Origin of the sequence: Allocatelliglobosispora scoriae (assembly GCF_014204945.1) — a bacterium.
Taxonomy (GTDB): domain Bacteria; phylum Actinomycetota; class Actinomycetes; order Mycobacteriales; family Micromonosporaceae; genus Allocatelliglobosispora; species Allocatelliglobosispora scoriae.
In genome coordinates, this window is record NZ_JACHMN010000002.1 from 4,437,261 (window position 1) to 4,667,946 (window position 230,686).

Below are 230,686 nucleotides of genomic sequence, written 5' to 3' on the forward strand. Positions count from 1 at the left end.
CGCACAAGCATGAAGCGCACGCCAAATCAGCCGGGATGGATTCTTGCAATAGCGCAATTTGCTTGCGACGATGTGAAGAGTGTCACTGGGATGTAAGTGATGGCCCGTGAGAGGGGCTGCGATGTTGGAGCAGGTCGCGGGGGCGCGTAAGGAGCTCCGGCCATGACGGAGGCGGCCGAAGAGGTCCTCGACGCCATGACGCACCTGATCATGCTGCACCGCGTCGGGCCGGACGGGCTCTGTCTGGGCTGCGAGGAACTCTGGGCCCGCTTCGTCTGGCACACCAGCTGCCCCCTCGTCATCTTCGCCGGGCAGGTCATCGCCGCGCACGGGCGCACCTATCACCGGACGGATCTGCTCGTCGGTGCCTCCGCCGGCGGGTGACCCGTCGAGGCCGCTGGGCTGGGCGATGGTGGGGGGAGGCCGGGGTGCGCCGTGGGGCGTGCGCTCAAGCGGCCGCGCCCTTTCGGATATTGATTGAAGAATGAAACACTGGCCGCTCCAGCAACTCGGCACATGGTGGGCTAAAGTCCCTGCCCGGGGGGAGGGCTTCGGTGGACAAGCTGGCCCATGCTGTTGAGGCGAACGTCGCGGACGACGATGACGACGTCGTCTGCCTTACCGTGCCCGCCGAAGGCGGCTACCTGGGTGTCCTGCGGACGGCGACAGCCGGTCTCGCGGCGCGCCTGCAGTACCCGTTGGACCGGATCGAGGATCTGCGCATCGCCGTCGACGAGGCGTGCGCGATGCTGCTCGTCATCACACCGCGCGGCTCGCTGCTGCAGTGCCGGTTCGCGATCGGCGAGGTGGAGCTGCTGATCACCATCAGTGCGCCGATCAAGCCCGGCACCTCGCTGCCCGGTCCGCAGAGCTTCCCGTGGCAGGTGCTGACGTCGCTCACGGCCCAGGCCGAGGCGGACGTGACCGACGGGGTCGCCCGGATCCGGATGGTCACCCGCCGCCAGGGCAAGTGACCGCCCGGGCCTAGTAACCCAGGGCGCGGCTGGTGGTGGGGGCGATCAGGGCGCCCATCGTCGCCAGGCAGATGACCGCGATCACCACGCCGAGCCAGGCGAGGCCGCCGGTGATCATGTAGTACGCCGGGGCGAGCACGATCAGCTCCGTGCCGACCGCCAGGCCGCGGACGAGGGGCCAGCGGCGGGCGAGGCCGAAGGCGTAGAGCCCGAAGAGCGCGGCGCCGATCGCCGCCGAGCCGGTGACCGCCCAGGCGAGCTTGTCGTCGGCCTCGGTCGCGGTCAGCTCGGCATAGACGAGCCAGAGCGCGATGCCGACGAGGGCTGCCGACTGCGCGCCGAGCAGCAGGACGGCCGCGCGGAGAGTCGGGACGGGACGGGACTCGGCGAGGGCCCGGCCTGCGGTCGGTGTGCCAGCGCTGTCTGGGGTGCTCACCCCCACAAGGTACCGTGCCCACCATGCGAGCCCTCCTCGTCGTCAACCCGAAGGCCACCACGACCAGCGCACGCAGCCGCGATGTGCTGGCCGGCGCGCTGCGTAGCGAGGTGGACCTCGAGATGGGCTACACCCGCATGCGCGGGCACGCCGGCTCGCTCGCCCGGGAGGCGGCGGACGCGGGGATCGAGCTCGTCGTCGCCCTCGGCGGTGACGGCACCGTCAACGAGGTCGTCAACGGTCTGATGGCGGTCGACCAGAAGGTGCGCCCCGCGCTCGCGGTGGTGCCGGGTGGATCGACGAACGTCTTCGCGCGGGCGCTGGGCCTTCCCCGGGAGTGGTCCGAGGCGACCGGCGTGCTGCTGCAGGCCCTGCGAGAGGGCCGTAGCCGGACTGTCGGGCTGGGCCTGGCCGATGATCGCTACTTCACCTTCTGCGCCGGTCTGGGGCTCGATGCGGGCGTCGTACGCCGGGTGGAGAAGGCGCGGCTGCGCGGCCATCGCTCCACGCCCCTGCTCTACATGCGGTCGACCCTGAGCGAGTTCCTCTTCGAGCGGCACCGTCGATCGATGGCGCTGGAGGTGCCGGGGGAGCCGGCCGAGGCGGAGCTCGCCAGCATGATCATTCAGAACACCGCGCCGTGGACCTACATCGGCGATCGCCCGCTGAACGCATCCCCGGACGCGTCCTTCGACAAGGGCCTCGATGTGTTGGCAATTCGTGCGCTCCGTGTGACGGCCACCGCACGCACCATCACCCAGATCCTGTCTCTCGAGGGTGACCCCCAGGGGCGTCAGGTCGCCCGCTGGCACGATCTCGCGGAGTTCACCGTTACTTCTACGACGCCGCAAGCGTTTCAAGTTGATGGAGACTACTTAGGGGAACGCGAGATGGTTCGTTTCTCCTCAGTCCCCAACGCGTTACGAGTAATCTGCTAAAGGCGCACTGTCAATGCTGATGTAAGTGGCGACGCGCACAAATGACACAAGTCCGAAATGCTGGTGTCGGGGCGCGGAGCGTACTACATTGATTACTGACTGTCGCAGTCGGGGGTCGGGGTAACTCCTGGTGATCCGGACAAAAGGGTCGTGAGCTTGCTCACCCGACCGGTCCTTTTCCGCTCACCCCCCTTGACATCGTGGGAGTTCGTGAAAGCATTCACAAGCGTATCGAGTGCAGCAATGCTGCCCGCTCTCGCATTATCAGGTTTCGTAGCAATCCGTGACTCACGGTGATGTCGATCCCTGCCGTGCGCGACGAGTTACGCCGAAACATATTGGTCATCCCAAACAAGGAGTGTTGCCGCCATGGACTGGCGCCATCGTGCAATCTGCCGCGACGAGGACCCGGAATTGTTCTTCCCCATCGGGACGAGCGGGCCTGCGGTTCTGCAAGTCGAGCAGGCGAAGGCGGTCTGCCGGCGCTGTACCGTGACCGACGCGTGCCTCCAGTGGGCACTCGAGACCGGTCAGGACGCCGGCGTCTGGGGCGGAATGAGTGAAGAGGAGCGACGTGCCGTTAAGCGTCGCGGTGGCCTGCGAGTTCGCGCTGCCGCTCTCTGAGCTGGACCCCAGCCGCACACACCGCATTACAACGGCAACGCCCCGGGAATAGGTTTCCCCGGGGCGTTTGCCATGTCCGGGGGTGTCTGCGATCACAGCTCCACCTTATTCGAACATCTGTTCTAGCGCAACCCGATCCGGCCACAATGGAGGATCGGATGAACAACTAATGCGGGCCACCCTTTCGGGTGGCCCGCATTAGTTGTTTCGGTCCTAAACGGAGATCGGCTCGGATCCCGCTTCGTGCTGTGCCGGCACGGTCGCTCCGGCCCGCGCGGCCCGCTTCGCCGCCTTGCGCTCGCGGCGGCCCTCCACCATCACATAGAGGGTCGGTACGAGCACCAGCGTCAGAATCGTCGAGCTGAGCAGACCGCCGATCACGACGACCGCCAACGGCTGCGAGATGAATCCGCCGCTGCCGGTGAGCCCCAGTGCCATCGGCAGCAGTGCGAAGATCGTCGCCACCGCGGTCATCAGGATGGGGCGAAGTCGACGCCGTCCACCCTCGATCACCGCCTCGGAGACGGACGCGCCCTGCTCCCGGTACTGGTTGATGAGGTCCAGCAGCACGATCGCGTTGGTGACGACGATGCCGATCAGCATCAGCATGCCGATCATCGCCGGGACACCGAGCGCCGTCCCCGTCAGCAGGAGCAGGATGATCGCACCCGTCGCGGCGAAGGGCACCGAGACGAGCAGGATCAGCGGCTGGATCATGCTGCGGAAGGTCGCCGCCATGATGATGAAGACGATCGCGATCGCCGCGAGCATCGCCAGCCCGAGGTCGGCGAACGCGTCGGCCTGGTCGGCACTGACACCGCCGATGGAGTAGCTGGCGCCCTCCGGCAGCTTCAGGCCGTCGAGCTTCGTGGTCAGGTCGGTCGTCGTCTTCTGCAGGTTGGCCCCGGTGGCGGTGCCGTTGACGGTGACCGTCCGGTCCCCGTCGATCCGCACGATCTGCTGCGGACCGTCGACCTGCTCCACCTTCGCCACCGTGCCGAGCGCGATCAGCCCGGCCGCGCTGGGCAGCCGCAGGGCCTTGACCTGGTCGACCGTGGTCGGTGCCGCGCCGAGGTTGAGCAGCAGTGTCTGCTGGCGACCGTCGACGGTGAACTGGCCGAGCGGGGCACCCCGGAAGGCGCCCGCGACCGTCTGGCCGATGGCCGACTCGGAGAGGCCTGCCTTCGCGGCGGCCTCCTTGTCGACGGTCACCTGGATGCGGGGCGAGCTCGCCGCGAGGTCGCTGGTGACGTCCTTCACGTCGGCGACCTCGGACATCGCCTGGCGTACCTGCTCGGTCGCGGTCTTGAGGACCGCCTGATCGTCAGCCTTGACGATGACCTGCAGCGCGGTCGCGGAGAAGCCGCCGCCACCGCTGCCACCGTCCACCTTGATCTCGCCCGCCGCGCCCGACGCGGCGATCTCCTCGCGGAGCCGCTCCTGCACGTCGCCCGCGACGACGTCGTCGTCGAGGGTGATCGCGAAGGTGGCGGTCGCCACACCGGCACCGCCGGCGAAGGGGTTGCTGCCGGAGCCGATGGTGACCTGGTAGGTCTTGACGCCCTCGGACTTCGCCAGCACGTCCTCGATCTTCTTCGCCGCGGCGTCGGTCGTGGTGATGCTGGTGCCGACGGGCAGCTTCTGGGTGACGCTGAGCGTGCTCTCGCCCGACGAGTCGAAGAAGTTGGTCTTCAACAGGCCGCCGAGGCCGACGGTGCCGAGGAAGACGACGACGCCCACGAGCAGCGTGGCGACGCGCTTCTGGGTGGCGAACTTGATCACCGGGACGTAGGCGAGCTGGAGCCAGCTGTTGCGCTCCTTCTCCTCGGCCGCCAGGCGGATCTTCTCCTGGTCCGGACCGTCGGAGGTCTTGAGGAACCAGAAGGCGAGCACCGGGATGATCGTCAGCGAGACGACCAGCGAGGCGAGCAGGGCGACCGTGATGGTGATCGCGAAGCTGGAGAAGAGCTGGCCGACGAAGCCGCCCACCAGGGCGATCGGCGAGAAGACGGCGACCGTGGTGAGGGTCGAGGCGGTCACGGCGCCCGCGACCTCCTTGACGGCGGTGAGGATCGCTTCACGCTTCTCCTCGCCATAGGCGAGGTGGCGCTTGATGTTCTCCAGCACGACAATCGAGTCGTCGACCACCCGGCCGATCGCGATCGTGAGCGCACCCAGGGTCAGCACGTTGAGCGAGTAGTCGCCGACCTTCAGCGCGATCAGGGCGATGATCACCGAGAGCGGGATCGAGACCGCGGTGACGATCGTCGACCGGACCGAGAGCAGGAAGACCAGGATGACGATGATCGCCATCGCGAGGCCCAGCAGGCCCTCGGTGGTGAGCCCTTCGATCGACTTCTCGACATAGGGAGCCTGGTCGAAGATCGGCGTCAGCGCCGCGCCCGCGCCGAGCTTCGCGGTCAGCTCCGGCAGGCGGTCGCGGATCTCGTTGGAGATGCCGACCGCGTTGCCGTCGGGGGTGGCCGTGACCATGATGCTCAGGCTCGGCTTGCCGTTGGTCCGGGTGATCGCCGTCTGCGGGGCGAGCTGCTCCTCGACGGAGGCGACCGAGTCGAGCCGCACGGGGGCGGCCGGTGTGGTGCCGGGCGCCGCCGGCCGGCTCAGGTAGATGCCCTTGAGGTCGTCGAGCGTGGCGAGCGGGGTGCCGACCTGGACCGTGAGGCTCTTCTCGCCCTCGGTCAGGGTGCCGGCGGGAATCACGATGCCGTTGCTGCGCAGGGCGGTGGCGATCACCGACGGGTCGAGACCGGCCTGGGCGAGCTTGAGCAGGTTCGGGGTGATGACGATCTGCTGCTGGCGGTCGCCGGAGAGCTCCGCCTGGCGTACCCCGTCGATGGCTTGAATTTCGGGGACGACCAGCTTGCCGAGCTTGTCGGCGAGCTCGCGCTCGTCAGCGCCGCCGCTGGCGGCGAGGATCACCACCGGGAAGTTGTCGGTGCTGCCCGCGAAGACCGCGGGGTCGACCCCGGCCGGGAGCTGCGCGTCGATCCGGTTGAGCGCGGTCTGCATCTTGGCGACCGAGTCGTCGAGGTCGGTGCCGAACTCGAACTCGATCTGGATGGTGGCCGAACCCTCGCGGGTGGTCGAGGTGATCTTCGAGAGGCCGGGCGTGCCCTGCAGCGCCTTCTCGATCGGGTCGGTGACCTGCTGCTCGACGACGTCGGGCGAGGCGCCCTGATAGATCGCCGAGACGAAGGCGGCCGGGAAGTCCAGCGATGGGAAGAGCTGCTGTTTCAGCGAGGGAATCGAGATAAGGCCGAAGATCGTGATGATCACGGCGACGAGCGCGGTCAGTCCGCGGTTGGCAAGGCTGAGTCTGGAGAGTGCTGACATCTCAACTCCGGGGGGAGTAGTTTTTAGTGCGACCTCAATAGTTTGCCCGACACGAACTGTTAACGTTGCCCGGGGTAGCTGTTAGGCTCACCCCTAAGGGAAGCCCGTAGGGGTCGTGAGAGGCGCTGGATGAGCGAGAAAGACCTGGCCATCGCCCGGATCATGGATCTGCAGCAGCGGTTCCAGCACATGCTCGCCAGCGATAGATCCAATCCCTTCTTCGAGCTCAACCTCACCATGCCGCAGCTCAAGGTCATGCTGATCCTCGCGACCAAGGGCGGAGCGGGCGGTCAGGAGCTCGTGGGAGTGCTCGGTGTGACGCTCGCGACCATGACCGGCATCGTGGACCGGCTCGTCGCGGCCGACCTGGTCACCCGCCGCGAAGATCCACAAGATCGGCGGGTACGCCGCGTCGAGCTCACCGAGAGCGGCCGGCAGCTCATCGACAAGCTCGTCGACGCGGGCACCGAGCACCAGCGGCGGTTGCTGCTCCGCCTCGACATCGACGAGCTGCAGACGGTGGAGCGGGCGATGGAGATCATGCACCGGGCGATGAGCGCGGAGGCCGCCGCGGATCGTTGATCCGACGTGGCTGCAACGCAAACTCGGAAGAACCGGGCCCGGGACACTTTCATCGGACTCATCGTGACCGCGCTGCTCGTGGCCGGTGCGTGGTGGTTCGTCTGGTACCACTCCGACCCCGAGGAGAGCGCCGTCATCACTCCGGCGCTGCCGCCCAACACCCAGGAGGTCATCGTCGATCACGCGATCGACGGCGACTCGCTGCAGGTCCACGCGGTCAACGCCAATGGACCGGTCGTCAAGACCACGGAGCCGGTGCAGTTGCGGCTGCTCGGCATCGACGCGCCCGAGGTGCACGGCGGCGAGGACCGGCAGGCGCAGTGCTACGCCACCGACGCCTACCGGCGGCTGCTCACGCTGGCGCCCGCCGGGGCGAAGCTGCACATCCTCGCCGACCAGCAGAAGCTCGACAACTTCAACCGCTACCTCGTCTGGGCGTGGACCGACAAGTCGTCGTTCATCAACGAGGACCTCGCGGCGGGCGGTTACGCCAGGCCGCTGCACATCCCGCCGAACGACCGCTACAACAAGCGGATCGACGAGGTGGTCGCCGCAGCCCAGGCCGCCAACAAGGGCCTCTGGTCCGCCTGCCCCGCCTAGCATCACGTTTTGCAGCAAAGGGTGGCCATCTCGCGAAGCGAGGCCACGCTTTGCTGCAAAACGTGATGATCTTGGCTAGGTGCGGTGGAGGGTGGGGTGGCAGGCGATCTCGATGAGCTGGTCGACCGTGACGAACGGGGTCGGCCGGGTCGCCGCGCCGCTGCCGCCGTGGTTGTCGGCGGTTGCCTCGACGAAGGTGTCGCCCGACCACGCGTGAACCGTGTAGTCGACCCGGCCGGCCACCGCCGAGGTATAGATCTCGATCTGCTCGCCGTGCGGCCCCTGCCGGGCCTGATGGGTCGAGGCGGCACGGACTGCGGCCGGGGAGCCGCCGGGCAGCCGCAGGCCCACGCTGATCGCGAGCCGGCCGGTGCCCTGGGCATCCCGGAGCACCGCGCCGCCGGCGTGGCCGCCGAGGATCTCCGCGCCCCGCTGGTCCTGATAGGAGTCGATCGTCGCGCTCGGGGCGAGCCGGGCGACGAAGTCGGCCAGCCCGCGAGCGAGTCGCGCCTGACCGCGCCGGGCCGCGGGGGAGTGCTGGCCGTAGACCGTCACGCCCTCGGCCCCCGGTGCCGGGATCGGCTCGGGATAGGCGGCCGTGGGCTCCCGCTCCGGCAGCGGCTCCGAAGGCTGCTTCGTGCCGCCGAGCTGCAGCGTGCTCGACCGGGTCGCGGGCTCCGGGTCGGCGAAGGCGGGCGCGGCACCGAGGGAGAGGGAGCCGATCAGCGTCACCGTACCCACGGTCGCCGCGCTCACCACCGCGCGGATGCGCTGGCGGTGCCGGGCGGCCCTCAATTCATCGAAGTCCATCTGGTGTCTCCTTCGAGAGCAGGCACGTCGAGCAGCGGCAGTTGGCGACGATACTCCACGACGGCACGCGGAGGAGGAGCGCAGCGACCGAGCCCCGGCGGGGTTCGTCCGGGGAATTGCCGCCTACGTTAGATACATCGCAGCCACGGCAAAAGGTTGCTGCTAGCGTCGGAAAACATGCGAGCGATCTTTGCGGAGTCGATCAATCCTGAGAATCCACTGGCCGGGCTCGTCGTCGGCGAGCGGCCCGATCCGGTGGAACCGGAGGGCTGGACCACCGTCCGGGTGACCTCATCCTCCCTCAACCACCACGACCTCTGGTCGCTGCGCGGTGTCGGGCTTCCCACCGACCGCCTGCCGATGATCCTGGGGTGTGACGCAGTCGGCATCGCCGAGGACGGCAGCCGGGTGCTGGTGCACTCCGTGGTGCCCGATCCCGCCGATCCGCGCGGCTACTCGCTCCTCTCCGAGCGGCACCAGGGCACCCTCGCCGACCGGCTGGCGATCCCGGCGGGCAACCTCGTCGTGCTGCCGGAGTCCATCTCGGACGCCGACGCCGCCGTGCTGCCGACGGCGTGGCTCACGGCGTACTCGATGCTGGCTCGGGGCCGGGTCAAGCACAGCGACGCCGTGCTGGTCCAGGGCGCGGGCGGCGGGGTGGCGACGGCCGCGGTGATCCTGGCGCACGCGCTGGGCAAGCGGGTCTACGCGACCAGCCGCGACGAGGCGAAGCGGGAGCGGATCGCCGCCCTCGGTGCGACCGCCCTGGCGCCCGGCGCCAAGCTGCCCGAGCGGGTCGGCGTGGTGATCGAGACGGTCGGTGCCGCGACGTTCGAGCACTCGATGAAGTGCGCGGCGCCCGGCGGCCGCATCGTCGTCTCCGGCGCGACCTCCGGCCACCTGGCCAGCGTCGACCTGCGCCGGATCTTCGCGCTCCAGCTCGAAATCCTAGGATCATCGATGGGTACGCAGCTCGAGCTCGACGAGCTCGTCCAGCTCGTCGCGGACCGGGGTGTCCAGCCGGTGATCGACTCGACCTTCGACTTCGCCGATGCCCGCTCCGCCTTCGAGCGCCTCGCCACCGGCGACATCTTCGGCAAGATCGTCATCCGCCACTGATCAACCCCTGCCACGTTTTGCAGCAAAGCGGGCCCATTCTCGCGAGAATGGGCCCGCTTTGCTGCAAAACGTAACGAGGGTCAGTCGAGGTCGTCGTCTGCGTCGTAGCGGGCCAGGTAGGTCGCCAGGCGCTCGACGGCGGTCTCGAACTCCGGGTTGCCGTCGACGAAGTCGCGCAGGCGTTCGGCGAGCCACTCGACGGCGAGCGACTCGTCACCGCGCCGCTCGACGAGCTCCTCGATGCCGCGATCCGTGAAGTACATCGGCGGAGCCTAGCCGTTGAGCTTCGGCAGCGCGGCGTCGAGCAGGGCAGCCTGCTCCACGTCGTGCAGCTTCGCCGAGCCGACCGCCGGTGCCGCAGCCGCCGGGCGGGAGATCCGCCGCAGCCGGACGCCGTCGAGGTGCTCCAGCAGGTTGAGCGCCACGAACGACCACGCGCCCTGGTTGGCCGGCTCCTCCTGGACCCACGCCCAGTCCTCGGCACCCGGGTAGGCGGCGAGCTGCGCCCGCACCTCCTCGACCGGGAGCGGGTAGAGCTGCTCCAGGCGGATGATCGCGGTGTCGGTGATGCCACGCTCGGACCGCGCCTGGACCAGGTCGTAATAGACCTTGCCCGAGCACAGGATCACGCGCTTGACGTCGGTCGGGTTGAGCGCCGCGGTCTCACCGATCACCGGCTGGAAGGTGCCGGTGGTGAAGTCGGCGACCGACGAGACGGCGAGCTTGTGGCGCAGCAGCGACTTGGGCGAGAAGACCACGAGCGGCTTGCGCTTCGACGTGAGCGCCTGGCGGCGCAGCAGGTGGAAGTGGTTGGCCGGGGTGGTCGGGATGACCACGCGGATGTTGTCCTCGGCGCAGAGCTGGAGGTAGCGCTCCGGGCGGCCCGAGGTGTGGTCGGGTCCCTGGCCCTCGTGGCCGTGCGGCAGCAGCAGCGTCACCGACGACTGCTGGCCCCACTTGGCCTCGCCCGACGAGACGAACTCGTCCACGATGGACTGCGCGCCGTTGACGAAGTCGCCGAACTGCGCCTCCCAGAGCACGAGCGCGTCCGGGTTCTCGACGGAGTAGCCGTACTCGAAGCCCATGGCCGCGTACTCCGACAGGAGCGAGTCGTGGGCGTGGAAGCGGGCGTCGCCCGTCGCCACCGCCGTGACCGGCAGGAAGTCCGAGCCGGTCTGCGCGTCGACGATCGCCGCGTGCCGCTGCACGAAGGTGCCCCGGCGTGAGTCCTGACCCGAGAGCCGGACCGTGACACCCTGCGCGAGCAGCGAGCCGAACGCGATGATCTCGGCGAAGCCCCAGTCGATGTCGCCCTCGACCGACATCTTGGCCCGGCGGTCGAGCAGCTGCTGCACCCGCTTGTGCGGGGTGAAGCCCTCGGGCAGGTTGACGTGCGCCTGGCCGATCTGCGCGACGAGTTCGGCGCTGACCGCGGTCGCCACGATCGGCTCGGCCTGCGGCTCCCGCGAGCGCTTCATCGTCGCGGGCGACGAGGCCGAGGCCCGGGTCGCCTTGAAGACGGTCTCGAGCTGCTGCTGGAAGTCGCGCAGCGCCTCCTCGCCCTCGGCGACGGTGATGTCGCCCCGGCCGATCAGCTCCTCGGTGTAGAGCTTGCGGGTCGAGCGCTTCGTGTCGATGATCTGGTACATCAGCGGGTTGGTCATCGACGGGTCGTCGCCCTCGTTGTGACCGCGCCGGCGGTAGCAGACGAGGTCGATGACGACGTCCTTGTTGAAGGCCTGGCGGTACTCGAAGGCGAGGCGGGCCACCCGGACGACGGCCTCGGGGTCATCGCCGTTGACGTGGAAGATCGGCGCCTGGATCATCCGCGCCACGTCGGTGCAGTAGAGCGACGACCGAGAATACTCCGGGGCGGTGGTGAAGCCGACCTGGTTGTTGATGACGATGTGGACCGTGCCGCCGGTGCGGTAACCGCGCAGCTGCGACAGGTTGAGCGTCTCGGCGACCACGCCCTGCCCGGCGAAGGCGGCGTCGCCGTGCACCAGCACCGGCAGCACCGTGTAGCCCTCCAGGCCCAGGTCCAGGCGGTCCTGCTTGGCCCGCACGATGCCCTCCAGCACCGGATCGACCGCCTCCAGGTGCGACGGGTTCGCCGCGAGGGAGACCGTCACGCCGTGCTGGCCGTCCGGCGAGGTGAACTTGCCGGTCATGCCGAGGTGGTATTTCACGTCGCCGGACCCCTGGGCGGACTTCGGGTCCAGGTGGCCCTCGAACTCGTTGAAGATCTTCTCGTACGGCTTGCCCACGATGTTGGCGAGCACGTTGAGGCGTCCACGGTGGGCCATGCCGATGACGACCTCGTCGAGAGCCGCCTCGGCGGAGCTCTGCAGCACCTCGTCGAGCATCGGGATCACCGACTCGGCGCCCTCCAGCGAGAAGCGCTTCTGGCCGACGTATTTGGTGGCGAGGAAGGTCTCGAAGGCCTCGGCGGCATTGAGCCGGTTGAGGATGTGCTGCTGCTCCTCGCGGGTCGGCTTGGTGTATTTGCTCTCCACCCGGCCCGCGATCCAGTCGCGCTCCTCGGGGCTGGTGATGTGCATGTACTCGATGCCGATGCGGCGGCAGTAGGAGTCGCGCAGGACGCCGAGGACGTCGCGGAGCTTCATCTTCTGCTTGCCGGCGAAACCGCCGACCGGGAACGACCGGTCGAGGTCCCACAGGGTCAGGCCGTGCTCCCGGATGTCGAGGTCCGGGTGCTTGCGGATCTCGAACTCCAGCGGGTCGGTGTCGGCCATCAGGTGGCCGCGCACGCGGTATTCGCGGATGAGCTCGACGACCCGGGCCGCCTTGTCGATCTGGCCCTCGGAGGTGTGCGCGATGTCGGTGACCCAGCGGACCGGCTCGTAGGGGATCCGCAGCGAGGTGAAGAGCTCGTCGTAGAACTCGTCGCCGATGAGCAGCTCGTGCACGACCTTCAGGAACTCGCCGGACTGCGCGCCCTGGATGATCCGGTGGTCGTAGGTGCTGGTCAGCGTCACGATCTTGCTGACGGCCATCTCGGCGAGCTGGGTCTCGCTCATGCCGGAGAAGGGCGCCGGGTACTCCATGGCGCCGACGCCGATGATGGTGCCCTGGCCGACCATGAGGCGCGGCTGCGAGTGCACCGTGCCGATGCCGCCGGGGTTGGTCAGCGAGAAGGTCGTCCCGGTGTAGTCGTCCATCGTCAGCTCGTTGCGGCGGGCCCGGCGGACGGTGTCCTCATAGGCGGCCCAGAACTGGCGGAAGTCCATCAGCTCGCAGCCCTTGATGGACGGCACCACGAGGGTGCGCGAGCCGTCGGGCTTCTGCAGGTCGATGGCGATGCCCAGGTTGACGTGCTCCGGCACGACCATCACCGGCTTGCCGTCGACCTCGGCGAAGGAGTTGTTCATCTCCGGGTGCGCGGCGAGGGCCTTGACCAGCGCGTACCCGATGAGGTGGGTGAAGCTGACCTTCCCGCCGCGACCGCGGGCGAGATGGTTGTTGATCACGATGCGGTTGTCGGCGAGGAGCTTGGCCGGGACGGCGCGGACGCTCGTCGCGGTCGGCACCGCCAGCGACGCGTCCATGTTCTGGACGATCTTGCTGGCGACACCGCGCAGCGGGACCGTCGTCCCACCGGCGGGCACTGCCTGCGCCGGTGCGGCCTTGGCGGGAGCGGCCTTCGCGGGGGCCGCGGCGGCAGCCTTCGCCGGAGCGGGGGCCGGGGGCGGGGCGGCGGGTGTGGCGGCGGGCGCGGCGGCTGCGGCGGGTGCGGCCTGAGCCGGAGTCACCGCGGGCGCTGCCGCCGCCTTGGTGGACGCGGGAGCGGCATCACCGGCCGGCTTGTAGTCGGCGAAGAAGTCGTGCCACGCAGGATCGACGCTGGCCGGATCGGTGAGGTACCGCTGGTACATCTCCTCGACGATCCATTCGTTGGGACCGAAGCTGGCCAGGGGGTTGTCCGAGGTGTGCTGGGTCGACACGTTCGCTCTCGCCCTCTTGTGGGAATCGCAGCCAAGCGCTGAGTGTGGGTTAAGGCCGTGTCCAGGCTACGCGCCTGCCCCACTACTCAGCGCACGGTGGTCATCAGGTGTCGCGCCTCACACGGCGCTGGCACGAGGAGTGCAGGGAGCGCAGCGAGCGGAGCCCCGCAGGGCGCGCCAAAACAACTGCCTGGCTGGCATGAGGAGTGCAGGGAGCGCAGCGACCGGAGCCCCGCAGGGCGCGCCAAAACAACTGCCTGGCTGGCATGAGGAGTGCAGGGAGCGCAGCGACCGGAGCCCCGCAGGGCGCGCCGGAAACAACAGCCTGCGGTGTCAGACGGAGATCCAGGTGGCGTTCGAGTGTGCGAGAAGCACACCCGTCGGCGTGTAGAGCGCGCTGCGCACGAACCCCTTGCGCCCCTGCGTTCCCACGGTCTCGCCGATGATGACGCACTCCTCGCCGGGTCGGGGCAGCACGTTGATCGCGACGCTGATCCGGCCGAGCACATACGGCCGGCCGGGGGCGATCAGTGCCCAGCCACCGGGGCAGTCCAGCGCGGCCCAGATCGTTGTCGCATTCACGTCACCCGGGACGTGCCAGCTCGCGGCCGTCCGACCGTCGGGAATCCGGCCGGGGAAGATGCGCAGCCCGTCACCGGCGGCGCGATCCGGACCGCAGACATAACAGGTCGGGAACGGATGGTCCGTGAATCCCGCGTAGGGCCCGGCGGCGGCCGGGTCGGCGAAGGCGGGTGCCGCGTCGAGCGGCTCGGTCGCCGCCTTGCCGGTCGCGACGACCGCATCCCCGTCGCGCATTTCGACCTTGCCGGGCTCCGCCTGGACCACCACCATCGGCGTGTCGAGCGGCGGCGGCAGGCGCAGCGTCACCGTCGCCGGGCCGCTCGGCAGTTCCCCGGCGAGCAGCCCAGCCGTGTAGCCGCCGTTTCCCGAGGTCGGCGGCCCGTTGAACCGCCCCGTCACGATCAGCTTCCGCTTTCCCATCGCCCCATTATTGGCTGGTGGGCCGTCGTCGGCACCACGGCGCCCCGGTGCGTTGCGGATCGATGGACGGGGCAACGTCACGACCAACAACAGAGCTTCATGTTGTGGTCATGTTGGTGGGGTCAAGCCGACACGCCGTAGCTGCTGGGGGCCCTTACACAGGGCGCATGACAATTCTGTTGACCGCGGCGCCGACGGGATATTCGGCGCTCATCGCCAGCGATGCGGCCACGGTCGAAGCCGCACAGAAGCTTCGCTACCAGGTCTTCGCCGAGGAGCTCGGTGCCACCCTGCACTCCGAGGTCGCCGGGTCCGACGTCGACGAGTTCGACGCCTACTGCGATCACCTCGTCGTGCGCCACGACGCGTCCGGTGAGGTGGTCGGGACCTACCGGCTGCTGCCGCCGCAGCGCGCGGTCTGGCTCGGCCGCCGCTACGCCGAGACCGAGTTCGACATGGGCGGCCTCACGGTGCTGCGCGACAAGCTGGTCGAGGCGGGCCGCTCCTGCGTGGCTCCCGACCACCGCAACGGCGCGGTCATCAACATCATGTGGGCGGGGATCGCCAGCTACTTGGCCCGCGGCGGGCACCGCTGGCTCGGCGGGTGCGCCTCGGTCCCGCTCGCCGACGGCGGCGTGACGGCGGCCGGCGTACGCGGGCTGACGCAGAAGCACCTCAGCCCGCCGGAGCTCCGGGTCACCCCGCACGCCCCCTGGCTGCCGTCGGCGGAGCCGGTGGGCCGGGTCGCCGTGCCCCCGCTGCTCAAGGGCTACCTGCGGCTCGGTGCCTGGGTGTGCGGCGAGCCGGCCTACGACCGGGACTTCGACTGCGCCGACTTCTACGTGCTGCTCAACCTGGACCGGATCGACTCGAAATACCTCAGGCACTTCGGGATCGAATCGGTATGAGCTCGCTGTGGGATCCGACGAGCGACTGCGGCGACCACTGCCTGCCGGTCGCGACGCAGCGTGTGTCACTGCTGCGCTACTGGGCCCGGCTCAGCGCCGGTTTCGTGCTGCTGCTCGCGTTCGTCCTGGCGAAGCCGTTCGTGGCACGCAGGCCCGCGGTGGTCAAGGCGTTCTCGCGCGCCCTGCTCGCGTCGCTGGGGCTTCGCCTGGTGGTACGCGGAAAGTTCCGCCCCGGACTCCTCGTCGCGAACCACGTCTCCTGGGTCGACGTGGTCCTGATGATGGCGCTGGACGGAAAGGCCCGCCTCGTCTCGAAGCGGGAGGTGCGGGGCTGGCCGGTGATCGGCTCGCTCGCCGCCACGATGGGCGCGATCTTCATCGACCGCTCGTCACCGAGGGGCCTGCCGGGTGCCGTGGACCGGGTCGCCGCGGCGCTCCGTGCGGGCGGCACGGTCGTGGTCTTCCCCGAGGCGACGACGACCTGCGGTGCTTGCCGAGTACCGATGCGCCCGGCGTTCTTCCAGGCCGCGGTGGACGCCGGTGCCCGGGTGACCCCGGTCGCGCTCGGATTCCGGGTCGGCGGGGTGGAGAGCACCGTGGCGGCGTTCGTCGGGCAGGACACCCTGATGGCTTCGCTGCGGCGGATGGCGCGTACCCGGGAGCTGACGATCACCGCCAGCGCGGGGCGGTCGCTCTTCGCCGAGCCGGAGACGGATCGCCGGGCCCTGGCTCGGCTGGCGGAGGTCACGGTGCGCAACGCGCCACCCGTGATGATCGCTCAGCAGGCAACTCGCGATGTATCGCGAGTGCCGCTACGCTTCAGTGGTGCACCGGACTATCACGGATCCTGAGCGGTTGACCATCCACGAGCCGGTCGACCGGCTCGAGGTGTGGCTGGTCAAGGGGCGGCTCAACATCGTCGCCGCCCCGGGGCCGTGCCGGGTGGAGGTCAACGACTCCGGTGGCACGAAGCTCCGGCTCACGGCAGACAACGGGCGGCTGCGCCTGCGCCACGGTCGTGGCCGGCGCTGGCTCGCCCACCTGTCGTGGCGGCGATGGGCGAAGCGGCGATCCGAGATCACCATCGGCGTGCCGCCGCAGACCGTCGTCGACCTGCGGATGAACGAGGCCAACGTCACGGTCTCGGGCCTGCGGGCCAGCACCAGCGTCAATGTCACGTCGGGGCGGATCAGCCTGCTCGGCGTCGGCGGCACCACCACCGTCAAGCTCGTCTCGGGCGACGTGGAGGCGATGCGGGTCAGCGGCGAGCTCTCCATGCAGACGGTCTCCGGTGATCTCGCCCTCGCGGAGTCGTCCGCGAGCAAGGTCCGCGGCAAGACGATCTCCGGGACGATCACCTGCGACCTGGACGAGCCCCTCCACACCGAGCTCGCCTTCCACACGATCTCCGGCGACATCACCTTGCGGATCCCGGCCGAGAGCGACCTCGCCGTCGCGCTGCGGACCGCGTCGGGCCGCATCACCAGCTCCTTCGCCGAGATCGTCGACCCGGGCGCCAAGGTCTTCACCAACCACGCCGAGGGCGTGCTCGGCCGGGGGACCGGCAAGCTCACCGCCGCGACGACCAGCGGTGACGTCTCGCTGCTCGCCGGCCTCGGATCGGACGAGCTCGGATGACCCCGGTCTTCTCGCACGGGCGGCTGCGCCTCTACCTGCTGACCCTGCTGGCGGAGGGTCCCAAGCACGGCTATGAGCTGATGCGGCTGCTGGAGGAGCGCTTCCAGGGCCTCTATGTCCCGAGCGCGGGCACGATCTATCCCCGGCTGGCCCGGATGGAGACCGAAGGGCTGGTCACCCACGTCGAGGCCGGCGGCCGCAAGACATACGCCATCACCCCCGCCGGTGAAGCGGAACTCACCGCACGGGCGAGCGAGGTCGCTGCGCTCGCCGCCGAGATCGAGGCCTCCCTCAGCGACCTCACCGGCTATGCGGAGGAGATAGCCCAGCAGGTCCGCGGTGGTGTCCGCGACACGCGACGACAGCTGCGCGAGCAGACCCGGGCCGTCAACCGGGGCGGCCCGGTCATCCAGGCACGAAACCCCGTCGAGGCGTCGGCCGGCAACGCCGACCTGCAGCGGCAGCTGGATGCGTTCACCGATGAGGCGCGGGGCCTGATCGCCCGTGCCAAGCCCGATCCCGGCCGTAGCCGGGCGGTGACCGCAGCCCTAGACTCCACGCTGAGAACGCTGCGCGATCTCCTGCGTTGAGGTGGTTCTGCTCACCCACACAGTTTTCTCTCAGGAGAGTCGCAGCGATAGCGCAGATGCTGTGGGTTCAATGGACCCATGAATTCCGCACAGGTCGAGGCGAAGCTGCTCGTGGTCGAGGACGACCCCAATATCGTCGAGCTGCTCAGCGCGAGCCTACGGTTCGCCGGCTTCGAGGTGCGCACGGCGACGAGTGGCAGTGAGGGTGTCGCCGCCTTCACCGAGCGCCGTCCGGATCTCGTCGTGCTCGATGTGATGCTGCCCGACCTCGACGGATTCGAGGTCATCCGGCGGATGCGGGCCGAGGGTGTGCGTACCCCCGTGGTTTTTCTGACCGCGCGCGACGCGACGGAGGACAAGATCCGGGGGTTGACCCTCGGTGGCGACGACTACGTGACCAAGCCCTTCAGCCTGGAGGAGCTCACCGCGCGGATCCGTGCGGTGCTGCGCCGCACGGCGGGTGAGGCCGCGTCGCCGCAGCTGGAGTTCGCGGACCTGACGCTGGACGAGGAGACGCACGAGGTCTTCCGCAGCGGCCACCGGGTGCAGCTCTCGCCAACCGAGTTCAAGCTGCTGCGCTACCTCATGCTCAACCCCAACCGGGTGCTGTCGAAGGCGCAGATCCTCGACCACGTCTGGAACTACGACTTCCGCGGTGATGACAACATCGTCGAGTCCTACATCTCCTACCTGCGCCGCAAGGTCGACTCGGTGGAACCGAGGCTGATCCAGACGCTGCGAGGTGTCGGTTACGTCCTGCGGAAGCCCTCCGCATGAAAGATCGACTTCAGCGGGTGCCGCTGCGGACGAAGCTGATCGTGCTGGTGCTCGCCCTCCTCACGGTGGCGATCGGTCTGATCGGCATCGCGAGCACGATGGCGATGCGCCGCTACATGACCGACCACATCGACGACCAGCTCAGCGAGGATGCCGGCAACCGCAGCACCGAGGAGGTCGCCCGCGTGCTGGGCGCCTCCGACGGCTATTCCAATCCCGGATACTTCGTCACCATCGGTCCGAACCTCGACGGCGAAGTGCCATGGCCCCGCGACATCACGTCGGCGAAGCGGTCGCAGTACCCCGACTTCCCCGACAACCTGATCTCGCTGGCGAACCGGGCGGGCGACCCCTTCACCGTCGCCTCCGGTGACGGCAAGTCGCACTGGCGCGTCAAGGTCACCAAGCTGCCGGGCAACCGGCTCCTCGTCATCGCGATGAGCACGAGGGACCTGGACAAGGCCCTGCAGCAGCTTATGTGGATCAATGTCTACGGCGGGATCTCGGTGCTGCTCTTCGCCGCGACGATCGGCACCGAACTCATCCGGCGCAGCTTCCGGCCGCTCAGCGCGATCGAGCGGACGGCGGGGAAGATCGCCGAGGGGGACCTGACGCAGCGCGTACCCGACCCGGAGGCGGGCGCCGCCTATCCGCGGACCGAGGTCGGCTCGTTGGCCCGGTCGCTCAACTCGATGCTCTCGCAGGTCGAGGCGGCCTTCACCGCACAGGGCCGCGTCGGAGGCGGACGCCCGCATCTCCGAGGACCGGATGCGGCGATTCGTCGCCGACGCCTCGCACGAGCTGCGTACGCCGCTGACGACGATCCGCGGCTTCGCCGAGCTCTACCGGCAGGGCGCGGTGACGTCGCCGGAGAAGGTCGCCGAGGTCGTCAAGCGGATCGAGGACGAGGCCGCGAGGATGGGCCTGCTCGTCGAGGACCTGCTGCTGCTCGCCCGGCTCGACCGGGAGCGGCCGCTGCGCCACCAGCCGGTGGAGCTGCGGGTGCTCGCGATGGAGGCGGTGCAGGCGGCGCGGGTGGTCGCGGCCGACCGGCAGATCGACCTGGTCACCGCGCCCGACGCGGGGCAGCTCGTCGTCAACGGCGACGACGCCCGCCTGCGCCAGGTGATCGGCAACCTGATGAGCAACGCCATGGCACACACCCCCGCCGGGACGCCGATAAAGCTCGCCCTCCGCGCGGAGCCCGGTGAGCCGGGCTACGCAGTGATCGAGGTCACCGACGAGGGTCCGGGTCTCGATCCGGAGCAGCGCGACCGCGTCTTCGAACGGTTCTACCGCGCCGACGCGGCCCGGACGAGGAAGGCCGACGGATCCATGAGCACGGGGCTCGGACTGGCGATCGTCGCCGCTCTCGTTGCCGCGCACGAAGGAACGGTCGAGGTTGACTCGACGCCGGGACAGGGCGCGACCTTCCGCGTTCGGCTGCCGCTGGACGACGAGGTCGACTCCTACGCAGATCACCCGTAGTGCAACCTCCCGGCAGGAGTCGGGAAATAGCGCCAGAGATTGTGATTCTCAGCCGAGTTTCAGGTTAGTTACAGAGGTCCGCAAGATAGACCGGGAAGACTGATGGACATGACCGAACCGCAGAACATGCCGGAGCCGTCGACTCGACCGCAGTCGAACGAGCCCGCCTCGACCGACTCCGGAGCGGCCTGGCAGCGGCCGGCCGCCGACGCGCAGCCCGCCGCCGCGGTGCCGGTGACCGCAGCGCAGCCCGTACCGGCTGCCGAGCCGGTGACCGCGCAGCAGCCGGTCTACGGCTCGCAGCCGCAGCCCGCCGCCGGATACCAGGCCTACCCGGCCGCCACCCCGCTGTCGGGTGGCTATGACGGCACCGTCCCGCCGGGCACCCCGCCCGCCTGGGCGATGCCCGCCGCGCCCAAGCCCCGCCCGTTCGGCAAGATCCTGGCGGGAGTCGCGGCAGCCGCGATCCTGTCGATCTCGTCGGGCCTGGTCGGCGGCGTCGTCGGCGCCAACTTCTTCGGCGACAAGGACGTGGTCAACACGACGACCGTCCAGGCCGCCCCGGCGATCGACCGGACGTCGCTGGCGAGCATCGCCGCAGCAGTCCAGCCGAGCGTCGTCTCGATCAAGACCGAGGGCGGTGAGGGTTCGGGCGTCGTCATGACGGCCGACGGCTACATCGTCACGAACAACCACGTGGTCGCCAGTGCCCGCGGCAAGACCGTGACGGTCGTGCTCAGCGACGGCTCGAAGATCAACGCCACGATCGTCGGCACCGACCCCCGGTCGGATCTCGCCGTGGTCAAGGCCGAGTCGACGAAGCTGACCCCAGCGAAATTCGCCGACAGCAGCGCGATCCTCGTCGGTGACACGGTTCTCGCCATCGGCTCGCCGCTGGGCCTGGAGGGCTCGGTGACCGAGGGCATCATCAGCGCCAAGGACCGCAACATCACCATCAGCGGCACGACGATGACCGGCCTGCTGCAGACCGACGCCGCGATCAACCCGGGCAACTCCGGTGGCGCGCTCGTCAACACGAAGGGCGAGGTCGTCGGCATCAACTCGGCGATCGCGACCAACGGCGGCAGCGAGGGCAACATCGGCGTGGGCTTCGCGATCCCGAGCGACAAGGCGAAGGCGATCGCCGACCAGCTCCAGAAGGGCGAAAAGGTCAGCCACGCCTTCCTCGGCGTCAAGGTGACGACCGACGAGAAGGGCGGCGCCGTCATCAGCGAGCTGACCGGCGGCGGACCGGCCGAGAAGGCCGGGCTCAAGGTCGGCGACATCGTGACGAAGATCGATGGCAAGCCCATCGTCGACTCCGAGGCGCTCGTCGCATCGATCCAGGGTCACAAGTCCGGTGACCAGATCCAGCTGACGATCACCCGAGATGGTGCGCCGTTGACGGCAACCGTAACGCTCGGCGTGACGTCCTAAAGATAGTGGGGCGCACAGCCCGCACAGCTTGACTCTTCTCCTCCCCATGGGGCGGTGGAGGACGGCAACCCCGGAGGGGGTTCGAGGTTGCCGTCTTCCACCGCCCCGCCTCTGTTTCTGGCCGCTGTTTCTGGGTCGCTTCGCTCCCGCGCGCCTCTGTGCGGCGTCTTCCCTCGTCGCTCCTTTTTTGGGTCGCTTCGCTCCGCGCGCCCTGTGCGGCGCCTTCCCTCGTCGCTGCGCTCCTCAGTCCAGGCGCCGCGGCGCGCTCCGCGAAGCTCTCTGTTCCCGGGTCGCTTCGCTCCGCGAAGCTTGCGTGCTCCTCAGCCCAGGCGCCGCGGCGCGCTCCGCGAAGCTCTGTGTCGCGGCGCCTTCGGCGCCAGGGATGGGCAAGGGTGCCAAATGACCTTGGACTATTGCGTGATCCTGGACACACGCCTAATCTCTTAGCAAAGTTAATAGAAAACTTTGTTCAGAGTTGTTCCCCAGCCAGGGTTCATCACGGGATCGTCCACTCGGGAGAGTGAAAGATGAAGCGGAAATCTCTGCTCCACCTGCTCACTGCCACGGTCACCGGCCTCGCGGCCGCGACGATGGCCATGTCCTTCGCCGGCACGGCCAATTCGGCCGTCGACCACACCGCATGTCGCCCCGACGGGCTCTACCGCACCCCCGGTGTGGCGGTGCCCTACTGCGCCGCCTACGACCTCAACGGGCGTGAGTCGATGGGCGCCGACCACCCGCGCCGCATCATCGGCTACTTCACGAGCTGGCGGACGGGCAAGAACGGCGCCCCGGCCTACCTGGTCAACCAGATCCCGTGGCAGAAGGTAAGCCACATCAACTACGCCTTCGCCCACGTCGACGGCAGCAACAAGATCTCGATCGGCAACCCGAGCGCCGCCAACAACGCCGCCACCAACATGACGTGGCCGGGCGTGGCGGGCGCCGAGATGGACCCGGCGTTCCCCTACACGGGCCACTTCAACCTGCTGAACAAATACAAGAAGGCCAACCCCAACGTCAAGACGCTGATCAGCGTCGGCGGCTGGGCGGAGACCGGCGGCTTCTTCGACGAGAACGGCGTACACCAGGACTCCGGCGGTTTCTACCGGATGACCACCAACGCCGACAACTCGATCAACACCGCCGGCATCAACACCTTCGCCGACTCGGTCGTGGCGTTCGTGCGGACCTACGGCTTCAACGGCGTCGACATCGACTACGAGTACCCCACCTCCAACGCCGACGCCGGCAACCCGCTCGACTTCGGGCAGGCCAACTCGCGCCGGGCCGGGCTGAACCGCTCCTACCAGCAGCTGATGAAGACGCTGCGGGAGAAGCTGGACGCAGCCGCGGCGGCCGACGGCAAGTACTACATGGTCACCGTCGCGGCCCCGGCCTCCGGCTGGCTGCTGCGCGGCGAGGAGTCCTACCAGGCCACGCAGTACCTCGACTACATCAACATCATGTCCTACGACCTGCACGGCGCCTGGAACCAGTTCGTCGGCCCCAACGCGGCGCTCTACGACAACGGTGACGACGCCGAGCTCGCCGGGGCGGGCGTCTACGGCGCCTACCAGAACATCGGCTACCTCAACACCGACTGGGCCTACCACTACTTCCGCGGCGCGGTGCAGAGCGGCCGGATCAACGTGGGCGTGCCGTATTACACGCGCGGTTTCCGCAACGTCGTCGGCGGCACCAACGGCCTGTGGGGCAAGGCGGCCAAGACGTCCGGCTGCGCGGTCGGCACCCAGAGCCCCTGCGGTGACGGCGCGGTCGGCATCGACAACCTCTGGCACGACCTGCTCTCCAACGGCGCCGAGGAGCCGGCCGGCTCCAACCCGATGTGGCACGCCAAGAACCTGGAGAACGGGATCACCGGCGACTACCTGGCCGCTTACGGCCTGACTCCGGCGACCGACCCGGAGGACCGGATCACCGGCACCTACGCCCGCAACTACTCCTCGGCGCTCGTCGCACCGTGGCTGTGGAACAGCACGAAGAAGGTCTTCCTCTCCACCGAGGACGAGCAGTCCATCGGGGTCAAGGCCGACTACGTCAACAGCCGGGGCATCGGCGGCATCATGATCTGGGAGCTCGCGGGCGACTACACCTACGACTCCGGCAAGGGCCAGTACTTCATCGGCAACACGCTGACGAACCTGATCTACGACAAGTTCAAGACCGCTTCGGCGTACGGGGCGAGCCGGGCCAACCGGACCATGCCGACGCAGACGCTGGACATCGGCGTCACGCTGGAGGGCTTCGCGCTCGGCGACGCCAACTACCCGATCAACCCGAAGCTCACCCTGAAGAACAACTCGACGACCACCATCCCCGGTGGTGCGGTGCTCGAGTTCGACTACGGCACGTCGGCGCCGGGCAACATGTCCCAGCAGTCCGGCTGGCCGATGACGGTGACGGCCGGCCACACCGGCAGCAACATCGGCGGCCTGCGCGGCGACTTCCACCACGCGACCGTCACGATCCCGAGTTCGGCACCGATCGCGCCGGGGGCAACGGCGCAGGTGACGCTGAACTACGTGCTCCCGATCGCGAGCCCGTCCAACTACACGCTCACCTTCGCCGGGCAGACCTACGCGCTGAGCGCCGACAACGCCCGGGGCGGGGTGGCGCCGAGCGGTTCCCCCTCCGCGAGCACCAGCGTCTCCGCTCCGCCGTGCGACGCCGCACCGTGGCTGCCGGGCACGATCTACACCGGCGGGCAGTTCGCCTCCTACAACGGTCGCAAGTGGAAGGCCCAGTGGTGGACGCAGGGTGAGACGCCCGGTGTCGCGAGCGTCTGGGTCGACCAGGGACCGTGTGGCGGCACCGCGTCTCCGTCGCCGTCGGTCTCGCCGTCGGCATCGCCCTCGGTCTCTCCGTCCGCGTCGGCCTCCCCGTCGCCCTCGAAGTCGCCGTCGGCCTCGCCGTCCCCGTCCGTCTCGCCGTCCCGGTCCCCGTCGGCATCGCCCTCGCCCAGCGTGTCGAGTGCCTACCCGGCCTGGGCGCCCAACACGGCGTACGCGACGGGTGCCCGGGTGACCTACGGCGGCAAGACCTACCAGTGCCGCCAGCCGCACACCTCGATCGTGGGTTGGGAGCCGGCGAACGTACCGGCGCTCTGGCTCCTGGTCTGACCAAGACTGTTCCGGAGCCCTGGCAGAGCCGCCGGGGCTCCGGAACGCCAAACCGTTTCGCGGGACCTTGAATGATTTCCGTCGCTTTGGCGGCGGAGATCATTCAAGGTCCTTTTCGTTCGGGTCGAAGGATTGCCCGGTTTGGCCATTCCGTTGCTCGATGAGTAGGGCGACGATGGTGGCGAGGAGGCAGTGAAGATGATCGAGACTCGTGACCTCACCAAGGCCTACGGGCGACGCATGGTCGTCGATCACGTCACGATGACCGTCGAGCAGGGCGAATTCATCGCGCTGCTCGGCCCGACGGGGTGCGGCAAGACCACGATCCTGCGCTTGATCGCCGGTCTTGAGGATCCGACCTCGGGTGTGGTGCTGCTCGACGGTGTCGACACGTCGCAGATCCCCGCGCGCGATCGCGGCCTCGCCATGGTGTTCCAGGAGTTCGCCCCCTATCCGCACATGTCGGTCGCGGAGAACATCGCCGCGCCCATGCGCTTCGGCGCCTCCGGTGCGGAGACCGCGGGCACGAAGGTCCTCGACCGGCAGCGGGTCGCGGAGGTCGCCGCCGAGTTGGGCATCGGCTCCCTGCTCGACCGGCGCCCCGATCAGCTCTCCGGCGGCCAGCGGCAGCGGGTCGCGGTGGCCCGGGCGATCGTGCGCCGCCCCCGGGCGTTCCTGCTCGACGAGCCGCTCTCGCAGCTCGACGCCCATCTGCGTATCGCGCTGCGCGAGGAGATCGCCGCTCTCGCCAAGCGGCTCGGTGTCACCACGATCTATGTCACGCACGATCAGAGCGAGGCGCTGATGCTCGCCAGCCGGATCGTCGTCCTCAACCGCGGCCGGGTGCACCAGATCGGCACCCCGCAGGAGGTCCGCACCGACCCCGACGACGTCTTCGTGGCGAGCTTCGTCAGCTCCGCTCAGACGACCCTGGTCCAGGGCGCCGTCTATGCGGGCAAGGACGGCGCCGCGGAGCTCGACATGGGCTCGCAGAGCATCGTCATCCCGGCGAGTGATCCTGCCGCCGCCGGGCTCGTCGCCCGGCATACCGAGAGGGTGACGGTGGCGCTTCGATCCGAAGCCATGCGCCCGTGCCCGGTCGACGCCGCGGGTGCGGTGCTGCGGGGGACCGTGGCGTTCGTCGAGGACCTCGGCGCGGAGCTGCTGGTCCACGTCGCGACCGACCTCGTCGCGCTGCCGCCGCCGCAGCGGGCCGCGCCGGTCGTCGAGCGTCGGCGGCTCAACCCCATCCCTCGGCAGCGCCAGGCGGAGGCGGCGTTCGAGGAGCCCGAGGAGCCGCTGCGCCACCTGGTGGTGCGGGCGCCGTCGGGTGCCCGACCCGCGATCGGATCGGCGTTCGCCGTCGAGGTCGACCTACGCCGGCTCTTCCTCTTCGACCGGAACGGCTACCGCCTGCGGTAACGCCGCTTTAGCACCAACTCTTCAAGAGTTGCGGCGATCTTGGCTGGTTCGGACCTGCTTTAGGGCCAACTCTTGAAGAGTTGGGACGATCATCACTGCTCTCCGCAGCTAGTTGTGTGAAGATCTGGGCATGGGTGATGCTCCGGTCGCGTTCGTGCTGGGTGGCGGTGGTGTGCTGGGCGGTGTGGAGGTCGGCATGCTCCGCGCGCTCTTCCGCGCCGATATCCGCCCCGATCTCGTCGTCGCGACCTCGATCGGCGCGATCAACGGCGCCGTCGTCGCGGCGAATCCGGCTCCCGAGGTCACCGACCTGCTGATGCGGTTGTGGGGTACGCCGGAGATGGGCGAGGTCTACGGCGAGTCGATCCCTCGGCAGCTGCGGCGGTTCGCCACGCGTACCCATCTGCACTCGCCCGCGCCGCTGCGGCGGCTGCTGGACCGGGCGCTGCCGGGCACCTTCGAGGAGCTGGCCGTCCCGCTGCACGTCTGCACGGCGAGCATCCAGCGGGCGGCGGAGGTGTGGTTCCACGCCGGTCCGCTGCTCGATCCGGTGCTCGCCGCCGCCGCGGTGCCGGGGCTGCTGCCGCCGGTCGAGATCGACGGCGAGCACTTCGTCGACGGCGGGATCGTGAACACGCTCCCGGTGGGGCGTGCACTGGAGCTGGGCGCGCAGGAGGTCTACGTGCTGCACGTGGGGCGGCTGGAGCGGCCGCTCACCCCGCCCACCCGGCCGTGGGAGGTGGCGCAGACCGCGATGGAGATCGGGCGCCGGGCCCGGTTCGCGCGGGAGATGGCGGCGGTGCCGGACGGCGTACGCGTGCATGTGCTCCCCACCGGAGTCGGCGACGAGCGCGACGACAACCCGTGGGCCTATCGCGACACGGCGGCACTGGGACGGCGGGTCAGCTCGGCATACACGGCGAGCCGCGACTACCTGGCGGCGATCGGCCGCTGAGCCGACGAGGCCCGCCAGGCGAGGATCAGCTGCACGACGCCGAGCATGATCAGCCAGAGCCCGGTGAGCCAGACCAGTGTGGTGAGCGAGAGCTTCGGCCAGAGCAGCACCACGAGGCCGCCGACGATGCTGACAGCACCGAAGACGAACGTGCCGACCCGCTGCCAGCCGCCCATCCGCCGGGTGAAGACCGAGGCGATCTCGACGAGGCCCGCGAAGATCCAGATGAGTCCGATGAGGACGGCGAGCGCCTTGAGCGAGCCGATCAGGTGAGCCAGGCAGACGATGCCGAGGATGACCAGCGCCAGCCCGAGCACGCCCTCCAGCACCCGGGCACCGGTGCCGTTGTCGCGGTCGGTGGCGGCACCGGCGAGCCGGGTGACACCGAGGATGACCAGCCAGATCCCGAAGAGGGCGGCGATGACGAGCAGCGTCTGCTCGGGCCAGATGAGCAGCACCAGGCCGAGGGCGATGGAGGTGATCCCGCCGACGAGGGCCATCTTGCGCCAGGCTGCGAGCGCCGTGGTCTCCAGGTCGGCATCGCGGTAGATATCAGCCATGATTCGAATCTATCTCGCAAAACGCAGTTAAGGGGCCAATGCCATGTTTAGCCTATGAGCAACGGAAGGAGTCGCAGATGGCGCACGGAGCAGTGGAGTTCGTCGTTGTCGAGTTCCCCGGCGAGGTGCCGGGTCCGGCACTCGCCGACGAGCTCAAGAAGCTGGTGGAGGGCGGGATCGTCGAGATCATCGACGTGCTCTTCGTGCGCAAGGCCTCCGACGGGACGCTGGAGTCCTTCGAGCTGGGGACGGGCCTCGTCAACGACGAGTACATCTCCCTCGACCGCATCATCCAATCCGTCGACGGGCTGATCGGGCAGGAGGACGTCGAGCTCATCGGCGCGGAGCTGCACCCTGGGCATACGGCGGCGTTCCTCATCTTCGAGCACGCCTGGCTGCGCAGCATCCGGGAGCGACTCGCCGACTCCGGCGCCCAGGTCGTCTTCACGGAGCGGATCCCCGGGCCCGTCGTCGACGAGGTCATGGCGGCAGAGACCGCCTGACCACCCCTATCAGAGGAGATCATCATGATGCGTCGACGCCCCTTGGTCGTCCGGCGTCCCGGTGGACTGATCGGCACCATGGCCCGCACGGCCGTCGTCGCCGGCACGGCCACCGTCACCGCCAACGCCATCAACAAACGACAGATGGGCAAGCAGCAGGCCGCCGCGGACGAGGCTGCGGCCGAACAGGCGGCGCAGCAGCAGGACTACGACCAGCAGCAGCAGATCGCCCAGCTCCAGGCACAGCTCAACGCCCAGCAGGCACCGCCGCCTGCGGCTGCTCCGCCTGCCGCCGCTCCCGGCGGGGACATGATGGCCCAGCTCAACCAGCTCGCCCAGCTCAAGGCGAGCGGGGTGCTGAGCGACGCCGAGTTCGCCGCTGCCAAGGCCAAACTGCTGGGCTCCTGACCGTGCGATTCCTGCGCTGGACCGGGGCGGTGGTCCTCCTCGTGGTGGCCGCCGTCCTGGTCGGGGCCTCGCTGACGGCTCGCTTCGCCGAGTCGGAGCTGCTCGACACCGACGCCTACGTGGCGACCGTCGCCCCGCTCGCTTCGGACCCGGCGGTCCAGGCGGCCGTCACCGACCGCGTCACCGACGAGGTGGTACGCCGACTCGACGTTCCCGGCCTGGTCCAGCAGCTCGCCGACTCGGTCGACGTACGGGGAGCCGACGCGATCGCCAACCTCGCCGGGCCCGCGATCGCCTCCTGGTTCACCGACCAGGTGCACCGGATCGTCGGCAAGGTGGTGGCGTCGCCGCAGTTCGAGACGATCTGGACCGATGCCAACCGGGTCGCCCACCAGCAGCTCGCCAACCTGCTGACCGACACCGACACCGACCTCGTCACCAGCCAGAACGGTGACGTCGTCATCGACCTCGGCACCGTGCTCGCCGCCGTACAGGGCACGCTCGTCAGCAACGGCGTCGGGCTCGCGGCGAAGATCCCACCGGTCTCCATCCCCTACACCGTGGCCCACATCGACCGGCTGCCGCAGATCCAGCAGTCCGTCTCGGCCTTCAAGAAGATCACCGCGATCCTGCCGATCGTGGCGCTGCTCCTGCTCGGCCTCGCCGTCTGGCTCGCACCCAACCACCGTCGCGGGCTCGTCGTCGGGCTCTGCTGCACCCTCGTCGTGCTCGTGCTGATGCTGGGGGCCTTCCGGTACGCCCGGGGCGAGGTGGCGGGCAAGGTCGCCAATCCGCAGGCCGGAGAGGTCGTCTACAACTCCGTACTGGCGGTGCTCATCGCCGCGGTCCAGACCGTCGCAGTCGTGGCCCTGCTCGGCATCGTCTGGGCGCTGCTCGCCGGGCCGTCCCGCCCCGCGACCGCGTTCCGCCGCAATGTCAACCGGCTGCTCGACGCCGTCGGCGGTGCGATCGGTCCACAGGAGACACTGCGCGGCCTCGTCGACCGCTGGCACACGCCGATCGCCTTGGTGCTCGCCTTCGGGATGATCTGGTGGCTGCTGCGCGCGCCCTCGATCTCGACGGCCTTCCTCGTCACCGGGATAGCGGCGCTGGTCACGGCCGCATTGACGCTCATCATGCGGTTGCCGCGGGGCACCGATCTGGCGGTGACCGAGTAGGCTGCGCGACACCTGATCGCCGCAGCCGCGCGTTCTCCGTCCCGGAGGCACCCCGTGTCGTCATACCCCTGCCCGGTCTGCAAGACCATGGCCGACCTGGAATCGGCCTGCCCCGGCTGCGGTCGCGCGCCCGATCCGGACGCCGCCGAGGTGATCCGCCTCGACGGCCGGCTCGCCGTCGCCCACGCCCGGCTGGAGCAGCTCCGCCGCGACTACGCGACCAGCTCCACGGAGTACCAGGAGTTGCAGGCGCGACGCTCCAAGCTCGCCGCGAAGGTCTGGGCGTCGGTTCACGCGGCGACACCGGTCGTCCCCGGGCCGGCCGCCGTGCCGACCAGGTCCGTCGGCGTGCCGGTCGGGCCCGGCACCGCGCCGCCGACCGTGGCACGGCCGGAGGCCTCCCCGCGTACCGTGCAGAATCTGCTCTTGATCCTGGGTGGACTGCTGCTCGGCACCGCCGCGATCGTCTTCACCGCCGTGGCCTGGGCGACCGTCGGGGCCGGCGGCCGCGCGGTGATCCTCGCCGTGATCACCGCTCTGACGCTCGCGGTGCCGCTCGTCGCGAAGGCGCGCGGCCTGCGCGCCACCGCCGAGACCTTCGCCGCGCTCGGTCTGCTGCTCGTCGTCCTCGACGGCGTCGCGGCCTGGCTGACCGACCTCGCCCACGTCACCGAGCTGTCCCCGGTCACCTACACGGGTGTGGTCGCGGGTGTGACGGCGGCCGTCGGCCTCCTCTATGGACTCGCCACCGGCCTGACCGGGCCGCGGATCGTCGCCGCCGTCGCGGTGCAGCCGGTCGCCCCGCTGCTGCTCGCCGAGGCGATCGACGACCGGATGGTCGGCTGGTCGCTGCTCTTCTCCGGCATCGCCGCCGCCAACCTGGTGCTGATCGCGCTCGCCCGGCGCCGCCCGGCCGCGCCGGAGGGCGATGCTCCCCGGATGAGCCCGCTCGCGATCACGCTCGGCGTGATCGGCTGGCTCGCCCTCGTGCCCAGCCTCCTCTACGCGCACGCGGTCGCGCACGTGCTGCTCTGGTTCGACCGCTACGCCTCCTGGGAGGGGCCGACCGCGCTCGCAGCGTCGCTGCTCGTCGCCGTCGCGGTCGGGTTCGCCGTCGGCTCCCGCGTCCTGCTCGGCATCGCCTGCGGCTGGTCGGTGGTGGTCGTCACCGAGGTGGTCTGGCGCGTCGCCTGGCAGGACAACCCCAACCATCAGCTGGTACGCGTGGCGCTCGCCATCGCCGGGATCGGTATCGCACTGGCGCTGGTCGCCAAGATCGGCGGACCCACCGCCGCCGCGGCCCGCACCGGCGCCCGCGTAGGCGGCCTCGTCGTGGCGGGCATCGCCGGTGTCGTCGCCGTCTTCCGGGCGCTGGAGGTGGCGGTCCGCTCGGTCGTCGACGCCACGCCGTGGTGGCACGGTGCCGCGTCGGCCGACCCGGGCTTCGACTGGGCCCTGCCCACCTCGCTGCTGCTGCTCACCGTGGCCGTCGTGGCCCTGGTACGACCGGGCTTCGACGGCGTCAACGGCCTGCCCGGCGCGCTCGACCTCGGCGCGGGCGGCGTCGTCATGACGATCCTCGCCGCCGCGCCCACCCACGCCGCCGCGCCGTGGGGCGCCTCGGCGATGGACCTCGCCGGTGCCGCCGCGCTGCTCGCCTGGGCCTGGTGGCGGGCGCGTGGCCTGTCGCCGACCCTGCTGCTCCCGCTCTGGATCGGTGCCATCGCGCTGAGCGTCCACGGGCTCCTCGCCGGGCTCGGGACGCCGGTCCTCTCCGCAGCGGTCGCCGGTGCCCTGATGCTGATGGGCGTGGTGCTCGCGCTGTCGTCCCGGGGCCCGTCGGGAGACGAGGCGACGGCGGCCCGACGCGTTCCCGGTGCCGTAGGGCTGGCTTCGGCGATCGCGCTCACGCCACTGCTGGTGGCGAGCCTCGCCGAGGCCGCCGACGCGCCCTCCCGCACCGTCTTCCACAGCGCCGTCGCGGCGATCGCCCTGCTCCCCGCCGTGCTGCTGCTGGTCCGGCAGAATGCGACGCTGCGGCTCGGTGCGCTGGTCGGCTATGGCGTGATCGCGGCGGCGACGGTGCCGATGACCCTCATCCAGGCGGATGTGGCGGACGGCTCGCCGAATCCGATCTACATCGCGATCGGCGGCCTCGGCGCAGCGGTCGCCGCGGCACTCGCCGGATCCTGGCGAAAGGCTCCCTCGGCGATCGCACTGCTGCTGGTCCTGCCCGCGATCACGCTGATGGTGAGCGTCGAGACGCTGGTCGCGGTCTTCATCGCACCGCTGTCCTGGCTGGGTGAGGGCTGGAGCGGCGTGGTCGCCGGTGCCGGTCTCACGCCGGACGGCCTGGGCGCGCGACTGCCGTCGGCGAGGACCGTCGACGCCGTCGCCATCACCATCGTGGCCGTCACCATCGGCCTGATCATCTTCGCCGCGACCGGTCGCCTGCGGCTGGCGCTGACCACGCTCGCCCGGCTCGCCAGCATCCCGCTGCTGGTCTGGCTCGCGGTCGCCCAGGCGCCGTGGCCGATCGTGCCGCTGGTGACGCTCGTCGGCGGTCTCGCTGTGATCGTGGCCGCCCTGCTGCGGCGCTTCAGCGCGGTCGGCGGACCGGCGCTGCTGGCCGTGGGTGTCGTCACCGGCGCGGTCCAGGTCGTCTCCGGCTTCGCCGGTCTGCTGCCGGAGAAGTGGTCGACGATCACCGCCTTCGCCCTGGTCACCTTCGCGTTCGGGGTGGTCGCCGTCGCGGGGCGCAGCGTCGGCGTCAAGGCGACCGGTGCGCTGCTCGCGGGCCCGGCCTGGATCGGCACGGCGATCACGAGCGCGGTCGCCGCCGACCTGAGCCGCCGGTATGTCGGGCTCACCATCCTCGGTGCCGCCGCGGTCCTGCTCTTCATCGCGACGATCGGCCTGCCGATGGTGCGCGCGGCCGCGACGGCATCGGGCGATCCGTCGACATCGGATGGTCCGGCTGCGGTGTCCGAGGTCCCGATCCCGGACGGCGAGGCGGATGCCGCGGTCGCCGTCGAGCCCGAGCCGGTCTCGGACGCGGTGCCGGCGGCCGTTGCCGTGGGCGGCGGTTGGCGACGGGCGCACTGGCTGCTCGGGCTGAGCGCGCTGGAGCCGATCGCGCACCTCACCGCGCTCGTCGTCCTGGCGATGGCGCTCGGAAGTGCCCGCCGGATCGCCGAGACCTGCCTGCTCTGGGGGATCGTGGTCGGGCTGACCGCGCTCTGGGCGCCGAACCGCCTGGCCCGGACCATCGCCGCCGGTGCCATCGAGACGGCCGCCTGGTGGGCGCTGCTGGTCGCCAGGGATGTGTCGGTGCTGGAGGCCTACACCGTCCCGGTCGCCGTCGTCGGCCTCGTCATCGGCTTCTTCGCCCTGCGCAAGCGGCCGGAGCTGTCGAGCTGGGCGGGGTACGGCCCGGCCCTCATGGCGGCCTTCGGGCCCTCCACGATCGCGATGCTGCCGTTGGACAGCCCGCTGTGGCGCCGCCTGGCGCTGGGGGCGGTCGCGCTGGTGGTGGTCGTCGCCGGGGCGGTCCGGCACCGGCAGGCCCCGGTGGTGCTGGGCGGGATCGTGCTGATCGTGCTCGCCGTGCACGAGATCGTGGTCAGCTGGCACCGCCTGTCGCCGTGGGTGTGGTTCGCCGTCGGCGGCGCGGTGCTGGTGGGGATGGGTATCACCTACGAGCGGCGTCGCCGGGACATCTCCGTGCTTCGTGAGAAGATCTCGACAATGCGATGATTTCGCCCCATTCATGAGAATCCTGCGGAAGTATGAGGACATACACCGTTAGGGGGAGTCGTGAACTTCTGGGACGTATTCTGGCTGCTTCTGATCTTCATCCCGCTGCTGATGATCTGGGGCTTCGCGCTCGTGGACATCTTCCGGCGGGACGACATCAGCGGCTGGATGAAGGCGCTGTGGATCGTGGCTGTGATCTTGATGCCCTTCCTGGGCACGCTGATCTACCTGATCTTCCGGCAACCGGGCGCAACCGCCATGGAGCGTACGCAGATGGATGAGGCGAGCAGGGATTTCGTCCAGAAGTACGCACCCGATAACACGGCGCAACAGCTGTCGACCCTCTCCGACCTGCATGATCGAGGCAAGCTCACGGACGACGAATTCGCCACCGAGAAGGCGAGGGTGTTGGGGAGCCAACCCAGCGCGTAGGGTCGCCTAATGCGGTTTGAGGTTAGCCACGTACTGGACGCGATCGAGCGCCGGCTCACCACTGAGCCGGCGCTCGCGCGGGCAGTGCTGGATCTAGCGGAAATTGTCCGATTCGTCGATCTCGACGGCGGCCGTCCGGCCAGCCTGCTCCGTCTCGGCATGGTCATCGACGCCGTGGCCCGTCACGTCGCCGAGGAGAACGTCCAGGTCTACTGCGTGGTCGACAAGGGCATGCTCTCCGACCTCGACCAGCCGTCGAGCGAGCGGATGGTGGTCCGGCGCTGGGCCGACGACGGTCACGTCGAGGTGGTCCCCGGCGCCCAGCCGCGCGTGATGGAGATCAGCGAACTCGGCGGCCTGCCCGTCGCATCCCGGCTGCTGCCGGGCCTGGCACCCGTGCCCGGTGCGGGCGGAGCGGTGCTCGCACCCCGCGCCCCGGCGCCGCCCGGCCCCTCCGACCTCGGCCGCCGCCTCATGTCCCGCCGCTGGCGCTGCCCCGATCCCGAGTGCGCGCTCTTCAACCAGATGCGGGTCGCGGTGGGCCAGCCGCTGCCGCGCCTGCGCGGCGTTCCGATCTGCCCGCGCCACGACGCCCCGCTCGCCGACATCGGCCCCTCGCCCGCACAGGACGTTCTCGCCGTCCGCATCAACGGCGTCGTCAAGCAGCGCTTCCTGCTCACCTCCGCCGGTCCCATCGTGGTCGGCCGGGCACCGGAGGGCGGCGTCGGCATCATCCTCGGCCCCTGGCTCGACGAGCAGGCGGTCGCCGCCGTGAGCCGAGCGCACCTGGTGCTCTCCATCGACCAGCGCGGCCTGCTCGCCCAGGACATCAGCATGAACGGCGCCTGGATCCACCCCGGCAACATCAAGGTCACCCCCAAGGAGCAGCGCGTCATCGCACCGGGGGAGTACATCGAGCTCTATCCGGGAGTCGAGATCGGGCGGCCGGGCAGCTTCGCACCGGGCGGCGCCGTCAACCCGCACTCCGTGCTGGCCGAGGCGCCGACGATGTCGTTCCGGATGCCGCCGCGCTGAGCTCGCTCAGGGTGTTGCCCGGCGGCGCCTCATCGCGATCACGATTCCGATGAGGACGAGGACGCCGCCCGCCGCGATCGCGATCCACAGGTAGGGGACGTCCGATTCCAGCGGCACCTCGGGTGCTGCGCCGAGGGCCACGTTGTTGTCGCAGAGGCTGGTCCGGCCCGCCAGCGAGTGGACGCGGTAACGCGTGCCCTCGACGAACTCGGCACCGCAGCTCGCGCTGTCCTGCGAGGTGCGGATCGTCACCTCGGTGGTCTGCGCGCCCTTGCTGACGGACTCCACGGCGAAGTGCACCCGCATGTCATCGCCGGAGGACTGCGAGAGGAGCGGCCGGTCGATGTCGACGACGACACCGACGAAGGTCAGGTCCGACCACTCGACGCTCTGTGCTTCGTTGGGCTCGGCGCAGGAGCAGGCCCAGGCCGTGGACTCGCCGATGACGACGGCGAAGGTCGCCACGATGATCAGGACGGCTGCTTGGATGAGTCGACGCATGGCGGCATAGACGTCACGCGTACCGCCGAGGTTGCTCCCAGACCGGCGCAACTCTTCAAGAGTTGGTCCTATCCGGGTCAGGGCTCCAGGAGGTTGTCCCGCAGAGCGGTGATCTGGTCGTAGGTGAGGCCCGCGCCGACCAGGTAGGCCTCGATTGAGCCGTGGCGCTCCGCGAGCTCGGACAGGAAGAGCTCCATCGCCTCCGACGGGGTGTGCAGCGCGTAGGGCTGCTCCCGCGCCACGACCTCGGGCTCCTCGGCCCGCAGGTGGGCCAGGACCCGGACCGCCGTGTCGTTGGTGAGGGCGTAGTCGGCCGCGATCTGCTCGGGCTCGACGCCGAGCAGCGACAGTACGAGCGCGATCACGACACCGGTCCGGTCCTTGCCCGCGAGGCAGTGCACGACGACGGGGGTGCCCTCGGGCTCGGCGATCACTCCGATCACCTTGACGATCCCGGCGACGCCCTGGGTCGCGATCTCCAGATAGCGGCGGGCCAGGAAGCGGGCGACCCCCTCGTCGGGGTCGTAGTCGCCCGGGTGCCACTCGGGGTGGTCCGGCGCGATGTTGTGCCAGGTGAAGCCGGGCCACTCGGGTGCTCTGCCCTGCGCGCTGACCTCGGTGGGGCGGCGCAGGTCGATGACCGCGCGGATGCCCAGCGACTCGAACAGCGGCCGGTCGGCCTCGCCGAGACGGCCCAGGGCGTCCGACCGGAAGAGCCGTCCGTGGCGGACGGCCCTCCCGTCGAGCCCGAGGTAGCCCCCGGTGTCGCGGAAATTGAAGGCTGACTCGAACTCGATCAATCTGTTCATGCTTGCTTCTCTCTACTTGCCCTCTGGCTAGTTGCCTTCCAGCACCGCCGCGAACTGCTCGAGCGCCCAGTCGATCTCCTCGGCGGTGATCGTCAGGGGCGGGGCGAGGCGGATCGTCGTCCCGTGGGTGTCCTTGGCGAGCACGCCGTGCGCCATCAGCGCGACCGAGGCCTCGCGGCCGGTCATCACGGCGGGATCGATGTCGACGCCGGCCCAGAGTCCGCGACCCCGGACGGCGGTCACCCCGGCACCGATCAGCTTGGCGAGACCGGTGTGCAGGTGCTCGCCCAGCTCCCGGCTGCGTGTCTGGAACTCGTCGGTCTTGAGCAGGTCGATCACGGCGGTGCCGACCGCGCAGGCGAGCGGGTTGCCGCCGAAGGTCGAGCCGTGCTCGCCCGGCTTCAGCACGCCCAGGATGTCCCGGTCGGCCGCGACGGCGCTCACCGGCACGATGCCGCCGCCGAGCGCCTTGCCCATGATGTACATGTCCGGCACGACCCGCTCGTGGTCGCAGGCGAAGGTCTCACCCGTACGCCCGAGCCCGCTCTGGATCTCGTCGGCGAGCATCAGCACGTTGTTGGCGGTGCAGAGCTCGCGTACGCCGGCGAGGTAACCGTGCGGCGGCACGAGCACGCCCGCCTCGCCCTGGATCGGCTCGACGAGCACGCCCACCGTGTCGGTGTCGATCGCCGCGGCGAGGGCGTCGAGGTCGCCGTAGGGCACCGTGACGAAGCCCGGCGTGTAGGGGCCGAAGTCGTCGTGCGCGTCCGGGTCGTCGGAGAAGCTGATGATCGTGGTCGTACGCCCGTGGAAGTTGCCCGCCATCACGATGATCTTCGCGGCACCCTGGCGGACGCCCTTGACCTGGTAGCCCCACTTGCGAGCCACCTTGATCGCGGTCTCCACCGCCTCGGCACCGGTGTTCATCGGCAGGATCAGGTCCTTGCCGGTGAGCTCGGTGAGGCCCTGGCAGAACTCGGCGAACTGGTCGTGGATGAAGGCCCGGCTCGTCAGCGTCACCCGGTCGAGCTGGGCGTGGGCCGCCGCGATCAGGTCGGGGTGCCGGTGACCGAAGTTGAGCGCGGAGTAACCGGCGAGGAAGTCGAGGTAGCGCTTGCCGTCGACGTCGGTCACCCAGGCACCGTCGGCCTCGGCGATGACGACCGGCAGCGGGTGGTAGTTGTGCGCGGTCCACCGCTCGGCGGCCGCGACGGCTTCCGGTGTGTGATTCATGAACGCAGCTCCAGGGTGCAGCACTTCGGACCGCCGCCGGCGAGCCGCAGCTCGCTGACGTCCACCCCGATGGTCTTATATCCGGCCCGCTCGAGCTCGGACGCCAGGTGTGTCGCCTGGACGGGCAGGACGACCGTCTCGCCGTCGCTCACCGCGTTGAGGCCGAGCACCTCGGCGTCGGCGACGTTGGCGATGACCGCGTCGGGGAAGAGCTGCCGCAGGACCGCCTGGCTGCCGGGCGAGAAGGCCTCGGGCAGGTAGGCCACGTTGACCGGCGCGCCGTCGTCACCGTGGGAGAGCACCGCGAGGGCGGTGTCGAGGTGGTAGAAGCGCGGGTCGACGAGCTGGAGAGTGATGACCGGCCGACCGAAGAGCTCCTGGACCTCGGCGTGCGAGGCATGGGAGGTGCGGAATCCCGTACCGGCGAGGACGAAGTCGCCGGCCTTGAGGATGTCGCCCTCACCCTCGTTGATCGTCTTGGCGTCGTGCACGTCGAATCCGGCCTGGAGGAGCCAGTCGCGGTAGGCCGGGGCCTCGTCGGCCCGCTCGGCGTCGCGGAACTGCACGGTGAGCACCTTGCCGTCGATCACCGTCGCCCCGTTGGCGGCGAAGACCATGTCGGGCAGGCCCTGCACGGGCTCGATCAACTCGATCTGGTGGCCGAGCTCCTCGTAGATCCGCTTCAGCTCGGTCCACTGGGCGATCGCGAGGGACGTGTCATATGGCGCGGAGGGGTCCATCCACGGATTGATGCGGTAGGTCACCGCGAAGTGGGTGGGACGGCACATAAGGTAACGGCGAGCTGACATGGTCCAAGGCTAAGCCGCTGACCTGCGCAAATCCACAGGCGAAGCTTGCGTCGAGCGGCGGTTCGTTGCGTGATCATGCTGATTCACGCAACGAACCGCCGCTCTCACACGGGTCGGTAGGAGATCATCGACTTGGTGAGGCCGAGGATCCGCTCGTTGTGGAACGTGCCGTCCGGGAAGTAGTGCCGCATCTGCGTCTTGTCGATGAGCTCGGTCCACAGGACGTTCTCCAGCGCCGTCGCCATGTCCTTGGCGGGCGTGTGCGACAGCGGCCAGCGCCGGGCCAGCGTCTGCTTCACCCGGTTGGGCAGGTGCTGCATGCCGGGCGCGATCCAGTGCGGCTCGATGGGGAAGTAGCGGTAGGGCGTCTGCACCCAGTAGCCCGTGCCGAGGCCGCGAACCGCCTCGGCGAAGCGCAGGCGGCGCTCGTGGCCGCCGACGTGCTCGATCACCGAGTTGGAGAAGACCACGTCATATCGGCGGGCCCGGATCTCCTCGGGAAGGTTGCAGGCGTCGCCGCGGCTGACCTCGCCCCACTCCGGCACGCCGTTGCCGTCGCCGATCTGCTCACCCTCGAGATTGACGATGTGCACGTGCTTGGGGTGGAACGGTGCCCGCTCCCAGGTGTCGATGCGGCCGCCGAGGTCCAGCACGGTCATGTCCCGCAGATCGGGGAACTTGTCGGCGAACCAGAGCCAGCGCCGGGCGCGGCGACGTGCACCCCAGGAGTCGGGTGCGTCGACGAACCTGCGGCGGAGGGCGTGCAATGCCATGTGCGGCAGGGTATCGGTCGCCCGGACGGCGGGCCAACCCGCCGTTCGGGTTTTGGCATTGGTAACTATCTTTACTGTTAACACTCTTGCTTGTATCGTGACGTTGGTTACACGCTCCCGCACTGATCGATGTGATCGTCTTCAACCCCCCAAGGAAGGTCGACATGGGCATCAGAAAAAGAATCACCGCCCTCGTGGGCGCAACGGCGCTGGTCGCAGCCGCGGTCATGCTCACCTCCGCGCCCGCGCAAGCGGCGAATCTGTTGGCAAATCCCGGTTTCGAGACCGGATCCGTGTCGCCGTGGTCCTGCACCGGCAACCTCGGCTCCGTCGTCTCCACCCCGGTCCACACCGGAACCAAGGCGCTCGCCGGTGCGGCCTCCGCGTCCGACAACGCCAAGTGCACCCAGACGGTCGCGGTCCAGCCGAGCACGGCCTACACCCTGACGGCATGGGTACGCGGTGGCGGCGGCTACGTCTACCTCGGCGTCACCGGCGGCTCCTCGACGTGGAACCCGAGTGCCGCCTCCAACTGGGTGCAGCTCTCCCTGCCGTTCACCTCGGCGGCCGGCCAGACCAGCGCCCAGGTCTACGTCAACGGGTGGTACGGCACCGGCACCTACTACGCCGATGACATCAGCCTCGACGGCCCCGGCGGCACCGGCGTCCCCGGCACCCCCGGCACCCCGTCGGTCGGCACCATCACCAACACCTCGATCGCCCTCTCCTGGGGCGCGTCGTCGGGCACCGTGACCGGCTACCGGGTCTACGAGGGCACGACGCTCAAGACGACGGTGACCGGCACGAGCGCCACGATCACCGGGCTCACCGCCTGCACCGCGCACACCTACACGGTCGCCGCCTACAACGGCAGCGGCGAGTCGCCGAAGTCGGGCGGCGCCACCGCCACGACGACCGGCTGCACCGCCGGCGTACCCGGCACCCCCGGCAACTTCCAGGTCACCGGTTCGACCACGTCGAGCATCTCGGTCTCCTGGAGCGCGTCGTCGGGCACCGTGACCGGCTACCGGGTCTACGAGGGCACCACGGTCCGCGCGACCGTGACCGGCACCTCGGCGACGATCACCGGCATCGCCTCCTGCACCAGCAAGACCTACACCGTGGCGGCCTACAACGGGACGGGCGAGTCGGCGAAGTCCGCCGCGGCGACCGGCTCGACGACCGGCTGCACCGGCGGCGGCGGCGTCATGGGCGCTCCGTACTACTACAACGGCTGGGGCAGCCCGCCGAACATCACCACGGTCATGAACGCGACCGGCATCAAGCAGTTCACCATGGCCTTCATGCTCTCCGGCGGCGGCTGCGTGCCGATGTGGGACAGCAGCCGGCCGCTCACCGGCGGTGTCGACCAGGCCACCATCAACGCGGTCCGCGCGGCCGGTGGCGACGTGGAGATCTCGTTCGGTGGCTGGCAGGGCAACAAGCTCGGCCCGAACTGCTCGTCCGCCGCGGCTCTCGCCGCCGCTTACCAGCAGGTGATCAGCGCGTACAACCTCAAGTACATCGACATCGACATCGAGAACACCGATGAGTTCGAGAACGAGGCGGTGCAGGACCGGATCCTCGGCGCGCTGAAGATCGTCAAGCAGAACAACCCGGGCATCAAGACGATCGTCACCTTCGGCACCACGACGAGCGGCCCGAGCTACTACGGCACCCGCCTCATCAACCAGGCGGCGGCTCTCGGCGCCAACATCGACGTCTTCACCATCATGCCGTTCGACTTCAGCGGCGGGACCGACATGTACGCCAGCACCGTCAGCGCCGCGACCGGCCTGAAGAACGCCATCAAGACGGCGTTCGGCTACACCGACGCACAGGCGTACGCACACCTGGGCATCTCGGGCATGAACGGCTACTCCGACCAGTCCGAGATCACCACGCTGGCGCACTGGACCAGCATCCGCAACTGGGCCAACACCAACCACATCGCGCGACTGGCCTTCTGGTCGGTCAACCGTGACCGTGGCTGTGCCGGCGGCGGCCTCCAGGAGTCCTGCTCCGGAATCGCCCAGGCCGACTGGGCCTTCACCTCGATCACCGCAGGCTTCACCGGCTGATCAGCGGTGTCGGAATGACGAACTAACGATGGATGTGGGGTTCTTGTTACCCCACATCCATCCTTTCGTCTGACGGGTATTTGTCTCAACGCTGCGCGAGAATCACACAAGCGTAAGGATGTTGGCACCCCGTGACCCGGTGAAGACTCTAGGTCGTCAGTCCGGCGGTTCACCGGCATCGTCATGGTTCGTCGAGGGAGCGCGATGGCCACGGCCTCGGTTCAAGCACAGGCGTCTCGCGGCAAGACACCGCGAGTGCCCACAGTGGATGCCCCACGCTCGGATGCGCTCGTCCGACACCTCTCCACGAGACAGCGCGCCTACGTACGGACGATCGCGGCGACCGATTTCATCGTTATCGCCCTCTCCGTCCTCGGTGGCTACCTTGCCCGGTTCTCGTTCGCCGGCCCGATCGGCGTCACGATCCCCTATGGAGTCGTCGCACCGGCCCTCGCGCTGACCTGGCTCGTCTTCCTGCGCGCCCAGCGCTGTTACGAGCCCCGCGTCCTCGGTTACGGCGCCGATGAGTACCGGCGGGTCGCCGGAGCCAGCCTCCGCCTCGCCGGTGCGATCGCGATCGGCCTCTACATCACCGATGTCGGCGTCTCCCGCGGATTCCTCGCGATCGCCTTCCTGATGGGCACCGCCGGGCTCGTGACCTCCCGCTGGGCCGCCCGCAAGCAGCTGCACCTGGCTCGCATCCGGGGCGAGGGGTGGTCGCACCGCGTCCTCGTCGTCGGCGACGCCGCCCACGTCCTGGAGCTCGTCTACACGCTGCGCCGCGAGCCCTACACCGGCTACCGCGTGGTCGGCGCCTGCATCCCCGACGCGCTGATGGCCCCGCAGGCCCAGCACCTCGGCGACGTGCCGGTCGTCGGCTCCTTCCGCACGATCGTCGAGGCAGCCACCGCGTCGCGTGCCGACACCATCGCCGTGACCGCCTCCGGCGAGCTCACCGCCTCCCGCCTGCGCCGCCTCGGCTGGCAATTGGAGGGCAGCGGCATCGACCTGGTGGTCGCGCCCGCGCTGACCGATGTCGCCGGTCCGCGCATCCACACCCGCCCGGTGGCGGGCCTGCCGCTGATCCACGTCGAGGCGCCCGACATCCGGGGCGCCGGCAAGATCGTCAAGGGCCTGATGGACCGGATCACCGCGTTCTTCCTGCTGCTCATGACGACGCCGTTGATCCTGCTCGTCGCCGTGCTGATCAAGATCGACAGCCGTGGCCCGGTCATCTTCCGGCAGCGCCGGGTCGGCCAGGACGGCGAGGAGTTCGACGTCTTCAAGTTCCGGACGATGGTCATCAACGCCGACGAGATGATGGCGCAACTCGCGGAGCAGAACGAGACCAACGGGCTGCTCTTCAAGATGCGCCACGACCCCCGGGTGACCAGGATCGGCCGCGTGCTGCGCCGCTACTCCATCGACGAGCTGCCGCAGTTCATCAATGTGCTGCGCGGCGACATGAGCCTCGTCGGCCCGCGCCCGCCGCTGCCGCGCGAGGTCGCGCAGTATGACGGCGATGTCGCCCGCCGCCTCCTCGTCAAGCCCGGCATCACCGGGTTGTGGCAGGTCAGCGGCCGTTCCGACCTTTCCTGGGAGGACGGCATCCGCCTCGACCTCTACTACGTCGAGAACTGGTCGCTCGCGAGCGATCTCACGATCATGTGGAAGACGATCGGCGCGGTCGTCAGGTCGCGCGGGGCGTACTAATTCTCTGAGACTGCTGGGAACTTCCTGGCGGCGCACGACGACCATCTTGCGAACCGGCCGCCCCCGCGGCCGGAATCCGCTTCCGCGAGTCGGCTCGGCCGAGCGTGGATGGATCGCAGGAGGAGATCGCGCATGCGCGCTACGACCGTTGGACGCCTCGCCGCCGCCGTGCTCGGTGGTGTCGTCGCCGCAGCCTGGCTGGGCGCGAGCGCCGCATCGGCCCACGTGACGGTGAACCCGAAGGAAGCCGTCCAGGGCGGTTACGCCAAGCTCGCCTTCCGCGTGCCCAACGAGAAGCCGACGGCCGGCACGGTCAAGCTCGAGGTGAACATCCCGATCGAGGCCCCCATCGCCAGCATCTCGACCCGCCCCGTGCCGGGCTGGACCGTGGCGCTGGAGCGCACCAAGCTCGCCACCCCGGTCAAGGTGCACGGCAACGACGTCAGCGAGGTCGTCTCCAAGGTGACCTGGACGGCTGCGGCGGGTGTCCAGATCAAGCCGGGCGAGTTCCAGGAGTTCGAGATCTCGGCGGGTCCCCTGCCCCAGGTCGACCTGCTCCTGTTCAAGGCGCTGCAGACCTACTCCGACGGCGAGATCGTCCGCTGGATCGAGGACCCCGCCACGCCCGATGTCGCGCACCCGGCCCCCGCGCTGAAGCTGACCAAGGCCGCCACGACCACCCCGGTCAACGCCACCGCGTCGCCCTCGGTGGTCGTCGCGGCGGAGCCGGCCGAGGCCCCGTCCAACACGCTTCCGATCGTGCTCGGGGCCGCCGGCCTGATCGCGGGTCTCGCCGGTCTCGGCGTCGCGCTCTCCCGCCGCCCCCGACCCACAGCCTGACGGGTACGCCCGGCGCCGGACCGCAAGGCCTGGTGTCGGGCACACCGGTGATCCCCGCGATAGGCATTGAACGCTCGATAAGTCATTCTGTCGGGGCAGTCGAATGACGGAGGAGTGGGATATGTCGGAGTCACAGCGGGTCGCCATCGTCACCGGAGGGGCCCGGGGGATCGGCGCGGCCACGGCCAAGCGGCTGGCGGCGGACGGTTTCGCGGTAGCGGTCATCGATCTCGACGAGGCGAGCTGCGCGGCGACCGTCGACGGGATCACGCAGTCGGGCGGCCGGGCGATCGGCGTGGGTGCCGACGTCTCGGACTCCGACGCGGTGACCGGCGCCGTCGCCCGGGTCGCCGAGGAGTTGGGCGCGCCCACGGTCCTGGTCAACAACGCCGGGGTGATCCGGGACAACCTGCTGTTCAAGATGACCGACTCCGACTGGGACCTGGTCATGAGCGTGCACCTGCGCGGCGCGTTCCTGATGAGCCGCACGGTGCAGACGCACATGACCGCGGCGAAGTACGGCCGGATCGTCAACCTCTCCAGCACCTCGGCGCTCGGCAACCGGGGTCAGGCCAACTACGCGGCGGCGAAGGCCGGTCTGCAGGGCTTCACCAAGACGCTGGCGCTGGAGCTCGGACCGTTCGGCGTCACCGCCAACGCGGTGGCACCGGGCTTCATCGTCACCGAGATGACCCAGGCGACCGCCGAGCGGGTGGGTGTCTCGTTCGAGGACTTCCAGGCCGCGCGTGCTGCCGAGACCCCGGTACGCCGAGTGGGCTACCCGGCGGACATCGCGCACACGATCTCGTTCCTGGTGAGCGAGGGCGCCGGTTTCGTCACCGGCCAGGTCATCTACGTGGCCGGCGGCCCCCGAGGCTAACCCCAAGATCGCCGCAACTCTTCACGAGTTGGTCCTAACGGGTTTTCAGGACCAACTCGTGAAGAGTTGCGGCGATCATGGCCTGCCCTCCGGCACGCTTTGCTGCAAAACGTGACCGGGGCCGGGCCCGGGCTGAGACGATCAGCGCATGGGGGGCGGGCACGGGCATGCGCACGTCGAGGGGGCGCATCCGCCCTCTCCGCCGCAGGTCAGGCGTGTCGTCATGGCGATCATCCTGCCGTTGGTCGCGGCGACCCTGATCGGGCTGATCGTGCTCTGGCCGCACGGGGTGGTGCAGTCCGGCGGCGAGCACCCCGACCGGCGTAAGGGCGAGGTCACCGCCGTCACCGGGCCGTGTCCGAAGGGGACCGCGGCACCGGTCGACGGGTCCTGCGGGTCGGCGACCGTGGACCTCGGCGACGGGAAGCCCGTGGTCGCGCAGATCCCGTCCGGGGCCGGGGCGCCGCGGCTCTCGCCCGGCGACAAGGTCATCGTCATCGTCACGCCCGACCCGGAGGATCCGGCCCTCGTGACCTACTCGGTCGTCGATCACCAGCGGGGCGTACCCCTCATCTTGCTCTTGGTGGTCTTCGCGGCCGCGGTGATCGCTTTCGGGCGGTGGCGCGGCCTGGCCGCGCTCGGCGGGCTCGTGGTGAGCTTCGCGGTGCTGCTGATCTTCCTGGTCCCGGCGATCCGGGCGGGTGAGGATCCGCTGATGGTGGCGCTGGTGGCGGCCGGGACGATCATGTTCGCGGTGCTCTACCTGACGCACGGGGTGAGTGTGCAGACCTCGGTGGCGGTGATCGGTACGCTCACCGCGCTCATCCTCACCGGCCTGCTCGGCATGATCGTGACCTCGGCGGCGCAGCTCACCGGCTTCGGCACGGAGGAGGCGGCGATCCTCGCGACCTCGCTGCCCGGGATCGACCTGCGCGGGCTGCTCGTCGCCGGGATCATCATCGGCTCGCTCGGCGTGCTCGACGACGTGACGGTCACCCAGGCATCGGCCGTCGCGGAGCTGGGGCTGGCGAACCCGTCGATGTCGGCGGTCGCGCTCTACCGCGCCGCTACGCGCATCGGCCGCGCGCACATCGCATCGACGGTCAACACCATCATCCTCGCGTACGCCGGTGCGTCGCTGCCGCTCTTCCTGCTGATCGCGATCGGCGGAGCCTCGACGGAGTCGGTGCTGACGAGCGAGGCGATCGCGATGGAGATCGTCCGCAGCGTGGTGGCGACGCTGGGGCTGATCGCCGCCGTCCCGATCACCACGGGCCTCGCCGCCGTGGTCACCGCCCTGGCCCACCGAGCCCAGCCGGCCGCCTCCTGACCGGCCGGGCCGAGCGGGCTGCGCCGGTCGGTCTGTGCCCGGCGTGCCGGGGAACCCCAAGATCGCCGCAACTCTTCAAGAGTTGGTCCTAGCGGGTTTTTAGGACCAACTCTTGAAGAGTTGCGGCGATCTTGGCTAGATGAGGTCGCGCCAGAACGCCGCGGTGACCCGGGCGTCGCCGGAACGCTCGCCGCGCAGGTAGGCGCCCAGGTCCTGGGCGTAGACGATGACGTCGGTCTGCATCACCGAGATGACCGGATGCCCCGATGAACCCGCCACCCCCGGCAGGTACCGGTGACCGTAGACCGGCACGAGCTGCGGCGCCGATGCCAGCTCGCGGCGGGCGACCCGGACCGCATCGGCCGTGAGCGTCGGCCGATCACCCCAGGTCGGGTGCCAGAAGATGTCCTCCTCCACGTCGAAGAGGACGCCCTCGACCGGTCGGCGCAGCCGGTCGGCGAGCTCATCCGGGTCGCCGTCACGCCAATCGGGCCAGCCCCGGCCGTGTGGCAATCCGGCGCGGAGCATGGCCCGATGATCGGTGGCGAAGACGAACCCGTAGCGTGCCTCGATCGCGTCGAGCTCAACCTCGGTGAGGCCGTCGGCGATCTCAGCAGTGAGTCGTCGGAGCAGGTCGCGAGCGATGTCGCCGGTGAGGTGGGTCATGCCTCACAGGGTGTCATCCGCGGGGCCGACCCGGCATCTTCAGCGTGTGCCACGCCGGGTCGGAGTGGTCTGCGGCAGGCCGAGCGTGAAGTCGGCGCCCGCCCATCCGGCGTTGACATCCGTGAGGATCTTGGAGATCGGCGTGTAGTAGTTGTGCTCGTTCGGGTTGGTGCAGGGTCCGGAGCCGTCGTCGCCGTCGGTGAGGATCCCCAGCGCCTTGCCCTCGCCCTCCAGGAAGAGCGGGCCGCCGCTGTCACCCGCGCGAGCGCAGATCTTCACGCCGATCGAGCCGCTCGCCTTGGAGTCCACCTCGCCGCAGTGGATGCCCGGCTTGTAGCCGATGCCGGCACCCGAGTCGACGTAGGTGCCCGGGATCTCCGGGGTGTAGCCCGCGCCGGAAGCGCAGACGACCCATCCGGTCTGCACCGCGGTGTAGTCGACGAAGCCCGTCATCGCGACGCTGGTGCTGCCCTGGCAGCCGCCGGGGCAGTAGGTGTTGACCAGGCCCTCGTTGGCCCGGCGGCCGAACCAGGTCTCCACCGCGCCCGGCTGGTAGGGCATGATCGCGTAGTCCAGGTAGTGCTCGTTGACCGGGTCGTAGTTGACGAGCGCCTGGTTCTCGACGCTGACCGGGTGCCCGTCGTGCGAGGTCGTGTCGATGTGGGTGTGCGTACCCGAACCGACACAGTGGCCCGCCGTCACGATGTAGAGGTCGCGGCCGGAGCGCAGGTTGAACCCGGTGGTGCAGCCGCCGACGGTGCCGTTGTCGCGGGGCACGTCGATCCGGATGCCGCCGCGCATCGGCTTGGTGAAGCAGTGCAGCGGGTCGCAGGACTTCTCGACGACCCCGGGACGGCTGACCGTGCGGACGCCCTTCGCCGCGCCGGCCACTCCGGCCAGCCGGGGATCGCCTGCGGCGACGCGTCGGCCGGTCGTGACGACCACCTCGTTGGCGACCTCGTCGATGGCGACCTCGGCCCCGACCGTGACGCCGAGCTTGGCGGCGACCTCGGTGGCGGTGCTCCGCAGCTGCCGCAGCGACCGGGTGACCTTCACCGTGCTGAGGTGGCCGGCATCGGGCCTGGTGAGCAGGTTGGTCCGGATCGGCGCCGTCTCGGTCGCGGCGACGATGAGCACGCCGCCGCGAGCCTGGTCGATCCAGGCCCCGGCGAATTCACCGGGGAAGCGGGCGGCCAGATCGGCGGCGATCGCCGGTGCGTCGCGCTGCAGTGCGAGCCGGCGCTGCGCCTCGGCGGCGGAGATTCCATAGGTGGCGCGCAGGTATGCCTCGGAGGCGGGCGCGTGCACCACCGGCGCGGCGACGGTGGCGGCCTTCGTCGGCACCCTGCCCGCGTTGGGCATGGAACCGCTGGTCAGAGCCCCGGCCGCGGCGGCGCTGACCGCTGCGACGACGGCGATTGATTGAGCAAACGTATTGGGCATGAGTCGTCCTCCCCGTATTCGGCGACCCAGGAAACCTACTGAAAGGTGTTGCGGATCGTCAACAAGCGGCCTTCACGACAAAACGGTGCCTTGACGGGGTTGGCATAGTGTCGGCTGTGGAGAATCGGAATACTTACCTAGATCAGGTGGTGGCCTCCCAGGAGCGCCTGGAGCAGGATCTGCGCTCCAAGCGTGCACCGGCACCGGCTCCCGCCGCACAGTCCAACGTCGGTCCGGGCCCCGGCGACCTGCGCGCCGGCTCCGGCCAATCCGCCTCGGAACGCCCCGCGGTCGAGGTACGCGTGACCGGCTTCGGTCGATGGAAGACCGTCCTCGTGCCGCCGAACGCCTTCGTGGTGCACACCCGCCGTGGTCGGAATGAACCCCTGCACATCGGTCAGGGCGTCTCGTTCCGGTTCAATCCGGCGCAGGACTCCTACCTCGTCGTGCCCGGTGCGATGCAGACGATCCTCATCAACGCCTTCTGCATCTGCCGTGAGCTGCAGGGGGTGCTGGTCCAGGCGTACGTGCAGTGGATCATCGGCGACTTCGGCACCGCCTATCGCAAGCTCGACTTCGCCGACTCCGTGGACCCGATGCACCTGGTCAACCTGCAGCTCAAGGAGCAGGCCGAGGCAGCCATCAAGGACAAGGTCTCCACGATGAGCGTGCACGAGGTGCTCAGCGACAAGCAGCCGATCATCGAGGAGCTCACCGCGCGCCTGCGCGACGTCGCCGAGGGTTCCGACTCCGGCGGCGGCCTCGGCCTGCGGATCGTCACCGTGCAGATCAAGGAGGCGGTGGTCAGCTCGCCGCGGCTCTGGGAGAACCTGCAGAAGCCCTTCCGGGCCGAGCAGAACCGGCTGGCCCGGCTCGCCGAGGTCACCGCGGACACGGCGATCGCCGAGCGGGAACTCGCCGCGGAGCGGGAGCTCGCCGAGCTGCGGGCGGCGAGCGACGCGCACACCTTCGACCGGGACACCTCCGAGCAGCGGCGCCGGGCCGACCTGGAGCAGGAGAACACCCGGGCGCTGACGGAGATGGCGGACGAGACGACCCGGCACGCGCTCAACCTCGAACGGGAGCGCCACGAGGTGGAGGCGCAGATCGAGCGGCTGCGCATCGAGCGGGAGACCGAGATGAAGGCGCTGGAGCTGCGGGCCCGGCTGGAGCTGACCCGACTGGAGGCGGAGGCGACGCACGAGCGGGCGCTGCTGGAGATCGAGCGGGAGCGGATGCGGGCGGCGATCGACAATGATCAGTCGCCGGCGACGATCCAGAGCAAGCTCATCGACTCGCTGCCGGAGATCGTGTCGAAGCTGCCCAAGCCGACCGAGCTGCGATCGGTGACGATCGGCGGCAGCGACTCGACCACGGTGGCCGGACTGCTCGCCGAGCTGTCGACAGTGGTCGGCGCCCTGCGCGCGGTGGTCCCACCCACGCCCTGACCCCTGAATTTTAATGCTGGACACGCCGCGAAACCGGCAACAAAAGTCAGGATCAACTCCTGTCGCGAGTTGATCCTGACTTTTGTTGCAGCTGCTGCGGCGTGTCCAGCATTAAAATTCAGGAGGCGGTGACGGGCTTGTCCTTGTCGCGGCCGAAAGCGAGGTTGGCCGCCCAGCTCACGAGGCCGACGATGATCGCGCCCCAGAACGCCGCCCAGAAACCGTCCACGTGGAACGGCAGGTTCAGCTTGTCGGCGACCCAGCTCGTCAGCAGGAAGAGCAGCGCGTTCACGACGAGGGCGATCAGGCCCAGCGTGATGATGTAGAAGAAGCACCCGAAGATCTTGATGAGCGGCTTGAGTACGGCGTTGATCAGGCCGAAGATGAGCGCGACGGCGATCAGCGTCAACGTGTTGGTGAGCCAGCCCTTGCCGGAGACCGTGATGCCGCTGACGATCACGGTCGAGAGCCAGAGTGCGACGGCTGTGACGATAAGCCGGATAAAGAAGCCCATGGTTGTCCCCCTTCTGGCACCCAGCCTACGGCGGGCACGCTCGTGCCGTCCGGGGAATTGATCACGGGGGCCAGGCATCGCCCCAGGTCACGTCACGTGCGCGCTTGTAGAGCTCGCCGTGGCGTTTCGAGACGATCTCAGGGTGCGCGGTGCCGTCGGCGTCGCACAGGCGCAGCGTCACCATGCCCTTGGCATAGGCGGGCTGCCGCAGCACCCGGCCGACCGCGCGGTCGGCGGGCAGCGGGGTCGCGATGACGTAGGCGTACTTCTCGTCCTCGTAGGAGAGCTCGGCACCCTCCTTCACCGACCGGTGCAGCGCCGACCGGTTGAGCCGGGCGCCGAAGTGGCACCAGTCCCGGCCGGCCGGCAGCGGGCAGGCGCCCTCGTGCGGGCAGGGGGCGACGATGTGCAGCCCCGCCTCGATGAGCAGCTCGCGGGCGGCGAGGATCCGGGTGTAGCCGGCCGGCGTACCCGGCTCGATGATCGCCAGAAGCTGTGCCTTGCCGGCGAGCTCGCGGGTGAGCGCGGCCTGGTCGTCGGGGGAGAGCTCGTTGAGGACGTAGGCGAGCGTGACCAGGTCGGCGCTGGGCAGCTCGGCACCCGCGCCGAGCCTGAGCTGCTGCCACCTGGCGCGCGGGAGCAGCTTCTCGCCGAAGGCGAGCGCGTCCGCGACCTGGTCGACCACGAGGATGTCGGTGAGCCCGGGGAAGACCTCGCGCGCGGCCCAGGCGGCCGCGCCCGTCCCGCCGCCGACATCGAGCTGGGTCCCGGGCCGGAAGTCGGGCATGAGCTGGGCGGCCTGCCGCAGGGCCGCACGCACCGAGGCAAAGGTCGCAGGCATCCGGTACGCCGCGTAAGCCGCCACGTCCACCCGCGATCCCATGATGGGCGACGCCGGGGCGCCGGACCGGTCGGCTCGGTAGGACGTGATGAGGCGGTTCGCGGCGGCGGCGAGCGCGCTCGTCGGCACTCCCGCGAGCGCCGCCGTCAACGCGGCACTGAGCTGTTCGGACACGCGCTGATTATGCGCCGCAGGCTCCGAACCCGGCCCCCCGGCCACGTTTTGCAGCAAAGCGTGGCTTCGCGGAGCGAAATGGCCACGCTTTGCTGCAAAACGTGACCCGGGGCGTCAGACCGCCATCGGCAGGGTCAGGGTGTGGTGGGTGTGGCTGACCTTGGCGCGGAGGTAGTTGACGTTGTTCGTGGAGACGTGCACGCCCGTCGGGACCCGGCGGCGGATGCCGATGCCGAGCTGTTCGAGCTGGGCGGCCTTGTCGGGGTTGTTGCTGAGCAGGTCGATCCGGGTCGCGCCGACCGCGTGCAGCATCTGCGCCGCCGCCGTGTAGTCGCGCTCGTCGTCGCCCCGCCCCAGCGCCCGGTTGGCCTCATAGGTGTCGAGCCCGGCGTCCTGCAGCGCGTACGCGTCGAGTTTGGCGTAGAGCCCGATGCCCCGGCCCTCCTGGCGCAGGTAGAGCAGGTAGCCGCCGGCGTTGGCGATCCGCTCGACCGCCTCGCGGAGCTGGGGGCCGCAGTCGCAGCGCTGGGAGCCGAAGACGTCGCCGGTGAGGCACTCCGAGTGCGGGCGGACGAGCGACGTGCCGGTCTCGGTGGCGGCCTGGTAGGCGCCGAGCCCGAGCAGCAGGTGCTCCTTGCCGTCGGCGAGCCCGTCGAACGTGAAGACGTCAGCCGTCGTGGTGTAGCCGTCGGGGAACCGCAGCGGTACGCGTACCTGCGTGCGGATCGAGGCGCTCGTCGGCATCGTCATCACCCATGCTTCCGGTCGGGGATCTAGCCTTCTCGGAAACATGAGCCTTCAAACATCTCTTCCCGTCGTTGATCGTGAGTGACCCAGGTCACGTCGGCTACTCCGCACTCTGCCTGAAACCGGGTGATAGGTGCTTATGGCTGGATATCCTGCGTGCATGGAACCACTGGCGAGCTGGCGCAGCGGTCCCGCCCGGAAACGGCTGCTCCACGACATCGACGAGCTCGTCGAGAGCCTGCCGCCCGCCGAGCGGATCGCCACCTTCGACAACGACGGCACGCTCTGGTGCGAGCGGCCGGCGTACGCGCAGGCGTACTTCCTCATCGACCGCTGGCGGGAGATGGCCCGCACCGACTCGACGATGCGGGAACGCCAGCCCTGGCGCGCGGCGGTCGACGGCGACGACGCCTACTTCGCCGACCTCTACGCGCACGCGGGGGAGATCATCGCCGGGGTCGGCTCGGCCTTCGCCGGCTGGACGACCGCCGAGTTCGACGCCGCCACCCGGGAGTTCTTCGACACCGCCAAGCACCCGCGCTTCGCCGTGCCGCACCACCGCCTCGTCTACCAGCCGATGCGGGAGCTGATCGAGCTGCTCGTCGCCCGGGACTTCGCCGTCTTCATCGTCACCGGGGGCGGCCGGGACTTCGTCCGGGTGGTCGCCGAGGAGATCTACGGCCTGCCCCGGCACCACGTCATCGGCTCGTCGGCCGTGCTGGAGTGGACCGACGGCGAGCTGCGGCGGCGGGCCGAGCTGAGCCAGCCCTTCGACGACGGACCGGGCAAGCCGGTGCACATCTTCGACCGGATCGGGCGGCCGCCGGCCCTCGCCGTCGGCAACTCCGACGGCGATATCGAGATGCTGACGATGGCGCGCAGTGCCGTGCTGCTGCACCACGACGATGCGGACCGCGAGTACGCCTATGACACCGGCGCCGTCCGCGCGCTCGCCCTCGCGGCGGATCAGGGCTGGCAGATCATCAGCATGCGCGACGACTTCGCGCAGGTCTTCGGCTTCGAAGACTGACCGTATTTGATCAAAGAATCGCTATTTAAGGATTCTTAAGGTTCGCGGAGTCATACGAATCTGACTGCCGAAGCGTGTCCTCATTACAGAGTCCATCACGGATGGACGATCGAATGGGGAGGACCATGCTATCCAGCAGAAGGACTCGTGCTGTGCTGGCCGGGGGAGTAGCTATCCTGCTTCTGGCGGTGAGCCCCGGCAGCGCCGGTGCGCAAGCCACCACCGCGCTGCCGGCATCCGACGCGCCGACGGGCAAGGGCCCGCAGGTCGTCAGCCTGATCACTGGTGACCGTGTCACCGTTCACGGCAACGGTCGGATCAGTGTCGTTCCCCGCAAGGGGATCTACTTCGCCGACTACCGCACGCCGGGCCACCACTTCATCATCCCGTCCGATGCGCTTCCGCTGCTCAAGGCCGACCGCCTCGACCGGCGCCTGTTCGACCTGACCGAGCTGGTCGCGGCGAGCAAGGCCGAGAAGAGCAAGCTCTCCCTGATCGTCGCCGGTGCCGCGAGTGCGCCCGGCCTCACCGCCGAACGCAGGCTGCCGGCCGTGCGCGGCTTCTCGTCGAGCATCGCCACCGACCAGCTCGGCTCGCGGTGGCAGACCACCAAGAAGAGCCTGACCAGCGGCAAGATATGGCTCGACGCCGTTCGCCAGCCCGCCCTCGATGTCAGCGTCCCGCTCATCGGGGCGCCGACCGCCTGGGCGGCGGGCTATGACGGCACCGGTGTGACGGTCGCGGTGCTCGACACGGGCATCGACTCCGCCCACCCCGACCTCGCCGGCAAGATCTCGGCTGAGCACAACTTCACCGAGGGCGAGGAGGACGATCTCGACCACGTCGGTCACGGCACCCACGTCGCCACGACCATCGCGGGCAGCGGCGCGGCCTCGGCCGGGAAATACAAGGGCGTCGCGCCCGGCGCGAAGCTGCTCGACGGCAAGGTCTGCGTGCAGTTCGGCTGCGCCGAGTCATGGATCCTCGCCGGCATGCAGTGGGGCGCCGAGTCCGGTGCCAAGGTCATCAGCATGAGTCTCGGCGGCTCCAACGGCCCCGAGATCGATCCGCTGGAGCAGGCGGTCAACGACCTGACCGCACAGTTCGGCACGCTCTTCGTCATCGCCGCCGGCAACGACGGCACCGACGAGTCCGTGAGCTCGCCCGCGACCGCCGACGCCGCGCTCGCGGTCGCCGCGTTCACCAAGGAGGACGAGCTCGCCGAATTCTCCAGCCGCGGCCCGCGTGCCGAGGACAACGGCATCAAGCCGGAGATCGCAGCGCCCGGCCAGGACATCGTCGCCGGTCGCAGCAAGGACGGGTTCCTCGGCGAGCCGGGCGAGCTCTACATGCCGCTCTCCGGCACCTCGATGGCGACGCCGCACGTCGCCGGTTCCGCCGCGATCCTGACCCAGGTGCATCCACAGTGGTCACCGGCGCAGCGCAAGGCGGCCCTCATGGCGGCCGCCAAGCCCAACCCGACGGTCGGCGTCTTCGCACAGGGAGCGGGCCGGGTCGACATCGGCCGGGCCATCACCCAGTCCGTCACCACGACCCCGGTCTCGGTCGGCTTCGGCCTGCAGGACTGGCCGCACGAGGACGATCCGGTGCGGAGCCAGACCATCTCGTACCACAACTATGCGGCCACGGCCGTGACGTTGTCGCTGGCCCTGACCACGACGGCCCCGGCCGGGATGTTCTCGCTCAGCGCGCCCACGGTGACCGTTCCCGCCGGTGGCGACGCCGGTGTCACGCTCACCGCGGACACCCGTGTCGGCGGCGCGGCGACCGGCTACTTCGGTGGCCAGGTCACCGCCACCGCGGCGGGCACCAGCGTGCAGACGCCCTTCGCGGTGATCCGCGACGAGCTCAAGTACGTGGTGCACCACACCGCCACGCAGCGGGACGGCCAGCCGGCCGAGAACGCCTTCTCGGTCTACTTCAACACCGACACCTACCGGGAGTACCTGGTCTACGGTGCCGCGAAGGACCTCCGGCTCCCGCCGGGGAACTACTTCGCCTTCAGCTGGATCGACGAGGGCGACAGCTCCGAGGACCTCCAGATCTCGCAGCTCACCTATCCGAAGCTGGTGATCGCCGCGGACAAGACCGTCTCGATGGACGCCAGGCTCGGCAAGGGCTTCAACATCAAGATCCCGGCGACGGACGCGGTCGAGCTGCTCGCCGATTACGAGGTCTCGCTGACGCTCGGCGAATACGGCTACGGCGTGGGAGTGGTGCCCGGCTCCTTCAGCCAGCTCTACACCGCGCACCTCGGTCCGCGCAACGTCGCCGGACTGCTGTCGTTCGTCGCCGGCGTCTACGTCAAGGGTGACAGCTCGGGCTGGCCGGCACCGGGCAGCCCCTACTCCTACCAGGTCGGCTGGAGCCAGACCGGCAGCGCGATCGAGGGCATCACCAAGAACGTCAAGGCGAAGGACCTCGCCACGGTGAACGCGAAGTACGCCGCCTCGGGTGTCTCCGGCACCGAGGGCTTCCGGCTCGACTTCTTCGCACCGCCCGGTTCCAACGGCGGCACGGCGTCCGCCGTCCCGACGCCGCTGCCGTTCGCCCAGACGCACTACTTCCTGGGCGGCACGAGGTGGGTGTCGGAGTCGATCGAAGAGGTGCCCAACACCGAGGGCTGGCCGCCGACGATCGTCGACACGCTCACCCCGGCGCGGGTCTACACGGCGGGTCGCACCCACAGCGAGCAGTGGAACCAGGGAGTCTTCGGTCCGTCGCTCGGCGCCGCGCCGTTCGACTACATCCCCGTCGGCCGGGATGGCGACGTGATCTACGGCGTCCCGGAGCTGATCGGTGACGGGCTCGGCCGGTTGGCCTTCGGCGAGTACAGCAGCGGTCGCGGTGCGCTCTACCGCAACGGCCAGCTGGTGGAGGAGTGGGACGGACCCTACGGCCAGTGGGACGTGCCTGCGGGCCTGGCCAACTACCGCCTGGAGGCGAGCCTCACCCGGATCCCGGAGGCCCGACTCTCCACGAAGGTCTCGGCTGCCTGGACCTTCAGCTCCAAGCACACCGACAAGGACACCGGCCTGCCGCTGACCACGGTGAGCTTCGCGCCGGAGCTCGACCAGCACAATGTCGCCCGGGCGGGCGCGGTCGTCGCCATCCCGATCACCGTCGGGCAGGTCGCTGACAGTGGCGCCGGGCAGCTCAACAAGCTCGCCGTCGACGTCTCGACCAACGACGGCGCCACCTGGCAGAAGGCGATCGTTCTCAAGATCGCTGGCAAGTGGCTGCTCTTCCTGAAGAACCCCAATGCGGCGGGCTTCGTCTCGCTGCGGGCGAACGGCTCGGACACGAAGGGCAACACCTTCACCGAGACGATCATCCGCGCTTACGAGGTGCGCTAACCAGACGTGAGGGGCCCGGGCAGGACCGGGCCCCTCACATCAATGAAGGACGGGCACGGCGGCCGGCTCGCGTTGCGGGTCGGCCGTGTGCGTCAGGCCGCGCAGCAGCGGCACGCAGGCGCCGAGGCAGACCGCGGCGACGGCGAAGGCCGCCACCGGTCCGGTCCGCCCCGCGAGGAAGCCGAGCGCCATCGCGCCGCCCGCCCCCGCGAACTGCAGCGCCAGCGACTCCACCGAGAGCACCGTGGCCCGCTCGCCCGCCGCGACCCGCGCGTGCACGAGCTGCCCCTGCGCCGGTGTGGAGACGCCCAAACCCACAAACATCAGGCTGTACGCCAAACCCGCCATCACGATCCCCGGCAGGCCGCTCAGCCAGGTGGAGCCCGCGAGCAGGACCAGCGAGACCGCCGAGACGGTGATCCCGGCCGCCGCGGCACGCCCGGGCGACCCGAACCGGCGTCCCACCGGTGCGCTCAGGTAGCTGCCGAGCGCGCTCGCGGCGAACCCGGCTGCGGCCACCACCGCGTAGGCGAACCCGGCCGCCTCCGTCGATCCCGTGAGCGTCGCCATCCACACCGGTGTGAGCAGCTCGATCGTGGCGAGGGCGACCCCGACCATGCCGGTCACCGCGAGCATCCGGCCGACGACCCGATCGCGCAGGGCCAGGCGCAGACCGGCGGCGACCGTCCCCGGGATCCCCTGCAGGACCGAAGCCGCCGTGAGCCGTGCTCGTCGGGGCTCCGGCAACCCGACCGCGGTGACGATGAGGCGGACGACCTCGACCCCCGCAGCGATCAGCACGGGCACGGCGAGGGCCTGGCCACCGCCGATGAGCAGCGGGATCACGCCGCCCGCGATGGTGCCGACCGCCAGGGCGGCCGAGCCTGCCGCCTCGCCCCGGGCGAGCCCGTGACCGAGGTCGGCATCCGGACCGGCGCTCGCGTGCACGGTGTCCACGAACCACGCCTCGGCCGGACCGCTGCCGAGTGCTCGGGCGATCCCGCGCAGCACCGACGAGACGGCGAAGAGTGCGACGGTCTCGGCGAGCCCGAGCGCGAGGAGGCCGAGGAGGCTCGCGATCGCCGCGGCGGTGAGCACGACCCGCCGCCCCAGCACGTCGGCGAGGCCCCCGGTCGGCAACTCCAGCACCGCCACCGTCACCGAGTAGGCGACGGTGATCGCGGCGATCGTGCCCACGCCGAGGCCCCGATCGAGCATGAGCAGCACCATCGGCGCGATGTAGAGCCCGGTGGGCAGCCAGGTCAGGAAGCTGACGAGGGCGAAGCGCCGTGCGGCACTCGTGGGGGTCACGGCTGCTCCTGCGTGTCGTCGGACGGCTCGGGCGACTCGCCCGGCAAGCGGTCGTCGGCCGGCTTGCCCGGCAAGCGGCTGTCGGCCGGCTTGCCCGGCAAGCGGCTGTCGGCCGGCTCGGCTGGCTCGGCCGGCTCGGCCGGCAAGCGGGGGAAGCCCGCGACGATGACCGAGGTCGGCCCCGCCAGCGGATTCGTCGCGTCGCGGGCGACGAGCTCGTCGAGGTGGCGGTAGAACTCGTCCCACAGCTCGTTGAGGGTCGCCGGGGCGAGACTCACCACGAGGTCGCCGATCCCGGCGGCGTCGACCCACTCGGGGCCCAGGGTGCCGATCGCCGCCTCGAAGTGCTCGACGTCGCGGATGAGCACCTCGACCTGGCGGCGGCGCATCGCGGAGATCGCCTCGCGTCCCTCGCTCGTCGCGGAGAAGGCGGTGTTGCTCCAGGAGGTGAGCTGGTGGACCGCCTGCCAGCGCCGCTCGCGCGGGTGGGTGCCGGTCGCGCCGACCTCCTCCACGAACCCGAACTGGGCGAGTTTACGCAGGTGGTAGCTGGTGGAGCCGGTCTCGGTCTCGAATCGCCGGGCCAGCTCGGTGGCGGTCGCGGGGCCGTGCTCCCGCAGCGCGCCGAGCAGCCGGACGCGCAGCGGATGGGAGAGCGCCTTGAGGTCGTCGATCTCGGTCACCTGGCGAACGGAGCGTTCCATTCATGCAGAATAAGTTATGCAGAGCAAATTCTGCAAGCCTCCCCTGTCACGTTTTGCAGCAAAGCGTGGCCATGTCGCGAAACGAGGCCACGCTTTGCTGCAAAACGTGACAGGGAGAGTCGGGCATGATGGCGGGGTGAGGTTCCGGGCAGTGACGATGGCGGGGTTGGTCGCGGAGCTGGCGGAACGGATCGTCCGGCGACCCGGGTGGTGCCGGGTGGCGATCGACGGACCACCCGCCGCAGCGCCCGAGGAGTGGTCCGCCGCCCTCGCCGAAGCCCTCCGCGAGCGGGGTCGAGCGGTGCTGGGCGTGCGCAGCGCCGACTTCTGGCGTCCCCGATCCGTGCGCTACGAGCAGGGGCGCACCAATCCGGACGCCTTCTATGAGGAGTGGCTCGACCTCTCCGGGCTGCGACGCGAGGTGCTCGATCCGCTGGCGCCCGGCGGCACCGGCCGGGTGCTGCCGACACTGTGGAATCCGGTCACCGATCGGGCCACCCGAGCGTCCTACCTGGAGCTTGCTCCGGATGGGGTACTGCTGCTCAGCGGGGCACTGCTCCTCGGTGCCGGATTGCCGCTGGATCTCGCCGTACACCTGGTGCTGTCGCCGGCGGCGCTGGCTCGGCGTACACCGTCTGATGAGGTGTGGACCCTGCCGGCCTTCGCCCGGTATGCCGACGAGGTCGACCCCGCGAGCGTCGCCGATGTGGTGGTGCGTGTGGACGATCCCAAGCACCCTGCGGCCCTGGTGAGTCGCCTGGCTGACAGCTGAGGGGTGTCCTGCGACACCCTGGCTTGATTCTTGTCTAACTAGAGGGCAATCTAATCATTGAGATTAGAAAGCAGTCGATACAAAGGATCGGAAATGTTCGAGCTCTTCCGCAAGTTCACCGCCACCCGCGACGCCGCGATCCTGGAGTCCGTCAGGTTCTGCGATGGCGCCGAGCAGCCCGTGAGCCTGCCGTCCGACCGCGCAGCGGCGGCCCGTGATCGGGCCGAGCAGCGCGCCTACCTCATCGGCATCCGGCTCTAAGCCAGATGGATCGCGATGTGGCCCGCCCCTCACCGGGCCTGCGCGAGCCGTAAGGCCCGGATCGATCTTCGATCCGGGCCTTACGTTATCCACAGGATGTGCGAGTTATCCACAGGGCGCCGACGGGCATGAAGATCGTGCTACTTCCGGGAAGTAGCCCCTTCCCACCCACCACGTAGGCCGTGTTTCCGGGAAACAACCCGATCTTGCCGGCGCACCCGGCGCGCCCCGAGCGCCCCGCGCACCACGCGCTACGCAGCCCGGCGGCTGCGCCACCAGAAGAAGGACACCGCTCCCAGCGGCACCGGCAGGAGCCAGACGAAGATGCGGAAGAGCAGCGTCGCGGCGATGATCTGGGCGTTGAGCTCGTCCGCACCGAGCCCGAGCACGCCGACCAGGATCAGCTCCGTCACCCCGATGTTGCCCGGCGTTATCGGTACGAGGCCCGCGATGGTCCCGATCGCGTAGGCGTAGAGCACCTCGGAACCCGAGAGCAGCTCCGGACCAAGCCCGACCGCCCGCAGCGAGGCGAAGAGCACGAAGTAGCTGGCGGCCGTCGCGATGAGCTGGGCGAGCACCACCACCGGCGCCCGGGTGCGCACGCCCCGCTGGACGTTGATCCTGGTCCGCAGCACCCGCTCCTCGAGGTCGGTGGGAGCGGACCGGCGCAGCACCCCGGCGAGCTTCGCGACGATGCGCTGCAGGCGGCGGGCGAAGCGGTGGGCGAGGTCCTCCCGGCGCAGCAGCAGCCACGGCACGCCGACGAGCAGCGCGAACGCCAGCAGGCCCAGGCCGAGCTGGATGGCCTCGTCGCTGCCGCCGCGGCCGGTGATGAGCACCGCCGAGGTGCCGACGACGGGCAGGATCAGGATCGTCAGGTAGCGCCCGATCCCGGCGAGCGCGATCGAGGTGGTGACCTGATCGGACTCGAATCCCCAGGACCGGTACATCGCGAAGCGGACCGCGAGGTCGGCCCCGGTGGGGAAGAGCGCGGTGAGGAAGTTGCCGCACAGCGTGCTCTGCGTACCGTGGAACCAGCTCAGCCCGGGCAGCGCGACGACGGCGGACCAGCCGTTCGCCGCGATCGCGAGCAGGCCCAGGCCCAGCAGCAGTGCGAACTCGCCGGTGGTGAGCGAGCGCAGCGTCGCCCAGATCTCGGCGTAACTGGCGATGCCCGGCAGCACCCAGATGAAGACGACGGCGACGGCGACGAGCCCCAGTACCCAGACGATCTTGTCGCGGCGGCTCATCCCCATAAGTTACGTCAAGGGTCCCACCAGGGCGGACATGCTCGTCACAAATCAAGGTGATGGCTTTCACCCCGGCGTGCTCTCATGAGGTCCGAGGATGAAGGAGGTCCACATGCTGGAGATCCGTCGAGCGACGACGATGGCCGAGGTCGTCGCCGCCGAGCCGCACTTCGACGGCGAGGTCCTGCCCGAGGCGGCCGAGCGGTTCCTCGGCGAACCGGGGCACCACCTGCTCGTCGCCTACGTGGACGGGGTGGCGGCGGGCATGATCACCGGAGTCGAGACGACGCATCCGGACAAGGGGACCGAGATGTACCTCTACGAACTCGGCGTCGGCGAGGAGCACCGGCGGCAGGGGATCGGGCGCGCCCTGGTGACGGCGCTCGCCGACCTCGCCCGGGAGCGCGGCTGCCACGCGATGTGGGTGCCGGTCGACTCGGACAACGAGGCGGCGATCGCCACCTACCGCTCCGCCGGTGCGAACGAGATCGCGACGATCACCGCGCAGTCCTGGACGCTGCGTTCATAGGAGCTCCTAGGCGGGATCCCGCCGGAAGCGCCGCGCCACCATGGAGCTCACGATGAAGCTCATCACGAGGGCGACGATCACGGCGACCCCGATGATCGATTCCCAGAGGAGCGGATCGTCACCCTTGCCCTGCGAGACGTCGACGAGGATCTGCGCGGTGAGCATCAGCGCGGTCAGAGCGGTCAAGAGGCTGGTCGCGACCGATCGGGAGCTCTCCGCCGCCGCTCGGGCGAAGCCGACCAGGCCGGCGCCGAGGCCGATGCCGATCCCGGCGGCGAGCAGGGTGGAGCTGACGGCGAACGGAACCTCGACCAGCTCGTCGATGGAGAGTCCGATGAAGCCGATGAGGACGCCGACCGCGTCCCAGGGAGCGAACCGCCCGAGCCGGCGGGCTGCCGCCGCCCCGGCGAGCGTGGCGACGACACCCGCCGTGACCAGCCTCGCCGTGTGCGGCGGGAACGGCAGGTGGTGGATGAGCAGGGGTGCCAGCCCCACCATCAGCGCGGTGAGCCGGACCGCTGCGACACCGCCCTGCCGCATGGCGAAGTAGGCGAGCACCGAGCCCACCGCGATCGCGAGCGGGGTGAGTGCCTCCGCGGTGAGCTGCGAATCCGCCGTGGCGTCGGAGATGAGCACGGGAAGCAGCCACATCGAGCAGGCGGTGACCACGACCGCGACGAGGCTGAGGGACCGCCACGACCGCTCCGTCGTCCGGCCCTCAACGCCGCGGCCGACCAGTGCGGCGGCGAGGGCCAGCACGGCGAAGACGAGAAGGGTCCCCTCCCGCCAGGTGATCGGCAGATCGAGGTCGGCGCTGCGGTTGACGGCGATGCCGATCGATCCGACCACGGTACCGGTGCCGAGACCGAGGCCGATCGCCGTTCGGGTGCCGGATCGCGCGGTGCCGAAGGCCACCACCGTACCGGCGATCGCCAGCCCGGTCGCGACCGCGGCGATTGCGAAGAGGAGCTGCGGATCCGCCCCGGCGGCCGCGACGTTGCGATCGAAGCAGGCGGCGGCGATCGCGAAACCACCGGCGCTGAGCGCCCAGCCGTTGATCCGGAGTCCGTGGGCGGCCGCGACGGCGACCGCACCCGCGGCGATCGTGATGAGGGTCGCCGTGATGTAGAGCAGCAGATCCGTGGTGGGATAGTCCGATTGCCGCATCGCGGCGAGCCCCTGGAGTGCCTGTGCGGGCAGGGTGAGAACGCCCCAGAAGCCGATGAGGCAACCGGCGCCGAGCGCCGCGACGCCCTGCGTGATCACCGATCCCGGGTGCCCGCTGCTCGCCGTCATCGTGTCTCCCCATCCGCAGTGTGGCGAGCATCCTCGCACGGTCTGCGAAGTCCGGTCACCCCGGTGGTTCGACGCGCAACCCTTTCACAGCAGGGCTTCGAGCAGCTTCACCGCGTGGTCCGGGCCGGGCAGCGCCGCGAGTTCGTCGCGGAGCCGCTCGGCCGCCGCGCGATAGCCCGGGTCCGCGAGGACCGCCGCGACCGCCGCGCCGATCTCGGCGGGCGTCGCGCCGACCGGTTCGAGCACCCTCGCCACGCCCAGCGCCGCGCACCGGTCCGCGTTGGCCGGCTGGTCCGCGCCCATCGGAAACACCACGGAGGGTACGCCGTGAGTCAGCGCCCCGATGACGCTCCCCGAGCCGCCGTGCGACACGACTGCGGCGCACCTGGGCAGCAGTGCGGCCTGCGGGATGAACCTTTCGATCCGCACGTGCGATGGCTGCGGGCCGAACTCGGCCGGATCGATCTGCGCCCCGACGGTGACGATCAGCGTGATCGGCAGGCCGGTCAGCCCGGCGATGATCCGCTGGAAGAGGTCGCCGGACTCCACATTGAACTCCGTACCGAGCGTGGCGTAGACGATCGGCGCCGGTCCGAGCTGATCGAGCCAGGCCGGTGCGCTGCCGGTGTGCTCCCGCCGGACGGGCCGGATCGAGTGCGCGGTCGCCGGGAGCGGATGTGCCGGATCGCGAAAGCTCGGCGGCACGGGTGACAGGACGAGGTGGCGGCTGAGCATCGCCAGCTCCGGGTCCGGTGCCAGCCCGAAGCCGGCCCGGACCCCGTCGAGCGTCGCACCGATCAGTTCCGGCCGGGAGAAGTGCCCCGACGAGATGACCAGCACCGACGCGTACGGCAGCCCCAGCACCTCGGCCGCGATCATCGAGCCGAAGTCGGTCTCGTCGCAGACGATCAGGTCGGGCCGCCAGCGCCGGGCGAGGTCGCCGACGAGCTCGGCCCGCCGCCGCGCGAGCCGACCGGCGAAGTGGTCGCGGAACACCCGGTCCTCCCGCTCGACATCGACCGCGAGCAGCGGCGATCGCTCCGGCGGGCCGGTCGGCGGGTCGCCGGTCGGGATGGCGGTGAGCCCGGCGGCCTGGATCATCGGGGTGACGGCGGGGCGACCCGAGACGGCGACGGTGTGGCCCGCCGACTCGGCGGCCCGGGCGATCGGCAGCAGCGGGTCGGCGTGGCCGTTACCCCCGGCAAACGTAAACAGCATGCGCACCGGGACACCCTAGATCGCCACAACTCTTCAAGAGTTGGTCCCTAGGGCGGTGCCGGGTTGCCCGGAGCGCGCCAGGGGCGCCCGGGGCTCGCCAGGGGCGCCCGGGGCTCGCCAGGGGCGCCCGGGGCTCGCCAAGGTGCCGTGCCCCTTTAGCACCAACTCTTCAAGAGTTGTGGCGATCTTGGTGGTGGGTCAAGGGTCGGGCAAGGGTCGTCGGGGCGGTGCGGCGGCGGGTTTCCCCTAGCCTGGCGACATGTTGGTCGGGCGCGACGAGCTGCTGGCGGAGGTGCTCCGCCAGCTGGACCGGTGCGGGCGCGTCCTGGTCACCGGGCCGCCGGGCATCGGCCGGACGAGCCTGCTCGACGCCGCCTGCCGAGAGCTCCTCGCCGCCGGGCGGACCGTGTGGCGGATCAGCCCCGGGCCCGGCGACCGGACGACGCCGCACGCGGGCCTCTCCGAGCTGCTCAGCGCGGTGCCCGCCGATCAGATCGCCGCCCTTCCCGCGCCGCAGGCCGCCTCGATCAACTCCGTGCTGTGCCGGGACCGCGAGCGGCCGGACCCGATCGCGCTGCGCCTCGCCACGCTCGCCCTGCTGCGAGGTGCTGCCGAACCCGTCGCGCTCGTCCTCGACGATCTGCACCGGCTCGACGAAGCGAGTGCCGAGGTGCTGGCCTACGCGGCCCGCGGGCTCGGGGCGGGGCTAGTGCTGTCGCGACCGGGGACGCAGGCAGCGCCCCACGGGCTGGACCGGGACGCGACGGAGATCGTCGTGCCGAGCCTGGACTCCGGCCACATGGTGCAGCTTCTCGACGCGCACGGGCTCACCTGCCGGGCCGCCGGCCAGGTGCACGCGGCGAGCGGCGGCATCCCCCGGCTCGCCCTGGCGATCGGTGCGGCGGCCCACGGCTCCTCGGCCGGCTCGTCCCGGGTGCCCCGCTCGGTCGCCCTGCTCTGCCGGGAACTCCTGGCACAGGTGCCGGCACCGGCAGGCCGGTTCCTGCTCGCCGCCGCGCTCAGCGCGGGCACCTCGATCCACGTGCTGCGCCGGGCCGGTCTGTTCCCGGGTGACGAGGTGCTCGCCCTCGCCGAGCTCGCCGGTCTGGTGCTGGTCGACGCCGAGGAACGGGTCACCGTCCGGGCGGGCGCCCTGGCGGCGACGGTGATCGGCGACGCCGCCGAGGACGAGGTGATGGCGTGCCACCGGGCACTCGCCGACGCCGCGTTCGACGAGCCCACCCGGCTGTGGCACGCCTCGATGACCGTGCGCGAGGACGGGGCGGCGGCGCAGGCCCTCGCCGCGGCCCGCCTGGCGAGCCGGGCGCAGGGCAACCCGCGCCGGGCCGCAGAGGTCGCGCTGCGCGCAGCCGAGCTCGCCCCGGCCGACTTCGACCGGTCCACGATCGTGGGGTGGCTGAGCGACGCCGCCGCGGACGCCGGGATCGCCGGGGACGCGCAGCTCGTCCGGCGGGCACTCGCCGGGCTCGAACGCCACCAGGCGCCCCCCGCCGAGCGGGCCCGGGCCCGGCTCGCCGTCTTCGACGTGGCCGGTCAGGACATCGACGACTGCGACGAGCTGCTCTCCACCGTGCTCGTCGAGGCGACCGGTCACCCCGGCCTGCTCTCCGCCGCCCACCTGCGGCTGGCGATCCGGGCCAACATCGCCGAGGGCTCCCCGCGCCGGGCCACGTCGCATGCTCGACGAGCTGTTCAGTACGCCGTGATCGCCGCCGACCGCCAGGCGGAGGTGAAGGCGCTGACCTACCTGGCGCGGATGCAACGGGTCATCGGGGACGTGTCGGCGGAGGAGACCCTGGCGACCGCGCTCGCCGTGCAGCTGCCGCAGTCGGAGATGCGGGTCTTCATCTCGCCGTGGTTCGTCTCGGCGAAGCACTCCCTCTTCGACGACCGGCTGCACGACGCCCGCCACGAGCTGCTCGCCCTGCTGCCGGTCGCCGATGCCACCGGGATGCCCGACGACCAGATCGAGGTGCTGCGGTGCCTCGCCGAGGTCGAGGCGAGGCTGGGCCGCTGCGCAGCAGCCCTCGCCCATGCCCGCCGAGCCGTCGCGATCTCCGAGCGAACGGGCCTCTCACCCGGCCCGGCGTGGTATTCGGCCGCCATCGCCGAACTCGCCGGCGGCACCCTCGGCCGGGCCAGGGCACTCGCCGAGGGTGCGGTGCGAGCCTCCACGGAGGAGCGAGATCAGATCTACCTCGCCCGGGGCCTGCACATTCGCGGCCTGATCCAGCTCGCCTCGGGCGATGCGGCCGGTGCCGTGCGGTCACTGCGGACGGTCCGCGAGCTGGAGCAGGCGCAGGACGCCCGGGACCCGTCGCTGCTGCGCTGGCACGGTGACTTCGCCGAGGCGCTGATCGCGGTCGGGGCGGTGGAGGAGGCGACCGCCTTCCTCGCCGAGGTGCGACCGGTCGCGGCGGAGCTGTGCCGGATGGGCGTGCTCGCCGCGCTGGACCGGGCCGAAGGACTGCGGCTCTCCGTCACCGGCCTCTCGACCGAGGCGATCGACCTGCTGTGGCGGGTGGGGGAGAGCTTCGCCCGGCTCGGCATGCCGTTGGAGCAGGCTCGGACGCTGCTCGCGCTCGCCTCCGCGCAGCGGCGCAGGCGGCGGTGGGCGGCGGCGAGGGAGGCGACGCTGCTCGCCGACTCGATCTATCGGGAGCACGGGGCGAGCCCGTGGGAGCCGACGGCGGTGGAGTCACCCGCCTCGGCGGGGCTCGGTCTGACCCAGGCGGACCGCCGGCTCGTCGAGCTGGTGGCGTCGGGTGCGACCAACCGGGAGATCGCGCACGCCATGTTCCTCAGCGTGAAGACGGTCGAATCGTCGCTGACCCGGATCTACCGGCAGGTGGGGGTGCGGTCCCGGGTGCAGCTCTCGACCCTCGTCTCCTCGGGCAACGACAAGGGTTCTCCCTGATCCACCGGTCCACTTTGACCTGATTGCGCCGGTCGGCGTCACCGCCCGACCCCGTCCCGTCACACCCGCGACATCTGTGGCTCAGATCACGGCCACCGCTGTGACCTGCCCGGCCTGCGTTCCCGCTCGTCCTGCGTCCCCGCCTACGCAAGGGTTTTCTCCGTTTCGAAACAAATGAATATTCGGTTGGCTCCGCCCTAACCGCATCTGTGGTGCGGGCCAACAGAAGGAGTCACACCCATGAAGCACAGAGCCGGACTGGCGGCGGTGACGGCGGGACTGATCATCGCCGGCGGCGCCAGCATCGCTCTCGGGTTATCGGGCATGGCGGGCAGTTCGAACGCGGCCCCGCCGGCCGAGAACCTCGACCCCTACACGGTCGCCGTCGCCGCAGCGGATCGCGCGGCGGCGAGCGGCCTCGACGATCTGGGCAAGGGCGCCGCCGAGGAGTTCGACCGGCGGGCCGTCTACCGCGGTGGCAACCCCGGTGAGCAGGACGTGTACTACGTCTCCTATGACCGCACCTACCAGGGCATGCGGGTGGTGGGCGGGGACGCCGTCGTCGCCACCGACACGAAGGGCAAGGTGCTCAGCACGGTCTCGGCGACGAAGGGCGCGATCTCCGTCGGCACCCGCCCCGCGGTGGGGGCCACGGCGGCGAAGGCGACCGCCCGCACGGAGCTGACGAAGGTCGACGCCGTCGCCGAGCCGCAGCTCGTGGTGCTCGCCCTCGGCCAGCCGAAGCCCGTTCTCGCGTGGGACGTGGTCGTCTCCGGCCGCGACAACGGCAAGCCGAGCCGCCAGCACGTCTACGTCGACGCGACCAGCGGCAAGGTCGCGTACCACCAGGAGGAGATCCAGGCCGGTACGGGCACCGCGGTCTGGAGCGGCTCGAACCTGTCCTTCCCGACCTCCGGTTCGAGCGGCAACTACCAGATGAAGGACCCCAACCGGGGCAACATCAGCTGCGCCAACTACAGCGGCGGTACGGGTGCGATCTTCACCGACGCCGATGACGTCTGGGGCAGCACCAGCAAGACCGACAAGGTCGCGGGCTGCGTGGACGTGATGTACACGACGGCACACCAGTGGGACATGCTGTCGCAGTGGCTCGGCCGCAACGGGCTCAACGGCAACGGCGGCGGCTGGCCGTCCTATGTGGGCCTGTCCGACCAGAACGCCTACTGGGACTACGTGCCCAACGCGACCCTCTTCGGCACCAACGCCGCCAACTACTGGCTGACCGGCATCGATGTCGTGGCGCACGAGAACGGCCACGGCATCGACGAGAACACCCCCGGCGGCACCGCGCAGGAGTCCGGTCTGGGCGAGGCGACCGGCGACATCTTCGGCGCACTCACCGAGGCCTTCATCAACAGCTCGGTGGACACGCCGGACTACACGGTCGGTGAGATGGTCAACTTCTCCGGCAACGGCAAGCCGCTGCGCTACATGTACAACCCCTCCCTCGACGGACGCAGCCCCAACTGCTACTCCTCGTCGATCCCCAACACCGAGACGCACGACGCGGCCGGGCCGCTGAACCACTGGTTCACGCTGCTCGCCGAGGGCAACAGCCCCGGCAACGGCAAGCCCGACAGCCCGAGCTGCTCCGGCGGCCCGACCGGCCTCACCGGCGTCGGCATCCAGAACGCGGGCAAGGTCTTCTACAACGCGATGCTCCTGAAGACCTCCGGGATGACCTACAAGAAGTACCGGATCGCCACCCTCGCCGCGGCGAAGAACCTCGACTCCACCTGCGGTCTCTACGCCAAGACGAAGGCCGCCTGGGACGCGATCACCCTGCCCGCGCAGTCGGGCGAGGCGACCTGCTCCCCGTCCGGCAGCGACTGGTCCATGTCGCTCAGCCCCACCTCGGGGCAGGTCGCGCCGGGCTCCTCGGTCACCTCGACGGTCTCGACGACCACGACGAGCGGCAGCGCGCAGACGGTGAACCTCTCGGCGTCGGGTGCACCGAGCGGCGTGACGGTCTCCTTCAGCCCGGCCTCCGTACAGTCGGGCAGCAGCTCGACGATGACGATCGCAGCCGGTGCGAGTGCCGCCGCCGGGACATACACGATCACGGTCAACGGTGACGGCACGACCGATCACTCGGCGCAGTATTCCCTCACCGTGGGCAGCACCAACCCGCCGTCGGGCGCGCCCGACATCGATGTGACCAAGGTGCAGGCGCACCTCACCCAGCTCAACACGATCGCGACCAACAACGGCGGCAACCGCCGGGCCGGGACCGCCGGTTACACCGCGTCGGTGACCTACATCCGGGGCAAGCTGGAGGCGGCCGGATACACGGTCACCCTGCAGGACTGCACGAGCTGCACCTACCGCTCCAACAACCTCATCGCCGACTGGCCGGGCGGCCCCGCCGACCAGGTCGTCATGTTCGGCTCCCACCTCGACAGCGTCAGCGCGGGACCCGGCATCAACGACAACGGCTCGGGCTCCGGCGCGCTGCTGGAGAACGCCCTCACCCTCGCCGCCGCCAACCCGACCATGACCAAGCACGTACGGTTCGGCTGGTGGACCGATGAGGAGCAGGGTCTCAACGGCTCGAAGTTCTATGTCAACTCCCTGACGGCGACCCAGAAGTCGGCGATCAAGGGGTACTACAACTTCGACATGATCGCGTCGACCAACGGCGGCTACTTCATCAACAACCTCAACACCGCCACCTCGGCGCCGATGAAGGCCTACTGGGACTCGCTCAACCTCGCCCCGGAGGAGAACGTCGAGGGGCAGGGCCGCTCCGACGACGCGTCATTCAAGAACGCGGGCATCGCGACCAGCGGATACGCCACCGGCGCGAGCGACCGCAAGACGACGGCGCAGCAGGCGAAGTGGGGCGGCACGGCGAACTCGTCGTATGACCCGTGCTACCACCAGTCCTGCGACACGACCAACAACATCAACGCCACGGCGCTGAACCGCAGTGCCGACGGCATCGCCTACACGATCTGGGCGACGGCGGTGGGCACCGGCCCGACTCCGTCCCCGTCGCCCACGGTGTCGCCGTCCAACTCGCCGTCGGCATCCCCGTCGCCGACCGTGTCCCCGACGGCGTCACCGACCGCTTCGCCGACGTCGTCCCCGACGCCGCCCAGCGGCCGGACCTTCACCAACGGCACCGACTTCCAGATCGTCGACAACCGGATCATCAGCACGGTCACCTCGACCGCGACCGGTACGGCGGTCTCGCCGGTGCAGCTCTCCATCACGATCCAGCACACCTGCTCCGAGGACCTCGGCATCAGCCTGATCGCACCGAACGGCCAGGTTTACGCCGTCAAGTACTCGGGTAGTGGTAACTATCAATGCACGCCGTTCGGTGGCACGCGGACCTACAGCGTGCCGGTCGCAGCCGCGGCGGCTGGTGTCTGGCAGCTCCGGGTCACGGACTACGGACCCGGTGACTACGGAGTGCTCGACACCTGGTCGATCACCCTGTAGTCCTTCCTCCCCTGGAAGCCCGGCGCCGCGTCTCCACAAGGGACGCGGCGCCGGTCCGTGCGTCAGTGATGGTAACCCTCGTGGATGATCCGCTGCGCCGCCTCGGCGTAGCGCGAGGAATCCTCCGGCAGCGCCGTGGCGAGGCCGTCGACGTAGCGGTTGAACATGCAGAACGCGGCGGCGATCAGCACGGTGTCGTGGATCTCCAGGTCGATGGCGCCCTCGGCACGGGCGGCGTCGACCATCGCGGTGGTGACCTTGCGGCCGTCCTGCTGCACCGCTCCGGCGATCCGCAGCAGCGCGCGGAGCTTCTCGGAGACGGGCGCGGTGTCGAGGTTGCTGCGGACCTGGTCGACGAGGGTCATGCCCGTGTCGAGCTGCGCGGCGGCGAAGGCCGAGTGCGATGAGCAGCAGAAGTTGCACTCGTTGAGCCCGGAGACGTAAGCCGCGATCAGCTCGCGCTCGCCCGGGGAGAGCGGGTGCGGTCCCCGGCGCAGCAGCACCTCGGCGAGCTCGTTGAGCGGCCCGGCCGTCTCGGGGCGGTAGCGCATCGGCCCCGAGATGCCGGGGAACTCCTTCTCGTCCAGTCCTAGATCGATGTGTGCCATGTCAGACTCCTAGCTGCTCAGAGGCGAGGGCGGTGCCCTCGACCCGGGCGGCGATCTTCGCCCAGGCGGTGTCGCGGGAGGTGGAGACGTCGTCGCCGAAGGGCGCGAACCCGCAGTCGTCGCAGGTCCCGAGCCGCTCCGGGTCGATGTGCTCGGTGGCGCGCAGGATGCGGTCGCGCACCTGCTGCGGCGTCTCGATCACCGGGCTGATCGGGTCTGTGACTCCAATGTAGATGATCTGGTCGGGGTGCGAGTGCTTGGCGATGACCGAGAGGACCCGGTCCGGCTCCGGCTCGCTCGCGAGCTGGATGTAGAAGGCGCCCGCGTTGAGCGTGAAGAGGCTCGGCAGCAGCTCGATGTAGTCCACGTCGAGGCTGTGGGTCGAGTCCTGGTCACCCCCCGGACAGGTGTGTACGCCGATCCGTCCCCGCTCCACCGGTGAGAACCGCTCCAGCGCCTCGTTGTTGAGGGCGATCAGGGCGTGCAGGAGTTCTCGGCTCGGATCGAGCTTGAGGGAGAGCCGGGCCTCGGTGAAGTCGAGCTGCACCGAGTGGGCGCCGGCGAGCAGGGCGCCGCGGATGTCGAGCTCGGCCTCGCCGATGAGGTCGTCCAGGAAGTCGTCGTGCGCGTACCCCTCGATGCCGCCGGCCGGGTAGAGCAGGCTGAGCGCCGACGGCGCGATCACGGCCTGCTTGACCGGGACCGTCGCGTAGCGCTGCGCCGCCCGCAGGTAGCCCTCGGCCCGCGCGCCGTAGCGGAACGGTCCGTGGGTGAGCCTCGGGAGCTGCCGGACGTGGCCGTCCGCGAAGGGGATGGTCACCCCGTCGGGTGCCAGGTTGTCGAGGTCCTGTAGGGGGTAGGTGACGAAGCTGGGCTTGCTCTGCTCGCCATCGGTGACGACGGGCGAGCCCAACGCCTCCAGCCGAGCGATCGTGTCGCGAACGGCCTCATCGAAGAGCGCGTCGAGCGCGTCGCGGTCGATCCGGCCCGCCGCATGGTCGGCGAGCCCGGTGAGCAGGGACTGAGGTCGGGGGATGCTTCCGATCGGTTCGGTCGGCAGGGCCATGCCGACGACCATATAGTGATCCCCACGAATTTTTCAATGATGATCAACATTGTGAAAAGTGAGCTATAGGCCTTAGTTCGTAATAATGCGATTGGCCGGGAAATTCTTGGTAACACGCATGATCGGTGTCGACGCCGCATTTGGCGAGTAGCGCGCAATAGCCCCAACGAATGTCTATCCGTGCTGGCAGAACCCGCTTTCGGTGATCATTCCTGGACGGCCTTCCACACCCGGTTGACCCGGTTGACCCGGTCGCGTTGGTCGAGGGCCCTCCGGCGAACCCCGCACGATGGAAGAAATTCGGAGAGGGCTCCTCTCCACTTTCGGGTGGGGAGGAGCCCTCGATGCTGATCGGCGTGATCAGGCCGGGAGTTCCCCACGCCTGCGGCGCAGCGCCACCACGAGCAGCGCACCACCCGCCAGCAGCAGCCCGCCACCGATGATCGAGCCGTAGACGAAGGTGGGCATGCCGGTGCTCGGCATCTGCCCGCCACCCGTCGGCGGCGGCAGCTCACCGCCCGGTGTCAGCACGGTCACCGTCGCGGTCGCCGTGTTGTTGCCCTTGTCGGGGTCGGGCGGCCCGGTCGAGGTGGCGACGGCGGTGTTGACGTGCCTGCCCGGCGTGGTGCCCCGGACGGTGAGCACGAGCGTCGCCGTCGCCCCCGGCAGCAGATCGCCGACGGTCCAGGTGCCGGTGGCGTACCCGCCGGTGGTTGGTTTGGCACTGACCAGCGTGAGGCCGGCCGGGAGCGCGTCGGCGACGGTGACCCCGGTCGCCGTCTCCGGCCCGGCGTTGCGGACCGTGATCGTGAAGACCGCCTGGCCGCCACTGGGGATGAGCTCCTTGTCGACGGCCTTCGCCACCGAGACGTCGGCGAGCGGGACCATCAGGACGGCCTGCGCCTGATTGTTGATCAGGTCGGGGTCGGGCAGGTTGGACTGGGTGATCTGCACGGTGTTGACCGTGGTGCCGCCGTTGACCACCCGGATCCGCGCGACCAGCGTCGCGTGCGCTCCGGGGGCGAGCGTCCCGGCCGACCAGACGCGCTGGTCCTGGTCGAACGTGCCCTGGCTGAAGGTGACCTCGACGAAGTCGGCGAAGAGCCGCTGCGGGTCGGCCGCGACGATCTCGCCCGCCGTGTTGGGCCCGTTGTTGGTGAGCACGACGGTGTAGGTGACGATGTCGCCGATCGCCGCGACGGTGGGCACGACGGCCTTGGTGATCGAGAGGTCGGCCTCCTCGACGACGAGGAGCGACGCCGACGCCGAGTTGTTGGAGGCGTCGGTGTCGGTCTGATCGACCGAGAGCAGCGAGGCGACGTTGACCGCGGTGCCCGCCCTGTCGGCGGTCGCCACGATCGTCAGCGTCACCGTAGCGCCGCTGGCGAGCGCGCCGATCGTCCACTCGCCCGAGACCGGGTCATAGGTGCCCGGTCCGGTGAAGGAGGCGTGGCTGAGCCCGTCCGGCAGCGAATCGTGCAGGACGAGCCCGGTGGCGGGGTTGGGCCCGTTGTTCTTCGCCGTGACGGTGAAGGTCGCCTGCTCGGTGACGCGTACGCGGACCGGCGCGACCGACTTGTCGACCTCGATGTCGAGCGGCGGCAGGTTGGAGACGAGCGTCGCGTCGCTGTGGTTGTTGCTCGGGTCGGGGTCGGTGATCGCCGGGTCCGAGATGACCGCGGTGTTGACCTTCGTGCCCGGGGTGAGCACCTTCACGACCAGCGTCAGCACGGCCGGCGACGCGCCCGCATCGAGCCGGCCGACGGCCCACTCGAGCGCGTCGCCGTCGAAACTCCCCTGGGTGACCGAGAAGGAGACGATCTCCAAGCCGGTCGGTACCGGCCCGAACTCGTCGACCACCACGCTCGGTGCCGGGTCCGGCCCGATGTTGTAGGCGGTCACCTGGTAGGTCACCTCCTGGCCGACGATGACCGGGTCCGGCGCGACGGTCTTCGCCACGGCCAGGTCCGCCAGCGGCGGCGTGATCAGGACGGTCGCCGTGTCCTGGTCGTTGAGCTGGTTGATGTCGGCGGGGGAGACCGCGGCGAGGCTCGCCGTGTTGCTCACCGTGCCGACGCCGAGCGCGCGGACGGTGAGGGTCAGGCTCACCGACTGCCCGACGGCGAGCCCGCCGATCGTCCACTGCGCGCTGCCCGGGTCGTAGGAGCCCTTCGTCGCCGAGGAGGAGACATAGGCGAGCAGTGACGGGATCGGGTCGAGCAGCGTCACCGTCGTCGCGCCGAAGGGTCCCTTGTTGGACGCCGTGATCGTGAAGACGGCCTGGTGGCCGACGCGGATGCTGGGCTGGTCCACAGACTTGGTGACGGCGATGTCGACGGTCGGCGTGACCGGGTTGAGGCCCGCCGAGGCGGTGTTGTTGCCGGGATTCGGGTCGGGTTGGCCGGCCGCGATCACCGAGGCGCCGTTGGTGACGGCGGCGGCGGTGTCGACCCGGACCGTGAGCCGCAGCGTGGCGCTGCCGTTGACGGCGAGGGTCGGCAGGGTCCAGCGGCCGGTCGCGGCGTCGTAGGAGCCCACCGAGGGGTCCGACGAGAGCAGCGTGAGGCCCGGCGGCACCTTGTCGGAGATGACCACCCCCGCGCCGAGGCTCGGACCGTTGTTCTTCACGGTGACGGTGAAGGTGACCGAGTCGCCGACGGTCGGTGTCGCGTCGGAGACGGTCTTCGTCACCGCGATGTCGGCGTTGAGCGGGATCACGGCGGTGGCCGGCGCGGACCGGACGGCCTGCCCGATCGGCGAGACGCCACCGGCGGTCGCGACGTTGGTGAGCGTCCCGTCGGCGGCGATGGCCCCGGCGGCGATCGTGTAGGGACCGGTGCAGATCGTCTGCGCGCCGGGTATGAGCGCACCCGCGCCGCAGATGACGGCACCGGCGGCGACCCGGTTGTCGGTCACCGCGACCTGGCTGATCCGGCTGCCGCCGGTGTTGGTCACGACATAGCGGTAGGTGATCGTCTGGCCGACCGAGAACGGCGGCGCCGTCTGCACCGATTTCGTGATCGACAGCGACGAGACGAGCGGCAGCTCCACCTGGTCCTGATTGGAGTCGACCGGCCCGCCCGGGCTCTGCGCGGTGGCCGTGGCGACGTTGGTGACGACACCGGCGGCGACGTCGGCGGCGGTGACCGTGTAGGAGCCCCGGCACACCGTCGTGCCGCCCGGATCCGGCTCCGGCGGCAGGGTGGTCGCGTCGCAGGTGATGCCGCCGACCTTGTTGTCGCTGACGGTGAGCCCGGTCAGCGTCTCCAGGCCGGCGTTGGTGACGACGTACTCGTAGGGGATGGCGGTGCCTGCGGTGATCGTGGCGGGCAGCGGTGTCCCGGCCCGGCTGACCTGCTTGACGAGCTGGAGGGCGTCGAGGGCGTTGATGGTGCGTACGACGACGTTGCGCAGCAGGTGCACGTCGTTGTTGCCGCCGGTCGAGCCGAGGAAGCCGAACTTGTAGGTCGACGGCGTACCGCCGGGGGCCGGCACGTTCAGCACCTCCTCATAGCTGCCGCCGGTGCCGGTGAAGTCGATCTGGACGATGACGCGCGGCGCGGGGGCAGGCGTGACCTGCACGTTGACCAGGCGCTTCGCCGGTGGCGGCGTGGTGGTGCCGGCCGGGCCGCGCAGGGAGCCCGTGAGCGTACTGGTCGGGTGGGCGCCGTCGCCCGTCGTGGTGGAGGCGAGGTAGCAGTAGCCGTTGAAACCGTTGCCGGGGCCGCGCAGGGTCACCACGTTGGGTGCGATCCGGCCGGTCGCCGTGCCGCCGGGGGAGCGCTGGCCGACCGGGCAGTTCCTCCCGCGCCCCTCGCCGTCGTTGTAGAAGTTGCCGTAGACGTCGAGCCCCACCCCCAGATACCCACCCTGTACGCCAGGCGTGGCGTCCCGGGGCGCGTAGCCGAGGCTGCCGCCGCTGCCGCCGACCGTGCTCGCCGTCGTGGCACCGTCGACGAGGAAGAACCCGATCCCGTCGGCCTCGTTGCCGCCGTACTGGTACTGCTCGAAGACGACGGAGAGCCCGGCCGTGGCGGGCACCGGCCGCTGATAGAGGATGTCGCCCGCGACATTGCCCGCGGTGTCGGTGAGCTGCAGGTACCCCGGTGTCACGCCGACCGGCGGCACCGGTCCGGAGGTGTGCCCCTGGCAGGACGGGATCTGCGCCCCACCCGCCGGTGGTGTGCTGCCGGCAGGCGTGCCGGTGAGGCAGGTGACCCCGTCGACGCGCCAGGCCGGGTCGGGCACGCTCGCGCCGTCGAAGGTCTCGTCGACGATCACCGTGCCGCCGCCGGGCGGCGGGGCGGCGGTCGCGGTCCGCATCGGCAGGGCCGTGCCGAGTGTGGCGACGAGCAACGCTAAGGTGACCCGGCTGCACCGGACAAAGTACTGCATATAGGACTAAACGCGTTTGATCAGTTATGGCAATGCGTACAGCGTGTCAGCGATCAATTACCCAAGGTGATAGCTAGGGTCCGTTACGTTCGCGCTCTTTGAGTGCGAGCCGGTCACCTGCTCAGCACGGGGGAACACGCATGCGAGAAAGCAACTTTCGGACCGTGCGCGCGTTGCTGCGAACGGGGACCGTCATCGGGCTGGTGGCCGGAGTGGCGTTGGCGGGGTTCCCCGGCAGCGCCCTCGCGGCGCCGACCGTGGACTGCGCAGCGGGGGTTCCCGGCCTCACGGTCGCGTCGCTGCGCACCGGACCGGCGAGGGTCGGCAAGACCGTGCACCGCTCGTTCCTGGTGACCAATCGGGGAGCCACCAGGCTGCGGCAGGTCACGGTCGATGCCGACCTCGCCGGGGTGCTCGACGACGGGTCGCTGATCGGCCGGGCCAAGGCCGAGCAGGGATCGGTGCGGGTCCGCGCCGGAGTCCTGCACTGGCGCGGCGACCTCGCGCCCGGGGCCACTGTGGATGTGACCTACAAGGTCCGGGTGGGCAAGCTCGGGGACGGGAAGCTCACCGAGGAGTTCACCACCGACAGCGCCTCCTGCACCGCGGTCAAAGCTGTTCCGAACCCGAAGCCCGTCGCGACGCCGTCCGCCGCACCGACCGCGACCGGCAAGCTGCCGCGCTTCCAGCGGCCCAACGCGACGACCGCGAGCGTGGAGACCTTCCCCTCCGGGCTCACCGCGACGATCGGCACCACCAACAACGGCACGACCGGCGGTGTCGCGGTGGCGACCAACACCGGGACCGCCACTGCGGGCGGCTCCTACAGCCCCACCGGGGTCTGGGACGACGGCCAGGCCAACCAGCTCAACTTCACGCTCAACAACGCCGCCCGCAACACCTACCAGAACATCGGCGGCTACTCGGTCACGCTCTCCCGACCGGTGCGCAACCCGCGGATGCAGATCCGCGGCTGGTACGGCGCGATCGGCTCCTCGGACTACGACACCTTCGCCCCGAAGATCAGCCTCACCGGCGGCCTGCCCGCCGCGCCCACGATGACGAGGGTCTCGGGCTTCACCAACTGGACCGTCGGCGCCACCCAGGCCGTGATCAACTCCACGCCGGTCGATTACGGCGGCACGAACGGCGCCTGCGACACCACCGGCTCGACCCGGCCCGGCACCGACCCCGCCGGCTGCGGCACCATCGAGCTGACCGGCACGATCACCCGGGCCAACTTCAACGTCGACATCATCCGGACCCCGGTCGCCAGCGGCAACACCTCCACCGGCTACGCCGGCAACGGCAGCATCAAATTCACCGTGGACGAGGACTGCTCCAACGCGCCGTCGCCCTATGGAGCGGCCTCGCACGTCGTCTCCGACGCCTTCCTCGGCGCCGACACGACGGCCGACCTGCCCGCGACGGGCAGCACGACGGCCTGCCTCAACGAGGCCGACGCCAACGACGCCAACCCCGCCTTCGGGGCGCTGTCGACGACGAGCGGCGGGTCGGCGTACACGGTGAATGTGCCCGTGAAAGGCGGCTCGGGCGCGACGACGCTGGCCGGATTCATCGACTTCAATCGTGATCTCGACTTCGCCGACGCGGGCGAGGCGGCGACGGCGGCCGTGTCGGCCGGTGCCACCGGGACCGTGCCGCTGACCTGGACCGTGCCCGCGGGCGCCAACATCTCGGCGGGCAACACCTGGGCGCGCTTCCGCATCGGCTACAACGCCACCCAGACCAATCTCCCGACCGGCATGGCCGACTCCGGCGAGGTCGAGGACTACCCCCTGCAGATCACCGCGCCGCCGAACGTCTGCGGTTACACCCCCGTCAACCTGGCGAACGGGAGCTTCGAGAGCCCGGTCATCGCCGTCGCCAGCACCCAGCTGCCGGAGGACACCGTGCCCGGCTGGGAGACGACGGCGACCGACAACTTCATCGAGCTGTGGCGCAGCCCGCCCAACGCGACCCCGCCGGCGCCGGGGCAGGGCGCGCAGTTCGCCGAGCTCAACGCCTTCCAGGTCTCCACGCTCTACCAGGATGTGGCGACCGTGCCCGGCGCCCCGATGACCTGGTCGCTGTGGCACCGGGGCCGGCAGGGCACCGATGTGATGAAGGTGCAGATCGGTCCCCCCGCCGGTCCCCTCGTCGACCAGACCCCCACGGGCGCGTCGGGCCCCAACATCTCCGACGGCAACACCGCCTGGGGGCAGCACCGGGGCAGCTACATCATCCCCGCCGGGCAGACCACGACGCGGTTCGCCTTCGTCTCCGTCTCGGCCACGGGTGGCAACCCCGCCCTCGGCAACCTGCTCGACGGCATCGCCTTCGGTACGCCGGGCTGCCTCACCGCCACCAAGACCGTGGCGCCGACCACGCCCGCCCAGCCCGGTGACACGCTGACCTACACCGTCTCGGTCACCAACCCCGGTGCCAGCGAGACCCTGAACAGCTTCATCACCGATGTCGTCCCGGCCGGGACGACCTTCGTCCCCGGCTCGATCAAGATGATCAACCCGGCCGCCGTGACCACGGCGGTGACCGACGCCAACGGCATCTCCGGCACCAACCTGAAGGTCGCGATCGGCGACCCCCTGACCCCGACCGGTGGCGGCAACGTCAAGGTCGGCGAGGTCTGGAAGGTCACCTTCCAGGTGACGGTCAACGCCGGGCTCGCCGCCGGATCCTCCATCACCAACCAGGCCCGCGGCCAGTGGGTGCCCTACGGGGTGCAGCCGCCGCTGAACTCCACCCCCGCCGTGGCCACCGTGGCGGTGGCCGCCGCCGACCTGCAGACGACGAAGACCGCGCTGAACCCGGTGCCGGTCGCGCCCGGCACCACCTTCGACTACCAGATCGCGGTGACGAACAACGGTCCCGCGCTAGCGAAGAACGTCTCGACGACCGACACCCTGCCGACACCGTTCTCCTTCGTCTCCTCCGTGGACGGCTGCACGGCGGTCGGGCAGGTAGTCTCCTGCGGTCCGCTCGCCACGCTGGCCGCGGCGGCGAGCAAGACGTGGCGGTTCACCGTGCGGCTCGACGCGGCGTACAGCGGGGACGGCTCCGACCTGGGCAACATCGCGGTCGCGCGGTCGGACACCGCGGACCCGTCGCCCTCCAACAACGCCAACCCGTCGGCGAAGCCCTCGGGACCGGTGACGGGCAAGGCCGACCTCGTCATGGCGAAGCGTGCGGTCAACGCGGCGCCCGTGACCCCGGGCGGGACCTTCGACTACCAGGTGACGATCACCAACAACGGCCCGTCGGTGGCGCGCAACGTCAAGGCGGTCGACCCGCTGCCGACCGCGCTGAGCTTCGTGTCGTCGGTCGACGGCTGCACCGCCGCCGGTCAGACGGTCACCTGCGGTCCGCAGGCCACCCTCGACTTCGGTGCCGCGAAGACCTGGACCTTCACCGTGCGGCTCGACGCCGGGTATACCGGTGACGGCTCGGACCTGGGCAACATCGCGGTCGCGCAGAGCGACACCGCGGACCCGTCGCCCTCCAACAACGCCAACCCCTCGGCGAAGCCGTCCGGGGCGATCGGCTCGCCGAAGGCGGACCTGGTCACGGCGAAGACCGCGCTGAACACCGCTCCGGTCACGCCGGGCACCACCTTCGACTACCAGATCACGATCACCAACAACGGCCCGTCGACCGCGGCCGCGGTGAAGGCGACGGATCCGCTGCCGACCGCGCTCGCCTTCGTCTCCTCGGTCGACGGCTGCACGGCCGCCGGTCAGACGGTGACCTGCGGACCGGTCGCCACCCTCGCGGCGGGCGCCGCGAAGGTCTGGCGCTTCACGGTCCGCCTCGACGCGGGTTACACCGGCGACGGCTCCGATCTGGGCAACGTCGCGGTCGCGAGCTCCACGACCGCCGACCCGTCGCCCTCCAACAACACCAACGCGTCCGCCAAGCCCTCCGGCGGTGTCACGTCACCCTCGGCCGACCTGGTCACGGCCAAAAAAGCCCTCAATTCAACCCCGGTCACTCCGGGTACGCCGTTCAGCTACCAGATCACCGTCACGAACAACGGTCCCTCGGTGGCTGCCGCGGTGAAGGCGACCGACCCGCTGCCGACGCCGCTGACCTTCGTCTCCTCGGCCGACGGGTGCACGGCGGCCGGTCAGACGGTGACCTGCGGTCCGCAGGCGACGCTCGCGGTGGGTGCGTCGAAGTCGTGGACGTTCGTGGTCAAGCTCGACGCGGGCTACACCGGTGACGGGTCCGACCTGGGCAACGTGGCGGTGGTGAGCTCCACGACGGCGGATCCGTCGCCGTCCAACAACGCGAACCCGTCGGCGAAGCCGTCCGGTGCCGTCGGCTCCCCGTCGGCGGACCTCGTCATGGCGAAGCGGGCCCTGAACGCGGCCCCGGTGACCCCGGGGACGACCTTCAGTTATCAGCTCACGATCACGAACAACGGTCCGTCGACGGCGGCCGGGGTCAAGGCGACCGACGCGCTGCCGACGCCGCTGACCTTCGTCTCCTCTGCCGACGGTTGCACGGCGGCCGGTCAGACGGTGACCTGCGGTCCGCAGGCGACGCTTGCGGTGGGTGCGTCGAAGTCGTGGACGTTCGTGGTGAAGCTCGACGCTGGTTACACCGGGGACGGGTCCGACCTGGGCAACGTGGCGGTGGCCGGTTCGACGACGGCGGATCCGTCGCCGTCCAACAACGCGAACCCGTCGGCGAAGCCGTCCGGTGCCGTGGCTTCGCCGTCGGCGGATCTCGTCATGGCGAAGCAGGCGCTGAACGCGGCGCCGGTGACGCCGGGGACGACCTTCAGCTATCAGGTGACGATCACGAACAACGGTCCGTCGACGGCGGTCGCGGTGAAGGCGACGGACCCGCTGCCGACGCCGCTGACCTTCGTCTCGTCGGTCGACGGGTGCACGGCGGCTGGTCAGACGGTGACCTGCGGTCCGCAGGCTACCCTCGCGGTGGGTGCGTCGAAGTCGTGGACGTTCGTGGTGAAGCTCGACGCGGGTTACACCGGTGACGGCTCCGACCTGGGCAACATCGCCGTGGCCAGTTCGACGACGGCGGATCCGTCGCCGTCCAACAACGCCAACCCGTCGGCGAAGCCGTCCGGTGCCATCGCCCTGCCGTCGGCCGATCTCGTCACCGCGAAGCAGGCGCTCAACACGGCTCCGGTGACCCCGGGCACGACGTTCAGCTACCAGATCACGGTCACCAACAACGGGCCGTCCGTCGCGCGTACCGTCCGGGCGACAGATCCACTCCCGACGCCGCTGACCTTCGTATCCTCGATCGACGGGTGCACCGCCGCCGGTCAGACCGTCACCTGTGGACCCATCGCCACGCTCGCCGTGGGCGCGTCGAAGGTCTGGACCTTCGTCGTCAAGCTCGACGCGGGCTACACGGGTGACGGCAGTGACCTCGGCAACGTCGCGGTCGGGCAGAGCGACACCCCGGATCCGTCGCCGTCCAACAACGCCAACCCGTCAGCGAAGCCGTCCGGTGCCGTGGCTTCGCCGTCGGCGGATCTAGTCATGGCGAAGCAGGCGCTCAATACGGCGCCGGTGACCCCCGGGACGACCTTCAGTTACCAGGTGACGATCACGAACAACGGTCCGTCGACGGCGGTCGCGGTGAAGGCGACGGACCCGCTGCCGACGCCGCTGACCTTCGTCTCCTCGGCCGACGGGTGCACGGCCGCCGGTCAGACGGTGACCTGCGGTCCGCAGGCGACCCTCGCGGTCGGGGCGTCGAAGTCGTGGACGTTCGTGGTGAAGCTCGACGCGGGTTACCCCGGGGACGGCTCTGACCTGGGCAACATCGCCGTGGCCGGCTCTACGACGGCGGATCCGTCGCCGTCCAACAACGCCAACCCGTCGGCGAAGCCGTCCGGCGCGATCGCCTCGGCAGCCGCGGATCTCGTGACGGCGAAGGTGGCGCTCAACACCGCGCCGGTCGTACCGGGCACGACCTTCGACTACCGGATCACGGTGACGAACAACGGCCCGTCGGTGGCTGCCGCCGTGCGGGCTACGGACCCGCTGCCGACCGCCCTGACCTTCGTCTCCTCGGCCGACGGTTGCACGGCCGCCGGTCAGGTGGTCTCCTGCGGGCCGGTCGCCACGCTCGCCGTGGGCGCGTCGACGTCGTGGACCTTCACGGTGCAGCTCGACGCGGGCTACACCGGGGACGGCTCTGACCTGGGCAACGTGGCGGTCGCGGGTTCGACCACCGCCGACCCGTCGCCCTCCAACAACGCCAACCCGTCCGCGAAGCCTTCGGGCGGTGTCGCGTCGCCGTCGGCGGACCTCGCCACCGGCAAGGTGGCGCTGAACAGTGCTCCGGTCACTCCCGGCACGACCTTCGACTACCAGATCACCGTCACCAACAACGGTCCGTCCCAGGCGGTCGGGGTGACGGCGACCGACTCGCTGCCCCTGCCGCTGACCTTCGAGACATCGGCGGACGGATGCCTCGCGACCGGCCAGCTCGTCACCTGCGGACCGCCGATGACGCTGGCCGTCGGCGCGGCGAAGTCGTGGACCTTCACGGTTCGCCTGGATGCCGGTTACACCGGGGACGGCTCCGACCTGGGCAACATCGCGGTCGCGGGCTCCGACACCGCGGATCCGTCGCCGTCGAACAACGCCAACCCGAGCCCGGGCGTCGGCCCGTCCGGGGGAGTGGCCTCCCCCTCGGCGGACCTCGCCACGGCGAAGGTCGCGTTGAACAGCGCTCCGGTGACGCCGGGCACCACGTTCGATTACCAGATCACGGTCACCAACAGCGGACCGTCGTCGGCGGTGAACGCCAAGGCGGCCGACCCGCTGCCGACCGCGCTGACCTTCGTCTCGTCGGCGGACGGTTGCACGGCGGCCGGTCAGACCGTGACCTGCGGCCCGGAGGCGCTGCTCGCCAACGGCGCGTCGAGGTCGTGGACCTTCACCGTCCGGCTTGACGCGGGCTACACGGGGGACGGTTCCGACCTGGGCAACATCGCGGTCGCGGGCTCGGACACCGCTGATCCGTCGCCGTCCAACAACGGCAACCCCAGCCCCGGTGTCGGCCCCTCGGGCGGCGTCGCGTCCCCGTCGGCGGACCTCGCCACCACCAAGGTGGCGCTCAACAGCGGACCGGTGACGCCGGGCACCACCTTCGACTACCAGGTGACGGTCACCAACAACGGCCCGTCCGCCGCCTCCGCCGTGACGGCGACGGATCCGCTGCCGACCCCGCTGGCCTTCGTCTCCTCGGTCGACGGCTGCACCGCCGCCGGTCAGACGGTCTCCTGCGGGCCGGTCGCCACGCTCGCCGTGGGCGCGTCGACGTCGTGGACCTTCACCGTCAAGCTCGACGCGGGTTACACCGGTGACGGCAGCGACCTCGGCAACGTCGCGGTCGGCGATGCGGACACCGCCGATCCCTCGCCGTCCAACAATGCCAACCCGTCCGCGATGCCCTCCGGCGGTGTCGCGTCGCCCTCGGCGGATCTCGTCACCGACAAGGTCGCGTTGAACAGTGCTCCGGTCACTCCCGGCACGACCTTCGACTACCAGATCACGGTCACCAACAACGGTCCGTCGACCGCTCTCAACGCGAAGGCGACCGATCCGTTGCCGACGCCGCTGCTCTTCGTCTCCTCCGTCGACGGGTGCACGGCCGCCGGTCAGACGGTGACCTGCGGTCCGGAGGCGGCTCTCGGCAGCGGGATGGCGAAGTCGTGGATCTTCACGGTTCGCCTGGACGCCGGTTACACCGGGGACGGCTCTGACCTGGGCAACATCGCGGTCGCGGGCTCGGACACCGCTGATCCGTCGCCGTCCAACAACGGCAACCCGAGCCCCGGCGTCGGTCCCTCGGGCGGCGTCGCCTCGCCGTCGGCGGACCTCGCCACGGCGAAGGTCGCGTTGAACAGCGTCCCGGTGACCCCGGGCACGACCTTCGACTACCAGATCACGGTCACCAACAACGGTCCGTCCACGGCCGTGAACGCCAAGGCGACCGACCCGCTGCCGACCGCGCTGACCTTCGTCTCGTCGGCGGACGGTTGCACAGCGGCCGGTCAGACCGTGACCTGCGGCCCGGAGGCGACCCTCGCCAACGGTGCGTCGGTGTCGTGGACCTTCACGGTTCGCCTGGATGCCGGCTACACCGGGGACGGCTCCGACCTGGGCAACATCGCGGTCGCGGGCTCCGACACGGCGGATCCGTCGCCGTCGAACAACGGCAACCCGAGCCCAGGCGTAGGTCCCTCGGGCGGCGTCGCCTCGCCGTCGGCGGACCTCGCCACCGCCAAGATCGCCCTGGACGGCGCCCCGGTGACGCCCGGTACGACATTCGACTACCAGATCACCGTGACGAACAACGGTCCGTCGGCGGCGGTGAACGCGAAGGCGACCGACCCGCTGCCGACGCCGCTGACCTTCGTCTCCTCCGTGGACGGCTGCACGGCGGTCGGCCAGACGGTGACCTGCGGCCCCGAGGCGACCCTCGCCAACGGTGCGTCGGTGTCGTGGACCTTCACGGTCAAGCTGGACGCGGGTTACACCGGGGACGGCTCCGACCTGGGCAATATCGCGGTCGCGGGCTCGGACACCGCCGATCCGTCGCCGTCGAACGACAGCAACCCGAGCCCAGGCGTCGGCCCGTCGGCGGGCGTGGCATCACCGTCGGCGGACCTGACGACGGCGAAGGTCGCGTTGAACCCCATCCTGGTCACGCCGGGGACGACCTTCGCCTATCGGGTGACGGTGACGAACAACGGCCCGTCGACGGCGGTCAACGTGAAAGCGACCGACCCGCTGCCGACGCCGCTGACCTTCATCGCGTCCCCGGACGGCTGCACCGCCGCCGGCCAGACGGTCACCTGCGGACCCGAGGCCACCCTCGCGAGCGGGGCGGCGAAGTCGTGGACCTTCATCGTGAAGCTCGACGCGGGCTACACCGGGGACGGCTCCGACCTGGGCAACGTCGCGGCCGCGGGCTCGGACACCGCGGATCCGTCGCCGTCCGACAACGCCAACCTGCCGGCCCCGCCCTCGCCCGGACCGCTCGGCGGGGGTGCGGCTTCCCCGTCGGCCGACCTCAGCACCGCGAAGGTCGCGCTCAACGCCGCTCCGGTGACGCCGGGGACGACCTTCGATTACCAGATCACCGTCACCAACAACGGTCCGTCGGTCGCCGTCAACGCGAGGGCGACCGACCCGCTGCCGACCGAGCTGACCTTCGTCTCCTCGGCGGACGGCTGCACGGCAGCAGGCCAGGTCGTCACCTGCGGGCCGACGATCATCCTGGCCCCGGGGGCGGACACGTCGTGGACCTTCACCGTTCGCCTCGACGCCGGTTACACCGGTGACGGCAGCGACCTGGGCAACATCGCGGTCGCGGGCTCCGACACCGCCGATCCGTCGCCGTCCAACAACGGCAACCCGAGCCCGGGCGTCGGCCCGTCCGGCGGCGTCGCGTCGGGCTCGGCCGACCTCGCCACCGCGAAGGTCGCGCTCAACACGGCACCGGTGACGCCGGGCACCACCTTCGACTACCGGGTCACGGTCACCAACAACGGCCCGTCGACGGCGGTGAACGCCAAGGCGACCGACCCGCTGCCGACCGCGCTGACCTTCGTCTCGTCGGCGGACGGTTGCACGGCGGCTGGTCAGACGGTGAGCTGCGGTCCGGAGGCGACCCTCGCCAACGGGGCGTCGAAGTCGTGGACCTTCACGGTCCGCCTCGACGCGGGCTACACCGGGGACGGCTCCGACCTGGGCAACATCGCGGTCGTGGGCTCCGACACGGCGGACCCGTCGCCGTCGAACAACAGCAACCCGAGCCCCGGTGCCGGCCCTTCCAGCGGCGTCGCGTCGCCGTCGGCGGACCTCGCCACCACCAAGGTCGCGCTCAACAGCGGACCGGTCTCGCCGGGCATGACCTTCGACTACCAGGTCACGGTGACGAACAACGGCCCGTCGACGGCGGTCAACGCCAAGGCGGTGGACCCGCTGCCGACCGCGCTGACCTTCGTCTCGTCGGTCGACGGCTGCACGGCGGCCGGTCAGACGGTGACGTGCGGTCCGGAGGCGACGCTCGCCAACGCGGCGTCGAGGTCGTGGACCTTCACCGTCCGCCTGGACGACGGTTACACCGGGGACGGTTCCGACCTGGGCAACATCGCGGTCGCGGGTTCGGACACGGCGGATCCGTCGCCGTCGAACAACAGCAACCCGTCGCCCGGTGTCGGACCGTCCGGTCCGATCGGGAAGCCCCTGACGGATCTCTCCACCGAAAAGGTGGCGCTGAACAGTGCCCCGGTGACGCCGGGGACGACCTTCGACTACCGGGTCACCGTCTCCAACAACGGTCCGGCCGAAGCGTCGAACGCCACGGCCACCGACCCGCTGCCGACGCCGCTGCTCTTCGTCTCCTCGGTCGACGGCTGCACGGCATCCGGCCAGACGGTCACCTGCGGTCCGGAGCCGACCCTCGCCAACGGGGCGTCGAAGTCGTGGACCTTCACGGTCCGCCTCGACGCCGGTTACACGGGGGACGGTTCCGACCTGGGCAACATCGCCGTGGCCGGCAGCGACAACCCCGATCCGTCGCCGTCGAACAACGGCAACCCGAGTCCGGCGTACCCGTCGAGTGGTCCTTCGGACCGCGGCGTCGCGTCGCCGTCCGCTGACCTCGCCACCGACAAGGTCGCGCTCAACACCGCGCCGGTGGTGCCGGGTACGACGTTCGACTACCGCATCACCGTGACGAACAGCGGGCCGTCGACGGCGGTCAACGCGAAGGCGGTCGATCCGCTGCCGACCGCGCTGACCTTCGTCTCGTCGGCTGACGGCTGCACCGCGGCCGGTCAGACCGTCACCTGCGGTCCACAGGCGACGCTGCGTCCGGGCGTGGCGAAGGCGTGGCGGTTCACCGTCCGGCTCGACGCGGGGTACACCGGGGACGGCTCCGACCTGGGCAACATCGCGGTCGCGGGCTCCGACACCGCTGATCCGTCGCCGTCGAACAACAGCAACCCGAGCCCGGGCGCCGGCCCCTCGGCCGGGACCGCGGCGCCGCTGGCGGACCTGCAGATCACCCTCCGGGCGGTGCTCCCCTCGGGCGGGCTCCGGCCGGGCGGCAGCTTCGATTACGTGATGTCGATCCGCAACAACGGGCCCTCCGTCGCCCGGGACATCGTGGTCACCAACGTGCTGCCGTCGGCGGTGCAGTTCGTCTCGTCGCCGCAGGGGTGCACGGCGAGCGGCCAGGACGTGACCTGCCCGACGATCGACTCGATGTCGGTGGCGAGCGGGCAGAGCGTGGTGAGCCTCGGCGGGCGCGGTGCCGCGGCCCGAACGATGGTGATCGAGCTCGCGGCGAGCAGCAGCGCGCAGTTCACCCTGCGGTCCCGGCTCGACTCCGGCTATCAGGGCGAAGGCTCGGACCTGATCGACGTCGCCCGGGTGTCGACCGCGACCGCCGAGACGACGCTCGTCAACAACGTGGACCGGGTGCCGCTCGTCGTGGCATCGGAGGACATCCCGGTGACGGGCAGCCGGGTGGACGAGCGGCTGATCGCGCTGGTCGGTGCGACGGTAGTGCTGATGGGAACGCTGATCGTCTGGTTCACCCGGCGGCGCCGCACGGCGGATCCGATCGTTTGACCAACGCCGGAGCAGTTGCCGGACGCCGTCGACCAGCCCGGTCGGCGGCGTCCGGCCCAGTCATGGGGGAGTCAGTCATGTTCCAGAGAGTCGCATTGGTCGCTGTGGCGATCGGAGCAGGTGTCGGCCTGCCGGCGATGGCGGCGGCTCAGCCCGCCGCGCCGCTGCCGCAGGCCGCGCCGTCCGCCGCCGTCACCCCGGCCGCGGCGAAGGCGCCGGTCGCGGTCACCGTCCGGATCGACAACGGCGTGGAGAGCGTCGACGCGCACAGCCGCTCGGTCTACCGGATCACCGTGCGCAACGACTCCGACGTGGACTATCCCGCCGCGCTCATCGCCCAGATGCTGCCCGCGTCGCTCCAGGCCGGCGATGCCGACCCGGCGCCGACCCGGCGCAACGACTCCACCATCGGCGACGTGCACACCAACGAACTTCAGTGGGTACGCCACCTGCCGGCCCGCGGTGAGGTCACCATCGAGGTGCAGGGTGCCGTCGGCGCGGCGAACGACAAGCGGGTGCTCACCACCACCGCCTGCGTACTGCCGGACGGCAAGACCCGGCCGATGATCTGCGACTCGGACTCCGACGACATGTCGGTCGGCGGCTTCCCGTTCGGCTGGACCGCACTCGGTGTCGCGCTCGCGGGCCTCGCCGGCGGAGTGGTGCTCATGCGTCGCCGTCGACTGTGGCAGCGGCCTGCGACGCTGGCCTGACGCCACCTTCGACACTCACCCGGCGGGGTGCGAACATATGTACGAACGGCGGGGCTTGGGCACCGCAAATACCTGCCGCCTCATTGATCGCGATTGGTAGGGTCTCCGTTCCGGGGCGCCTCGCCTCGGAAACCAGCAGCTCCATAGAGCCCGGCACCGGGCGACGGCCGCGTCCTGTGTCGAGCTTCATGCGCGCAGGAGATCAAGTGACCAAAATCAATGGGGCGGCCGACAGTGACTGACCTGACATCCATCGACGTCGAACGCGAACTCGAAGAACTCTACGCCGTCGTCGAGGCGGACCGGTGGTACAACATCGGCTATCCCGGCGCCACGGACCTCACCGTCCCGGTGCTGTCGAAGTGGCTGAAAGTGCTGCTCAACAACATCGGAGACCCTTACCAGGAGGGCAGAGCCCGCAACCAGACCAAGGCACTCGAACGCAAGGTCGTCGACATGGTCGGCGATCTGATGGGAGCACCGCCGAGCCGGTGGGGCTACGTCACCAACGGCTCCACCGAGGGCACCGAGCACGCCCTCTACGACGCGCGCAAGCGGTGGCGTGACGTCGTCGTCTACACCTCCGACCAGTCGCACTACTCGGTGCCGAAGATCGCCGAGAAGCTGGAGATGCCGCTGGTCCGCATCACCAGCGACGAGACCGGGCGCATCGACGTGCACGACCTCGCCGGTGAGCTCGCCCGACGGCGTGACCGGGCGGCGATCGTCGTCGCCACCGCCGGGACCACGATGACCGAGGCGATCGACGACGTACCCGCGATCGTCAAGGTCTTCGAGCAGCTCGCGATCAGGCGGCGCCACATCCACGTCGACGCCGCGCTCTCGGGGATCCCGCTCGCGCTGCTCCCGGCCGAGCAGCGGCCCGCCTTCGACTTCCGGTCGGGGGCGACCTCCATGGTGATCTCCGGGCACAAGTTCCTCTCGACACTGATGCCGTGCGGCGTCCTGCTCTACGCCGGTCGCCCGGCCGCTGCGGCGAGCGAACGCATCACCTACACCGAGACCGGGGACACCACGATCACCGGCTCCCGGTCGGGGCACGCGCCGCTGATGCTGTGGTACATCCTCAACGCCTTCGGGCACAACGGTCGGGCGGAGCGGGCCCGGCAGCTCGCCGAGTACGCCTGCCAGCAGCTCCGTGCCGTCGGCGTCCCGGCACGGCGCAACCCGCACGCGATGACCGTCTACTTCCCGCCGATGCCGGAGTCGATCACCAAGAAGTGGGTGATCCCGCACGACACCCAGCGAGGGCACATCGTCTGCATGCCGGGCATCCAGCCCGCGCAGGTGACGGAGTTCGTGGCGGATGTCCGGGCAGCCCTGCCGCCGCCGGCGGTCGCCTCGACCTTCGTCAAACCAGTGATGCTCGCAACCTCAGGGAGGCCCTGATGACCATGACCAACGACGTCAACCGTGCGCTCATCTACGGCCGGATCTTCGTCCTGCTCATCCCCGATCAGTCCGAGGGCGGCTCCATGCCGACCTGCATCGCGGCGGACCGGATCCACCCGCGCATCCCCGCGCACCTCGTCGCCTCGGCGGCGATCCGGGCGCACCACGGCTCGGAGGCGATGGTGCCGAGCTTCGTCGGCGTCGTCCCGGACGGCCAGCGGTTCGCCGCCCTCTTCGCCGCCCGGCTGCCCGCAGGCGAGTGACCTGCTGACAAGCGAAGTCCCTGGCCGAGGTGGTCAGGGACTTCGTTGCGTTCGGGGTTCTGGCGCTTGCGGCACGCTTCGGCGCGGCGCGGCGCGGCACGCTTCGGGGCGGTGCGCTTCGGGCTCGGGGCGAGGTGGACCGGGCCGGTGGTGTGCGCTTGGTGATCCGGTCGTGGCGGCCTGTGCTCCTGGATCTCGTGGCGGCACTTGGTATGTCGTGCGCTGCGCGGAGCTTTGCTCTGCTTACACCCGCGCATCGGCGGGAATGTCCGGATATTCCCGGTGGTGCGTCGGTGTAAGCAGAGCAAAGCTCCGCGCAGAACACCCCAGGTCGGTGCTTCGGTTCATGGTCAAGGTCTGGGGGTTGCCGCTCAGCGCTCTGCTTACACCCGCGCACCACCGGGAAAGTCCGGATATTCCCGGTGGTGCGTCGGTGTAAGCAGAGCAAAGCTCCGCACAGAAACACACCGGCTCCACACTCCAGTTCACGTCCAAGGCCCCGGCGCTCAGCCGAGTTCGGCGGCGCGGGACTCCAGGTAGCGCTTCTCCGGCGTACTCGTCGCGAAACGCGCGGCCGTGAGGTAGCTCTCCCGAGCGCGACCAGGCTGCCCTGCCCGCTCCAGCAGGTGCGCGCGGACCGCGTGCAGCCGGTGGTGCCGGGCCATCCGCTCGTCGGCGGCGAGGTCGTCGAGCAGGTCGAGCCCGGCCTGCGGACCGTGCACCATCGCGACCGCGACGATCCGGTTGAGGGTGACCATCGGGTTGGGCGCGCTCGCCTCCAGGAGCTGATAGAGCGCGAGGATCTGCGGCCAGTCGGTCGCCGAGACCTCGGCCGCCTCGTCGTGGATCGCGGCGATCGCCGCCTGCACCTGGTAGGGCCCGAGTTCGGTGGTGCTCGCGAGGGTGGCGCTGATCAGGTCGACCCCCTCGGTGATCAGCGCGCGGTCCCACCGGCTGCGGTCCTGGCGGTCGAGCGGGACGAGCGAACCGTCGGGCAGGCTGCGGGCGTCGCGCCGGGCATCGGTGAGCAGGCTGAGCGCGAGCAGCCCGGCGACCTCGGACTCCCTGGGCAGGACCGCGTGCAGCAGCCGGGTCAGCCGGATGCTCTCGCTCGTCAGGTCATGGCGCTGCAGCTGCGGCCCGGCGGTCGCGGTGTAGCCCTCGTTGAACATCAGGTAGAGCACGTGCAGGACCGCCCGCAGCCGCTCGGCTCGTTCGTCCGGCGGCGGCAGGGCGAAGGTCGCCCCGGCCGTGCGGATCGTCTGCTTGGCCCGGCTGATCCGCTGGGCCATCGTCGCCTCCGGTACGAGGAAGGCCCGGGCGATCTCGGCGGTTGTCAGGCCGCCGACCGCCCGCAGGGTCAGCGCGATCTGCGAGGGCGCCGAGAGTGCCGGGTGGCAGCAGAGGAAGAGCAGCTTGAGGGTGTCGTCGTGCTCGGCGGTGCCGGGCTCGTCGGCCGGGGGAGCGACGAGCATCGCCGTCGGCGTCGCGATCATGACCTCGCCCTCGCGGCGGCGGCGCGAGGAGTCGCTGCGGATCCAGTCGGTCAGCCGACGGGCCGCGACCGTGACGAGCCACCCGTGCGGGTTGTCGGGGCGGCCCTGCTCCGGCCACTGTGTCGCGGCGGCGAGCAGCGCTTCCTGTACCGCGTCCTCGCAGGCGTCGAGCCCGCCGTAACGGCGCAGGAGCGCGCCGAGGACCTGCGGCGTCAGGCGGCGCAGCAGGTCCTCGAGCGGCTCGTCGGTCACGGCTTGGCGGCCTCGTGCGTGATCGGCCAGACCTCGACGTCGGCGAGCGAGGCCGAGGGGATCTCGGCGGCGATCGCCAGCGCCCGCGCCTCGGTCGGCACGTCGATCAGGTACCAGCTCGCCAGGTACTCCTTCGTCTCCAGATAGGGGCCGTCGGTGACGACGGGCGCGCCGTCGCGGACGCGAACCTTCTTGGCCTCCTTGGCGTCGGCCATCCCGTATGCGCCGAGCAGTTCCCCGGTCTGGAAGTGCCGGTTGTTGAAAGCGTCGAACTCGGCGATCGTCTCCGCCCACTGCTCGGGCGGGAAGGAATTCCACAGCTCCTGGTTGCCGTAGAGAATGATCATGTACTTCATGGGTTTTCCCCTCCTCGTGCGAACCCCGTCTCGGGCCCGCTCACCCCTTGGTCGGAGCCGGTCGGCGGTTCTCTACACGCCCGCGCAGGGTTCACCATAATTCCCGGCTCGGATATAGTGAGGTCAGCGCGCACCAGGGCGCCTCTCGTCCGCGGCAAGCACCGAGTGCACCTGGAATCCACCTCACTGTGCGTCGCCATGCGCGTGTCCTGTCGCGCCCGGCCGCAGCGGACCCGGGTGACGATGGAGAAGCCATGAGCACGAAACTGCCCGACAACGCCGACCTGAGCCTGCTCCGCACGCTCGCCAAGGAGCTCCGCCGCGCCTACGCCGGCGGCAACCCGGCCGCGGTCGCCCGGGTCCGCGCCGTCCATCCGCACGCGGGCGAGGAGATCCAGCTCCGCGACGCCCAGCTCGTCATCGCCAGGGAGCACGACTTCGCGGGGTGGCGCGACCTCGCCGCCTCGGTCGTCACCCAGCAGAGCGGTGGTCGTGACCTGCACCGGTGGTTCGCCGTGGAGCTCAACAACGGCACCTGGGACGCCCTGGACAACGGCCTGTCCGAGCACAGCCCGCGGGCCGAGCGGGAGGAGGCGCTCTACGCCGCCTACGCCTCGACCTATCACTGGATGCAGGCCGGCACGGTCGCCAATCACGGCCGGGGCGAGCACCTGATCGCGACGGTCGCGGTGACGATCGGGATGGTGGAGGTGGCGGCTCCGCACGCCGCCCGCTATGCCGAGCTGATCGAGCAGCACCCGGCCGCCTTCGCCGACTGGGACCGGGCGTTCGCCGCCGAGGCGCTGGCCCGGGTCGCGTCGCGGTCGGGTGACCCGGGTGCGGCGAAGCTGAGGGACGAGGCGCACCGGATCGCCGAGGCGCTCCCCGATGTGGAGGATCGCCGGATCTGCCTCGCCAGGCTCGCCGCCCAGCCCTGGTAGCGCTCCCGAATCGGCGCGACGTCACCTGTCGCGCCGATTCAACCCCTGATTGGCCCTTGCCGTGGCGGGCATTTCGGATATCGACACGTTTGCAACCGTAGACAATAACTGTAAGCCTTCTTAATAATTACGAGATGTCGAACACACCTCTCCCCTCGCGCCGTAGGTCGATGCGGATGGTGATCGCCGTCGCGGCCAGTGTCGCGACCACCATCGTCGCCGCGATGATCTCCATGCCCAGCACGGCTGCCCCGGCCGGTCCGAATGCCGCCGCCGCGCTCGTCGCCTGTACCGGTCCCGCCTGGGCCGAGGGCGTCACCTACACGATCGGCACCAAGGTCACCTACAACGGCCGTCAGTACGAGGCGCTCGTGACCCACACCGCGCACGTCGGCGCAGGCTGGAACCCCGCCGCCACGCCGTCGCTCTGGCGTGACCTCGGTGCCTGCAGCGGCACCACCTCGCCGTCGCCCTCGGTCTCCCCGTCCCGGTCGGCCACCCCCTCGCCGTCCGTGTCGCCGTCCCGCTCGACGTCACCGTCGCCGTCGGTCTCCCCCTCCCGCTCGGTCTCGCCGTCGCCCTCGGTCTCCACCTCGCCGTCGCCCACCCCTTCGACGGGTACGACCTGCGCGGTCAAGTCCCGGCCGACGGGCAAGGTGCTCCACGGCTACTGGGAGAACTGGGACGGCGCCTCCAACGGCGTACACCCGGGGCTCGGCTGGATCCCGATCACGGACGCCCGCATCCGCCAGCACGGCTACAACGTGATCAACGCGGCCTTCCCCGTGATCCGCTCCGACGGCACCGTGCTGTGGGAGGACGGCATGGACGCCACCGTCAAGGTCGCCACCCCCGCTGAGATGTGCGCGGCGAAGGCGGCGGGCCTGACGATCCTGATGTCGATCGGCGGTGCCACGGCCGGCATCGACCTCAGCTCCTCCACCGTCGCCGACCGTTTCGTCGCGACCGTCGTGCCGATCCTGAAGGCTTACAACTTCGACGGGATCGACATCGACATCGAGACCGGCCTGACCGGCAGCGGCAGCATCAACACGCTCTCCACCTCGCAGGCGAACCTGATCCGCATCATCGACGGCGTGCTCGCCGCGATGCCGTCCAACTTCGGCCTCACGATGGCGCCTGAGACGGCCTATGTCACCGGCGGCAGCGTCACCTACGGCTCGATCTGGGGCTCCTACCTGCCGATCATCAAGAAGTACGCCGACAACGGCCGCCTCTGGTGGCTCAACATGCAGTACTACAACGGCAGCATGTACGGCTGCTCCGGTGACTCCTACTCCGCGGGCACCGTGGCGGGCTTCGTCGCGCAGACCACCTGCCTCAACAACGGCCTCGTCATCCAGGGCACCACGATCCGGGTCCCCTATGACAAGCAGGTCCCGGGTCTGCCCGCGCAGCCGGGTGCCGGTGGCGGCTACATGTCGACGGCCCTGGTGTCGCAGGCGTGGAACAACTACTCCGGCAGCCTCAAGGGCCTCATGACGTGGTCGATCAACTGGGACGGCTCGAAGAGCTGGACCTTCGGCGACAACGTGAAGGGTCTGCAGGGCCGCTGATCCTGCTGCCCTCCTCCGGTCCCCTGGCCAGCCGTGGTCAGGGGACCGCTGTCGTCTCGGGCTGCACGTCGCCGTACCTGGCGAGGGCCAGCGCGCCACCCACGGCCAGGAGAAACCCGACCACCGCGACCGGCACGAAGCCTGGTCGCGCTTGATCACCCAGGACGAGTACGCCCACCGCCGCCGGCAGCACCGTCTGCCCGATCACCATCGCGGCCGTCGCCGTGGTGACCTTGCCCGAGGCGAGCGCCCGCGTCCAGATCAGGAAGGCGACCAGCCCCGACCCCGCGATCAGGTAGGCAGCCGGTTCGCCGAGCAGGTCGCCGGGGGAGAGGCTGGGCAGCGTCCGCGACGCGAGCGCGAGGATCCCGAAGCAGAGCCCCGCGCAGAGCCCGAGCGCCAGTGTGCGCGGCTCTCCCGGCAGCCGGGCGAGGATCAGCCCGACGACTCCGATGGCGATGAGAGCCGCAGCCAGCGACCAGTAGAAGGCGTTGGACGCTCTGCTCGCCCCCTCCGGACCGGCGGAGAGGCCGAGCGCGCCGAGCCCGACGCAGACCGCGCCGATCGCCACCCAGTCCCGCCGGCCGAGGCGCTCGCCCATCGTCATCGACGCCGCGATGGCGGTGACGGCGAGGCTCGACGCCACGGCGGCCTGGACCAGGAAGAGCGGCAGGTGGCGCAGCGCGGCGAGCTCGAAGACGAAGCCGAGCAGGTCGAGCCCGACCCCGACGATGAGCGGCCAGGTGAGGACGGCCTTCGCGAGGCTCTCGGCCCGGCGCATCCCGATCGCCTGTAGCACGGTGGCGAGGCCGAAGCAGACCGCAGCGGCGAGCGCGCCGAGCAGGCTGACGATCAGCATCCACTGATCACACCATGCTCGGCGCCTCCTATTTGGCGCTATTGCCCGCCACGTCGAGCCCGGCGCGGGCGACGATGCGCTGGAGTGCGGAGACGTGGCCGGCGAAGGCGCTGTGCCCCGCCTTGCTCAGCTTCACCGAGGTCCGGGGCCGCTTGCCGACGAAACCCTTGTGGATCTCGACGTAGCCCGCCTCCTCCAGCGTCGCCAGCTGCTTGGAGAGCGCCGAGTCGCTCAGCTCCAGGCTGTCGCGGACGAATTTGAACTCCGCCCACTCGGTCGCGGCGAGCAGGCTCACGATGGAGAGCCTGGTCGGCGCATGGATCAGTTCGTCGAAACGGGGCTCGGTCACAGCTCGCCGCCCATCGGCCGGGAGATCATCATCCGGCGGAGGTGCTGCATCAGCACCGGCCCGCCGAAGGTCAGCCCGAGCGCGACCGGGACGCAGGCGATCGTGGCCGGCCAGCGGAGGCCCTGCGCGTCCAGCAGGAAGCCGAGACCGACGCCGATGGCGACGAGCGTGAGGGTGAAGGCGGCGATGGTGAGGCCGCCGCGCAGCCCCAGCAGGTTGTTGCGGACCTGGAGCCGGGCGCGGCCGAGGATCACGGTGAGCAGCGCGCCGAGGGCCGCGGCATAGAAGACGCTCCCAGCGATGATGATCCACTGGGTTTTCGACTCGATCGAGGCGACGAAGACGAGCATGAGCGCACCCAGGGCGGGCCAGTACCACCCCGGCAGCAGGCCTCCGGTGACGGCTTGCTCGCGGCGGGCCTTGACCTCGGCGAGGGCGCGCTCGGCGTCGGCGGCGGGAATCATGACTTCCTCCCTTGGCAATTACTTTCCATGCGAGAAAGTATGCGCACTCTCTTTCCTGATTGGCAAGTACTTCCTATGCCAGACCCTCCAGCAGGGCGATCAGCCTGTCTGCGAGCACCCGCTGCCCCTCGGCGGCGAGCCGGTGACCGCTCTCCAGCCCTCGCTCGACCGTCCGGGCGAGCAGCTCGGCCCGCTGCTGCCGACCGGCCTCGGGCATCGAGGTCTCGGCCTGCAGGAAGCCCTCGAAGGTCGCCTGGAACGCGTAGCCGACCGACTCGGCATCCAGCCTTCGAGCGCGGCGACCCCCGCCGCTTCGACCTCGTCATCGGCGCCGACGGGCTGCACTCCGTCACCCGGCGGCTCGCCTTCGGCGCCGAGTCCGGCTTCGTCGAGCACCTCGGCCTCTACGTCGCGACGCTGCCCGTCGCCGCGACCTTCGCGCCCGGCCGCGACGTGCTCATCTTCAACACTCCCGGCCGGGCCGTCACGGTCCATCCATCCACAGAAGACGGTGCGATCGCCGCTCTCATCTTCCGCGCACCGGCCCGGCCCGGCTTCGACCACCGCGACTCCGACCTGCACAAGCGCATGCTCGCGGCGGCCTTCAGCGGCCTGGGCCGGCGCACCGCGGAGCTGCTGGAGCAGGTGGCGGCCGCCGACGATCTCTACTTCGACGCGGTCTGCCGGGTCCGGCTCGACACCTGGTCGCGCGGCCGGGTCGCGCTCCTCGGCGACGCCGCCTCGTCGGTCTCGCTCTTCGGCGACGGATCATCGCTCGCGATCGCCGGGGCGGCCACGCTCGCCGGCGCGCTCGCGGCATCGCCGCACGACATGCCTCAGGCACTCCGGGGGTACGAGTCGGAGCACCGCCTGCTCGTGGATCCCAAGCAGCGCAACGCCGCCCGGGCATCCGGGCTCATCGTTCCGGCCACCAGAATCGGCCTCGCCGCTCGCAACCTCGGCGCCCGACTGCTCCGCTAGGGCCGGCCCGCAGTGACGGCTATCGGTCATACCCAAGCCTCCGGCAGCTGCGTTATCCACCATCGAAGCCCAGTCACCGATCACGAGGAGCCGACATGGACATCGATGCTGCTGCGGCCGAGGAGCTGGCACGGCGAACCATCCTGCAGACCGAGGTCGAGTCGGCCGGGCGCCGCTCCCAGCTCGCCGCGCTGGGCCAGCTGGCCCTGGTCTTCGGCGGGGACCACATCGAGCTGCCTGTTCCGGCGCCCGGTCATCTGCACCTGACCGAGCGCCCCGGTGAGTACGCGCAGATCCATGCCGGTCTGGCGGCAACCGTCGCCGAGGTGCAGCAGGCGGTGGCGGCGATCGAGGCCAAGGCGTCATCCCTGGGCTACCGGCCGGAGCAGCAGATCGGCAAGATCACACCGGTGCCGGGCGGATATGTGGCCCGGTACCCGAACAACGACATCTACGTGGTGCCCGGCCAGCGGGCGTACGAGGTGCGCGGTGACATCCGGGCCAAGTACCTGGTCCTCAACGGGCCGGCCGGGCCGCTCGGCATGCCGCAGTCCGACGAGAACCCCACCGGCTACCGCGGCGGCGCCTACAACCACTTCGTCGGCGGTTCCATCTACTGGGCGCCGCACACCGGGCCGTTCGCCGTGCGCGGCAGGGTTCGCGACCGGTGGGCGGCGATGGGCTGGGAGCGCAGCTCGCTCGGGTACCCGGTCCGCGACCAGCATCGGATGGCGGGCAGCGCGATCGAATGGTGCGTCTTCGAGAACGGGGCCATCGCCGCTGACGCCACGACCGCACTGCCGGTGCCGGCCGTGCTGCAGACCCCGGCCGAGTTGAACAACGTCGACCCGAAACCGGCCTCGCTGACATACGCCGAGATCGCCTCGATCGTCGAAAGGTATGTGCGGCGGCAGTTCCACGAGTCCCCGCACAACGTCGGGCTGCACCCGGGAGTCCAGACGATCCCCGTGACCGGCTGGGAGTACGACTTCTGGGTCGCCAAGCCGCGCAGTCTGGGATTCGTGCTGCGCGGCTTCCACGACAACGGCCTGGCGCCCGACACCCACTTCAAAATCCACCTGAGCCTGCGGTTCCACCTGGCCTGGCCCAACGGCCTGTACGCCGAGCCGACGAGCAAGTCACTCGTCGCCGAGCTGACCTACCTGCGCGTGGTCGCCGACGGCGGCCTGCCCAGCGGCGAGGTGATCTCCGGGGTCACCAGCGCCATCCACGACGCGTTCTTCGGCGGCGATGCGGCGCATCCCGAATTGCCGCTGGGCGCGATATTCCTCGCGGTCGTGCCCACCGGCGCCAACCCGGCCACCGGCTCCATCGACATCCTCGACGTCATCGTGACGGCGCCCGGGGAGCTCCAGCTTCTGGTCAGCCCGCTCGCCCCGCCCGGCTCCCTGCCCGGCATCCAGTGGGCCGCGGCCAGGCAGAACATCGCGCAGGCCCAACTCGACTCGATGAAGGGGCTCTGAGATGTATGGACGGCTCATCGTGTGGCGCGACGGTTCGCTCGTCTTCGCGGTGTCGAGTGGCGAGCGGGCGGTCCACTTCACCTCCGACGGACACCGGCGCGACATCGTCCTGGTCCTCGACGGTGAGAGCTGGGGCCAGTTGGAGGTCGATCGTGGTGACCGGCGCGGCGGGCTGGCACCCGTCCGCGACGTGACGAAGACGGTGATGAAGGACGGGCTGCTGCGTACCGACTGGTGGCAGACGGTGCACGACCGGCTCGTCGCCCGAGGGCGGACGACCCGGCAGGCGTCCGGCGCGGTCCGGTGGACGGCGTCCACCGCCCGGGGCGGCTTCGAGGGCAAGGGCGAGTTCGGCAGCACCGTCGCGATGGCCACGATCGCCGGTGGCGGGCAGACGACGATGACCAGGACCGAGACGCCGCTGCCGTTCGGCGGCAAGCGGGTGATCCAGGACTACCGGCTCCCCGACGGCTCCTCCCGGACCGTCCAGATCGACTGGGACGCCGACGACAGGGGCACGGTCACGATCGTCTCCAAGGACCCGCAGGGCAAGGTGACCGATGTCGAGACCGGACAGATCTCGAAGGAGACCACCTACGAGACCAACGCCGAGGGTCACACGGTCAAGACCGAGACCACCACGAGCACCCGGGATCGCGACGCGCAGGGCAACTCCCGCGAGACGGTGACGAGCCACAGCGAGGACCAGGCCAACGGCACCAGGACCGACGCCAAGAGCATCACCGTCACCGACGCCGCGGGCAACGTCACCCATCAGGACAAGCACGCGCACACCACCGACAAGGAGGGCAACTGGAGCGACACCACCGTCGAAACCGATCCGACCACCGGCGACACCACGATCGTCACCAAGAGCGGTGACAGGGACGGCAACGAGTACGAGCACAGGACGGTGGTGGACAAGGACGGTAATCCGAAATCCGACGAGCACACGGAGAAGCACCCGGACAGCGAGCCGCCCAAGGAGGACCCGCCCGCCGAGGACCCCCCGGCGGAGCCGGAGCCCGACCCGGACCCTGACGATTCACACGGCCGACCCGCCGACGACGGCACCACCGCGCCGCGCGGGCCGGGTGGGCTCGCGGGAAAGATCATCGCCGATCATCTCAACAAGCGCGCCGACGAGGGTGACGGCGACGAGAACCGGCCCACGCTGGCGGTCGCCGGGCACGCGCACCACCTGATCGCTTCGCTGATCGGCAGCGGGCAGGGCGACTCGGAGGGCGGCCTCGGCCAGCTCACCGTCGACATGCGCGTACGGGTGCCGGCCGGTGCGGTCGACGACTGGGGCGACTCCACCGATCCGCGGATGAACTCCGGATTCGCGGCGATGCTCGACGCGATAGCCGCGCAGCTGCAGTCGGTGTCCGCCGGCCGCAGGTAGCGCCGGTGCCGTTCACTACCGTGGCGGAAAAGCAGGCGCGCCCAGGTGATCCACCTGGGCGCGCCTTTCATTACGGCCACTCGTCACCGAGGACCGGCGTAATAACTTATCGAAGGTTGTGCATCACCGGTGCGTACCGTCGGACGATGGACGCCGGGTTCTTCCCGGCCGTGCCCGCTGCCCCCTGGGCGGCGGGCGCCGAGCCCCCGTACGCGTAGAACGTCCCCACGACATCGACGACGACGTTGGTGTAACCCACGTAGTTGTAGATGTTGAAAGCCTTGGTCGACCCGATGCCCGTCACGACGGCGTTGGGGATGACCTGGCCCGCGCTGGGGTTCAGGTTCGAGACCGTCGGCTTGCTGAGGCCGGCGTCGGCGGGCCACACCGTCAGATAGGTGGTCGCTGTCGGAGCCACCGCGGTGACGTTGAGGGCCAGTCCTTCGGTGTTGGCGGTCGCGATCGTGTCGGGGACGGTCACCTTGGCCGTCTGGGCCGGCCCGATCGGAGCCGCCAGGCCCAGGCTCTCCCGGCTGTCCACGATGCGCGTGGGCGTGATCGGGTTGAACCGGAGGCCGTCCGCGAGCGTGCTGTCGTCGAAGAAGCCGACGATGTCCACGATCACGTGCGTCTTGGCCGATGTGTAGATGCCGATCGACGGCAGACCGGACGCCGAGCCGCAGCCGTCGCAGGGGGCGACGGGAACGATCGCGAAGTTCGGCACGACCTTGCCCCGCGAGTAGTTGACGGTCGAGGCATTGGGCAGTTCGTAGGGGTTGCCGTTCCACGTCCTCAGGTGCCCGTCGCCGCTGGGATCCACTGCGGTGACGTTGACGGCGAGGGCCTTGATGTGCGGGTTCACCGAGGCGCCGTAGCTCACCGGCACGTTCACGTAGTAACCCGCCGGCAGCTTCGCCCCGAGGTCGTAGCGCGTGTCGAGCAGCCGCTCCGGCACGACGCCCTGCAGCTGACCGCCGATGTTGTAGTTGTCGAGCAGGCTGTTGTCCTTGCCGTAATACCCGACGACGTCGGCGAGCAGGTGCGTGGAGTTGGTGTAGTTGTAGAGGTCGATCTGGCCGTCGGTGCCGAGTGCCACGGTCACGGAGCTGGCGACCGTCACGCCGCGGGTGACGTTCAGCGAGGACGCGGTCGGCCTGGTGACACCGGTCGGGTACGCCGTGATGTAGGTCGTGCCCGTCGGTGCGGTGGCGGTGACGTTCAGAACGACGGCGGAGACGCCGCTCGACGGCACGTTGCCGTGGCCTCCGACCTGCAGGTGGATCACCTGACCGGGTCCGACCTGTGCCTTCGGGGCGCCGGTGCCGTTGCGGGTGTCCAGAATGCGCGTGGGCGACACCGGGTAGTAGGTGCCTACCGCGTCACCCGTACCGACCAGCGACATCTCGACCGAGAAGATCGAAACGTCGCTGTTGTTGTTGATGTAGAGCGAGCCCCAGCGCTGCCCGACCCGGTTCGGATGGGCGTTGACCGTGATGGTGCAGCTCTGGTTCTTCGCCAGGGTGGCACCGTTGCAGGTGTTCGCCGTGATGGTGAAGTCGGCCGCCTGGCCGCCGGTCACCTGCACCGTGCTGATCGAGATCGGGGAAGGCCCCGTGCCGGTGACCGTGACCGTCTTGGCCAGGCCCTTGCCCACCTGGACCGACCCGAACGAGAGGGAGGTCGGGTAGCTGGCGCTGCGCGGATCCGTGCCGGACACCGCGAGATCGACGGACAGGCGCCCGGCGTTGGCGTCGCTGGTGAAGTTCAGCGCGGCCGCCAGCGGACCCCTGACGGTCGGGTGCGCCTTGACGCCGACAGTGCACGTGGCACCGTAGGCGAGGGTGGCGTTGGAGCAGGTGTCGGAGGTGATGGCGAAGGTGCCTGGCGACGACGTTCCGTAAGCTCCCCAGTTCGCCGCGCCGATCGAGGCGGCGCTGAGCTTGACGCCCTGCGTGCCGCGACCGGTGATCGTCACCGTCTTGACGGCGGTGTCGTAACCGGCGCCCTGCCAGCCGAAGTCGAGGCTGGACACATCGTTGCCGTACGCCTTGTAGTCCAGCCCGGAGTTCCAGCGCACCTGGCCGAACATGTTCGGGGTGGCGGTGCCGCAGCCGATCGCATAGCTGGCCGCGAACGAGGTCATCTCGTGGGTCGTCGCGTCGTGCGCCACGTCCAGAACCGTGATCGAACCCTGGTGATTGGAGCATCCCCGGCTGTCGGCGCCGACCGACGCCGAGGCGCCGTTGCCGTTGAGCGGGTAGGTCGTGCCGGCGACCCACTGGGTCGCGTCCTTGGGATAGAGGTCGATGACGATGCTGTGATCGCTCCACGTGGCCGAGAACGCGATCGCATCGCTGGTGGCGTGATGGGTGACGTTCACCGCCGCCCCGTCGAAGGCGAGGGCGCCCTTCCACGGGTAGGCCTGGTCTCCCAGGTAGGTGAAGGCCGTGTACGGGGCGGTCGGCGCTGCGGCTTGTGCGGCTGTCGCCGGGATCGTCACCACGGACATGAGAAGGAGGGCGCCGACGAGGGCGCCTCGGATGGTGCGCATGAATCCCCCATGGATTGTGTCGGATGCGCAAGGCAGACCGGACGCTAATCGACAGGGGAGGCCGTAACAATAGTGTTATCCGGCAGGACGGCCGGGCATCCGGGTGATGCTCGGCACCTTCATCAGATCGCTGCGCCAGCCGCCCGGGTCGCTGATCGACTCGCCGACTATAGACGTTTGGCAGCTTGGGAAGGATCGGGCAGCGTCCTAGAAGTTGGACATCAGCCACGTAACAGTAAAAGTGCCCCCGGCGGGTCCCGCCGAACATGGGAACGTCCTGACACACTCGTCGATGTCGCGATCATCACCGGGACATGGCGGCTGACATCACCCTGACGGACAGAACCATCAAAGTCTCGTTGGCCTGCCAGTGTTGCTTCGACACCGGTAGGCCCTCCTTCGTATTGCAGCCTTTTGACGAGGCTGGGGGACCAGCTGAGAGCAGGTCGGCATCTCGGGCGGGATACTTCCCTAAACTGTTCCCCATCGGGGTCGGCTGGCCATAGCGGCTGACCCGGCTATTCATGCCGGACCAGTATGATCACCCCGTCGGGAGATACCGTCGTCGACAGGCTTCGGCTCCTTGTGGACTGCTCCCTACCGAGGCGACGAAACGGTACTGATCGCAAGGCTCTACGTATCAGCGCGTCCGGTGCTCGCGCTCACGGGAATGCCTCGAGAGGCAATCGAACCCGGGGCAGGCCCTCGCTACCGACACGGCTCCTGCAGTGGAATGAAGGACTGGTCAGCTCATCCGAGAGTCTCCACGGACGGGGTCGGCATGTGACCCAGTTCGGCGGCGAGCCTTGCGGAGAGTTCCCGTCGGGCCGCCTCAAGGATCCGAAACTGCTCAGAAGCCTGATCTAGCTCGATATTTCCTTGAAGAGTGCTGTGGTTCGGGAAGTCCTCGAGGCCGGGGCTGTTGCGAACGATGTCGTTGATCTGGACCACAGCGTCCATGACCGCCTGAGCCAGTTCGACCTCGGCGTCGTCGAGGACCGCCTTGCTGTGGATGAGGTAGGTGTAGACGCTGCGCACACCCGCGACCACGACCTGGGTGTCGAGCCCGCGCGAGAGACGCGTCTGCGCCTCCATCTCCAGCAGGGCCTTGAGCAGTCCTTCCAGCGCCTGAGCCCGCCGGTCTCGGTATGGCTGGCTGAGTTGCCTTGCGCGTTCGCGCTCAGAGTCTTGCCGGTCGATCCGGCGTTCGGCTTCCGCAGTCCGGAGCGCAGCCAGCTCGCGGCGCTCCGACCTGCTCCATTGGTAGAACGCCAGGAGTGCAACTGCCGCGGTGACCAGTGCACTGAGGACAGGTGGGAGCCAAGTGGACATCCCGGTAGCATGACGTCCGGTGTCGAGAACGGGCATCGGCGAAGCGGGCCAAGCTCTGGATCAGACCGGGCTGACCTCTGATTCGGTTCGATACTGCGTGGATGCCGAAACGTGCCCCGAACGGCAATAACGTCCGTCTATTGAGCTGCGCAAATGTGGTCGAGGCGCAGGTCGATCTCCATGGCGGGATACTGCCCTATGGGACGGTGACGGTGGCTATTGATCTGCCCGTTGACGGAACGGCAGACTGATCTCTACAGGGGATAGGACTGTGACAGGCGTGGGGACCGGGTTACGTGCCTGACCGACCTGGGCCTGGGCCGGCCGGCCTGGACCGGTGAGCTCTGGTGGAGCAGACCGCCGCCATCGATCCCGAACGGTCGGGCAAGATGGTCGGCCATCTGAATCACGGGGAGTTGATGCAGGGAGTACAGCGCTGCGGATTGTGCTGGGTCTGAACTCGTAGCAAGCCCTGGGCGCGTCTCAGCACCACATGGCTTTGGTGGTCAGGGTCGTGAAGTACTTCAGGGTGCTGGGTGGCATCGTCCTGCTTGGATGATATTCATGCTGACGGCTGCACCCTGGTATACCTCTGGAACATTCTGGTCGGCGATAGGAATCCCCGTTGCCATAATCATCGCAATAGTCACAATCTGGGCAACGTTTCGTATCACTCACCCAAAGCGTCAACTGTTCTACAGCATGCCGGTTGCGACGCCCCTACTTAACGTGCCGTCTGGTGATCCAGTGCGCAGAGGGCTCGAAGTCCGTCGCGACGGCGTCGTCCCAGCAGATCCCCATGTACTAGAAGTGCGGATATCTAGTAATAGCCGCCGCGATATTCCGGCGACGGCATTCGACAGGGGGCAGCCACTTACACTTGACGTAGCTGTTCCGATCGTAGAGGTGCTCCAGAGCACATCAGCCCCAGGGTCGGCCCCTCTGCCGATATTCGAGACAGCAGATTCGAGAATTCTCATCCACCCCAACTTGATCAAAAAGCAGCAGATCATTACATTCTTTGTGCTAGTCGACGGCCCAAACCCTCGACTTACGTGCCCGCATCCACAATTGATTGATATCAATGTTACGGAACGCAGCGAGCGCGTTGATGCGGTAGAACGGAATGGGTACACCGCACAGGTGCGCAGCACTCAACGGACACAAAAGCTGATCGCAACCGCTGCGATTGCATTGGCGCTCGCCACGAGTACAGGTATCTACGCTACCTTCAAATATAACCGGGATCAGGCATTCCAATCGCAGATTATCGATCGATTTACTCGGGCAAATGACCAGCTTGCCTCTGTACAACTCGAAGGCCGCTTAGGCGGCATTTACAGTTTCGAACAAATTATGATTGATTATGAAATCTATGAAGACCCAATCATCGAGATCCTATCTGCATTCGTTCGCAGCCATGGTCAAAAAGCTCCATCCATAGCACCAACAGCTTCAAAGACCGGAGACAAAGGCTCAACCCCCCTCGATGTGCAGGCCGCCATTACGGTCCTTGGGCGCCGTCCCCATCCCGCAACCCATCGTGAAGTCAACTTCTCCAAATCAACAATAAGTGACGCTGATTTGAGTGGCGCGAATTTTAGCGGCGCGAATCTGAATTATGCCGACCTGAGTGGCGCGAATCTGAACGATGCGGACCTGAGTGGCGCGATGCTGGATTATGTGAACCTACGTGGAGCGGACATGATCGGCGCGAATCTGAGTGGGGCAAGCATTGAACATGCGGTATTTGATGAGCAAACGAAGTGGCCAACGGGCTATCCCGTACAGACGAAGCCGTCTCCGACCCCCTGAACTGGGATAGAGGATCTGAGTCGCGCTCATACAGGTAAAAAGCTCATGCAACGCCTGAGTCGGGTATCTAAGCTGACGCATGGCCCGCCATCTGGCCGCAAAGAAGACATGCCGTGAGGAGATCGACATGGACGTGAGGGCGAGCTACGAGCTGCCGGTGCCCATCTGGGTGATGGGCGACGCGCTCGATGCGACGTACCCGACCGGGTACGGCAAGCTCTGGTTCAACGTCGTGATGCCTCATGGTCAGCCACCCGTCGGCGGGCCCCCTCCTATGCTCGGCGTCGAGTCGCGCCCCGAGTTGACCGGCGAGCAAGTCGTATGGGTGAAGGAGTACGGCGCTTTCATCCCCGAGTCGCTTCGGCCAGCCACCGCGCTACATCGCGTGGCCGTGACCGACGCCGAGGGCCCCACCTACGATCACAAGCCGTGGTTCACCGCCGAGCATCAACTCGCTGGATGCATCGGTGAGTGGTTCAACGACGTGCGGACCTGGGCTGAAATCGTGACCGGCCAAGACCTCGACCCCGATCACCGTGTCTACAGCGCGGAGTCGGTCGGTGCAGGGCTCACGTTCATCGAGCCACCACGCGACGGCGCTCTAGGATTCAAGATCACTACACCTAGCGTCGTTCCACTCCGCGCGCAAGAGTGGGCTTCCATCCTCGGGTTTGTCCGTGACGGCCAGGAACCGCCTCTAGAAGAGGTGCTCAGCCGTGACGCACGAGCCGCGCACAGACGCGGCGCCAACCGACGAGCGATCATCGACGCAGCCACCGCCCTAGAAATCGTCCTCGTCCGGCACGTCCGCAGCCACGCCAGCCAACTGCCCCAACGCCAGCGAGATCGCATCGGCGAACGGGCAGCCCTCGGCGTCTACCTCTCGATCGCGGAGAACTCCGGCCTCCCCCTGGCTGTTCCGGCCGATCGGTTGCGTTGGCTGACCGACCTTCGCAACGACGCCGCTCATCGAGGTGCGGCACCAGACCACGTAGAAGCCGGCAACGCGGTGCAAGTGATGATCGATTTCCTCGGCGCTCACGGTCGACTCCGCAGGACGGACGAGCGCGAGCCTGACGGTGGGGAGTTGATGCTGGCCGATCCGGAAACAGCGTCGCTGGTCGGCGGAGAAGCGCGACCGCATGGGCGATGACAAGGCATACCACTGCTCATACCACCTGCTGTACCATTGGTTATATGGCTGCTGAGAAGGTAACGCTGAGCCTGGCCCCGGACACGCTGGAGCGTGCACGGGCCAGCGCTGAAGCTGAGGGAATCAACCTGTCCGCGTGGATCGACCGGGCCGCCCGGCAGTACGCGCTGCGCGACGCCGGCCAGCAGTATGCCGCGTGGCTTGCCGAGCACCCGGACATCAACGACGAGGTCGGCGCGTGGCGTGCGGCGAAAGCCGAAGTCATGGGCAGCCGGTGGACCGGTCTGGCGGACGCTGCGTGAACCACGGCGAAGTCTGGACAGTCCAGCGTCCCGGCGGACGCTGGCGGGTAGCGGTGGTCTCCGCGGACGGCTACAACGACGCACCCGGCGCGCTGCCGTTCGTGGTCCCGATCGTCCGTACACCCGGCGGGATCCTGCCGCCCTACACCGCGCCGCTGGTCGACCCGGATCCCGTGGGAGGCGTCGCCCTGGTCGCCGAGCTCGGCCAGGTCGACCCGAAGTGGGCAACCGAGCGCGTCGGGATGCTCACCGGCGCCAGCACCACGGCGGTAGGCAACGCGCTCCGAGAGCTGTTCCTGCTGTAGCTGGTGCTCGCGCCCGCCGTGCACCTCTTGGAGGTGTAATCGGCGTAGCCGTGCAGGTCGGAGCGTTCAAGGCTTGAGATGCTGCAACTCGGCATTGCAAGCCTGTGCAGCTTGTCGGTCGGGGCCGAAGATTGCAGGTGGTCTGCGCGTTGTTGTCTGTCGGTGGCGTCGTGATGCGGCTGGTGTCGATGCTCTGGGCTTGCTGCTGGCTTCGCGAACGCGCTGTCGAGGTGACCGGAGGGCTTCGGCGTGGTGATCGCCTGCTATCCCGGTCGAGGTCCGATCTGGCCGGCAGTCGGCTCGGGTCGGAGATCGGCATTCGCTGGCTGGACTCGGTCGGCCGCGTGCGAAGCGTGTATTCGGGCCTCGTCCGAGCGGAACCTTCATGTAGTTCATCGGCTTGAGTTCAGGGCGCAGGTTGGTGCCTCCGTTTCGGACTGCTTTGGAGGCCGAGACGTGCCCCGAACGGCAACAGCATCCGCCCGTTGAGCTGCGCGAATGTGGTCGAGGCTCAGGTCGATCTCCAGGGCGGGTCCCGTCGAACATGGGAATGTCCGGACACACCCGGCGATGTCGCGATCATCACCGGGGCATGGCGGCTGACATCACCCTGACGGACAGAACCATCAAACTCTCGTCGGCCTGCCGGTGTCGTTTCGACACTGGCAGGCCCTCCTTCGTGTTGCAGCCTGTTCGCGAGGCTGGGGGACCAGATGGGAGCAGGTCGGCATCTCGGGCGGGATACTTCCCTAAACTGCTCCCCATCGAGTCGCCTGGCGGTAGCGGCTGACCTGCCGATAGATGCAACATTTACGTGATTAATCCGGGACTGGTTCAACTCCGGATGAGAAAGCTCATCGGTGGGCTGTTTAGTACGGGCCGGCATCTTCACAGTGTCGCGGGCGGTGCGGCGGTTGAGTTACGCCCAGCGGCCGACCCAGTTCAGTATCGCCAATCGCGTCGACGCTGCCGCTGATGCGATCGTCAGAGCCGCCAACTGCAACGGCGATGGGACCCGTGATGGTGTGTCCGGAGAGGTCAGCGAATGCCAACATCGGTGAATGAGGCGGCGCTGGCTTTCGAGGACCGCCCTCGCCGGTGAGGCAACGCTGGCGGGTTGAAGTCGCCACAGCCGCTCGACAGCCAAACGACTGTAATGACCGCTTTAAGCCAGATAACATCTTCCTCATGGGGTCGTTCGGGAGTCCGGAAGATGTCGCTCGCCACGAGCTGGGGCATGCAGTGGTGGCGGTTCTCGTCGGCGGCTCGTTCGATTACGTGACGGTCGGTTCGGTCGTTCACGCAAATGGGAAACGATCTAAAGGCCACGTCGAAGGTGTGCAAACTCCCAGCGACTTTGACCAGGCCACAATGTTGATGGCTGGGATGATGGCAACCGCAAAAAACAAGACCGTCGGCGAAGGTAGTAAACATGACATCGAAGCGGTGGCGCATTTCGGACAACCTGGATGGTTCGACACAAGTAATCCACAGTCGCCGACATCTCGCGCGAAGACACTGGTCGACGAGCATCGAGACACGATCGATAGCCTCGCGGATCGCCTTCTGAAAAGTGATTCGAAGTCGCTGACTTGTCAAGAGGTCAAGACGGCGCTCAACGATAGCGCTGAAAACGATGCTCCAGCTGCCGCCTAACCCCCTGGGGTCGGCGTACCGGCTGGTGGCAAAGCACCCGGCATCTAGATGCGGCGCTGATCGTGGACGAAACCGGCCGCCTCAAGGAGGCACCCGGCTCCGCGTCGAACCCGACCGATGCCAGGTGGCTGGCGCGCCCGATGTGCGCGGCGGTGGAGCGCTGCTCTCGCGCCGCGTAGGTTCGATCCCTTCCCGGATGACGACGCACCCCGAGGTGCTGCCTCGAACGAGGGATACTGCTCGGTCAGCGGGTGTCCATGATGGAGTTGCGTAGTTCTCGTTCTAGTTCTCGGGCGGGGCCTGCCAAACATGGGAGTGGTCCAACGCGCCCGGCGACGTCGCGATCATCGGCGGGACGTGGCGGCTGACGTGATTTGACGATCTGCGCCAAAGTGCTCTTCCATATTTGCCGTATCCGATGTAGTCACTCTGAGCTACATTCACCCTATTCAGGGACCTGCCGTGGTTATTTCGGGCCGCACCCTCGCCGAGGCCGTCGAGTCGCGTCCGATTGTTCACGGCGATCGATGCGAGCCGGCCGTATTGCTCGCTGGCTATCTGGTTTCTCTAGCAGATCCAATTTAGTCTTAAGGCCGGATCTTTTCTTGCACATGACTTTCCCAGGTCTACACCGATTCCGAGCACAACCAGGAACGCGTCGGCGGCGTCACTGGCCCCGCCCCGTGCTGACCGTTTGGGCGATTCGGCCTCGCCACTACGGTACTGCCAGCGCGAGCTCCAGTATGGAAGTATTTACCTGGATTCGGGCTCCTGGCGCCGATCCCGCACGTAAGGCAGGAGAGGCGGTAGTGCGGCGTGGAACGGGACGCATTGATCACCGATGTCGATCACCTTCTGCAGTCGGTTAGCGCCGGGCAGACTACCGCATTGTTCACACCTCAAACCGCCGGCCGGATCCGCGAGTTGCGAAGCTCCTTGGACGACGACATGGAGGCCTGGTATTTGATCGCCACCTATCACTGGATGCGCTACAACCTGCTCCCCGATGGTGAGGACCAGACCGACCTTGCTGCCGCGATCTACGCCTTTTCGCACCTCGTACCCTCCGCGGCACAGTTGATCGCCCTGCCGGTGCGCCACCTGTTCCAGCAGGCCCTCACCGCAGCCGAAAGGCAGCCCGGCGACGGTCTGGCCGACGACCGGCAGCACCCAGGGGGTCCGGACCCGGCTGTGCTGCACCGACGGGCCGTCACCTTGCTGCAAAATCCGGGCACTACGGGCAACGTGGCCGCGTTAACCGAGGTTATTGGGTTGCTAGAGAATACGCTCGCAGTCACCGACACCGATGACCCCGACCATGCCACCTATCTGACTCATCTCAGTGTCGCCCTGCGGCGCCGATTCGTCCGAACTGGGGCGATCGCGGACCTGGAGCGGGCGATCGCGATTGGGGAGCAGGCCTTGGCCGCGATCCCTTCGGGCTACCCCGTCCCGGGTGCGTACCTATCTAACCTCAGTACCGCGTTACGGCGCCGATTCGAGCAGGCTGGAGTTTTGGATGACCTGGAGCGGGCGATCGCGATGGGGGAGCAGGCCTTGGCCGTTACCCCCGCCGAGCACCCTCATCGCGCCGCCATTTCGTCCAACCTCGGTTCTGCGTTGCGTGCCAGGTTCGAGCAGGCTGGAGTTTTGGATGACCTGGACCGGGCGATCGCGATGGAGGAGCAGGCCTTGGCCGTTACTCCCGCCGAGCACCCTCATCGCGCCGCCATTTCGTCCAACCTCGGTTCTGCGTTGCGTGCCAGGTTCGAGCAGGCTGGAGTTTTGGATGACCTGGACCGGGCGATCGCGATTGGGGAGCAGGCCTGGGCTGTTACCCCCGCCGAGCACCCTGATCGCGCCACCATTTCTTCCATCCTGGTGGACGCGCTAAAAATCCGGTTTGAGCAGACCAGGGTCTTGACCGATCTAGACCGGGCGGTCGCACTCGGCGAGGACGCGGTCGCCCTGATTCCTGCCGACGACCCCGGTCGCGCCAATTTACTGTCCGCCCTCGGCGTGGCGCTACGTATGCGCTTCCAGCGCACAGGTGTGATGGCTGACCTGGATCGCGCAGTCACCATCGATGAGGCTGCGGTGGAAGCGACCGACGTCGACCATTCCGCCCGCGCCACGTACCTGTCGAACCTCGGCCTGGCGCTGAGTGACCGCTTCGAGCGAACCGGGATGGTGGCCGATCTTGACAGGGCGATCACGATTGGGGAGGCGGCGGTTGCTGCTTCGCGTATTGGCGAGCCCGCACATGTCAAATTCCTGTCCAACCTCGGCGTCCATTTGGAGCGCCGATTCGAGCGCAACGGGTTAGGGGTTGACCTGGATCGGGCGATCACCTTCCTGGAGGCGGCGGTCGTGGCCGCCCCAGCCAACGACCCCGCCCGGGCCATGATTGTGGCCAACCTCGCTGTCGCGTGGCAGCGACGGTTCGAGCGCAGTGGAGTTCTGGCCGAGTCGGACAGGGCGATCACCCTTATGGAGCAAGCGGTGGCGGCCGCCCTCACCGACCCCCCTGCCGACCTATCCAATCTGGGGATTGCGTTGAGTGCTCGGTTCGAGCGCAGCGGAGCGTTGGCCGATCTGGATCGGGCAATCACGGTCGGGGAGAGGGCGGTGGCCGCTTCCCCTATCGACCTTCCCGCCCGTGCCATGTACCTCTCTAACCTCGGCTTGGCGTTGCGACGCCGCTTCGAGCGGACCGGATTGGCGGCTGATCTAGATCGGGCGATTACGGTCGGGGAGGAGGCGGTGGCCGCTTCCCCCATCGACCTTCCCGCCCGTGCTATGTACCTGCAGAACCTCGGGGCTGCACTGCTGCGCCGAGGCGGCCGCACCGGGGTGGTTAACGACCTGGACCGCGCGATCATGGTCAGTGAGCAGGCTGTTGCCGCTACCTCCGACGATCATCCCGACCGCGCCGGGCGCCTATCCGATCTTGGAGCCGCGCTGGGCGGCCGGTTCGTGCGAACCGACGCAGCGCTAGATCTGGATCGGGCCATCACGGTTGGCGAGGAGGCGGTTGCCGCGCTCCCAATCGATCACCCCCGCCGCGCCGACGTCCTGCTCAATCTCGGCGCGGCGTTATGCAGCCGGTTCCTACGGACCGGGGTGTATGGCGACTCGGCTGCGGCCGTTGCCGCCTACCGGTCCGGCCTGAAGCAAGCAACCGCGGCGCCGATCGTACGCGCGCGGGCGGGCCGCGCCGCCGCCGAACTGGCCGCTTCTACCGGGGATTCAATTGCCGCAGACGCGGACCTGGCCGAGGTGATCAGCCTGCTGCCCTCACTCGTCGACCACACCCTGACCTTGCAGGACCGCCAACATCACCTGGCCCGATTGCAGGGACTAGGTGCCAGCGCCGCCTGCGCCCACCTAGCCAACCGCAGCAGCGAACCGATCGAGCGGATTGGCGTGGCGTGGCAGCGGCTGGAACAGGCCCGCACCATCCTGCTCACCCAGGCGTTGGAAACTCGTGCCGACGCGACTGCCTTGCACAGCATCCGGCCTGACCTGGCGAACGAGTACGACCAACTACGTCGGCTACTCGGCGACACAAGTGGCATCCTCGGCCAATTTTAGTATCAAGGGGGCGAAGTGGACCTGGAAGCACCGTTCGGCGCCTCAACCGGCCGGCAGGAAGACGAACGGATCCGACTACGCAAGCAAGCCGCAGCTCGCTGGCCGCACTTGTTAGAGGAAATCCGCCAGGTCCCGGGTTTCGACAGGTTCGCCTTGCCACCGCTTATGTCAGAGTTGCATGAGGCTGCGGCCGGGGGAACGGTTGTAGCGCTGTTAGTGACCGAGTGGGGCTGCGGTGCCCTATTTCTTAGCGGCACTGACGCGGACTACCTGGAGCTACCCGCCCTAGCAGCGCAGGACGCTGCGGAGCGGGCCAACGCGTTTCTGGACGCAGTGAGACCCGGGTCTCCGCCAGATACGGCCACCATACGCGGGGTGCTGGAGTGGCTGTGGGATGTCGTCACCGGCCCTGTGTTGGAGAAGCTGGGCTACACAGCCACTCCGAACACCCCGGCGGTGGATGGCCGGTGGCCGCGGGTGTGGTGGATTCCGACAGGTGCTCTGACCGTGCTGCCGCTGCATGCCGCCGGCCATCACGACGATCCCTCCGGCTCGCGGCGGGCGGTGCTGGACCGAGTGGTGTCTTCCTATACGCCCAGCGTCCGTGCGTTGGGCAACGCCCGCTCCGTAGCGCACCGTACGGGGAACGGAGGGTTCGCTGTGGGTATCAACGACATCCCGGATCGACTGGACCTGCATCTGGAACGTGCTGAGCCCGAGGCTGCCGCGATCGCCGCAAGGCTGCAGATCCAGCCCTTGCTCGGGCCGGACGCGACCCGGCAAGCGGTCCTTTCTGGCCTGCCCGGCGCCGCGTGGGCGCACTTTTCCTGTCACGGCTTGGCCAACCAGGACGACCCGTCACGCAGCTACTTGGCCTTGGTCGACGGGCCGCTGTACGCGGCGGAACTGTTCAATGCCCGGATCGAAATGCCGTACCTGGCCTATTTATCCGCGTGCACCACGGCCATGGGCGCGGTGCGGCTGCTGGACGAGAACATTAGCCTCGCAGCTGCCTTTCAGCTTGCAGGGTTCCCGCACGTCATTGGCACGCTGTGGACAATCAACGACTGGGTCGCCGAAAGACTCGCTCGCGACCTGTACCAACTGGTGCATCCCGATGCGGCTACGTGGCACTCACCGGGACTGGTGCTGCACGACATCGTGCGCCGATACCGCGACCGCTTCCGTGACGACCCAGATCTGTGGGCCTCGCACATCCACTACGGACCCTGACCGCTGACAACACCACTGCGACAGGTTCGCGGGGTTGATCCAACAGGGCACGCTCAGAGAACCGCAATCTCCCAGAAGGAGCAGTAGGTGGACCAGACACCACCCGCCATCGCCGAGGCCGCCGAGTCACTCCACGAGCGCATCGAGGTCCTAAGCAAGAAGCCGTGGTCGGCCGGCACCAATCTGACCAGGCTGACCGCCATTCTGGAGATAGAGGTCCCCGCCGCCGTGGGGCGTCTCGACGCCGAGGCCCTCAACACGCTATTCGACGAGATCACCAGACTGGACAAGTTCAACGGTCGGTACGGCAAGCTGAACCCTGATCAGCACATCGCCGATCAGTCCCCCATCGATCACCCTGACTGGGGCAGGCTGCGATTCAACATCGCGCAGGACAGCCTGCTCCCCCTTTTCCAGACTCCACCGCCGGCGACGGCGGATGGCACGCCGGCCGCCCTGCCGATGCCGCCCGGACCCGTTCCATCACAGCCGACCGAGCCAGACCGGAAGGGTCGGCGCAGATGGTTCGGGCTAAAGAAATGAGCCTGGTCCAGCCCACGTTGGTCGTGTACCTGTTCGCCGCAGTCACTGGCGAGGACCCGGCCCGGGCCACAGCCAGTTATCAGCAACTGCGTCAGGCCTGGCACACCATCGCCGACCGGCTACACCTCGACACTGCCGCTTCGACCCGGCTCCCGGCCGACCCTCGCGAGAAAGCACCAACAACAACCGGCACGGCGCTTCAGGCCGGGCGGGAAGGCCCTGGTCGGCTGCGTCAGATGTGGTGGAACCAATTCCACGACGTCGCCGTCATCTCCCTGGCAATCTCCGCGGACGGCATCTCCGAGGAGCGGGGCTGGCACGCCCTGCACAGCGAATGGGCGGACGTCGCCGCCGACCTCGTGCTGCCTACGCTCCTGGGCAGCACGCAGGTCTACACCGCCCGTACCGCCACCAACGAGCCGCTCATCGTGAGCCCGACCGACGGAGCACCGGATAAGCCCGCCACCACGGCGCAGTTGGGCCCCTACCTGCCGGGCATCCCGGCCAGCGGATGGGCGGATTCCGCCACTCTTGTCAGAACCGGCGGCTTCGTGATCTACGAACTCAGCCCCCGCGCCGGGCTCCAGCCCGACAGGCAACTGGTCGTGCTCGCTCCACACGACCGCGACGACGAACTCGGCAGCTGGGTGTGGCAGCTCAGTCTCGGACGCCTGCCCGTGTACTTGCTCAATTCGGCCAAGCTGCGCCACCAGGCTCGGATCATCGAACAGCAGCGAGCCGAAATCACGCAACGGCGGCTGTCCACGTATCAGCAGCTGAACACGATCCAAGCTCTAATGTACGCGAGCCCAACGCCGGACATCGACCAGCTGGTCAACGCCGAGGTGACCATCACCAAGATGCAAGCCCAGTCGGAAGGACTCGTTGACACTCAGGCCCGCATCGCCACCTTCCAGCGGACCATCGGTATCGCTGCCTCCAACATCACCACTCTCACCGACCCGGTCCTCGACCCCACCCGCCGCTCTCTGGTCGACGACGACCAAGCCTTGGCCCAAGGCATCAGCGCCGCCCTCGACGACGATCACGCCTTCCTCGCCGCCGTCACTACGCGCGCCCAGCACGTCGCCACAGCCGCCCACACCCTCATCGCCCAGCATCGCGTCCAGACCGAACGGACCGCCCAACACCGCGCCAACCAGTACAATCTGCTGCAAACCGGCATTCTCACCGCCGTCGTAACCGCACTCGCCGCAGTCCAGGCCTTCGGCTACAAGATCAGCACCGTCCCTCCTCCTGCCCAGCCTGCCGTCATCGCCCTGCTCGCGGCCATTACCCTCCTCCTCTACGCCATCCCTCTTCACCACGGCGAAAAAGCCATGACCGAGCGTGATTTCCACTTTGCACCCCGTCACTGGCCGACCCGGCTACTCCGTACCGCAGGTGCACTCACCGGCGCCGCCCTCGGGTGGACCATTGCCTCACTTCTGCAAACCTCCGCCGGACGAGCCCACTTGACCACCACTCTCGCCGTCGCCGGGCTCATCCTCGCCACCGCCGCCACCACACTTGCCACACGGCAACCACGTTCTAAAACAGCCAGAGCCGACCCCGCAGCCGGTCATGGCGGAGCGGCAGCTTTAACCGACTAGCTCGTAAATGCCCATACCAAGTCCTGCGATCCGCTCGACACAACCAGCTAACCTGTCGCACTGAAGTCCGCTCAGTTAGTCGGTAGATGCGGATGAGACCGCTGGCCTTACCGATTTGCGCGCACGGCACAAGACGAGGCGCATGGATCGGAGTTGGATACGCGCTCTGAGAACCATATTCGAGAAGGGAGCGTGCCTGGATGAATTCGGACGAGATGGTTATTCGCCTCCGCGTTCTCCTCGATCAGCTAACCGCAGGTCGTGGTGAGCCATCTGTGCTGTTCGCCCAAGTGGCAGATTTAGTCAGTTCGCTACGCGCTTCTGCACCCGACGATGATGGACGCGCATGGAATCTGATCGCCAGCTACCACTGGCAACGCTTTGAGGCACTACCGGATGGAGCGGATGGAGCAGACTTTGTTGCGGCCGTCTTCGCGTTTACCCACCTGATTCCGACGGCTGCCGACATGATCCCCCCCGGAGTACGCCACGCATTCAGGATGGCGCTCGCTTCGGCCGACATAGCTGTCAGTGACCATGGCAACCGCGTTTCAGGTATCGACGCTAGCCCAGCCGACGAGCTAGAGCGAGACGACCCAGTGTTTCTCTTTAATAGCGCTCTAGCTCTGCTGAGGGATCCCCAGACGGCTGACAGCGTAGCCGCGATGGCCCAAGCGATCGCATGGCTTGACCGAGCAGCGGCGGCGATCCCGGCCGATGACCCCAGTCGTGCTATTGCCTTAACTGTCCTGCGTGTCGCACTCGCGCAGCGTTTCGAGCTGACAGGGGATGTCCGCGACCTTGACCGTGCCGTCAGCGTCGCGGAGCAGGCAGTGGCTGCCACCTTTGCCGATGACCCCAACCTCGCCGACCGCCTCCGCGCGCTCGGCACCGCTTTGCATACCAGTTACGAGCTAACCGGAGAGATCGCGGTTCTGGATCATGAGATCAGCATCAACGAGCGCCTGCTGTCGGCTACCCCGAACGGCCACGCCGACCGGGGTCGACACATGGTCACACTTGGTATCTCATTAGCGAGCAGATTCGTCCGCACCAAGGTGGTGTCGGACCTGGATAGAGCGATTGCTGTTTATGGCGCTTCGATCGGCGATCACTCGATAAATCATCCCAGCTATGGAGCTGCGCTCACATTGCTCACCAATGCGCTTGGAATGAGGTTCGAGCATGCCGGGATGGTCGAGGACGCCGATCGCGCCATTCAGTTCGGCGAAGAGGTGCTTCTCGCTGATTCGACGGGTGCCGGTCGCGTGACAGCTTCGGTAGTGCTTGGGAGTATGCTGCAATCGCGGTATGAGCGGACCGGGCAGCTTTCTGACCTTGACCGTGCCATCGCGCTCCTCGAGCAGGTCATAGTCGAGATAGGCGGCGACAGTTCCCGCCTTCCCGCCGCCAACGTTCGAATCGTGCTCGGCCGCGCGCTACGCCACCGCTACTGGCGTACGGGTTTGCTGGCCGACTTAGACCGCGCGATTTCAAACTACGAGGCTGCCTTATCCGACGCTCGCGACGACAGGACGCGCGCAGCCGTTTTGAGCGGACTCGGCGGTGCCGTTGGAGCTCGTTTCGAGCGCAATGGGTCGCCCGCCGACCTCGACCGTTCGATCGCGTTGCTGGACCAAGCGGTAGCCATCCCCACGGACGACGACGAGCGCGTCACGTTCATGTCGAACCTGAGTGGTGGACTGATCGTCCGATACGGCCGCAACAGACGTCCAGCAGATTTGGATCGCGCTCAGGAACTCGCCGAACAGGCGGTGTCGACCGTTCGCGCTACGCACCCAGACCGCGGCCGATTCCTATATAATCTCGGTACTGCGTTGGGTGAACGGTTCAAGCGGAGCAAAGCACTCGCGGACCTCGAGCGCTCCGCAGACGTCCTGCGGCAAGCCGTGGCCGTAACTCCTGTCGATCATCCCGATCGGGCGGGATACCTACGCAACCTCGGTGCGGCGTACGACCTCCTATTCAGGGCGCGGGGAACGCATGACGACATTACGGTAGCCGTGAGGACGTACCGCGAAGGCCTATATCTTGAGACAGCCGTTCCGAGTGTCCGCATCGATGTCGGCCGGCGGGCGGCGATGTTGGCTGGCTTGGTTGGCGACTGGGAGTCCGCCAACGCCGACTTTGCCGAGATAATCGGGTTACTACCCGCAATGGTCGGCCACGATCTCACACTGCAGGACCGTCAACACCTTCTTGAACAGACGCAAGGGTTAGGGGCCGAGGCAGCGCGTGCCGTCCTAGCCGTCTCAACTCTGCGGTCCGACGAGCGAGCCGTCGCTGCTTGGCAGCGGCTAGAGGCCGCGCGTAACGTTCTGCTTGCCCAGTCCCTAGAAACTCGCGCTGAGTTAACCTTTTTGAAGTACGCGCGGCCGGATTTGGCCGCCGAGTTTGACGATATCCGCCGCATACTCAACTCCCCAGTCGCGGTGCAGCAATGAATCGCTATTATCTGCACCGCGACGTGCACCGCCTCCGCACCGGGCTTGCCGGGAAGCGCTACCCATTGTTGAATTCTTGTGCCGTACGGCCGCCGCATGAAGCCTTTGGATCTCTGCTTCGTCGCACGCCTGGGCCGAGTGGACTCTCCACCGCACAGAAAGGGGTTCCCCATTAACCGAGAGGCACTGATGAGTGAGATAGCTAACCTGCTTCAACAGGTCAGCCAAGCCGATGCTGATACCTCCATACTGTTCGCTGCCGAGCCGGCCGCTTTGGTGCATCAGCTACGTATGACGGTCTCCGATGACGATGCGGCGGCCTGGGTGTTGGTTGCCCTTTATCACAACTGGCGTTGTGACCTGTTGCCGGATGGCGAGGACCAAGGTGATCGAACCGCAGCTGTGTATGCCTTCGCCCGTATGATTCCTAACGCGCCTCAACTCATCCCGCCAGCCGTGCGGGCTTTCTTTCTGCGACGACTAGACGAGGCAGACGCTAACGAGGCTTCACCAACCAGTCTCTAGATCTCCAGCTGAATTACAATCACCGACCCGGACCCCAATCGCATTTGCGATTCTGCCGAGCCCTCTCCGTATGGATGAAGGGCCCAGCTCAGCAAAGCTATCCGATGGATCACAATGACAGTGCAGGCGACTAGATAACGTGGATGCCGAAAGACCGCGCCATCGCCCGTGAGTCGACTATCTGCATTGCCGAATGGCCAGCATTGGACGATCACTCCAGCACGACGATCGAGTGGCACGAACGCGGCCGTGCAGCGAGGCTGGTATGCACTTCTCGCGCCTGTGGGGCAGCGCTCTCGCCGTGCGCAGGTTCGATCCGTGTCTCACGGGGCAGACGCGCCCTGCAACGCAGCTTTGCGCGTGCCATACGAGCAGGGTCGGAAGGCGTCCAATAATGGAGCGCGCAGGTCTCGATCTACGGCGGGTCCCGTCGAACATGGGAACGTCCTGACACACCCGGCGACGTCGCGATCATCACCGGGATATGGCGGCTGGCATCACCCTGACGGATAGAACCATCAAACTCTCGTCGGCCTGCCGGTGTCGCTTCGACGCTGGCAGGCCTCCTTCGTGCTGCAGCGGGATTTACAGAGCAGGCGTAAGACTGCTGTTGACGTGCGGTTCCGTCAAGGCTTACAGCCGATGGTCCGTGTATTCCCCATGAGGTTCGGACGGTTGGTCCGAACGTGGTGACTATCGCGTCTGCGGGCTGATGGTCGTTGATCGACGTCGGTCGGTAGGTTGCCAGAGTGGATGGTCATGTGTTCGTCAGCTACAGCCATGCTGATGATGGTGGGTATGTGGAGCGGTTAGCGGCATACCTGTCGACTGCCGGTGTGCGGGTGTGGTTCGACGCTGAGATCGTCAGCGGCGACCGGTGGGATGACGTAATCGAGGAGCGGATCGACTCGTGTGCGGCGTTCATCGTGGTGATGAGCCCCGGGTCGAAGGCGTCGCCCTGGGTGAAACGTGAGGTCAATCGGGCCGAGAAGCTCCGCAAGCCGATTCTTCCGCTGTTGCTGGCGGGTGAGGTGTTTTTCCGGCTCAGCGATGTCCACTACGAGGACGTCACCGGCGGCCGGATGCCTACGGCCGCGTATGTGGCCCGGCTGCCGAAAGCAACCATCGCCTCCGGTTCCCGCCCACGTCTGCCGGTAGCTCGGGGCATTTCTATCGCCGCTTTTACCGGCCGCCGCTGTGAGGTGTTTTCGGTGGGATTCAGTCCGGACGGTCGGGCCCTCGCCGCCGGCTGCCGCGACGGGTCGGTGCGGTTGTGGGATGTGACCGATCCGATGCACCCGGTCTCCAAGGCCATCTTCGCTGGCAAGGCGGGCGAGGTGTGGTCGGTAGGGTTCAGTCCCGGCGGTCGAATCCTCGCCACTGGCAGCAACGACCTTTCGGTGCGGTTGTGGGATGTGACCGACCTGTTTAACCCGGTCTCCACCGCCACCCTCGCCGGCCACACCAATGCGGTGCGGTCTGTGGGTTTCAGTCCGGATGGTCGGACCCTCGCCACCGGCAGTTACGACGCGTCGGTGCGGTTGTGGGGCGTGACTGATCCGCTGCACCCGGCCCACATAGCCACCCTCACTGGCCATCGCCGCGAGGTGTTCTCCGTGGCGTTCAGTCCGGACGGTCGGACCCTTGCCGCTGGCTGTCGCGACGGGTCCGTCTGGTTGTGGAGTGTGACCGATCCGCTGCACCCGGTCTCCACCGGCACTCTCTCTGGCCATACCGGCACGGTGTTCTCCGTGGCGTTCAGTCCGGACGTTCGAATCATCGCCGCTGGCTGCCGCGATGGGTCTGTGCGGTTGTGGGATGTGACCGACCCGTTTAACCCGGTCTCCACCGCCACCTTCACCGGCCATACCGGCGAGGTGTGCTCTGTGGGGTTCACGTCCGGCGGTCGGACCCTCGCTACCGGCAGCTACGACGGGTCTGTGCGGTTGTGGGATGTGACCGACCCGTTTAATCCGGTCTCCACCGTCACGCTCACCGGCCATGCAGGCACGGTGTATTCGGTGGCGTTAAGTCCGGATGGTCGGGCCATCGCCGCAGGTAGCATCGATGGGTCGGTGCGAGTGTGGGCCTGATCTTCTTACCTGGATCGGTTGTCTTGGTTTCGGACGGCATTTGAGCAGGGAAGCAATGCTTGGAGTCCTGGGCGAGGGGTAACTCGTCCCACAATACTGGGACGAGATCTTCGATGGGACGGCTCAAGTCGTCCCATCGACCGTGGGGACTGCCGCGGCTTTGGTTGACTCCTGACGCGGGCGCGCTGCGCGACCCCGACAACTCGCCGTGGTCAGGCCCGTGCCAGCGGTGACCGGCCGGGGCTGCGTCCTGTTTTAGGGGCCAGCGTGGATGAATGGTGCCCAGGTGCTGGGGCTGTCGGGGTGTACGTCTCGGAGAGCGCGGGTGGTGTGGTGTAGAGCCCTGGCGGTGTGGGTGGGGTCGAGGGTGCCGTGGTGGACGAGTTGTGGGTAGAGGCGGGTGGTGATCTGGGTGGCGGTGTGGTCCCAGACGACCACATGGTGCCGATGACGTGCTGCCTCCCGGCGTGTTGCATGGCTGAAACGACAACGTTGTTGGGGCCAGCCCGCGACCAGCGCAGTCCTGACCCCAACACCTAAAACGTTCTGTTCAGAGCACTAGGCCGATACGCAGACCCTCGACCCAAAGGCTCGACGTTCAGTCCGGCTGGGACGGACTATTCGTGGGCGTCGCATGAGGTCTCTAGCGCGGCCGTCCACGCCTGTCACGCGGCGTTGGTTCCGTCGATATAGAAGGGGCTGCTGGTTGCGCTGTAGCCGTTGGCGAAGGTCACCTCCACGCGAACGAACGCTGCGGGAGCGAAGGCGGCTCGCCGTGCTGGGTGTTGGGTGGCCAGGGCCGGATAGGTTGCCGACGTGAGGTCGATGCGGGTACTGCCGGCTTGCTGATCGGCAGTGCTGGGCGTGATGGTCCGGGTACGGGAACAGAACTGCACCCATTGGCGCTGGTTGAAGCGGCAGGTGTCGGACTGCCGGTAGGTCGGGTCGTTGTGTTCGCTGACCATGATCCGGACAGCAGTGGGTGCCCCAAATCGGCTGGCGGTATCCCAACTGATCTGCAGTTGGTGGCCGTCGGCAGCGAACGGCAGGCTGGTGTTGCTGGGTTCGTGGCCGTCGAGCGCAAGAGCGATCTTGGGCCCATTGGAGGCGATGCTCTGTCCGTTGTAGAGGGCATCGCGGACTGGGTCGTTGATGGTGCGGCTGGTGTAGGAGTCGAGGGGCTGGAGTCCGCCGGTGTATGTATAGGTGCGGGCGCGTTTGTCAGTGCCGAGCTTGTCGACGTTGCCGATCTCTTGACGGCCAGCTGTCGACAAGCCATCCAGGCCCGGGCGTTTGACCGTGTGGACGTCGCCGCCTCCAACCGCAGCGACGCGCTGGCCTTCGAACAGCAGCCGGTTCCATCGGTCGAGCAGCGCCTTGCTGGGTGAGCTGGCAGCGGTGTAGATCTCCATAGCGCGCATGCTGGGACTAATCGCGAAACAGCTCCAGCAGTTCCAGCTGCTCGCGGTCATGGGATGGTTGACACCGCCCCATCCGTCGTGTGCCGCCACGGCGCGGACGTAGCCGATCTCGTTGACATCGAGCGGGCCGTTGGGAACGTAGCCGTTGCTGTAATAGGCGGAGTAGTGGCCGGTGACTCCGATCGTGCCAAGCTCCTCACCGATGAGCATGCGGACCTGGCTAGCCTTGCCTTCGCTGGTGGCTAGGTCAGCGATTGTATTCCATTCGCTGGCACCCTCGGTGGCGCTGTAGTCGCGGATCTGCTGCTTCGTGGGCCGACGGGGAGCGTAGATGCCAAGCCACGGCCCGTGCTCGGCGAGGATGACCCAATCGAGACCGTTGGCCTTTGCCGCCGCGCTGACTTTTGTTAGAAGGTACCGGGCGCACGCCTGCTGCTGCGTCGGGCTGGCGGGCTGGTCGGCGGGAATGAGGTGCTCGTTGCGGCACAAAAGATTGTCACGCAGGGATGTGTCCCCTGCACTGTGAACGTGGACGTCACCGGCGGTCCAGCCAGCCAGCTCGGCCGGTGAAGGCGGTGCGACCACGCTGCCGACAAACCACAACGGCGTGGATCCGTAGACGACGCCGAATGTGTCGCGCAGGATTACTCGCAGGTGGTTGGTCCCTGGCTGGACATACTCGGACAGGTCCAAGGGGTCCGACGGTGGCTGGAACTCATAATTGCGGATGAAGATTGCCGGGGTTCCGTCGGGCCGAACGATGTCGACCTCGATCTCGTCGTCGACGGCGACCTGGGCGGTCCCCTCCGCATCGCCGGCAACGCGTAGTCCGTCGGCACCCACGACGATGTCGAAGGTCTGATCGAAGAAGACCTGGTTGTCGACGGTGACGGTCTGGCTGGGGACGCCTGGCGTGATCTGGACAGGACCGGCGGCTGCTGCGGAGGGGGCGGGTACGCCGCCGACGGCAGCGATGAGAAGGCCGGCGGCGAGAAGCGTTCGTTGCCATTTCCTGCGCATGGGTTCCTCCCGGCAGTGAGTACATTCGGTTGATTCCTATGCGCATTCTGTGACGGTAAGGGCTGGGGGTACATACGCAGGTCGGCCCGGGCCTGGATCTGTTCGTGAACCATTCAGCGATGAACCATGGGGGGAATTGTGCACTCGGTGTCACGGGATAACGTGACCGGTGCGGCCGGGCTACCTTCGGCGACAGATCGCTGCCCACATGTCGAAGCGCCTGACATATCGCCGTACCTCGTTAGGGTTCGTCTCCCTACCTTCCGGCGGCACGAGCGGCCCTGCTCAGCAGCTGTCGACTGTTCTATCATCGACGGCCCCGCCGCGACATCATGATGGGCATGCCTCCGCTACGGAAGTTCGCCGTCAAGCCCTCGTCATGTCGATCCTGTGGCGAGTCCTCGTCTGACAGCAGGTGCTGACCGTCCTGACATGCTCGGCCGACGTAGCCGGTTCGACGAAACGAGCCTGCGCGTTGGACGGCATTCCGCGCGGCTCGGTTCGCAGATGTGGCACTCGCGCCCGGGGCCACACCTGCACCCGCTTCTACCTCAGGCAGCGATCTGACATGTTCTCATCAGGTGCCGGAGGCAGGGGATGTGGTCGATTCGAGTAAGGACAGTTTGCGGGTAAGATCGTCGATCTTTCTGCGGGAGCGGTCGGCGTCCGCTTGCCTACGGTCGAGCGCGGCTTGTTCTGACGCGATTTCCTTGCTCAAGCGTGCTCTCTCGGCCTCCCGCTGTTCCTGGTCCGACTGCTCGTCCGAAACAGGCTGCGAGTCCACCACTCCGCGTTTCTCCCCGCACTGCTCACAGTGGTGAACGCGACCGGACCAGTACGTGTGGGAGCGATGCCGGGTCGCATCGACGACGTGGTCACACGTCAACGACAGCCGCCACCGAGCGAGGTTCGCAGGCTCCTTGGCCGGTATGCTCCCGAAAATGCTGCTGATCCTCTGAATCTGCTTCAGACTCAGCGGCGGGGGCGGGCAACAGAAGCCACAGTGCCATTGCCGCGAGCCTTGCATAGACCATCGGTGAGATCGGCAGTCAGGATGTGCCTGGCGGTACAGGGACTCCATCAGGTCATGAGCAACACGCTCATCCTCAGAGAGCTTCATCAGAGGCGGCCAACCGCCGAGCCCATCGTTCATCGCTAGACCGCAGCCGCGGCACGTCACACCGGCTACGTACTCCTCCCAGGACAGGCGCGTGCCGTCGCGATCCCACTCAGCATGCTTAGCATCGACTCGACGTGCGTCTTCCTCCGCTCGCAGCGCATCGCGCCGACGACGTGTCGCCGCACGGCGTGCACGCTCTTCATCTGAAAACTTTGGCATCAGTCCTCCGCTCACGTTGATATCGACGGACGAAGAACAGATCACGGTGTATCGCCTCGCCCCGCTTAGATTGATCGGTTGGGGCGCGGCCGGCCAGGCGCTGCAAGCTGTTTCAACCAGACGTGTCATGATGCGGCGGCCACGGAACGCACTGAGTAGATGGCAAAGCGCCTCGGTGGGGTGCCAGGCGTAGGTCTGGCCGCTGCTCGTATTGCATGCTAGGGGTGTTGAACGCCTTGGGAGTGCTCTTCCTTGAGGACCCTCGGGAAAGCACGTTTGCACGCCGAGCAGCTGATCCGTCACACGCTAAGCAGGGACGTGTCCGTCAACGGCCTATCCGAAGCTCGCCACGGTTCGGCAAATCTCGCACGAACCCGCTGTTCTCACAGAGTCACTCTATGTAACAGTGTTTTTTTTGAAGCCGACTGACCAAACGCTTGGATACCCAGCCCGAACACGGCCGCGACGACGACCACCAGAAGCACGGCTTGCGAGAGGGTCGGTACGTCGTCGAAGCCGGCGGCAACCTTCACGCCTTCGACGATCGCGATGAGGCCGACAAGTGCGTATGGCCCCCTGGGAGTCTGGCTCCGGGGGCGGCGCGTCCTCCTGCGCTGCCATCGCACACCGTGAGGGTAGCGCTGCTTGTCGATGCAGGACACGCACCCCTCAGTCGGCACCCGCTGCGGCCAGGCGCCCCCGGTTCTTGAGTTCTAAGGCGAGGGTGACGGAAGCGAGCGCAACATCTTCGTCAGCATCTCCAGTGAGTTCAAGAAGGCGCTGCTCGAAAAGGTCACGGCGAATGGCGGTAACGCCTGCTGAGGAACCCCGCACGGCGTTGATCACACGGGTTGCAACCCTGACTCCCTGCTCAGAGTGAGCAAGCAAGCCGTGTAAGCGGTTCCCGATGATCGATTCCTCGACTCTCCGAGTTACGGACTGGTAGTCCCGCTCTTGGACTCCACGGCGGCTTGCGGACCAGTCGTAGGCATCGAGATACCCGAGCTTCCGACTCTTGGCAACCCACCGACTCGCGGTGACCTCCGAAACTCGCCACTCCCTTGCGACCGCGAACCGAGGCGGGTCTCCCACACGTTGCGCCAGAGTGTAGTACCAAGCTACTTGCAAATAGTGGTCATCTGGCCATGACCTGCCAACCTTGCCGGGCTTGCGGTCCGTCCCAGTGCCTCGCTCAACTCGCAACGAGTCCGAGTCGGCCCTGAGTACCGACTTGACGCGCTCGTTAAGGGCTGCGATCGGCAGCTTGTTCAACGCGTTCCGATTCAGCGGTGCCGGCGCAGCCTCGTCGCGGGGTTCGATGCCGAGACCGGTCAGAACGGGGCGACCCGAGATGATCTCCGCCCGCACGTGAAAGATCCACGGCCCCGGAAGGTCACGGAAGGTCATCGAGAGACGATCCCGCCCGTCTTCGAAGGTCTCCAGCATCCCCGTGTCCGTTGGCCCTGGGATCGACCTCGCCGCGATCGGCTGTCGTCCATCGGTCGACGTCATTTTGATAGACCCCCTGCCTATCTTGATATAGCTGATCGGCTGTACTCTACCCCGCCCGCCGGTCAGGCTTTGGTGCAGCGGGCTCACACGAGCTGCGCCGCAACGAGAAAGGCTCAGAGCACGATGGACATCGACTCCAACCCGCCCCGGCTGCCCCTCCGGTGGCTGACGATCCTCGCGGTCTCGGCCGCCCTTGGGTGGGCTCTCGGCGTGATGGTCTCCCCCGCCGTAGGGTTCGGCACGGCGATCGCCCTCGCGGGATTGCTCCACAAGATCAGCGGCTAGCCGCAACACCCGCAGGTTGGGCGTCCGTTTGGGGTGCGCCCAACCTGCGAAAACATGGAGTGCGAACGTCTTCCTCGACGAGCCTCGGGAAAGCACTCTGCACTCCCAGGCCGGAGCGTGTTGGCTAGCCGACGCCGAGAAGCTTTGCTAGCCACGTCGTGAGCACGCCGATGGGTACGGAGAGCACCACGGAGTCCAGTCAACAGTGCGCAGCACGGTCCAGAGCCGAAGTGGCGCTCTCCGAAGCCCGCGACCCCAGACCACCACCGCTCTCCGAAGCCCGCGACCCCAGACCACCACGTGATAGCGAACGGCGAACAGCCAATGCTCCCAACGCATCCGCAGGTTGGGAGTCTGCGAGGCAGCAGCGGCATCTGCAAATTCAGGCTGCTCGTGCGTACCCGACGAGGCGAATATCTTTTCCTCACAATGAGAAAAAGCAGAAGTGTGAGAGATCCGCTTCGGACGTCGCCGAGCCCTCGCCACAAGCACACGAGCCCTCACCGGAAACATGGCAGCGACAACAGCCATGCCTCCGACCAGGCCGAAGGCCGTCTGAACCTCATGGTCAGGGCTGGCAAGGATCACGCCGACCGAGACGCCCAGCATCGCCAGGACCCAGCTCAGAATTCGTGCCACGTAGAGCAGTTAATCAATCCCGCGCAACGGCTAGGAACGCTCGCCGCTGGAGTGCAAACACCTTCCTCGACGACGCCCTGATTCCCACCCCGGAAGTCAGGGCGTCGCATTGATCACCGGCGACAACCGATTTCCGTCAGCCTCGCTCGCCCGGGAGAATGTCGACCATGGCAGTCGACGGATGCGTCTTTTGCAGTGGCCCCGTCAGTGGGCAGGGCGAGCACGTGCTCCCGAACTGGGTGCTGTACCGGTTCGACAACAGCAGCAGGTCGTTCACATCCAAGATGAACGGGACTCCTTTGGGCAGGCCGATCCCACACCACCCTCGTGTTCGTCTCAAGGAAGTATGTGGTCACGGGGGTACCGGTGATTGCAACCGCTGGCTCAACATGACATTCGAGGACCCGATGCGGCCAGCCGTCAAGAAGGCGCTGACTGGAATCGCTCGCCTGGATGAGACCAACAACGCGAAGTTTGCCCAGTGGCTGTTGAAGACGATGCTACTGCTGGCGCATCCACAGACGCGCTGGGACGGCTCCGAGGAGGCGCGCGGCTGGAGCGACTACCCCGAGACGTGGCTCCCGAATCTCAAGGCGACCGGTATGTTCCCCGACGATCTTTCCTGTGGATCGCGGTCTATGACGAAAACACCTCGGATGGCCACCTAGACGAACCAGTGACCATCGATCTGCCTCACACCTTCTACGATGATGGTTCGGACGGTGGCGGCACGTGTCAGAGCCATTACCTTGGTCTTCGCATGGACGATGATCGGGTCCTTGTTGTCACCCTCCTCTGGCACCCGCTTTGCCTGGTAACTCATCCCTTCGAGGAAGTTAATCTGGGCACTCGCATATGGCCTTCATCCCCAACCGCGATCGACCTCACTACCCATCCCACCCTGAGTCCGGAGGGCTGGTCGCAGTGGAAGGATCTGTTCAGTGACGCAGGCGCCGGTATCGGGGTGCAGCCAAGGCACGCTCTACGACTCGCCAAGGATCTCCCCCTAAGCCCCTGGCAGCCCGAAAGCCGAGTCTGCCTCCACACATAGCGGCATCCTCACCAAGACCGCCTACGGAGTGCAAAGGACCTCCTCGACGACCCTCGGGAAAGCACTTTGCACTCCCAGCACCGCTGTCGATCCGGTGAAAGGCCGCGACCTTACAAAGTCAGACTGACTTTGGCAAGGTTTTTTTTAAAAGCGGACTGAGCCGACGCGAGGGCTCCCGCGTAGAGCATCGCGCAACCGACGGCACCTTCTGACCGAGGCCGGCACCCAATGAACTGAGGGTATGGGCACCGGCCGCTGCGAGTGGCGCGGTCGGTCGGCTTGCGCAGGTTCGATCCACCTGCACGCGGCCAGCGGCGCCCGAACGGCAAAGATCCTCAGTGCGAATCCGCAGGTAAAGCCTTGTGTGATGAAGCTTGCGCAGGTGTCAAGTCTCGGCGGGAGCCGTCGAACATGGGAACGGGTCGATGACGTTGCCGTTGTGTCGGTGACTTGGCCGATCGATGCGGGTAGGCCGTAACGCGCGAGATCGTGTCGTGGCTCATCGCCTCCTAGTGACCGGTGGCCAGTGTTCGCTCAGACCGGGGAGAGCGCGGCGGCGCGCTCTCCCCGGTGTCTCTGAGGGCCGACATGGCGAGTGTCGGCAACTCTTGAAAACTGACCCCCGGGGCGGACGGCTTCTAGTACTTGTCGCAACACCCTTGATCATGTGAGGCATGTTGATGGCAAGACGTGGACGGAAGCGGCGGCTCGAGCTCGAGTCGGAGTACTGGCGGTTGGTGACGTCAGGCGTTTGCCCAGGTCAAGCGACACAACGCTATGACAACGAATCGGGCAAATGGGCCAATACTACTTAAAGGCGCTCCGGTAGGATTCGAACGTGCGCCACGGCCTCCGGGGGGAGCTTGCGTGTCCAGCCTGCGAAACCCTGTGGCCTGCGCATTCTCGGAGTGCGTTGGAGATTGGTGCGTAACCTGGACGCGCATTTGCCGTAAAGGGGTCTATACATCTCTCAGAGAGGGTCTCGGCGTGGCATCCGCCCCTCGATGCGAACAAGGTCAACTCAGCGACGGCACCGCACCGTACTACGGGGACGTGGAAGGGAGCTGCCGGTAAAAGTCTGTGGACACCAGTCCGACGGATATGCCGAGTATCTTCCCGATGATCGCCACGCTGATCTTACCGCCCCGTCGTGCGTCGTCTCGCCATCCCTTGATTAGCCGAACGCGATTGGCGGGAGGTAGGACGCGACCCAACCGGAGTGGGGCGAGCGAGGCAGCCACGCCGACAAGGCGGGCATCCTTTCCCGCGCCTACTGCCAGCAACCCCTCGCCGAGCCCTTCAGTGATGTTCGCGACGTACTGCTCGGCGCGGTCAGGATCGCTCAGCGCATGCGCAGCCAACGAAACGATGTCAACACCCGTGCTCATATCCGAAGCCTTCCGCCGCCGCCGTAGAGGGGAGCTACCCCGTCAGGTTGGATGATTTTAGGCGACCTCCTACCCGCCAGCTAGTGCCAGCGGGTGCCGCGCATGCTCGCGCGACCGGCCACTGTCGAGGTTGAGGGTTGCTGTGCCGAGGGCTCGAACCCCTTACACCCCGATGCGAACGAGGTCGCCTTCGCTCAAGCACCTGCGGCCTTCGGTGATTGTGCTGTTCGCGGCGTTGGTCTCCGTTGCTGCTGCGAGGCATCGCGCGCAAGATCGTCTCCCAGTTTCTCCCACTGTGCCGCAGTCGCCGGGGTGAAACCGTGACCAAGCGAGTCTGGGCGGTACGTTCTGGTGAAGCTAGAACCGTTACGCCACAACTGCTTCATGTTCGCTGCGGTCGGGCTCGGTGCGGTCGGTTGCTGTACCTTGCTGCTGTACTGCGTAGCGTTGACCGACGCAGCATCGGCCACGACGAGCATGGAAGGCGACATGTCGAGTGTGAACGGTTTCATGCGCGATGTACTAGACGGCGTAAGAAAACGCGTAAACGATCGTGACGACGATGTATTTGCTGATGGGTTCAACGAAGCAACCAGTATTTGCGTGGGTATTCTATCAAAGAACATTGACGATCTGTTGAATCAAATCAAGTCGGGCAGTTATCTATCCGATCAAGAGCAGTTTCTGTTGTCACGATTAACTGAAATGAAATCTGAAACAGAAAAATGCTTGCGCGATTATGGGGGCAGCACGGCAACAGGCGAAGGGAGATAATGGACAAGGTGGGATGCGCTTCGTGCGGGTTGTCAGAGCATTTGTGGACAAGTGCGCCGACGGTGCGGTGACTGGTGTCGCGCCGGTAAATTCCGGTACTCGGTCCGCTAGATGGCGGCTATCTTCCGAGTCGCGGCGGTGGGCTCGATGAGGTCGGTACCGTTGCGCTGCAACGGTTGTGGGCCGGACTGGGTTGGCTCGGTCCGGTCGGTTGCTGCACTCCGCTGCTGTACGTCCTAGCACCAGCGTTGGTAGTCCGACCTTGGGATTACAGTAGAGGCGCGATCTTCGCTCGGTTGGATCACCGGTGCTGCTGCTGAGTCCGGGCGCCGGCCCCCAGACGGCGGCGGCACCTTTCATAGGTGCCGTGTTCTGGCCATGGCCCAGCTCGTCAAGGAAGCGCCTACCGGACGACGACCTTGGCAAGGTAGGCCGAAGACAAGACTGTCAGCGCAGTCGATGGCGAGGACACCTGCATGAGCTGCGGTGACCCTCTATAGTTCGCTTCTCCCCGTGTCTGCTCGGTGTCGGCGGGCGGAAAGTTGCACCGCACCATCTGGGTACCGAAAACCATGTAGCAGCGATCACGACATCGGCATGCAGAAGGACCGCCTCGACCCGCCTGATGAGTCGGAACGAGTCCGATCGACGAGCGAAGAAACAGGCTCATTGCTCGCGAATCGCGTGGGAGCGTAAGCGGAAACCGATAGTAGCTTCAACGAGGTTGTTTCGTAGATCCTCCACCTTATCGGATTTTCTTACCGGCAGGTCAAACGCCAAATTAAGCGTTTGAAGCGCGTCCCGCGTGAGCTTTAGTCCTTCAACGTATGAAAGGCCCTCCTCGCGGGACTTCATGCCTGACAAGGCTGCCCGGATTCTATCAACATCTGCCGATTCCAACGCCATCAGATGGTCCCTGGACCTGCTCGACCTCGGGACCACGACCAGTCTCGCCTCACCCAACAGTAAACGGTCGATATCCTCTTCAGAAAGGCTGCGTAAAACATTTGTAACTTCCTTCAAGAGCTGCACGGTCCTGTCGGCGCTTTTTGGTGCATCTATCATTACAAGCCCGCCTTGTTCTGAAACTCGCTAACTAGTTCTTCAAGTTCTTCGACGATGTGTTTAAAGTTTGGCTCCCCATGAAGGACCACGGGAACGCCACTACGAGGTGCGTCCGTGAAGAATGTCTTATTCTCTCGGATAAACGAGTCAAAAACGGGTACGCCAAGCGCTTTGGTTTGACTGATATAAGGCCGAAGGGCTGATATTGGCTGCCCACCGTATATCTGCAGCATTGTGAACACCACGCCGAGGATCTGTGGATTGATTACGTCTGACTGCTTTCCGGTCTCTAGCTTGGCGTACTCGTTATAGTCGCCAACAAGCTGGTTCAAGTTACGTTGCAGATAATCGATCCCAAGAGTCGAAAGATAATCCGCCTTCGCCGGTATGAGGATACTGTCACTCGCCACGATGGCGGTCTTCGTGACAACGTTGAAGTTCGGTGGACAATCGATCAATACAATGTCGTATTCCTCAAAGGGCTGCTCATTGAGACCTTCGGCCAATCGGCGATGAACCCGAAGGTACTTCATTTTAGATTGCTTGAGGCTCGTGCCGCTTAGTTCAGCGGCCAGCTCTAGATCGACATTTATAAGCCCTAGATGGGATGGGATTATATGGAGAAGGCCGCCGTTGGCCTCGACACCTCTATTTTTCGCGCGAGCTGGCTCCGCGATGAGAGTGTTAAGAGTGAGCGGAGACGGTCCCGTATCATATGAGTCGAACCATTGTTTGATGGTCTTCTTGTCAGCAAGAGACTTCGTCCAGTATTCCGGCGTGAAAAAAGAGAAGGTCAAACTCGCCTGTGGGTCGAGATCAATCAACAGAACTTTCTTGCCTCGATAGGCAAGTTCGGCGCCTAAATTGGCGGTCAGCGTCGTCTTGCCAACGCCACCCTTATAATTAATTACCGATACAATCTTCATGTGTTCGCCTATCGTCTTCATGGGTCACACGTTGTCACCGTTAGCTTGGCCTGGGCGCGTCACCCGACCATCGCATTGGTCGGCTTGACTCTACCTTCAAGCGATTCGCCCACTGGTTGCCGACCGCACTACCGTATGACCAAAACGAGCATCGTCAACGCGCTCGCCCCTGGCGAAGCCAGTCTGACCAGGGCGGCATTCGTCAGGAACCCTGCTGTGGCGACATGGCATGGCGCGTCCGCCGCAGAGACGTGACGATGCGACATACACGTCATCATCGACGTATAGGCCGAGGGTGCACACCTCAGCGTGAAGTGAGCGCGTAGATCAACTAAATCGGTAACCCGTGATCCGCGGTGCCGAGTCGTGAGGGCGGCTCGCGCTTTGTCGCCTGGTGCCGAGCGCAGGTTCGTGCCACCGTCGAAGGTCCGAGACGCACCCCCAAGCGCCTGGTGATATTGCGGCTGAGCTGCGCGAAGGTGGTCCGGTGTAAGGCGATCTTCATGGCGGATACATCCCAAAACTGCTCCCCATCCGGTCGCCTGGCTATAGCGGCTGACCTGCCGGGTGATGGCGGATGCCTATGATCAAATCGTGCTTTAGGTGACGCCGGTTCCCTCGTCGTTCGGCTCGCGAACCGCTCTCTCAGCTGATCTTGGACCGTGGTTGGTGCCGCCTGTGCATGTTTGTTGCCGGACGGAACGACAGAACCCGGCGAGTGAGGACAACCCGCAGCGTCAAGGAGCGTCGCCCTGGACCTGCCGGCAGCGGCACGCGTGCTGCTCAGCAGGATGGCGGGAGTTGCTGCACATGAGTGACAGCCGATGACGCCTTCGGCTGGCCACTCCGTCCCGGCAGGTGGGTTAGCATTCCTTGTGCGTTGTTGGCGTGCTGTAGTTCAGTGAGGAGTTGCTCAGTGGCTGAGTTCCGGTACCAGGCGTATCGCATGCATCAGACCGACACTGGCAAGCCGCTGGTCCTGTTCACCGCTCCCGCCACGGATATCGAACAGTGGGCGGGAGTGCCACAGCGAAGGCGACTCGACGATCGTGAAACCTTTGGCTTTCAGCGTGAAGTGAAGGACAGTCGAGTTGATGAGATTGCGGCCTTCTTCCGTAATCCTCGCAATGTTGTGCAAAATCCGCTTTTGGCTGCGATTCAAAGTGAAACGAGCGTTCGCTTCGCGCCTTCGGAGGACCATAGCCCCTTCGGCGAGCTGATCATCAACTCCGCAGGCATCGAGGCCCTACCATTTCTTGAGATGCTTAAGCAGCTTGCGAAACAGGTTCGAGAGCGTGTGCCGATCCTTGCTGACTATGAGGTCCCCCAAGGTCTCGTCGACCAGCTTTATCTCCTAGCTCAGGCTCGGTATAACACCGCTGGTCCAGTTGATGCCGATGAGCCCGACGAGCTCGCGGAAGAGGATATCCCGGAATCAGAAGAATCGAACACGTCTGAGTTTGGTTCCGTTCTTCTGTCCGAGGAAACAAATATTGTTGAGTTTTACGCTGACATTCAAGCGCGTATCACGGTACTTGAGCGTATTACTTCCTCGTGGGACCGAGACGAATTTTTGGGATTTACGAAAGAGGCTATCCTTGCCTACCTGCTGCCGGTTGTTTTGGTAGATGGACAGCATCGTCTTCGGGGAGCTGTTCAAGCGGCAGCAGCGGAGATGGAGAGTGATGGCAACCGGTCGGAGATCTACGCGGAGATAGCGGCCGGCACGAACGCAGATGAGGTCCAGGCCCAAAGCCTACAGAAGTACTCCCGACGGCTGCCTGTTTCATTGCTGATGGATGCAAGCCCCAGCGAGCATGTGTTCCAATTTGTTGTGGTGAATCAAAAGGCAACACCCATGGCACCGGCTCTTCTCGGGACTATTGTTTCGACAAGCCTCGGAGCGGAGGAGTTAAAGCCTATTGCTCAACGCCTGAGAGACGCGAAGATCAAACTAGAGGACTCGCGTGCTATCGCCTACTTGACCCGTGCTTCAGAGAGTCCGTTCCGAGGGCTGGTACAGACTGGCATGGGGGGAGATCGAACTGAATATCTGCAATGGACCGTACTGCAGGGACTAGTGCGGATCTTCAGGGAATTTACAGGCGGACGCCTTTATGGGTGGAAGAACGACTATGCGAGCATCTGGTGCCAGCGGTACTTAAGTCAATGCGCACTGGTGGCCGAGGTTGACACCTATTCTGAGAAGAAGGAGTTGTGGGGACGGCCCGATGGCCCTTGGCGGGACATCTTCATTCGGTTTTTCACATGTGTACGCGACTACTTTGGTGATGTCTCCGACATGGGGGCCAGCAATGCCTGGGGAAATACCCGGGGCAACCTGTTCAACAAGGTGAGCTTGACAATCTTGTCTGCTGACTACTTTGAGTTCCTCGTGTCGCGCGAGGAGACTCTGGACACTGTCGAAGATGTCGATCGAACGTTTGAGGCATGGCTCAAGGGAACCAACGCTGGCTACTTCAATAGGGATTGGAAGTTGGCAAGCGTGAAGAAAGATTCCATCAAGGTTCGAAATAAATGGGCCACGCTCTGGTTCGAGTACCGCCGGAATCCGAATACTATGCCCGCTGTGCGCGAATTCGGGGCGTAATCCGACGTGCATGCTCGCGATGTAGTCACGTTCTTTGGTGTCGTCGCTACGTCTGGCCGTCTCCGTTGGTCTGATACAGAGGTTCAATCGCTCGCACGATTGCGAGTTCCAAGCGATGTACTCGGACCTAGGGCATGGCTTCTACAGGCAGACGCCACTCTCGCTCATGCGCGATGGTTCTTAGCTAGCCTCGTCGACACGGCACCCTTCGAGCAGGACGAGACCCTGCGCCTGCCGCACCTAGCTGCCCAAGTCCGCGATGCCATCCTCGAAGTCGACCGACACATGCCTAAAGACGAACTTCTGGAGGTGGTGGAAGCCCTCTCCAATATTGTCTGGCAGGAGATCGAGGAACGACGTATTCGGCGTCGGGCTAGAATGACTCAGCCAACTAAAGATGAACTGTGGTTTGCTTCGGAGCCGGAGCCTCGCTGCTATCTGTGCGGGTATAAGTTCACGCCTGCGGCCCGCGATTATTTTCTTGGCAGGTCGAGAGTTTTACCAACGGTTTCGTTGTTAGTCGACTTCACTCGACCTCGGCTGAAAGTTCGGCATCTCCAGATAGAGATAGACCATGTTCAGCCAGTGGTGGACGGCGGATCGAACGAGATTGCTAATCTGAGACTTGCGTGCGGACTTTGCAACATAATCAAAAGTCGGTTCGGGAGCATCTATGACACGTATTCTTGGCCAGTAAGGCATTTGCGTCATCCTGACCTCGGCTGGGTCACGATCCCGCAGCCGTTATGGCTTCTCAGAGTACTAAGCCTACGGGCGCGGTGCGAATACCGCGATGGATGTGCGGCCACGGTTGAGACCCACGAGATGTTCGCCGCGCCTTGGTCGGTAAGCGGATCTCTAAATCCTGTGAACATCAAGGTCTGCTGTAGTGATCACGATCCCTGGGCCTCTAAACGCCTGATAAGGCCATCACTGTTGGCGTGAGAAGGTCGAGCAGCGTACCGCCGAGCGCGATCTCCACGCTCGTGCTGAGCCGCAGCGCCTCCACCCCACGGTCGGACCATGGATACCAAATTCCATCTCGCTGATGTCGTTGCGCCTGCTCGGAGGCGTTTGACTAGATCTTGATACCGTCGGCCACAGTGTAGAGCGGTCGTTCCCTGATGTCAGTGCAGGAGCAGGTCTCGCACTCGCGAGACGGCTTCTTGCCAGTCGACCGCCTCGGTGAGGTGGCTCCACGACAGTCGCAGCGCGCCGCGGATCTGGTCTTCAGGCAGGCCCATAGCCACTAGGACGTGGCTCGGGTCATAGGAGGCCGACGTACATGCCGAGCCGTTGGACACCTCTAGGAGACCGCGCCAGGCGACCATCACGGCTTCGGAGTCGAGTCCCGGCAGTGCGACGTTGAGGACATGAGGCAAGGTGTTGTCGGGCTCGCCGTGGATGATCGGATTGAGCGGGGCGAGGCCGGCGAGCACGTGGCTCCGGTACGTCTGGCAAGCCAGCCGACGTTGTGTGTTCTCCTGGACGGCAAGTTCGGCTGCGAGTCCCAGCCCGGCGACAAGGGGCACAGGCAGTGTTCCGGGTCGCAGGCCGCGTTCCTGGCCGCCGCCGACGATTAACGGAGTTAGGGGCGGGCGGCGGTAGCCTCGCCGGCGCGTGATGAGCGCACCGACGCCCTTGGGGGCAAAGATCTTGTGGCCCGAGATCGACATGAGGTCAATGCGATGGTGGCGCACGAGGCTCAGCAGCTTTCCGAAGGCTTGGGCTGCGTCGACATGCAGGTAGGCGGGGTGGTCGGCCATGCCCGTACATATGGCGTCGATCGCCTGGATGACTCCGGTCTCATTATTGGCCGCCATGACGGAGACCAGGAGAGTGTCGGGTCGCAGTTTGCCGATGATCGCCGCCGGGTCGACGCGTCCGGACGCGTCCGGTGCCACCAGGTCAACTTCAAAGCCCTGGGATGCTAGCCGTTCGAGGGGTTCGAGTACGGCCTTGTGCTCGATGGAGGTAGCGACGATGTGACGGCGGTTGCTCCGCTCGCCCTCAGGGGCAAGACCGAGGATCGCGATGTTGTTCGCCTCGGTAGCTCCCGAGGTGAAGATCACCTCGTCTTGCTGGCAGTCGACGACTTTCGCCACTTGGCTGCGAGCTGAGGCGACGGCACGTTGCGCCGTGAGGCCCATGTCATGCGTGCGGCTGCCGGCATTGCCGTATTCAAGGGTCATGTACCGAAGAACAAGATCCACTACGCGGCCGTCAACCTGGGTCGTCGCGTTCGCATCAAGGTAGACCGTCACGGGCGCGCCCTTCCCAGCAGTGCACGCCGAAACCGGCGGCGTGGGAGATGCTAACGGACGCGACTCGGCCGCCATAAGTTGACGTACGTTACGTCTGCAATTTAACGTAAGCCGTGCGCGAAACAGTATCCGACACGGTTCTAGCTGTCCGTGATGAGTCGGACGACGATCAGTTAGATTCCGACGCCTTGGCTGGGCACTATGAGTACGCCTTCCCCGCCATACGCGGCCTTCAAGCCGGACGTGTCTTTTATGTCTCGATGTGTCCATTGCGGCTACTATCGAAGATGTTCGTCTGGGACGACGAGGAGATGCCCCCGGAGCTGCGCGCTCAGCGGACGCTGAACAAGGGCCGGATTCCGGAGATGGTGCGTTATATCGATGAGAATCCAACGTCGTACACCTTCTCGGCGATCACTGCTTCGGTAGACGCCTCAGTGACGTTCCTTCGTGCTCCATCCACTGACAAGGCCTCCGGCCTGGGTACGCTGCGGGTTCCGATGGACGGCCGGTTCATCATCAACGACGGGCAACATCGTCGAGCCGCCATTGAGCAGGCCCTGCGCGCCAACCCCGATCTCGGCAAGGAATCGATCGCAGTCGTTTTCTTTCTCGACAAAGGGCTGGAGCGCTGCCAGCAGATGTTCGCCGATCTCAACCGGCATGCGGTCCGACCCTCGCCATCGATCGGAGTCCTCTACGACCACCGTGACAAGCTCTCCGCCGTCACGCGGCTTGTCGTAGCGCAGTCCGCGGTGCTGAGAGGCGTCGTGGAGAGCGAGGCGACCTCCCTGGCCAAAGCGTCGCGAAAGATGTTCACCCTGTCTGCGATCAACAGCGCGCATAAAGCGCTGTTCTCTGGGAACAACGACATGGCGCAGGCCGACATGGTGAGCAAAGCCCTCGCGCTGTGGGAGGCCGCCGATCCCCAGTTCCCAGAGTGGGCACTCATCCGCGACCGGCAGGTGCGCGCGCAGGAGATCCGGCGTGACTTCATCCACACTCATGGCATCGTGTTGACTGCGCTGGGGCGGATTGGAAATACCCTGCTCACCGAGGGTGCCGCGGTCAAGACCTGGAGGAAGCGCCTGTCTGGCCTGTCGAGGGTTGACTGGGCACGGACGAACAAGATCTGGGAAGGTCGAGCGCTGGTAGGCGGGACCGTTCAGAAGTCAGGATCGAACATACTTCTCACTACCGCGCTGATACGCACCCAGCTCGGTATGGCCTTGCCTGCTGAAGAGCAGAGGGCTGAGGACAACCGGAAGGCGATCGTATGACCAAGGTGATGGTTCCCACTCCCAGGCAGCGTCCGTTTGGGGAGCTGGGCCTGGCGAAAACCGTTGAGGGCGCCATAGAGGAGATCATCGAACTCTACAGCTCTGACGACATCCCCTGGGTGATCGGCTACTCCGGTGGCAAGGACTCCACCGCTACCCTCCAGCTGGTGTGGCTGGCGCTGGAGCGGATGCCGGCTGCCGCTCGCGCGAAGCCCGTGCACGTCATCAGCACGGACACGCTCGTGGAAAACCCGGTGGTGTCGGCCTGGGTAAACCGCAGCCTGCAGGTTATGGGCGAGAAGGCCACTGAGCTGGGACTCCCGCTCACGCCACACAAACTCACCCCCGAACTGGCCGACACATTCTGGGTGAATCTGATCGGGAAGGGCTACCCGGCGCCGCGTCCGAAGTTCCGGTGGTGCACCGAACGACTGAAGATCAAGCCGTCGAACGCGTTCATCCGTTCGATGGTCCGCCAGCACGGCGAGGCCATCCTGGTGCTCGGCATGCGCAAGCAGGAATCTTCCACACGTGCGCGGGTGATGGCCGCCCACGAAGCCAAGCGCGTGCGAGAACGACTCGCTCCGAACGGAAGCCTTCCGAACTCACTGGTCTACACGCCGATCGAGGCCTGGAGCTCAGACGAGGTGTGGATGTTCCTGATGCAGGTCAGCAATCCGTGGGGATACTCAAACAAAGATCTGCTGACCATGTATCAAGGCGCCTCCGCCGACAACGAGTGCCCGCTGGTCGTTGACACAACAACACCCAGCTGCGGTGACAGTCGATTCGGGTGCTGGACCTGCACCCTCGTTGACAAAGACAAGTCGATGACAGCGATGGTGATCAACGACGCCGAGAAGGCGTGGATGGAGCCACTGCTCGCGCTACGCAACGATCTCGACTTGGCCGATGACCGCGAGCTACGCGACTTCCGCCGCATGAACGGCAGCGTTCAGCTGTTCCACGACGCGCCCATCCCCGGCCCTTACACCCAGCCTTCACGCCAACGATGGCTGCGCCGGCTCCTGGAGGCACAGGAGGAGGTCCGCAGGAACGGACCGCCAGAGGTCGGCACGATCGAGCTGATCACCCTTGCTGAGCTAGAAGAGATCCGGCGCATCTGGGTCGTCGAGAAGCACGAGTTCGAAGACTCGCTACCCCGCATCTATGCGGAGGCGACCGGCCAGGCCTATCCAGGCAAGCCGCTGGACGAGGCCCTGCCGCTGGGTGCGGTCGAGGTTGAACTGCTGGCTGAGATCTGCGGAGAAGACCGACTGCACTTCGAGACCGTGCGCGAACTGCTTGATGTCGAACGTCGTCATCGCAACCAGCTGCGGCGGGCTGGCCTGTTCCCTGCCCTGGAGAAAGCCCTCACCAAGGGCTTCTACCGCGACCAGGACGATGCCGTGGCGTACGCGCGCCGTCAGCGCGATCTCGCCAAGGAGGCCGAGGATTGGGCGTCGGACGGGCTCTATCGCCAGCCCGTATCCCCTGAACGGGGCTCCGACTTCGAATCCATCGACAACTGATTCACGGGCAGCTGATGATCTTCCAAGAACTCGTACTTACCAATATCGGACCTTTTGCCGGACGCCAATCGATGCGTCTTGCACCGAAGGAGCCCCATAGGCCCATCATCCTGTTCGGCGGTCTGAACGGTGCGGGCAAGACCACCATCCTCGAAGCGCTACTGCTCGTCTTGTACGGCCCGCACACCCCGGGCAGCTCCCGCCGGGCGACCAGCTATGAGCGCTACCTCACCCAGCTCATCCACTATGCGGCCGATCCGGCGCACGGAGCCTCCATCGAACTGCTGTTTCGTGCCGTCAACGACGGCGCGTGGCAGGAGTTCAGGCTCGTGCGCCGTTGGGCGGTCGTCGGTGGCCGGCTACGCGAAGTCGTCGAGGTCAGCCGCGACGGGTATGCCGATCAGGTCTTAACCGAGGGCTGGGCTGACCATGTCGAAACCCTCGCCCCACGCGGAGTGGCGAACCTTTTCTTCTTCGATGGCGAGCAGATCGAGGCCTTCGCTGAACCCGACGTCTCTCAGGAGCTCGTCCGGACCGCGATCAGCGGGCTGCTCGGCCTCGATCTCGTGGATCGGCTGCAGGAAGACCTGACCGTGCTTGAACGACGCCACCGTCAGGAGGCCGCGCAGGGTGGTGACCTCACTGGCATCGAAGAGAAACAGCAGATGCTCGAGCAGTGCCAGGAAGCAGAGGTCACCCTCCTTCAGGACCTTGAGGATGCCCATCGTGAGCTGAAACTCGCCATTGAGGGCGCGGACGCTGCCCGGTCCCGTCTCAACAGGGAAGGGGCGCAGCAGTACCAGCAGCGAGACCAGCTGGCTTCGAGGCTCCATGCAGCGAAGACTGACGCGAAAGCGGCTCGTGATGCGTTGATCGAATCCATCGGCGGCTACGGCCCGCTGCTGCTTGTGCCAGACCTCCTTGCGGCCGTCACCGAGCAGGCGACGTCCGAGCGTCGTCACGCTGATGATCAAGCGCTTGCCACCCTGCTCGCCGACCGAGATCAACAATTGCTCGACCTGATGCAGACGCAGCGCGCTGCGGCCAAGGTTGTCGATGCCTTGACGGCGTTCCTCACCGAAGACCGCGCCCGCCGCACCGCTGCGGCACCGACGTCACCTTTCCTCCATCCCGACGAGCCGACGCTTCTGTTGGCCCAGAGTTTGCAGGGTGGTGAACTCACCGAGACCCTCACAGTGCTGCGGGAGCGGGTCGCCGAGCTCGACCAGGCGCGCGTCAATCTGGACCATGCGGACCGCGCTGCTGCCGCAGTCCCGCAGAAAGACCTTGGCGACGCCATGATGATCGAGTTCGAGGCCGCGAACAATATGCTCGCCCGCGCCCGCGCTCGCGTAGAGATCCTCAGCGCAACCCACGCCGAGGCGCAGGCAAGCCACACGCTGGCGAAGAAGGCATACACGCAGGCGCTTGCTGTCATCTCCGAGGAGCGTCTGCGCAGTGAACGCGTCAGGCGCCTCGTCGATCACGCAGCCAGAGCCCGCGATACCCTTGCCATCCTGCGTGCCAAGGCCACCCAGCGACACGTACAACGGATCCAGTCCATGGTCTTCGACTCGCTGCGGCTATTGCTACGCAAGGAACACCTCATTCGTGAGGTGAGCATCGACCCCGAGACCTGCTCCATGGAGTTGCTCAACAACGATGGGCGACCCGTACGGCCCCGGAGCCTGTCCGCCGGCGAGCGCCAACTGCTGGCAGTCGCGCTCCTGGCAGGACTCGCCAGGGCCTCAGGCCGCATGTTGCCTGTAGTCATCGATACCCCGCTCGGGCGGTTGGACCAGGACCATCGCATGCGATTCGTGCAAAGTTATCTACCCAACGCCAGCCATCAGGTAATCGTCCTCTCCACGGACACCGAGATCACCCCCGACGTTCTCGACACTCTCCGTGAGGCCGACGTCGTCAGCCATACCATCCGCCTCGAGCATGATGCGAAAACTGGGACGACCCGCGGCGTGGAAGGCTATTTCGACGCCCCCGCGGCTCGCGGCAAGCGTCCGGCGAAGGGTTCACAGCTATGACACCTCGACCTAAGAACGCCGCCGCGAGGCAGGTTGGCGTCGTGCCGGCACCGGACACTGTGCGTGTCGGCGGCGAAATCCGGGACCAGCTCATCACGCTCAAGCGGCGTACGGGAGTGATGAATTGGAACGTGCTGTGCCGATGGGCGCTGTGCCGGTCACTGTCCGAGCCAACCGCGCCTGGACTCATGCCGACCTCAGGCGACGCGACTGTCGAGATGACGTGGAAGACCTTCGCAGGCCCGGCGGGTGACATCTACTGGTGGCTCATCAAGCAACATACCCGCGACCTTGGCCTGCCGCTGGATGAGCACACGTTGTCTACCCAGTTGCGCGCTCACATCGTGCGTGGGACTCAGTACCTGGTCGGGGACCAGCACATGAAGGATACGCAAGACCTCGTGGCACTCATCAAGCTCTGATTTGGATCAACGCCACCATCGGGAGGGTCGGACTGCCGTAGGGGCCCTCCTGTCCGGTGGTGGCGTTGATGGCATCAGATCGGCTAGATCACGACGGACTTCAAGCCGAGCAGAGACCACAAAGGGTCCTGGACAGCCGAATCGTCGCCTACCTCCCTCAGGACGCAGTCCACACTGTCGATCGCCGACAGCACGAGGTCCCGCACACCGCTCTCGTCCTTCTGCTGCTCTCGCAGCCACTCGAACCCGGCGTAGGCATACCGGTCCAGCAGCGCCAGGCGTTCGATCAGCTTCTGCTCCGACAGCAGGTCCAGCTGTGATCGCAGCGACTCTCGCGCCACGTCGCCATCATCAGCGCTGGTCAGCACGGCTGCTGCGGCGAGCTCTACCGCGCCCTCGGCGCCCAGGAAGACCCGATCCTGAATGGGGAGCACGTCCTTCTTCGAGGCCGGGATCTGATCGGCGGGCGTGGGCTGGTTCAGCGCGAGGGCCAGCGACGCAGCGAACACGTAGGCTTCGCGCATCTCGCGGAACGGTCCGGTCTTGGTGCCTGCGGCAACAGACTTCGCCTTGCCCGTGGTGATGAGCGAGTCGAGGATGGCCCGGTGCGCCGGGTAGATGTTTACATTTGCCATCGTCGTCCTCCTCAGCCGATCAGCGTCATGCGCGTGCGGGCAGGGTCCACACCGTCGTCCTGGGTGCTGTAGATATGGTCCTTACCCTTCCACTTGACGACACGGTTACTTGTCTTGTGAGATGTCAGCTCCATGATGTTGGCGCTGCCGATGTGCTCGGAGATCTCTTCCCACGCCTCCACCGACTTCGCCGATACGATGATCACGATCTGTGGCAGCAACTGCGGGAGCGCCTTGATGACGTCGGCCTCGTACTCGTTGTCCAGCGGGCTCGTCGGGGAGTCGAGGACCACTGGAAACCCGACCTTCTTCGAAGTCGCGACATCGCCGGTCCGCTGGAACTGCTCGTTCCTCCGGGCGATCTCCGCGTACTGGGGCGCCAGCCGGGCGATAGCTCCGAGGAAGGCGATCAGCAGGAGCACTTTCTCTGACTGCGACAGCGGCATCGCCTCGTCGCGTCCGGGCGCGCCCACGGAGATCCCGAAGTCTTCCCCGACCCGGATCTCAAACGGCTTCGCGATCAGGTCCGAGTACGTGTCGTTGATGGCCTTCTGAAAGTCCTCACGGCCGAAATGGTTCAAGCCCTTCCGCGCCGCATCGAAGAAGTCCTTCACCTCACGCAGGATCTCGATTGCAGCAGTCTTGCGCTTGTACCCGTCCGACTTCGATGACTTCCTGGTGTAATCGGCCAGTTTATCCCGCTCGCCCTCAGTGGCTTTCAGGATGTTGGCCGCGATGTCCCGCGATTCCTGCTCTAGGCGGTCCACGAACTGCTGCTTGAGCATGGCGATATCAACGGGACTGTTGCCCTGCGCTGGCATGGGGATGTCCTGCGCATCCGTGAACTCCTTGAACTCGCGCCTGGCCTTGACCACCATGCGGTCGGCGACGTCGATGCACATCCGCAACACCGACTGCAGCATCTTCATGTCGGCGTCTTGAGGAGGTCCGGGAACGGTAAGGTCCAAGGCCAGAGCGCCGACTTGGCCGCGCAGTTCGGCGATCTCGCGTTCTGTCTTTTCCAGGTGGCTCCGGAGCTGTGTCCTGGTTTCCAGGCCCAACACCGCCATGGCGTGCTCGGTGACATGCTCCAGCAACTTCTCGACGCGGTCACGGGCCTGATCGGAGAAGTCGACCTGGCACAGGGCGCAACGCCCATCTGCCAGTGATTGGTGCAAAACCGAGTCGTGAATCCGTGGCGGCATGAGCCCAGCCTTCTCGGCAATGTCGAGCCGGCGGACCGCGGACTCCGAAGCATGATGACCGAAGTGCAGGTATGCCTTACGTGCGAGCTCCACGTAGAGGTCGTTGGCCTGCTGGACCGCCTTCTCCGCGCCCGTGACCCTGTCTTTCAGATCGTTGTACTCAAGTTCCCACTTCTTGATCTCTTCAGGGTTGTACTTCTCCGCTTCCTTCTTCGCCTTGCCGGCTTGATCACGCGCCTGTGCCAACAGCGAAGGAAGTTTGTCTCGCCGCTCCTCGGCAGCGTTCAGTTCGGCCTGCGCCTGTTCCCACGCCCGCCTAGCAGCCTCGACGGTGTCGTCGGTGTACTTCTGCGTCGGCCGGAGAGCATCGCTTGCTATCGCTCCGCGCAGGTCCTCGACGGCATGGTCGTAGATGTCGCCCGCCAGCAGCGACCTGATCGCCGAGCCGATGTCCAGCGACGCACCTTCTCCAGGCCGGTCCCCTTGAAGGACGCTGGCGGTACTAAACGTCTCTGCGGGGAAGAAGAACAGATCTTTGAGAGGCTTGGGCAGAATGCGGTAGATGTCGTCCTCGACTGCCCGTTCACCGTTCTTAGTGACTGTCAGGTCGTAATCGCCATTGGACTGACGCCGAGCGTCCGTCGCCCGCCGCACGCGAAACTTGTTTTCCTCGTGCTCAAGTTCAAGCTCCACAAAGGCCTCAGCCGTAGCATCGCCCTTGAGCGCCTCGAAGTTGACCAAGCTCTCGGGTCCCTCGAACCCGTCAGTGAACTGACCGTAGAGGGCCCAGGTAAACGCGTTGAGCAGGGCGGTCTTGCCAGCACCGTTTGGCCCTAGCACCAGGGTCACCGGCTTATCGGGATCCGTAGAGAAGTCGATGCGGTGGGTGCCGTGGAATGGCCGCCAGTTTCGCATGGTCAGCGAGGTGAACTTCACTGATCGCTCCCGGTGGGTTTGGTGGCCGATAGTGCTTGGTGGGCGAACTCTTCACGCAGCTCGCTGCGGTCCTCAGCGAATCGGCGCCTGTGTTCGGCCTCGATGACGAACTTTGTGACCTCCCTCGCGGCGGGACTCAGCTCTGTCACAAGGTTCTTTATGTGCTGCTCGAAGGCGCTCACTGAACCCACTCCTCCATGTCGCCCTCGTGGGTGAGGTTCATCCAGGTGTGCTCGGCAGGGCGCAGGCCGTACTCGTAGGCCCAGGCAATGACAGAGAATAGAGCCTCGCTGTTGCGCGCCGCATCTGCGAGTTCCGCCGCACGCGACAGCTCTGCCCCGATCAGGCGTTTCTCAGAATCGGACGGTTCGCCGACCGGACGCGGCGGCATCACGAGGAAGTCGTGGATGACCGCGTGGGACTTCGGATTGTCAGGATCTCGCCGGAGCAGGCGTCCACGACGCTGTACGAACTGCCGCGGGTTCTGAGTCGAGGCAGTGATCACGCCGATGCGGGCCGAGGGGATGTCGACGCCCTCGTCCAGGCACTTCATGGCCAGCAGAGCCTGGATGTCACCGCTCGCGAGACGTTCCTGCAGAACCTCCCGGCGTTCGCTGTCGGTCTCACCGTAGTAGCGCTCGACCCGCATGCCGAAGTCCTCCCTCAACATCCGCTCGGTCTCGTCGAGTTGGAAGAAGTCCGACTCCGGATCCTTGCCTTCAGCTACGTAGATAATCTGGTGAGTCTCGTTCCTCAACCCCCCGGCCATGAGCTGGCGTAGGCAGCCTCGCTTGTTCGTCGCGTGCTGAATCAGGCGGGTACGCGCGCGAATGTGAGTCTCGGCCGCCTGTTCGTCCCCCGCGCCGAACGCCATAGCGATCTTCTGGGAGATCAGCCGGTACTGCCGGCTCTCTTCCTCAGTGAGCTCAATTGGTGATGGAAGGTAGTCGTACGGGACGAGCGCCTGGTACTTGTATATCGCTTCCTTGATGCTGATCGACAGCACGGGCTTGCCGAAGTACTCCAAAAGTGCATCCGTTCCTACCTCATCGCCGTGCCGCTTCGGCGTCGCCGACAGCCCTAAGGTCATCGTTGCATTCTTGGGAAGCGCAGCCAGGCGGGCGGCCGTCCCCAGCGAATGCATCTCGTCGCCGATCACCAGCAGGTGGCCGCTGTGACGGGCAAGCTGCCGCTGCAGGAAATGATCTGAAGCAGGTCCCATGTTGGCCGAGCGTGGAGTGAGGCTGTCAGCTGTGGTGATGACCATCTCTGTCCGTCGACCGTGACTCGACCTGGCAGCCGAGAACACCGACTTCAAGTACTCTTCTTGACCCCGTCTGAGGGTGCCGTGACAGACAGCTGGCCGGAAGCCGAAGCGCTCAGCGTCGTTACGCCATTGGCCCACGAGGTCAATCGACGGAACGATGACAAGGACCAGCAAGGGCCGATCGGACTTCGCGATATGAATAGACGCCTGCGTAGCAGCCGCCAGCGCCGTGAGGGTCTTGCCTGTTCCTGTGGCCATGGCGAACGTGCCTCTTCCGCCAGCCAGCAGCCAGTCGTTTACCGCACTTTTCTGGTACTCACGCAGGACAAGGCTGTCCGGTAGTGAGGGCACGAATGTCGCATCGTCCGGGATCGGTATGTCCGAGATCGCAGGTTCATCGAATTCGTACATGCGCGACCGGGCGACCGACGGCTCACGCATGCCGAAGGTGGATCGCATTGGTTCTTCGATCCAATCATTGACCTTCCAGAGCGATATCCCCTCGACCTGTTCACCCCAGACCTGCTCGAAGCGGTCGCGCTCCTCCTGCGCGTAGGCTCGCTGCTCCTCGTTAGCCCAGCTGCGGTGAAGTGGAAACGACTCCGAATGCAGTCGAGCCCCACCGAGCGTTTCGTTTGGACTACCGGTAAAGGTCATCCAGTTTCCGTCGCCGTCGGCAAAGATGCCAATCTTCTCGTGAAAGAGCGCATAGCTTCGGGCATGCTCGCGCAGGGCGATCCTCACGTCGAGTTTTCCGGTAGCGACCATCCAGGTCAGAAGCTTGAGGCGGTCTGCGAGAACCGGATTGGGAATTGGTTTAGCGATGGCTTCTCGTAGATCCTGTTTAATGCGTTCCCTGAGTTGTTCACCCTTGCCCATCGCCTCGAGTTCCTCATCATTGAGATGAGCAGGAGATGTGATCAGCCGCATCTTGCCGCCGTGGATCACAAATCGGTCTATGGATGGGGCTATAGCGGCCAGCAGCCGTGCTGAGAAGAATCCAACCGCCCGGTCATAGGTGTTCGACCGAGCGAAGGCCGGCACGTAGAAATTGTTGATTAGGTCATCTGGTGGCGAATTGTATCGACGCTTCCAGTTGGGATCCCATGACGGCAACAAATCCATTTTCACCTACTCTTGAGAATGTCGAGCAGGGGGTCTGAAACGGGCTCGTAAGAAGCAGCCTTCGGTATTGCTGCTTCCTGAATACCACGAAGCTCCAGCTCGAAACCTAGGCCCGGTAAGGGCACATCGCCGGGAGGTTGCACTATCGGATCAGCGACTAACGTGAGCAGCATCGCCACTAAGATATCAATCAAAGTAGCCCTGCCGCAGCTGGGAATGCGCTGCAAGTCCCTGATCTTTAGTTCCATTAGCTGATTGAGCTGGGTAAGACCGTTTGTTGCCAGCAATCGTCGCGACCGCTCTGTACGGCATCGCGCAGTGACGTCTGCATCGGCTGTCGAATCGTTGCCGAGCAATACACGAAGGGAGTCGGTATCGGCGGCGGAAGCAAGCAATCCAGCCCAGGTGGTCGCTACCGTCAGACGCGCCGGGCCGGCTGCAGCGCCTTCCACCGCGGCGATCGCCTGCTCGTACACCAACATTCGCCCTCCCCCTACTCAGCACATGAATGCTAGACCGGCGGTGCGACTGCGCATCGCCGTGCACGGTCGTCGCCTCAGCGGATCATGGAGATGCGGCCTAGGACACGGGTCGTAGGTCAAAGTCGATTTCCGGCAGTGGTAGGCCGACGAGCAGGCGGGCCAGGCAGACGTTCTCATCGCCGGTGGTCGTGATGCCGTGCCCTACGAAGACGGTAAGCGCGGCGTCGGTCTGGCCCATGAGGATCGAGGCGGCTGAGGAGATCTCGTCGACGCGGTTCATGATCGGCCGGCTGGGGTTGTCGAACAGGTCGTGTTCGCCTTCGAGTTCTTCCATGTGCCGGATGCCGGCGATGCCGATGGTTGCCTCGAATGTGCTGTCGCGGTTGCGGCTGCCGAACGAGTCCGACACGATCACTGTCACGGTGATGCCGGTCTGCTGGCGGATGCTCTCGCGGATTCGCCGGGCTGACGCGTCGGGATCGATGGCAGCAGCATGGCGCGGCCTTCGCTGCGAGGCCCGATGTTGGACATGTCGACGCCCGCGCCGGTGCCCTGGAAACCACGGTTGTCGACGGTGACGATGTGGCGGCCTTTGACGTTGAGGATCGCCCTGGACTCGTCGAGGTAGAGCTGGCAGAGGAGGTCGTCGAGGCCGGTCCCTTCGGCCAGCTTCAGCGCCCGTGCCGAGGGAGTGACCGAGGCGAGGTCAACCTTGCGGACCCCTGCCTTGGAGACGATCTTCTGCGCGACGACGACGTCTTGGTCGACGAAGGTAAACCTGTCGGCTTCGGCAGCCTCGAAGATGACCGCTACAAGGCCTACCACCAGTTAGTGGATCAACAACCAGAAACGGCTCTCGTAGCCGGTGGATCACAAACCGGGGCCAGTCACCGAGCGGCAACCAAACTCGGGGCAGTCCCTCCACGACCGAGCTGGAGATGGGATGGGCGGTTGAGGGAAGGGTGCGACAGTCGGGCTGCGTTCAAGCTAACGGTCGGTGGGGTTTTCCTGCTCTCCGAGGATCACGTAGCGCGCCGTTGCGGCCAGTTGTGCTTGATCTTCGTGCGGCACGCCCCATCGATTGGCGGCGAATACGATGTGCCGGGCGCAGACGTCACGTAGCCCTCGGTGGAGCTCTCCTCGGGCCGCCAGGTGCCGAAGTGAGACCCCTGCGTGTGTGTAGGCCGCAAGGAGTTCGGCGAAGCCATGGGCGCGGGAGATGCCGCTGCCGGCGTCGGTACGAAGGAGGGTTCGCGCGGCGGGTGCCAGCGTGGCGATGCGGTTTGCAGGGACTGTGGTCGTGCGGCCCTGCCTGACGTCGGCCCAGAGTTGGCCTTGCTCGTACCAGTCGAGGTCGGCAGCGCGGGCGAGCACGGTTGGTAGTAAGAGCATGAGTTCGCGGCGGCCGAGTGCCGCAGGCGCGGCCAGGTACCGCAGGAGGCATCGGCTGTCGGTGCTGAACAGGGTGTGGGCGATCTCCATGGCGGCGGGGCCGCCGAATGCCTCCGTTTCCGGTTCGTAGATGCCGGTGTTCCACCTCACGATGAGGTCGTCGTCGCGTAACCGGTCGAGGGTGTCTGCGAGTTCAGCGGTAACTTCCTGACTGCGATCGGCGGCGGGAAGGTACCGGATGCGCCAGTGGCCTTGTTTGCGCAGGTGCCACCAGTCGGACAGGGCGCCGTTGGCGCGGATTCGTTCCAGCGCGGGGGCGAGGTGGCTGATGCCGATTTGTTCGGCTGTGTCTCTGCCGTCGATGACGACCGTGATGTGCTGCCAGCGGCTGCTGGTGGCCGCGTAGGCGAGTGCCGCTCGGCCTGCGGCCTGGTAGGTCCGTGCGGCGGCGGTGAGCTCGGGTGTGGGAAGGGCGAGTTCGGCGGCGACGGTGTCGGGGTGGGCGCCGGTCAGGATGGCTAGGGCGCCCTTCTCGAGTGGGTCGGTGGGCATGCGGTCTCCTAATGGAGCAGCAGGATCGTGTCCCATGGGGAGGACAGGTCGGGGTCTGTGGTGTGAGAGTGCAGGACGAGAGCGATGCCGGCAGCGCCTTCCAGCAGTTGCGGTCCGGTGGTGCTTAGGAGCTGGTCGGTGGCGGTCGCCGGATCGTCGTCAAGCTGGTGGAGAAGGGCGGCGGCGATGGTATCGGCGTGTTGGCCGAGGTGGCGTGCGGTGTGTAGCAGGCCTGCGTAGCCGTGGCATATGGACAGGTCTGTGAGCGGAGCTGCGGGAGTGTCTGATGCGAGGCTGGCCCGGGTTGCTGTGTCGGCAAGTTCGATGGGGTCTGGTTGGTGGAGGGCTTGGCCGGCGAGTTGGAGTGCGCGGGCGATTCCGGGGGTGCCGTAGCACCACGACGGGCGTCCGGGTTCCGGGTGGTGGAGTTGCCGGTCGCGTAGCTCGCTGACGGTGATGTACTGCGGCCACCAGGGTCCGGCGGGAGACGGCTGCTGCCAGGATCGGTACCACTCGCACAGGGCGGTCATGGCGTCGTGCTGGCCGGGGACCTCGATGCCGTGCATGGTGCCCAGTGCCAGGACGGCGAGGATGCCTGCGGTGCCGTGGGCGAGCCCGAAGTTGCCGTGCCCGCCGGCCCATTGCTCGGTGTAGCCGCGGTGTGGGTCCCGGTCGGTCCACCATCCGGGGAGGACTCGGCCTTCATGCTGGATGGGTTGGGTGATGCGGATTAGACAGGTGAGAGCTTCGCAGATGGCGGGATTGGTGGGGTCGCGGCGCAGGAGGTAGCGGGTCAGGCCGGTCAGGCCGCTGATGAGGTCCCATTCGGCGGTGTCGCCGGGTGTCTGGTGGTCGATGCGTGCGTGGGCCAGGCATGTCCGGGCGTTGACGTCGCGGCTGATCTGGTGGTCGAGGGCGGTGAGCGCGGAGCGGTAGGCGCCGGGGTTGGCTTCGGCGGCGGTGGCGAGGACGTGTGCCACGGCGGGCGCGCCCGCGAACGCGCCGTGTCCGCTGGTCAGGCCTGCGGTCAGTATCCCGGTCCATGCTTGGAAGGTGGCCCAGCTGCCGTGGCCGGTGCGGGCTCGTTCGGCGTGGAGCAGGGCGATTCCGGCTGCTCCGTGGCTGAGCGAGTGGTTCCACCAGGCCGGGTCGGTGCCGGTGGGCTGCCACCGTCGCGCGGCGGCGGGCGTGGCGAGGCGGTCGGCGATCGCGGCGGTCAGCGCCGATGAGTAGGAGTCGGTGTTCATGGGCGGCCTGTCGAGGGTTTGAGGTGTCGAAGGGCTACGGCCCGGGCCAGGCGGTGTGCCTGCAGTTCGGCGCTGGTGTCGAGGCCGGCCATGCGGACGTGGTGCATGTGCAGCAGCGAGCCCAGCACCGAGTCCACACTGGGGTCGTTGGCCGTGAGCTGGCAGGCGTAGGCGCGCAGCGCTTGGTCGCGGTGCAGCCAGGCCGCTGCGATCCGGTCTCCGCCGGGTGCGGCGCGCATGGCGGCCCACCGGTCGGAGGGGGCGGCGAGGGCGATGGCCTGGCGGCTGATGGGTCGGGCGGCGGGCGTGGTGGCTGCGGTCTGGCGGGGGATGTGGTCGAGGAGCCAGGTCATGGCGCGTTCGTGGGTGCCGAGCAGGCCGGTGGCGATGGCGGTCATGCTGGCGGCGGTCGCGGCGAGCGGGTGGAGGTGGGGTGCGGCTAGTTGGGTGATCGCGGCGGTGGAGTCGGCGGCGAAAACGGCGTGTGCCGCTGCGGCTGTCGCGGGTTTGGTGCCGTATCGGCCGAGTTCGGGTTGGTAGGTGTCCAGCTGGAGGCGGCCGGTCAGGCCCGCTTCGCGTAGCCGGTGCACCCAGCGGCCGATGCGGGCGGCGGCGGCCCCGTAGGAGGTGGGGCCGGTGAGGTGGATGCGCAGTCTGATGTGCGGTTCGGGGTCGCTGTAGCGGATGAACCACCAGGTGGGCTGGTCGGGGTCGTCGTCCCACAGGTGGGTGAGGTCGCCGGTGAGGATGTCGTGGTGCCTGGCGGCGGGTGCGTACACCTTGGCGTAGAGCCAGTGCCCGGCACCGGGCAGGTGGGCGTCGTCCCGGTGGGCGAGGCTGCGCGGGTGCGGCAGGTCGAATGACGGCTCGGGCTGCGCCCGGCTGGGTGCGAGCGGGAGGACGATTTCGTGTGCGCGGCCGTGGAGCCAGTCGAAGGCGTGTGACGGCGGTGCTTCGCGGAGGACGGCGTCGGGTTGCCGGTCGAGGTGGTCGCGCAGCAGTTCCCGATGCGTGGGGTCGGTGAGGTCGAGCCGGATGACCATGTCGGTGTCGCCGAGCAGGGCCCGGTCCGGTGCTCGGTAGGTCCGCTGCCATTCGGTGAGCTGCCGGTCCCAGCTGTCCCACGGTTGGTCGCGGTGGGGGAGGTCGGTTCGGTGCAGCCGCCACTGGGCGGGGCGGAGGATGGTCTGCCGGTGGCGTATGCGGGGCAGGAACGGCAGGCTGCTGGCTGCTCCCCAGCTGAACGGGTGCGGTGTGGTGGTGTGCCAGGTGCTGACCTCGGCGAGGAACCGGGCGACGGGGTGGGTGAAGTTCCGTGCCTCCAGGGCGCTGAAGGTTCGGGGCTCGATGAGCTGCCTGGTAGACAGCTGCATGATGTAGAGCCGGTCCGCGGTGGCACCCACCGCGAGGTCGCCGATGGCGATCGAACCCGGTCCTGTGGAATGTTGGCCGAGAGGGATGGTGCGGGGTAGGACGGCGGGGATGCGGGCGACGTTGCCCGCGAGGGCGTACATCGGCTCGCATACCACCTGGGCGGGGCCGGCGTTCCGGTCGAGGGTGGGGATGGCGGCGTAGGCTGCGGCGATCCGGTCTCGGTCGGCGGTGGGGAGTGCTGGTAGGAGCCTGCCGGTGAGCGCGCCGGCGTGGCGTGAGAGCGTCGCCACGGCCAGGGTGAAGTCGCCGGTCGCGAGGTCGGCTGCGTGGCTCGCGTGTATCTGGAAGGCGATCTCGGTGTGCGGCGGCAGCCGCAGTGGATCTGGTTCCTCGCCGAGGTCGGCGATCATCGCGTCGGTCAGCGTGATCTCTGATGTGCCGGTGAGTGCTGCCCGCTGGGCGATGTCGAGGAGCGCGCGGTCGCGGGCGGTCAGGCCGGTCGCCGGTTCGTCGGGTGCGTCGCGGAACCCTGCGGGAAACCCGAGGCCGATGTTGGGGTTGATCAGTTCCGTGACGGAGACGAGCGTGCCGGGACCGTAGCGTTCGACGAACCGGCCGTGGTAGTGCTGCCAGGCCGGGGACGGCCCACGGTGGGCGAGGCGCATCAGTACCGACGCGGCTTCGGCTGCGGCCTGGCTGACTGTCTCCGGGAGAACGACATCGACGTCCAGGCGCTGCGTGACGGCTAGGTGCTGGGGAACCGCCGTGGTGATGGTCGTGCTGAGGCTGCCGACGGCGGCGCGCAGGCTGCGGCGCCGCTCGTATGCGGTCAGGGGCAACTCGTCGAGTTCGGCGAGGGCGGTGTGGATCGCGCGCAGGCCAGCCAGGACAGGGGCGGTTTCACCGATGTGGTCTCCGCCGTGCATGGCCGCCTGAGCGACGACATGGCCGAGGGCGTCGGCGACGGTCGTCGGTGGGCGAAGGCTGCTGACGAGCATGCGGTGCGTGACGAGGTTCAGCAGCATCGCCTCGACCTTCGCCGGTGAGGCTGCGGGAGCGGTCATGCACAGTTTGCTGGCGAGGACGCCCATCGCGACGGGACTCTCAGCCGCTCGCAGCGCGGTCTGGACCGCTGCGGTGTGGGCGACGGTGACCTCGACCGGGGCGTCCCTGCCTGCCGCGTCAAGGTTCTGGCGGCCACCGAGGACAAGCCTTCCGCCGCGTGCGTATGCGAGCGTGTTCGCCACCACGGGGACGGCTTTCATCAGCGGAACCGATGACTCCAACCGGGTGATGACCGCCTCCAGCCAGGCGGCCTCGACTCGTGTCGTGGTGGTGTGCAGTTCGCCGATCCGCGCGATCGGCGTCGCACCTGGTCGGGTGGCAGCGGCACCGGCGAAGATGCCGAACGGTGTCGGCCTGCTTGCAGCGCGCAGCAGGTAGCGGGCCAGGGAGACCACCAACCGGCGTACCTCGCTGGGTTTCGGGCCGTGCCCGCTAATTGTGCGGGCGATGTCCCGGGCGAGGTCTGGGCTGGCGATCTCGACGGCTTCGACCACCCAGGGCTGCGACCACACGCTGGCCAGCCACGCCCGCCAAGCATCGGACTGCTGCGCCGCGTCGCCGGACAGGCGCGGCCATGCAGGCAGGTCCAGGGAGTTCGGATGGGTGACTGCTCGGATGACGCCGCCATCGACAACGCGGAACACGGGCACGCTCCGGAAGAGAGGGGTTGGGGGCGCCGCGGCCTGGAACGGAGGGCTCCAGGCCGCGGCGCCGGGGTGCTACTTCTTGCTGCAGGTGGTGCAGGCGGAGGCACAGGTGCTGCCGCAGTTGTCGTCGGTGCTGCGCATCAGCTCCGGGACGACCGGACCGACCTCGAGGATCTGGACGTCGAGGTCGAAGTCATCGGCGGCGATGGTGGGTGCGGAACTGTTCACGGTGCCCTCCAAAGGGGGTGTTGTGAGTGATGGTGTCGACGGCCCGCTGGCGTTACCGCCAGGAGACAGACACCCTTCGGTGATCTCTGTCGATCACCAGACCGCCGTCGAGGCGGTCGTCTGGGGTACCGGCCGGGTGGATCGTGAAGGTGGGCCCTGGCTTGCCCCTGTGTCCGTCGTGCCAGACACGGATCTGCTCGGCCAGGCGAGCGGCGAGGGCGTCGGCGTCCGGGCCGTGCGCATACACGCCGAACTCGTGCTGGTCATCGCCGACCTTGCGCAGGGTGCGGTAGGCGAACGTCCCGGCGGACGCGATGGCCGGGGTGCCCAGCCGCCACGTCGGGGCGACCACGCCCGCGTCGACAGCGGCTTTCGTCGCGGTGAGCAGGCTGAACTCCGGCAGCGCGTAGGCCAGCCACAGATCGAGGTCGTCGAACGGCTCCATCGACCGGACACTGACCCCCGTCCACGTCTCGGCACGTGGCATGGTCAGGGCCTGGTCGAGCGCGGGGTCGAAGTGCAGTACCGGGTTGTCGACGCGCAGCGCCACCTCCCGGCCGGGTTCGGCGTGGAGCACGATCTGGCGCTGCTGGCTACTGCCCGCGCCCTGCATCGGGACGAACCCGCATACCTCGTAGGACTTGCTGACCAGGCGCTCACCGACCCGGTGCAGCGCGAGCGACCGGGTCAGGCCCCGCAGCCGCAGCGGTACGACGAGGCGGCCGTCGGCCATCAGCTGCTCGGTCCACGCCGGCGGGATGTCGGCGGCGCCGACGGTCACGATGATCCGGTCGTAGGGGCCGCACTCGGCGGTGCCGAACTCGCCGTCGGACCAGACCACCCGCACGTCGTCGTACCCGGCGGCGGCCAGGGTCGCGCTGGCCCGGTCGGTGACGTCGCGGTCGATGTCCATGGTGACCACGAGCCCGGACGGGCCGGTCAGCTCCCGCAACAGCGCGGCGTTGTAGCCGCCGGAGCCGATCTCGAGGATCCGGTCGCCGGGCCGGACCTGCAACTGGTCCAGCATCATCGCGATGATCGTCGGCTGGGACACCGAACTGGTCGCCAGGCCGTCCGCGTCGCGTTTGGTGACGACCGCGTCGTCGGCGTACGCCTCCTCCAGCGGCGCGCCCGGGACGAACAGGTGCCGCTTCACCCGCCGCAGCGCATCCTCGACCTCGGGCGAGACCGGCACGCCGAGCCTGGCCCGGCCTCGCACTATCCCGTAGACCATCAATTCGTGCAGGCGTTCCTGCTCGTCGACATCGTGCATGTCAGCCACCGTCATTTGCTGTTCCCGTTTCTCGGAGTGCTTGTCGGATATGGCGCCGCCGAGCCTGAGCTGTGGCGAAGCGATCACTTGTGGTGTTCCGGCCCTTGGGTGCGCCGAGCGGCCGGACTGGCGCGATAGGTCAGTGGTTCGCTTGCTGGTGTAGCAATCGTTGGTCCAGCGTCGTCTCCCTGCTCATCAACCGCCTGTATAGGTATCGGACACTGAGGTCACCTGTCGTCCTGACCGCCGGAGTGTGTGCCGCCAACTGCGGTCATGGACGAGCGTGGAACGCGCTGAACGGTGCCGCTCCGCCGCTGCCGAAGTCGCCGTCAGCTCCGATCAGCTCTAGCGGACGGCGGCGGGGAAGTTGGCGGTCATGACCGAACAGGACAGCGTGCGCTGTGGCGCGCTGCGAGCACGGCTCCAGATCCCCGCATGCCAAGCACCGGCCGCCGACATCTGAGCGCAGATGCTCGGTGATGACACGTCGGGCAGCATCCGGGCCAGCCAGCGCAGCCGCTCGCACTGTTGCTCGTACTGGGCTCACCGCGTCTGCTCCCCAGTGACCTGCGCGACGGACCAGGCCCGCGTGATCTCCTCGACCGTCAACCTGCCCTCACCGTTGAGGCGAAGCGTCAGGCGTCGGCTGTGCGGGACGATGTCCATCAACCGGTCGCCCAGCAGCAGGTGCAGGGTCGCGGTGACGGCCTCCACCGATACACCCGTCAGCTTCGCGGCCAGATCCCGCACGTTCCACTGCCGTCCCGGCTCAGCGAGCAGGGCTGCGTAGATCAGCTCTCGTGGCCTGCTGCGAACAGCCAGCACCTTGGCGTGCAACGGTTTCATGATCGCTCACCGCCTTCCAGAACTGCGAGTGCCCAAGCCGCCTGCGAACACGGAAACAGCGCGAATACGCACGCGAACTCGTAGCAACCGCGGCATAGACCGTCGTCGGACGGCGTGTGCACGATCAGAATTGAGCGTGCGGCGTCGGCGGCGTCTGGACGAGGACCTTCTGTCGTTACGATCATGAGAGGTGTTCCGCCTCTGCTCTTGCTCCCGCTATGACGAGCGGGGACCCTGGGGCGACGCGGTTCAGCCAGGTGATACGGAATGCCATCGTCATCGGCAGGTACCGAGCGGCAGTCATCACGGCGGCCATGGCCTGATTACGCATTTGCAAGGGTGTGTCTGCCGCGATCAAGGTCGGCCGCTGTCGCACTGCCCGCTCGAATAGAGTGTTTTCGGCATACTCGGCGTCGACTTCACTGCAGCAATCTCCACACCGATACCTCCGAAACGCTCGAGCGCTCGGCGCCATGGATCTGCCCTCTGGGCAAACCAGCAGTCCCAGAAGCGTGTAGACCGCAGAGGTCGCCTCTTGGGAGAACTCGCCGAGTAGCGGCGGAGGCGATGTTGGTGCAACGCGCCCGCAGTGCAAGCGGGCCTCGTGGCGGAGTGAAGAGCCGGATGCGGAATTGGTGCGATCCACGTCATCGAGGATCTTTTCAGCCATGGTTCACCCCCACGTGTACATCATTGATGTGTGCCAACGCCGCTTGCCCCTATGGCGTAGTAATTCAGTGGCGCCGATGTGATTAGCGAACCATGTGCGATAGTCCATCGGTACGCTGTCAAGGGGTTGAACGCGGTGAACGTGGTGAAAGATCATCTGAAATAGGGGTGAGCTGGTGGCACAAGGCCGTCAACCGAACACCAAGCTGGCGCAGGTCGTTGCCGAGGCCCGATGGTCACATGCGCAGGTGGCGAGCGCGCTGGTGCGCGTCGCCGCCGAGAGTGGAGCGCGCGAATTCGCCGCAGTGAGCAGATCTCACGTATCGCACTGGATTGCCGGATCGCATCCGTCCGGGGCAGCGCCGATCCTTCTGGCTGAGGCGCTGTCGCGCAGGTTGGGAAGGATAGTCACGGTTGACGATATCGGCCTGGCGGCGCCTTCCTCGACCTCCGTTCCCGAAGTTGACTGGAGGGTCGATACGCTGGCTTCGCTGGCCGATCTCGGGAGAATCAACGTGGACGCAGGGCGTAGGTCGCTTTTGGAAGGCGCCGCCTACTCTGTGGCGGCATTGGCGGTTCCCGCCTCATCGTGGTGGACGGCGATGGCCGGCCGTGGCGTTGAGCGATCCGCCGCTGGTGTAGCGGCCGTGGGACGCGGCGACCTCGAAGCCGTGCGCGAAATGGTGCTGATCTTTTCGCGGCTCGACCAACGGCGAGGCGGTGGGCACGCCAGATCGGCCGTTGTGCAGTACCTGACTTCAGATGTCGCCCGCTACCTCCACGGGAAGTTCACCGACGACGCGGTGCGGCGCGAGATGTTCTCGTCGGCGAGCGAGCTCGCCTATCTGAGCGGTTGGATGGCGTTCGACAACGCCGAACATTCCACGGCGCAGCATTTCTTCGCCGCATCGGTCAAACTCGCAGCTGAAGCCAACGATCCCGCCATGGCCGCCCACACCTTGCGCGCAATGGCTCACCAAGCCATCGACCTGGGACACGTTCGACAGGGCCTCGCTCTGGCCCAGGCCTCCGTCGAAGGTGACCGCTATCGGATGGCGAGCCCGAGGGAGCGCGCTCTGCTCGGCGTCGTCCATGCCCGTGGGTTGGCAGCTGCCGGACAGGGCCGGGATGCTGCGGCGGCCCTGCTCAAGGCGGAAAGCGATCTGGCCAGAGCCGAGCCGGGGGATGGCGAGCCATCTCGGGTGTTCTTCTTTGGTGAGGCCAGCCTCGCCCACGAGACCGGTTGCGCCCTGCGTGACAGCGGCGACCTGCCGGGAGCTGCCAGAGAACTGCGGCGCAGCGTTCGTACTCGCAAAGCCGCGACCTTCACCCGCACACATGCCGTCACGCTCGGATACCTTGGAGCCGTTCAAGCGCGTCAGGGCAACCTGGACGAAGCGTGCCAGAGCTGGGCCACCGCGTTGGATGCCATGGAGGGCGTGCGCTCCGCCCGCGCTCGGCAAACGGTAGCCGACATGCGCGTGGCCCTGTCGCCGTTCCGACGTCGAGGAATCTCCTTCGCCACGGAACTGGACACGCGAGCCGCCGCTCACTTGACCGCCACCGCAGCCAGCAATCGCTAACCGCCGAGCGCAGACGAAGGAATACATCGATGCCAAGCCAACCCATAGAGGTCGAACCCATCGCGTACGTCGTCGGTGGACGTACCGAGCCGACGGACGACTATTGGGGCGGAACTCGCGCGATCATCCGGATCGACGGCGAACGCTTCCCAGCCGAAGCCACGGCCGGGCTGGAGGAGTTCTCCCACCTGGAGATCGTCTTCTATTTCCACCTCACCGACCCGACCGACCTCAACTTCGGTGCACGCCGCCCCCGCGACAACCCCGACTGGCCGGCCGTCGGCATTTTCGGTCACCGCAATATGCGCCGCATCAACTGGCTCGGCGTCTCCCGGTGCCGACTACTGCAGGTCGACGGACTCGACCTACATGTCGAAGACCTGGATGCCGTCGACGGCACTCCCGTACTCGACATCAAGCCATGGTTCAGCGAGTTCGGTCCGCGAGGTGAGATTCGCCAGGCAGAATGGTCCACCGAAATGCTGGTGGACTACTTCGCTCCACGGCGAGCCTGACACCGGCATTCATTTCGGCCCGGCAAAGAGCGGTCTGGCGTCATGGTGGTGGCGGGCAACGCCCGCCACCACGCACAACTCGTGACTACTCCGGGTTCGTGTCCCCTCTTTCCGCAGGTCGGCGGCCGAGGACGCGCACGGTGGTGCTCAGCTTGATCGGCAGGTTTTCGTCCCCCTTAAGGAACGGCTGGATCTCAATTTCGCGGCGGAGGCTGCGGCTGGGACCGTATGCCTGCTGCCGTGGGTGACCGGTGACCCAGAACCGGTGGTCGGGCTTGGCCCGCGTACGCGGGCCAAGCTGGTCAGGCCGTTCGCCGAGAAGTACCGTGCTCCGCGCCCTGATCTGAACGATCTTTACTTCTGGTGTGGGGCGCTGGGTTCTCCGGTACGCCTTGGTGATGCTCTTCGGCAGTTTCGCCGGTAACGCTTCGGCCATCTGCTGGTTGATGAGCAGCCAGGTCGTGATGAGGGGACCGAGCGGGTGGCTTCCGTCAAGAGCTGTACCGCGGGCGATGTGCTGGGTGTGGATCGGTATGAGCCATCCGATCTCGTGCCGCAGGGCGGGCATGAGATCTTCGTCCGTGACTCCGACGTTGCGGTAGCCGATGACGTGCCACCCGTCGCCTTCTGGAGTCCAGGACGCGGCGGCGAGCTGTCCCGTTTGGCCGACGGGTTCGGGCCAGGCGAGGAGTCCGGCTGTTGATGGGGTGATCTCGTCGGTGGCCCATGCTGGGGGCCGGTCGGTGCTGACGGTGTTGACGAGGTCGGTGAATTCCTGGTTGATCCAGTACAGGGGGATGAGGTCGAGTCGGCGGGCCAGATTCTGGCGCTGGTCGCGGTTGTTAATGGCGGCGGGCAGGTTCGCGGGTCCGCGTAGAAGTCCGGTGAGCCGGTCGCGGATCTTCGGCATCATGTCGGCGTCGATGCGGGCCGGTGACCAGTGGGTGGTGGTGAGCAGGGTTCGGCTTTCGCGGCTCAGGACGATGCCGCGGTGCAGGGTGTGCAGGATGGTGTATTCGTCGCTGTCGGGATGCCAGCGCATGAGTCCGGCGCATCGTGCGGTGAGGGCATCGGAGTCGTCGGCCTCGATGAGCTGGGCGCATCGGAGGCAGACATGCCACTGATCGTTGTAGCCGGCGGCCATGCCGCTGGCCAGGGACAGGATCTCGATGCGGCCGGTGTGGTAGTTCCATAGGGGCGGCGCCTGGGTGCAGGTGTGGCAGCGGTCGAAGACCTGCGGGACCAGGCTCGCGCTGACCGGGACAGGTTCGTGGCCTTCGTCGCTGACCGGGTGGCGGTAGGAGATGGTGTCACCGTCGCTGTGCTCGGTGAGTGCGCGATGGCAAGTGGCGCAGGCTGTCATGGTGGTGAGGTTCATGCGGCGTCCGATCCACTGTGGTCGTGGCGTCGGTCGCGCAGGCGTGGCCCTCGGCGGTGCTTGGGATCGGGCATGGTCATGCCGGGGGTGTGGAGGATGTGCTGGTTCCCGCCCTGGGTCTTGGCGTGGTACATGGCGGTGTCGGCACGGTGGAGGGCTGCCTGAAGTGGTTCGGTGCTGTCGGCGAAGGCGATGCCGATGCTCGCGGTGAGGACCGTTTCGGGGCCGTCCTGCCCGTGGAGCTGGATGGGCGCGGAGATGGCGGCCTTGATCCGTTCGCCGATCTCGAAGATGCCGTACCGGCGTGCGGGCAGGATGGCGGCGTACTCGTCACCGGAGTGGCGGGCGAGGCTGCCGCCGTATGCGGCGACCAGGGGCTCGAGCCGGTTGGCGATCACCGTGAGCAGTTCGTCGCCGGTGTCGTGCCCGAACTCGTCGTTGATCTCCTTGAAGTCGTCGATGTCGAGCAGGACGGCGATGATCGGCTGTGATGGATCGGATGTGGCGAGCGCGGTGTGGGCGGTGCGTAGTCCGCGGCGGTTGTAGAGGCCGGTGAGGGGGTCGTGGGCCAGTTGCCAGACGGCGTCGGCCAGCTCCGCGCGCAGCTGCTCGGCGGTGGGCCACCCGGCCAGGTAGCCGAGGGCGAAGCCCGCGCAGGCTCCGGCGGTGAAGGTGATCGCCGTGTGGATGGTGGTGATCACGAGGAGTGTGGTGAACACTGGGTTCCTCCATCTCGATGGAGAACCCGGGACGCGTACGTTTCGTAGGCGAGGCGTCCCGGGCCTCCTGGATACGACGACGGCCCGCCTTCGGCGGGCCGTTTTTCTGTGTGCCGCCAATGCGGCGTCTTCGGGGAAGGGGTCAGCTCGGTTCGGCTGGGATGGTGGAGCCGTCGATGCTCCACGCGGCGCCGACCGATGCGGGGTACCGTCCGGTGCTGGACCCGCCGCCGGGCCACGGTGACCGGCAGAGGTCGTCGGTGCGGGACCGTCGGCTGCGCAGCCCGTCGGGTTCGCTGGGGCTGCCGGGCGGCCTGTGCTCGTACCGCTCGGACAACACTCCGACGTAGTCGACATCGGAGGCGTACGGCACGTAGACACCGCGCAGGGTGGTGCCGCCCAGCCGGTCGCAGCAGGGCACTCTCACCGGGCACCATCCGTTGGCGTAGTAGGTGACCAGGTGCCCGCAGGACAGCGACAGCACGAACACGCACAGCCGGTGCAGCTCACAGTCGTCTGACGACCTGGAACGGGCCCGGCCGAGGCTAGTCATTACAGCCGCCCGCGAGGTGGCGGTAGACGGCGTCGGCAGACAGCGGGCGTCCGGCCTGGTTGGTGGGGGTGGTGATCTGCCGCCAGCCGATGAACTCGCATGCCAGCCAGGTCGTGGTCCCGTCGGTGGTGACGGCGATGACGTCGCCGGTCGACAGGGACCGGCGTTGCATGAGCCGGTAGACGCAGGCGAGAAGGAAGTCGGCCTCGCCCTGCGGCGTACTGCGGCCGGGCTCCAGCCTGTCCAGGTCGGTGTTGAACACGTGCCAGGCCCAGTCGGCGATCAGCTCCGGGTCGGTGCCCGCCGGCTAGTCCCGCCAGTGGGAGAGCACCTGCGTGACCTGGTGACCGTCCTCGTAGGGGAGGAAACGCGACTCGGTGTTGTGGTACACGGCGACGACATGCGCGCTCATGATCCGGCCTCCGCTGTCGCCGCGGTGACCGGGCGAACGCGCAGCAGTTGGCCGGGCGGGATCAGCGCGGCGAGCTGCCGGGTACGCGGGTGCGTGTAGAGGCGGTATCCGCTCGCCCAGGCCAGGCTCCACGGTGACGACGGCTGGCCGAGCCGTAACTCGGTGCCGGGGTCGCCGTGGACGGCCAGGTCGAGTTTCGCCAGCTGCTCGGCGATCGGGGTGTGCTGGTAGTGGGTCATGCGCCCGGCGAGCATCGGGCACGCGGTCGCGGAGTATGCGGCGCATTCGGGGTGCATGCTCGGCTCGTGGCTGGTCAGCTCGAGCAGGTCGGTGTCGCGGACCGCGAACACGGTCCGGTTGCCGAGCTCGGTGCCGCAGGTCTGGCACAGGCGGTCGGTGAACGCCTGGGTCTGGCGGTCGAAGTCGACGGCACCGAACCGGTAGCGCCCGTCGGGCAGGCGCAGGGTGGTGTAGGGGACGACGAGGCCGCCCATGGTGGGGCGGTGCAGGAGCCGGGGCGGGATGCCAGGGCTCGGGTCGTTGGCGTGCAACGGATTCTCGCTTTCGGGTGGGGTGGGAATCCGGGCACGGCTGTCGGCCGTGCCCGGAGGGTGCGCGGGATCGCGCGGGTCGGCCGGGCGACGGCCGGGGTGTGGTGCTGGCGTTACGCGGAGCGCGACGGATCAGGTCAGCGGTCAGGCATGCACCAGAGGACCGGGGTGCGAGCGCTTGCCGGTCCGCGGGCCGAGGCCCGGGACGGCGTTGACCTGGTGGTGCACGGCAGCGGCCGGCATGGCGGTTGGATCCAGTGCACTGCCGGCTAGTCGTCGGTGCTCGGTTCGAGCGTGATCGTCAGTGGTTCGGCGTGCAGCCAGATCCGCGGTGCCGTGATGCGGTCGAGGCGGGCGCGCAAGTCGCGGCGGATCTCGTCGGTGAGGGCGAGGTTCAGATGGCCGGCGGTCCATGACGGTCGGAGGCTGATCTCCACCGGCAGCCCGCAGAGGGTCGCGGTGATCGTGTTCTTCCAACCGCCCGGGCGCAGGTGTGCCCAAACGTCGGTGGCTGGTTCCAGCAGGGTGAGCAGGTTGTCGAGTTCGCGGCGGTCGAAGATGCCGTCGAACATGTTCAGTAGCAGCATGCGGCACCTCCGTCGTGCCCGCCCGCGGTCTGGTCCAGTGGCCCGTGTGCTCCTTGGGTGCAGGCCCAGCGCGAGTAGCGCGCCTCGAACAGGTACGTCCCCGCGTGCGGGGACGTGTAGAGCTTGTTGTCGCTTCCGTGCAGCATGGGCGACTGCTCGGCGCGCCGTTCGCGGTCGGCCTGGTAGGAGGCGCATGCCGGGCAGGAAGGGCCTTCGTGGCCTGGCTGGGCGTCGTTGATCTGTCTCATGGCGAACGGCAGCCGCCATTCACGGAGCACCTGGTCAACGGGCTGATGCCCGATGCCGGGGTTGTGGAATGCCATCGGATTCTCCTGAGTGGTGGGTGGGGATCCGGGCACGGCTGTCGGCCGTGCCCGGATGGTGCGCGGGATCGCGCGGGTCGGCCGGGCGACGGCCGGGTGTGGTGCTGGCGCTACGTGACGCGTAGCGGGGTCAGGCCTGCAGAGCGTTGCGTCCGCGGCCGGGCATCGGTGCGAGGTTGTGCAGGCTCATCAGCGTCTCCGCCGAAAATGTGGTCAGGGCAGGTGCAGGACGTGCGGGGTGCCGTCGTTGGCGAGGATGTGGACGGTGCCGTCGGGGCGTTCGAAGGTGAGCAGGGTCGCGGCCAGCCGCAGCGCGGTATTGATGACGTTGGTGCGGTTGTCGCCGGAGGCTGTAGTGAGCGCGTTGAGCGCCGTGACGGTGCGGCCGGGCGCGTTGAAGGTGATGCGGGTCAAGCCGCTGATGGTGGTGTCGCCGGTGTCGGGCGGCAGGTCCGTCTCTGATGCGGTCATGAGATCTCCAGGGTGCGAGGAAGGTACGCGTCGGATCGCGTGCCTTCGGATAGGCGGATGAGGGTTACTTGGTGAGTCGGCGAAGGGTGAGGTGGGCCTCCTTGAGGTGCCCGGCGCAGACCTCGCCGTTGGTGCCGGCGGTGCTGAGGCTGTCGGTGAGGGCTCGCAGGTCCGCGGCGGGAACGTCGGAGAGTTCGTCGAAAGCGCGGGCGTCGACCCGTTCGGCGAGGAACTGGACGATCTGGGTCAGGTGGGCCTGGATGAGGTTGAGGCCGTTGAGGAGGCGGCTCAGTTCGATCAGGTCGTGGCGGCGGACGGCGTAGGTGAGGTTGTCGCCGAGGTGCTCGACAGCGACCAGGATCACGTCCGTCGTGGCGACGGTCTTGGCCACGCTGTAGTAGGACTCGTCGTGGAAGAGCCGGGCGACCTGTTCGATGACGGCCTGGCCGTCGTCGTCGAGGCGCGGGGCGCCGGGCAGCTGGGCGAACCAGTCGCCGTCTGTCAGGTACCAGGTGTGCTTGAGCATGCTGTCCTCCAGGGACACAAAAGGGAGGCGACCACCGGGTGGTGGCCGCCTGAAGGGATGGGCGTACCGCACCCCGGGCGTATGCGCGGGGCGTGGGCTTTATGGGTGCCGGATCTGGGCTGGCGAGGGCGGCCGACCGTGCGGTGGGCATGGTGCCGTCGCGGGAGGCATCAGATCGGGGCACATAAGAAATAAGGAGAACCTCCAGGCTATGCGCGCCCGAGCCCGGATAGGTGCCGTTGTCAGGTCGGATCTTCTGGCAGAACCTGACAGCCCTGCTGCCGCAGTGGCTCTGTCAGGTTTCCCCGCGCTGCGGGACTCGTGCGGGACTCAGTCCGTGTCGGTCGCGGCCGGCTGCGGGACAGGTCCCGCTTCACGGCTGGCGGAGCGGGACATCAAGCGGGACCGTCCCGCCGCCCGGTGACGGCGGGTCCCGTCATCGGGACACATACGGTCCCGCACGTGGATCGCCGGTGCGGGACCGCGTACGGGGCCCGCTGACACCGGGGTCGGGGCTCGCCGTGAGTAGCGGGACTTCTACCCGCCCGGCAGGGTCTTATACGACCGGGGCGGCGGGACAGGGCTGAGCTGCCCCCATCCCGCCGCCCCCGCTACTGGCCCAGGCAGGACAGCCCACGGCCATCAGGCCTACGACCTGCCCCTACGTGTCAGGAATCCGGATCCGACAGGTGGTAGTTCGATATCGCGCGGCGCAGGACCCAGACGTCCTCGTGTGCCACGAGGTGCACCGGGACGCCTTCGGAGCGGGCACGACGGACCGCCATCAGGCCGAACATGCTGGCCCGGTGCACGATCTGCCCGTCGCGGACGGCGGCGAGCATCGCCGCGCACCGCTCTACCGGGACCAGTCCGGCCGCCAGGGCGACCGCGAGCAGTTCGCCGGGTAGGTCCACGAAGTCGTCCCGCTGGCGGCGTACCGGTCGGCAGGTGATGACCACGGTCCCGCCGGGACGCAGCAGCTGGTAGCTTGCCGCCAGGATCTCGGCGAACCCGTCGAGCAAGCGGGACCATCCCGCATACGCCAGGTTCCCGCGTTCGCGGTCCCCATAGAGGTGGTCCCGCTTGCGTACCCCGGTACTCGTCGCCCGCACCAGCCCGTGAGTTCCCCTGCCGTAGGGCGGGGAGGTGAGCACGAGTCCCACCTTCCCGACCGCAGACGCGGGCACCAGATCGAGCAGCTGCGTGGCGTCGCCGGTGATGACTCGTCCGGCGCCGGCCGCGCCCTGAGACGAAGCCAGCTCGATGTTGGCTTGCGCCAGGGCGGTGAAGCGGGGCTCGATGTCGATCCCGATGCCTTCCCGCCCCAGGTGCATGGCCTCCACGAGGGTGGTGCCCGACCCGCACATCGGGTCGAACACCAGGTCACCCTCAGCGGTGTAGGTGCGTATGGCGTGCGCGGCCAGGTTCGGCAGCATCTTGCCCGGGTGGCTGCTGCTCTCCGGGACGTAGCGGCCTCGCCGCTGGTCCCGGGAAGGTTGCTGGCAGGTCAGCCACACCGACGTGACCGGCATCGGCTCCGTCATCGCCCACCCCCGCTTCCGGCCGCGCTGAGCGTCATGATCAGCACGTCGGTGTGGATGTCCAGCAGTGTCTGCATGCGGGGCCGGGGCGGCTGGTCGGCCGCCACGATGTGCTGCAGGTAGTTCAGGCCCGCCTCCTTGGCGGCGATGATGACGTCGACCGGCGCGGTCACGTCGTGGCCGAGAAGGACGGCCACGCAGCCGCCCGGCAGCAGCGCGTCGCGGCAGCGGCCGAAGAACTCGACCGCCGAGGCCGGGCTGTCGACCGGCCAGCCGGTGACGATGAGCCGCGCGGGCTCGCGCCCCCAGCCGGTCTGCCGGGCCGCCTGCAGGTGGCTGCGGCGGCTGGCCGCGATGACCGCGCGGGCCAGCTGCGGTCCGTCGACCAGATCGATGATCAGCTCGCCGGGGTGGGTGAGGTTGTGTACGAGCCGCACACCCATCTGGTTGGACATGGTGTCGCCCTTGCGCGGGGCGGGCACCGGCCAGACGGTGATCGGCACGGGCGGGATGCCCGGCACGACGTCCCCGACCGGGACCGGTGCGCTGTAGCGGTTGGTGTTATCGGTCATGGGCACGGTGGCCCCCGGACCGGCGGGCGTACTGACAGCTACCAGAACGGCGCTGTTGGGCCGATCGAACTCGGCCCCCACCTGACAAGACCAGTCAGTGCGCCGTGAGGCGCTGTTGTTCGAGTGGAGGTGAGAGACCACCACCTGCCGCCTGTCGCAGCAGGCGGTTGTAGCTGAGGGCAGCCTCGCCCGGGTGGTGCCGGGTGGGGTGGGAGCAGCCCTGACAAAGCCGGGACGTGCCAGTACTGCCAGATGGTGCGGGTTCGGCGAGCGAGACGGAGAGGAGTACGCGAGGAACCGATGTTGTAAAGCCCCTTAATCTGTCGCCGGCTCGAACCTGGTGGATGTGGGCTGGATACGGTGCTTCTCCGCCTTGTGTTAGGTGGCGGGGATCTTCCGGGCGGGTTCTGACTGACCGGTCTGGGAGGCCATGGGGAAGGTCTGCGGCGTACCCATGGCGATGCCGTAGGGGCACAGTCGGGCTCCTCCTTCGACAAGCGAGCAGCAGTGAACACGGGAACCACCTGGTCGTGGTTCCCCGCGCCGCGCCGCCAGCGTGGTGGTGGGGATAGGCGCACCGACCGCTGAACGGGCCGGGTGGGGCGGAGCCGCCGTAGTACTCCGAGCCGGGGAAAGCCCGGTACATGGGGAAGGGCGGCAGCGGTTACGCGAAGGGAAGGAAGCTGTAATGCCGCAAGACGCGACGCCGAACGGCGACGCTCCACCGGAACGGGCCGTTGGTCCGTATCGGCGGGTAGTGGAGATGCAGGCCAAGCTTCACCGTTGGGCGGCGGCCGATCCCGGCCGCCGGTTCGATGACCTGTTCAACCTCGTGCACGACCCGGCGACGCTGCTGATGGCGTACGTCCGGGTCGCGGGCAACCTGGGCGCGCGGACGCCCGGCGTGGACGGCCTGACGGTCGCCGACCTCGAGGCGCGCATCGGCGTGCCCGGGTTCCTGAACGACCTGCGAGCGTCTCTCAAGGACGGTTCGTTCCGGCCGCTGCCGGTGCGGGAACGCAAGATCCCGAAGCCGGGAGGGTCGGGTAAGGTCCGCAAGCTCGGTATTCCGACGGTCGCGGATCGGGTTGTTCAGGCGGCGCTGAAGCTGGTGCTGGAACCGATTTTCGAGGCCGACTTCGAGCCGGTCTCGTTCGGGTTCCGGCCCCTGCGGCGCGCTCAGGACGCGGTGGCCGACATCCAGATGTATGGCACCCACGGTTACCGGTGGGTGCTGGACGCCGACATCGAGGCGTGTTTCGACTCGATCGGTCACGTCGCGTTGATGGACCGCGTCCGACTGAGGGTTAAGGACAAGCGTGTTCTGGCGCTGGTGAAGGCGTTCCTCAAGGCCGGAGTGCTCACCGAGCACGGCGACCGGCAGGACACCCACACCGGCACGCCGCAGGGCGGCATCCTGTCTCCGCTGCTGGCCAACATCGCCCTGACGGTGCTCGATGAGCACCTGATGGAGCCGTGGCAGCCGGGCGGGACGATGGCGAGCGCCTACGCCCGCGCCAAGCTGCGTAAGCACGGGTCGGCGACGTGGCGGCTGGTCCGCTATGCCGACGATTTCGTGATCCTCGTCCACGGGAACGAGGAGCACGTACGGCAGTTGCACGAGGACGTCGCCCGTGTGCTGGCACCTCTGGGCCTACGGCTGTCACCGGCCAAGACCCGGATAGTCCACATGAGCGACGGGTTCGACTTCCTGGGGTTCCACATCCGGTGGCGCCGCAAGCGAGGCTCGAACAAGTGGCACGTGTACACGTTCATCGCCAAACGGCCGATCCGGTCGATCAAGGCGAAGATCCGTGCACTGACACGCAGGAGATCACAGCAGGACCTGGCCTCAGTGCTGACCCGCCTGAACGCGGTCATGCACGGCTGGGCCAACTATTTCCGGCACGCCGTAGCGAAGGACACCTTCAGCATGCTCGACAGCTTTGCCTGGCGGCGGCTGAGCAGCATGCTCATGCTACGACACCGCTGGAACTGGACGGCCTTCCGGCGCCGACACACCACGCCCACCGGGCGGTGGTTACCGATCAGCGCGGATGGGATCGAGTACCGGCGCATCGCGGCCATACCCGTGACCCGCTACCGCTGGCGCTCCACCACGATCCCCAGCCCCTGGCCTGCACCCGCCAACGCCTGACGACAGCAACCGTGGAGAGCCCGTTGCGTGGAGACGCGCACGGCGGGTTCGGAGAGCGGCGTGAGGAAACGGATCAGGAGCAATCCTGACACCGCGCCTCACGCCGACTCTACGCCCGCCGGACCTCTGAGCCGTCTGACAGGCGAAAACCTGACACGACCTGTCCAAACCTGTCCCGATCTGACAGAGCCTTCTGCTGTCAGATCGCCGCACTCCAATCGAGGTCATGAGCCGCCGCAGCCGGCGTTCGGCTCGACCCACGAGGGGACAACACATGCCAACCACCACCACTTTCCGCACCAGCGGCGCGCTGGGCCAGGCCGAGAAGGCGTTCGAGCTGCTGACCTGCGAACCCGCCCCGCTATCGTTCGACGCCCGCCCGGTGCCGGGCCTGCCGAACAAGACCCTGCCCCTGGACGCGCTGCGCAAGCTGGTGCTGTTCGAGCGCTACGACTCCGCCACCGTCGACGCGCTGTGGCGGCAGTTGGCTATGCACGCCCGCGAGTGGGGACCAGCGTGGGTCGTCGGCGCGATCGGCGTCGCACTGCCCGCTCTCACGCACCTCGCGGCGAAGATCAGCCGTGGGCGCGCCCGCCACGCCGAAGACGTCAACAGCGAGGTCCTTGCCGGGTTCCTGGCCGCGCTGCGGACCGCCGACCTGGACACGCCCCGGCTGTGGCTGCGGCTGTGCTGGGCGGCCTGGCGGGCCGGGGCCGCGGTCATCAAGCCCCACGACACCGAGGAGCTGCCGCTGGACCTGCCCAGCGGATCGCGGACGCCGAAGAAGCCCTACGGCCACCCGGACCTGCTGCTCGGCCGGGCTGCCGCCGCCGGCCTCATCACCATGGAAGCCGCCGAACTCATCAGCGCCACCCGCTTCGGTGACTCCCTCATCGAGCAGCTGGCCGCCGAGCAGGGCATCACCGCCTCCGCGCTGCGGATGCGCAGAAGGCGCGCCGAGCGCGTCGTCGGCGCGGCGGTCAAGCGTGGCGACCTGTCCGGCCCAGTCCGCACGCAGCTGGCGAGTCCGCGCTGACCGCCTGACCGCCCGATAACCCGCACCCCACCAGGCCGCCCCGGGCATCTGCCCAGGGCGGCCTCTTTGCGTCCATCCCAGCTGCGTCTGCGGCGCGGCGACGCTGTCAGGTTCGGTGAGCGGCGGGCGCGGTCAGGTTCCGACAGGTCGTGACAGGTTCGAGGCCGGTTCGATCGGCCTGACAGCCCGGATCTGGGCGGTGCATGTCATCCACGGCATGCCCGCCCGGTGGGGACAACCCACGGGCGAGGCCCACAGGTCCGGCACGGCTGGCGCGGCGTACTGACACCGCAACCCTTCCCTTGCAAGGGAGGAGCGCCCCCACCGGACCTTCTCAGGGCTTCGCCCGGTCCCCACCGCGGCGGCCACCACATCCCTGTGGAGCGCCGCAATGCACACAACTCTGACCTACCTCGCCGACCTCGCCGCTGCCGCACCGCAGCCGCCGGCGGGCCCGAAAACCCTTCCCGAGGTCATCGAAGGCATCCGCCTGTGGATCATGGGGATCCTCGCCGCCGTCGCCACGATGTTCCTCGCGGTCGCCGGCCTGCGTTACATGGCCGCTGGAGGCGACCCCGCCCAGGTCGAGCAGGCCAAAGGCAACTTCAGGAGCGCGTTGATCGGTTACGCGCTCGCCGTGCTGGCCCCGGTCGTGCTGACCGTCCTGCAGGGCATCCTGGGCGGCTGAGGGCACCGTCATGGTCAACTGGCTGATGGGCGGGCTGGTCGACTGGCTCGCCGAGCGGTTGCAGGACCTGCTCGGCGGGCTCCTCGCCTACCTCACCTCATCGATGTTCCTCTCACCGGACGTCACCGTCCTGCCGCAGGTGCAGACGATCGCGGGCAAGAGCGCCCTGGTCGTCAACTCCTGCTTCGTCCTGGCGATCATCGCCGTAGGTATCGCCACGATGGTCGGCGGCTCGGTCGAGATGCGTTACGGCATCAAGGATCTGGTGCCCCGGCTGATCGTCGGGGCCGTCGCGTCGAACTTCGCTGTACCGCTGTGCGCGGCGCTCATCGAGATCGCCAACGCGCTGACGGTCTCCATGGTCGGCACGGCCGCGCCGACGACCGAGGCGGTCAACATGGCGCGCACCCACGTCACCGCCGCCCTGTCAGATCCCGCCAACGCCCTGGTCGCGCTCATCATCGGGCTGATCATCGTCGGGCTGATGTTCACCCTCGTCACCGGCTGGATCGTGCGCGTCGGGGTCCTGATCATCCTGGCCGGGATCGCCCCGGTCGCCCTCGCCTGCTACGCCACGCCATGGACGCAAGGGGCTGCACAGCTGTGGTGGCGGACCCTGCTGGGCTGCCTCGGCACCGCCACCCTGCAGGCCATCGCGTTCTCCACCGGCATCCACCTGCTGACCGACCCGGACGCCAACCTGCCGACCCTGCTGGGCCTGCCCGGCTCCGACGTCCTGAACCTGCTGCTCGTCGCAGTGCTGCTCTGGGTCACCATCAAGATCCCGGGCATGATGAGCCGGTTCGTGACCCGCAAGGGCGGAACGAACACGGGCGGAGTCCTGCTGCGGGCGGTGCTGATCCAGACCGTCACCCGCAAGCTGCCGTTCGGCCGCGCGGTGCGAGGCGGACGATGACCCACGACGACACCACACCCCGCGCCGTGGTACCAGCCAACGTCAACGAGGCCGACCGCATCGCGTTCGGCCTGACGTTCCGGCAGCTGGGCATCATCGGCGGCGCCGGACTCGGCGGATTCGGCCTGCACCAGACCTTCGGGCACCTGCTACCGCCGGTCGTCTGGATCGTGGCCGGATTCATCGTGTTCTCCACCGCCATCGTGGTGGCCCTCGGCCGCCGCGACGGCCTCCCCCTCGACGTGTGGCTGCGGCACGGCTTCGCCCTGTCACGCAGCCCGCGCCAGCTGACCCCGGGCACCGCCCGGGCCACCCCTGTAGCCACGGTGGCCGGCAGACCGAGCGTTCCGGCACCGCTGCGCTCGCCTGTCACATCGGTCAGCCCGACCGGAGTTTTCACCAGCGAGGGCAGCAACAAGGTGCTCATCGCCTGCGGCACCACCAACATCCATCTGCGAACCGGCGGCGAGCAGAGCGCGCTGCTGGACGGGTTCGGCCGGTTCCTCAACAGCCTGACCGGCCCGGCACAGATCGTCGTCGCCCCCCGGCGGCACGACCTGACCGCGCACGCGCAGGCAATCGCCGACCACGCGCCGCGCCTGCCGCATCCGGCGCTGCAGGCCGCCGCCGACGACTACGCCGAGTTCCTCCTCGACCTGGATACCCAACGCGACCCGCTGCGCCGCCAGGTCCTGGCCGTCATCACCGGCGAGCACTCGGCCGACACCGCCGTTCGCGCCCTGTCGGGGCTCGGCGTCGAAGCCGCGGCCCTGGACGGGCCCGCGGTCACCGCCGCGCTCGCCAGCGCCGTCGATCCCTTCTCCCCACCGGTGCCCGGCCCGCGAGCGGTGCCCGGCGCCCCCATCACCCTGCGGAGCGCATGATGAACCTGAAGCCCAAGAAGAAGAGCGTCGCGGCCGGTGAGGGCATGCCCTCACCGGCCGCTTTGACGGTCACCCCATGGCATGTGCAGGTCGGCGACGGGTACGCCGCCACCTACGCCGTGTGCGGCTACCCGGCCGAGGTCGGCCCGGCGTGGCTGGACCCGCTGCTGTCCTACCCCGGCCGCGTGGACGTGGCCGTGCACATCGACCCCATCGCAGCACAGCTGGCCGCGCCGATGCTCAAAAGGCAGCGCGCCCGCCTGGAATCGTCACGGCGAATCGACTCTGATCAGGGCAAGCTCGGTGACCCGATGGTCGACGCGGCGGCGGCCGACGCCGCCGACCTCGCCGAACGGGTCGCCCGCGGCGCGGCGAAGCTGTTCGACACCGGCATCTACGTCACCCTCCATGCCCGCGACCTCGACGAACTGCGGACGCTGACCGCCGGCGTCAAGTCCGCCGCCGCGAGCGTCCTGCTGGATCTGCAGCCAGCGACGTTCCGCCACCAGCAGGGCTGGATCTCGACGCTGCCGATCGGCGTGGACCCGCTACGGATGCGCCGCATCCTCGACACCACCGCCCTGGCAGCGGCGTTCCCGCTCGCGTCGGCCGACCTCGCCGCCCCCGCCCCCGGCGTCATCGCCCCGCCCGAAGGCGTGTTGTACGGGGTCAATACCAGCTCCAACGGTGTTCTTCTATGGGATCGGTGGCGGCAGGACAACCACAACTCGGTCGTCCTGGCCAGATCCGGCGCGGGGAAGAGCTACTTCGTCAAGTTGGAGGTCTTGCGCAACCTGTACCAGGGCACGACTGTGTCGGTCATCGACCCCGAAGACGAGTACACGCCCTTGGCCGAGCACGTGGGCGGCACCGTCGTGCAGCTCGGCGTGCCCGGTGTGCGGGTCAACCCGCTGGACCTGCCCGCCGACAACCGGCCCGACGCACTGACCCGGCGGGGCCTGTACCTGCACACGCTGATCGCGGTCATGCTCGGCGCACCGCCGCCGCCGACCGAACGGGCTGCCCTTGACCGGGCGATCACGGTCACGTACGCGGCGGCGGGGATCAACGGCGATCCGGCCACCTGGACCCGGTCCGCGCCGCTGCTGCGGGACCTGGCCGAGACCCTGGCCGCCGACGACGATCCGGCCGCCGAGCAGCTCGCCGCCCGGCTGGCCCCGTGGACGGGCGGCAACTTCTCCAGCCTGTTCGACGGGCCGACCACCACCCACCCGCGCGGACACCTGGTGGTCTGGTCATTGCGGCACCTCCCCGATGAGCTGCGCACCGTCGGCACGCTCCTCGCCCTGGACTCGATCTGGTCGGGCATCGACACTCCGAACACCGGCGCCCGCCGGCGGCGGCAGCTCGTCGTCGTCGACGAAGCCTGGCTGCTGATGCGCGACGGCGAAGGCGCACGGTTCCTGTTTCGGATGGCCAAGGCCGCCCGGAAGCGCTCGGCCGGACTGTGCGTCATCACCCAGGACGCCGCCGACGTGCTGTCCACCGACCTCGGACTCGCCGTGGTCTCCAACGCGGCGACCCAGGTGTTGATGCGTCAGAGCGCCCAGTCCATCGACGCGGTCAGTGAGGCGTTCTCCCTGACCGGTGGGGAGTCGCGGTTGCTGCTGTCGGCGCCTAGGGGCGAGGGCCTGCTCGTCGCGGGCCGTTCGCGTATCCCCTTCCGCAGCGTCGGGTCGGCGGCCGAGCACAAGATCGCCGTCACCGGTATCGGGGAGGCGTCATGAATCCCGACACCGGTGCCCGCCTGGCCGAGGTCTGGTCGTGGGTCATCGCACGGCCATGGCTGGCGTTCGTGGCCGTCGCCGCGATCGTCGGCGGTGTGGCCGCCCGGGACAAGGTGCTCGCCTGGCGGCATCAGCGGTACGCGACAGGGGCGCGGTGGCTGCTGGTGGCCGCGCCGCCGGAGGTGACGCCGGAGTCGGCGGCGGCGTTCTGGACCACCGTCATGGGCGTCCTGACACCGAGCGTGTGGCGGCGGCGGATCTACGGCATGCCGCACATCGGCTGGGAGTACACGTGGACCGGGCGCACGCTGACGATCCGGGTGTGGGTGCCCGGCACGGTGCCGCCCGGCGCGGTCGAGGCGGCCGTGCGAGCGGCGTGGCCCGCCGCCACTCTCACCGTGCATGATGCTGGCCCGCCGATCCCCGCCACGGTGGTCGAGCAGGTCGGCGGGGCACACTGGCCGCAGTCGGCCGACGCGCTGCCCCTGCGCACCGAACACGACGCCGACCCGCTGCGGGCGCTGCTGTCGGCCGGGGCCGAGGTCCGCGACCGCGAGCACGCGTGCGTGCAGATCCTGGCTCGACCGGCACCACCCCGGCGGGTCCGCGCCGCCCGAAGAACGGCGGCAGCGACCAGCACACACCCTCACGGGCGGCCCGATGTGGCCGCCCGTGCTGTTTCCGGCGTCGCCAGGTTACTTACCGAGCCGCTGATCTGGCTGCTGGAGGCGATCCTGCCCGGCCCGTCACGGTCGGGCGCACAGTCGCGCACGCCGGTGCGGGCCGGTGAGCGGGACCCCGTGGCCACCGCCGACGCGCGCACGATCGTCGACAAGGCGATCCGCGTGCCCCACTTCGAGATCGCTGTGCGGTTCGCCGTCGCCGCCGACGCGGGCAAGGCGTCGCCGGACAAGGCGCGGGCCAAGCAGATCCGCGAGCGCCTCGTCGGCCTGGGGCACACGATCGCCTCGGCCGCCGCGGCGTACACCGGCCCGAACCGGCTGCGCAGGATGAAGATGCCGCAGCCGGTCGCCACCCTCGCCGGACGAAGGCTGCGGCGCGGGTTCCTCGCGACCGTGCCGGAACTCGCGGCCATGGCGGCGTTGCCGCAGGACCTGGCGGTGCCGGGCCTGGACCGGGCTCGGGCCAAGGCGATGCCGGCGCCGGTGCAGATCCCCTCCGGCGGCCGGGGCGTGAAAGTCCTCGGCAGGTCGCAGATCGGCGGGCACTCGGTGGGCCTGAATGTGGTCGACGCCCGTCAGCACATGCACGTCATCGGCAAGACCGGCGTCGGCAAGAGCACTCTGCTGCTGAACATGATCGTCGGCGACATCAAGGCGGGCCGGGGCACGGTGGTCATCGACCCGCGCGGCGATCTGATCACCGACATCCTCGACCGGCTTCCGGCGTCACTGGCCAGCAAGATCGTGCTCATCGACCCCGACCAGCCCAACCCGGGCCACTTCAACCCCCTCGAAGACACCAACGATCCCCACCTGGCCGTCGACAACCTCGTCGGGATCTTCGCCAAGATCTTCGCGAAGTCGTGGGGTCCGCGTATGGACGACACCCTGCGGGTGGCGTGCCTGACCCTGATGCGCCACGCGGGCTCGACGCTGAGCCTGGTGCCGCCGCTGCTGTCGGACCGCACGTTCCGGGGCCGCTACACGGTGGGCCTGGACGACCCGGACGGGCTCGCGGGGTTCTGGACCTGGTACGACTCGATCAACGACAGCTTCCGGGGCCAGGTTATCGCCCCCGTTTTGGCGAGGTTGAGGCAGTTCCTGTTGCGCGACTTCGTCAAGGGCGTGATCGGCAACGCGACCAGCTCGTTTCAGATGGGCGACATCCTCAACGGCGGTGTGTTGCTGTGCCGGCTGCCCAAAGGCCAGCTCGGCGAGGAGACCAGCCGTATCCTGGGCTCGCTGATCGTCGCCCGGGTCTGGCAGGCCGCCATCGCCCGCGCCGCGATCCCCGAGGACCAGCGCAAAGACGCCAGCCTGTACATCGACGAGGCGCACAACTTCCTCACACTGCCGGGCAGCGTGGACGACATGCTGGCCGAGGCGAGAGGTTATCGCCTCGGCATGGTCCTGGCGCATCAGGATCTGGCCCAACTGCCCAAGGAGACGGCCGCCGCGATGTCGGCCAACGCCCGCTCCAAGGTCGTGTTCAACATCGACCCCAACGACGCCCGGGACATGGCCCGGCACACCAAGCCTGAACTCGACGATCACGACCTCGGGCACCTCGACGTCTACACCGCCGCCGCCCGGCTCCTCGTAGGCAACCGGGAGATGGCCGCGTTCACCTTCACCACCAACCCACCCGCGCCGATCGTCGGCGAGGCGACCGCGCTGCGGGGGGAGATCGCCGCCGCGCACGCTGTCGACGGCGACGAGCCGCCGATGCAGCGGGTGGCCCGTGAGTCGATGCGGCGGCGCATGAGCGGCACCGTCTGACCGGTTCCGCTCAGGGCCGTTGGGGCTGCCCAGGGCGGCTGCATTGGGGGCTCCGTTGGGGATGTCGCCCATCGGAGCCCCCCACGGACCCCGCCCCGGGCCGCCTGTCAGGTCCCTGACCAGCCCAGACGCCGGCACCTGTCGGGCCCGAAGGAAAGATCAACTCATCCAGACTCCCCATAGGGACTCCTCTTCTCCACACAGGGGTGACATCCATGCCGCATACGCGTTCCTCTCACGGCCTGCTGGCCATCTACCCCCACATCACTTCACGCGATCGTCAGCTCATGACCCTGCTCGACCACCACCAGGTCTTGACCACCGACCACCTCACCCGCCTGTTCTTCCACGCTCCGCGTACCGCCCGGCACCGGCTGGCCGAACTGCTCGACCTGGCCCTGGTGGACCGGTTCCGGTTCGCCCGCACCGGCGGAGGCACTGACCCGTACCACTGGGTGCTCGGCCTTGCCGGGCAGCGGTTCCAGGCGGCGTCACGCGGTGAGTCCGAGCCCACGGCGCGCGCCTCCAGCCAGCGCATCGCCCGCCTGTCGGCCAGCCCGCGCCTGACACACCTGCTCACGGTCAACGAGTTCTTCGTCCGCCTCGGCGAGCACGCCCGCCGGCACGACGAAGCGGCGCTGGACCGGTGGTGGTCTGAGCAGCAGGCCAAACAGTTCAAGTCCAGCAAGGCGACCATCAACCCTGATGGGCACGGGCTGTGGACCCGAGGCGGGCAGACCGCCGGGTTCTGGCTAGAGGCCGACACCGGCACCGAACCGCTGACCCGCGTCGTCGCCAAACTCGACGGCTACCACCGGTTCGCCTCCGGAGGAGGGCCTCGCTATCCGGTGCTGTTCTGGCTGGCCAGCCCGACCCGCGAGGAGCACCTGCACCGGCTGCTGCACGCCGAGCCCGCCGGGGTCACCACGGCCACCGCGACTCAGGACGCCGACCCCGCGCGAGCGGTATGGCTGCCCGGCGACGGCACCCAGCGAGTGGCGCTGGAGCAGCTGCCCAGCTTCCACGGCAGCAACAGCCCCGCCAACCCCAACTTCGTCGACGGCGTCTTGCACCTTCGTTCCTGACAGAACCTGACCAGCTGACTGGAAAACCTGTCAGCGCTGGTCAGAGGCATGGTCGAGTTTCCTGACAGGGGTTGTGCTGACAGGTCGGCCGGTTACGGTGCAGCTTCTTCTCTTCTCTTTTGCTCGCACCGCCGCCCGTCTGTCCCTCCCGGACCTGCCCGCGCCCGCGCGGATCACACAGCCCACCTCCTGGTCGGCTCCGATCCCGCCCGCGCCTTCCACGGCATCACTCCAGGCCCAGACGCCGCGATCCGGTGGCACCACCAGCACACCAACCCCAACCACTCCTTCGCGAAGGGAGCACCCCGCCATGCCCAAGCACACCCCGCTCACCGACCAGGTCGTCACCGTCTGCTTCGCCCCCGGCGAAGACGCCGACTGGTTCAGCGCCAGCGAGAAGGTCAACGACCTCCTCAACGTCAACGGCACCCCGGCCCGGCGCTACCACGTCCGCCACCGCCGGTTCATCGGCTGGATCACCCGGTTCCTCGACTACTACCTCGTCGACACCGCACGCCGGTTCGGCGCGATCACCAAGGCCGCCGGAGGCCGCAAGGGCCGCCTCGACCTCAACAGTGGCGCCGCCACCGCCGCAACCCAGGCCCGCCTTCGCTGGCACGCCTGGAACCAGTACATGAACAGCACCCCCAACACACGCCGCGAGGCCCGAACCTGGGAGGACTTCCAGGCAATACACCGGACCGACCCTGCCAAGCTCAGCCTCACCGAGGCCCGCCGCCGCTTCGAGCAGCAGCCCCGCATCGTCGCGATGCTGGCCTACTCCGGCGCACACGACTTCAACCCCTACGAGCTGGCCATCTACCAGGCCGGAGAACACGCCTACGCCGGACTGCACTGGCGCATCGCCATCGTCGGCGATCTGCTGATCACCGCCGAGGGCAAGCTCCTCAAACCCGCCAGCGACACCATCGCCGACCGGATGCGCTTCTTCAACGAGGCCATCAAGTACCTGCGCTCGCTGAAGCCCAGCGCACGCCTGTGCGCGGTCACCATCTCCTAACCCATACCGACGATCCCGAGGACCGGTCGCAGCCCAGCTGCGACCGGCCTTCGCCATGCCCACATCCATCCATGAGGAGATGCCATGTTCCTGGCCGACCCCACCCTGCGGCTGATCGCCGCTACGACCAACGACGTTCTGCCCGAGCAGCTGTGGCGCTACGACACCGGCACCGAGGACGCCGTCGGCGACCTCGCCCGCATCCTGCACAAGACCGCCCTGGCCTACAACGCCAGCTGCGCCGAACTCGACAAGCCCCACCCGCGGCCGTCCTCCGGGCTTCGGGCCGCCGGCACCGGCGAGGCGATGAGCGCGGTGCTCGCCACCGTCGACCGGCACGCCGCATGCGAGCGACACAACGTCATCGCCGGCGGCCTGCTCGACCTGTACCAGGCCTGGCGGCGGCATCGCCCCATCAACGACGGCGACGAGCGGCACCTGCTGCTGCGCCCCCGCGACCCCGGCTACGGCGTGGCCACCCTCCAGCGAACGTCGCACAACGTGTGGATGGTGACCGCCGACCCGGAGGCCGCCGACGCATTCGAGGTGCCATACCCGAACCGGATGGTCGGCGTGCTCTACGAGTCGCCATGGGAGTGGTGGCTACCGGTCGCGTGCACCGACGCGGCCCACCTCGCCGCCGCCTCTGGCCCGGTCTACCGGCTGCCGGTCCGCGACGACTTCGTCACCGCCTGCCGGTCGCTGCTGCGCTGGTGGGCGCTGCGGCACTCGGCCGCCTGGCAGAGCCGTACCCCCGACCAGCTCACCCCGACCGAGCTGGACCAGCTCGCCGCCTAGGAGGCCGCCATGAGCACCATCGATGATGTGGGGCGCTGGATCACCCGGCTCACCGGCCGCACCCTCGACCAGCACGCCGCTGACCCGATCCCGGCCGCCGCCGAACTGCCGCAGGCTGCCAGCAACCTTCGCGACGCCCGCGCCGAGCTGCTGCTCACCGTGGACCGGCTGCGGACGACCCTGATCAACGGAGACGACCTGACCGGCAGCATCGCCGCTGTCACCGGGCCGCTGGCCGCGATCGAGAAGCTGGGCCGGGAGTACCGGTACGCCCGCAACTGGGCCGAGACGCTCGTCGGCGACAAGGACCGCACCGCGTACGCCGACGCCCACAGCGGCAAGACGGTGCGGCGGCGTTACGTCAACCCGGGCGACACGGTCCTCGTCGTCCTGCCGCCCACCGACTCGTGCCTACGCCGCCAGCTCGCCGGACGGCGCACCAGCGTGCGGGTCGGCCGCGCCGACGCCGAGCTCGACCTGACAGTCGGCCCCGGGCAGCTGCGCCTCGCTCACGCCGACGCCGGGATCTACCACGACCCCGCCCTCGGCTTCTACGTCGTCGAGCCCACGGCCGACGAGGCCGACGCTTCCGGCGACTGACCGGGCGGCAACCGCCGCCATTTCCAGGCGACCGGGCCGCCAATCGCAGCACCCCTCACGGCAGCGCACCGCTTCACGCGCCTGCCGCGATTCCTGCTGCCCGCGACCCGGCGCACCAACAGCCCGGCACACCAGGTGCCGAGCTGCCAACCACAAGTCCCAGAAAGGGGACACCACTATGCAGTACGACCTGTCCACCCTGACCCGCGCCACGCGGGACGTCTTCGACGCCGTGCACTACCTCGGCCAGGGCAACGTTCACGAGTTGATGGAGCAGTCCGGCAAGGCCCGTTCGACCGTCGACAAGGCCATCAAGCAGCTGGCCGACGCTCGTCTGATCGTCCCGGTCGACAGCGACGCCGACGCCGCCGAGGGCGTGCCCACCCGGTGGACCATGGCCGAGGGCGTCGCGGAGAGCATCACCTTCGATACCGACACCGAACTCGCGGCCAGCGACACCGCCGGCGACGACGAGGCCGGTATCGGCGACGACGCCACGGAGGGTCAGGCTCCGGCCGACGACCAGCCCGGCATCACGCCGGAGGCCGACGCCGACGCCGATGCCGACGCCGTCGACAGCGCCGAAGACGAGTCCGCCGACGACTCGGACGAGTCGCCCGACGACGACCACGACGGCGATGACATCGACGACACCGACGAGGCCGACGAGGCCGACGACACCGGGACCGACGACGACTCCGACTACGAGGACGACGACGAGGACGAGCCCGCACAGGGGACGGCCCGGGTCACCGTGGTCCAGCCGAGCCGTCCTGGTGACCGCAAGGTGATGGCTATCAAGGGCGTCCTGGCCGAATTCGGTGACGACGGCGCGACCCTGGACGAGATCGTGGCCGAGAGCGGTATCGGGCACCCGACCGCGTCCCGGTTGCTGACCGCGATGGAGCAGGCCGACGCCGCCCGCCGCCTGCCCGGTACGCCGGGACGGTGGATCGCCGGGCCGACCAAGGCATCGGACGTGGACCCGAACCCGGAGCCGCCCCGCTGCCCGGTGTGCTTCCAGGTGGTCAAGGGACTGGCCGAGTCGCCGGAGGCGGTCGCCCAGATCATGCCCCTGATCCGCCCGGACGGGACGCTGCACGTGGTGGCCGAGGACGGCACCGCCCACGTGGTCACCCTGCCCAAGCGGATGCCCACCCGCACCACGGGCTTCGCGACGGCCGGAACGGTGCGCCGCACGGACGTCACCGTCAACGCCGACGGCAGCCAGCCGTTCGGCAAGGGCGACCTGGAGCGGCTGACGTTCGAGACGCTCAAGGCCAACCCGGGCCGCACGATGACCCCCCAGGACATCGCCACCGCGATCAGCGCCCAGCTCGGTGGCCGGGCGGTCAGCTCCGGGGCGGTGCGCAACAACTGCGGCAAGCTCGGTTCCGCTGGCCGCATCCTCATGGTCTCCGAGTCGCCGTGGTCCTTCCAGTTCCCGACCCCGGCCGAGGACAACGGCAGCGCCGAGCAGGCCGACGACGCCAGCGACAAGGCTGACGACGCCACCAGCCAGTCCGGCGAGGTCACCGGCCAGACCGACGCCTCCGGCGTCCAGTCCTGATGGTCAAGCCGGGGTCGGGCGATGCCCGGCCCGGCCGCACACAGCGGAGACAGCCGTGATCGACGGCCCATCACTGGCCGCCCTCGTCGTGGGCTACCCGGCGGGGCAACCCGAACAGGCCGCACGCCTTCGCAGATCGCCGGAGACGTCAGCGCCTGCCTCGACGGCCGACATGGTCAGCGTCGGCGCGGTCATCACTACCTGCCCGCACCTGGCCGCCGAAGGCCGCCTCGTGCAGGCCAACCCGGCGCCGATGACGTTCGCGCTCTCCGCGCGAACCGACGACGCCGGGCAGCAGTAACCCACCACCTCCCTTGCAGGGGCTGAGCCATCCCGGCTCGGCCCCTGCCTTCATTTCCAAAGGAGAAACCCCTGTGGCACACGAACTTGAGACCTTCGCCAACGGCCAGACGGCCTTCGCCAGTGCCCGCCTGTCGGCGTGGCACCAGCTGGGCACCGTCACCCAGGCCACGATGAGCGCCGACGAGATCATGGGCGCCGCCCTGCTCGGCAACTGGGGCGTGCGCACCATCCCGGTGCGCGGCATCGACGTCGTGGACGGCATCGAGGTCCCGATCCTGGCCGACGACAAGCGGATGACAGTGCGCCGCAACCCGGTCACCGGTGTGACCGAGTATCTGGGCGTCGTCGGCACCGACTACGAGGTCATCCAGAACGAGCAGTGCGCCGACATGTTGGACAGGCTGATCGATCAGGTCAGCGGCGCGCACTTCGAAACCGCGGGCAGCCTGCGTAAAGGCAAGTCCGTGTTCGTCACGCTCAAGCTGCCCGACGCGATGGAGATCGCCGGAGTCGACCGGATGGACCTGTATCTGATCGGCACCACCTCCCACGACGGCACCGCCGCGCTGCGCGTGGACGCCAGCCCCATCCGCGTGGTCTGCGCCAACACCCAGCGAGCCGCTTTCCAGCACGCCGTGGGCCACTACACGTTCCGGCACACCTCGAAGGTCGGCGAGCAGATCAGCCAGGCCCGCGAGGCGCTGGGCTTGATGTGGCGGTACATGGGCGAGTTCGAGAAGGCCGCCGAGCGGATGCTGCAGACCTCGATGACCAACCGCGAGTTCGAGAAGATCATCGCCCAGGTGTGGCCGGTCGCCGACAACGCCTCGGACAAGAGCAAGGCCAACGCCAAGGAGCGGACGGGAACGATCAAGTACCTGCTGACCGAGGCCGACACGCAGAAGGCCATCGCGGGCAGCCGGTGGGCCGGGTACCAGGCCATCACCGAGTACCTCGACCACTTCCAGGCCGCCAAGGACGCCACCACCCGCGCCAACCGTGTCATCACCGGCAAGACCGGTGATCTGAAGGTGGTCGCGTTCGACCTGCTCAAGGTCTGACCCTCGCCCCTCCCTTTCCGCTGGGGCGGCGGTCGCCTTCGGCTGCCGTCCCAGCCCGTGACGAACGGACCGAACATGACCCACACCATCGGATGCCGTCGGAGCGGCCGATGACCCCGCACATCCGCCACCCGCGCGATGAGCGCCAGGCCGTCTGCGGCATACCCGCCCAGGACGTGACGCGGTGGGAGGTCGAAGACCCTCCGCGTTCCGAGCACGCCTGCGAGGACTGCCTGACGCTCCTGGAGGACGCGGCCCGGCCCGACGACTACCAGCACCCCGCTGGTGACGCGACCCTCATCGACAGCCTCCGCAAGATCGTCGCCGAGCGGCAGCACGCGAAGATCGACGGCGTGCTGGTCGACCTGTGGTCGGCCAGCGTCACCGTCCTGATCTGGGACCGGCTCAAGGACCGGCACCGGCAGCGGCTTCTCACCCTGCCGTTGCACGAGCTGATCCTGCGGTGCGTCGCGATCTACGCCAGCGTCACCGACAAGGCGGACGGCCGATGACCGGACCGCACCGGGAACAGTGGTTCCACTACTACCGGTGGGTGTTCGCGGTGCACACCGCCATGGAGCTGATCGACGCCGCTCCACGCCCTACCCGGCTGCTCAATGTGCCGACGTGGGCGGAGACGTTCGGCCTGACCCGCCTGGACAACCCGCAGCCGAACACGATCGCGCTGCTCGGCCCGGCGCCGGACGCCTTCGACCGCGACTACGCAATGGCCACCGACCTGACCAAGCCGGTCATCGTCGCCCACCTGCTCATCAACGGCGTGGAGCCCGCGCTGCTGCTGATCGACGGCACCCACCGGCTCTACCGGGCCTGGCGCGAAGGCGTCCCCCAGCTGCCCGCCTACGTCCTCACCGTCGCCGAGAGCCGCCAGGTCCAACAAGACCTGCGGCTCGGCCCCGGACGGACCCGGCGCGCCCGGCCGCGCTAACCGCGGCCACACCTTCCACCCCACGTACGCCTCGGCGGACCGCCCACGCCGGCGGCCCCGAGGCGTACCCACCTCACCCCTTGGGAGAAAGCGCATGTCCAACACCGCACCGTGGCACATGCTGTGCAACTGCCGTTGCCCGCTGCACCACGGCTTCGAGCGCACCGACTACTTCCAGCCCGGCTGCGCCTGCGCCATCACCTGCGACACCCAGCCCATGACCCTGCTGGCCGAGCAATGGGGCTGCGCCCTGTTCCTCGACCGCAATGGCGACCTGTGGCACGTCAACGCCATGGCCAACGGCCAATGGGACTGGGAGCACGGCGGCGAGATCGACACCCGCGCGGACACCTACGACGACAACGTGGACATCGAGCGCCTGCTCCGTGAGGCCGCCTGCGTCCTGCGGACGTACCACGCCTAACCCAACCCAACCGTTCAAGGTGGGCCGCCCACGTGGGCGGCCCACGGCCCTTTTTGTGTTTCACCACCTTTTCAAGGAGACAGCTATGTACCGCACCTACCGCAACCCCTACGAGCGCGCCTGCGACTGCACCTGCCCGGCCCACCACGGCCAGCAGCGCTGGACCTACAACGACCCCGGCTGCCACTGCCTGGCCACCTGCGCCAGCCAGCCGATGATCCTGCTCACCCCCGAAGTCGGCGGAGCGATGTTCCTCAACTACCACGGCGCGCTGTGGTACGTGCCCGCCCTCGAACCGGGCCACTGGGACTGGCGCTACGCCACCCCGGTCGACGTCGGCCACCCGCTGTTCGACGCCGCTGACCTGATCATCGACCTCCTCCGCGACACCCACAAGGCGCTGCTGCCCCTGATCCACCGCATGTAGCGCCCCCGTCCCGTCTCGACCTTGCCAGCCGCGCACCCGCGCGGAGACCCGGTCCTTTTTTGTTTCACCGAAAGGCACTCATCATGACCAAAGCCGTCATCGGCATCGTCACCGTCGTCATCATCGGCTGCTTCGGCCTGCCGATGCTCCTGCTGTCCTCCGTGATGGGCGGCGGCCCCGGCGGCTGCGGCATCGCCGCCGCGCCCGCACTACGCCCGTCCGGGCAACCGGCCAGCATCGGCACCTGGGACACCGAACAACTCGAAATCGCCGCGACCATCATCGACGTCGGCGTCGCCAAAGGCGTCCCCCGCTGGGGCTGGGTCGTCGGCATCGCCACCGCCATGCAGGAATCCGGCCTGCGCAACCTGCCGTTCCTCGGCGACCGCAACGACCACGACTCCATCGGCGTCTTCCAGCAGCGACCCAGCCAAGGCTGGGGCACCGTCGAGCAGCTGGCCAAACCGGAGTACCAGGCCGGCAAGTTCTTCGACAAGCTCCTCACCCTCCCCGGCTGGGAACAGATGCCGCTCACCCGAGCCGCGCAGGCCGTCCAGGTGTCGGCGTTCCCCGACGCGTACGCCAAGTGGTCCGACGGCGCTCTCAAGATCGTCGAGCAGCTGACCAGCACGATCACGGACTGCTCCACCGAAGCGCTCGCCGCCCTGCCGGACGGGTTCGCGTTGCCCGCCTACACCCCGCCCGCCGTCGCGACCGCCATCTTCTGGGCGGCCAATCAGCTGGGCACGCCGTACCACTTCGGCGGGTCCTGCACCGACCCGCACTCCGACAACCCCGACAAGCAATGCGACTGCTCGTCACTGATGCAGCAGGCGTATAAAGCCGCCGGGATCTCCATCCCGCGCGTCACCTTCGACCAGGTCAATGCCGGAACGGAGATTCGCGACCCGGCGATGCTGCTGCCCGGCGACCTCATCCTCATCCCCGGCAGCGAAGGCACCATGTCTAGCCCGCGGCACGTCGGCATGTACCTCGGCCAGGGCCTGATCATCCAAGCCCCGAAAACGGGTGACATCGTGAAGATTTCGCGCCTTTCGGGATGGATTGATCAGATCGCTTCAATCCGCAGGATCGTCAAAGGTTGATCATATTCCCGTTTGGCGAGGCTCGAGTCGGCTCAGGTCATTTCCAGCGCAGTAGAAAAACTCGGCACGGATCACAAGACACATCACGTGCTTGCAACAGATTGATGCGTTAAGTGCATCACTGAATATACGCAACCGACCATCCCGGCAGAGTGCGTACATGCCCGGCGTTGACCTCGCGGCAGCGGCGGTGAGGTGCCAGCCGGGACGAACAACCTCCGGGTCGTTGACGTTTGCCGTCACCCACTCGCGCCTGGAAGGCGGTTCGGACCAAGCCGCGACCAACCGAGACGACCAGAGCGGTCGGGCCGCGGTGGCTTCGTAACTGCCTTTCCCGACGGCAGAGCGTCCGGCATGATTTCTTCGTGCCGAAGCCATCGCATCCTCCTACGTCGCGAGATCTGGTTTTCGACTCTCTGAAGGTATCCCTGCGCAACGTTGGTGTCGGCCGTGGCCCCTGGGACGCGGCCACCGCCGATGCCGCCATCGGCCAGATTGCGGACGCCGTTGAACTGGACATTCGGAAGCGGCTCGGGGACTTGAACACCCGTGAAGTTGTCCGTTGGGCGGCAGGAGAAATGGCGCACTGGACAGACCTCCAGTTCAAGGCGCGAACGGCGGCTCCATCGTCGCTCGCTAGGGCGCGTGAGGCACAATTGCACGCCGAGAATGCAGCAGCTGTCCACCTCGTCCTCGAACTCGCCGCAAGGCAACCAGCCGATGGCCGTCGGCGGGATCCGAGTCAGCGTGACCTCGAGGCCCTCGCAATCCTGGCCCATGAGCTCTGGCGATGGCGGACCGTGGCAGACCGGGTCGCGGCCCGGCTGGTCACCGTGGTTGGCGCCAGACTGACCAAACGAGGCACCTTTGACGTCGAGGTTCGCGACCTGCCTCCCCTCCGGCTATCCCAGTTCGAGAACGCGTACGTCAGGCGGATGGCCGATGATGGTCCGCTTCGGAGCGCGGGTGATAACGCCGTCCTTCAAGCTCTTGTTCGGTCCTTGAAAAGCGGTTCGGCGATTCCTGGCGATTTGGCTGCCATCGACGCGGCGTTGAAGGACGATCGCGGCTACGGGCTAGTCGATCTTTTCGCCGCGCAGGAGTTCCTGATCCAGGTCAGCGGGGCCCACGATGACAGCGTCACTGGATACCTGTTCTCCAGTCGCGAGAGTCTCGAGGACACCGTCCGGGCCAACATGGATCAGCTCCTGCCCGCCGCTCATCTCGACGGCGTGCTCGAAGCATGTCGGCACTTGATCTGGACACAAGCCCTCCTGCAGGACTCGCCGCTGCAAATGTTGGAGTACCGAGAATCGGTCGGTCGTCTCTACAGCCGTCCAGTTCTCGAGCTTGCCGACTTGTCCCTCTTCGTGCCTCGGAACGCGCCCGGACTAGCGCGCGTCGTACTGCTACAACGAATCTTCGAGGGCACCTGGCCCGAGCATCTCTCGGCAAGCGATGCCTCGCTTTCCCGAGCGCTAAAGCAGCGTCGGGAGCGGGTACGTCCCATCGCAGGTTTCGAGGCCGACCTGAAAGGCACCCTCGCGTCTACGGGCTTGCCGTTCGTCGTCGGGGTCCGCCAAAGCGTCCTCCATCGGCCCTCTGACGTGCTTGGCGTTCCGGTGCGTGCCGAGATCGATGCAGTCGTCGTCGCCGTACACTCGCTGACCATCTGGGTAGTGGAGGCCAAGGACTTGGCAGTACCATTCTCACCGCGCCGTATCCGCGGCGAAGTGAACAATTACCATCGGGTCGGCCGACATGTGGACAAGCTGCTGGCCAAGGTCAAGGACCTCGCCGCGAATCCGGCCGAAGTCGCAGGCCGGCTCGGTGTTGCTGACGTGGCGGGGACATTCGCCGTGCGGGGCCTGTTCGTGACCCGAGAGCCGACTCCGGCAGCCTTCACCGATGACCGCACACACGACTTCGTCACCCTCGACCGGCTACCGGATTTTCTTTGGAACGAGCCCAGCAGCTGACGAGGCCCGACCCGTCTTGGGGCGGGCCGGTGTTGCTGGACGCTCAGTCGCCACGTCAGCTCGGTGCAGTTTCATGTTTTCGGGCAAGGACAAGCTGGCGTGATGGCAGAACCCTGGCGGGCGCGTTTTCGCTGGTGGGCACGGATCGGCGGCGGCACAGGCGGCTTGGCTTGACGCACGGGGCGGATTGAGCGGGAATCGGTGGTGTTCACCTGATCGCACCATCCGACCCTGGGGGGCCACCATGACCGATAACAACGATTCGCGGGCGGTGGCCGACGCTCTAGCGGGGGTGCGCGATGCCGTGGACAGGTGCCGCGCCGTGCTGGCCGAACCCGGTCGCCAGCATGTGGTGGACCTGCTCGATACCGCCTCTGCGACGAGCGATTTGACGGCGGCGATCCTGTATCTGGTCGCGCCGTTGGCCGATGAGACCGAGCCGGGCACCGACGACGCGCTGGAGCGGGCGGCGGATCTGGCGGCCGACAGCCGCCGCTACATCGTCACGGGCCTGCACCTCATGGCAGGTGCGCACGCTATCGCGGCTGCAGTGGTCTCGCTGCGACAGGTGACGGCGCGGCCTACGCAAAGGCGGGTCACGTCCCGGCCCGCTAAGAGCAGGTGGTGGCCGGGCTTGGCATCGATGCGGTCGTGGGCCGTGCGGCTCTGGCAGGAGACGTGGATGCCGCCTGACCCTGACCTCGGCCGGGCACCGTAGACATCTGCACCAACGGATGGCGGGCCGTCCCTCGCCCAGGGGATACCGGCCACGGTACGACCCGCTACGGTTGCTCCAACGCCCTACGCCGGTCTTCCCCCGTGGACCGACGTGGGGCGCTTCATGTTCCGGGCCGGGCGTCGGGCAACTTCCTGCTGTCCATTCTCCGCAGAAGTGAACGATGGTCATGAGAAATCGAAGCCACCCGTGAGGAATGGGTATACGTCCAGGGAATCGTCCGCCAGATGGCGCTGTGGGTCCCAACCTTGTCAGGCTCCCTATGCGAAGCGACCGCGCCAGATGGTGTGGGTCGATGGGCCGTGGAACTGGTCCTCGCGGCGGGGCTTCTGTTCGGGGCCAGGGGCCTTCTTGAACTTCGCGACCCTGAGCCCAGGTACGTGCGCGTAACGCCATGCCGGTGTCGAAGGTGAGTAGGGTGATCGACTTGCCTGTGAGCGGTTCGATGGTGGCGATCCGGTCGACGATCTCGTCGTCAACATCCGCGAGCCGGACGTGGCCGGGGCGGTCCATGACGACCTCGACCCGGGTTTCGCGCCTGTTTGTGCCCGGTGTGCCACGTTCGAGGAGCAAGAGGCCGGGTTGGCCCGGGTCTCTCCACAGATCGTCGAGGACGGCGATGGAGTAGCGGGCTCGCGGCCGGTAACGCTCTGCGCCTTCCTTGAGCCGGTCAAGCTCGTCGACCACAGCGAGCGGCACGAGGATGCGGATGTTTCTCCGATTGTCGTCGAACAGCTCGTGGAAGTTGATTTCGCGTAGCGGCTTGTCATGATTGAGGAAGAATGTGGTGTCCAGAGCAAGGAACACCTCGACGCATTCCCAGCTTCGCATCCGCTCGGCGATGGCATCCTTCGTGGCTTGGAGCGCGATGATGCGTTCATCGAGTTCGAAGGAGACAGCATTCTCCAGGCCGGACGTTGCCTGCGCAGCCCAGAGCATGCGGTGCCGGTCGGTGAAGATCAGGAGATTGGTCTCGCTGCGAGGTATGTGCCCGCGAAGCTGGGCTGCGGATTGGTCAGACCAGTCGAGGTAGCGACCGAGGTAGTTGCCCTGGCCGCCGCCGCCGCGCAGATTACGAGCGGCGGTGTGGATGTCGTTGAAGACGCGCTGCGCCGTGACGGTTTGCGCCGGGGAGAAGCTGTGGGAGCACCGGCTGATTGTCCATGACGGACGGACACCTTTCGGGCGGCACGTGCGGCGGGCGTGCCCGGATCACCGGGGTCACCTGCGCGGGCGAGGGACTTGCGCAGATGATCGGGCAGCTCGGCCTCCCAAGCACGCCGCCTGCGGCGTCCGAGGCCGGTCCTGGGCGGGACGCCAGCGATCCGCGACAGCTCGGCTCCGGTGGGCACGCGGCCCGCGTGACCTCGCCATCCCCGAACCGGAGTATGGCTCCACCGCCCACAGGCCCGTGGCTATGGCGGACGAGGCTGGCCCCACCAGGACAGCCATATCATGCCCTCGGAAGCGGATGCGCCGCCGCTTCTTGCCTCGCCCAGCCGAAGTCTTCTACGACGAGGATCAGCGCTGGGTTTGCGTCGCACACCGCGTGCCTGCCCAGCGCTCACCTGGAACATCCGGAGCTACCGCAGAAGATGCGCATGCTCTTTCTGCTCGTGCCGATCACGGCAGCCAACACCCGCGATAGCTAATCCAGAAGCCCAGTACTGCTTAGGGCAAGGATGAAAAGCGTGGCGGCCGTAGCGCAGGCTGCCGATCCTCGGAAGATGCAGTCAGGAACTGAGTGTCCACTGAGTCGAGAAACGATACCTCCCAAAAGTCCAGCAACGATAGCAGCCAAGAATGCCGTTGCCATAAGTAGCAACTTGACGGCAAGCGGTGACTGCATCATGGGCTCCCCTGTGTCGATGTCCTGACACAGTTAGCGTCCATGGCCCACTGCCAGTGGTGCTAGAGTTCGTGACTACGTCAAAACTAATCAGGACTATACGAGACTTGGTGGGGACGTGGGCCGGTTACCGAAACGGTTAAATCCTGACAATCCACTTCACGCTTTCGCGATCGAGCTCAGAATTCTTCGAGAGCGTGCCGGCTCTGCAGGCGCGGAGAAGACGACGTGTGGGACTGCTGGGATCAACCGCACGACCTACTTCGCATGGCTTGCCGGGAAGCAACTCCCAGGCCGCGATGCGCTGGAGCGGACCGTGAGGGTATGGGGCGGCGACCCACGGTACTGGGTCGAGCGCCGTCGGCAAGCTGAGGCAGCGCTGGTTGACTACTCTGCGCAACGCCAGATGAAGGTTGCGGCGCTGGCGTCGCAGGAAGTGGCGACAGTACAACGACCAGAAGCGGCGACAGTACAACCACCACCTGTCCGCTTGCCCAGACAGATTGCCGAGCTAGAGGTATCTCCTCAATTTGACACTGAGCGCCGCAAGAGAATTGAGGAGGGGCGAGGGCTTCTTCGGGCTATCGGTTTCGATGACGAGCGCTCCAATGAACGCTCTGCATACGTTCTTCTATCTTTGCTTGCTCTAGGTCCCGAGACACCCTGGGCTCAGGCTCAGATGCCGGTCCTAGGCGTTCGGGGAATTATGATTTGGGTCTTCGACAACTACAGGAAGGCATATGCGCCGAATTCGCGTGAAAGCATTCGGCGGCTAACCCTCCACCAATTTTGCGCTGCTGGCTTCGTCATTGCCAATCCCGACCGGCCCGACCGGCCCGTCAACTCGCCTAGCTGGTGCTATCAGCTCGCACAGTCGTACTATCCGCTGTTGTGTTCATATGGAACTGAGCGATTCGAGGGAACTCTCCAACGGCTGAAAAGCGAAAACCTGGGCATAGATGTGTCGAGCTACGCATACTGATCTGCCGCCGGCATTGCGCATGCTTGTCACGAGCCTGCCAGCTCGACTACGGACCGTTACTGTGAGTGCTTGCTGCGCGGGACGGTGGGCAGCCAGATATGACCGTCCTGGTGGGCCTGCTACGCCCGTCATCACCAGGCCCGCTTCCGATGAAGTCACGCCCTACGCCGGTCATGCCGTGGACCGACGCGTGAGGCATTGTTGTGCTCCACGCCGGTTGTCGGGGTACGGCTAGGAGCGCAGAGTCACGTACACAATCGCATATAGAGATTCACATGCCGACTGATCGACGTTCGTCGCCTTGAGAGCTGACATCAGCGCCAGGACGTCCGCTTGAACCGATGACCTTCGGTTACCGCGTAGCGGAGGCGCGTGAGCGGATCGCGGATCCATGCGCCGAGCCCGTCCTCGACAATGCGATCATCTTCGGAATGAGCGACGAGCAAGAAGTCACAACGACGGGCACCCACAATGAGCGCCGCAAGGTCATCAATCTCGATGACATCAAGCATGCGCCCACAGGGGACCCGCTCGTCGACCGCGGCATGCAAATGACCCTCGATGAGCTCGAGGAAGCTCAAGCTGATCCGGACCACCCCGACCATGAGGCAGCGAAGGCTGCCATGTTCCACGTCAGCAGAAGCCTGGGCAGCTTCCTCAACACGGCGTACGGGGATCAGTTCCGCCGTATCAGTGAGAATCTCGCGGCAGCGCTCAAGCCTAACCTTGGCAACCTGTTTACTGCGCCGAGGGTCAAGTTGACTCCTACCGCTGCGGTGCCGGTGCGTCCCCCTGTTCCGCCTGCGCTGGAGGTGCCCGAAGCCGAAGAGTGGGAGATCGACGAGACGCCACAGGAGACCCTTCAGGCATTGCTGGAGGTTTCGGAGCGCATGTCGGAGATGGTGCGCGTTTCTGCCGAGCACCGCGATGTCGCGGTCCAGCAAATGTTGCACTTCAGAGGGGAAGCCGACGCGTCGCGCAAGTCCGGCCGGCGGATGTTGGTGCTCGCATGGATGGCGCTCATAGGCACCTGGGTCGCAGTGGTTGTCGCCATCGTGGCGCTGTGAGGAAGGGTTGCGGAGAGGCCCCGACTGGACGTCGGGTGTCTGCTGAGTCCTTTGGCGCGCCGTCGGTCGCTCGGGGATGTCGCGTCGCCGGGCTGTGCGCTCATCGGCTCCGGAACCCGGGCAGGGCACCGCGTTGAACGTTGGCTCCTTACGCAGCGTTACCGACCGGGTTTGGTTACTTTTTCAGCCGTCGCGGCGTTTCACGACTTTCTTGACTACAACGAGTTTCCTGCGGCCGGCACGGTTGAACGGGGACTCGGCGTCTGTTGCGCGCTTCCACTGGATCAGCCACACGGGTCAGGACCGGGCTGTAGCGCTTCGGATCAAGAATGCCAGGAGACTTGCAAGAGGTGGGGCCAAGGCCGGTGCTGCCCACAATGCCTAAATGCTCGCCCTCGAAGACCCTGAGTCGCAGGCGCGATCGGGGGCAGAGCAGGGGTTGAACCTCATGGCCGGTGCCCATGCCATCACCGCGACGATCGTCTCGCTGCGGCGAGTCACCGCCCGGCCTGTGCACGAGGCTGGTGGCCGGGCTGGGCGGTGCTCCGGTTGCGGGCTGCTCAATGGTGGCAGGCGATATGGATGCCGCCTGATCCTGATCTGCGCAACGCGCCCTAGCCTCGGCACAGCCTCATACCGTTGGTGTCACGCCCTTCACCGGTCCTTGCATGGACCGCCGTGGGGCGTTTCCGTGTCCGCTGCTGTCAGGTGATCGGCCTGCCGTGCCGCAGGACCCCGTACGCGGTCGACCGGCGGAGCCGTGGCCTGCCTACCGGTCAGCGGCGTGGGTGAAGGGTCGGCGTAGGTGGTCGGCAAGTTCGGACTCCCATGCGCGCCGCTTGCGCCGTCCGAGGCCGGTCCTGGGCGGGACACCGGCGGCGCGGGACAGTTCGGCTCCGGTGGGCACGCGGCCCTGGGCGACCTCGGCCTCCCAGAACCGGCGCATGGCCGTGACCGCTGACACGTCCGCGTCGTCGTCCTGGGCGGCGTCCTCGTCTTCGAGTTCGTCGTCTTCGGTCAGCTCGTCGTCGGGTCCCCGGTCGGTGTCACCGTCGCGCGTGCTGCCTGCGGTGTCTGCCTTGGCGTCGTTTGCCACGGCGGTTGTCAGCGCGGTCTCTCGTTCATCTTCGTCGCCGAGGTCGGTGCCGGTGGCGTCGCTGGCGGGCACGGCGTGGCCGTTGACTCGTTGCGGCAGCAGCGCGATCACCGGTTCGGCCGGCGTGAGCGTGGTACCCGGATTGTCGTGGGCAATTTCGGTTGCCTCCTGGATGGGCGCGGACTGGGTGGTGTGCCACGCGTTGAGGTGCGCGACCGCTTCGGGACTGGTGGCATCGACGATGCCGTAGATGGTGGCCATATACATCTGGATGGCTTCGCGCTCGGTGGAGGCGTCGGGGATGTCGGCCAGACCGGCGTGTTCGGCGGCTTGCATCGCCCGGCGGATCACCTTGTTGTGGGCGCGGCGTAGCCGCCGCACGGAGGTTTTCTTGCCTTGCAGCAGGTACAGGTCGAGGCGGGCTCGTCCGAGGCGGGCGCGCCTGCGGACCCGGTCGATCTCGGTCACGTCGCGGCCTTGGGCTTCGGCCAGGCGCAGCCAGACGAAGACCCGCTCCAGGGTGAGGGTCCAGTGGATGCGCCGGGTGGTGGTGCCGGTGCGGGCGCTGCGCTCGGCGGCCAGGGCTCGTTCCCACATCCACGCGGCGACGAGGGGTGCGGCCAGCCGCAGACAGACCTCCCGGAACGAGCTTGCGTCCAGCGCTGACAGTGACGCGGTGAGGGAGGCGAAGACCCAGACGGCGGCGCCGTCCACGCCGGTGGAGGCATTGGCGGGGTCGCGTAGCAGCCGGGCGCGAGCCAGCAGCGAGGAGGCGAACAAGGCGATCTCGATGAACCAGAAGAACGCGTAGCGAAGCGGGCTGTCGCCGAGGATGTCGGTGAAGAACTTCCACATGCCCGACGCGCTGACGGCGGTGGCGAGGCCCGCCGCGACGACGGTCAGCAGGTTGGCGACGAGCAGGGTGGCGCGGTGGCTGGTCATCTTGCGCATGCGGTTGGCGGTCAGCAGCAGCAGCAGCCCGACCAGGGCCAGCAGCGCCAGGCCGCTCACGACGGTCTCGTTGTCCTGGTAGAGCGCGGTGAGGTCGTCAAAGCTCACGACCGAGTCCTTTCCCCATGGTTCGATTGCGGTGCAACGGCTTTATGGCCAGACGGCCACGGTGTACGCGGCGGCGACCAGGAATGGGCCGAGCGGCAGCGACGCTCCCGGCGCGAGCCGTCCGAGGCGGCGCAGGGTGGTCGCGGTGAGCGCCGCCGTACCCAGACCGAGCGGGACGCCCGCGTAGACGGCGGTCCAGCTATGCCAACCAAACCCGGCGGCCACCGGCATGGCCACAGCGACGTCGCCCCAGCCGAGCTGCCCACGCGAGACGAGGGCCAACACGGCGAGAGGAACCCGGCCACGGCGAGCCCAGCGGTGACAGCCCGCCACCACGCGCCCGGCGGGCTGTCGAGGGCCAGCAGGCCAAGAAGCCCGGCCGTAGCGGCGGCGGTCATGCGGTGCGGCAGGTGCATCACGGCCAGGTCGACAAAGGCGAGCACGATCAGCGCGGCGGTCCACCACACGTACGCGGCCAGGGCGACGCCGCCGAGCCCGGACAGCACGAGCCCGGTTGCCCCGACCAGCGTTGCCACTTCGACCACGCACGGCGGCGCACCGACCCGCACCCCGCATCCGGCGCAGCGCCCGGACAGGCCGATGGCGTTGGGCCACAGCGGTTTGCCGCACTGGCAGGCGGTACGCCACGGCTGGTCGTCGGGCACGGCGTGCACGGCGATGGCATGGCGCAGCAGCGGCGCGACGGCCAGCGCGGGCAGAACCGTGCGCACGCCGACACGGCCGGTTGCGATCGTGGCGGTCACTTCTGCTCCAGGCTGGTGCGCAGCTTGGACGCGAGGCTCCGAGTGTCGTCCTGCGGTTCGGCGTCGAGGTCCGCGAGGGCCTTGGTAAGGGCACGCAGCAGGGTCCGGATGCCGTCGGCGTCGCCGAGGCTGTGACGGGCGTGCATCGCCTTGACGTACAGGGCCTCGTTGTACCGGTCCAGTCCGATCGCCTTGTCGAGCAGGTCGGATGCTTCCTGCGGATGGCTGTCGAGCAGGCAATCGGCCAGCAGCAGATGCGCTTCGGTGCCCCAGCGCCGCACCGTCTCCCGGTGCGGGGCCAGCCACTCGTAGTCCGCACCTTCGGCCAGGGGCGCGGTGTAGAGGTCGCAGGCCGCGGTCAGCAGCTCCCGGCGAGCCGGGCCGGAGGCGATGGTCGCTTTGCGCATCAAGTCGCGCAGCGTCCACACATCAACATCGACGGTTGCCGGGTCAAGCTTGTACCGTCCGCCACTTTTGACGACGTACGCGTTCGGCGTCTCAAGGACGGCGGCCCGGCCGAGTACATGCCGAAGGTTGGAAGCGTTGGTGTGTACGCGCTGGGCGGCCTGGCTGATGCGGGCGTCGAGTTCGATGTTGTCGCCGATGGTTCGGGTCTCCACGCCATCGGGGTGGACGGCCAGGAACACCGCCAGCTCCTTGGCCTTCGCGCGCAGCGCACGGCCGTCGTGAACGATGCCGTCGATACGCGGCGAGCCGATAACCCGTAACTTCGCCTTCACCGGCCCGGCTGCCGCGACCGGCACAGCCGGAACGCCAGCGGGCAGTTGCGGCTCGGCGCTGGCGGGCGTGACGCGGCTGGCGTGCAGGGGCACCACCACGACCGGCACGGCCGAGGGCACGATGGCGAGCTGCTCGCCGGTCTGGGCCTCGCGCAAGGTGGTCAGAATCTGGATCGCGGCAGCGGGGTCGAGTACGGGCAGTCGGGTCGGGACCGGCTCGGTGGACTGCCCGGCGACGAGCTTGGTGTACCCGTCCGGGGCGACTTCGACGGTGGCGCCGTGCGCCCACTCGCCCAGTAGCAGCGCTGACACATCCAAGCCGCCGCCGAGAGCGAGAGCGACCTTCGCCCGCATCCGGGCGCCGGCGGGCGGGGTGTCGGTGATGAGCATGACCGGCGGCAGAGCTTCCTCGTCAGGGACCCGCTGGCGCAGCTCGTCAAGGTCGGTCAGGGCATGCTCGTCGAGGATGCGGCTGCGGTGCAGCAACCGCGACTCGATCATCGTGAGCGCGTCGTCGACACTGTCGACCACGTGCAGGCGCGACCACGCGCCGAGAGTCACCACGTCCGAGCCGAGCAACGTGGCCAGGGTGGCGGCGTCGATAACGACTTCGCCGCGTGCGTCGGCGCGGTACGGGCCGCCGGAGGCCAGCACCGTTACCAGCGCGGCCCGAGCGGCGGCAGACGCACCGTCGCCGGTGATGCCGGTCCCGCCCGACGGCAGCGGCGTAAGGTCGGGCCCCAGCGCGGGCGTCTCGGCGTCATCGATGTCGGCCCGGACCAGCCGGGGGTTGCGGGCCACCGCGCGGCGCACCGTCACGACCGGCTCGGGCAGCAGAGTCGGCGGGTCGTCGTCGGGGCCGGTGAAGTGGCGGCGGCGCTGCAGCCACACCAGCACCACGGCGGCGCTGATGGCCAAGGCGAGACCCCAGGGCAGCCAGCTCGACGGCGACAGCTGCACCCCGTGCTCGTCGATGGTCACCTGCGGGCTTTCGCTGTCGCTGGCGGCCGGCGACGCCGAGGTCGAAGGACCCGACGACGTGATCGGAGACGGTGACGCCGGGGCCGAAGGCGAGACCCGGGCGCTCGGCCCGATGACCGGGCTGTCCACACCGGGGTTGACGGTGATACTCGGGCTCGAGGCGACGGCCGGGCTGCTCGGTGTGGTCGATGGCGCCGGGGTGGGCGGTGTGAGGACTGGCGGCGGGGTCCGCGTGGTCGGCGGCTTGACCGGGGCGGCTCCGTACGGGGATCGCGCATCGGCGGGTAGCCGCAGGTCCCAGCCGGGGTAGATCAGGTCACAGTCGTGGAGTGTGCCGCCGACTTTGAAATGCCGATGTCGGTTCAGGTCACAGATCTCGGTCCACCGGTGGGAGTTCCCGAGATTCTTCCTGGCGATCTTCGACAGGTAGTCGCCCTTTTTGACGACATAGAAGGCATGAGGCTTGCGCGTCGGCACGGCATCGGTGTCCTGCTGATGACCGGTCGTCGCAGCTGTGACCGGTATAGCGGCTTGAACGGCTGAAGGCTGGACCGGTGGCGCGACGGTGGAGGCCGAGGCGGCTGCTGGTGACAGCAGGGTGATTGCCTGCCCTGCCACCAGCATGCTCGCGAGGCCGTGCAGCGGCAGGTACGAGATGCGCGGAGCTTTCACGCCGCGGACGCGTCCGCTCAGCTCCACGAGCATTGAGGCGATCAGCAGCAGCCAGAGAACACCGATGGAGACGATCATCAACGGTGCTGCCTGCCGGGCGGAGGGCCGGACGTCCCCGCTGTCGTGGAGGGCGAGCTGTTGCAGGATCGACGCGGCGTCGTAGTACACGAAAGCGGCGGGCGGTCCGATAACGAAAACCACCACCAGGACGGTGTTGGCGATCGCCGCGATGAGCCGCCGTACCCAAGCCATGACCGCCCCCGTCTCCCGCGATTCGACATCCTCGGCCCCCACGTCCTACACGGGCATGCGCAGCCAGCGGGCGCAGTCGATGGCCGTTGACGGGCGCGAGATGCCTTCCGTACGGCACGGTGCCACCGTGGGGAGCGGTCGGCTAGAGATCGACGCTTACACGGACTGACACGCGCTGACACCGCAGCTCACCGCTACCGACCGAGGTATGTCAGAAGGCGAGGAGGAAGCGGCGTCGGACGCAAGCCAGATGCTGGAGGCGAACCTGGCTACATCCGCGAGAAAGAACGGGAGTCAGATGCTCGTCAGTTTGGGCGCCACCGCGCCGAACGTTCCGTGGCGAATGTTCGTGAGAACCGGCTCCACTTGTGATCACGGCTTTACTTGAGGCTCTGGGTAAGCCGACAGATCTGTCATCCTCCGTAAAGTTGAGTCATCCTGGCTTTCGCCCGGCGGGTGCACGCATCTGCCGATTTGCGCGCATCTGATCGAGGCTGTGCCTGCTGGGCGTCCCAACGTAGATGACGCATAGTCGAGCAGCTAGCGGCGTGCGACATGACCGGACGAGCCGACGAATGGTCAATTGGTCACCTTGAATGACCTGTCGGACCTGGCGTCGGGCCCGATACGGCCATGTCCTGACAGGTTGCGAATTTCTACACTCAGACGGTGAGCTTAATCGTCGATGTTCCTGAGCAGTTCGCCGACACGTTGTTCGCCGACGACATTGCCGACATTCCAGATAACGACCGGTCGGCCTCAACGACCATCCAGGGGATCGTCGAGGTAGCGGGCGTGGTCGCGAGCCTGACGTCGATCGTTGTCGACGGATCGCATATTCCGGAAGTCGCGCGGCGCCTGGTCGCCTGGGTCGCCAAGCAGGACGCCCAGCCGTCGAACGCCGCGCGTGTCCGCGAGATCCGGGTACGTGTGCCGGGCGGGACGGACACCACGATCACGCTGGTCGACTCGGACGGCAAACTGTCGCTGGACGTCACGGTGATAGAAGTGGAGGCGACTCTTCGCAGCCTCGCGGAAGACGCGCACACACCGTGAGCGACGGCGAGACACTGCGGCTGACGATGCCGGTGATCGAGTCGCTGATCGATCGGTACGCAGCCGGTCGTCTTCGCCGACGAGAGGAGCTCATAGACGCGGCGTCCGCATTGGCAAAGGGCGTGGCCGCCGTCCGCGATTGCCAGATGAATTTGGCGATGCTGATCACAACGGCCCAGGCCTGCCAGACACTCGGAGAGATCAACCTGCAGCTGTCCCGAGTTGATGACGCGATTGATGCCTTCGACGAAGCGATCGAGCTGTTCGAACGATCGGGTGGGGACAATGAAGCGTTCGGCCGGTTCCTCCATGATTACTCGATCACCCTGCAAGGGCTGAACGTTCCCGACGCTCCACTGCAGCTCGCCGAGCGGTCACGGGAGATCCTCGGGCGGTACGGCAGGCATTACATCCGTGACCTGGACACGTGGATCGCCAAACTGCGGCACGGAAGCGACTCAGTCGAGAACATCGAGTCGCTGCGGCTTGCGGCGGCTAAAGCACGAAGGGGTATGCCACGGGCACGGGCCGCGCAGCAACTCGCGGTCATGCTCAGCCAGCGCGCCGATGCCGCACGATATGCGGACGAGATCTTCGATGGTTTGCGCTACGCGTTCGACAAGCTGTCGAAACGAGGGACGACTGACGATGCCAATGCAGCTCTTACTCCCGTCCTGAACATGTACTGGATCGGTGCAACCCTGCCGGACTGGGTGGGCGATGCGGCGCAGAAGCTCGTAGGCAAGGCCGAACGAGAGGGTCGGATCGACGTCGTGCGCGACGGGCTGATCGTCCGTGCCTGCTGGCTTGCGCAGCGTGGACATGGCGCCGAGGCGCTCGAGACTGCTCTCCACGCAGTGGCCCGACACGACGAGTACATGCTCGCCACCGAGACTTCGACCTTCCGGATGCTCACCGGCTATGTCGGTCAGTTCGCCCGCGAGATCGCGGTGCGGACGGCGCTTCACCTCAATGACATCACACTCGCCGCCGAGCTACTGGAAACAGCCAGGCTGCAAGTACTTCCGGACGGGCGCGACGATCCGACGGCCAAGCCCGGCCGCAGCCGCGTCAACGGGCTACGCACCGTCTCCGTCGCGGGCCGATCCCGGCTTGCGCCCTACTACGCACCTGGCGTCATCGAGGACCAGATCACACTGGAGGCGACAATCGCCGCAGTCGGCGGCGACGCCGCGATCTGGTGGAGCAGCTGGTTGATCAACGGGTGTATCTACTGGACTGTCCGGCTCGACGGCCGGTGGACCGGCGGCGTTGTCGACGTCGCGTCGTCAACCGGAGCGGGGGGCGTGCTCAGACGGGCGCTAGACGTCTCGATGCACAATCCGATCGCCACTGCGCGGGATGTCATCACTGGCGAGTGGTGCCGGAGCGTGGCTGCCGAGGAGATGCTGTCGGTAGAACTCGGCGAGGTCCTCATTCCCGACGTGCTGCGCGCAGCACTGCTCGACGGTGATCCGCAGCTGCCTCGATCGCTCGTGGTGGCCGGTAACTTGGTAAATCAGGTTCCGCTGCCGCTGCTTGGCATGCGTCGCAACTTCTTGGACACGCCGATCCGCCTGGTCGAGGTGGCCGTGCTGCGCGTCGCACCGCCAGCTGTCTACGTCGACGTCGTCGTCCGCCGGGCGAGCCCCATCGCCACGACCCATCCGATCCACGTGGCATGTGTCGACCCGACCGGCAACCTCACCAACAGCAGGACCCCTCCCAGCGGCGCCGAAGTGATCCTGAGCGGTGCGCCGAACGCCGAAGCACCCAGGGCCACGCTTCGCAACCTGGCGGCAGCGCTCGCAAGTATCACAGCCGGAGAACCCGGGATCTTCTACTACTCGGGCCATACCGACAACACGGGCATCGGTGGCGACGACGAAGACTCGCTGAGCCTGTCGGACGGCGGCGTGCTCTCCGCACGCACTCTGTTCGGTTCGAATGGCGCGACCTTCGCCTTTCCGGCGCGGAGCATAATCAGCGCCTGTGAGTCAGGTGGGACCGCCGGCGCCGGCGCGGGCGAGTGGCTCGGCCTCGGCGCAGCCATCCTCTGGCGCGGCAGTCGGCAGGTCGTGGCGACGAACTGGAACATCTGGGATACCGGCTTCACAAGGCGTTTCGACCACGAAATCGCCGAACGGCTGCAGTCGACGGACGACCCCGCGCGTGCTCTCCGCGACGCCCAACTCGCGGCACTAAACCAGTGGCTCGCGAGCCGGCATAGCTTTGCCAACTTCGCCAAGAAAAAATCGTTGCCGGGCCAGGCCAACAATCTGGCACTGCCGCTGATATGGGGCGCCTACTGCTGCCTGGGCATCAAGGAGTGATGCAACACCGTTGCCGCCCGGCGGCCTCGCTCGTGCAGCCAGCACCTCAGTTGTTACCGCCATTGAGCCACCTGCCACCATCCGCACATGCCGCGATGCGCGCAGGCCTGGCCATGAGAATCGTGACCGTACGTAGGCGGATTGCTGGGGCGACGACCAGGTTGAGACCGGTGTCAGGGATGGTGCCGAAACTCGCGAACATCGAGACCCATCAGATCTAGCTGGCGCTGAAACTCGGCGACATCTGGCCCGTAAGTGGCGAACAAGACCACGAACCGAATGGTCACGTCTGGTGGCCGTCTTGCGTGGTCAGCGCGAGCCTGTGCCACCAGTTCGGGGGAAGGCTGTCCAGCAGGATCCGGGTGCCTCGCCGGATCCACCACACCGCGACAACGATGAGATAGATGATGATTGTGCTGTGCAGGTTGCTGAAGCCGACGATGATCATACTCGCGGCGCCCAGGAGGGCGCCGAGGATCAGCCGAGCCGACCGCATCGTCACCAGCGTCATGGCGATGCCCACGCCGAGAAGACCACCGCCGGTGATGCCCACTATCTCGGTGATGATCGCGGGTACGCCGGGAATGGGACGGCCCGTGGATTGGGCGTTCGCCGCCAGGATGCCGGTGACTGCGCATACGACCGCTGCGGTTGGGTGGTGTAGACGCTCTGTCCACGCGGGTTGCGCGGTCAGCCACGGAGCGGCGAGGCCGACGGTGATCGCGACGAGTGCGGGGACGGCGGCGCCGGCCAGGGACGCGGCGAGGTACGGCGGGGCGTATTCGTCCGGTCCGCCGATGAGGGCCTGGGCGAGGAGTCCTTGCATGCTGGCAAGTGCGAGACCGACGATGGCGGCGAAGGCGTATGTCTGGCCTGCCTGCCGGACGTTGGCGCGGCCCTCGTCAGGCGTGGTGTGTATCGCGGCGGCGAGGTTGCGGGCCAGGCCCAGGGCTGCGGCGAGCAGGCACCAGCCGACACAGGCGAACGCGGCTGTGTCGAAGATGAACGGCAGCTTCTCGTAATCGGCGGCTATCCGACCGACCTCGGATCCGAGAAGGAACTGTACGGAGTCGAAGATCTGCCATTGCAGCAGTCCGGCGGCGATGGCGGCGACCAGTGGTGACACCAGGTACGCGGCGCGGAACCCCCACCTGCGCCGGACGGGGCCAGGCGTCTTCGGTAATACCGGTGCGCGTGCGGTCAGTGCGCCGTAGGCGGCGGTGAGGCGGCCGTCGGCAGCGGCGGTGACGGGCGCGCCGAGGTCCTTGCTCAGTGCCTCGGGCAGGCTGATTGTGTCGGCCAGGTCCCCGGCGCTGACCGTGCCGTGTAGTTGGTGGGGGTCTACGGCGGCCGTGTCGAGAGTGTCGAGGACTGCGGTGACGGCTGCGTTGCGGGCGGTCTGCGCCGCGTTGGCGAAGTCACTGGGTTTGAGCGGGAAGGGCTGCCCGGCTGCGACGATCGCGGTCGGTTGGTCGGCGGCCAGCCTCGGGCGTGCCCCGGCGATCTGCGTTCGCAGGTCGTTGTCCAGGTCGTCGCCGATGCCGACGGCTGTGGCGAGAGTCTGGTCCATGTGGTCGCCTGTGGCGTCGGGGATCGGTTGCGTCGCTACCCGGGTCCATCCGTCCGTGCTGCGCTGGACGACCGTGGCGTGGCTGTTGTCTTCGCCCAGGACGCACACCATGACGGTGTCGTCGGGTCCGGCGGAAGCGAAGCACCGCCACGCGATGGCGGCAGCCTCGTTGATGATCAGCGGCGGCGGCAACCCGGCCGTGGACGCGGCGCGCGAGACCCTCCCATGATGGCGGGGGCCCCACGACGGTGGGACCACCACCGTCAGCGTCTCGCACGGCCCGGCGTGGTCGGCCACCGTTCGCAGATGCCGGGCCAGGGCGGCGACGACCGGCTCGTCGTCGCCGCGCACCACCTCCACCCACCGCAGCAGACCGATCTGCTCAGTCTCATCGGCCATCGGCGTGGGCAGGGACAGGCTGTCGCCGAAGACGACCGGACTGCGGTGGCCATGGCGTTCGATCGCGGCCACCGTCGTCCGCGATCCGATATCGATAGACAGAGCCGCCCCCGAAATGCCCATGGCGGCAAGTCTGCCGGATCATGGCAACTACTGTCGATCGGTATCGTCTATGCCCCGGGCTCGGGGGACTGCACAGATTTTGCGAACGGGGAGCGGAAGCAGATGGGAACCATCCGGACGTTCATCCGCTTCGCTTGGAGTCTGTCCGCGACCGTTGCCATCCTGGCGGGCAGCGCATACCTCCTCGTGCGCTGGGCCGGATGGCCGCTGCCCGATCACTTTCCGACCAGCGACGACGCATCAACCTTTGTGGACAATCCGCGTGCACCGGCCGTCGTGAAAGCGTTTGCCGCCTGTATCGCCTGGCTGCTGTGGTTGACCCTGCCGACGGCCATCGCCATCCAGGCATGGGCACAGCGGTCGCGGCGAGCCACACGGTTAAGGCTGCCGCGTCCGATCCAGGTCCTCACTGCCGGACTCTTCGGAGTCGGCGCACTCCAACTCGCCAACCCGGCCAGCGCACACGATGTATCAGCCGACGCCATGGCCGTCGAACGTACCGAACCGCACACCCCTGCCACCACGGCGGACTCGCCCGACGACGCACCGGGCCGGGTGGCCGATGCCGGAAGCCCGCATGGTGCCCGAGCAACGGACGGCGTGAAGGTCCCCGGCGGATGGGCCACCTGGCCCCTGGCCGGCGGGATCCTCGCCTCCTCGGCTGCAGCCCTCCTCAACGGAACCCAAGCGCACAGCGCATCCGCTCTCGTACGGGGCCTGCGCGCCGCACAGCACCCGAGCATCGACCCAGCTACCGACCTGGACCAGCCCACCACCGTCGACGACATCGCCCTCCTGGAAAAGGACGCCGCAACCCCGGCGGCCCTGACGATCGCGGCGACCGACGGCAGAGACCTCGGCGTACAGGCACTGCCCCGATCCGGCGTCGGATTCACCGGGCCCGGAGCCGACGACGCGGTACGCGGACTCATCGCCATCGCCGCCGTCACCACCACACCGGCGACGGTCATCACCACCCGTGGCCTTCTTACCCGCCTGGCATCAGCCAACGTCGACCTGCCGAACATCACAGCGGTCGACGACCCTGCGCAGGCCACACACATGGTGCAGATGGAACTTGGAACCCGGTACGCCGCGACGGGGCCGCCGCACGCTGCGAGCACCCACCCGCCCATGATCCTCATCACCGATCCGCCGGTCGACGACGACCAGGTGAGCGCACTCGCGATCCTCGGCCACAGCCTCGGCATCTACGTCGTCATCCACGGCCACTGGGCAAAGGGCGCCGCCTGGCAGATCAACCACGCTGGACAGGCGACCGAAGACGGCGCGAACATCGGCAGACTGAACACCCTCAGCCAAGCCGCCATCGGCGAACTCGGTCAACTGTTCAGCCCTCCGCCGCCATCACCGCAGGCGGGCACCACCAGGCCGTCCCACGACGGTTCCGCGCTGCCTCTGCGGCTGCACATCCTGGGAATGCCGAGGCTGATCACGCCTTCGCTGACAGCACCACGTCTCCGCCGCTCCGGCGCCTGGCAGATCGCCACCTACCTCGCACTGCACCCAGACGGCGCCAGCCGCATCGACCTGATCGAACAGATCTTCGGCGACATGAGAACCATCGAGGCGGCCACCACCAGCCTCAACACCTGCCTGCACGAACTGCGCCGCGTCCTCACCGTCGACGGACGCTCCGCGCTGCTCACCATCGACGGCGGATACCGCCTCGACCACCGCCAGATCGATGTCGACTGGTGGCAACTACAAACCCACCTGCAACGCGGTGAACTGGACAGCGCCGTATCCCTCTACGAAGGGCCGGTCGCCGAAAGCTACCAGTGGGACTGGATACCCGAGCACCGGCAAGCAGCCCGCCGCACCGTCGCAGCTGCGTACAGCCTGCTGGCAGGATCCGCCGACGACCCGCGCGAGGCCCTCAACCTCGCGCTCGCCGGCATCGACGTCGACCCGTACGCACAAGACTGCTACGAAGCCGCCATCCGCGCCCACCTGCGAGCCGGGAACCATAACGGCGCCCACATGGTCCTCCAAGACCTCCGCCAGCGACTGAGCCGAACGAAAGCGGCACTACAACCGTCAATCACGAACCTCACGATTTCCGATCCGAACACGTCCGTGATCGCCTAAACCGTGGGTTTGTGCGCCGCCGCGTTCGTGGTCTCCGGCTACATGTATGTTGTGCGCCCGATTCGACCCTGGAAGAATTCGCGAAGACATTCTTCGCTCATCTGTAGGGGATTGGAATCAGGTGGCAGACCAAGGCCAGGGGTCATGGGAAGATCTTGCCCGCGATGTTGCTGAAACGCTGGTGAAGGCCATGGCGACAACCGCATGGTCCGCAGTTAAGCAGCGGATCGGATCCATCGTTGGTCAAGAAGGCCGGATGGACCGTGACAACGAACTCCTGAACTCCCTCGGACCCCAAGAAACCAACGAACGGCGCTCAGCACTTACAGACGCATGGAGAATTCGTCTGCTCGACCTTCTTGAGGATGACCCCAGCTTTGCGACAGCTTTGCGGAGTGCAGTGGGAGACAAGCCTCCAGCGCTACCCGCCACGACCATACAAACGATCAGCGCGGGTCCGAACAGCACCGCGACGATGTACGGTGGCCATCACTTCGAGCGAAACCGTGACGTTAACATCAACTCGCCGGTGAACAGGCGTAAATCCTTCACGTTCGCTCCGTTTATCGACTTCGTGCAGGCGCACAAAGTCGCCAGTGCCATGATCGCATTGATCGTTGTGGTCGGAGGCGTGGTCGGAGGCGCCATCGCCATCGACCAGCCCGATTCAGATTCGGTCAGCCCTTACAGTGACCGACTTTCCGCAACGGCACAGCCTGTCCAGACTGCGGCTGCGCCAACGCCAACACTGACGCCAGTCGAGAACCAGGCGCTTCCAGTCGTCGACCGTTACTTCGATGTCACGAACGCTCTGGGGTACTCCTTCCAGGTCAAATACTCCTTTTCCCCCCAAGCTGTCACCGTCGACCTAAGCAATGATCCTCCGGGTCGGCAGACGATCGAGATGACCTTCGCCAATGTCACATTCACGGCAGAGAACACCACTCCGGGTCGCGATTACAACCCGTGGGATGCCTTGGCTCCGAATCACCCCGCGAGGGATGTCTCGGTCGGCGGCTACTGGCCCGCCAAATCGGCGGTCTGCAAGTACAAGTGGCCGTTCAACCCTCAGCCGGACGGCACAACGTTTCATGGGGTCGGCCCAACATGCTTCTTCCATGCTTTCCGGGCAACCTGGGACCAGGGTCGTGGCGTGCTGATCATGGGCGAGAACGCCGACCTTAGGGGAAGCATGGGCATCTTCGTCCATGGGGTCAAAGACGCCGATGTAGAGGCGGTCCGCAAAGCACTGTCGAATGGTCCTGTCATGTGGGCAGTGATCAACGAATCGACTGATACTTTAGGATCGCAGTGTGCGGAGCCAGGAACATTGATGGGGGCAACTATAAATATTCTTGATGCCTACGGCAAGATCAGTCCTCAGTGTTAACTTGTCGAACCTAGGCCGATCAATCGGCGATTCGGCCGGAGTCGGATTCCAGGAGTCGGTTCCGGAGAGGTGTGTCACGCCCGCGTACGCGCATCGCTGGAGGTGTGACTCGATCGCCGCCTGGCCGTGCCGGAAGCCATATGTGCGTACATGGGCGATGACGAGGTTCGCAAAGTCAGCAGCCGATATTACGATCTCGCCGGCTCCGAGAACATCGAGTTCTGCATCTGACGCGGGGTCGGGTGGCGGTCTGCAGGACCACCACACGACCCCTGCGCGGGTACCGCGGCCTTCTCGACCGGTTCCGCCACCCCGGACGTCGTACCAAGCTCGAGATCTACCGGACGTCGTCACCGTCATCTGACCACTCTCTCGGCGGTCAGCGTCGTTGGACGGACCGCCCGACGGGCCCCGATCAGGGTAGCCATCCCACAGCTCTACCGCCTAGGCGCGGACGCTGGGATCTACCGGCGCCAGGTCAGAAGGTCACGGAAGGCCACCGTGAGGCCGGACCGAGACAACGGGATACCAGCCTTGGCGAACATGTCACGCGCAGAACCGACGATGATGATCGACAACCCGAACATGCTCGCCCTGAAGAAGCCATCCCTACCCACCCAGACCAGGTACGCGTACACAGCGATCGACACGAACCCCAGTCGTCCCAGCCAGACTGCCTTCCGGTAGGAAGGCTCACGGCGGGCCTTCTCCAGGTCCACACCGATGATCGACATGAGCCCATGCTACAAATTGATCGCCGGCCACCCACCAGTCGCTCGGCATTCCTCGATGCCGTCATCAAATGCGAATTATATCGAAGTTAGTGAGTTTAATAACGCTCTAATATAGTTATGGCATAAGTAGATTCTAGTAATTTCCTTTATTGAAACCCCATAAATAGTCTCGACGGCAAGTTCGCCGTCCGAGCGGTCGTCACCTGGGACATGGAGGAGTGGCGGCCCGTAGGTAGAGTGCCCGCCCAGGACCGCTACCGTCTCCGTGGCCATTGCGGGTTGCGAGCCGTAATAACGAGGTGGGCCCGGTTCAGAGAGCCATTCTCGGTAACGGCTCGTGACGTTGGGTGATCATGTGGTTCGGTCATGCTCGACGTGCAGGAGCACGAGTGCGGCGCCTACGATTTTGCCGATCTGGCTGGGGTCAAGGCTGACGTGGCGTAGAACTTTGAAGGTCATCTTGAGCAGGGCGTTGGCTTGTTCGGCGCGGGCTCGGGCGTGGGCCTGTAGCCAGTTGAGCTGCTTCTGTTCGTCGGTCAGCGCGACGCCTGGCGTCTTCTTGATCGGGACGGTGAAGATGGCGGCTTCGCCTTCGTAGCCCAGGTCGGCCAGGGCGTGCAGACCTTCTCCGGTCCACTCGGCCCGGTCGGGCAGGATCTGCGGGTGGGCGCGGGCGCAGGTCGTGTCGTGCTCACGTCCCGGGCGGACGTCAGAGGTCCATAGCGGCCATCCGTCCGGTGACGATATGACCTGGATGTTGCCGCCGTGGTGATGATGTTTGCCTGACCACCAGAGATCCACGCCGGCGGTTGGGCCGAGCGCGGAGCACCGGTCGGTGTAGATGAGCGTGCCATCGATGTTGACGTGGGGATGTCCTGCGATCTTCGCTGCCAGCAGGGCCGAGTTCAGGGACGGCTTGAGGCCGGCCAGTTCGTCGATGCCCTCGTGCAGACAGCGGTATACGTTCGGAACCGAGATCGCGTTGTCGGCCGCGAGCTGCCGCACACGGGTGTTGTCGAGAAACCACCGTATGACCAGAACCGCCTGTTGGAAGCAGGTCAGCGACCGACGGCCGCGGCGGGTGCCCAGGCGCTGGCGCCGGGCGTAGATCAAGGCTGACACGAACAGGACGGTCTCCTGCCGTGCAGGGAGTACACAGGTATATGTGACACTGGCAGACATGTGAGGCCTCTGTGGAGTTGATCAATGAGATGACCACTTCCTACAGGGGCTTCACCCTTTTCTGATGCAGCGCAACACCTTCGGCGTGTCGCCCATCACCTCCATCGGCCAGTCACGCACCGTCACACCCAGTTGCCGAGAACAGTTCAATCCTCCGGGGGGAGACATGAATAGATCTCCATGCTCCCGTGAGTAGAGTTCTTTATCGACTAGCGGACTCACCTACTGGGACGACCCGATCATGGACTCTCCAGCATGCAGACTGAGGTTCTGAACCGTAACCACCCATTTCTGCGGGGTGGTATTTAACCTCAGGAAGACGCCCATAAGGATCCTCGATAAATATGATCATAGTGCCAATGGAAACCCTCGAGCTACCCAGCCGCCGTCCCGTTCTGGCCGGAACAGCGTCGCCGCATCAGTCACTCTTTCGTATCCGACAGCGACAGCGTTTTGTTTGCCCAGCACGGTCATCACCGGCACCGTAATAGGACGGAATCGGGCATTATGCCGAGGGTGGGGGTCAAGCCGGATCTGGATAATCCGTGTAGTCGGACTAGACGACGCTAGGGTGGCGATTGCACCAAGCACCCGGTCTACCTCTGCCTTGCCTGCCTTCCGCGCGGCCGACAGAGCTGCGTCCGCTTGGCCAAGCGTCGGAGTGGCAACGTAGACGTCTATTGAGGCATTAGTCGATTTCAGCCAGGCAGCTCTGGCCTGGTGCGCTACATCAAGGCGACACCAATAGCACCCAGGGCCGCCCGAGGCGAAAATGTCAAGCCATTCGTTCTCGATAGGCGGGCTAACCACGCGATTCTTAGCATTGGGAGTCTCCATAATTAGCCTCGTTGGTATAAAGGAATCTCGCCAGCCGCTGAGATAGTAATGATTTACGCAGCGACGTTTGCGGCACCGCACGCACTCGGCGATCGAATCTACGCCGCAAGACTCATCACAACTGTCGGGCATCGTCCCTCACTTCAATCATTCAACCTCGTAATACCCATCATTTCATACTCTCGCGCATTGAGTACGGGCGGACTCGCATTGTCGCCGAGCGTTATAAACGACTACTAAAATGGCTAAGTGGAGAGGCTGCTGACGTGACGCGGCCATCCCTCGACTCCATCCTACTCGGGTAGTGTCCACGCAGGAATCGGAAGCATCCTCTTGTCTACGTCGTACGGACCGGCCGAACAATGATCTTTCTAACGCCGCCGTCACGCAGCGTCACTCGCCGTTACTGAGAACAGCCCAGTCCACGACGAAGGCCTCTGGCCAGAGATCCCCGTTCTCGGTTTAGGGGTTTTCCCTATTCAATTACAACCAATAGATAAGCGGCCCGCGGAGCGCACGCTCGGCGGGCCTTTCTGTATTCCAACCTCGGAGAACGAACGCGGTGGAGTGCATTGAGTGCAGCCGCTTATAGCCTCACTTCGAGACAAACGCCTTCGCAAACGAAAGGGGGTTCCCCATGTCTGATTCGCATTTCGGCACACGGCTGTGTGCTGCGAAAACAAGGGGAATAGCGTGGTTGACGCCACTGCCAACCAATCCAATGGAATGTACGATGGACAGGCAACGGAACGGCCAGCGATCTATAACGTCAATGACCGTTCTGTCAATGATCCGACCGATAGCGGGATCTCGTTTCGCCTCGAAATTGTGGCTGTTTCAGGGCGAGAAGGCGAGAAGCTTCAGGCGATACAAGCTCGCGCCATTCGTGAAGCTCTGCTGTGGGCCATAGAGCAGCGGGCTCACAACACCAACCCTGGGGAGGGAAAATGACGGCAGTCGTACACGAAGCCGACGACACGGAAATCGGCATCCTTGACTGGCTGATGCAGATAGCCGACCAGCACCGTCCGGACGACGACGTTCCAACGATCGTGCCGGTGGCCTTCGTTGCCCGTACTTCGACCGAGGATCGGCAAGACCCTACACTCGCCATCCCAAGGCAGCTCGACAGCGTGAACGTCAAGCTGCCGCCGGGCTTCGTGATCGTGGCCCACTTCTATGACGTCGAATCCGGCCGGACGCTGCCGGACCTGCGTGGCCAGAGCGACGCGTACCAAGCCTTCGACATCCCAATACCCCGCGACGGCAGCATCGCCGACCTGCTCGCCGAGGCCCAGCGACCCGACCGCCGCTTCGTCGCCGTCGTCTGCGAATCCATCGAACGCATCGCACGCACCACCTACTACGGGACGAAGATCGAGCACGAACTCGAACAGGCCGGCGTCGCACTCCTCGCAGCCGACGAAGGTATCGATCGCGACGCGGTCCGCCCCACCGGAACCGGCGGCCCGAAAAACGCCACCTCCGTCCTGACCCGCCGGGTTAAGCAGGCGATCTCCGAGTGGTACGTCCTGCAAATGCTGGAACTCTCGTGGAAAGGCTTCAAGCAGCACACCGCCCAGGGCTGGAACATCGGGAAGCCGCCCTACGGATACCTCGCGGAACGGCACCCGCACCCGGTCAAAGCCAAGCGTGAAGAGGGCATCACCAAACACCGTCTCGTCAGAGACCCGGCCCGTGGGCCAGCAGTCACACAGATCTTCGTATGGCGAGCGCTCGAGCGCCTGTCGTACCAGCACATCGCCGACCGGCTCAACACCGATCTCGACCGATACCCGCCACCAGTGCCGGTCAAGCGGGAGTCCTACAACACCGCCATCGGTGCCTGGACTCAAACGGCAGTACGCGACATCCTCAACAATCCAAAATACGTGGGGCATATGGTCTGGAATCGGCGTAAGCGCTCACGGCCCGATCGGGGAGTGAAGGGCCGCGTCAACCCGCCCAGCGAATGGGTCTGGTCCCCGACCGTGACTCACGAGCCGCTGACCACCCGTGCCTACTTCGACGCGGGCAGCCCTGTCGGGCGATACCGGCAGGGATCACGGTCGAAGGCCACCAACAACTCCCACCCCAAAACAAAGCGCAGCTACCGATACCGCTCCTACATCAAGTGCGACATCTGTGCGCGACGGATGTTCGGTAAGACGCGCAAACGCAAGACCCGCGCCGACGACACCTACTACGCCTGCGTCACCAAGCGCGAACATCACAAGAAGGAGCTGTGGTACGAAATCCACCCACCGGCGCTGACGGTCAACGAGGACATCATCGACACTTTCGTCGCCCGGTTCTTCAACGAGCGGGTCTTCGGCGTGCATCGGCTCGACTACCTGGAAGGGCCAGCCGAGCAGCCGATCCGTTCCGACACGGAGGCCATCGCTGCGGGTCACGCCCGCAAGATCCACGAGCTGGACGCGGCCAACAGGAACCTGATCCTGTCTCTCCAGCAGATGACCAGCTCCGGTGACCCTGACATCGACGCCCAGTGGCGGACCGAGATTCAGCGGCAGTTCGCCGACAACGCGAAACGGAAGCAGGCACTCGCCGCTGAGCTTCAGGAGCTAGCCAAGGCTGCTCAGCCGAAGGGAGCCAAAACCCACGACCTGGTAGATCAGCTACCCCACGTTGATCTGAACGTGCTCGACCTGCCCGACGACAAGCAGCGGCAGCTATTTGACGCCTTTCAGCTGGAGGTCCGGTACGACCGCCACCTTCAGCAGATCACGCTGCGGGTCGCCGTACGCGCCGAGATGGTCGACGTCATCAGCCAAGCGGCGGCCGAAGCCACAGAGAGAGGCGCTGCGGTGCCGAGGCAACGACAGCCCGAACATGAAAAAATAGGGGCGGGCGCTAACGCGCCTGCCCCTATAAGTCGTTCCCATGTTTTACGTGCCCCCGGCAGGATTCGAACCTGCGCCCCCGCCTCCGGAGGGTGATCAGATCCGAGGACGCGGCGGGCACATCACCTGTACAAACGTCCGTTCTGCGTATCGCAGACCACCAACTTTGGCGCGTATTTGGCGTAGGCAGATGGAAGCTCTCTTACAGTAGGAGCGATTTCGAACGGCTATCCATTGTGCCAGCGGAGCATGTCCTTCACATGGCTAAGCAGAGTTCGTCGCCCCTTCAGCCGGCCAAGGTCTTGCAGCACCGTGGCTAGGTTGCCTCGCAGGGTGGCGACGGTGGGGTGGTCGGGGCCGTACACCTGCTCGCCGATAGCCAGGGCACGGCGCAGCAGCGGCTCGGCCTCCCCGGCCCGGCCCAGGGCTTGCAGCACCATAGCGAGGTTGCCCAGCAAGATGGCGACGGCGGGGTGGTCGGGGCCGTGGACCTGCTCGCCGATGGCCAGGGCACGGCGCATCAGCGGCTCGGCGTCCCCGTACCGGCCCAGGGCTTGCAGCACCACGGCGAGGTTGCTCAGCCGGACGGCGACGGCGGGGTGGTCGGGGCCGTGGACCTGCTCGTCGATGGCCAGGGCGCGGCGTATCAGCGGCTCGGCGTCCCCGGCCCGGCCCAGGTCTTGCAGCACCATAGCGAGCTTGCTCAGCCGGGTGGCGACGTCGGGGTGGTCGGGGCCGTGGACCTGCTCGTCGATGGCCAGGGCCCGGCGCAGCAGCGGCTCGGCGTCCGCGGCCCGGCCCAGGTCTTGCAGCACCACGGCGAGGTTGCTCAGCCAGGTGGCGACGGTGGGGTGGTCGGGGCCGTACACCTGCTCGCCGATGGCCACGGCCCGGCGCAGCAGCGGCTCGGCGTCCCCGGCCCGGCCCAGGTCTTGCAGCACCATAGCGAGGTTGCTCAGCCAGGTGGCGACGGTGGGATGGTCGGCGCCGTACACCTGCTCGCCGATGGCCACGGCCCGGCGCAGCAGCGGCTCGGCGTCTCCGTACCGGCCCAGGTCTTGCAGCACCATAGCGAGGTTGCTCAGCCAGGTGGCGACGGTGGGATGGTCGGCGCCGTACACCTGCTCGCCGATGACCACGGCCCGGCGCAGCAGCGGCTCGGCCTTCCCGTACCGGCCCAGGTCTTGCAGCACCACGGCGAGGTTGCCCAGCCAGGTGGCGACGGTGGGATGGTCGGCGCCGTACACCTGCTCGCCGATGACCACGGCCCGGCGCAGCAGCGGCTCGGCCTCCCCGGCCCGGCCCAGATCTTGCAGCACCAAGGCGAGGTTGCCCAGCGAGGTGGCGACGGCGGGGTGGTCGGGGCCGTGGACCTGCTCGTCGATGGCCAGGGCGCGGCGTATCAGCGGCTCGGCGTCTCCGTACCGGCCCAGGTCTTGCAGCACCATGGCGAGGTTGCCCAGCGAGGTGGCGACGGCGGGGTGGTCGGGGCCGTACACCTGCTCGCCGATGGCCACGGCCCGGCGCAGCAGCGGCTCGGCGCTGCGGAGCTGGCCTTGCGTTTGCAGGAACGTTCCGGCTCGGTCCAGCAGCCACGACACCGTCACCAGGTCGCCGACATCGGTGACTGCGTTGTCGTGGTTGGTAGCAGACAGGACGTGTGGGAGGAGCTGCCGCCACCGGGGCCAGTCCTCCGGCCGTCCATGCACACCCCTGGGGGCATCCGCCTGGAGCAGGCGGATCGCGACCGTATGCGGATGCGACGTCCCGGCTGCGGTCGTGGTGTTGTGGTCGGCGCGGATGCTGGCCTGCACCAGGCGGTGCACAGTGACCGTGTCGCCGTCGCGGCGCAGCAGGCTGTACGCGGTGAGAGCGCCCACCGCTTCGGTGAACTCCAGCACCGACCCCACCGCCACACCCAGCGCTACGGGAATTTGGTCGGGGTGGGTGGTGAACAGGTCCAGGGGGATCGCCTCGGGTGCCAGGTACGCGCACACCCGCAGCAGCTCCACCGCCGCCGGGTTCTCCACCGCCAGGACCTGCCACGACAACCGCCACACCGTCGCGACCGTGTGCTCATGCCCGACCACCACACCTCGCCGCAGCATCTCCCCCAATGACGACGACTCCAGCAACCCGATGTACACCGGTGCCGGCATCGAGGTGACGTCCATGTACGCCGCCGCCTGCTCCAACGCCAGGGGCAGGTCACCCAGCAACTCTGCGACCCGGTCCGCGTCCTCCGCAGAGATCCCGGGTAGGCGCTGGGTGAGCAGGGCGACCGACTCGGCCCGGTCGAACACGTCCACGTCCACCACCCGGCCCACCGCCCGCAACCCCGCCCGACGCGTCGTCACCAACACCCGACCTCCACCACCGCCCGGCGCCCACCGCCGGACCGTGTCCGAGTCCTCGACGTTGTCGAACACCAGCAACCACCGCCGCCGCCCCCGCAACACCGCATACACCGCCTCAGCCACCGCCACCGGATCACCATCGACCGGCAAGCCCAACCAGGCCGCCAACCTCACCAGCTCACCCGGGACCGCGACCGAGTCTTCGGCACGCACCCACCACACCAGGTCGAACTCTGCCGCGTACCGGTGGGCGTACTCGATCGCGAGCTGGGTCTTCCCGACACCGCCCATCCCCTTCAGCGAATGCACCGCCACCACCGACCCGGCGTCCATCCCCGACACCAGACGGGACAGCTCCCGCTCCCGGCCGGTGAAGTTCGGATTCCGTGACGGAACGTTCCACACCGCCGGCAACGCCCCCGGGAACCGCACCCCACCCGGGAACAACGGCTGCCCCGGCGGTTTCAACCGGCCAGACGTAGCACCCGCCACCAGATCAACCAGGACGCGCCGCGCCTCAACCTGCGCAACACCGAACACGTCCACCGACACGATCTGGTTCAACAGCCCCGGCCGGGGACAATCCTCCACCCGCACCACCAGAAGCTTGGACCGCTCACCCAGCGGATCAGCGGCCCACGCCGCCTGCCACTCCGCCTTGCCGTAGACGGAGGTCGTGTAGGCGGTCGACAGGACCGCGACGGTCCGCTCCGCCTGCGAGACGCCCTGGTCCATCCGGTTCACCCAGCTCGACCCCGGCACGATGTCCCACGCCTGGATAAGCACCCGGTAGCCGGCGTTCTCCAGCTCCCACGCGATCCACTCCGCCCAGCCACGATCGGCCTGCGTGTACGAGACGAAGAAATCCCACCCAGCGGCCCCACCGACATCCACGGTCACCGAACCACCCTGACAGTCAGCCGCAACACCCGGCCATCCACCAGAAAGCCACTACCGTCGATACAAACCCGACACCACCGACACCGACACGGCCGCCACTCGGCGCCCCTCGTTCCGAATACGTTCCGAAGTCGCCAGGCTGCAAGGCAACCCTGAGTCATTCACACAGGTCAGGTGGCATGCCCTTTGGTGACTTGACTCGCTCTCCGGAGGCGGGGGCGAACATTCTCGGGTGGATGCTGTCTGGTTGTCGAAATCTTCTTTATGAGTTCAAGGCGGCCGCAAGCGGTCGCAGGGCCGGATCTCGCGCACCCGGTCCCTGCCTGTGGCGTGCCAAGTGCGTGGCCCGGCCCGCACGCGACGTGGCGGAGCCTGGACCTCGACGAGGCAGGGACGATCGCTGTGGGTGGTTGCCGTGGACAATGATCGACGTCCCCGTTTCAGGGTGCTTCCGGCGATCGGCTGCCGCGCCACTGCGTGGCTTGCCCCACGACCACGTCCAAGTCGAGGTGGGAGGTGGGCTGAATGAGTGCAGAGTTCGTCTTCACCGAAAGGTGGTCAGCCGAACTCTGCCGGCGGTAGTGGTCGTGAAGAAGTTCTGGCCTGACGGAGGCTAGGCCGTCAACGTCGCTTGGGTTTCAAACGCCGCAAACCAGTGGGGTTTTCCTTCTCACGACCGAGGATATCCTCGGCATAGTCGGCCGGAATGACGCCATCCGAAATCGCCGTGAGAAGAGCGAACGGCTGCAACAGCGGGTTCCTGAATCGGTAGACGTACCGACGTTCAAACCCCTCACGCTTAAGGACGCTGCCGCGTTCAATCTCAGTGAAAGCCTTAAGATGAGCAGCAAAAGCAGGAATGTCGTAAGGACGCCCCATAATCCGCGTCATCGGCTCACGAACCGCGCTAGCCGTGAAATAGCCAAGGCGGTCTTTATCAGCCAACGCACAAGCGGCTAGAACGTGAGCAAAGAGATTGCCGGGCCTTGGGCTCTGTATTGCTGTTTGGTATTCCTTCAATAGCGAATGCCGCTCGACAACCTTTCTGACCGCTTCGTGTACGTCTTCAACCTTAACTTCATTTCGATCATCGAGGATCGCTCTTTGTGCAGCAGTTAATGCGAGGCTATGCACATAGTGAGGGAGGCCCTCCGCGAGTCGACCGATCTGGATCTTCGCTCGACCATCGATCGTCATGTTAGCGACTTCTAGTCCGCTGTCCACGATGTCCGTCAGTTCCTTTTGTGTCATACGCGGCAACTGAACCTCAATAATGGACCGCTGGATAGATTCATGCTCCCCGATAAGTTGGTCTATCGAATCGGCAACGCCAACGATAACTATCCGTGTCGCAACCGCATGGTCGGAAAGCGCCTTTAGGGTATCGGCCATCAACGACAATGAGTCGTCATCTTCAATTCGATCAAACTCGTCAAGGATGATCAGGCGATTGGGCGTCACGCCTTGAAGGAGTCGACGCACAACATCGGGCTCCGCTTTGCCGATAGCCCAATTTTCGGGAACCTCAATATTCATTTCAGTCAAGACGCGGACCCATATGGTCTTGTAGTTGTCTTGCGTCGTGCAATTAACCCTTATCGTTGGGCGCCTTTCGCCCCAAATTGGCTTAAGGAAATCTGCGAGCACGTTGGCGAGAGAGCTTTTCCCAACACCTCGTTCGCCGTATAGGAGGACATGCGTACCCGCCCGAGAAAGTGCCTCGATGATCGCCATCACCTGCTCGACGCGACCCGCGAACCGATCGCGGTTCGCAACCGGAGTGCCAGGCGTGAACACCTCCGCAAGCTTGATGTAGCGCGTAGTCTTCTCATCGGTCACACCCACGGCAACGCCCTTCGAGAACTCCTCATAGTGACGTTAAGTATGTCCTAGATCTACTGTCAACGCCAATCGGCCGCTCTAAGATTTTCGCCGCCGTAACGCCGCTGCAACTTTCATCAAGTGACTCGCAGTACATCTTAGATCAACTGCATCCGCTGTACGCTCGCGCCGTTATCCGCCAGGAAAACAAGGCTCGGGCAGAATGAGCCGGTGACGAACTCTCCTGATCCAAGCGCCGAGTGGTGGACAACCTCGGACGTCGCCGCCTTCGTTGGCGTCGGCGTCGGGACCGTGAGTACCTATCGAGCGAGGGGTCAGATGCCCGAGCCGGACATGACGGTCGGGCGTACCCACATGTGGCGACCTGGCCGGATCATCGAGTGGCATGAAAAGCGGCCCCGACCAGGTGTCGGTGGGCGCCCGGTGGCCGATCACTGACCGCCAGTGCACTGCGATTGCGTGCTAGCTCAGACCTGTCTGTGTACGCTCCGGCCGTGGGCGAGTTGGTTGTCTGGGCGCGGGAAGCAGCTGAGCAGATGCTTGCCGATGCCCTTCCGGTGCGCTGGCGCCATGTTCAAGCTGTTGCGGAGAAGGCCGGCACCGTGGCGGGCCTTGTGCCCGACGGAGACGCTGAGCTCCTGATAGCGGCGGCCTGGCTGCATGACATCGGCTATGCCGCAGACTTGGCGGTAACGGGTCTTCATGCTCTGGATGGTGGGCGCTGGCTGCGTGACGTGGGGCAGTCGATGCGGCTGGCATCGCTCGTCGCGCATCACTCGTGTGCCACGTTCGAGGCGGCTGAGCGAGGCCTCGCTGAGGTCCTGAACAGCGAGTTCGAACAGGAAGAGTCCATTACCGCAGACGCGCTGTGGTACTCGGACATGACGACTGGGCCTGATGGCCGGTCGATGGATGTTCAGGCGAGGCTCGCCGAGGTGGACCAGCGATACGGCCCGGACCACCTCGTGACGCGGTTCTGGGTTCGTGCTCGTCCGACGCTGTTCGCCGCGATAGCGCGGGTTGAGGCAGTTCGTCAGCCGATGTAGGGCTTGACCCGGTGGTCGAGCCCATGGTCGATGCGCAGCCGCATCGACGGATGGATGCTCAGGTCATCCAAGGCGGCCCGCTCGACCCATGCGACGGCCGATGACTCGTCGCTCGGTGTCGGATCGCCGCTGACGTACCTCGCTCGGAAGCAGATGGAGAACTGCTGGCGAACCTCGCCGTCACTGAACTCCACGACGTGGCGAGGGTTGGTGTAAATGCCTACCAGGCCGGTGACCTCTACGGTGACGCCTGTCTCCTCCAAGGTCTCGCGCACCGCGGTCTCAGCGATGTACTCGCCGAACTCCTGCGCTCCGCCCGGCAGAGCCCATAGCCCGTTATCGGTACGCCGGATCAGCAACACCCGGCCGTCGGCGTCCTGAACGTGCACGGTGACGGCGGGAACGATGCTGTTGGGCTTCGGTGCTGCTGGGTCGTTGAAGTGCTCGATCCTCGCCATGTGCTTAGCCTGCCACGGGAGATTCCCAGATGGGCGTTCCGCTCGACCAGACGCGATCAAAGCTGTCGGCGTAGGTGTCGAAGAGTTCGCCGGCCGAGAGGCGCCGGAGGTGGAAAACAGGGCAGTGTGCGGCGGGAAAGCCGTAGGCATGCACGTTGACCAGCATCTCGTCGTCGAACCGGTAGATCGAGTTGTAGAGCGGCGTGCTGTGGAAGCGGGCAAAGACGCCTGGGACGGTGCGGAGCTGCGAGTAGTAGGCGAGGACGTTGTGAACCTTGCTGGCCATGGCTCCGCCGATGCCCTCCTCGGCTCCGCGTTGGGCGACAACCTCCGATTCCGGGTCGCCTAGGAGGATCTCGACTCGCGTACCGGACTCGGCCTTGGACTTCAGGATCGCTATGAGGCGCGGCTCCAGCTCGGGCAGGAAAAGACCTGCGTAGACCAGGATGCCGATCTTCCGACTCGCCTGGTCGAACAGCCTCCGCCACACGTCGATCGTCACGGATGACCTGCGCGGATAGACCTGTGTGACCTCCGACTGCGCGACCTTGGCGGATCGCTCGGTCGACAGTGCATTCGGCCAGAGGTACGCCTCGCGCTCTTCCAGGAGCACGGAGATCTCATGCCGGTGCCGGGCATATGGCAACCGGTCGAGGTTGACCCATCGTTCGACGGTCTTGGCGCTGACCTGGATGCGTTCTGCCAGAGCTTCCGGGGTGATTGCTGCCTTTAGCAGCGCTTCTCGTAGACGTTCGTTCGCCATCGAAACCTCTAACGCTATGGACGTCCCGGGACGTCCTGAGGCTACGGAAGAAATCCCGAAGCTGTCCAGGAGCGGGGTGATGGTGTTCGAGCTGATCGAGAGAGAGTGGACATGCAAGACGCGGTAAGGCGCACGACCTCGAACAATCCACCGGTCCCAATCGCCAGTGGTCCATGTTGACGAGTACGCACTGAGTGCGTACTCTGATTGAAGGAAAGGCCCCGACGAGCGGCAACTCGTCGAGGCCGGTACATCAATCTCCCCTGCTTGGAGGAATGACGATGCCTGCTCAGGCTATCGCGTCGGCTCCCGCCGACGAACCGGGTCAGTGGACCTGGGAACACCCATTGGCTGCTGTGGCAGCTCGTACGTGTCGGCACCCCGAGCCTGAACGGCTCGGTGGTGTGGCGTGTACACCGTGCTGGCAGTTCGTGTTGGTAACGGACCTCGTATTCGCGGTCGAGCATGGGCTACCGCACATGGTCGAGATCGATCCGACGTACATCGATGAGATCGCGGTCGAGCGGGCGATGCGCGGAGATGCCGTTCGCCTGACTGACCTGGAGCGTACGGAGGTCAAGCTCCGGCTCACGCAACTGCGGGATCGCCGCAACGCGAAGTACCGATTCGTGTGTTCGAAGGCTGCTGTGGCTCGGCGGGGGTCGCTGTGATGCTGACTTCTACTCGGACCACGGTCACGACCTGGGCGTCGCGGATCGGTGCTCTCGCTGTCGCCAGTGTCGCCGGTTATGCGTCGTTCCGGCATATCACGCACGTCGCGTTGATGGCGGGGGAGTCGGCTCCGGTCGCGACGGTCTACCCTCTCGCGATCGACGGCCTGATCGTCGTGGGCACGATGGCGATGCTCGCGGACAAGGCCAACGGGCGGATGCCGCGCACCTCGGCAAGGTTCGCGCTGGGCTTCGGCATCGTGGCGACGCTCGCGGCGAATATCGCGTCGGCTCAGCCGACGGTGCTGGCGCGTCTCGTGGCGGCGGTCCCGGCGGCGGCGTTCCTGCTCGCGGTGGAGGTCCTGGCGCGGCAGGGCAAGCTCCGCCCAGTCGACCAGCTGGCGGAGCCGGACGCGGCACCTGTGCCTATCGCCGTGGCGGTGCTGGAGCCGGTGCAGGTGCCGTCCGTACCGGCTCCGCGTCCGGCACGGCGGGCGGCGGCCGGGGCCGTGGTTCGGCCGTCGGTGGCGGAGCAGGTGGTAGCGGTTGCTGCGAAGCATCCGGGGTTGTCGCCTGCGCAGGTGGCCGCGCGGTTGGGGATCAGCGACCGTACTGCGCGTCGGTACATGCCCAAGCCCGACCCGGTCGTGGTGGCCGGGTCGGAGCGGACACCTGACCGCCCGGAAATGGCTGTTGAGCTGCTGGAGCTTCAGCCTGTGTGACCGCTTCCATCCGGACCGAGCCTGCGGGGTCGGTGCGGGTGGTGGCTGCCACCGGGCAGACCAGTTCGGAGTGCGGGACACGGTCACCAGGCCTAGACAACCGAGCCGTGTCCCGCCGCCCCTTATCAAGGAGCACCTGCCATGTTCGCACCACCTACGGTCACTGAGGAAACGCGGCATCTGACCGCGTCCGTCGTGGTCATCGATCCGCATGCGGTGCGGGTCCTGCTGGTCCACCACAACGCGACCGGTCGCCTGATGTTCCCCGGCGGCCACGTCGACCCGAACGAGGCGCCCCATGAGGCGGCGCTGCGGGAGCTGCGCGAGGAGACCGGTCTCACCGCGGACTTGTACCCGTCCGGGCCGGTTGTTGTGCTGCCGGGGATGCGGGTGCTGCCCGTGCCGTGGTTGGTCGCGGAGATCCCGGCTCCGGCGAAGCCGGACCGTGGCCCCGGCAGGCCCGCCGAGCCCGCGCACAGCCACCTCGATGCCCTGTACCTCGCGACCGGCGACTCCCGGCGCGTGCCGGTGGCGCTGGAGTCGGAGGTCGCCACGGCGCAGTGGGTGCGGCTGCTCGACCTGGACACCCTGCCCGTCCGTGCGGAGGTCCCGGAGCTGGCGTGGGCTGCGTTCGACGCGGTCACCGTCGGTGCGGGGGTGGCCCGATGACCGCCGAGAGCACGAACGGCGACTGGGACGCCGCTCTCGCCGACCTGCTCACCGACGACGACACCAGCGCCACGCTGGTCGACAGTGCTGACCTGCCCTCGGGCGGGTGGCAGAGTCGGCCGGCACAGCGGGCGCCGATCATCCCGCCGTGGCTGCGCTCGCGGGCCGCGTTCACCGACACGATGGCGTGGGCGGCGAAATACGCCGCGCACACCACCGGCTACCACACCGTCCGCACACCCCTCTACCTCGGCAAGCTCGCCCTCTACACACCCGTCGGCGTGGGCAGGGCGGTCCGCGGCGGGTGGCGGTGGGTCCTCGACCGCGAGGGCCACCAGCTCCGGTTGGGGGCGGTCCACCAGAACGACCCGGCCGAGTACCGCAAGCTCTCCATGCAACGCGACTCCCGCGTCCGGTTCCGCGCCTGGCTGGCCGGGATCGGCGCCCTGGTCGTCTCGTGTGCTGGCGGGGTGGGGTGGGCGTCGCTGACCGACGGCGAGCAGACCCTCGCCACCATCGCGGGCGGGTTCGTTGCGGTGGTGGTGTTCGGCCTGGTGGGTCGTCCGGGTGACCGGCCGATCGCGGGGACGGCGATCGTGTCGTCTCAGGTGGCCCGGTTGGACTCCGACAGCATCGTCCACGCCCTGTCCGTCCTCGGTCTGGCCGCGATCACCGCGCGGTTGGCGAAGAACCCGCAGGCCATCCGGTTCCCCGCCCCGATCGTCCGCGACGGCGAAGGATGGCGCGCCACCATCGACCTCCCCGGAGGCGCTACCGCTGAGCAGGTCATCGAACGCCGCTTGGCCCTCGCGTCGGGGCTGGCGCGGCCGGTGGGGTGCGTGTGGCCGGAGGCGGAGCCGTCGGTCCACCCCGGGCGGCTGATCCTGTGGGTCGGGGACCGGGAGATGGCGGCGACGAAACCGGCACCGTGGCCCCTGGTCAAGGCGGGGGCGGTGGATCTGTTCCGGCCGTTCCCGTTCGGCACCGACCCGCGCGGTCGGCAGGTCGGTGTCACCCTGATGTTCGCCTCGGCGGCGATCGGGGCGATCCCGCGCATGGGCAAGACGTTCGCCTTGCGCCTGATGCTCCTCGCCGCAGCCCTCGACCCGCGCGCGGAGCTGCACCCGTACGACCTCAAGGGCACCGGGGACTTCGGAGCGTTGCAGCCGGTGGCGCACCGGTACCGGTCCGGTGATGACGACGACGACATCGCCTACGCCCTGGCCGACATGCGCGACCTTCAAGCAGAGTTGCGGCGCCGCGCGAAGGTGATCCGGGAGCTGCCGCGTGAGCTGTGCCCGGAGTCGAAGGTGACCCCGGAACTGGCGAGCCTGCCCGCGTACCGGCTCCACCCGGTCATGGTCGCCGTTGACGAGTGCCAGCGGTGGTTCGAGCACCCCGAGCACGGCGACGAACTCACCGCCATCTGCGAAGACCTCGTCCGACGCGGCCCCGCACTCGGCATCACCGCCGTGTTCGCCACACAGCGCGTCGACGCGAAATCCCTGCCCACCGGCATCTCGTCGAACGCGGTACTGCGGTTCTGCCTGAAGGTCATGGGACACGTGGCGAACGATATGGTCCTGGGCACCGGCAGCTACAAGGCCGGTATCCAGGCCACGATGTTCGCCCGCTCCGACCGGGGCATCGGGTACCTGGCAGGGGAGGGCGACGACCCGCAGATCGTGCGGACCTACTACCTCGACGGCCCCGCCGCCGAGCAGGTCGTCGCCCGAGCGAGGGCGGCTCGGGAAGCGGCGGGGACGGTGACCGGGCACGCCCTGGACCCGGCCGCGAGCAGCGAACGCCCGCGCGATGAGCACCGGGTCCTCGACGACGTCCTGGCCGTGGTGCCCGCGACCGAGCCGAAGGTGTGGTGCGAAACCCTCGCCGAACGCCTCGCCGACCACCGCCCCGACGCCTACGCCGGCTGGACCGGCGAGCAGGTCACCAAGGCCCTCGGCCGGTACGGGATCAAGACCGTGCAGGTGTTCCGCAACGGCCAGAACCGGCGTGGCATCGAACGGACCGCGATCGCCAACGCCATCACCCAACGTGACCGATTCCAGGGCGGCAAGCCCGTCGACTGATCCCGACATAACCGGTCGAAAAGCCCGGTACGGGGGTGCTAGGCCTAGCGCCTTGTCCTGCTAGACCTAGCACCCCTGCTAGCACCCCGATCCGAACCCCGGCCAGCGCCCTAGCGACCTAGCGGCGCCAGCCCTCCGCACCCTGAAACAGGCTCTGGAGGCCTACTCGTGGACACCTTCGCCTCGCTAGCTAGCACACTCACCTGCCCCGCCATTGTCGTCACGCTCGGTTACGCAGCGCTCTGTGCCGTCTCGCCATACGCACGGTGCCGCCGCTGCCACGGCACCGGCCACGTCAAGGCCTTTCCCCGCCGCTCCCGCCCCTGCGGGTCCTGCCGCACCGAAGGCCTGAAGCTCCGCCACGGCCGGCGCGTGGCCAACCACCTCCGCCGACTGCACCGCGACGGCACCCGATGAACCGTCACCCGCACTGGTGCCAGAAAGGCCACCACTGCACCACCGAACGCCACACCACCGGCGAGCACGCCTCGGCCCCGGAGTGCTGGAGCACCTCGTTCGGGCGGCTGGTCGCGACCCGCTACCAGCAAGCCGACACCGGCCGCACACGGCTGGAGATCCGGGTCGTCGTCCACCTCACCGGCACCGAGCAGCGCATCCAGGAGTCGGCACGGGTCGCGATCGCCACCGTCTACGCCGCACTCACCCACCGAGCAGGAACGGGAGCAACCCATGACCACTGACCTGGAAATCTGGCTCATCGGCGACCCCGCCACGATCGACCGCGCCTGCCGGGCCTTGGCCGGCACCGGCACCATCGCGCAAACCGGCCACCCCACCGCGATGGGCGGAACCGACCGCCGAGTACGCCGCTACCTGCGCATCCACCCCCCGATGAGCACCAAGCCCGCCCCGCCCGCGCACCGCAGCGCAGACACCGAGTCGGACCTGCTCAACGGGAGCGACCAGTGACCGCAACCGCAGCCTTCGACAACGCAGCCGAACAGGCCGTCCTCGGTGCGGCCCTACTCGCCCCCGACACCCTCGACACCCTCGGAGAAACACTGACCGCTGCGGACTTCTACCGCCCCGCACACGCCACCCTCTGGGAACACCTCACCAGCCTGCGAGCCCTCGGCTCTCCGGTCGACCCGGTCACCGTAGGGGCGCACCTCGCCACCGTCGGAGACCTCGACCGGCTCGGCGGAGCCCCATACCTGCACACACTCATGCAAGCCGTCCCGTCGGTGGCGAACGCGTCGCACTATGCGGGCATCATCAGCGGGCACGCCCAGCGGCGCCGCGTGGTGCAGCTCGGCCACCGCCTCACCCAAGCCGCACAGACCGGCGACCCGACCACCGCGCTCGCCGAGGGCTACGCCCTGCTCGGCGACCAACCCACCCCGAGCGGGTGGCAGGTCCCGGTTCCCCTGGGGGACAAGCGGCACCTGCCGGAGTTCCCCGCCCACATGCTCCCCGCGTGGGTCGCCAGCTACGTTCTGGCCGTCGCGGAGTTCACGCAGACTCCCGTCGACCTGGCCGGGTCGGTGGCGCTCGCGGCGTTGTCGACGGCTGCGGGTGGTCGGGCGGAGGTGGAGGTGCGGGGTTCGTGGCGGGAGCCGGTGAACCTGTACACGGTCGCGGTACTCCCCCCGGGGTCGCGGAAGTCGGCGGTGTTCGCGTGCATGATCTCGCCGCTGCTGTGTGCGGAGCGGGCTTTGGCGGAGCGGATGCGGCCGGTCATCATCGAGGCGGAGCTGGCGGCGAAGGTGGCGGGCAAGGCAGCGGAGAAGGCGGCGAACGTCGCCGCGAACGCTCCCGACCCGGCAGTGCGGGATTCGCTGATCGCCGATGCCGCTGCGGCGGCGATGCACGCGGAAGGCATCAGAGTTCCGGCCAAGCCCCGGCTGATCGCTGACGACGTCACCAGCGAGAAAGCCGCGTCACTCCTCGCTGAGCAGGGTGGCCGGTTGGCGGTGCTGTCACCGGAAGGCGGGATCTTCGCCACCCTCGCCGGGCGGTACTCGGGTACTCCGAACCTGGAGGTGTTCCTCAAAGGCCACGCCGGAGACATGCTCCTCGTCGACCGGACAGGCCGACCATCCGAACACGTCGAGAAACCCGCGCTCACCCTCGGCCTCGCGGTACAGCCCGACGTGCTACGCGACATCGCGGGCATGCCCGGCTTCCGAGGCAAGGGCCTGCTCGCCCGCATCCTGTTCTCCGTCCCCGAGAACACCGTCGGCTACCGGAAGATCGGCGCCGACACCATCCCGCACGAGGTCACCGAGGTCTACACGACCAGCCTCACCGCCCTGGTCGCGACGCTCGCCGAGTGGACCGACCCCGCCGTCCTCCCGCTCACCCGCGACGCGAACGAGCGCGTCCTCGATCTGGAGCGGGAGGTAGAGCCCTTGCTCGCGCCCAGCGGAGCGTGGGGGCACATCGTGGACTGGGGCAGCAAATACGTCGGCGCCGTCATCCGCATCGCCGGACTCATCCACCTCGCCGAACACCTCCGCGACGGATGGGGCAAAGCCATCGACGCCGACACCCTCGACCGCGCCATCGTCATCGGCCGGTACTACGCCGCCCACGCCCTGGCCGCGTTCGACGACATGGGCGCCGACCGCACCACCCAACACGCCCGCACCGTCCTCGCATGGCTCACCCGCACCGACACCACCACCTTCACCAAACGCGACCTCCTACGCGCCCTGAAGTCCCACATGCCCACCACCGCCGACATCGACCCGGTCCTGTCGCTGCTGGAACTGCACGGGTACATCCGGCCGGCCGATCCCGCTCCGCGTCCGGCGACCGGTCGGCCGCCGTCGGCGGCGTATCTCGTCAACCCCGAGGTTCACCGCCCGGCCGCGACCCTCACCGCGCTTCGCACTGAGCGGAGAAGCGCGTGACAGAAGTGACAGAAGTGACAGAACCCCGAACCGCACCGACTTCTGTCACTTCTGTCACTTCTGTCACCGGCATTCCAGCCCCAACCCACCGAGCCACCCAACAGCGAGAGCGTTCGGCGAACGCCCGATACGCGGACCAACCTACTCAGAACATCATAGATGCATACCGGAACATGCAAACATGCAAAATCTTGGCTCAGCATGGCTCTCAGGACGTTTACCAAGCACTGGAGGACTCTCGATGACCGCCCCTGCCGTCCGAAGGTGCCACTGCGGCGCCACACCCCGACCTTCCCGTTTCGTGACGATCCCGGAGCTGTGCGCTGATCTCGACATCACACGATCGACGTTCTACGACTGGCGGGCGAAGAGGAAGGCGCCCAGATGCAAGAAGCTGCCCAACGGTGAGATCCGCATCGACCGCGCCGTCTACGAGGCCTGGATCGAAACCCTGGAAGAGGTGAACTCCTGATGAGCGAGACGACCTATGACGTGCGTATTTGGAAGACAGAGGTCTACAAGGGCAAACGGGCCACGACCCACTACGTGCGATGGGTGGTGGCCGGCCGGTCGCTTCGGGAGCCGTTCACGAGTGCGCCTTTAGCGGACGGGTTTCGATCCGACCTGGTCGCGGCGGCCCGCAAGGGTGAGGCGTTCCACATCGAGTCGGGGCTACCGGTATCGATGGTGCGCCAGCAGAACGCAAGCATGACCTGGTACGCGTTCGCCTGCTCCTTCGCAGATATGAAGTGGAAGCGCGCGGCAGCCACGACCCGGCGTACTCATGCGGAGGCCCTGTCGGCGATCACCCTGGCCATGTTCACCAGCGAGCGGGGCATGCCCGACGCGAAGCTGGTCAGGCACGCGCTGAACAGGTGGGCGTTCAACCCAACCAAGCGCAACGCGGACAACTGCCCACCCGAGGTCAAGGCCGCTCTGCGTTGGATCGAGACGCACACGAGGCAGGTGTCGGCGCTCGCGAAGCCCGTCGTGCTGCGTGCAGTGCTGGATAGCCTCACGGTCTGCCTGGACGGCACCACGAGGGCATCCAGCGTCGTCAGCCGCTGGCGGAAGATCTTCAACACGTCACTGGAGTACGCAGTTGAGGGCAAGCACCTCCAGATCAACCCCATGCCAGCGCTCAAGTGGACCGTGCCGAAGACGACTCACCTGGTCGACCGCCGAGCCGTCGCCAACCCCATTCAGGCCCGGACTCTCCTCAACGCCCTGGAAGACATGGGACGCAGCGGGCCGCGCCTAGTGGGGTACTTCGCCTGCCTCTACTTCGCCGGACTCCGCCCCGAGGAAGCGACCAGCCTCGCCAAGCGCAACCTCTCCCTGCCCGACAAAGGTTGGGGTGAGTTGCACCTGGAGGTCGCCGAACCGCACGCCGGCCGGGAATGGACCGACAGCGGCAAGAACCGCGACCGCCGCCAGCTCAAACAGCGCGCCGTGGGCGAAGGCCGGACGGTCCCGTCCTGCCCCGAACTCACCGCCCACCTGCACCGCCACATGAAGGAGTTCGGCACCTCCCCGGACGGACGCCTGTTCCGCGGCGAGCGCAACGCCGAGGAACTGCCCAAAGGCACCGTCAACCGGTACTGGCGACTCGCCCGTGCGGGTGCGTTCACCCCTGAGGTCTACGCCACGCCTCTCGCCGCCACACCCTATGACCTGCGGCACGCGGCAGTGTCGACGTGGCTCAACGGAGGAGTGCCGTCAACCACCGTCGCTGAGTGGGCGGGTCACTCCGTGGAGATCCTGCTCAAGATCTACGCCAAGTGCCTCGACGGCGGAGAGCAGCAGATGTTCAGGCAGATCCAGCGCGCGTTGGGCCACGACGAGGGATAGAAAAACTTGGCGCGCATTTGGCGCAGACCCCCGGTGACGGCCGAAAACACCCCGTGACAGTCGGACACATGTACGAATGCCCCGACAGCGTTCCCGCTGGTCGGGGCATTCGTTTTTGCAGTTCAGTGACTTAATCCGGATGGTGCCCCCGGCAGGATTCGAACCTGCGCCCCCGCCTCCGGAGGGGGAGTCCATGCATGGACACAGACATGTGTTGAGCTGCTCGAATGCATCGTTCGGCCGCCCGGTTGCCGATACCTCGGAACCACTTCGGAACAACGGCGCTGTAGTTGAGCTCTAAATCGGCCGTAAACGGATATTTGTAGCTCTGGCTGCAACCGTTAAGCGGCGCTCGGTGCGCCGCCAACCCCCGATTCCATCTCCGCAACTCCGCAACTCCGCAAAAACACTCGTCTAGCTGGGGAAATGGGTTGCGGAGATAGCAGAGATAGTGATCTTTCCATCTCCGCAACTCCGCACGATCTTGCACTGAGAAATAGGCTGCAGCGATGCGGAGATGGCCTCCCGCGCCGAGGCCATCTCCGCAACAGTTACCCCAGCTCAGAGGCGCATTTGCGGAGGTGGAGATGTTTTCCACGCCAACACCACAACGCGCGCGAACCACCGCCCCCTACCATCAGGCCGCGTTCACCAGTACAAACGTGACGCCCCCCGCGATCTAGACAGTCGACTACGGGGGAGCGGTAATGAGCGGCGTAGCCGCCTACTCTGCGAACTCGTCTTGACGCGCTCGAACGCCAGTTCGATAGGGTGCGGTGGTGGCGGCGGTCAGCGAATTCGACCTGTGGGTGCAGGGCAAGAGGCAGGCGTACGTGGAAGCGGCGATGGGGCTGCGTGCGGCGATGGCGCGGGTGCGTGAGCTGGGTGTCGAGCTCACTCCACCGCAGGGTGACTGGAGCCGGCGGCAGCGGTGGACACCCCAGCAGCTGCGCGCGATGGCCGAGGTGGCGCGCCTGTGGGACCGGGTCATCACGACCCGGATCGCGATGGACGAGGCCCTGGACCTCGCCGCCCCCGGTCAGGGGTCCGGCAACACCGCCCGGGGCACAGGCTGACCCGCATTGACGGTTGGTGCCCCTGACGAGGCGGTACCTGTCCCGCCGCTCGCCCCCGCAG

General features: G+C 67.4%; 178 protein-coding genes and 3 pseudogenes. 109 read left to right on the top strand and 72 right to left on the bottom strand.

Annotated elements, in window-relative coordinates:
- Window positions 1-162 precede the first annotated feature (162 nt).
- Both F4553_RS25745 and F4553_RS25750 read left to right on the top strand, forming a co-directional pair.
- Complete coding sequence (locus F4553_RS25745; RefSeq protein WP_184840085.1) at window positions 163-384, top strand: hypothetical protein; 222 nt, start codon at window positions 163-165, stop codon at window positions 382-384.
- Between the two features lie 170 nt (window positions 385-554).
- Entirely contained in the window at window positions 555-974 is a 420-nt protein-coding gene (locus F4553_RS25750) for an ATP-binding protein (RefSeq protein ID WP_312875362.1), read from the top strand.
- A gap of 10 nt (window positions 975-984) precedes the next feature.
- Here the strand turns inward: F4553_RS25750 and F4553_RS25755 are convergent, their stop codons facing one another.
- Window positions 985-1,410 carry a hypothetical protein gene (locus tag F4553_RS25755; protein WP_184840087.1) on the bottom strand — a complete coding sequence of 142 codons (426 nt, stop codon included), beginning with the start codon at window positions 1,408-1,410 and terminating at the stop codon, window positions 985-987.
- A 23-nt stretch (window positions 1,411-1,433) separates the two neighbouring features.
- Here F4553_RS25755 and F4553_RS25760 point away from each other — a divergent pair, with 23 nt between their 5' ends.
- Together F4553_RS25760 and F4553_RS25765 are read left to right on the top strand one after the other, a co-directional pair.
- A complete protein-coding gene (locus tag F4553_RS25760) occupies window positions 1,434-2,348 on the top strand; it encodes a diacylglycerol/lipid kinase family protein (protein ID WP_184840089.1) in 915 nt (304 codons plus the stop codon).
- A 369-nt stretch (window positions 2,349-2,717) separates the two neighbouring features.
- A complete protein-coding gene (locus tag F4553_RS25765) occupies window positions 2,718-2,972 on the top strand; it encodes a WhiB family transcriptional regulator (protein WP_184840091.1) in 255 nt (84 codons plus the stop codon).
- A 213-nt stretch (window positions 2,973-3,185) separates the two neighbouring features.
- Here F4553_RS25765 and F4553_RS25770 read toward each other — a convergent pair whose 3' ends face one another.
- Window positions 3,186-6,326, bottom strand: a complete 3,141-nt coding sequence (locus tag F4553_RS25770) for an efflux RND transporter permease subunit (protein WP_184840092.1) — start codon at window positions 6,324-6,326, stop codon at window positions 3,186-3,188.
- A gap of 129 nt (window positions 6,327-6,455) precedes the next feature.
- Between F4553_RS25770 and F4553_RS25775 the strand changes: the two genes are divergently transcribed.
- Both F4553_RS25775 and F4553_RS25780 read left to right on the top strand, forming a co-directional pair.
- Complete coding sequence (locus F4553_RS25775) at window positions 6,456-6,908, top strand: MarR family winged helix-turn-helix transcriptional regulator (RefSeq protein WP_184840094.1); 453 nt, start codon at window positions 6,456-6,458, stop codon at window positions 6,906-6,908.
- A 63-nt stretch (window positions 6,909-6,971) separates the two neighbouring features.
- Window positions 6,972-7,508 (top strand): thermonuclease family protein, encoded by a 537-nt coding sequence (locus F4553_RS25780; protein WP_184840096.1) that lies wholly within the window; start codon window positions 6,972-6,974, stop codon window positions 7,506-7,508.
- A 75-nt stretch (window positions 7,509-7,583) separates the two neighbouring features.
- Here F4553_RS25780 and F4553_RS25785 read toward each other — a convergent pair whose 3' ends face one another.
- Window positions 7,584-8,318 carry a hypothetical protein gene (locus tag F4553_RS25785; RefSeq protein ID WP_184840098.1) on the bottom strand — a complete coding sequence of 245 codons (735 nt, stop codon included), beginning with the start codon at window positions 8,316-8,318 and terminating at the stop codon, window positions 7,584-7,586.
- 177 nt (window positions 8,319-8,495) lie between these two features.
- On the opposite strand from F4553_RS25785, the gene F4553_RS25790 reads away from it, so the two are divergent.
- Window positions 8,496-9,437: a zinc-binding dehydrogenase gene (locus F4553_RS25790; protein WP_184840100.1), complete on the top strand. Its 942-nt coding sequence runs from the start codon at window positions 8,496-8,498 to the stop codon at window positions 9,435-9,437.
- 80 nt (window positions 9,438-9,517) lie between these two features.
- On the opposite strand, the gene F4553_RS25795 is transcribed toward F4553_RS25790, so the two are convergent.
- The 3 genes from F4553_RS25795 to F4553_RS25805 form a co-directional block, all read right to left on the bottom strand.
- Complete coding sequence (locus tag F4553_RS25795) at window positions 9,518-9,700, bottom strand: DUF6104 family protein (protein ID WP_184840102.1); 183 nt, start codon at window positions 9,698-9,700, stop codon at window positions 9,518-9,520.
- A gap of 9 nt (window positions 9,701-9,709) precedes the next feature.
- On the bottom strand, window positions 9,710-13,402 hold the full coding sequence (locus F4553_RS25800) for a multifunctional oxoglutarate decarboxylase/oxoglutarate dehydrogenase thiamine pyrophosphate-binding subunit/dihydrolipoyllysine-residue succinyltransferase subunit (RefSeq protein WP_184840104.1): 3,693 nt from the start codon (window positions 13,400-13,402) through the stop codon (window positions 9,710-9,712).
- 333 nt (window positions 13,403-13,735) lie between these two features.
- On the bottom strand, window positions 13,736-14,404 hold the full coding sequence (locus F4553_RS25805) for a hotdog fold domain-containing protein (RefSeq protein WP_246466529.1): 669 nt from the start codon (window positions 14,402-14,404) through the stop codon (window positions 13,736-13,738).
- A 167-nt stretch (window positions 14,405-14,571) separates the two neighbouring features.
- Here F4553_RS25805 and F4553_RS25810 point away from each other — a divergent pair, with 167 nt between their 5' ends.
- From F4553_RS25810 to F4553_RS25855, 10 genes and pseudogenes are all read left to right on the top strand, one after another.
- On the top strand, window positions 14,572-15,312 hold the full coding sequence (locus F4553_RS25810) for a GNAT family N-acetyltransferase (protein WP_184840105.1): 741 nt from the start codon (window positions 14,572-14,574) through the stop codon (window positions 15,310-15,312).
- Entirely contained in the window at window positions 15,309-16,163 is an 855-nt protein-coding gene (locus F4553_RS41935; RefSeq protein ID WP_184840107.1) for a lysophospholipid acyltransferase family protein, read from the top strand. The genes F4553_RS25810 and F4553_RS41935 overlap by 4 nt, the downstream gene beginning before the upstream one ends.
- Window positions 16,164-16,167: 4 nt before the next feature.
- On the top strand, window positions 16,168-16,950 hold the full coding sequence (locus F4553_RS25820) for a DUF4097 family beta strand repeat-containing protein (RefSeq protein ID WP_184840109.1): 783 nt from the start codon (window positions 16,168-16,170) through the stop codon (window positions 16,948-16,950).
- Window positions 16,947-17,540 (top strand): PadR family transcriptional regulator, encoded by a 594-nt coding sequence (locus F4553_RS25825; protein WP_184840111.1) that lies wholly within the window; start codon window positions 16,947-16,949, stop codon window positions 17,538-17,540. The genes F4553_RS25820 and F4553_RS25825 overlap by 4 nt, the downstream gene beginning before the upstream one ends.
- A gap of 78 nt (window positions 17,541-17,618) precedes the next feature.
- Complete coding sequence (locus tag F4553_RS25830) at window positions 17,619-18,317, top strand: response regulator transcription factor (RefSeq protein WP_184840113.1); 699 nt, start codon at window positions 17,619-17,621, stop codon at window positions 18,315-18,317.
- Window positions 18,314-19,805: pseudogene (locus tag F4553_RS25835) on the top strand (sensor histidine kinase). Before F4553_RS25830 ends, F4553_RS25835 begins: the two are co-directional and overlap by 4 nt.
- A gap of 108 nt (window positions 19,806-19,913) precedes the next feature.
- Window positions 19,914-21,242, top strand: a complete 1,329-nt coding sequence (locus F4553_RS25840; protein WP_184840115.1) for a S1C family serine protease — start codon at window positions 19,914-19,916, stop codon at window positions 21,240-21,242.
- 527 nt (window positions 21,243-21,769) lie between these two features.
- The gene (locus F4553_RS25845; RefSeq protein ID WP_184840117.1) at window positions 21,770-24,385 is read left to right on the top strand and encodes a chitinase C-terminal domain-containing protein; all 2,616 of its coding nucleotides are present in this window, start codon (window positions 21,770-21,772) and stop codon (window positions 24,383-24,385) included.
- 198 nt (window positions 24,386-24,583) lie between these two features.
- Window positions 24,584-25,807 (top strand): ABC transporter ATP-binding protein, encoded by a 1,224-nt coding sequence (locus tag F4553_RS25850; protein ID WP_184840119.1) that lies wholly within the window; start codon window positions 24,584-24,586, stop codon window positions 25,805-25,807.
- Window positions 25,808-25,937: 130 nt separating this feature from the next.
- On the top strand, window positions 25,938-26,762 hold the full coding sequence (locus F4553_RS25855; RefSeq protein ID WP_184840121.1) for a patatin-like phospholipase family protein: 825 nt from the start codon (window positions 25,938-25,940) through the stop codon (window positions 26,760-26,762).
- Here the strand turns inward: F4553_RS25855 and F4553_RS25860 are convergent.
- Complete coding sequence (locus tag F4553_RS25860; protein WP_184840124.1) at window positions 26,738-27,322, bottom strand: HdeD family acid-resistance protein; 585 nt, start codon at window positions 27,320-27,322, stop codon at window positions 26,738-26,740. The two genes, F4553_RS25855 and F4553_RS25860, sit on opposite strands and share 25 nt — an antisense overlap.
- 77 nt (window positions 27,323-27,399) lie before the next feature.
- Here F4553_RS25860 and F4553_RS25865 point away from each other — a divergent pair, with 77 nt between their 5' ends.
- Genes F4553_RS25865 through F4553_RS25890 form a run of 6 tightly spaced genes read left to right on the top strand, consistent with a single transcriptional unit; the run spans window position 27,400 to window position 34,634 of the window.
- Entirely contained in the window at window positions 27,400-27,825 is a 426-nt protein-coding gene (locus tag F4553_RS25865) for a DUF6325 family protein (RefSeq protein ID WP_184840126.1), read from the top strand.
- Window positions 27,826-27,849: 24 nt separating this feature from the next.
- A complete protein-coding gene (locus F4553_RS25870) occupies window positions 27,850-28,233 on the top strand; it encodes an SHOCT domain-containing protein (protein ID WP_184840128.1) in 384 nt (127 codons plus the stop codon).
- 2 nt (window positions 28,234-28,235) lie between these two features.
- Window positions 28,236-29,411, top strand: coding sequence for a hypothetical protein (locus tag F4553_RS25875; RefSeq protein ID WP_184840130.1), 1,176 nt, complete (start codon window positions 28,236-28,238; stop codon window positions 29,409-29,411).
- Between the two features lie 54 nt (window positions 29,412-29,465).
- The gene (locus F4553_RS25880; protein WP_184840132.1) at window positions 29,466-33,167 is read left to right on the top strand and encodes an SCO7613 C-terminal domain-containing membrane protein; all 3,702 of its coding nucleotides are present in this window, start codon (window positions 29,466-29,468) and stop codon (window positions 33,165-33,167) included.
- 60 nt (window positions 33,168-33,227) lie between these two features.
- A complete protein-coding gene (locus F4553_RS25885) occupies window positions 33,228-33,599 on the top strand; it encodes an SHOCT domain-containing protein (protein WP_184840134.1) in 372 nt (123 codons plus the stop codon).
- A 9-nt stretch (window positions 33,600-33,608) separates the two neighbouring features.
- Window positions 33,609-34,634 carry an FHA domain-containing protein gene (locus F4553_RS25890; RefSeq protein WP_184840136.1) on the top strand — a complete coding sequence of 342 codons (1,026 nt, stop codon included), beginning with the start codon at window positions 33,609-33,611 and terminating at the stop codon, window positions 34,632-34,634.
- 6 nt (window positions 34,635-34,640) lie between these two features.
- Here the strand turns inward: F4553_RS25890 and F4553_RS25895 are convergent, their stop codons facing one another.
- The 5 genes from F4553_RS25895 to F4553_RS25915 form a co-directional block, all read right to left on the bottom strand.
- Window positions 34,641-35,135, bottom strand: a complete 495-nt coding sequence (locus tag F4553_RS25895) for a hypothetical protein (RefSeq protein WP_221470017.1) — start codon at window positions 35,133-35,135, stop codon at window positions 34,641-34,643.
- Between the two features lie 77 nt (window positions 35,136-35,212).
- Window positions 35,213-35,944, bottom strand: a complete 732-nt coding sequence (locus F4553_RS25900; protein ID WP_184840140.1) for a tyrosine-protein phosphatase — start codon at window positions 35,942-35,944, stop codon at window positions 35,213-35,215.
- Window positions 35,945-35,971: 27 nt separating this feature from the next.
- Window positions 35,972-37,177: an ornithine--oxo-acid transaminase gene (gene rocD / locus F4553_RS25905; protein ID WP_184840142.1), complete on the bottom strand. Its 1,206-nt coding sequence runs from the start codon at window positions 37,175-37,177 to the stop codon at window positions 35,972-35,974.
- Window positions 37,174-37,986 carry a dimethylargininase gene (gene ddaH / locus F4553_RS25910; RefSeq protein ID WP_184840144.1) on the bottom strand — a complete coding sequence of 271 codons (813 nt, stop codon included), beginning with the start codon at window positions 37,984-37,986 and terminating at the stop codon, window positions 37,174-37,176. The genes rocD and ddaH overlap by 4 nt, the downstream gene beginning before the upstream one ends.
- Window positions 37,987-38,090: 104 nt before the next feature.
- Window positions 38,091-38,759 (bottom strand): class I SAM-dependent methyltransferase, encoded by a 669-nt coding sequence (locus F4553_RS25915; protein WP_184840146.1) that lies wholly within the window; start codon window positions 38,757-38,759, stop codon window positions 38,091-38,093.
- A gap of 164 nt (window positions 38,760-38,923) precedes the next feature.
- Between F4553_RS25915 and F4553_RS25920 the strand changes: the two genes are divergently transcribed.
- The 5 genes from F4553_RS25920 (at window position 38,924) to F4553_RS25940 (ending at window position 45,603) form a co-directional block, all read left to right on the top strand.
- Window positions 38,924-40,840: a fibronectin type III domain-containing protein gene (locus F4553_RS25920; RefSeq protein WP_221470018.1), complete on the top strand. Its 1,917-nt coding sequence runs from the start codon at window positions 38,924-38,926 to the stop codon at window positions 40,838-40,840.
- 204 nt (window positions 40,841-41,044) lie between these two features.
- On the top strand, window positions 41,045-42,553 hold the full coding sequence (locus F4553_RS25925) for a sugar transferase (protein WP_184840148.1): 1,509 nt from the start codon (window positions 41,045-41,047) through the stop codon (window positions 42,551-42,553).
- A gap of 132 nt (window positions 42,554-42,685) precedes the next feature.
- Window positions 42,686-43,393 (top strand): YcnI family protein, encoded by a 708-nt coding sequence (locus F4553_RS25930; protein WP_184840150.1) that lies wholly within the window; start codon window positions 42,686-42,688, stop codon window positions 43,391-43,393.
- A 121-nt stretch (window positions 43,394-43,514) separates the two neighbouring features.
- Window positions 43,515-44,273 (top strand): SDR family oxidoreductase, encoded by a 759-nt coding sequence (locus F4553_RS25935; RefSeq protein ID WP_184840152.1) that lies wholly within the window; start codon window positions 43,515-43,517, stop codon window positions 44,271-44,273.
- A 223-nt stretch (window positions 44,274-44,496) separates the two neighbouring features.
- A complete protein-coding gene (locus tag F4553_RS25940; RefSeq protein WP_246466531.1) occupies window positions 44,497-45,603 on the top strand; it encodes a YibE/F family protein in 1,107 nt (368 codons plus the stop codon).
- Between the two features lie 135 nt (window positions 45,604-45,738).
- On the opposite strand, the gene F4553_RS25945 is transcribed toward F4553_RS25940, so the two are convergent.
- Complete coding sequence (locus F4553_RS25945; RefSeq protein ID WP_184840156.1) at window positions 45,739-46,269, bottom strand: hypothetical protein; 531 nt, start codon at window positions 46,267-46,269, stop codon at window positions 45,739-45,741.
- 39 nt (window positions 46,270-46,308) lie between these two features.
- A complete protein-coding gene (locus F4553_RS25950; RefSeq protein ID WP_184840158.1) occupies window positions 46,309-47,712 on the bottom strand; it encodes a trypsin-like serine protease in 1,404 nt (467 codons plus the stop codon).
- Between the two features lie 146 nt (window positions 47,713-47,858).
- On the opposite strand from F4553_RS25950, the gene F4553_RS25955 reads away from it, so the two are divergent.
- The gene (locus tag F4553_RS25955) at window positions 47,859-49,160 is read left to right on the top strand and encodes an SPFH domain-containing protein (RefSeq protein ID WP_312875364.1); all 1,302 of its coding nucleotides are present in this window, start codon (window positions 47,859-47,861) and stop codon (window positions 49,158-49,160) included.
- A 118-nt stretch (window positions 49,161-49,278) separates the two neighbouring features.
- Here F4553_RS25955 and F4553_RS25960 read toward each other — a convergent pair whose 3' ends face one another.
- The 3 genes from F4553_RS25960 to F4553_RS25970 form a co-directional block, all read right to left on the bottom strand.
- Complete coding sequence (locus F4553_RS25960; RefSeq protein WP_184840162.1) at window positions 49,279-49,674, bottom strand: phage holin family protein; 396 nt, start codon at window positions 49,672-49,674, stop codon at window positions 49,279-49,281.
- Window positions 49,675-49,735: 61 nt separating this feature from the next.
- A complete protein-coding gene (locus F4553_RS25965; protein WP_184840164.1) occupies window positions 49,736-50,689 on the bottom strand; it encodes a small ribosomal subunit Rsm22 family protein in 954 nt (317 codons plus the stop codon).
- Window positions 50,690-50,803: 114 nt separating this feature from the next.
- Window positions 50,804-51,439: a GTP cyclohydrolase II gene (locus F4553_RS25970; protein ID WP_376776253.1), complete on the bottom strand. Its 636-nt coding sequence runs from the start codon at window positions 51,437-51,439 to the stop codon at window positions 50,804-50,806.
- 157 nt (window positions 51,440-51,596) lie between these two features.
- Between F4553_RS25970 and F4553_RS25975 the strand changes: the two genes are divergently transcribed.
- Window positions 51,597-52,466: an HAD family hydrolase gene (locus tag F4553_RS25975; protein ID WP_184840168.1), complete on the top strand. Its 870-nt coding sequence runs from the start codon at window positions 51,597-51,599 to the stop codon at window positions 52,464-52,466.
- Between the two features lie 188 nt (window positions 52,467-52,654).
- The gene (locus tag F4553_RS25980; RefSeq protein WP_184840170.1) at window positions 52,655-55,843 is read left to right on the top strand and encodes a S8 family serine peptidase; all 3,189 of its coding nucleotides are present in this window, start codon (window positions 52,655-52,657) and stop codon (window positions 55,841-55,843) included.
- Window positions 55,844-55,882: 39 nt separating this feature from the next.
- Here the strand turns inward: F4553_RS25980 and F4553_RS25985 are convergent, their stop codons facing one another.
- Together F4553_RS25985 and F4553_RS25990 are read right to left on the bottom strand one after the other, a co-directional pair.
- Entirely contained in the window at window positions 55,883-57,154 is a 1,272-nt protein-coding gene (locus F4553_RS25985; RefSeq protein WP_184840171.1) for an MFS transporter, read from the bottom strand.
- The gene (locus F4553_RS25990) at window positions 57,151-57,858 is read right to left on the bottom strand and encodes a helix-turn-helix domain-containing protein (RefSeq protein WP_184840173.1); all 708 of its coding nucleotides are present in this window, start codon (window positions 57,856-57,858) and stop codon (window positions 57,151-57,153) included. Before F4553_RS25990 ends, F4553_RS25985 begins: the two co-directional genes overlap by 4 nt.
- Window positions 57,859-57,994: 136 nt before the next feature.
- Between F4553_RS25990 and F4553_RS25995 the strand changes: the two genes are divergently transcribed.
- Together F4553_RS25995 and F4553_RS26000 are read left to right on the top strand one after the other, a co-directional pair.
- The gene (locus F4553_RS25995; protein WP_184840175.1) at window positions 57,995-58,630 is read left to right on the top strand and encodes a nucleoside/nucleotide kinase family protein; all 636 of its coding nucleotides are present in this window, start codon (window positions 57,995-57,997) and stop codon (window positions 58,628-58,630) included.
- A gap of 93 nt (window positions 58,631-58,723) precedes the next feature.
- Entirely contained in the window at window positions 58,724-58,891 is a 168-nt protein-coding gene (locus F4553_RS26000) for a hypothetical protein (protein WP_184840177.1), read from the top strand.
- Between the two features lie 251 nt (window positions 58,892-59,142).
- Here the strand turns inward: F4553_RS26000 and F4553_RS26005 are convergent, their stop codons facing one another.
- The gene (locus F4553_RS26005) at window positions 59,143-60,141 is read right to left on the bottom strand and encodes a lysylphosphatidylglycerol synthase transmembrane domain-containing protein (RefSeq protein ID WP_184840179.1); all 999 of its coding nucleotides are present in this window, start codon (window positions 60,139-60,141) and stop codon (window positions 59,143-59,145) included.
- Between the two features lie 112 nt (window positions 60,142-60,253).
- Between F4553_RS26005 and F4553_RS26010 the strand changes: the two genes are divergently transcribed.
- Window positions 60,254-60,670, top strand: coding sequence for a GNAT family N-acetyltransferase (locus F4553_RS26010; protein ID WP_184840181.1), 417 nt, complete (start codon window positions 60,254-60,256; stop codon window positions 60,668-60,670).
- Window positions 60,671-60,676: 6 nt separating this feature from the next.
- Here F4553_RS26010 and F4553_RS26015 read toward each other — a convergent pair whose 3' ends face one another.
- Together F4553_RS26015 and F4553_RS26020 are read right to left on the bottom strand one after the other, a co-directional pair.
- Window positions 60,677-61,966 carry a hypothetical protein gene (locus tag F4553_RS26015; protein WP_184840182.1) on the bottom strand — a complete coding sequence of 430 codons (1,290 nt, stop codon included), beginning with the start codon at window positions 61,964-61,966 and terminating at the stop codon, window positions 60,677-60,679.
- An 84-nt stretch (window positions 61,967-62,050) separates the two neighbouring features.
- Entirely contained in the window at window positions 62,051-63,184 is a 1,134-nt protein-coding gene (locus F4553_RS26020) for a glycosyltransferase (RefSeq protein WP_221470493.1), read from the bottom strand.
- Between the two features lie 259 nt (window positions 63,185-63,443).
- Between F4553_RS26020 and F4553_RS26025 the strand changes: the two genes are divergently transcribed.
- Window positions 63,444-66,122, top strand: a complete 2,679-nt coding sequence (locus F4553_RS26025) for a helix-turn-helix transcriptional regulator (protein ID WP_184840186.1) — start codon at window positions 63,444-63,446, stop codon at window positions 66,120-66,122.
- 240 nt (window positions 66,123-66,362) lie between these two features.
- On the top strand, window positions 66,363-69,590 hold the full coding sequence (locus F4553_RS26030) for a M28 family peptidase (protein WP_184840188.1): 3,228 nt from the start codon (window positions 66,363-66,365) through the stop codon (window positions 69,588-69,590).
- A gap of 62 nt (window positions 69,591-69,652) precedes the next feature.
- Here the strand turns inward: F4553_RS26030 and F4553_RS26035 are convergent, their stop codons facing one another.
- From F4553_RS26035 to F4553_RS26045, 3 genes are all read right to left on the bottom strand, one after another.
- On the bottom strand, window positions 69,653-70,198 hold the full coding sequence (locus F4553_RS26035) for a carboxymuconolactone decarboxylase family protein (protein ID WP_184840189.1): 546 nt from the start codon (window positions 70,196-70,198) through the stop codon (window positions 69,653-69,655).
- Window position 70,199: 1 nt separating this feature from the next.
- Window positions 70,200-71,264, bottom strand: coding sequence for a cobalamin-independent methionine synthase II family protein (locus F4553_RS26040; RefSeq protein WP_184840191.1), 1,065 nt, complete (start codon window positions 71,262-71,264; stop codon window positions 70,200-70,202).
- Window positions 71,265-71,624: 360 nt separating this feature from the next.
- Entirely contained in the window at window positions 71,625-75,620 is a 3,996-nt protein-coding gene (locus F4553_RS26045) for a CLIPPER-2 domain-containing protein (protein ID WP_184840193.1), read from the bottom strand.
- 203 nt (window positions 75,621-75,823) lie between these two features.
- Here F4553_RS26045 and F4553_RS26050 point away from each other — a divergent pair, with 203 nt between their 5' ends.
- The 4 genes from F4553_RS26050 (at window position 75,824) to F4553_RS26065 (ending at window position 89,702) form a co-directional block, all read left to right on the top strand.
- Window positions 75,824-87,313, top strand: a complete 11,490-nt coding sequence (locus F4553_RS26050; protein ID WP_184840195.1) for an isopeptide-forming domain-containing fimbrial protein — start codon at window positions 75,824-75,826, stop codon at window positions 87,311-87,313.
- A 77-nt stretch (window positions 87,314-87,390) separates the two neighbouring features.
- Entirely contained in the window at window positions 87,391-88,026 is a 636-nt protein-coding gene (locus F4553_RS26055; RefSeq protein ID WP_184840197.1) for a hypothetical protein, read from the top strand.
- A gap of 234 nt (window positions 88,027-88,260) precedes the next feature.
- Complete coding sequence (locus tag F4553_RS26060) at window positions 88,261-89,436, top strand: histidine decarboxylase (protein WP_184840199.1); 1,176 nt, start codon at window positions 88,261-88,263, stop codon at window positions 89,434-89,436.
- Entirely contained in the window at window positions 89,436-89,702 is a 267-nt protein-coding gene (locus F4553_RS26065; RefSeq protein WP_184840201.1) for a hypothetical protein, read from the top strand. The genes F4553_RS26060 and F4553_RS26065 overlap by 1 nt, the downstream gene beginning before the upstream one ends.
- Window positions 89,703-90,208: 506 nt before the next feature.
- Here the strand turns inward: F4553_RS26065 and F4553_RS26070 are convergent.
- Together F4553_RS26070 and F4553_RS26075 are read right to left on the bottom strand one after the other, a co-directional pair.
- A complete protein-coding gene (locus F4553_RS26070) occupies window positions 90,209-91,450 on the bottom strand; it encodes an RNA polymerase sigma factor (RefSeq protein WP_184840203.1) in 1,242 nt (413 codons plus the stop codon).
- Window positions 91,447-91,806: a YciI family protein gene (locus F4553_RS26075; protein WP_184840205.1), complete on the bottom strand. Its 360-nt coding sequence runs from the start codon at window positions 91,804-91,806 to the stop codon at window positions 91,447-91,449. Before F4553_RS26075 ends, F4553_RS26070 begins: the two co-directional genes overlap by 4 nt.
- A 254-nt stretch (window positions 91,807-92,060) precedes the next feature.
- On the opposite strand from F4553_RS26075, the gene F4553_RS26080 reads away from it, so the two are divergent.
- Window positions 92,061-92,747, top strand: coding sequence for a hypothetical protein (locus F4553_RS26080; protein ID WP_184840207.1), 687 nt, complete (start codon window positions 92,061-92,063; stop codon window positions 92,745-92,747).
- Between the two features lie 134 nt (window positions 92,748-92,881).
- Window positions 92,882-94,324 (top strand): carbohydrate-binding protein, encoded by a 1,443-nt coding sequence (locus F4553_RS26085; RefSeq protein ID WP_446680431.1) that lies wholly within the window; start codon window positions 92,882-92,884, stop codon window positions 94,322-94,324.
- Between the two features lie 37 nt (window positions 94,325-94,361).
- Here F4553_RS26085 and F4553_RS26090 read toward each other — a convergent pair whose 3' ends face one another.
- The 4 genes from F4553_RS26090 to F4553_RS41195 all read right to left on the bottom strand — a co-directional run bounded on the left by F4553_RS26090 (window position 94,362) and on the right by F4553_RS41195 (window position 96,213).
- The gene (locus tag F4553_RS26090; protein ID WP_184840209.1) at window positions 94,362-95,183 is read right to left on the bottom strand and encodes a DMT family transporter; all 822 of its coding nucleotides are present in this window, start codon (window positions 95,181-95,183) and stop codon (window positions 94,362-94,364) included.
- A gap of 28 nt (window positions 95,184-95,211) precedes the next feature.
- Complete coding sequence (locus F4553_RS26095; RefSeq protein ID WP_184840211.1) at window positions 95,212-95,532, bottom strand: winged helix-turn-helix domain-containing protein; 321 nt, start codon at window positions 95,530-95,532, stop codon at window positions 95,212-95,214.
- Window positions 95,529-95,996 carry a hypothetical protein gene (locus F4553_RS26100; protein WP_246466535.1) on the bottom strand — a complete coding sequence of 156 codons (468 nt, stop codon included), beginning with the start codon at window positions 95,994-95,996 and terminating at the stop codon, window positions 95,529-95,531. Before F4553_RS26100 ends, F4553_RS26095 begins: the two co-directional genes overlap by 4 nt.
- 73 nt (window positions 95,997-96,069) lie before the next feature.
- Entirely contained in the window at window positions 96,070-96,213 is a 144-nt protein-coding gene (locus tag F4553_RS41195; protein ID WP_246467446.1) for a hypothetical protein, read from the bottom strand.
- Window positions 96,214-96,320: 107 nt separating this feature from the next.
- On the opposite strand from F4553_RS41195, the gene F4553_RS26105 reads away from it, so the two are divergent.
- The 3 genes from F4553_RS26105 (at window position 96,321) to F4553_RS26115 (ending at window position 99,866) form a co-directional block, all read left to right on the top strand.
- A complete protein-coding gene (locus tag F4553_RS26105; RefSeq protein ID WP_312875397.1) occupies window positions 96,321-96,977 on the top strand; it encodes an FAD-dependent monooxygenase in 657 nt (218 codons plus the stop codon).
- Window positions 96,978-97,072: 95 nt separating this feature from the next.
- A complete protein-coding gene (locus F4553_RS26110; protein WP_184840215.1) occupies window positions 97,073-98,461 on the top strand; it encodes an LGFP repeat-containing protein in 1,389 nt (462 codons plus the stop codon).
- A 1-nt stretch (window position 98,462) separates the two neighbouring features.
- Window positions 98,463-99,866, top strand: a complete 1,404-nt coding sequence (locus tag F4553_RS26115) for a hypothetical protein (protein WP_184840217.1) — start codon at window positions 98,463-98,465, stop codon at window positions 99,864-99,866.
- A gap of 106 nt (window positions 99,867-99,972) precedes the next feature.
- Here the strand turns inward: F4553_RS26115 and F4553_RS26120 are convergent, their stop codons facing one another.
- Entirely contained in the window at window positions 99,973-102,417 is a 2,445-nt protein-coding gene (locus tag F4553_RS26120; RefSeq protein ID WP_184840219.1) for a choice-of-anchor D domain-containing protein, read from the bottom strand.
- A gap of 750 nt (window positions 102,418-103,167) precedes the next feature.
- Window positions 103,168-103,749 (bottom strand): SPFH domain-containing protein, encoded by a 582-nt coding sequence (locus F4553_RS26125; RefSeq protein ID WP_184840221.1) that lies wholly within the window; start codon window positions 103,747-103,749, stop codon window positions 103,168-103,170.
- A gap of 564 nt (window positions 103,750-104,313) precedes the next feature.
- Here F4553_RS26125 and F4553_RS41200 point away from each other — a divergent pair.
- From F4553_RS41200 to F4553_RS42555, 12 genes are all read left to right on the top strand, one after another.
- On the top strand, window positions 104,314-105,564 hold the full coding sequence (locus tag F4553_RS41200; RefSeq protein WP_184840223.1) for a pentapeptide repeat-containing protein: 1,251 nt from the start codon (window positions 104,314-104,316) through the stop codon (window positions 105,562-105,564).
- A gap of 79 nt (window positions 105,565-105,643) precedes the next feature.
- Window positions 105,644-106,717 carry a hypothetical protein gene (locus F4553_RS26135; protein WP_246466537.1) on the top strand — a complete coding sequence of 358 codons (1,074 nt, stop codon included), beginning with the start codon at window positions 105,644-105,646 and terminating at the stop codon, window positions 106,715-106,717.
- 44 nt (window positions 106,718-106,761) lie between these two features.
- Window positions 106,762-107,019, top strand: a complete 258-nt coding sequence (locus F4553_RS26140; RefSeq protein ID WP_184840225.1) for a hypothetical protein — start codon at window positions 106,762-106,764, stop codon at window positions 107,017-107,019.
- The gene (locus F4553_RS26145) at window positions 107,016-107,324 is read left to right on the top strand and encodes a hypothetical protein (RefSeq protein WP_184840227.1); all 309 of its coding nucleotides are present in this window, start codon (window positions 107,016-107,018) and stop codon (window positions 107,322-107,324) included. The genes F4553_RS26140 and F4553_RS26145 overlap by 4 nt, the downstream gene beginning before the upstream one ends.
- A gap of 1,188 nt (window positions 107,325-108,512) precedes the next feature.
- Window positions 108,513-108,980, top strand: coding sequence for a hypothetical protein (locus F4553_RS26150; RefSeq protein ID WP_184840229.1), 468 nt, complete (start codon window positions 108,513-108,515; stop codon window positions 108,978-108,980).
- An 816-nt stretch (window positions 108,981-109,796) separates the two neighbouring features.
- Window positions 109,797-112,574 carry a tetratricopeptide repeat protein gene (locus F4553_RS26155; protein WP_184840231.1) on the top strand — a complete coding sequence of 926 codons (2,778 nt, stop codon included), beginning with the start codon at window positions 109,797-109,799 and terminating at the stop codon, window positions 112,572-112,574.
- A 375-nt stretch (window positions 112,575-112,949) separates the two neighbouring features.
- Window positions 112,950-113,807 (top strand): CHAT domain-containing protein, encoded by an 858-nt coding sequence (locus F4553_RS26160; protein ID WP_184840233.1) that lies wholly within the window; start codon window positions 112,950-112,952, stop codon window positions 113,805-113,807.
- A gap of 87 nt (window positions 113,808-113,894) precedes the next feature.
- Complete coding sequence (locus F4553_RS26165) at window positions 113,895-114,350, top strand: hypothetical protein (protein WP_184840235.1); 456 nt, start codon at window positions 113,895-113,897, stop codon at window positions 114,348-114,350.
- Window positions 114,347-115,963, top strand: coding sequence for a CATRA conflict system CASPASE/TPR repeat-associated protein (locus tag F4553_RS26170; RefSeq protein WP_184840237.1), 1,617 nt, complete (start codon window positions 114,347-114,349; stop codon window positions 115,961-115,963). Before F4553_RS26165 ends, F4553_RS26170 begins: the two co-directional genes overlap by 4 nt.
- A gap of 200 nt (window positions 115,964-116,163) precedes the next feature.
- Window positions 116,164-118,428, top strand: coding sequence for a tetratricopeptide repeat protein (locus F4553_RS26175; RefSeq protein WP_184840239.1), 2,265 nt, complete (start codon window positions 116,164-116,166; stop codon window positions 118,426-118,428).
- A 189-nt stretch (window positions 118,429-118,617) separates the two neighbouring features.
- Entirely contained in the window at window positions 118,618-118,953 is a 336-nt protein-coding gene (locus F4553_RS26180) for a hypothetical protein (protein WP_184840241.1), read from the top strand.
- Window positions 118,954-119,702: 749 nt separating this feature from the next.
- On the top strand, window positions 119,703-121,046 hold the full coding sequence (locus F4553_RS42555; RefSeq protein ID WP_184840243.1) for a toll/interleukin-1 receptor domain-containing protein: 1,344 nt from the start codon (window positions 119,703-119,705) through the stop codon (window positions 121,044-121,046).
- Window positions 121,047-121,711: 665 nt separating this feature from the next.
- On the opposite strand, the gene F4553_RS26190 is transcribed toward F4553_RS42555, so the two are convergent.
- The 3 genes from F4553_RS26190 to F4553_RS26200 all read right to left on the bottom strand — a co-directional run bounded on the left by F4553_RS26190 (window position 121,712) and on the right by F4553_RS26200 (window position 126,272).
- Complete coding sequence (locus tag F4553_RS26190; RefSeq protein WP_184840245.1) at window positions 121,712-123,487, bottom strand: CehA/McbA family metallohydrolase domain-containing protein; 1,776 nt, start codon at window positions 123,485-123,487, stop codon at window positions 121,712-121,714.
- Between the two features lie 1,722 nt (window positions 123,488-125,209).
- Window positions 125,210-125,359 carry a hypothetical protein gene (locus tag F4553_RS26195; protein ID WP_184840247.1) on the bottom strand — a complete coding sequence of 50 codons (150 nt, stop codon included), beginning with the start codon at window positions 125,357-125,359 and terminating at the stop codon, window positions 125,210-125,212.
- Between the two features lie 136 nt (window positions 125,360-125,495).
- Entirely contained in the window at window positions 125,496-126,272 is a 777-nt protein-coding gene (locus tag F4553_RS26200) for a hypothetical protein (protein ID WP_184840249.1), read from the bottom strand.
- Between the two features lie 189 nt (window positions 126,273-126,461).
- Between F4553_RS26200 and F4553_RS26205 the strand changes: the two genes are divergently transcribed.
- From F4553_RS26205 to F4553_RS26215, 3 genes are all read left to right on the top strand, one after another.
- The gene (locus F4553_RS26205; protein WP_184840251.1) at window positions 126,462-126,623 is read left to right on the top strand and encodes a hypothetical protein; all 162 of its coding nucleotides are present in this window, start codon (window positions 126,462-126,464) and stop codon (window positions 126,621-126,623) included.
- An 806-nt stretch (window positions 126,624-127,429) separates the two neighbouring features.
- Window positions 127,430-127,930: a hypothetical protein gene (locus F4553_RS26210; RefSeq protein ID WP_184840253.1), complete on the top strand. Its 501-nt coding sequence runs from the start codon at window positions 127,430-127,432 to the stop codon at window positions 127,928-127,930.
- A gap of 2,155 nt (window positions 127,931-130,085) precedes the next feature.
- On the top strand, window positions 130,086-130,475 hold the full coding sequence (locus F4553_RS26215; protein WP_184840255.1) for a hypothetical protein: 390 nt from the start codon (window positions 130,086-130,088) through the stop codon (window positions 130,473-130,475).
- Between the two features lie 1,064 nt (window positions 130,476-131,539).
- Here F4553_RS26215 and F4553_RS26220 read toward each other — a convergent pair.
- Entirely contained in the window at window positions 131,540-132,487 is a 948-nt protein-coding gene (locus tag F4553_RS26220) for a ParA family protein (RefSeq protein ID WP_221470021.1), read from the bottom strand.
- Window positions 132,488-133,382: 895 nt separating this feature from the next.
- Here F4553_RS26220 and F4553_RS26225 point away from each other — a divergent pair.
- Window positions 133,383-135,077: a ParB N-terminal domain-containing protein gene (locus tag F4553_RS26225; RefSeq protein WP_184840257.1), complete on the top strand. Its 1,695-nt coding sequence runs from the start codon at window positions 133,383-133,385 to the stop codon at window positions 135,075-135,077.
- Window positions 135,078-135,455: 378 nt separating this feature from the next.
- Window positions 135,456-136,022: an HNH endonuclease signature motif containing protein gene (locus F4553_RS43040; RefSeq protein ID WP_376776294.1), complete on the top strand. Its 567-nt coding sequence runs from the start codon at window positions 135,456-135,458 to the stop codon at window positions 136,020-136,022.
- Between the two features lie 182 nt (window positions 136,023-136,204).
- Here F4553_RS43040 and F4553_RS26235 read toward each other — a convergent pair whose 3' ends face one another.
- Window positions 136,205-137,341 (bottom strand): aminotransferase class V-fold PLP-dependent enzyme, encoded by a 1,137-nt coding sequence (locus tag F4553_RS26235; protein ID WP_312875365.1) that lies wholly within the window; start codon window positions 137,339-137,341, stop codon window positions 136,205-136,207.
- Between the two features lie 113 nt (window positions 137,342-137,454).
- On the opposite strand from F4553_RS26235, the gene dndB reads away from it, so the two are divergent.
- From dndB to dndE, 4 genes are read left to right on the top strand one after another with little or no spacing between them, the layout of a single operon-like run.
- A complete protein-coding gene (gene dndB, locus F4553_RS26240) occupies window positions 137,455-138,621 on the top strand; it encodes a DNA sulfur modification protein DndB (protein ID WP_312875366.1) in 1,167 nt (388 codons plus the stop codon).
- Entirely contained in the window at window positions 138,618-140,153 is a 1,536-nt protein-coding gene (gene dndC / locus F4553_RS26245; protein WP_184840263.1) for a DNA phosphorothioation system sulfurtransferase DndC, read from the top strand. The genes dndB and dndC overlap by 4 nt, the downstream gene beginning before the upstream one ends.
- Before the next feature lie 14 nt (window positions 140,154-140,167).
- Window positions 140,168-142,195 carry a DNA sulfur modification protein DndD gene (gene dndD / locus F4553_RS26250; protein ID WP_184840265.1) on the top strand — a complete coding sequence of 676 codons (2,028 nt, stop codon included), beginning with the start codon at window positions 140,168-140,170 and terminating at the stop codon, window positions 142,193-142,195.
- Window positions 142,196-142,236: 41 nt separating this feature from the next.
- A complete protein-coding gene (gene dndE / locus F4553_RS26255; protein WP_312875367.1) occupies window positions 142,237-142,617 on the top strand; it encodes a DNA sulfur modification protein DndE in 381 nt (126 codons plus the stop codon).
- An 83-nt stretch (window positions 142,618-142,700) separates the two neighbouring features.
- Here the strand turns inward: dndE and F4553_RS26260 are convergent, their stop codons facing one another.
- The 12 genes and pseudogenes from F4553_RS26260 to F4553_RS26320 all read right to left on the bottom strand — a co-directional run bounded on the left by F4553_RS26260 (window position 142,701) and on the right by F4553_RS26320 (window position 156,891).
- Complete coding sequence (locus F4553_RS26260) at window positions 142,701-143,252, bottom strand: DNA phosphorothioation-associated 4-like protein (RefSeq protein ID WP_184840269.1); 552 nt, start codon at window positions 143,250-143,252, stop codon at window positions 142,701-142,703.
- A gap of 11 nt (window positions 143,253-143,263) precedes the next feature.
- Window positions 143,264-145,393: an AAA family ATPase gene (locus tag F4553_RS26265; RefSeq protein WP_184840270.1), complete on the bottom strand. Its 2,130-nt coding sequence runs from the start codon at window positions 145,391-145,393 to the stop codon at window positions 143,264-143,266.
- Window positions 145,390-145,575: a hypothetical protein gene (locus F4553_RS26270; RefSeq protein WP_184840272.1), complete on the bottom strand. Its 186-nt coding sequence runs from the start codon at window positions 145,573-145,575 to the stop codon at window positions 145,390-145,392. Before F4553_RS26270 ends, F4553_RS26265 begins: the two co-directional genes overlap by 4 nt.
- A complete protein-coding gene (locus F4553_RS26275; RefSeq protein ID WP_184840274.1) occupies window positions 145,572-147,785 on the bottom strand; it encodes a DEAD/DEAH box helicase family protein in 2,214 nt (737 codons plus the stop codon). Before F4553_RS26275 ends, F4553_RS26270 begins: the two co-directional genes overlap by 4 nt.
- Window positions 147,786-147,787: 2 nt before the next feature.
- Window positions 147,788-148,267 (bottom strand): hypothetical protein, encoded by a 480-nt coding sequence (locus F4553_RS26280; protein WP_184840276.1) that lies wholly within the window; start codon window positions 148,265-148,267, stop codon window positions 147,788-147,790.
- 97 nt (window positions 148,268-148,364) lie between these two features.
- Window positions 148,365-149,092: pseudogene (locus tag F4553_RS43045) on the bottom strand (coenzyme F420-0:L-glutamate ligase).
- A gap of 162 nt (window positions 149,093-149,254) precedes the next feature.
- Complete coding sequence (locus F4553_RS26295) at window positions 149,255-150,211, bottom strand: thiopeptide-type bacteriocin biosynthesis protein (RefSeq protein WP_184840282.1); 957 nt, start codon at window positions 150,209-150,211, stop codon at window positions 149,255-149,257.
- Window positions 150,212-150,219: 8 nt separating this feature from the next.
- A complete protein-coding gene (locus F4553_RS26300) occupies window positions 150,220-151,458 on the bottom strand; it encodes a lanthionine synthetase C family protein (protein ID WP_184840284.1) in 1,239 nt (412 codons plus the stop codon).
- The gene (locus F4553_RS26305) at window positions 151,455-154,541 is read right to left on the bottom strand and encodes a lantibiotic dehydratase (RefSeq protein WP_184840286.1); all 3,087 of its coding nucleotides are present in this window, start codon (window positions 154,539-154,541) and stop codon (window positions 151,455-151,457) included. Before F4553_RS26305 ends, F4553_RS26300 begins: the two co-directional genes overlap by 4 nt.
- 75 nt (window positions 154,542-154,616) lie before the next feature.
- Window positions 154,617-154,772: an FxLD family lanthipeptide gene (locus F4553_RS26310; RefSeq protein ID WP_312875368.1), complete on the bottom strand. Its 156-nt coding sequence runs from the start codon at window positions 154,770-154,772 to the stop codon at window positions 154,617-154,619.
- A 52-nt stretch (window positions 154,773-154,824) separates the two neighbouring features.
- Window positions 154,825-156,060 (bottom strand): methyltransferase, FxLD system, encoded by a 1,236-nt coding sequence (gene fxlM / locus F4553_RS26315; RefSeq protein ID WP_246466539.1) that lies wholly within the window; start codon window positions 156,058-156,060, stop codon window positions 154,825-154,827.
- A 528-nt stretch (window positions 156,061-156,588) separates the two neighbouring features.
- Window positions 156,589-156,891 (bottom strand): hypothetical protein, encoded by a 303-nt coding sequence (locus tag F4553_RS26320; protein WP_184840290.1) that lies wholly within the window; start codon window positions 156,889-156,891, stop codon window positions 156,589-156,591.
- An 845-nt stretch (window positions 156,892-157,736) separates the two neighbouring features.
- Between F4553_RS26320 and F4553_RS26325 the strand changes: the two genes are divergently transcribed.
- Both F4553_RS26325 and F4553_RS26330 read left to right on the top strand, forming a co-directional pair.
- Window positions 157,737-159,143 carry an NsdA family TPR-like regulatory protein gene (locus F4553_RS26325; RefSeq protein ID WP_221470022.1) on the top strand — a complete coding sequence of 469 codons (1,407 nt, stop codon included), beginning with the start codon at window positions 157,737-157,739 and terminating at the stop codon, window positions 159,141-159,143.
- A gap of 29 nt (window positions 159,144-159,172) precedes the next feature.
- Complete coding sequence (locus F4553_RS26330) at window positions 159,173-159,658, top strand: SAM-dependent methyltransferase (RefSeq protein ID WP_184840292.1); 486 nt, start codon at window positions 159,173-159,175, stop codon at window positions 159,656-159,658.
- An 85-nt stretch (window positions 159,659-159,743) separates the two neighbouring features.
- Here F4553_RS26330 and F4553_RS26335 read toward each other — a convergent pair whose 3' ends face one another.
- From F4553_RS26335 to F4553_RS26385, 11 genes are all read right to left on the bottom strand, one after another.
- Window positions 159,744-161,036: a hypothetical protein gene (locus F4553_RS26335; protein WP_184840294.1), complete on the bottom strand. Its 1,293-nt coding sequence runs from the start codon at window positions 161,034-161,036 to the stop codon at window positions 159,744-159,746.
- Window positions 161,033-161,755 carry a GGDEF domain-containing protein gene (locus tag F4553_RS26340; protein ID WP_184840296.1) on the bottom strand — a complete coding sequence of 241 codons (723 nt, stop codon included), beginning with the start codon at window positions 161,753-161,755 and terminating at the stop codon, window positions 161,033-161,035. Before F4553_RS26340 ends, F4553_RS26335 begins: the two co-directional genes overlap by 4 nt.
- 142 nt (window positions 161,756-161,897) lie before the next feature.
- Window positions 161,898-162,245 carry a hypothetical protein gene (locus F4553_RS26345; RefSeq protein WP_184840298.1) on the bottom strand — a complete coding sequence of 116 codons (348 nt, stop codon included), beginning with the start codon at window positions 162,243-162,245 and terminating at the stop codon, window positions 161,898-161,900.
- Between the two features lie 55 nt (window positions 162,246-162,300).
- On the bottom strand, window positions 162,301-162,570 hold the full coding sequence (locus tag F4553_RS26350) for a hypothetical protein (protein WP_184840300.1): 270 nt from the start codon (window positions 162,568-162,570) through the stop codon (window positions 162,301-162,303).
- Window positions 162,571-162,716: 146 nt separating this feature from the next.
- A complete protein-coding gene (locus F4553_RS26355) occupies window positions 162,717-163,271 on the bottom strand; it encodes a hypothetical protein (protein WP_184840302.1) in 555 nt (184 codons plus the stop codon).
- A 269-nt stretch (window positions 163,272-163,540) separates the two neighbouring features.
- On the bottom strand, window positions 163,541-163,858 hold the full coding sequence (locus F4553_RS26360; protein WP_184840304.1) for a hypothetical protein: 318 nt from the start codon (window positions 163,856-163,858) through the stop codon (window positions 163,541-163,543).
- Window positions 163,846-164,181, bottom strand: a complete 336-nt coding sequence (locus F4553_RS26365; protein ID WP_184840306.1) for a hypothetical protein — start codon at window positions 164,179-164,181, stop codon at window positions 163,846-163,848. Before F4553_RS26365 ends, F4553_RS26360 begins: the two co-directional genes overlap by 13 nt.
- A 213-nt stretch (window positions 164,182-164,394) precedes the next feature.
- A complete protein-coding gene (locus tag F4553_RS26370) occupies window positions 164,395-164,652 on the bottom strand; it encodes a hypothetical protein (RefSeq protein ID WP_184840308.1) in 258 nt (85 codons plus the stop codon).
- A 64-nt stretch (window positions 164,653-164,716) separates the two neighbouring features.
- On the bottom strand, window positions 164,717-165,196 hold the full coding sequence (locus tag F4553_RS26375; protein ID WP_221470023.1) for a hypothetical protein: 480 nt from the start codon (window positions 165,194-165,196) through the stop codon (window positions 164,717-164,719).
- Window positions 165,197-165,846: 650 nt separating this feature from the next.
- Window positions 165,847-166,722 carry a TRM11 family SAM-dependent methyltransferase gene (locus tag F4553_RS26380; RefSeq protein ID WP_184840312.1) on the bottom strand — a complete coding sequence of 292 codons (876 nt, stop codon included), beginning with the start codon at window positions 166,720-166,722 and terminating at the stop codon, window positions 165,847-165,849.
- Entirely contained in the window at window positions 166,719-167,291 is a 573-nt protein-coding gene (locus F4553_RS26385) for a hypothetical protein (RefSeq protein WP_221470024.1), read from the bottom strand. The genes F4553_RS26380 and F4553_RS26385 overlap by 4 nt, the downstream gene beginning before the upstream one ends.
- Window positions 167,292-167,847: 556 nt before the next feature.
- Here F4553_RS26385 and ltrA point away from each other — a divergent pair.
- The 21 genes from ltrA (at window position 167,848) to F4553_RS41210 (ending at window position 189,224) form a co-directional block, all read left to right on the top strand.
- Window positions 167,848-169,449 carry a group II intron reverse transcriptase/maturase gene (ltrA, locus tag F4553_RS26390; protein WP_312875369.1) on the top strand — a complete coding sequence of 534 codons (1,602 nt, stop codon included), beginning with the start codon at window positions 167,848-167,850 and terminating at the stop codon, window positions 169,447-169,449.
- Window positions 169,450-169,723: 274 nt separating this feature from the next.
- Complete coding sequence (locus tag F4553_RS26395) at window positions 169,724-170,485, top strand: hypothetical protein (protein WP_184840314.1); 762 nt, start codon at window positions 169,724-169,726, stop codon at window positions 170,483-170,485.
- Window positions 170,486-170,876: 391 nt separating this feature from the next.
- A complete protein-coding gene (locus tag F4553_RS26400; RefSeq protein ID WP_184840316.1) occupies window positions 170,877-171,173 on the top strand; it encodes a pilin in 297 nt (98 codons plus the stop codon).
- 10 nt (window positions 171,174-171,183) lie between these two features.
- Window positions 171,184-172,089, top strand: a complete 906-nt coding sequence (locus F4553_RS26405) for a TrbL/VirB6 family protein (protein WP_184840317.1) — start codon at window positions 171,184-171,186, stop codon at window positions 172,087-172,089.
- Entirely contained in the window at window positions 172,086-172,973 is an 888-nt protein-coding gene (locus F4553_RS26410; RefSeq protein ID WP_184840319.1) for a PrgI family protein, read from the top strand. Before F4553_RS26405 ends, F4553_RS26410 begins: the two co-directional genes overlap by 4 nt.
- A complete protein-coding gene (locus F4553_RS26415; RefSeq protein ID WP_246466543.1) occupies window positions 172,973-174,721 on the top strand; it encodes a VirB4 family type IV secretion system protein in 1,749 nt (582 codons plus the stop codon). The genes F4553_RS26410 and F4553_RS26415 overlap by 1 nt, the downstream gene beginning before the upstream one ends.
- Window positions 174,718-177,183 carry a type IV secretory system conjugative DNA transfer family protein gene (locus F4553_RS26420; protein WP_184840321.1) on the top strand — a complete coding sequence of 822 codons (2,466 nt, stop codon included), beginning with the start codon at window positions 174,718-174,720 and terminating at the stop codon, window positions 177,181-177,183. Before F4553_RS26415 ends, F4553_RS26420 begins: the two co-directional genes overlap by 4 nt.
- A gap of 287 nt (window positions 177,184-177,470) precedes the next feature.
- Window positions 177,471-178,268: a replication-relaxation family protein gene (locus tag F4553_RS26425; protein ID WP_246466545.1), complete on the top strand. Its 798-nt coding sequence runs from the start codon at window positions 177,471-177,473 to the stop codon at window positions 178,266-178,268.
- A 310-nt stretch (window positions 178,269-178,578) separates the two neighbouring features.
- On the top strand, window positions 178,579-179,289 hold the full coding sequence (locus F4553_RS26430; protein ID WP_184840325.1) for a hypothetical protein: 711 nt from the start codon (window positions 178,579-178,581) through the stop codon (window positions 179,287-179,289).
- 84 nt (window positions 179,290-179,373) lie between these two features.
- A complete protein-coding gene (locus tag F4553_RS26435) occupies window positions 179,374-180,087 on the top strand; it encodes a hypothetical protein (protein WP_184840328.1) in 714 nt (237 codons plus the stop codon).
- 9 nt (window positions 180,088-180,096) lie between these two features.
- On the top strand, window positions 180,097-180,687 hold the full coding sequence (locus tag F4553_RS26440; protein ID WP_184840330.1) for a hypothetical protein: 591 nt from the start codon (window positions 180,097-180,099) through the stop codon (window positions 180,685-180,687).
- A 178-nt stretch (window positions 180,688-180,865) separates the two neighbouring features.
- Window positions 180,866-182,257 carry a MarR family transcriptional regulator gene (locus F4553_RS26445; protein WP_184840332.1) on the top strand — a complete coding sequence of 464 codons (1,392 nt, stop codon included), beginning with the start codon at window positions 180,866-180,868 and terminating at the stop codon, window positions 182,255-182,257.
- A 55-nt stretch (window positions 182,258-182,312) separates the two neighbouring features.
- Window positions 182,313-182,558 carry a hypothetical protein gene (locus F4553_RS26450; protein ID WP_184840334.1) on the top strand — a complete coding sequence of 82 codons (246 nt, stop codon included), beginning with the start codon at window positions 182,313-182,315 and terminating at the stop codon, window positions 182,556-182,558.
- A 73-nt stretch (window positions 182,559-182,631) separates the two neighbouring features.
- Window positions 182,632-183,621, top strand: a complete 990-nt coding sequence (locus F4553_RS26455; RefSeq protein ID WP_184840336.1) for a DUF932 domain-containing protein — start codon at window positions 182,632-182,634, stop codon at window positions 183,619-183,621.
- Between the two features lie 110 nt (window positions 183,622-183,731).
- The gene (locus F4553_RS26460) at window positions 183,732-184,133 is read left to right on the top strand and encodes a hypothetical protein (protein WP_184840338.1); all 402 of its coding nucleotides are present in this window, start codon (window positions 183,732-183,734) and stop codon (window positions 184,131-184,133) included.
- Complete coding sequence (locus F4553_RS26465) at window positions 184,130-184,570, top strand: hypothetical protein (protein ID WP_184840340.1); 441 nt, start codon at window positions 184,130-184,132, stop codon at window positions 184,568-184,570. Before F4553_RS26460 ends, F4553_RS26465 begins: the two co-directional genes overlap by 4 nt.
- A 94-nt stretch (window positions 184,571-184,664) precedes the next feature.
- Window positions 184,665-184,994 carry a hypothetical protein gene (locus F4553_RS26470; RefSeq protein WP_184840342.1) on the top strand — a complete coding sequence of 110 codons (330 nt, stop codon included), beginning with the start codon at window positions 184,665-184,667 and terminating at the stop codon, window positions 184,992-184,994.
- An 85-nt stretch (window positions 184,995-185,079) separates the two neighbouring features.
- Window positions 185,080-185,421 (top strand): hypothetical protein, encoded by a 342-nt coding sequence (locus F4553_RS26475; protein WP_184840344.1) that lies wholly within the window; start codon window positions 185,080-185,082, stop codon window positions 185,419-185,421.
- 83 nt (window positions 185,422-185,504) lie between these two features.
- The gene (locus tag F4553_RS26480; protein ID WP_184840346.1) at window positions 185,505-186,527 is read left to right on the top strand and encodes a C40 family peptidase; all 1,023 of its coding nucleotides are present in this window, start codon (window positions 185,505-185,507) and stop codon (window positions 186,525-186,527) included.
- A gap of 365 nt (window positions 186,528-186,892) precedes the next feature.
- On the top strand, window positions 186,893-188,506 hold the full coding sequence (locus F4553_RS26485; RefSeq protein WP_184840348.1) for a hypothetical protein: 1,614 nt from the start codon (window positions 186,893-186,895) through the stop codon (window positions 188,504-188,506).
- Window positions 188,507-188,750: 244 nt separating this feature from the next.
- Entirely contained in the window at window positions 188,751-189,224 is a 474-nt protein-coding gene (locus F4553_RS41210) for a hypothetical protein (RefSeq protein ID WP_246466547.1), read from the top strand.
- 453 nt (window positions 189,225-189,677) lie between these two features.
- Here the strand turns inward: F4553_RS41210 and F4553_RS43050 are convergent.
- Window positions 189,678-190,073: pseudogene (locus F4553_RS43050) on the bottom strand (PIN domain-containing protein); the annotation flags it as partial.
- On the opposite strand from F4553_RS43050, the gene F4553_RS41220 reads away from it, so the two are divergent.
- The 3 genes from F4553_RS41220 (at window position 190,011) to F4553_RS26500 (ending at window position 193,140) form a co-directional block, all read left to right on the top strand.
- Window positions 190,011-190,409 carry a hypothetical protein gene (locus F4553_RS41220; RefSeq protein ID WP_246466551.1) on the top strand — a complete coding sequence of 133 codons (399 nt, stop codon included), beginning with the start codon at window positions 190,011-190,013 and terminating at the stop codon, window positions 190,407-190,409. The pseudogene F4553_RS43050 and the gene F4553_RS41220 sit on opposite strands and share 63 nt — an antisense overlap.
- A gap of 1,088 nt (window positions 190,410-191,497) precedes the next feature.
- Window positions 191,498-192,073 carry a hypothetical protein gene (locus tag F4553_RS43055; RefSeq protein WP_376776295.1) on the top strand — a complete coding sequence of 192 codons (576 nt, stop codon included), beginning with the start codon at window positions 191,498-191,500 and terminating at the stop codon, window positions 192,071-192,073.
- Window positions 192,074-192,414: 341 nt separating this feature from the next.
- Entirely contained in the window at window positions 192,415-193,140 is a 726-nt protein-coding gene (locus tag F4553_RS26500) for a hypothetical protein (protein ID WP_184840354.1), read from the top strand.
- A 769-nt stretch (window positions 193,141-193,909) separates the two neighbouring features.
- On the opposite strand, the gene F4553_RS26505 is transcribed toward F4553_RS26500, so the two are convergent.
- The 3 genes from F4553_RS26505 to F4553_RS26515 all read right to left on the bottom strand — a co-directional run bounded on the left by F4553_RS26505 (window position 193,910) and on the right by F4553_RS26515 (window position 198,704).
- Window positions 193,910-195,295, bottom strand: coding sequence for a hypothetical protein (locus F4553_RS26505; protein WP_184840356.1), 1,386 nt, complete (start codon window positions 195,293-195,295; stop codon window positions 193,910-193,912).
- A 42-nt stretch (window positions 195,296-195,337) separates the two neighbouring features.
- Entirely contained in the window at window positions 195,338-195,580 is a 243-nt protein-coding gene (locus tag F4553_RS26510; protein WP_184840358.1) for an A24 family peptidase, read from the bottom strand.
- 475 nt (window positions 195,581-196,055) lie between these two features.
- Window positions 196,056-198,704, bottom strand: a complete 2,649-nt coding sequence (locus F4553_RS26515; RefSeq protein WP_184840360.1) for an AfsR/SARP family transcriptional regulator — start codon at window positions 198,702-198,704, stop codon at window positions 196,056-196,058.
- Between the two features lie 669 nt (window positions 198,705-199,373).
- Between F4553_RS26515 and F4553_RS26520 the strand changes: the two genes are divergently transcribed.
- Window positions 199,374-199,760, top strand: coding sequence for a hypothetical protein (locus tag F4553_RS26520; protein ID WP_184840362.1), 387 nt, complete (start codon window positions 199,374-199,376; stop codon window positions 199,758-199,760).
- Entirely contained in the window at window positions 199,757-202,093 is a 2,337-nt protein-coding gene (locus F4553_RS42560; protein WP_184840364.1) for a CHAT domain-containing protein, read from the top strand. The genes F4553_RS26520 and F4553_RS42560 overlap by 4 nt, the downstream gene beginning before the upstream one ends.
- A 283-nt stretch (window positions 202,094-202,376) precedes the next feature.
- On the opposite strand, the gene F4553_RS26530 is transcribed toward F4553_RS42560, so the two are convergent.
- Window positions 202,377-204,023, bottom strand: coding sequence for an Hsp70 family protein (locus tag F4553_RS26530; protein ID WP_184840366.1), 1,647 nt, complete (start codon window positions 204,021-204,023; stop codon window positions 202,377-202,379).
- Between F4553_RS26530 and F4553_RS26535 the strand changes: the two genes are divergently transcribed.
- A complete protein-coding gene (locus tag F4553_RS26535) occupies window positions 203,970-206,297 on the top strand; it encodes an AfsR/SARP family transcriptional regulator (protein WP_184840368.1) in 2,328 nt (775 codons plus the stop codon). The genes F4553_RS26530 and F4553_RS26535 overlap by 54 nt on opposite strands.
- Before the next feature lie 121 nt (window positions 206,298-206,418).
- Window positions 206,419-207,687 carry a hypothetical protein gene (locus F4553_RS26540; protein WP_184840370.1) on the top strand — a complete coding sequence of 423 codons (1,269 nt, stop codon included), beginning with the start codon at window positions 206,419-206,421 and terminating at the stop codon, window positions 207,685-207,687.
- A 464-nt stretch (window positions 207,688-208,151) separates the two neighbouring features.
- Here the strand turns inward: F4553_RS26540 and F4553_RS26545 are convergent, their stop codons facing one another.
- Window positions 208,152-208,421: a hypothetical protein gene (locus F4553_RS26545; RefSeq protein WP_184840371.1), complete on the bottom strand. Its 270-nt coding sequence runs from the start codon at window positions 208,419-208,421 to the stop codon at window positions 208,152-208,154.
- A gap of 351 nt (window positions 208,422-208,772) precedes the next feature.
- Window positions 208,773-209,603: an HARBI1 family protein gene (locus F4553_RS26550; RefSeq protein WP_184840373.1), complete on the bottom strand. Its 831-nt coding sequence runs from the start codon at window positions 209,601-209,603 to the stop codon at window positions 208,773-208,775.
- Between the two features lie 1,530 nt (window positions 209,604-211,133).
- Between F4553_RS26550 and F4553_RS26555 the strand changes: the two genes are divergently transcribed.
- Window positions 211,134-211,391 carry a hypothetical protein gene (locus tag F4553_RS26555; protein WP_312875370.1) on the top strand — a complete coding sequence of 86 codons (258 nt, stop codon included), beginning with the start codon at window positions 211,134-211,136 and terminating at the stop codon, window positions 211,389-211,391.
- Complete coding sequence (locus tag F4553_RS26560; RefSeq protein ID WP_184840375.1) at window positions 211,388-213,400, top strand: recombinase family protein; 2,013 nt, start codon at window positions 211,388-211,390, stop codon at window positions 213,398-213,400. Before F4553_RS26555 ends, F4553_RS26560 begins: the two co-directional genes overlap by 4 nt.
- 131 nt (window positions 213,401-213,531) lie before the next feature.
- Here F4553_RS26560 and fxsT read toward each other — a convergent pair whose 3' ends face one another.
- Window positions 213,532-216,561 carry an FxSxx-COOH system tetratricopeptide repeat protein gene (gene fxsT, locus F4553_RS26565; protein WP_184840377.1) on the bottom strand — a complete coding sequence of 1,010 codons (3,030 nt, stop codon included), beginning with the start codon at window positions 216,559-216,561 and terminating at the stop codon, window positions 213,532-213,534.
- Window positions 216,562-217,182: 621 nt separating this feature from the next.
- Window positions 217,183-218,406, bottom strand: a complete 1,224-nt coding sequence (locus F4553_RS26570) for an AAA family ATPase (protein WP_184840379.1) — start codon at window positions 218,404-218,406, stop codon at window positions 217,183-217,185.
- 491 nt (window positions 218,407-218,897) lie between these two features.
- Here F4553_RS26570 and F4553_RS26575 point away from each other — a divergent pair, with 491 nt between their 5' ends.
- The gene (locus tag F4553_RS26575; protein WP_312875371.1) at window positions 218,898-219,449 is read left to right on the top strand and encodes an HD domain-containing protein; all 552 of its coding nucleotides are present in this window, start codon (window positions 218,898-218,900) and stop codon (window positions 219,447-219,449) included.
- On the opposite strand, the gene F4553_RS26580 is transcribed toward F4553_RS26575, so the two are convergent.
- Both F4553_RS26580 and F4553_RS26585 read right to left on the bottom strand, forming a co-directional pair.
- Entirely contained in the window at window positions 219,437-219,907 is a 471-nt protein-coding gene (locus tag F4553_RS26580) for an NUDIX domain-containing protein (protein WP_184840381.1), read from the bottom strand. The two genes, F4553_RS26575 and F4553_RS26580, sit on opposite strands and share 13 nt — an antisense overlap.
- 4 nt (window positions 219,908-219,911) lie before the next feature.
- Window positions 219,912-220,670, bottom strand: coding sequence for a helix-turn-helix domain-containing protein (locus tag F4553_RS26585; RefSeq protein ID WP_184840383.1), 759 nt, complete (start codon window positions 220,668-220,670; stop codon window positions 219,912-219,914).
- Between the two features lie 479 nt (window positions 220,671-221,149).
- Here F4553_RS26585 and F4553_RS26590 point away from each other — a divergent pair, with 479 nt between their 5' ends.
- From F4553_RS26590 to F4553_RS26635, 10 genes are all read left to right on the top strand, one after another.
- Complete coding sequence (locus F4553_RS26590) at window positions 221,150-221,341, top strand: hypothetical protein (protein WP_184840385.1); 192 nt, start codon at window positions 221,150-221,152, stop codon at window positions 221,339-221,341.
- Window positions 221,341-222,063, top strand: coding sequence for a DUF2637 domain-containing protein (locus tag F4553_RS26595; protein WP_184840387.1), 723 nt, complete (start codon window positions 221,341-221,343; stop codon window positions 222,061-222,063). Before F4553_RS26590 ends, F4553_RS26595 begins: the two co-directional genes overlap by 1 nt.
- A 141-nt stretch (window positions 222,064-222,204) precedes the next feature.
- Entirely contained in the window at window positions 222,205-222,732 is a 528-nt protein-coding gene (locus tag F4553_RS26600) for an NUDIX hydrolase (protein ID WP_184840389.1), read from the top strand.
- Window positions 222,729-224,822: a cell division protein FtsK gene (locus F4553_RS26605; RefSeq protein WP_184840391.1), complete on the top strand. Its 2,094-nt coding sequence runs from the start codon at window positions 222,729-222,731 to the stop codon at window positions 224,820-224,822. Before F4553_RS26600 ends, F4553_RS26605 begins: the two co-directional genes overlap by 4 nt.
- Before the next feature lie 413 nt (window positions 224,823-225,235).
- The gene (locus F4553_RS26610; RefSeq protein ID WP_184840393.1) at window positions 225,236-225,523 is read left to right on the top strand and encodes a hypothetical protein; all 288 of its coding nucleotides are present in this window, start codon (window positions 225,236-225,238) and stop codon (window positions 225,521-225,523) included.
- On the top strand, window positions 225,513-225,752 hold the full coding sequence (locus F4553_RS41230; RefSeq protein WP_184840395.1) for a hypothetical protein: 240 nt from the start codon (window positions 225,513-225,515) through the stop codon (window positions 225,750-225,752). Before F4553_RS26610 ends, F4553_RS41230 begins: the two co-directional genes overlap by 11 nt.
- Window positions 225,749-227,698: a DUF3987 domain-containing protein gene (locus F4553_RS26620; RefSeq protein ID WP_184840397.1), complete on the top strand. Its 1,950-nt coding sequence runs from the start codon at window positions 225,749-225,751 to the stop codon at window positions 227,696-227,698. The genes F4553_RS41230 and F4553_RS26620 overlap by 4 nt, the downstream gene beginning before the upstream one ends.
- A 301-nt stretch (window positions 227,699-227,999) precedes the next feature.
- Complete coding sequence (locus F4553_RS26625; protein WP_312875372.1) at window positions 228,000-228,170, top strand: helix-turn-helix transcriptional regulator; 171 nt, start codon at window positions 228,000-228,002, stop codon at window positions 228,168-228,170.
- On the top strand, window positions 228,170-229,549 hold the full coding sequence (locus F4553_RS26630; RefSeq protein WP_184840401.1) for a tyrosine-type recombinase/integrase: 1,380 nt from the start codon (window positions 228,170-228,172) through the stop codon (window positions 229,547-229,549). Before F4553_RS26625 ends, F4553_RS26630 begins: the two co-directional genes overlap by 1 nt.
- Window positions 229,550-230,328: 779 nt before the next feature.
- Window positions 230,329-230,625, top strand: a complete 297-nt coding sequence (locus F4553_RS26635) for a hypothetical protein (protein WP_184840403.1) — start codon at window positions 230,329-230,331, stop codon at window positions 230,623-230,625.
- The last annotated feature ends 61 nt before the right edge of the window (window positions 230,626-230,686 follow it).

Excerpts from the sequence above, each read along its gene's own strand:
- F4553_RS26090 (WP_184840209.1), bottom strand. The coding sequence starts at position 95,183 with ATGCTGATCGTCAGCCTGCTCGGCGCGCTCGCCGCTGCGGTCTGCTTC.
- F4553_RS26465 (WP_184840340.1), top strand. The coding sequence starts at position 184,130 with ATGACCGGACCGCACCGGGAACAGTGGTTCCACTACTACCGGTGGGTG.
- F4553_RS26560 (WP_184840375.1), top strand. The coding sequence starts at position 211,388 with ATGACGGCAGTCGTACACGAAGCCGACGACACGGAAATCGGCATCCTT.
- F4553_RS25960 (WP_184840162.1), bottom strand. The coding sequence starts at position 49,674 with ATGGGCTTCTTTATCCGGCTTATCGTCACAGCCGTCGCACTCTGGCTC.
- F4553_RS26410 (WP_184840319.1), top strand. The coding sequence starts at position 172,086 with ATGACCCACGACGACACCACACCCCGCGCCGTGGTACCAGCCAACGTC.
- F4553_RS25865 (WP_184840126.1), top strand. The coding sequence starts at position 27,400 with ATGGCGCACGGAGCAGTGGAGTTCGTCGTTGTCGAGTTCCCCGGCGAG.
- F4553_RS25810 (WP_184840105.1), top strand. The coding sequence starts at position 14,572 with ATGACAATTCTGTTGACCGCGGCGCCGACGGGATATTCGGCGCTCATC.
- F4553_RS26395 (WP_184840314.1), top strand. The coding sequence starts at position 169,724 with ATGCCAACCACCACCACTTTCCGCACCAGCGGCGCGCTGGGCCAGGCC.
- ddaH (WP_184840144.1), bottom strand. The coding sequence starts at position 37,986 with ATGTCAGCTCGCCGTTACCTTATGTGCCGTCCCACCCACTTCGCGGTG.
- F4553_RS26020 (WP_221470493.1), bottom strand. The coding sequence starts at position 63,184 with ATGCTGTTTACGTTTGCCGGGGGTAACGGCCACGCCGACCCGCTGCTG.
- F4553_RS26585 (WP_184840383.1), bottom strand. The coding sequence starts at position 220,670 with ATGGCGAACGAACGTCTACGAGAAGCGCTGCTAAAGGCAGCAATCACC.
- F4553_RS26015 (WP_184840182.1), bottom strand. The coding sequence starts at position 61,966 with ATGACGGCGAGCAGCGGGCACCCGGGATCGGTGATCACGCAGGGCGTC.
- dndC (WP_184840263.1), top strand. The coding sequence starts at position 138,618 with ATGACCAAGGTGATGGTTCCCACTCCCAGGCAGCGTCCGTTTGGGGAG.
- F4553_RS26055 (WP_184840197.1), top strand. The coding sequence starts at position 87,391 with ATGTTCCAGAGAGTCGCATTGGTCGCTGTGGCGATCGGAGCAGGTGTC.
- F4553_RS25925 (WP_184840148.1), top strand. The coding sequence starts at position 41,045 with ATGGCCACGGCCTCGGTTCAAGCACAGGCGTCTCGCGGCAAGACACCG.
- F4553_RS26385 (WP_221470024.1), bottom strand. The coding sequence starts at position 167,291 with ATGACCGATAACACCAACCGCTACAGCGCACCGGTCCCGGTCGGGGAC.
- F4553_RS25940 (WP_246466531.1), top strand. The coding sequence starts at position 44,497 with ATGGCGATCATCCTGCCGTTGGTCGCGGCGACCCTGATCGGGCTGATC.
- F4553_RS25770 (WP_184840092.1), bottom strand. The coding sequence starts at position 6,326 with ATGTCAGCACTCTCCAGACTCAGCCTTGCCAACCGCGGACTGACCGCG.
- F4553_RS26595 (WP_184840387.1), top strand. The coding sequence starts at position 221,341 with ATGCTGACTTCTACTCGGACCACGGTCACGACCTGGGCGTCGCGGATC.
- F4553_RS26475 (WP_184840344.1), top strand. The coding sequence starts at position 185,080 with ATGTACCGCACCTACCGCAACCCCTACGAGCGCGCCTGCGACTGCACC.
- F4553_RS26150 (WP_184840229.1), top strand. The coding sequence starts at position 108,513 with ATGGGGTCGTTCGGGAGTCCGGAAGATGTCGCTCGCCACGAGCTGGGG.
- F4553_RS26445 (WP_184840332.1), top strand. The coding sequence starts at position 180,866 with ATGCAGTACGACCTGTCCACCCTGACCCGCGCCACGCGGGACGTCTTC.
- F4553_RS26010 (WP_184840181.1), top strand. The coding sequence starts at position 60,254 with ATGCTGGAGATCCGTCGAGCGACGACGATGGCCGAGGTCGTCGCCGCC.
- F4553_RS25775 (WP_184840094.1), top strand. The coding sequence starts at position 6,456 with ATGAGCGAGAAAGACCTGGCCATCGCCCGGATCATGGATCTGCAGCAG.
- F4553_RS25795 (WP_184840102.1), bottom strand. The coding sequence starts at position 9,700 with ATGTACTTCACGGATCGCGGCATCGAGGAGCTCGTCGAGCGGCGCGGT.
- F4553_RS25855 (WP_184840121.1), top strand. The coding sequence starts at position 25,938 with ATGGGTGATGCTCCGGTCGCGTTCGTGCTGGGTGGCGGTGGTGTGCTG.
- F4553_RS25825 (WP_184840111.1), top strand. The coding sequence starts at position 16,947 with ATGACCCCGGTCTTCTCGCACGGGCGGCTGCGCCTCTACCTGCTGACC.
- F4553_RS26085 (WP_446680431.1), top strand. The coding sequence starts at position 92,882 with ATGTCGAACACACCTCTCCCCTCGCGCCGTAGGTCGATGCGGATGGTG.
- F4553_RS25945 (WP_184840156.1), bottom strand. The coding sequence starts at position 46,269 with ATGACCCACCTCACCGGCGACATCGCTCGCGACCTGCTCCGACGACTC.
- F4553_RS26380 (WP_184840312.1), bottom strand. The coding sequence starts at position 166,722 with ATGACGGAGCCGATGCCGGTCACGTCGGTGTGGCTGACCTGCCAGCAA.
- F4553_RS26005 (WP_184840179.1), bottom strand. The coding sequence starts at position 60,141 with ATGAGCCGCCGCGACAAGATCGTCTGGGTACTGGGGCTCGTCGCCGTC.
- F4553_RS26370 (WP_184840308.1), bottom strand. The coding sequence starts at position 164,652 with ATGACCGCATCAGAGACGGACCTGCCGCCCGACACCGGCGACACCACC.
- F4553_RS26460 (WP_184840338.1), top strand. The coding sequence starts at position 183,732 with ATGACCCCGCACATCCGCCACCCGCGCGATGAGCGCCAGGCCGTCTGC.
- F4553_RS26175 (WP_184840239.1), top strand. The coding sequence starts at position 116,164 with ATGAATTCGGACGAGATGGTTATTCGCCTCCGCGTTCTCCTCGATCAG.
- F4553_RS26040 (WP_184840191.1), bottom strand. The coding sequence starts at position 71,264 with ATGGCCCTGCCGACCGAACCGATCGGAAGCATCCCCCGACCTCAGTCC.
- F4553_RS25930 (WP_184840150.1), top strand. The coding sequence starts at position 42,686 with ATGCGCGCTACGACCGTTGGACGCCTCGCCGCCGCCGTGCTCGGTGGT.
- F4553_RS26430 (WP_184840325.1), top strand. The coding sequence starts at position 178,579 with ATGCCCAAGCACACCCCGCTCACCGACCAGGTCGTCACCGTCTGCTTC.
- F4553_RS25840 (WP_184840115.1), top strand. The coding sequence starts at position 19,914 with ATGACCGAACCGCAGAACATGCCGGAGCCGTCGACTCGACCGCAGTCG.
- F4553_RS26415 (WP_246466543.1), top strand. The coding sequence starts at position 172,973 with ATGAACCTGAAGCCCAAGAAGAAGAGCGTCGCGGCCGGTGAGGGCATG.
- F4553_RS26260 (WP_184840269.1), bottom strand. The coding sequence starts at position 143,252 with ATGGCAAATGTAAACATCTACCCGGCGCACCGGGCCATCCTCGACTCG.
- F4553_RS26330 (WP_184840292.1), top strand. The coding sequence starts at position 159,173 with ATGCCAAGCCAACCCATAGAGGTCGAACCCATCGCGTACGTCGTCGGT.
- F4553_RS26080 (WP_184840207.1), top strand. The coding sequence starts at position 92,061 with ATGAGCACGAAACTGCCCGACAACGCCGACCTGAGCCTGCTCCGCACG.
- F4553_RS25850 (WP_184840119.1), top strand. The coding sequence starts at position 24,584 with ATGATCGAGACTCGTGACCTCACCAAGGCCTACGGGCGACGCATGGTC.
- F4553_RS25920 (WP_221470018.1), top strand. The coding sequence starts at position 38,924 with ATGGGCATCAGAAAAAGAATCACCGCCCTCGTGGGCGCAACGGCGCTG.
- F4553_RS26440 (WP_184840330.1), top strand. The coding sequence starts at position 180,097 with ATGAGCACCATCGATGATGTGGGGCGCTGGATCACCCGGCTCACCGGC.
- F4553_RS26025 (WP_184840186.1), top strand. The coding sequence starts at position 63,444 with ATGTTGGTCGGGCGCGACGAGCTGCTGGCGGAGGTGCTCCGCCAGCTG.
- F4553_RS25990 (WP_184840173.1), bottom strand. The coding sequence starts at position 57,858 with ATGGAACGCTCCGTTCGCCAGGTGACCGAGATCGACGACCTCAAGGCG.
- F4553_RS26120 (WP_184840219.1), bottom strand. The coding sequence starts at position 102,417 with ATGCGCACCATCCGAGGCGCCCTCGTCGGCGCCCTCCTTCTCATGTCC.
- F4553_RS26545 (WP_184840371.1), bottom strand. The coding sequence starts at position 208,421 with ATGTCGATCATCGGTGTGGACCTGGAGAAGGCCCGCCGTGAGCCTTCC.
- F4553_RS26365 (WP_184840306.1), bottom strand. The coding sequence starts at position 164,181 with ATGGCATTCCACAACCCCGGCATCGGGCATCAGCCCGTTGACCAGGTG.
- F4553_RS26035 (WP_184840189.1), bottom strand. The coding sequence starts at position 70,198 with ATGGCACACATCGATCTAGGACTGGACGAGAAGGAGTTCCCCGGCATC.
- F4553_RS41195 (WP_246467446.1), bottom strand. The coding sequence starts at position 96,213 with ATGCCCGAGGCCGGTCGGCAGCAGCGGGCCGAGCTGCTCGCCCGGACG.
- F4553_RS26580 (WP_184840381.1), bottom strand. The coding sequence starts at position 219,907 with ATGGCGAGGATCGAGCACTTCAACGACCCAGCAGCACCGAAGCCCAAC.
- F4553_RS26110 (WP_184840215.1), top strand. The coding sequence starts at position 97,073 with ATGGACATCGATGCTGCTGCGGCCGAGGAGCTGGCACGGCGAACCATC.
- F4553_RS25745 (WP_184840085.1), top strand. The coding sequence starts at position 163 with ATGACGGAGGCGGCCGAAGAGGTCCTCGACGCCATGACGCACCTGATC.
- F4553_RS41935 (WP_184840107.1), top strand. The coding sequence starts at position 15,309 with ATGAGCTCGCTGTGGGATCCGACGAGCGACTGCGGCGACCACTGCCTG.
- rocD (WP_184840142.1), bottom strand. The coding sequence starts at position 37,177 with ATGAATCACACACCGGAAGCCGTCGCGGCCGCCGAGCGGTGGACCGCG.
- F4553_RS26425 (WP_246466545.1), top strand. The coding sequence starts at position 177,471 with ATGACCCTGCTCGACCACCACCAGGTCTTGACCACCGACCACCTCACC.
- F4553_RS26215 (WP_184840255.1), top strand. The coding sequence starts at position 130,086 with ATGTTCGCTGCGGTCGGGCTCGGTGCGGTCGGTTGCTGTACCTTGCTG.
- F4553_RS41220 (WP_246466551.1), top strand. The coding sequence starts at position 190,011 with ATGATTGAGGAAGAATGTGGTGTCCAGAGCAAGGAACACCTCGACGCA.
- F4553_RS25915 (WP_184840146.1), bottom strand. The coding sequence starts at position 38,759 with ATGGCATTGCACGCCCTCCGCCGCAGGTTCGTCGACGCACCCGACTCC.
- F4553_RS26405 (WP_184840317.1), top strand. The coding sequence starts at position 171,184 with ATGGTCAACTGGCTGATGGGCGGGCTGGTCGACTGGCTCGCCGAGCGG.
- F4553_RS25900 (WP_184840140.1), bottom strand. The coding sequence starts at position 35,944 with ATGAACAGATTGATCGAGTTCGAGTCAGCCTTCAATTTCCGCGACACC.
- F4553_RS25890 (WP_184840136.1), top strand. The coding sequence starts at position 33,609 with ATGCGGTTTGAGGTTAGCCACGTACTGGACGCGATCGAGCGCCGGCTC.
- F4553_RS43040 (WP_376776294.1), top strand. The coding sequence starts at position 135,456 with ATGACTCAGCCAACTAAAGATGAACTGTGGTTTGCTTCGGAGCCGGAG.
- F4553_RS26190 (WP_184840245.1), bottom strand. The coding sequence starts at position 123,487 with ATGCGCAGGAAATGGCAACGAACGCTTCTCGCCGCCGGCCTTCTCATC.
- F4553_RS26420 (WP_184840321.1), top strand. The coding sequence starts at position 174,718 with ATGAATCCCGACACCGGTGCCCGCCTGGCCGAGGTCTGGTCGTGGGTC.
- F4553_RS26115 (WP_184840217.1), top strand. The coding sequence starts at position 98,463 with ATGTATGGACGGCTCATCGTGTGGCGCGACGGTTCGCTCGTCTTCGCG.
- F4553_RS26200 (WP_184840249.1), bottom strand. The coding sequence starts at position 126,272 with ATGCTGGAGACCTTCGAAGACGGGCGGGATCGTCTCTCGATGACCTTC.
- F4553_RS25975 (WP_184840168.1), top strand. The coding sequence starts at position 51,597 with ATGGAACCACTGGCGAGCTGGCGCAGCGGTCCCGCCCGGAAACGGCTG.
- F4553_RS43055 (WP_376776295.1), top strand. The coding sequence starts at position 191,498 with ATGAAGGTTGCGGCGCTGGCGTCGCAGGAAGTGGCGACAGTACAACGA.
- F4553_RS41200 (WP_184840223.1), top strand. The coding sequence starts at position 104,314 with ATGCTGACGGCTGCACCCTGGTATACCTCTGGAACATTCTGGTCGGCG.
- F4553_RS26220 (WP_221470021.1), bottom strand. The coding sequence starts at position 132,487 with ATGAAGACGATAGGCGAACACATGAAGATTGTATCGGTAATTAATTAT.
- F4553_RS26610 (WP_184840393.1), top strand. The coding sequence starts at position 225,236 with ATGAACCGTCACCCGCACTGGTGCCAGAAAGGCCACCACTGCACCACC.
- F4553_RS26535 (WP_184840368.1), top strand. The coding sequence starts at position 203,970 with ATGCCGGGCCAGGGCGGCGACGACCGGCTCGTCGTCGCCGCGCACCAC.
- F4553_RS26400 (WP_184840316.1), top strand. The coding sequence starts at position 170,877 with ATGCACACAACTCTGACCTACCTCGCCGACCTCGCCGCTGCCGCACCG.
- F4553_RS25950 (WP_184840158.1), bottom strand. The coding sequence starts at position 47,712 with ATGCCCAATACGTTTGCTCAATCAATCGCCGTCGTCGCAGCGGTCAGC.
- F4553_RS26180 (WP_184840241.1), top strand. The coding sequence starts at position 118,618 with ATGAGTGAGATAGCTAACCTGCTTCAACAGGTCAGCCAAGCCGATGCT.
- F4553_RS26210 (WP_184840253.1), top strand. The coding sequence starts at position 127,430 with ATGGCAGTCGACGGATGCGTCTTTTGCAGTGGCCCCGTCAGTGGGCAG.
- F4553_RS26335 (WP_184840294.1), bottom strand. The coding sequence starts at position 161,036 with ATGAACCTCACCACCATGACAGCCTGCGCCACTTGCCATCGCGCACTC.
- F4553_RS25760 (WP_184840089.1), top strand. The coding sequence starts at position 1,434 with ATGCGAGCCCTCCTCGTCGTCAACCCGAAGGCCACCACGACCAGCGCA.
- F4553_RS25790 (WP_184840100.1), top strand. The coding sequence starts at position 8,496 with ATGCGAGCGATCTTTGCGGAGTCGATCAATCCTGAGAATCCACTGGCC.
- F4553_RS25935 (WP_184840152.1), top strand. The coding sequence starts at position 43,515 with ATGTCGGAGTCACAGCGGGTCGCCATCGTCACCGGAGGGGCCCGGGGG.
- F4553_RS26000 (WP_184840177.1), top strand. The coding sequence starts at position 58,724 with ATGTTCGAGCTCTTCCGCAAGTTCACCGCCACCCGCGACGCCGCGATC.
- F4553_RS26280 (WP_184840276.1), bottom strand. The coding sequence starts at position 148,267 with ATGTTGGTGTACGAGCAGGCGATCGCCGCGGTGGAAGGCGCTGCAGCC.
- F4553_RS25895 (WP_221470017.1), bottom strand. The coding sequence starts at position 35,135 with ATGCGTCGACTCATCCAAGCAGCCGTCCTGATCATCGTGGCGACCTTC.
- F4553_RS26435 (WP_184840328.1), top strand. The coding sequence starts at position 179,374 with ATGTTCCTGGCCGACCCCACCCTGCGGCTGATCGCCGCTACGACCAAC.
- F4553_RS26205 (WP_184840251.1), top strand. The coding sequence starts at position 126,462 with ATGGACATCGACTCCAACCCGCCCCGGCTGCCCCTCCGGTGGCTGACG.
- F4553_RS26100 (WP_246466535.1), bottom strand. The coding sequence starts at position 95,996 with ATGATTCCCGCCGCCGACGCCGAGCGCGCCCTCGCCGAGGTCAAGGCC.
- F4553_RS26360 (WP_184840304.1), bottom strand. The coding sequence starts at position 163,858 with ATGCTGCTACTGAACATGTTCGACGGCATCTTCGACCGCCGCGAACTC.
- F4553_RS26170 (WP_184840237.1), top strand. The coding sequence starts at position 114,347 with ATGAGCCTGGTCCAGCCCACGTTGGTCGTGTACCTGTTCGCCGCAGTC.
- F4553_RS26320 (WP_184840290.1), bottom strand. The coding sequence starts at position 156,891 with ATGAAACCGTTGCACGCCAAGGTGCTGGCTGTTCGCAGCAGGCCACGA.
- F4553_RS26600 (WP_184840389.1), top strand. The coding sequence starts at position 222,205 with ATGTTCGCACCACCTACGGTCACTGAGGAAACGCGGCATCTGACCGCG.
- F4553_RS25860 (WP_184840124.1), bottom strand. The coding sequence starts at position 27,322 with ATGGCTGATATCTACCGCGATGCCGACCTGGAGACCACGGCGCTCGCA.
- F4553_RS25805 (WP_246466529.1), bottom strand. The coding sequence starts at position 14,404 with ATGGGAAAGCGGAAGCTGATCGTGACGGGGCGGTTCAACGGGCCGCCG.
- F4553_RS25785 (WP_184840098.1), bottom strand. The coding sequence starts at position 8,318 with ATGGACTTCGATGAATTGAGGGCCGCCCGGCACCGCCAGCGCATCCGC.
- F4553_RS25870 (WP_184840128.1), top strand. The coding sequence starts at position 27,850 with ATGATGCGTCGACGCCCCTTGGTCGTCCGGCGTCCCGGTGGACTGATC.
- F4553_RS26550 (WP_184840373.1), bottom strand. The coding sequence starts at position 209,603 with ATGTCTGCCAGTGTCACATATACCTGTGTACTCCCTGCACGGCAGGAG.
- F4553_RS26605 (WP_184840391.1), top strand. The coding sequence starts at position 222,729 with ATGACCGCCGAGAGCACGAACGGCGACTGGGACGCCGCTCTCGCCGAC.
- F4553_RS25830 (WP_184840113.1), top strand. The coding sequence starts at position 17,619 with ATGAATTCCGCACAGGTCGAGGCGAAGCTGCTCGTGGTCGAGGACGAC.
- F4553_RS26470 (WP_184840342.1), top strand. The coding sequence starts at position 184,665 with ATGTCCAACACCGCACCGTGGCACATGCTGTGCAACTGCCGTTGCCCG.
- F4553_RS26630 (WP_184840401.1), top strand. The coding sequence starts at position 228,170 with ATGAGCGAGACGACCTATGACGTGCGTATTTGGAAGACAGAGGTCTAC.
- fxlM (WP_246466539.1), bottom strand. The coding sequence starts at position 156,060 with ATGACGGTGGCTGACATGCACGATGTCGACGAGCAGGAACGCCTGCAC.
- F4553_RS26295 (WP_184840282.1), bottom strand. The coding sequence starts at position 150,211 with ATGCCCACCGACCCACTCGAGAAGGGCGCCCTAGCCATCCTGACCGGC.
- F4553_RS25845 (WP_184840117.1), top strand. The coding sequence starts at position 21,770 with ATGAAGCGGAAATCTCTGCTCCACCTGCTCACTGCCACGGTCACCGGC.
- F4553_RS25970 (WP_376776253.1), bottom strand. The coding sequence starts at position 51,439 with ATGACGATGCCGACGAGCGCCTCGATCCGCACGCAGGTACGCGTACCG.
- F4553_RS26590 (WP_184840385.1), top strand. The coding sequence starts at position 221,150 with ATGGTCGAGATCGATCCGACGTACATCGATGAGATCGCGGTCGAGCGG.
- F4553_RS25765 (WP_184840091.1), top strand. The coding sequence starts at position 2,718 with ATGGACTGGCGCCATCGTGCAATCTGCCGCGACGAGGACCCGGAATTG.
- dndD (WP_184840265.1), top strand. The coding sequence starts at position 140,168 with ATGATCTTCCAAGAACTCGTACTTACCAATATCGGACCTTTTGCCGGA.
- F4553_RS26480 (WP_184840346.1), top strand. The coding sequence starts at position 185,505 with ATGACCAAAGCCGTCATCGGCATCGTCACCGTCGTCATCATCGGCTGC.
- F4553_RS26065 (WP_184840201.1), top strand. The coding sequence starts at position 89,436 with ATGACCATGACCAACGACGTCAACCGTGCGCTCATCTACGGCCGGATC.
- F4553_RS26030 (WP_184840188.1), top strand. The coding sequence starts at position 66,363 with ATGAAGCACAGAGCCGGACTGGCGGCGGTGACGGCGGGACTGATCATC.
- F4553_RS26125 (WP_184840221.1), bottom strand. The coding sequence starts at position 103,749 with ATGTCCACTTGGCTCCCACCTGTCCTCAGTGCACTGGTCACCGCGGCA.
- F4553_RS41210 (WP_246466547.1), top strand. The coding sequence starts at position 188,751 with ATGACCGATAACAACGATTCGCGGGCGGTGGCCGACGCTCTAGCGGGG.
- F4553_RS26515 (WP_184840360.1), bottom strand. The coding sequence starts at position 198,704 with ATGGCTTGGGTACGGCGGCTCATCGCGGCGATCGCCAACACCGTCCTG.
- F4553_RS26500 (WP_184840354.1), top strand. The coding sequence starts at position 192,415 with ATGACCTTCGGTTACCGCGTAGCGGAGGCGCGTGAGCGGATCGCGGAT.
- F4553_RS26140 (WP_184840225.1), top strand. The coding sequence starts at position 106,762 with ATGGCTGCTGAGAAGGTAACGCTGAGCCTGGCCCCGGACACGCTGGAG.
- F4553_RS26075 (WP_184840205.1), bottom strand. The coding sequence starts at position 91,806 with ATGAAGTACATGATCATTCTCTACGGCAACCAGGAGCTGTGGAATTCC.
- F4553_RS26275 (WP_184840274.1), bottom strand. The coding sequence starts at position 147,785 with ATGGATTTGTTGCCGTCATGGGATCCCAACTGGAAGCGTCGATACAAT.
- F4553_RS41230 (WP_184840395.1), top strand. The coding sequence starts at position 225,513 with ATGACCACTGACCTGGAAATCTGGCTCATCGGCGACCCCGCCACGATC.
- F4553_RS26135 (WP_246466537.1), top strand. The coding sequence starts at position 105,644 with ATGGCCCGCCATCTGGCCGCAAAGAAGACATGCCGTGAGGAGATCGAC.
- F4553_RS26300 (WP_184840284.1), bottom strand. The coding sequence starts at position 151,458 with ATGAACACCGACTCCTACTCATCGGCGCTGACCGCCGCGATCGCCGAC.